The organism is Entomospira culicis (genome assembly GCF_028748145.1).
Classification (GTDB): domain Bacteria; phylum Spirochaetota; class Spirochaetia; order WRBN01; family WRBN01; genus Entomospira; species Entomospira culicis.
This window is the reverse complement of sequence record NZ_CP118181.1, coordinates 922,210-1,152,895: the sequence shown is the minus strand read 5'-3', so window position 1 is coordinate 1,152,895 and position 230,686 is coordinate 922,210. Positions and strand designations below refer to the sequence as shown.

Genomic DNA, 230,686 nt, shown 5'->3' with positions numbered 1-230,686 from the left:
GGGTGTGGAGATAATCGCCAAAATGCTCATCCCCAGCATCATTGCTAATTGGATCACCAGATAGCGCAAACTTATCCCGCCCATAAAGAGGATCAAAATGGCAATCCCAAAGAGAAAGACCGAGGTGGAGAGGTCGTTTTGAAAGAAGACGCTCAAGCCAAGCAAGGTTACCATCAACATTGGCCGTAACGCTCCGGCAAAGCTTGTGGCGAGGCGCTCGCGATGCCCATTAACGATGCGCGCCAAGTAGAGCACGAGGGCTAATTTGGCCAGCTCACTAGGTTGAAAGGAGAAGCCTCCGAGGAAAATCCAGCGTCTACCGCCTCGAATCTCTTGTCCCAAAATCCCAAAAACTGGCATCAAGTTGAGCAAAAGCACCAAAATAAAAAAGATAGGCGTGGCTTTGTGGATAGCACGAGGAGAGATCAAACTAAGAAAGATCATCGAGATAAAGCCAAGCATCAGCCATATCGCTTGCCGAGAGATAAAGTAGAGTAAGGGCGTGCCTTTTTGACTATACTGTTGCCATGAAAAGTAGAAGTAGCCCGAGAAGGTAATGACAAAACCAAAGAGAATCAGCGCGAGAATGACTAAAAGCAGTTCGAGATCGACTGCACCGCGTTGGAGATCGATCCAGCGATGCTCACTAAGCCAGCGAGGAAGCGTTCGCTTGGCTTTGATGCGAATTTGTATTTTACTTCTCTGCTTGTCAAAGAGCGCCGACATCGCCTACCTACTGCAACTTGAGTGTCGCCAAGGCAAATAGCGTAAAGAGAATCCCCAAAATCCAGAAGCGAATCACCACTTTGGTCTCGCTCCAAGGTTTGCTTTGATCACTACGCGCCTCTTTCCACGTAATTTCAAAGTGATGATGCAAGGGCGCCATACGTAAGATACGTCTGCCCGTACCATAACGTTTTTTGGTGTAGCGAAAGTAGCCAACTTGAATCATCACCGAGAGCGCTTCCATCACAAAGACCCCACCAATAATAATCAGTAAGATCTCTTTTTTAAGGATAATCGAGAAGATGCCCAAAGTTGCACCAAAGGCAAGTGATCCCACATCACCCATAAAGATCTCGGCAGGGTGTGAGTTGTACCATAAAAAGCCAATACACGCCCCGATAATCGCCATCGCAGGGATGACCAACTCACTGCTTCCTTGAATATGTGGGATGTTCAGATAGCTGGAGAAGTCGGCACGTCCAGAGATGTAGGCGATGACCATAAAGGCACCAAAGGCAAAGATCAAGAGACCAGTGAGGAGTCCGTCCAAGCCATCGGTAAGGTTGGTGGCATTGCTTGTGCCGATCAAGATGACCATCACGAAAGGAAAGTAGACCCAGCCTAAATCGATCACTGCCTCTTTGAAGAAGGGAAGATAGAGTAGCGAAAAATTCTCGCCCAAGCTAGGCACGTCGTCGTGCATGTGCGCCATCACGTGGGCTTTGATCAGTGCAACGATGAGTAATGAGAGGCCTACTTGCACAATGATCTTCATTTTTGCCGAGACACCGTCAGAATTTTTCAATTTGATCTTGAGGTAGTCATCGACAAACCCCAGCGCGCCAAATCCAAGAAGAGAAAGGAGAATAATCCACGTATAGAAACTATCGAAGCGTTGCCACAGGAGCGTCGCGATGAGGATGCTAACAATCATGATAACCCCACCCATCGTGGGCGTACCACTCTTAATGAGGTGATCTTGTGGACCATCGGTGCGTACGGATTGGCCTAATTTGAAGCGTTTTAGCGCGCGAATAATGCTGGGGCTAACAATAAAACTGATCAGTAGCGCGGTGATGGCGGCAAAAATCCCGCGAAACGAGATGTAACTAAGTACGCGTAAGGGGGGAAAATCTTGTAAAAATTGCTCTCCTAGCCAAAATAGCATAGTGATGAACTCCTTGGGTTTATTTTTTTTCGTGGATTGATGGCTCTTCTTTTGGTAAAAATTTTTCTTCTTCTAAAAAGGTAACGAGACGCTCTAATCGATGTGCCCGACTCCCCTTAATGAGCAGAAGATCACTAGCTTTAAGGTAGAGCTTGAGGTGCGCTTTGAGGGTATCAAAGTTGCTATCACAGAAGATCATTCCCGTAAAATTGCGTACTTTAAGCTCGCGTTCTAAAAAGAGCATCTCTTTACCTAAAAGAAAAATCGCCGTAACATCGGCATGCATAATGGGCTGGGCAAGCTCCTTATGCCCACTGGCACTCATGGCGCCAAGCTCTTTCATCTCGGCCAAAAAGAGCACCTTTCGGCTATACTTGAGCGCAGTAATCAGCTCGATGGCAGCCTTCATGCTTTCGGGATTGGCATTGTAGCAATCCTTCATTACGGTGATGGTGCCTTTTATGACCTCATTGCGATGTTCTCCTGCACGGATAGCCTGCAGACCCTGTTTGATTTGTGTGTGCTTGATGCCCATCTCTTTTGCCACGTAGATAGCAAGGGCGGCGTTTTCAAAGTTGTGGATACCCGGGAGGCGAAAGTGAATCTCTTCTGCGCCGAGGCTAAAGCGCCAACCATCCAGCCCAAGCGAGGTGATATTTTCTAAGCGTTTGATCGTGGCCGGATCGTAAAAAATCACATTGCCTTGGACATTTTGGGCAAGAAGTGAGGCATAGGCATCTTTTTGGGGGATAAAGGCCAGCTGATTGCCGTCAAAGCGACTAAAAATTGCCTTTTTTTCTAGCGCAATCGCTTCGACACTCTCCAAAAAGCCGATATGCGCTTTGCCAATATTGGTAATGATTGCGATATCGGGCTCGACAATTTGGGCTAAATCGGCAATCTCTCCGGCGTGGTTCATGCCCATCTCTAAAATGGTAACTTGATGACTGCCTTCAATATGAAAGATAGAGAGAGGTAGCCCCGTCTCGCTATTGAAATTTCCCGCCGTAGCATGCGTGTGGAAGGCTTGCGAGAAGATGCTATAGAGCAGATTTTTGACGGTGGTTTTACCCGAGCTCCCCGTGATAGCAATTTTTTTGAGGTTAGGGAATTTTTGTAAGTGCCACTTGGCAAGAATGTGAAGCGCTTTGAGCGGATCGTCGACGACAAAGAGCGCGCATCCATATTTAGTAGCATGCTCTTTTTGGGCTAAGAGTTCAAAGCCATCGTCGCTGCTACCAATGATGGCAGCCTTCGCGCCCTTCTTAAAGCTCTCCTCCACATAGATACGCCCATCTTGATGCGCACCCGACAATGCAATGAAGAGCGCCCCAGGTTCAATGCGACGGCTATCAATCTCTACGGAGGTAATGCTTGCCGTACCCGCAGCTGCCAAGTTGTTTACATGCAATAACTTGCTAATTTCTTGGATACTAAGAATCATCGCACTACTCCTTAATGTCAATAATCGTGATATCTTCGCCTGCAAGGCGACGCAGTTGCCATTGTGGATTTTGTTCAATTAAAATGAGTAAACGCTCGGGAGCAGAGAGCGCGGTAATGTTGGCTTGAAGGCGTCGATTTTGTTCAAGGGTAAGCTCTTGTCGGCGCTCAAGGGAGCGAAGCTGATAGGCATTGATTTGAAATTGCCACGCACTCCACACTTGCAAGAGCGCAACCGATGCGAGAAGGAGTAGGAGCAGGGAGTAGGTAAAGTGTTTCCATGTCATGGGTTTAGGCACTCCTTAGGATAGCGGGACATCTTCTGGATAATACAGAAGCCAGCGCGTGTGGAGATGCTGAATATGAGATTTGAGGAGTGTAAGTAAGGTGTTTGCAGAACATGGATTGGGTTACTCCTTAGGATAGCGGGGCATCTTCTGGATAATACAGAAGCCAACGCGAGTGGAGATGCTAAGTATGAGATTTGAGGAGTGTGGGTAAGGTGTTTGTAGAACATGGATTGGATTACTCCTTAGGGTAGGGGCGAATTTTTTGGATAACGCGCAGGCGAGCGCTTCGCGAGGCAGGATTTTCTGCTATCTCTTGAGGCGTGGCAGTGATGCCTTTAGGGCTTATCTGCTTGGCATAGGCGCCAAGGCAGGTGCATCTAAGTTGATTATCGGGACATTGGCATGATTTTGTGAGCTCTTTGAAGAAGTGTTTGACGATACGATCTTCGAGGCTGTGGAAGGTGATGATGCCTAATTTGCCATTGGTCTCTAGGCGAGAGAAGGCAAGGGGCAGCATGCGTTCGAGGCGAGAGAGCTCGTGATTGACCGCGATGCGCAACGCCTGAAAGACCTTGGCGGCGGGGTGAAGGTATTGCGTTGGTTTGGGTTTGATGACGGACTTGATGAGATTGCTTAGCTCTTTGGCGCTGGTGATGGGGGCGCTTTTGCGTTGGTGTACGATGGCTTTGGCGATGCGTCTGCTCTCTTTCTCTTCGCCGTAGCGCCAGAAGATAGAAGCAAGATCGCTTTCGCTTTTGGTGAGGAGGAGATCGTAGGCGCTCTCTCCACTGGGGTTTAGGCGCATGTCGAGGGAGGATTCGTCGTCGTAGGAGAAGCCACGCGCTGCGCCTTTGTAGTGGAACATACTAATACCTAGATCTAAAAGTATCGTGCTGGGGGGAGCTTGGTTGGGTGGATAGTGGGCGAAGTAGTCGTCAAAAAATTGATTGACCAATTGATAGCGCCCTGCATAAGGTATGAGGTTGGTATGGGCGCGTTGGAGCATCTGTGGGTCGGCATCTAGCCCAATCAGGCTGATGCTTGGATAGGAGCTTAGCGCATAGCTTGCGTGCCCTGCCTCGCCGAGGGTACCATCAATCCAGATACCTGAAGCCGAAGTAGGTTGTAGAGTAACAATCGACTCTTCTTTTAGTACCGAATAGTGTCCTTGATAGGAATTCTTGCTGATAGGGCGCTTCCTCTTTGTCCGCAATAGTATTGCTAGCATTCTAGCCAATTTATCATGAAAAATCAATCACTTTATCCCAAATGATTAGGGAAAAGATGGAATAATCGAGGAAATTTTGTCGGTTTGTACAGAAATTCGCGAAAAGATCGGGGAAAAGTAAGGCTAGAGGATTACGATATGCCGGCTATTTGCCGATAAGGGTAGTGATATTGAGCTGTGATTTTTCAATGTTATTTATTCTAAAGGCCAAACTGATAGAGGAATTTGCATGATTGCACTAAAAAAAGGTGTGCCACGTATCCATTACTACAACCAAGACTTTGTCGACTTATACGTGCGAAGTTGGAACTTGATCGATGCCCAATGGGCACGCGGCACCAAAGCGAGCGGGTTTGAGGGGTCGATGTTTCACCAGAAAGATAAAGTAGATATCTCGGTAACCGATGCCTGTTTCTCCTCTTTTTATCTGGTGTACTCTAACAAGGTTTACTCCGCGTTTGCCACCCTTGATGCTATTTACGCCAAACAGGAACTATCCGGAGCGATCCGTAGCCACTACAACTTTACCACTGGCGAAGCGATTCTTGCTGAGAATAATCCTTTAGGGTTAGCCCCGCCAATTTTTGCGTGGGTAGAGTTTGATATTTATCATAAAATTGGTATTAAAAAGCGGGTTAAAGATGTGCTACCGATCCTTGGCGATTACTTTAACTGGCTCGATCAAGTGGCCTTTGATGAGACGCTTGGTCTCTATCATGCGCCATTATCTGCCTCGATTATGGTGGATTGTAAACCGCGAAAAGATGCGCTCTATCTTATCGATTTTAATTGCCAACAGGCGCTTAATGCGCTCTATATGTCGTATCTTGCTGACATTATGAATGACAAGGAGCTCTCGTTTCGTTATAAAAAGCGCTACTTTATGCTCAAGACAAAAATCAATGCGCTGATGTGGTCAGAAGATGCTGGATTTTACTTTGATTTAGATGAGAGTGGCAATCAAATTAAGGCGCGTACGCTTGCCGCTTACTGGGCGCTTTTAGCCGAACTTCCCACCGAGGAGAATGCCGATCGCCTGATTGCTCATTTACACGATCCCGATGGTTTTGCTACGCCCAACCCTTTCCCTAGCATCGCGGTAAACGAGAGCGATTTCAATGCTAAGGGTGATGGCTTTAATGGCGGGGTCTATCCCGAACTTACTTATATCGTGATTAAGGGCTTGGAGAAGTTTAAAAAATTTGAATTTGCGCGCGAGGCTGCGGCCAAGCACATTTACTTTATCCTCGATCGGATGCATCCCGATGGCGATGGTGTGGGACATTTTTGGCAGAGCTATCAACCCCTTAGCGACGGCATTGCTTGGGTGGGGGATGGCAAGGAGAATGCCAACCAAAAAGATATCTTAACGATGGTTTGTCTTGCCACAATTACGCTCATGATTGAGAATATTGTGGGGCTGATTATTAGTCTGCCACGCAAAACGGTCGACTGGATTGTGCCGACACTGGAGCTTATGGGTATTGAAAATTTGAGTCTAAAACGTAATATTATTAGCATTTTATGTGTGAAAAATCATCGTCAAAGCTGGGAAATTCGCCTCAAGAGCGAGAAGCTTTACTACTTTACGGTCAATCTTGTCAACATAAAAAAGAAGACGCTTCCCATTCCTTCTGGGCAATGTTCAATGCTCATCGAGAAGCTTTAAGGGTGAGAAAAAAGGAGAAATAAGCATGGAGAATCAAGAGGCATTTACCGCAATTGCAACGTCGTTACGCTGTTTAAGCATGGATATGGTGCAGAGTGCCAACTCAGGACACCCTGGGTTGCCTATGGGCATGGCGGATGTGATGGCGGTGCTTTATGGTAAGTATCTTAAACATGATCCAAGCGATCCCAAATGGTGCGACCGCGATCGATTTGTGCTTTCGGCAGGACATGGATCGTCTTTGCTTTACGCCCTTTTACACCTCAGTGGTTACGATCTTCCCCTTAGTGAGTTGCGTCGCTTTCGCCAACTTCATTCGGCTACTGCGGGGCATCCTGAATACGGACATACGGTGGGGGTGGAGACGACGACTGGGCCTTTGGCTGCGGGTTTTGCTACGGCGGTGGGCATGGCGATTGCCGAAGCCAATCTTGCCAAGCGTTTTAATCAAGGCGAAGAGCGTATTGTCGACCATAAAACCTATGTGGTGATGGGTGACGGCTGTATGATGGAGGGGCTTAGTGGCGAAGCTGCATCGCTGGCAGGGCATCTCAAACTGGGGAAACTTATCGCTATTTATGATAGCAACCAAATCACCATCGAGGGCAAGACCGATTTAGCCTTTAGTGAAAATGTGGCTATGCGTTTTGCGAGTTATGGCTGGCAGGTTATCGAGATAGACGGGCATGATTATGACGCGATTGATGGTGCGTTTGCGCAGGCTAACACACAGCAAGATGGTGATAAGCCTTTGCTTATTATTGCTAAAACGATTATCGGCAAGGGTGCAGCCACGAAGGCAGGGTCGCATAAGATTCACGGGGCGCCGTTGGGGCAAGAGGAGATTATCGCCACGCGCAAGGCGTTAGGTGTGCCCGAAGGGGTCGATTTTTATGTCGATCCACGTGCGATTCAATGGATGCAAGCGCGTCGTAACGCGATCGATCATCTACGCGGTGCATATCAAAATCAGCTATTGCATTGGCAACGTCAACACCCAGATTTAAATAAAGCGTGGGAGGCGATTCACACCGAATCTTATAGTTATTTAGCATCAGAGCATTGGGAGCAACTCTTCAACGAGGGCGACAAGGTTGCTACGCGCGTGGCAAGTGGGCGCATTTTGCAAGAGGTGGCTAGGCGTGTGCCTGCGTTGATGGGCGGGAGTGCCGATTTAGCGCCATCGAACAATACGGCGATTGCTGATTGGCCGGTGGGATTTAGTGCCGACCATCGCGAGGCAAAGATGTTGCACTTTGGTGTTCGTGAGCATGCGATGGCGAGCATTACGAATGGGTTGGCGCTACATGGTGGATTTAAAGTTTTTTGCGCGACCTTTTTAGTCTTCTCTGACTACATGCGGGCGGCGATGCGCTTAGCGGCGTTGATGCATTTACCTGTGGTTTATGTCTTAACACATGATAGTATCTATGTGGGAGAAGATGGCCCAACCCATCAACCTATCGAGCAGATAGAGTCGTTACGCCTTATCCCGAACATGGAGGTGTTGCGTCCTGCCGATGCGCAAGAGAGTGCTTGGGCTTGGCAGTGGGCATTGACGCAAAAAGAGAGGCCTGTGGTCTTGGCGTTGAGCCGTCAAGATTTACCGGTGCTTCCTAAGCCTCATGGTTGGCAAGAGGGGATGGCTAAGGGTGGATATGTTGCTTTTGAGCCGAAGGTTCATCCCCAAGTGGTGGTGTTAGCGACGGGTTCGGAGGTGAGCTTGGCGGTTGCGGTGGCAGAAAAGATGTCGATTGGGGTGCGGGTTGTATCCGTATCTTCTCGTCGATTATTAGAGCAGAATGTTCCTCACTATCGGCACTTGGTGGGTGATGGGTTACCTGTAATCAGTGTGGAGGCGGGGGTACGTGGTGGCTGGGCGTCGCTAGCGCATGCGGGTGCTATCTCTATTGAACGTTTTGGCGCGAGTGGTAAGGCTGGAGAGGTGGCAGTAGATGTCGGATTAACCGCCGATGCACTGATGACGTTGATTCAAGAAGTTGCTAAATAATTAGGAGATATTGAATTAGATATGCGAAGAATTCTTATTATCGTATTAGGTGTACTTTCGTTTTTGGGGTGTCAAAAGAGAGAAGCAGAGGATCGTCGCTATACAATTTTAGTCGGATCGGAGATGGAGGGTATTCCTTTTTCGTTGCCTAAAGATAAGAGTCTTCAATATTATGATTGGCAGGTGGTGGTGGATGGGGAGGGTACGCTAGAAGAGCGTCTGGAGCGGCATGAGGTAGACTTTTACTTTGTCGACTTTTTTACATATTATAATATGTTTGAGGGGGAGAGTGAGTTTGCCAAGCATCAGGTGATTCTCTCCAGTGCCATTGACGCGGGGTTGGTCGTACGAAAATCTCTGGATGTTAATAGTATGGCTACTTGGCGCGTGGGGATGACAGTGGGCACGTTAAGCGATTACGCCCTCGATTACTGGTTAGAGAATGGTGGATTTTCGCGCATTCAGGTGCGTGACCAAGCGCAAGGAGCTAACTTGATGCAGAGTGGGGAGTTGGATGCGATGGTGCTTTCGTCTTATTATGCGCAACCTTTGCTTGCTAGTGGGGAGTTTATGTGGCTTTATCAGACGATTGAGGAGCCACTGCCCTTGAATATGCTCCTTAGTACTGATTCTCGCAGTCATACGGAGTTGACACATATCATTCACGACTATCGCGTATCGCTAAGTGCCTATCAACAAGAGCCTGCTTTACTAAATAAGTGGCAATTGAGCGATCGTGCACGGGAACAGATGCTTCATAATGATGAGATTACGCCCTTTTTATCGCCTGCACTCTTTGAATCTCTTCGTTATTGGCGGGTGGTCAATGTGCCCTTTAGCCCTAGCTGGCGCTACGATCTTCTGATGTGGCTTCCTAGAGAGGAGATGGAAGGGGTTTAGGCACATTTTATTATCCTATTATGGAAGATTCTAATAATATTTAACATTGAGCATAAAATAGACTTGTCTTTTTGCCTAAACCGTGTTATAATTTCAATCAGAGGGTGGTGAGTTACCACGTATTAACACGCCTAACAACAGTGTCATAGATACTCTTTCCATCCTCGCAGTCTGGCTATTTAGAGAGAAGATAAGGGGAGTTACCATGGAAAAGGGAGTATGGCTTAAGGTTCAACGCCAAGATGCACAGCAGAACATATCTGGAGAGCGTGCGTTTCATATTGCTAATGAGGTGCGCAGAAAGTATCAATTTGACGAGGCATTGTATGAGCTCTCTGGTAATGTCATTTTTGCTGATGTGCAGGCAGTGCGTAACTTTTGTATTAAGGTAAATCTGAGCAAGGAAAAATCGGAAGCTTGGCAGGCGCACGAGGTGAATGCCATGGCGCTTATTGATGAAATTAATCATTATCTGGTTAGGTTGTATCGAGAAAAACACGATGGAAAGATGTGGTCTAATTTCTTTTCTCAGATTGATTTGTCTTATGGGAAGAATAAGCGTAAAAAGATGATTGAACTCTTTGGAGCGCTCTTTTCTCCACGGGATGTTTATCAGGAAAAAGTAACCTTAGCGCACTACTTATCCGATCCTCAAGCCTCTGAAAATCGCTGGGAGGTGGAGATGGAGGAGAGTTGGATGCTCTTTTTAGCCAATAATAATCCTGCGTTTGCGCCTTATGGTGAGCTGTTTGTTGATGAGCCGTTGCGTAGTCAGAGCATTTATATCCCTGCGATTGCCACGTTGCGCCACTATCTACAGTCGGGCTTTGCCTTTGGCCCTGAAGGCGAGACACTTTTTGAGTTGTTGGAAAAACCAGCTAAGCTCTTTCCGCATAGCCTACAGCAACAGCTAGAGTATATGCAACGTTATTGGGCGAAGCATTTTCATTTGGAGGCGATTTTTGCGCATAAATTGGTTAAGAGTTTATTGTTGATTAAGGAGCAGGGTTTTGCACCCAAATATGCCTTTGGTGCGGATGGGCATGGCGATGGGCGTCGTGAGGTACATCTTCCGCGTTATCGTTTGAGTGCGCACGAACCTGAGGCCTTTACTGATGATCATGCGTGGATGCCCAATGTCGTCATGATTGCTAAGAATGCCTTGGTGTGGCTGGGTCAATTGAGCAAAAAATATGGCTATCCTATTGAGCATCTTAATGATATTCCCAATGAGGAGCTGATTCATCTGGCGCAGTCGGGCATTAATACGTTGTGGCTGATTGGCATTTGGCAACGTAGCTACGCGAGTAAGCGTATCAAGCAGATTATGGGTAATATCGAGGCGGCTGCCAGTGCTTATAGCTTGGAGGATAATGTGATTGCTCCTGAACTGGGTGGTTGGCAGGCATTGGTGGAGTTACGTGAGCGTGCGCATCAATTTGGTGTGCAACTGGCGAGCGACATGGTGCCTAACCATACAGGCATGGATAGTCGCTGGGTGGCTGAACATCCTGATTACTTTTTACAACGCCGTGATCTACCTTATGACTATCACTTTACGGGCGAGAATTTAACCCAACGCCATGGCATCGAGCTCTACTTGGAGGACGGCTATTATCGTAAGAGTGATGCTGCGGTGGTCTTTAAGCGTGTCGATTCGCATAGCGGGGAGGTGCGTTATATTTATCATGGCAACGACGGCACGATGATGCCTTGGAATGATACAGCGCAGATCGATTTTTTAAATCCGCAGGCAAGAGAGGCGGTGATTCAAGAGATTTTGAAGATGGCGCATAACTTTTCGGTGATTCGCTTAGACGCGGCGATGGTCTTGGTGAAGAAGCATATTCAGCGGTTGTGGTATCCATCCATTCATCATGGGGCGGGGGATTATATTGCCTCTCGTGGGGAGTACGCGATGAGTGATGAGGAATTTGAGCGCCTGATGCCGGTAGAATTTTGGCGCGAAGTGGTGGATCGGGTGGCAAAAGAGCGCCCGCAGACGCTCCTGATTGCCGAGGCATTTTGGATGCTGGAGGGCTACTTTGTGCGATCGCTGGGGATGCATCGTGTCTACAATAGCGCCTTTATGCACATGTTGATGCAGGAGGATAATGCGGAGTATCGTGCATTTATCAAGAAGACGATTACCTTTGATTTGGGTATCCTCAAGCGGTTTGTCAACTTTATGAGTAACCCGGATGAGAAGACGGCGGTGGAGCAATTTGGACGAGGCGATAAGTATATTGGGGTGGCTACGTTGATGTCGACGTTGCCGGGCTTACCGATGTTTGCGCATGGTCAGCTGGAGGGATTTAGCGAGAAGTATGGCATGGAGTATACGCGGGCGTATTATGACGAAGAGGTGGATGAGGGATTATTAGCGCGCCATCGTAGTGATATTTTTCCGCTGTTGCATCGTCGTGGGCTCTTTAGCCAGTCGCGCCACTTTCGTCTCTACGACTTTATGCATGAGGGAGCGGTAGAGGAGAGCGTCTTTGCCTACAGTAATGCGATGGGCGATGATGTTGGCTTGGTGGTATATAATAATCGTTTCCCCGCGGTGCAGGGGAATGTTCACTGGTCTTGTTCTTACAAAAATGAGCATAAGCAACTGGTGAGTCAGTCGATTGCCGACGCCTTACACCTGCATGATGCCGATGGCTATTATGTGATTTTTCAGGAGCAACGCAGTGGCTTGTGGTATATCCGATCGAGTGTATCGGTGCATCGCGAGGGCTTTCATATCTTGTTGAGGGGCTATGAGTCGCAGGTTTTTTGGAATATTCGTGAGGTTACCGATCCATACGGGCATTACTATCACTTGTGTCAGCGACTGCATGGGGCTGGATCACGTTATGACCTATTGAGCACGCATCCAACTTCGTTTGCCCTCGAGAGTGAGATCATCGGGTTGACCCATCAGCTTACCCCGATGATTGAGCAGAGTATGGTGGGATTTTATCCGCTTGGAGAAGATCAGGTTGTGAAGAGCGCCCCCCTCTCTGATAAGGAATTACAGGCGTTGGATCTTAAGCAGGAGCGTCTCTATTTAACGCGCATTGCGAAGATTGTGGAGAGTAATGGCGAGGATGCTTCGCTCGTGGGTGATGCATATTGGACTAAAGTACAACAGGAGTATCGCTATTTATTACAGATGGAGAAATTTATCACCAAAACCGCAAAAGATAGCTATCTCTTAGATGAGCGATACTTGCGCTTTGTACATTACTATTTCTGGCTCAAAACGCTCTATGACGTGGGTGTGTCAAGCGACATTTTGGAGAATGAGGTGGTACGCGAGAGTTTGCGAAGTTGGTGGCAGGAATCTTCATGGGAGAGCTTTAGCCAGATGCATCACTTGGCATTGGGCTTGGTGCAAAACCATCGGGCGATGATTCTTACGCGAGAGGAGCTGGACGATTGGTGGCAAGAGCTATGTAATAATCGCCACTTTATGCAGAGCGTGGGGGTGAATAGTTACGATGATGTGCTCTATTTTCACGATGAATCGTTGAATTTAGCGCTCCATTTGATCTGGTCGGTGCTCTATTTTGAGCAGAACATGACGGGCAAACTTTATGGCTATCGCTCTAAACTAAACCTCATTCAACAGGCAAAACGTTGGCAGAGTAAACGCGAGCAGAGTCATTATTTATACGTTGAATTTACGCAAGCAATCGGGCGTTAGTTGGCTTGACAGCGCTGGGTAAATATGCTACATTAAGAATGACGGAGGGCAGAATGCCTTGGAATAGTATGATTATTTGGATTGGGTTACTGGTCTTTTTTCTGATCATCGAGGTCGTAAGCTTTCAATTGATTGCGGTGTGGTTCGCTGCCGCAGCATTGACGACGTTCTTTCTCTCCTTTATGGTGGAGAGTTTGGCGATACAGAGCTTTATCTTTTTGATTTTATCGGGGGGATTTTTTGGACTCTTCTACCCGCTCTCGCGTCGCATCTATCGCCCCAAAGCCGACACCAATAGCGAACGCGTGATCGGGAAAGAGGCGGTAGTCATTGAAGAGATCGATCCTGCGATGGGCAAGGGTCAAGTAAAAGTAGATGGCAAGGAGTGGAGCGTAAAGAGCAAAAATCCGCATGCCTCTAACATAGCAGTAGGAACGGTGGTTAAGGTGCTCGCCATCGAAGGCGTGAAGCTGGTTATTGAGCATCAAGAGGAGGCGTAGGATGGAGATAGGTATCATAGCCCTATTGGTTGTATTGGGTATTATCGTGATGGTGATTGTTTCGAGCATTCGGATTGTACCACAGGCGCATGCGTTTGTCGTGGAGCGTTTGGGGGGATATTTGGCGACGTGGGGCGTAGGCATTCACTTTAAGATTCCTCTTATCGATAGTGTGGCGCGTGTGGTCTCGCTTAAAGAGCAACTGGTGGATTTCGATCCGCAGGCAGTTATTACGCGCGATAACGTTACGATTCAGGTGGATACGGTGGTCTTTTTTCAAATTACTGATCCCAAAGCATTTACCTACGGTGTACAGAACCCTTTGAGCGCCATCGAAAATTTAACCGCGACTACGTTGCGTAACGTGATTGGAGATCTTGAATTAGATGAGAGTTTGACCAGTCGAGATGTGATTAATACGCGCATCCGTGCGGTGCTTGATGAGGCAACTGATCCTTGGGGGATTAAAATTAATCGTGTTGAGCTAAAAGATATTAAGCCACCTAAGGGCATTCAAGATGCGATGGAGAAGCAGATGCGTGCCGAGCGTGAAAAGCGAGAAGCTATCTTACGTAGCGAAGGCGAAAAAGTGAGTGCGATTTTAACGGCGGAAGGGCAGAAGCAGAAGAAAATTCTCGAAGCAGAGGCGGATAAGGCTGCGGTGATTTTGGCTGCCGAAGCGCAACGTGAGGCGTCCATTCGAGAGGCGGAAGGCGAAGCTGAAGCAATTCTCAAAGTCAAGCAAGCAACGGCAGATGGTCTGCGCATGATCAATGAGTCTCATCCTACTGCCGAGGCGCTCAAATTGCGTGCGTTTGAAGCCCTTGAGAAGGTCGCAGATGGGCAGGCAACGAAGATCATCATTCCTTCAGAAATTCAAAATCTTGCTGGTCTCACCAGTGCTATCTCTGAGTTGGTAAAAAAGGATAATTAATGCATAATCATCAAGATCTCCTGAATATTGTAGCTTTTATTGAAAAGTATGACCGTTTTTTGGTATTAGGTCATGTGGCTCCGGATGGAGATTGTATTGGTTCTCAATTGGCATTAATGCTCTTTTTGCGCCGATTGGGTAAGCAGGCAGAGGTTGCCTCCGTGGGTCCCTTTAATAAGAATGAAGTGAAGGCGCACGAGGGGCTTTTTATGCGCGAGATTACCGAAGAGTGGGCGGATGCCGCCGTCTTTATTGTTGATTGTGCAACGTTTGAACGTACCGGGTTTGCGCCTTTTGGGGTGGAAGCAAGGAGCATCGATCACCATGCGAGCGTAGAGGCGGGCGCGGTATCGGGGCTTATCGATGCAACGAGTCCCTCGGCGACGCTCTTGGTGCAACGGGTGATCGAGGCTTTTACCTTGGGCATGAGTGAGGAAGAGGCACATTGGCTCTTCTTGGGCTTTACCACGGATACGGGATTTTTTCGCCACTTGCGCGCGTATAGTGGGGAGCATGTGCGTCAAGCCTCTAAGCTGATCGATCTTGGCGCTTCGCCTGCTGAGACCTTCGCGCTGTTGGAGGGTGGTTATTGTTTGCGCGATCGGCAATATTTGGGTCGGCTATTAGCCTCTAGTCAATCATTTTTTGATGATAAAGTGATTATTGTAGAAGATCATGTGCAAACGGTAAAGGAAGAGGGCGCACCGAGCCGTGATAGCGATACGCTCTATCGCCTCTTGCTCTCTGCCGAGGCAACGGAGGTGGTGATTGTCTTACGAATGGATGAGGAGCAGACGACGGTAGGTTTACGTAGTAAAGATTATGTGGATGTAGGTACTATTGCCCAGTCGTTGGGCGGAGGCGGACACGCGCGCGCCTCAGGCTGTACGGTGAAGAGCCAAGAGCATCCCCTAGCCGATCTTAAAGAGTACCTGCTTGAGCAAATTCAGCGACAGTTGTAACTATAGAATAAATTCTTGGCTTACTATTGATATTTTTTTGTACATATGGTAAACTTTAAGGAAATCATTATGTTTTAGTAATACAGCGCATGATGGTGGATACTGTTATAAGGAGTTTTACTCAATGCAAAAAAAAATTATCCTATTGATACTACTTTTGGGCGTAGGTTTACTCGCCTGTAAGCCCCACGAACCTGATTTGAATATAGACGATGATACGTCTGTAGATCCCTTCACCTATCTGACACTTGTGGAAACGATTGAGGTTATTCGAGATGACTACGCACCACTGCAGTGGTATTGGAAAGGGGAGCCGTTTGATAACGATAATATTCCCACCGATCCAGAATTTCGTAAAATTGCTGATATTGTCGCGATAGAAGGAGTTCCTGTACCTAATGACAATTCCTTCTATAGAATAGAAAAGAATGGTTGGTCATCGACGATAAAAGGACGAGAAGTGACAAGTACTTCTGGTTTTGAGAGTAATTTTAGCCTATATAATAGTCTTTATAGTGGTAAAGCTAATGAGTCATTATATTATAGATTTTCTATAAGGATTACCGTGCGTGATGGCGATAATTTAGTGGAAGAATTTAGACTAGATGAAGGTGTCACGGTTAATACACCTAACATAGACATGTCGCTTCATGGCTACCTTTCATTAAGTCATGAAGCCTGGCAAGAGAGTATCTTACCAGCAGGTACTTATACACGTACTGAATTTGATGCAAAACTAAAAGACTTTCCCCAATACCGGTTTTTATATATTCCAGCCCTCACATACGCCCCTAATACTCCGATGATTTACAATGCAAAAACGGATCTATTAACGATAGGATCATATGAGTGGAATCTTCGAAAAAAGAGTTATCCTAATCTTCTTTCTTTCCCTCGTGTATGGCTAAGCATTGTAGGGTTTGAACACTCTGGATTTGGAAGCTATGTGTTAGCTAATTATCCTAACAACATCACATATACTTATGTGCTTATGGCAGTCGTTAATGATAGAGATCCGCAGGGAAATTCACTTCGGCATGTTGTCTATCTTACTAGTGGTATTGATCGTAAATTTACAAGATTTAAATACTTGCGTTAGTTATTGCTTTTTTTGTAGAGCATGTTGGGGAGGCTTAGCCTCCCTTTTTTATGGAATATGTATCCATATGATATAGGCTATATAGAGAATCAAAAAGAGGCGAAAGTCAAGCATTTCGTATAGTGATAGTCGTATATTTTTTAGGGGATAAAAAACCCCTGATGATAAGCCACCCGCATCGCATCATTCACTATCTACCGTTGCTTTCTTCCGAACCTGGCGGGGTTTGATAATAAATAACCGCACGGAGCCTAGCACCAAGGGATTATTTTCTCTATCGGAGAGAGGGGGATTCGAACCCCCGGTACCTTTCGGTACACAACCTTTCCAAGGTTGCACCATCGACCACTCGGACATCTCTCCAAAATTGTAAGCAGAGTGGGTTTGATGGTATGTAAAATCGGAGAGAGAGGGATTCGAACCCTCGGAATCCTCACGAACTCAACAGATTTCGAGTCTGCCCGATTCAACCACTCTCGCATCTCTCCGAGAGTAACCCATGTATCAAGATACATAACTACTATCAGTTATGTATCATAGCAGAAAGCCAAAAAAAGATCAAGTGGGTAAAGAGATTTTATTTTTTGTAAAAACTGATTGCGAAAAAGTTCTAAATTTGCTAAAATTAGAAAGGGAGGGCGTATGGCTAGAGATCGTAGGGCAAGACGTTTTATGGATAATCGGGCTAAGCGCGGTGTACAGCGCAGACGTAGGTGGCTGGTAGGTGGGGGTGGTCTCATCCTGTTGCTGACGGCGCTGGTCTTGGGGTGGTTACCTCACGCGCTGGTGCGGTATGCGTATATGGAGAGCGATCCGATCCATCAGCCCTATCCCCAAATCTATGCCGTGGTTAGTGATGCTCCGCTGTGGCTCAATGACAAGAAGAAGAATGAAGAGCTGGCAACGCGGGTGGCTAAGCAATTGGGCTATCGTGATGTGATCTTGTTGGAGAGTCGAGAAGAGGTGGCTTTTAGCGAGGATTTTTTGGCTGGCTGGTCGATTGCAACCGAGGTGATTGCCCAAGACTTCGCGACGCGCCCATTGGAGGGGAGAGCGGAGCGTAAGGGATTTTGGGGCTTGTACTACTTCTTTAATGAGATGGATCTTGAGGTGTTGCACTATTTGGAGAGCGCCTATCCGCAGTGGGAGGTTGCCTCTTTGGAGATTAGGGCGGGGGAGAATGCCTCTTTACGTCGACGTTGGAGCAATCCCATCACCTTGGCAAGTCATCATGTAAATGACGGAATTTACAGCTTGGTCGTCTGGGATAGCGCACTTAATGACCAACAACGGCGCTCTCCTTACTCGGTTGCGCTGGAGGTTGCACAATCTTTTAGCCATGAGCAAGACTACGACGGCTTCATCCTCCTCAACTACCGCTACGTCCGCGAGTATCAGCTAGATTTCGACATCTTCCCCATCAAGCGCTCCCAAGTAGAAGAAAATTTACAAGCCCTCCACGCCCAAGGCTACGCGCATGCACACGCCGACATCCTCTACTTTCGCTAATTTTCTCTTTCCTTTATAATAAGTGAGAAGAAATTTACAAGAAGTATGGACAACAAGCTAAAAATTTGCTATGATTGAGGCGCAGGGTTATTGATCTTTTTTACATTTATGTTTATTATCGAACTAATTATCTCTTTAGGACTGGATGGGAATGGATTTTATCGAAACAGAACATCAGCAATTAGCGAGTCAAACAAAGGTCTACTTTACCCAAGAAGTTATCCAAGCTTTGGGTATTGAGGGTGACGTTATCCTGCGCTATCATGTCTATGACTTTCCTGTGCAACTTTATAGTATCCAGCACGACCAGATGCGCGTGATTATCGAGGCAGGAAATTTTTTCCAAAAAACGGTCTCTAGCACCAGCGAGCGTGAGGTTCGTCTGCATATCTACGCACACAATAAAGAGTTCGCCGCCGATCAAGAGAGTGTAACCATCGGTGGTATGCTAGTAAGCGTGGATGAACGTCATATCGAAAAAGATGGAGAGACTCACCTCCTTGTCGAGGTGCTTTTTACCCTCGATGATACATCGTTATCGCTCATCCAACGTGTGCTTACTCCTATTATTCGGGTGATGCATGAGCCCCAAGCGGATCAGGATCCAACGCTTGTCCTTAGGGATGCGCATTTACGTTCGGACCTTTTCAGCTTACCTCACTGCGCGCTCTATCTTAATCAAGATGATTTAGGGATGCGCTTTTTCCCTGTCAGTTTTCATAAGCAGGGATTAACCTTTTTGCTAAAAGAAGATAGCGTTAGCCGTGAGGCGACAGCTACCTTAGTGATGGTTATTTTAGAACATCATCTCTCCATTAGAGTGGCAGTAGAGATCCACGCGATAGAGGAGAAAGGCGACGGTTTGGTGGTCTGTTCGGCGCACTTCATCGATAAACCACCGATTGGATATTATTTGTTTTTAGATAAGTTACGGGACAGTGAAGATCGCGAATAGCATATAGGAATCGAGAATGGCTAGTAATATTGAAAGAATTAGAGAAGCAGTAGCACCAGATAAGCAGGAGTCTAGGGTTTATGATCCTATTATCTCCTTGGCAAGACAATATCATCCGGCCACGGGGGTATCGGTGCGGGTATTTGACAATGAGGTCCATGAAATTTATCGTGTTGATCACCCTTCGTGGGGATGTCAATTTTGTCAGCATATGCGCCTTGGGGTGCAGCAAAAGAGTAGTGCGGAGTATCAACCTAAGGAGCATTGTGCCACCACACATGTTTTTGGGGCGGTTCGTTCGCGTCAATTGAGTGGGCATTATGTCTACCAGTGCCGATCGGGCTTTACCTTTTGGTCGAGTCCTATCATCATTAACGGGCGATTTTTAGCCAGTGTAGTGGCTGGAAGCACGATGCTCATGAATCGTGAAGAGTTTATTAAACGCGCGCCTAAGTACCATCAAGGTCGGCTGGTTGACACGTTGGGGGTTCAACTACTAGAGCAGGTAGAGAGTACCTCCGAAACGCGGGTGGTGGCGCTTGCGGAGATTTTACACCTGAGCTGTAGTGCACTTTCGCAAAAGCACTCGCACATGATGTTTCGTGGGGCAGGGCGTACGCAGGATCGTGATTTGGTTTTTAATGCTGAATTTAAGATGTATGAAGAGTTGTTGGTTTTGGTAGAGAGTGGCAGTACGCATGAGGCAAAGGATCTTGCTGTTACCATTTTCCAAAAAATCGATGAGGCGATGGAGAGCGATTTCTTTCGCCTTAAAGAGCAAATTTTAGATCTTGCTATCTTTTTAACGAATGCTACCAACGTGCAAGGTAGTGGTGATTTTTCGCTTAACGTGCAATTTTTAAGAGATCTTCAAATGATTATGACAACAGAAGATCTTCGTGAATGGCTTCTTTCTGTGATTGAGATGGTGAGCTCGATTCCAACGCGCGTGAGTCAGCTTAAGTATGGCCATTTACTTGTACACGCGGTACGTTATATGCATCAAAATTTTTCCAAGAACATCACTTTAGAAGAGGTCTCTAAGATTGCAAAACTTAGCCCTTCATACTTCAGCCGTCTCTTTAAAACCGAGATGGGCTTAAGTTTTACCGAGTATCTCAATCGTATTCGTATTAACGAAAGCAAACGTAAGCTTAAATTTACTAACCTTACTCTCTTTGAAATTGCGAATATTTGTGGGTTTTCGGATCAAAGTTATTTTACTAAAATTTTCAAACGAGCTGAGGGTATTAGTCCAGGGCGCTACCGTCAGTCCCAAAAAAATGATGGATCAATATAATATGCGACACGAAGAGGAGAGCATCAATTAATGAATATTATGTTAATCACAAGTACTATCTTTCTGGTTTCTGGGGTTACCTTATTTACCGTGAGATTAGTCTTATTCTTTAAGGTAAAAGATTATACGGAGGAGATGGCGAATGAAGCTGCCGGATTGTTACGCTTAGGCATGGTAATGGTCGGATCATCTATTAGTGGCATGGTTGGCGATCGCATAGGGATGGATACCTTTCCTATTATCACCATGATGCTTGTAACGGGGTTGATTCTTTTTGTCTTGTTGCTTATTTTTACCGCACAGTTGAGTCGAATGCTCTCGGTTTGGGCGATTCGTAATGATCTACAAAAAATCCATGAGGAAGACGAGGCAACGAAGGTGATCATTGTGGATGATGCCAAAGATCCTAGGTAACCCTTTAAATCAACGATTGTACAGGAGAGCGCATGCATATTTATCGTTATGAAAATCCATCAGAGCTAGAGACGTTGCATCGTCCTTGTGTGGCGGTTGGTGATGATGAAGAGGTATCTTTGGATGCATTAAATGCAATGTTTGCCTTGATGCATCAGCATAATGGCATTGGTTTAGCTGCCCCGCAGGTGGGAATTTCACAGCGTTTTTTTATTATTGAGATCGACAAGGGTACGCCCTATGTCTTTATTAATCCAGAAATTGTAGAAACATCTCCCCAGATGGTAACTTCTGAGGAGGGTTGCTTGAGTTTGCCTGGTCTCTATGCTGAGGTGCCACGTTATCGAGAGATTACGGTGCAGGCGGAGGGCAGAGATCGCAAGCGTTTTCAGTTGAAAGCCACGGGCTTAATGGCGATGTGTATTCAGCATGAGTATGATCATCTTAATGGTGTGCTTCATGTGGATAAAGTTGCAGACTCTGTGTTGAAAAACCAACTGCTGGAGCGTTATCTTCGCAAGCAGAAGTCTGCTCATCGGCGAGGACGCTAATGCGTATCTTATTTGCTGGTACTCCAGAAATTGCCTTACCTACGCTGGAGCGTCTTCTTACACTGAAGGGAGCAGAGGTGGTTGGCGTCTTAACGAACCCCGATGCACCGGTTGGGCGTTCGAAAGAACCGCAACCTACCCCTATCAAGCGTTATGCCTTGCAGAAGAATATTCCTGTCTATACTCCCCAGCGTTTAGATGGTGCATTTGAGGAGCAGATCGAGGCGTTGCGGTGTGATTTGTTGGTCTGTTTTGCGTATGGGAAGATTTTTAAAGCGACCTTTTTGGCGCTCTTTGCGCAAGGTGGTATTAATATTCATCCAAGCCTTTTGCCCAAGTATCGAGGGCCTACGCCAATTCAGGCGGCGCTTTTGGCTGGTGATAGCGAGAGTGGTATTACGATTCAGCGTTTAGGATTGCGGATGGATGCGGGGGATATTCTTGGGGTAAAGCACGTTTCCTTGAGTGATTTTCCCCATGCCGATGCGGTGCAGGCGTACGTGGCTAGAGAGGCTGCGGAGCTTCTATCCGACATATTTCCTGCTCTCGTAGACGGGAGCATCAAGGCGCGTGTGCAAGAGGAGGCGCAAGCTACCTACTGTGCGATGTTACAGCCCAGTGTGGGTAAAATTGATTTTTCCTCTGAATCAGGATTGGCTATTGTGCATAAAATTCGTGCGTATACCTACTATCCTGGTGCGTTTTGTCTTTGGCAGGATAAGAAATTATTTCTTTATCAGGCAACATTTACGCAAGACATTTCACCTGGAACGGTAGGAGAGGTGGTTGCCTTTGAGAAGAATAAGGGATTAGGCATCGCTTTATCTGATGGCATGCTTTGGGTTACGCTTTTAAAGCTTCAGGGTAAGCGTGAGATGGATAGTGCTAGTTTTTTTCATGGTAATCGTGCTATAATAGGGCAGATTTTGCAGTAAAGTTTTACAAGATAAGTGAGGTGTAGCCGGTGGCAGAGCAGAGAGAAGAGATAAATAAGAGCGCGCGTTTGGTGGTGATGAGTGCATTGATTTCTGTGTTAGCGATGTTGGTTTTATCTGGAGTTACAATTTTATCTACCTCTAAACCTAAGGATGAGACGATTGTTCCACGGGTGGTGGGTATCTCCTTGAGCGAGGCGATGTTGCTTTTACAAAACAGCGATCTTAAAGCCAATATTACGACGCGCTTTGTAGAAGATGAACAATTTGCAGCCGGATTGGTTTTAGAGCAACGTCCTTTGGCGGGATCCTATCGTCGTGTGAATGGGGAGCCGGTAGAGTTGACGGTGAGTGCTGGTTTAGCGATTACCACTTTAGAAGATTTCATTGGCATGCGCATGGAGGATGTCCGTACGGCGATTGTCTCTCGTTACAATGGGTTAATTACGATTAAAGAACCGTTAATTTATTTGAGCAGTCAAGAGCCTTTGGGTACGATTATTGGGCAAGATCCCAAGGCTGGGGAACCATTGAGCGGGCCGGTGGCGGTATCCTTTTTGGTAAGCCGAGGGATGGTTGCAAACAACCCCATGCTTACTGCGTATGAGGGGCTGGCTGTAGAACGCGTCCTTATTCAAGCTGGACAGAACAATTTACCGTTTCATTTTATTATTGAAGGAGAACCAACGGATGGCCATCCTGTGATTGTCCGACAAGAACCTCCTGCTGGTAGTGAGCTTGAGAGCGGTGAGGTGGTGCGTTTCTATCTTCAGCCTAGCAGTAACCCTAATGGTATGATTTTGGGTACACGTGAAGTGATTGTGCCTGAACATGCTACTCCGATCAAATTGGAGATCGTCGCCTTACGTGAGGAGAAGGAAGAGCTCTTATTGACGACGTATCAGCAGGGAGTCTCCTTAATTTTTGCTTACTATCAACCAGCTGGCACGCAAATTATTGTTCGAGTTAATGGACAAGAGCAGGGGCGTATCGAGATCAATTAGAAAATTATTGTAAAAAAATATGATTAAGTACAAAAAAGTACTAGAATCATCCCCTCACTTATGTTAAAATAGCAGTTGTAATCAACATAGCAAGGGAAGAAAGTGAGGGTTGTATGAACAAGGAGTATCAGTACCGAGCCTTATTGGTGGGTAATCCTAATTGTGGGAAGAGTGCAATTTTTAATGCACTTACTGGTAGTCATCAGCGTCTGGGTAACTGGGCGGGGGTGACGGTGGAGATGAAGGAGGGGATTTTTACCTATGAGGGTAAGAGTTACCAAGTGGTGGATCTCCCCGGAATTTATAGCGTTAATGCCGAGAGTGAGGATGAGGAGGTTGCTTGCCAAGCGCTCTTCTCCTTAGACTACGATTTAATTATTAATGTGTTAGATGCAAGTAATCTTGAACGCAACTTGTATCTAACCACGCAGTTGATTGAGATGCGTAAGCCGATGATTTTTGTCTTGAATATGATAGACGTGGCGCAAGACTTAGGCATCTTTGTCGACGTGGATCTCTTAAGTGAACAACTGGCCTCCCATTTAGAGAGTCATATTAGTAAGGGGGAGATCTCTGTATCGCACCTTAAAGAGCACGATCTCGACCTAGAAGATTTGGTGAGTGGTCTTAAACAGTACCACATTGACGATGATTTAGTAGCCACTTATATTGATGGACACCTTGCGGATCATCCTTCTGGAAAAATTGACGGAAGATTGTTAGAACAGCACTTGGGAGCGCCTCTTTTAGCGATGAGTGCGGTGCAGAAGGGCAGTGGGGAGAAGCTTCGTGAAGTGATAGCTAACTCTTTAGAGAGTAGAAAGATATCGGCAATGACGATTCCTTATGCGCCTATCCTTGAGGAAGAGATTGCTCGGTTACAGGTAAACGTGGGTAAGACAGCGGAAGCCTTGCGCATTAGTCGTCGTTATGTGGCGATAAAATTACTTGAAGGTGATCATATTGTCTTGAAAGAGGCACTCAGCCAAGGCGAAGTTACGCGGGAAGTTTTAGAGCTTAAACGTAATGTGATTAAAGAAAATTTGCGAATGACGGCGCGTACGGCGATTATCGAGGGGCGTTATGGGGTGGTGCATGGCATCATTGAGCGCGTAACGCGACTACCTAATAAGGAAAAACGCACGCGTACGGATAAGATTGATGACGTGGTTTTACATCGATTTTTGGGTATTCCTATCTTTATGGCTATGATGTATCTGCTCTTTTGGTTCGTGATGAAGGTGGGAGCAGCCTTTCAAGATTTTTTTGATATCGCTTTTGGTACGATTTTTGTGGAGATTCCGGATCTTGTGATGAGTCGTCTTGGCGTGCCCGACTGGCTGATTGCATTGCTTGCGCACGGCGTGGGTGCAGGGTTGCAGGCGGTCTCTACCTTTGTGCCGATTGTCTTTGTGATGTTTTTAGGCATCTCTTTGTTGGAGGATTTGGGCTATATGGCGAGAGCCGCCTTTTTAATGGATAAGTCATTACGTAAAATAGGCTTACCGGGAAAAGCGTTTGTGCCCTTGATTGTCGGTTTTGGATGCACGGTTCCTGCGATGATGGCCACCCGTACGCTCTCCAGTAAGCGCGATCGAATGATTACCATGTTTATGGCACCGATGATGAGTTGTAGTGCACGTCTTCCGGTGTATGCCCTTTTTGGCGCAATCTTTTTTCCTGAGCAGTCGGCGCTGATGATCTTTTCGCTTTATATTATCGGTATTATTATTGCACTTTTGATTGGGTTAGTGCTCCATCGTTCCTTGCCGTTCAACAAACATGAGCAGTATTTTGTCATGGAACTTCCCCCTTATCACCGCCCACAAATACGTCTTTTGTTGAAGCACACGTGGATGCGCACCAAAGGATTTGTCTTTAAAGCCGGTAAATACTTGGTGATTGCGGTAACAATTATCGGGGTATTTAACACGATTAATTTGCGTGGAGAGATTGTGGAAGACCCTAATGACTCCATTACCGCCTTTTTAGGGAAAGCCGTTACACCAGTTTTTATGCCTTTTGGCGTGGAGCAGGAGAATTGGCCCGCATCGGTTGGCTTATTGACGGGGATTGTTGCTAAAGAGGCGGTGATTGGGACAATCTCTGCAATTTATAGCCATAACGAATTTCTCCAAAAGGACGAAGAGGGCGATGCGGAGGAAGATGCTTCGGTTTGGCAGACGCTGGTGGGTGGCTTGAGTGAAGCTGTGGTTACGACTTGGGAGAATATTTTGGGGATCTTTAGCTTAGAGTTACTATCAGCCGACTCTGGTGAAGATGAGGATTCTGAGGCTCGTTTAACACGTAATTTATTATCTGCATTCAACTTAGGTAAGTGGCAAGTGTATGCCTACCTGCTTTTTGTGTTGATTTATGTTCCCTGTGTTGCAGTAATCGCAACGGCTTATCGTGAACTGGGTTCATTACTTGGGATGATTATGATTACCTACTTAACGGTATTAGCTTGGGCGGTGGCAGTACTCTTTTATCAAGTGGTCATCGGGGGATCCATGTTATGGATGAGTGTCTCTTTGGTTATTTTAGCAGGTCTGGTAGCTTTCTTCTTTTTCCTAGGAAGTAAGTTATTGGAGAAATATATCGTTAAGTAAAAGCGAAAGAATATAGAAAATAAAAAGACAGGTTGAACCTGTCTTTTTTGTAATACAATATAAGCTTTTCTTAGCTAAAGAGTTTACCAAAGCCAAGAGAGAAGACCATGGCAAAGAGAGCAACGGTTTCAATAATACCCAGTACGATAACATAAGAACCAAAACCTTTACCTGTTTCACCTAAAGCATCACAAGCATAAGCTGCAACTTTTCCTTGCAAAATACCAGCAATGGCAATTGCTAAACCACCAAAAAGACCAATAGTTCCAGCCAACGCCGGCGCATGAGGGGCTACATTAGCACTAAGATCGTTCATGACAACCATACCATAGAAGGTCTGAGAGAGAGGAAAACTCACCAAAATCAACATGGCAGCGTTAGCGCGTTTGCCCGAGAGCAAAGCTTTCTTCCATGCACCAACAGCACCTTGTGCTGCAATACCGATACCAATACCACTACCAATAGAGGCGATAGCGAAGGCTAAATAGAAACCCGAAAAAAGTAAATCGTTCATTTGAAAACTCCTTAAAAATAATTTTTATTTTGTTGTTCTATCACTTTCCACAAAAGCATTTTTTGCCTTAAAAGGCTCGTAGGGCACACCAGACCATACTAAGCCGATGTGTCCACTAAATTCGAGACTGTTGAGACGCACAGCATGTACCAAGACGCCCAAGATACCCAAAACAAGGTTCAATGTGTGCGCAAAAATGAGAATAAGAGGCGTCATAAAGACCGGAGAGCTTAACGCTAGCTCATTAAAGCTGGAGGCAATGCTAAACCCTGCCAAGCCCACCGCATAAAGACGGATATAGCTTAGTGTATCGGAGAAATTACCCACCGCACCCAAGACATTGGCAAAAGCTCCCTTAAGACCATTGACAAAACCTGCGCCTAAGTTGACATTTGCTTGTTGCTCACCAAAGAGTAGTCGAAGAACTAATCCAATAATAATCATTTGCACATTCCAGCTAGGAACCGCGCCTACAAACGTATTTGGGCCAATCAACATATTGACAATAAGAATAAAGAAACCAAAGAGCATCATCAATTGCCCAATCTCCGACGGCACCGCTTTAATATTGCTCTTAAGTTTGATACCCAGAGCCCAAAGGTGTGCGATGGTTAAGTGGGTGATACCAATGGTAAATGAGAGGAGCTGAAGATTACTATCTTCTCCCAGCCAATCATTTTTTAGCGAGGCAAAGAGCGGGACATGTTGGGCAAGACTAAAGCCAAACCAACTGTCGGTAAGAATACCCCACATAACGGTAAGTGCAGACATAAACGCTACATAAGGGAGCAGTGGGGTTACGGGTTTGTTAGCCATTTTCAGCTTGGTGATGCCAAAGAGTGAGAGCAGGAGGAAGATAGAACCATAGGCAGCATCACCGACGATCATCGAGAAGAAGATGGCAAAGAAGAAGGTCATCACATTACTAATGTCGATCTCTTGATACCCTGGGGTAAATTCGAGCGCATCAAGGATAGGTTGGCTAAATTTGCCAAAGAATCCGGGTTTGATTTTGGTGGGAATTTCTGCATCCGCATCTTCATCGCCGGTAATCGCCTCTTGAATGTGCAACGCCCAGCCATGTTTTTTTGCGTAATCCTTAAGTACCAAGAGATCCTCAGTGGGAACAAAGCCATGTAAAACGGCAAGCTCTTCATAATCTTCCACGTTGGCGACGGTCTTCTCAAAGCGAATAGACTCCTCCAAACGGCTAATGTGTTGCTCTAAGTAAGTACGATCTTTGTTGAGGTTAATGAGATCATTATTGCGATCTTGGATACTCTTTGCAATATCATGCACCGCATTGCGCATCTTGCCCACACTCATTGGCGGTAGCTCTAAGGATTCCAGCGCGGGAAAATGCTCCTCGCTCTCACTATAGAGAGCGATATAGTGGATACCTTTAAGCACCTTACAGAGGAATAGATTAGTATTCTCTTGACTAGAAAGGCTTTGATAAGTACGCGCATCCACCTTGTAAAGGCGAATGAAATAGCCACGTGCTTGGAGATCGTGCAGATCTTCTACCGAGAAATCACCCCAAATGGCGTACTGCTCAATTTGTTGAAGATAATGCTTCTGCTGTTTGTCTAACTCTTCACGCTGTTGATACATACGCTCAATATCGTCTTGCAACTTGGTGATATCTACGGTGCGCGTGGTGATCGGTTCCCCAGGTAGATCAGGCAGATAGCGTAGCATTATTTCTGCACGCGATAGCTGATGGTGAAGCTTAGCGATGGAGTCGTTGTAGTTTTCCTGCGCGTTGACATGAAAGAGATTGGCAGTTGCTAGGGCATCCAATGCCTTTGCCTGCGCGCTCTTAGCCATAATCAAAGAGACTCGAGACATTTCTAAAATCATTCTACGCTCCCTCCTGGTGTTCGCTCAATTTCTTTTTGCTAATCTTTCCACGCACCACAGTTGCGGTCTGCTCATCACCCAAAAAGATGTTAATCTTCTTGATGTTCTGCTGTGTTTCGGGGATTTTGACCTTTTCAAAGAGATTAACCCGCTGGCTAGTGGTACGTAGCTCTTGTTCTAAGAGCTCGACCTTTTTGTCGTACACCTGTCTACGAATGTCCCACTCCATCGCCATCATCATCTGCTTGGCCGCCTTGTCTACCCACAGTGGGGTAGTAAAGAGGTTGTACGTAGATGGCTTGAAGCTGGCACTCTCAAAGATAGGAATGTCGACACCAGCGATGTTGCCACGTTTAATTTGCAAGCTCTCTAGGGTAAAGAAGCTCTCCACTTGAGGCACCTCCTCACTAAAGACCGCCACCCAACGCATAAATTCTTCGGTAATGCGGGCGTGTTGGTCTCTTGCGTTATCGCGCTCGGCCTGGGCAGAGCGGATTTCGGCTTGCAACTGCTGTTTCTTGAGCGTAAGCGTGGGTAGGTAGCGCTTAAACATTTTAAGCGCGTCCTTTTGCTTCTTAAGCTCATTTTTTGTCAGTTTAATTTTTGCCATGGTTACATACCCTTAGGCCAGAACTCGGCAATTAAATCGGTCTTGATACCCGTCTCTTCCTTGGCAAAACAGGTAGCCATAATCTCCCAACCTTTGTCTAATGCATTTTCTAAAGAGATGTTGATGTTCAAGTCCATCATCTCTTTTTCGAAGAGTGCGCCATATTTAAGAAGCTTCTCATCCCATGCGCTCATGTTGAAACCCATCGATTTTTTTTCGGAGGTATCTTTATAGGCTGCATAGAGTTTGATCATCGCGTCCATAATGGTTCGGTGATCCTTTCGGGTGCTTCCATTAACCTGTTGCTTTAGACGAGAGAGCGAACCAAATGGCTCGATACGTCCACCTTTAAGGTAGAACTGACCCTCGGTAATATAGCCGGTATTGTCAGGCACAGGGTGGGTAACGTCATCACCGGGCATGGTGGTAACGGCAAGAATCGTGATCGATCCGCCATTTTCGCCTTCAATATCAACCGCCTTTTCATAGCGCGCCGCCAACTGACTATAGAGATCGCCAGGATAACCGCGGTTTGAGGGAACTTGCTCTTGGGTGATGGCAAGCTCTTTCATCGCGTCGGCAAAGTTGGTCATATCGGTGAGCAGTACCAAGACATTTTTGCCCTTCATCGCGTACTCCTCGGCGACAGCCAAAGACATATCGGGCACCATCAAACACTCAACCGTTGGGTCAGATGCGGTGTGCACAAACATAACCGTACGCGTGAGCGCACCACCATTTTCTAGTGTCTCTTTAAAGTATAGATAGTCGTCGTATTTAAGACCCATTCCACCTAAAACAATGATATCAACTTCTGCTTGCATCGCAATACGCGCAAGAAGCTCATTGTAAGGCTCACCAGAGCTGGAGAAAATGGGGAGCTTTTGGCTCACCACGAGCGTGTTGAAGAGGTCAATCATTGGGATACCGGTGCGGATCATGTTTTTGGGAATGATACGCTTGGCAGGATTAAAGGAGGGTCCGCCGATGGGAACAAGATTCTCCTCGATGACAGGACCAGCATCACGTGGATCACCTGAACCGTTGAAGATACGGCCAAGCATGCTATCGCTAGCGGCAACGCGCATGGTACGACCCAAAAAGCGCACTTCATCGTCGGTGGCAACACCACGACCACCCGCAAAGACCTGTAAAGAGATGCGATCGCCATCGATACGGCTAACTTGCGCAAGCGACTTACCAAAGCGTGTGTTGACTACAGCAAGCTCTTCGTTTTTGACTCCCGTAGCACGCACTGTAATCACGCTACCAGAAATATTTTCAATACGATTGTAAACCTTTGTCATTAGTTACCTCTCTTTAAAAACTCAGATCCAGCAAGGTAGCTACCATCTGCCATCTCTTTAATCATTGTATCGACCTCTTTTTCCATTTTTTGGAACTCAGGGGTCTGCCACATCGTGCCGTTCCAGTCGAGGAACTTCATTCTTAATACGTTAAATTTATTGCGTGCCTCGGTCTTATCCGTGAACTTCATGCCACGCGCAAGAACATCCATCACGTAGGTAAAGACGTGGGCTTGGCGCTCAGGCGTAACGCTTGCATCGGCAGGGTCAAAGCCATTTTGTTGAAGATAAACCGCATCAAAGAATTCGCCTTTAAGGTAGAGAAGATAGTCATCCTCACTCGTCCCTTCTTCGCCAACAACCTTCATCATCTGCTCTACCTCGATACCACGAAAAAGCACCTTGCGGGCAAAGGCCACAGCTTTAGGGTCGATCACACCGATATATTTACTCCAAGAGTCTATCGGGTGAATGGCAGGATACTTACGTGCATCCGAACGCTCACGGGAGAGACCTAAGAAGTTACCCACAACTTTAAGTGTAGCTTGGGTAACAGGCTCTTCAAAGTTTCCACCCGCAGGAGAGACCGAACCACCAATGGTAACCGTACCCATCTTTCCATTCTTAAGACGAACGGCACCCGCGCGCTCATAGAAGCCGGCAATGGTGGACTCAAGGTAGGCTGGGAAGGCCTCTTCACCAGGAATCTCCTCCAAACGACCAGACATCTCACGCATCGCCTGCGCCCAACGGCTGGTAGAGTCGGCAAGCATGAGCACGTCTAAGCCCATCTGACGATAATACTCGGCCAAGGTAACGGCAGTATAAACCGATGCTTCACGCGAGGCAACGGGCATCGAGGAGGTGTTACAAATAATAATCGTACGCTCCATTAAGCTACGCCCTGTCTTGGGGTCGATAAGCTCAGGGAACTCTTTAAGCGTCTCTACAACCTCACCGGCGCGCTCGCCACAAGCCGCGATGATGACAACATCCACATCGGAGTTACGGCTCATCTGCTGTTGAAGAACGGTCTTACCCGCACCAAAAGGACCAGGAGTACAGAACGTTCCACCTTTAGAGACAGGAAGGAAGGTGTCGATAATACGAATCTTGGTGATCATCGGCTCGGTAGGTTTCATTTTTTCGCTGTAGCAGTCGATAGCGCGTTTAACCGGCCAGTAGAAGCTCAAGGTGAGGGGGTAGCTCTCGCCACGTTCGTCGGTAATCTCGGCGATGGTCTCACGGATGGTGAACGATCCATTCTCCTTAATACTTTTGACGGTGTAAGTTCCTGTCATGTTGAAGGGAATCATAATTTTGTGGTCGAAGGAATTTTCGGGTACGCTACCGATGTAGTCGCCACCGCTAACGGTATCGCCTGCTTTTACGCTGGCGGTAAAGTCCCACTTACGCGTGATGTCGAGGGGTTGTAGGTAGATACCACGTTGCAAAAAGTAGCCAGCCTCTTCGGCGAGTTGTGGGAGGGGGTTTTGTAGACCGTCATAGATCTGTCCAAGCAAACCAGGTCCTAGCTCGGCAACTAAGAGTTCGCCCGTAAATTCAACTTCATTTCCGTTGGCTACATCGCGGGTCGACTCAAAGACCTGCATCTGGCACTGATTACCACGGATACGAATAATCTCACTCTTCAAGCGAGTTTTACTCTCGGGTAGGACAATGTATCCCACCTCATTCATTGCCACAGCACCGTCAACTTCGATGGTGGCCATATTTCCATTTACGCCGATAACGACGCCTTTTGTCTTACTCATCTAATATTCTCCATCAATACAGTTTTTGCTTCGCCTAAAATCAGCTCGTACTCTTTTTGATAATTTGCCTCGCCAAGCTCTTTGGTAAAGAGACTGCGACGGGTAATTAATTGCAATTGCATGCTGTAAATGAGTAGAGACTCCATGCTAAAGTACTCAAGCGTGCGCTCCGATTCTAGGAGCGCCCAGCGTGCCTTATTTAGTTCGATCTCCACTTTCAAGGGGTCAGACTCCTCAAAGGCATTGAGTGCGGTCTGTCTAATATCCGCACTGTCGATATCCACGCCGGTGTGCAAGAATTCCTCCTCTTTCATGTTGAAGGCTTTGGCGCGCAACTTGACAAGCTCATTGCGTACGGCGATTTCCCAGTGCCAAAATTTCTTCTCCACATTGCCTAATCCCTTAAGATCTGTCGGGATATTTTGGAGATCGAACGAGAGTAAACGTCGATACTCTTGTTCGCCAAGACCGCCATGGGCTTGTTTGAGAAATTCAGGATAGGGCATACGTGGCGCATCGTCGTTCACCGAGAGGGTGGGCAGGCTCGCCATCAAAAAGTATAAATTTGCCATAAATTCGCTCCTTTATCGCTTATCCTAAGAGAGACCTACGGACTTTTTGATATCCTCTGCGAGTTTTGGGTTGACATAGGAGGCCAAATTTTCGGCGATGATCGTGTTGGTAAAGTCGTAAGAGATTGCATCCTCTACGCTGGTAATGCGAAAACCTGCATCCACATTTTTGGATGGCTTAATGGTGATGCCACCCTTAGCAAGCGTACTCAGTTCACTCTTGAGCGCCTCACCAAAGGCATCGACATCGGCAGGGCTTAGACTGATTTCGTACTTGCCATCTTTGCCTAAATTACTGATGGCCGTGCTTGCCAATTGACTAACCTTCTCCTTGGTGAGCGATGTTGCCACCTCTTTAACAAGGATGTGGTTGAAGAGATCGGTAATTTTGGTGGAGAGGTTGAGGAGTAAGTCGCGCGAAGCAAGTTGTAGCGCCTCACGATTACGCGCCTCACTTAGAGCGGCCTCTTTTTTGGCGCTCTCCTCTAGCTCTTTGGCGCGATGCTCGGCCGTTTTAATGATCTCCTCCGCCTTTTTTTGGGCATCGGCGATAATGCGACTCTTTTCACTTTCACCAGCTTTTACGCCGTCGGCTTTGATCTTATTGATCAGCTCTTGTAGTTGTACTTCCATCGTTATTAGCACTCCTTAAATATAAAATCCTATTATCATCATTCTTCAAAATCCAAGGATCGGAGATCGTGATAGGCGCTGATGCGCGTACCTTTTGATCTATTTACTCTTTGAATTGCAGAAATTTGCGTTTATTGGTAACGTTTGTAACGTGTTGTTTGTCTTGACAAAGTGGTGAAGAGAACTTAGTTACCCACTGTAAATATCTAGTAATATACATAATTTTCCAAAAAAAAGCAAGACCCAAAGCAAAAATATTGTGGTTAGGCTCTGGGTCTTGGCCTTTTGTTACCTATAATATGATACTATAGAGTAATGCTTTTTTTAACCCTACTTGATGTACTTGAACATCAGTTGACTAAAGCGCGCGGGCTCTTTGAGGGGCGCACCCTCGGCGAGATAGGCGCCGTCAAGCAGGAGAATGGCGTAGTCGGCGATGAGCTCTTTGTCCTCGCTCTTAGCCACACTCTGCACGAGCGCGTGTTTGGGGTTAATCTCTAAGATCGGTTGTACCTCGGGCGCCTCCTGCCCCATCATCTGGAACATGCGACTCATTTGTAAACTCATATCGTCATCGCTAGAGACCACGGCAGAGGGTGCATCATCAAGACGCGCGCTCAAACGCACCTCTTTTACACGGTCGCCCAACGCCTCTTTGAGCTTCTCGGCAACGCCTTCTACGGCTTGTATGGCCTCTTCGTCTTTGGCATCGTCAAAGATACCGTCGTCGGCATCGGCCTTATTAATCGCCTTGAGTGCGATGCCTTGATAATCTTGCACCATTGGCATCACCATTTGATCCATCTCATCGCTTAATAGCAACACTTCAAAGCCACGTTTCTTGTACGCCTGTACTAGTGGATTATGACGCACCGCTTCGGCATTATCACCACATAGATAGTAGATGCTCTTCTGCTCGCTATTCATGCGCTCTTTGTATTGGGCAAGACTTGTCCACGCGCTTTCGTCGTTGGTGCTCTTAAAGCGTACGATCTCGAGGAGGTCGGCTTTGTTGACAAAGTCGGAGTAGAGACCTTCCTTCATGGGGCGGTTGTAGTGCTCGACAAATTGCTCGAATTTGGTGGGGTTGTCGCTGGCAAGCTTTTTAATCTCGGTGAGGATCTTCTTGACGCTTGCGCCCTTGATGTTGGTGAGAATGCGATTCTGCTGGAGGATCTCACGGCTCACATTGAGCGGAAGATCTTCGCTATCGATTACACCACGAATAAAGCGTAAGTAGATAGGTAGTAACTCTTTGTCATCATCGGTGATGAAGACACGCTTGACATAAAGCTTCACCCCAGGGCGATAATCGGCGCGATAGAGATCGTACGGAGCTTTGGCAGGAATATAGAATAAGGTGGTGTACTCCAACGAGCCTTCAGCCTGTGTGTGCATATGGAAAAGAGGCTCTTCGCTCTCGCCACTAAGGGTCTGGTAGAAGTCGTTGTACTCCTCTTGGCTCAGCTCGCTCTTGCTACGTTTCCAGATGGCTTTTGCGCTATTAGCTTGTTTTTCTACCATGGTAGCAGGTTTGGGCTCTTCGCCTTCGGGCGTATACTCTTGCTCTTCGTAGTGGAGGAAGATGGGGAAGGCGATAAAGTTGGAGTATTTCTCGATAAGAGAGGTAACCCGATATTGCTGGGCATACTCGACATGTTCATCATTGAGATGACAAATGATTGTCGTTCCGTGTGCATCACGCTGGGCATCTTCTACGGTGTAGCCACTCTGACCATCGCTTGTCCATTTGAAGGCCTTGTCGCTTCCGGCTTTTCGGCTGATAACCTCTACGTTGTGTGCCACCATAAAGACGCTATAAAAGCCCACACCAAATTGACCAATCAGGTTGGAATCTTTCTGCGCATCACCGGTGAGCTTCTCGGCAAAGAGCTTGGTACCAGAGTGGGCGATCTTGCCTAAATTTTCATTGAGATCGTTCTCATCCATACCGATACCGTTGTCGCTGATGATGAGGCTCTTCTCTTTTTCGTTAAGATAGATGTCGATGCGTCCTTCAAATTGTTCATGTTTAAACGCTTCATCAGTAAGGTTGAGAAACTTCATCTTATCGAGGGCATCGCCTGCATTGGAGATGAGCTCTCGCAAAAAGATCTCGTTGTGTGAATAAAGGGAGTGAATGATTAGCTTTAATAGCTTATCAACTTCGGCTTTAAACTCTTTTTTTGCCATGTTGTATCCTTCTTTCTTCTTTGGAATGTAGATATGTTTTGATTTCCTTTATAATATCTCAAAAAAGATCGATTTCGTCAAGGTTTTTTGCCGAAAATCTAGACTCTTACTTTTTTTCGTAAAATCGGCTATACTTAGTGTGGCATCAGAGATTTGTTAAGGGAGAGTTTATGCATCAGGATTCGCCAAAACAAGCGCGCTTAGCTCACTTACGCTTTTTAGTGAGCTCCGCTCCTTTAGATCCGGGGGTCTATCTTTGGCGTGGCGCGCAACACGAAGTGCTCTACGTGGGCAAAGCCAAACACTTAAAGAATCGTCTTAAAAGTTATTTCAACGACAAATCGATGAAGACCCAACACCTGCTTTCTAAGGCGCATAACGTTGAATTCACGGTTGTCTCCACCGAGTACGAAGCGCTTGTCTTGGAGAACAACCTTATTAAGCGCTATCAACCGCCTTATAATATCGCCCTACGTGACCAAAAAACCTACCCGATGATCCGCATTACCAACGAACCTTTTCCGCGTGTGATGCGTACGCGCACCATTGTGAAGGATGGTAGTCGCTATTATGGCCCTTATCCGGGTATCCAAAAGCTTGATACTTACCTAGAGATCATCAACAAAACTTTTGCGCTTCGCCCCTGTAAGCCTGTCCCACTCAAGATGCGCAAAACCCCCTGCCTCTACTACCACATGAAGCAATGTCTTGGTCCTTGCGTCGAGGGCTTAACGACCGAATCAGCCTATCAAGAGCAGATCGCCCGTGTGGAAGAGCTTCTCTCGGGCAAGATCGTCCAATTCTCTAAGTACCTGATGCAACAGATGGCACAGGCCTCAAACGCCATGGAGTACGAGCGTGCCGCCACCTTACGTGATGCGCTCAAAGCTGTGCAAGCGATGAGCCAGCAACAAGGGGTAGAAGATCGTAACGATGTGCGCCGTGATTATGTGGGTATGGCTGGTAATGATGGTCTTTATCACTTTGTCGTGTTACGCATGCGTGAGGGAAAAATGCTCGACAAGGCGACCTTCCGCCTCGAGGAGATCGGAGAGGATCATGAAGTGCTCGAGCAATTTTTAATTCAATTTTATGAGAGTGAAGAGAATCGCGAAACAGACATTGTCTACTTGGACAGTCCGCCCAATGCCCTCGATTTGAGCCGTTACTTCCAAGAGGAGAGCGCCATACGCCTCAAGGTGAGCGCCCCTATCGAGGAGCAAGATCTTCGTCTTATCCGCATGGCCTACGACAACGCCATGTTAGATCTCACCCGCGAAACCTCGCAGGAGAGTGCCTTAATCGATCTCAAACATGCGCTGGGGATGGACAAACTCCCCCGCGCCATTGAGGGGTTCGACGTTGCTCAATTAAGCGGACACTTTACCGTGGCAAGCCTCATCACCTTTCGCAACGGACTCCCTTATCGTACGGGTTATCGACGCTTTCGTATGAAGAGCATCAAAGAGGGTGAAATTAACGACTTTAAGAGCCTCTCCGAAGCCGTCGCACGCCGTTTTACCCGCCTCATTAACGAGGATCTCCCCTTGCCCGATCTCTTATTGGTCGACGGGGGAAAGGGACAAGTCTCGGCGGTGTTTGGCGTTTTAGAGGCGTTAGGCCTAGAAGAGAGAGTCGCATTGGTGGGCATCGCCAAGCGCGAGGAAGAACTCTTCAAGCCCAATCAATCCGATCCCATCATACTAGAAAAAGGCTCCCCTGCCTTGCGGGTGCTTCAAGCCATTCGCGACGAGACCCACCGCGTCGCCACGAGTTACAACCAAAAATTACGCCATAAGAGCCTCCACTTAGAGCGCCTGCAATCTATCGATGGCATTGGCCCCAAACGGGCGCAAGCACTCTTGGTGCAGTACGGTAGCCTTAGTGCAATCAGTAGACAGAGCATCGCTAACGTTGCACGTGTTGCCAAAATAAACCACGAAAAAGCCCGTCTTTTGATAGACGAATTAAAACGCATCGTGCAAAATGAGGAGAATCATTTGTGATATTATATCTAAATAATTTATCTATTTGTATCTTTATTATCAAGAAAAGAATTTTTATCTTACATCAGAGAGAAGGAGCAATCAATGCAAGATGATAACACTATTTCCCAAGCCGAGGTCGCACAGTTTGCTAGACTCAATGCCATTTTACAAGAGTTACGATCCGAGCACGGCTGTCCGTGGGATAAAGAGCAAACCCCCGAGAGCCTCAAGAAGAATTTAATTGAAGAGGTCTATGAGTTGATTGATGCTATCGATCGTCAAGATGAGGTGGGCGTGATTGAAGAGACTGGCGATGTTTATTTAGTCATCACGATGATCGCTTCGATTCTGCGCGAGAAGCAGGAGCATTTCTTGGTCGACGCACTTACCCAACTCAACGAGAAGTTGATCCGTCGCCATCCGCACGTCTTTGGCGATCAGGAAGCTTCTACGGCTAGTGAGGGATTAGCGCACTGGAAGCAGATGAAAGAGCGTGAGATTGCCGGCGGTAAACGTGCCGAAGTAGGTGGGCTCTTCGCTCGGGTTGGACGGGGTGCGCCCCCGCTGGAGAAGGCCTTTCAATTGCAGAAGGCCTCAGCCAAAGTCGGTTTTCATTGGGACTCCCCACAAGAGGTTTTGCTCAAACTGAAAGAAGAGCTTGCCGAATTGGAAGAGGCGATTGAAGAGCACCACCCCCAAGAACATATCAAGGAGGAGCTTGGCGATCTGCTCTTTGTCGCGGCGATCCTAGCAGGATCGTTAAAGATCGATGTGAGTGAGGCGCTTCATGAGGCGAATAATAAATTTTTGCGTCGATTTGGCGTCGTGCAAGAGATCTTAGAAGCAAAAGGATTGAACCCTTGCGCCGATCTTCGTCCAGAGATGGAAGAAGCTTGGCAGGTTGCCAAACAACGAGAACGTCAAGAGAAAGAGCTTAATAATGGCACGGTATCATCGTCAACGTAAGGACTGGTCAGGGCTGTAGCATGAAGATAAAAAAGCAATAAAAGGAGCTTAATGATGGCACTATTTAAACGTAAAGATGAGCGCTGGATTAGTGAACAGATGCGGATCATTTATCAAGAGTATGAAGAGTTAAAAGCGATGCTTCCCAACGCCCAAGAGCTTAGCGATGGGTTTCATGATCGTTACAAACTTGCCGAACGCAAGGGGTTAGATATTCAAGTTTTTTTAACTAATGAGCTTGCGCATGTGCAAGATCTTCATAAGCATTATCAAAAACAACAAGAAGAGGCAAGAGAAGCGCTCGTGCGTAAAGAGCGCGCGCACGCGACCTTAAATCAGGAGATTGCGCGTATGGCGCTAGCCTATCAACATTATCCTAAATGTTCTTTTGTGCCGTACCAAGAATTTCCCGAGCTGTCGCATTTATATGGAGCAATCCAACAATTTGAGGCACAACATTGGCATAGCCTCTGCATGCAATTGCGTAAAGATCACGCGCTTACGGGAAATTCGGGGTTGACGCCGTTAGAGCAAGAGATGCGGATGTTAGTCTCTCAACGCGATCAAAGTGAACCCCATGCGCTCTTAGCCTTCACGCAGAGCTATCGTCATCAATTATCCGATATCGAGCGAGCGGTCTTGGAGGCAACCAAGGAGGTGGGCTTCTTTCTTAATGGTCTCAAGTCACTCCTCGATGCGCTTCATTACGACAAAGAACTGCCCGCTTATCAAGCAATTGATACGATGATCCGCGACTTTCGTTTGAGTAGCATTAAACGCCAAGTCATTTAGAAGGAGAATTGCTCGGGATCTAGATCCAGTTGTTGAAGGATGCGCCATTTGTGTTGCGTGAGATGCTCGCTGAAGTGTAGCTGAAATTTCTTCATCTCATCGGCATAAAGGGTCGCCACTTCGGGATCGCTTTGCAGAGTAAAGGCGCGTCGCTCGCCAGTGCGGGCGTAGTGGGCGCGCTCTTTTTGGTCGAGATGTTGTTGCAATTGCTGGCTAAGCTGTTGGCTAAATTCTTGGTATTGAGGCGTATAGCTGGTGAGTAATTGACTTAGCGCATGAAGTGTCGGCTCGAGGGTGGGGTCTACGGCTTGTAAGGCATCGAGCGTGAGCGTAATGCGTGATTGTTGTTCGGGACGTTGGGGTAAAACGATATTGCTCAAGAGACTTTTGAGCAATCCAGCGAGATAGGTAGCTCGATCCTGTTGATCAATTGTGTGCCACTGTTTCACAAAGTGAGCTAAGCCTTCTTTATAGAGCAAGCCTGCCAGCTCCTGCCCTGCTTTGAGGCTAGATAATTGTGGGTCGATAGCGATTTGATTGGCGCGCTCCATGGCGCGCTCATAAGCACTTTTTATCATGAGGTATTCCTTTTCAATGGATAATATTATCAAGATTGATGACTATTCTGCAAAGAGCGAGGCAAAAATATCTAAAGGAAAGGGCGCAGGCTTGCCATCGACAATGCACGCCACCGTGGTAAGCGCATGGGTGATGGCTTGCTGGGGTTCATCTTTTTTGTAGATGGTCTGCTCAAAAAGCACGCGTACGGGCGTATGCTCTTTGATGCGGGTGTGAATCTCAAAGTTGTCGTTGACCTTGAGGCTACGGATAAATTTAATCTCAATCTTTGCCACCACGCTAACGATACCTCGTTGGGCAAGCGCGACCGTATCGATATTGTCTTCTAAGCTAAAGAGATGGCGCGCCTGCTCAAAATATTTGAGGTAGTTGGCGTTATTCACCACTTGGGCATAGTCGCACTCATAGGTGCGTACCTGCATCGGGGTGATATGGATACGGGTTGTTGGGTTTGACATAAATTAGCTCCTTTTTTGTATGATTTTTTTAAAATATTGAAATCATGTTATCTTTTTTATAAAAATTGAGGATAATCGGTGCGCATGCGTTGCATAATGAGTTCCGCTTGAGGGGTAAGCTGGTGGGTGATGCAGAAATCATACGCCAGTTGCAGGGCATTGAATGCCTCTTGTGGCCAGGGCTTGAGGGTGTTGGCAAGGATGATAAGCTCTTGTACGGCAGGGGCGAGTTGCCCTTGAGATTCGTAAATACGCGAGCGAGCAACGCGTGCTTCTTGATGATCTTCTGGTTGTTTGGTCTGGTTGAGAAGCTCTTGCCAGTGGGTAAGGGCGCGAGGGAGATCGTTCTGACGTTGATAGAAGCGGGCTAAAAGGCGTAGGCGTTGGGTGCGCTCGAGGGGTGGGGCAAGATCAAAATAGGCATCAGCAAGCCATTGATAGTTTTTGGCTTGGACGTTGGTCGGACTCTTCTCTACCCACGCGATGACAAAGATTGGCGTAGTCGTCTCGGTGAGGGGCAGGGTTGGTTGGTTGTTAGTGGTGGGTGGGAAGAGCATGCGTTGAAGCTCTTGGTAGGTGGAGAGAGAGGCGAGGCGTCTAGCGATGGCTAGGGTACGTGGATCGTTGGGGTATAAGGATAAATGCTCGATGTAGAGAGCTTTTGCTTTAGCCATTTGCTGGGAGAGTTCGTAGGCAAGGGCATGTTGATAGAGGAGATCGGCTTGGCGCGAGGCTGGGGCAAGTGGTCGGGTGGCGTTAAGCAGGAGCGCGAACTCTCTATATTTACCTTGATTGAAGAGATCTTGTGCGTAATGGTCGCTGATCTCTTGGGCAATTTTGGGTGCTTTGGTGGTGATATCGGCAAAAAATTGACTAGCACGCTCTTCAGAGATGGCTTGGAGCGCAAAGTAATATTGGAGAAAGATCTCTTTTTGCGGGGGAATTTCCAAAAGAAAGGGAATCTGTCGGGTTGGTTTGAGGCTCAATTGATAACTCTCTTCAAAGAGATCGAGGGCTTTAATGGTTTGGTTTTGGCTAAGGAGCGTCTGGGCGAGGAGAAATTTAACGTCGATCGCCTCTAAATGTTTACTATCGAGTTTGAGGAGGGCGCTAAGTTGAAAGTTGGCTTCGAGCATTTTTTCTGCTTGGGCGTAGTTGGTGGCACTGTGCATGAGCGCTAGAGCTTGTTGGCTGGGGTGAGCATCGAGGGCTTTGCCGGCGAGATGGAAAAATTCGGCGGCTTCTTGGTAATGGTGAAGATACCGCTGGTGCGTGGCTTGTAAGAGGAGATAGAGCGGATCTTTTTTCCAAATAGTTTGAGTTTGTGCGAGTAGTAGCTCCATTTTGGGAATATCGCCTTGGAGATAGGCGTGGTAGATAAAGAGAAAGAGGATGCGCTTCTGTTCGTCGGCGCGGTAGGCGAGATCTTGCAGAAGATCAAGCTCGGCTGGGGCGATCATTTTAAGAGATGGTTGGAGGATGCGTTGGGCATATTGCCAGCGAAATCGTTGCGGAGATTGTTCGGTTAAGAGGGTGTAGTCGGTCAACGCTGCGCGCGTATCGGCTTGACGCGTACGACTGAATGCGCGGATCTCATAGGCATAGAGTTGTGCTGATTTGGGTAAATCAGCAAAGGCGCGGTGGTTGATGAGGCGATTTGCGTCGGAGATACTTTTGGGGTAATTTGCTTGCTGAAAGCTCTCTTGCAGTTGGATGAAAAGATGGTAGATGGTATTGTTCGGGAGGTCGTTAAGGAGCGCATCTCGATAACGTACTTGATTGGCGCTGTGGTTCTGCGCGAGAGCTTGGAGATAGAGGGAAAAGTTGGCACGAATGCGTAAAGCTTCGCTACGATCTTGGGCTATTTCTTGAAGCATAATGGTTTGTTGTTGAGCGTCGTCGGCATAGAGGCTAGCCAAATTATAGCGAAAGGTGAGGCGATCTTCCCTTAGCGAGGCACTCTGCCCAAGGTTAAAGAGGGCATTTTTGTTGCCTTGCTGGGTGTAGAGGCTGGCAAGTTGGCGTTCAATGGCGACACGATGGGGGTGGAATGCAGGGAATTGTTCTCGCGCTTGCTCCAGCGCCGAGGGATTACGTTTTATCTTATCAAATTCTTTGGTAAAATGTTGTTGATTGGGGGATTGTTGCGCCAGCCATGCTGGGAGCGTCTCGGTGGTGAGGGTAGCTGGTAGGAGATTGCCTCTTTGAGCGTTGGTAAGGAGGGAACGTAGATTGCGATCTTGCTCTTGGCTGGCGATGGTGAGTTGGAGCAGTTGCGCCTGATGCTTGATGGTGGCGTGGCGTAAGAGCGGAGGAAGTAGAGGTTTTACTTGCTCGAAATCGCCTAACAGGTAGAAGGCTTGGGCGAGAATCCACTGTTCATCGGGAGAAAAGGTGCGGGTGAGTGGCGTTTTTTGAGAGATTCTGGGCAAAAAGGTGTCATACTGCTTGAGGATCTCACTTGGGTTGCTCTGAGCGTAAAGAGAACCCGACCATAATAAGATGATAATAGCGATGCATAGCGTGTGTAATGTACGCATTAGGCCTTTTGGTATGAGATATCGGACTCCTTTTCTTGCCATGTGATGCTCTGCTCCTGTTGTTGATAGTGTACAATGATTAGCCGTTTTTGGCAAGTCTCATTAATCTGAACGAAGGCTTTAAGCAAGGGATTTTGGATTTTTTGCTCAAAAATGCGTAAGAGGTAGCTGGGCTGTCCCTCACAGAGGGCAATAATTTGGTTGGGAAGGGCTGGATCATACTCGAGTTGGACTTGGGCGTGTTTGAGGATAAGATGTTGGAGGTGTTGCCACTGAAGGTCAAAGAGCTTGGTAATATCATCATGCGTGAGGGCTTCAAAGTGGAAGCGCTGGTCGACGATTTGCGAGAGATTTGCGCCTAGTTGGTCGGATAAGCGGGTATCGATGGTGAAGAGGGAGCTGGACTCTTCTTGGTGAAGGTGGAAAGAGGTGTGTGATTTTTGGCAGGTGAGGGAGCTGGCTAAGACGATGACGGTATTGAAGAGGGCGTAACTCTTCCCGATGGAGCTGGTGATGCGCGCTTGGGTGAGCATACCCTTAAGATAGGGAAAGAATTCGGGGTGCGCTTGCTCTATATTGTCGAGGTAGAGGGTCAGCTGGGGTTGATCTTTAAGCGATTGAATAATATTGATGTGGTTAGAGAGGCGGTGAAAGGAGTCATTGTGTTCGTTAAAGAGCTCCTTCACGTTATGGGCGGTGGTGCAGAGCGCCATATCGATATAGAGGAAGGCTTGCGCGTCGGCGTGGGAGAGGGCGGTGATCTTTTGCATGATGCTGTGGCGACCAACGTCTTGCGGGCCTAAGAGCAGAAGAGAGAGTAGGGGTTTGTCTTGTTGATACTGTTTACGAAAGGCTTGCGTGTAGAGATCGACGAGTTTGGGGATGATGGTTTGATGCCCAACGATCTGCTGTTTGAGACGATAAAGGATGAAATCACTGAATAGATTTTTACTGGCGTGAAAAAAGTGGGGATGGATCTTAAGCTTATCACTTAGGGTGATAAAGAGATCATTAATGGTGATGGTCATGGCCTCAAATTCCGTACTTTGAGCTTGCCATTGAATATATAAATGTTCATACTCTTGACGTAGTTGGTTGTAGTGAAAGAGCAGATCATCATTCTCTTGCGAGGGCACAGGCGACTGTGGTTTGTTTTTTAGGCTATCATAAAGGGAGTGGAGATTGCGCTCGGTGCTCTGAAGTTGGGTCTTAATACGAAACTGGATGAGGCTCTTGGTAGCACCTACTTCGTCCATAAGATCGAGTGCTTTGTCGGGCATAAAGCGGTTGGGGAGGTGGATTTTACTCAAGTTGATGATGTGGGGAAGAATAGAAAAGGGGTAGGTAACCTGATGATTTTTTTCATAGGATTGCTTGACTTGTTGGAGGATATGGAGCATCTGTTCGTCACTAGGCTCGGTAACGTTGATGCGCTGGAAGCGACGTTCGAGGGCGGCATCGGCTTGGAGATATTGTTGATACTCGGTGTGAGTGGTGGCGCCAATGCAACGCAGGGTGCCTCTTGCTAGAGCAGGTTTGAGGATATTGGCGATGTCTAGGGCGCTCTCGGAAGAGGAGCCTGCACCGGCGATGAGGTGAATTTCGTCGATGAAGAGGAGGATATCGGGGTTAGCCTCGACGGTGGAGATGATATTGTTGATACGCTCTTCAAAGTCGCCCCGATAGCGCGTGCCTGCGAGCAGGGAGGGGACTTGGAGTTCAAAGATTTGGGTATTATGCAGGAAGTCGGGGGTCTCCTCTTGGTTGATTTGGTGGGCGAGAGCCTCCACAAGAGCGGTTTTTCCCACGCCAGCTGGGCCAATGAGCAACGGATTATTTTTCGTGGTGCGTTTGAGGATCTGAATCATTTGAAGAAGCTCTTGCTCGCGTTCGGCGATGGGGTGGAAATGCTTGGTTTTAATGCGATCGTTGAGGTTGATACAGACGGCAAAGAAGTCTGCATCGCTTTTGGGGAGCGTGGTGTTGGCAAAGATAGGCGCTTTTGGGCTTTTTTGCGGACTTAATTGGTGTAAAGCAATACGAAATTCATCGCAAGTGATCCCAAATTTGGAGACGCATTGGTGCAGGGAACTCTGCTTATCGGAGAGGATGGCAAGAAAGAGGTGCTCTTCGTTGATGGTGGGGCTCTGGAAATATTGCGCCTCGTTGGTAGCTTGTTGGATCATCTGGTGAACCTCTTTGGAGAAGGTGGGTTCTTGCACGATGGGAATATGCGAAAATATTGGAGAAGGACGATCGATGAGCTCTTCAAAGAGGGTGAGGATGGATGGCAATTTGATGCGGTGTTGCGCAAAAATTTTATGGATGATGGGAGGATTCTTTTTGAGGATAGCCAGAGCTAGATGCTCGGATTGAATTTCTTCGGCATGAAAGTGCTTGGCCTCTTGTTTGGCGAGGAATAACAGGGTCTCTTTGGCACTGGGGGTAAGCTTTTTTGGGGTCTGCATAGATATAGCCTATAAATCCTTTTTCGATAATACATAGAATATGATATGTATCATTGTAATCATTAAACGATATTTAGAATAGAGATATAGCTATTTTTTTTGAGATATTATCAAAATAGATGTTTCTTTGTGCGATTTGGATAATTTTCTAAGGGATCTTGTCAAAAGTTGCTTTTTCGCGTATAATCGGTAGGTATACGATAATTTCTATTTTTTTAAGGAGATTGGCTATGGATATCTGGAAACCAGAAGACGTAAGCAGGCTAAAAGCAAACGGCGCATTGATTATTGATGTGCGTGAACCAGAGGAGCGTATGGGTGGGCGCGCGATTGAAGATACGAAGAACATCCCATTGGGAGAACTGCCTTCTCGCATGGAGGAGTTACCTAAGGATCAGATGATTTATGTCTACTGCGAGAGTGGGATGCGTAGCCAGAACGCTTGTCTCTTTTTAGAGAGCAAGGGCTACAAGACGAGCAACTTAGCAGGTGGATATCGCGGATATCACGCGCACAAAGGCTAAGCGTTAGGCAGGAAGCACCTGCCTTAAGATAAGATTTCAGAGAAGTAGACTCTCCCATCGTGTAAGGCTTTGATGGTGAGGGTCTTATTTTTGAGAGTTGCGTAGGTGGGTGGTAATTGCGATCGCGGATAGCTAAGCGAGCCTGGGTTGAGATGAATTTCTTTGTTGTCGCGGTAGAGCCTTGCTACGTGGGTGTGTCCTTCTACAAAAATTTGCCAAAGATTACGACTTTTGGATTGGGGCGCAAAGCTTTGGGCGCTACCCCAATGCCCGTGGGTGAGGGTAATGCTATAGCTATCAATCACTTCCGTGATGCTCTTTTGTGCGGTGGGAAAGGTGAAGAGGTCGAGTTGCTTAAGGGTGTCGTTGTTGCCTCGCACGCTCAATTTTTGGGCGGGATGGTCGTTGAGGAGGTTGGCTAAATGCAGGGCCTCTTGAGGCGATAACGGATGATAGTCTTGAAAAAAATCACCACAATGAATGAGCCATTGGGCGTTTGCTACGTCGGGTTGTTGGAGAAAAAGTTCCAAATTTGCTACTTCTCCATGAAGATCGGAAAAAAATATGATGCTCATGCGCATACCCTCTCTTTACTTTATTGCTTTTTTCGATTATGATTGTAGTTGTAGTGCTTCTCTTGCCCCTAACATCGGAGGATTGAGCGATCTTCTTAATGTCAATATGATGGGTTAAGCGGAGGTTTTCTACGATAATTCATGAGAAAAGGGATGATGTTAATATGGGCAGTGATAACAATGAGCGTTTTGAAGGCATCGTACGTGATGTAACAGATGAAGATCGCCAAAAAATTATTTCTCGCGTGGAAGAGATGGACTTGCCTGATTTACGTGATAATGAATTGATTGACGATCTACCTTCTTCTCGCGATAAAGAGAGTGTAAGAATTGTTACCGATAATAGTGTGTTAGAGAGTCATGCATTTAAGGCATTGATGCGTAAGGGCATGGCTAACTTTACGTTCTTAGAAAAGATAGTCTTTCAGTTACAGATCATCTTTCTACGTAAAAATCAAGCGGAACTCTTTCGCACATATTACCTTAAGGAGCTTGAACAAGAGGTTTTAGCCTCAGGCAACTTCGCAAATTTTGAGACGAAAACCCTAACGGCGCGTTTTGCCAATGAGTTATTCGAGTTATATAAGGCTGTCTCCACCGTGAAAGCACCGTTGGATCTCTTATGGCAGAACAAAAAGTCTCTGCATACCGTCATTACCGATCTGCTTGCGCAGGGAAGTACAACGATCAAGCGTAATTTGGAGGATTTTGTTCCTGTTGATCAGCTTTTGGCAATCTTTATCGAGAACAATAATAGTGATGAGGCGGTACGTCGTCATATTCTCAAGAGCGTCAAGAGTTACACAGACTCGTTGTCTAATATCCGCATGAAAGAGATTCGTAGCGATCTTCTACCGCTCTTTTACCTACATAAGCTGGCGAGTTATCCGTTTTTAGAGGTCTTTAAGCTCTTTGGGGTTTCGCCTACGCAACTGTTAGATTCGGATCAAGGCACGCCCAATTTTAAGAATAATGTACCGATAAGCATTCTCTTGGATTACCTCATGAAGCTGGATGTTACTTTAACGTGGGCAGCGCATTTAACGGTTTCTGATGGGGTGATACGTTATTTTTATCGCGAATTTTATATACAAGAAGCGCAAAAAAGTATTGACAGCTCTCCTAGTTCTGATGATATTACTTTACAAGTCAATGAGGCTTCACGTGAATTTGAAGCTATTTTGGCGCGCATTAATCGTAGCCATTCTCGCTTACCTATTGCTAAGATGATCCAGATTTTCACCCAAAATCCGATCTACACGGTGGGTCAGCTCTCGCCTAAGCTTGATGTACGTCAATTTTATAGCGATACCTTTAAGAGCATTGCTATCAGTGAGTTGGATAAAGTTTTAGTGCAGATGCGCATTGCCTACTTTAAGCAGATGCTTACACACTTTTTTGCCAAAACTGGTTATCTTACCACGGAATTTTATATTAATAACTTTAATAATCAGTGGCAGGCGTTGGGGCTTCCAGAGTTTCGCCATACGCAAAGTTTTCAGGTGGTCTACAACTTCCTTCGTCAATGGATGCCTGCCAAAATGCACAATATCTTAGCCATCATGATTGCTAATATTTTGACGAAAACACCTAGCTTGCAACAACAGATGGAAGAGTTTAAGATCTCTTTAGATTTGGCGGAAGATAAGTTGAAGAAATTTGATAAGTCTTTAAGCTTTGAGCAAGAGGCTGGTAAGCTGTTGTTAGGATTTAAAGACTCGATGAATAGCAATAGCCTTAAGCGCGCCAAGGAGATAACCAACTTTATGGTTAATCAAGATGCTGAGGTGCTCTCCTTTATTGAAGGATCCTTGCATTTGTTGGAGAGTTTGGCGAACTTTCTCAAAAACAAAATTATCGACGGTCCTAGTGATTCGTTAAAACCAATTATTGCCAGTGTCTATGGTGGTATTAGTCGTAGTCAATCGTTACAAGAGGTGTTGCGCTCGCGTAGTGAGGATCTCTTCCTCTTTGTGAGTATTATCCGCGAGGTGATTCGTTATGAAAAAGATGGCATCTCGATTGATGGATTGGTCTCACGCACGGAGAGTGAAGGCAAATAAACTCCTAAGAGATAAAGTGAAAAGCCTAGAGAATGTTTCTAGGCTTTTTTAGGTTTTACCACGATTCATTAACGTTTTTCTTAATCTTATTCTTCGCTATCCGTTTGGCTTGCTTCAGAATTGGAGGCTAACCCTTGTTGTAAGAAGGGCATAACCAGCGGACTGTCGATAGGGTGATCGCGCTCAAGGGCGAGGTAGGCGATAAGAATGGGATAACGTGAGAGCAGTTCGCCCATGGCTTCTAGCTTCTCGAGTTCTAGTTTGAATTCGCCTAGAGAGCGCTCTTGTTCTAGGAGGAGCTGATGATGAAGGAGTTCGACTTCTGCTTGCTGTTGGCGACTCTCTTGGTTTTGTGAGCGTAGGGTGTCGGTGGCAAGTTGATAGATATCGAGGTTGGGCATTTGCAGTTTTTGAATGGAGATATGGCTAAATTCCAGATGAGGAAATTCCTCCCGTAGTAGCGTTAGGAGGCGATTTTGGCTACTGTATTGAAGTGTCTCTAGGGAGGCAGTGGCAAATTTTTCGGTAAAGAGCGATTGAATCTTTTGTAGTTCTTCTTGATAAAAGCTATTTAGATCGTTGCTGATAATCGCGCCACTTTGGAGTAAGGGAATAATATGCTCTGGCTTTACGCGCATCGAGAGTTCGCCTTTTAGGTGAAAAGCGAAAGGGTTGACTGTCTTGAGTGCGTCGATCTTGAGAATCTCGGCAAGGAGGGCAGACTGCGGAAGTTCGCTCTGGATCTCTATCGGGAAGGTTTGAAAGTGATGGGAGAAGGTAAGCACTTGGTAGTTGTGAGGCAATAACTTACGGGCATCCCAACGATGACGGTTCTCTTCACTGATGAGTTCGTAGCCGGAGGTTTTGGTGTGAATAACGCCGATTTGGTCAGCATTAACCGATAAATTAGGAATTCCTAGCCAGTAGAGCGTGCCTACGACCAGCAATAACACAAGAAATAGCGATAATACTTTCTTCATATATTGATGATATACCTTTTTCATGATATTATCAAGAGGAAAGTGGCAACAAGATAGGATGAATGCAAGGAGGCTTTATGCAGAGACGCTTTGAGGTGGTGGCAAATTATCAGCCAGCAGGCGATCAGCCACAGGCGATAGCTTCGGTGGTACAGGCGATAGAAGCAGGCGATCGCTATCATACGTTGCAGGGCGTTACGGGCTCAGGCAAGACGTATACCATGGCAAAGATTGTCGAGCAAGTACAGCGTCCTACCTTGGTGATTAGTCATAATAAGACGTTGGCTGCGCAGTTGTATCGCGAGTTTAAGGAATTTTTTCCGAACAATGCGGTAGAGTATTTTGTCAGTTACTATGATTACTATCAACCTGAAGCCTATGTGGTGGCGCGTGATCTCTATATTGAGAAGGACTCCTCGATTAATGATGAGATTGAGCGCATGCGCTTGAGCGCGGCAGCGAGTCTGCTGGAGCGCGAAGATGTGCTGGTGGTGGCGACGGTGAGCTGTATTTATGGTGCGGGTAATCCGGAGAACTTTAAGGCAATGCGTATCATTTTGGAAGTGGGGCAGACGTTGAGTGTGGAGTCGGTGATTAGGTCATTGATTCAGGCGCAGTATCAGCGTAATGATGATGCGCCTAAGGCGGGAGAATTTCGTCGACGTGGGGATGTCTTGGAGATCTTCTTGGCGTATGCCGAACCTACTCCGCGCTTTGATGAGGACGAGCGGGCGAATCGTGGTTGGGATAGCATGTTTCGCATTGAGTGGGAGTGGGATAAGATTGTGGCGATTTATAAGTGCCATACCATGACGGGTGCGGTGATCGAGTCGCGTAGTGAATGTGTGATTTATCCTGCGAAGAATTTCGTGGTAGAGCCTCCGCAAATGAGCGAGGCCATTGCCCGTATTGAGGCTGATTTAGCCAAGCAGATTGCGCATTTTGAGAGCCTTGGCAAGAGCGTGGAGGCGTTGCGTATTGGTCAGCGCACGCGTTATGATTTAGAGATGTTGCGCGAGATGGGAAGTTGTTCGGGTATCGAGAATTATAGTCGTTATATTGATGGCCGAGAGCCTGGCATGCGCCCTTCTACGCTGATTGATTACTTCCCTGAGAATTTTATCACCTTTATGGACGAGAGCCACGTTACGCGTTCGCAAGTAGGCGCGATGTACGAGGGCGATAAGAGTCGTAAGTTGAACTTGGTCAACTTCGGCTTTAGGCTCCCCGGTGCGATGGATAACCGTCCGCTCAAGATAGAGGAATTTGAGACCCTTATTCCGCAGATGGTCTATGTCTCGGCTACACCTGGGAGCATCGAGCTGGAGCGTTCGTCGAGTGTGTCGCGCTTGGTGATTCGTCCAACAGGCTTGCTCGATCCGATGGTCGAGGTGCGCCCTACGCATGGACAAATTGAAGATCTCTATGCTGAAATTCGCCGACGTATCGCGCAAGATGAACGTGCTATCGTCTTAACCCTCACCAAGAAGATGGCTGAAGATATGACGAGCTACTTTAGTGAGTTGGGTCTCAAGGTGAGCTACTTGCACAGCGAGATCGAGACGATCGAACGGGTGGAGATCTTACATAATTTACGCTTGGGTAAGATCGATGTGGTGATTGGCGTGAATCTCTTGCGTGAGGGGATTGACTTACCGGAGGTGAGCTTTATCGCCATTATGGACGCGGATAAGATTGGATTTTTGCGATCTGCGACCTCGCTTACGCAAATTATTGGGCGCGCGGCGCGTCATGAGAGTGGCATGGCGGTGATGTATGCCGATAAAATGAGTAGTGCAATGCAAGAAGCTATTGCCGAGAATCGTGCCCGTCGCGCGTTGCAGGAGGAGTATAACACCAAGCATGGCATTACTCCGCACTCGGTGAAGAAGTCTCTCACGGAGATTTTGTCTCGAGAACAGGAGCATTTAGCCTCGGCGGTAGAGATGGATCTCTCGGCAGTGCGCGCGCAGACCAATTTTTTAGAAGAGAAGTCGCGTAAAAAGTATCTTAAAGAGCTAGAAAAGCGGATGCTTGAGTATGCCAAAAATTGGGAGTACGAAGAAGCTGCACTGGTTCGCGATGAGATAGATCGGATTAAACGAGGGGAGTATGATGGATAAAAAGAGTCGATGGTTGTGGTTACTGTTTTTGGGTATGCTGATGAACGGGCTTGTCGCCCAAGAGTCGCTGAGTGAAGAGGAGAGTCTCCCTTTTGATGTTGAGGGGCAGGCAAGTGATACGCGAGAAGAGGACGGAGTCTCTTTTACAATGGAGAGCGAAGAGCCAAGTGATACAACCGAAAATCCCACCGCAAGAAGGCGCGAGCGGATGATTATTCCCAAGTTCAAACCAACCACGCAGGTGAATGTCGTAGGTGGAAATTTGCCAAAACTTCCTTTAAGTGCCGCGTACAAAGTGAGCTATGTAGGGCAGATTATCGATGCTGTGGGAGAAAAGCGAGCATTTACCCTCGAATTTCAGCAAGATCAAGAGGAATTTAACCGCTGGCTGGTAATGATTTCGATTGAAGGTGTCGATAAGAACAACGTGGACGTTGCCGTTCAATCACCAGAAATGCGCCAGATGGAGAGCGAGCATCATCAGCTTTGGCTAGATTTCAATAATGATGGCCAGCTAGCTCGGCTCATGGATATGTCTGGCATGGTGATAGACGAAGAGGATGCATTAGTATATGTGCGCTACACGATAGGGGAGGATGAAGCGCAATTCAATTTAAATTTTGGAAAATTTATAACAAGAGGCAATTTTATAACTCAGTTCAAGGGGCAGGCGTCGGTGATATTGGTTTCTGACGGCTACAGTGCCGTGAAGAGAGTTAGTTAATTATTTATAAATACTTTGGAGTAAAAAAATGAGGAATCATCAACTATGCTTAAGCAAGATATTGTTCTAGCTACGAATAATCGCCATAAACAGCGTGAGATTTCGCACTTTTTTTCTCAAAAAGTCTTGATTCCCGAAGATTTAGGTGTTACATTTGAAATAGAGGAGAGCGCAACAACCTTCGTTGGTAATGCCTTACTCAAAGCACAGGCGCTCTATCAATTAACCGGCAAAGCCACATTAGCTGACGATTCAGGCTTAGTCATCGAGGCTTTGCCCCATATATTGGGGGTACATAGCGCCCGTTTTGCACCGCAGATGTCTCAAGAGGAGAAGAATGAGCATGTTATCGATCTTATGCGAGGGGTGGTAAATCGCCAAGCTTATTTTGTCTGCGCGATGGTCTTGTATCATCAACAAGAGAGCTTTATAAGTGTTCAGTCAACGTGGATAGGTAGCATCGCGCATGAGGTAAAAGGAAACAATGGCTTTGGTTATGATGCAATTTTTAAGCTAGAAGATGGTCGGCATGTTGCGCAGTTGTCCGCAGAAGAGAAGGCGCAATGTTCCCATCGTGCGAAGGCTTTAAACAAACTTAATCACTGGTTTCATTCTAATGAAGATGGAGGATAATTTGAATTTATGGAAACAAGGAAAGTGATTGGAAACCCCAGAGCATCCACGCAGTTTCACCAGTTGTTGATTAAAAATCTCAAAACGTACCGAAAAAAGCGTGGTTACTCTCAAATGAAGCTTGCTCAACTCTGTTCGGTTTCGCCTAACTATATCGGTGAAATTGAGATGGGTCGTAAGTTCCCTTCGGCTGACACGATGGATAAGATCATTTTTGCGCTTAATCTTAAACCCTATCAGCTCTTCTTTAGCGAGGAGGATTTTTCGGGTTTAGATGAGATGCTTAAAGATCGTTATGATCGAGTAAAGAGTGATTTGGTCTCTTACGTGGAGGAAGCGTTGCGTTTTTATGAGAGCGAAGATACTCCCCTTGGGGAGGGTGCTGAGCGTCAAGAATTAACGCGTTCAATGCGTCTACGTGATACGCAGAATCCTCCAAAAAAATCGTAGTTTTTACTTTATGGGAGAATTTAATGAGACAAAGAAGTCTGTTCTTCTTTTTGTTGATTCCGCTTTTGGTTAACTGTACGGTGGGTTCGTCCTCAACTAAGGATCGCTTTAATGTGGTGGTGAGCGCCTATGCTGGTGAGGTTGTGGTGCATCGAGGAGAGGAGCGTTATCCTATTAAATTGTCGATGCACCTCGAACTCGGAGATATGATTGAGGTGCCTGAAGATGGATACGTGCAGCTACTTTTTCGTGATGGTGCGGTGGTGCGAGGCAGTGGTGGCTCTACGTTGGGAATTCCTGATGAGGGCATTGTTCGCTTAGTGCAAGGGGAGAGTTTTTATCATGTTGAACGTCAACAAGCGCGTAGCTTTGTTGTACAGACACATAATGCCAAAATCGAGGTGGTTGGCACACAATTTATGGTGCATGCCAAAGCCGATGAGACACAAGTCGCGCTTCTAAATGGGGAGATTATGCTGGATGTTGCAGACAAAAAGATAGCTCTACATGCAGGAGAGGAGCTGTTGATTACTCACGAAGATGGCGCAATCTCTGCGATTACTGCACTCTATCCCGAAACCGTGGAGCGTTTTGCTGAAATTTATGCGCTAAAACGTGTGCCTGCGAAGGTTACAGAAGAGGAAGAAGACGAAAGCGAATTATTGGATCTTCGCGCACGTATTGCCGTGCAGGGTATCGAATTGGAGTCATTGCGTGAGCAATTACTGCAGAAAAATCAGGAGATCGCCAAGTTGGTGCAAGAGATGCAAGTGCTTTCGCATCGCGCAGAACGTTTTGAAGATCTCTATAACACTGAGCGACGCTGGGTGGAGAAGTATAAAGAACTGCTTGAAGCACAAGAGATTAGTGTGGATTAGTGGAGGCGTGCTTTTGTAGAATCTTTTGGATGTTATCGCCAAGGGTAGTTTCTGGCATGGTGAGATTGTATTGAGCTAGATTCTCTATAAAGAGCGGCGGAGGTGGTGCGATAAGTGGACTTTTGACGCTCTTACTTGGATCATAAAAGAGGTAATGATGGAGGTTATAGCCACTCTTGCTGTGGGGATTATAGAGAGCATCGCCGCTAAGTGGATGGTGGTAATGGGCGCATACTGCACGAATTTGGTGGGTGCGCCCGGTCTCTATCACGCAGGCAATGAGGCTCTTTTTTGCGCGACTTTTTAGGGGATAGATGTGGGTGATGGCTAATTTTGCATCTGAACGTGGCGCGTCGAGACAAAAACTTTTATTCTCCTGTCGATAAAGATAAAGCTGACTGGTGATGGGTTCGCTTACCTTTCCATCTACGATAGCAAGATAGATTTTTATCAATCTCTTTTCTTCTTGTAGCTGAAAAAATTGTCGCGCACCATGGCTCGTTTTTGCTAAGATGATCACGCCAGTTGTTCCCACATCTAAACGATGAACGGGCGCTCGGTTAAAGCTAAGACTCTCTTCTACGCCATATTTCCAAATGAGCCAATCGGTTAAAGAGGGAAAATTCCCATGACTAATCCAACCCACAGGCTTGTTTATGGCGACAAAATCTTGCGACTCCCAAAGAATTTCTAACAACTGATAGCATGCAATTTCTTCTTGTGTAAAGACAGAACGGGCGGTCGTTGTGTGCATGGTTTGCGACTCTCCCATACGTTCTTGCATATTTTTTGCCACAAAAGTGAGGATATCTCCCTCTACAAGGCGATACTTTTGGCTTGACTTTTTGCCATTAACCTTGATAGTTCCTTTACGGATTGCTTGAAAAATTTCGGCTAAATGTAAAAAAGGAAATGCCCGTCTAGCCACTACATCTAAGCGTTTGCTTGCATCATTTTCTTTGATATAGTGGCTTATCTGCTCATGACTATCGGAGGATAGTTTCATGTCGATTTGGGCCTAACGAGATGGTTTTAATGGGAACACCTAAGAATTGCTCGATAAATTCAATGTAAGCGATAAGCTCTTTAGGAAGCTCCTCATATGTGCTGATTGATTGGGTTTCACACTTCCAGCCACGAAAGGATTGATAAATAGGTTTTAAGGGGAGTGCGCTATCGGCGGGAATACTTGTATAGTGTTGACCGTTGGCTTCATAGGCAGTGCAGAGGAGAATTTCGTCGAATTGATCGAGCACGTCGGCCTTCATGATAGCTAATTCGGTGAAGCCATTGATCTGCACAGCATAGCGCAAAACATTAAGATCAAGCCAACCGCATCGGCGAGGTCGCCCCGTCGTAGAGCCAAATTCATGTCCAATTTCGCGGATTTGCTCCCCGATGCTGTCATGAAGTTCCGTGGGAAAAGGCCCTGCTCCAACGCGCGTTGCATACGCTTTGAAGACACCAATGCGACGCGTCAACCAGTGTGGCCCCACGCCTGCGCCAACACTCGCCGATCCTGTGGTGGGGCTTGAGGAGGTTACAAAAGGATAATTCCCATGATCGATGTCAAGCATCATGGCTTGTGCTCCTTCAAAGAGAACGTTGGCTTCTTGCTGGAGTTTATTATGGAGAATCTCTGTAGTATCCACAATACGGTGAGCTAATTGCTTAGCATATAAGAGATAATCTTGGACAATCTTCTCAACATCGAGGGCTTGCCCATGGTAAATTTGCGTAATGATTTGATTTTTGTGGGCGGTGTTTTTGCGGATTTTCGCCTCAAGCTCTACTGGGTTGAGGAGATCGACGGCACGAATACCCGTACGTTCGAATTTATCCATATAGGCAGGGCCAATACCACGTTTCGTTGTGCCAATTTTATCGTTACCTAAGTTAGCTTCTTTTAATATGTCGATTTCAATGTGATAGGGAAGAATAATATGGCATCGTTGGCTAAGGAGAATGTGGGACGACGAGAGTCCTCGCTCTTCCAGCGCGGCGATCTCCTCCAATAAGACACGCGGATCGACAACGACACCAGGGGCTAAAATACAAATTGCCTTCTCATTGAGCACGCCACTGGGTAGTAGGTGCAAGACATACTTTTGCCCGTTTACCACAACGGTGTGCCCAGCATTATTGCCTCCCTGATAACGTACGACAACCTCGGCATTTGGCGCTAAGAAGTCGATAACTTTTCCTTTGCCTTCATCCCCCCACTGCATTCCACATACGACCGTTCCGCCCATATTCTCCTCCTTATGAGTAAGAGTGCTTATTTTTTATTAAAAATATGTAAAATATCACTATTTATACTAAGTGCTAATAATCCAAAGATAATGGTAAAGCCGATAATTTGATACGCCTTGAGTACGCCATTAGGTAGCGGTTTGTTCCCTAAGATCATTTCTAAAAGAAAGAGCACGATGAGTCCGCCATCCAGAAGGGGAATCGGGAGTAAATTCATAAAGCCAATAATAATAGAGAGGATGGCAAGGAGGTAAAAGATGCTTACCGAGCCCTCTTTTATGGAGGAGCGAGCAACTTCGCCAATAATTTCTGTGGTTTGAATGGGGCCAGAAAGCGAGCTTTTGAACTCTAATTGACCGGTAATGAGCCGGTGTAACCCACGAATATAGTCGCGAAGCGTGGTTACAAAGAGCTTTGCCCCACTACCTAAGGCGAGAAAGAGGGAATCTCCTGACACGGCGACTTCTTGTACCACCGAGATACCTAGCTTGCCATTAGATAGGGGAATGGATAGCGTGGTGGGTTCACTATGGTTTGCTTTAAGCACGGTTAATTCAATCACCTCGTCCGCTTGGTAGGGGCGCAAGATCCGTGAAATATCATGAAAATCATTGACGCGTTCGCCATTTATCGCCATAAGCGTATCTCCGGCGAGGAGACCGTGCTTTTCTGCAGGTGAGTCGGGATAAATATATTGAAGTGTATTACTTAGATAAGGAGTAAACGGCATGATACCTATCCCCGTTTTGCTGTCTAAGCGAATCTCTTTGGTGAGGGTGATGGCGGTTTCATCGCGCAGAATATCGAAACTAAGGGTATCGCCTCCGGAGACGATGATATGTTGTTCTATTTGATGAAAATAATCGATAGATTTTCCATTAATACGGATGATTTTATCTCCGCTTAAAAAGGGAAGAGCCGTCTCACTCTGTTCTTGAGGCACGAAAATTCTATTTTCCATGCGAATTTCATGTCGATCCATCATGCTCATGCCCACAAAGATCAGGTAGGTAAAGATAAAGTTAAATCCCGCCCCCGCCATTACGGTGAGGAGCCGTCGCCAAGGATGCCCGTAATAAAGATCGCCTTTTTTTGCCGGCTCGCTGTTTCTATTCTGCATGGTTTCGCCCTGCATTTTACAGTATCCACCCAATGGAAGCGCCGAGATAGCAAACTCAAAGGTTTTAAATTGCTTCTTCCAAAGCTTTGGCCCCATGCCAATCGAGAAGACTTCCACCGTGATGCCCGTTGCGCGCGCTACTAGAAAGTGTCCCAGCTCATGGATAAAGACAATGATATTAAGCCCTAAGAGACCTAAGATCCAAATAGAATAATTCCCTAACATGTATGGTTTTCCTTATAGTAATTGGATGAAAATTCACGACTCCACCTATCTGCTTGCCAAATATCTGCTAATATTAGCGGGTTAAAGGGATGCGGATATAATTGCGATAGGGCGCTCTCCACAATACGACTGATGGCTAAGAAGGGGATTTTTCCAGCCTGAAAGAGTGCCACTGCCTCCTCATTGCTAGCGTTGTAGATAATGGGATAGGGATCTCCTTGTCGACAGGCTTGGTAAGCGAGATTGACCATCGGAAACGTTTCGTGATCAATGGCGGTGAATGACAATGTTTTATCAACAAGATCAAGAAAAGAGCACGAGGCAAGGGCAAGCTCGGGGTCAAGGAGCGCATTTTGAATCGGAAGTTCCATGTATGTCTCACTGATATATGCATGAAGCGCGCCATCTTGCGTGCGAATAAGGGCATGCACCAAACTCTGGGGGTGTTGCAACACGTTGATCTTATCAATGGGAATGTCAAACAATTTCCAAGCCTCAATTACCTCAAGACCTTTATTAGCGAGCGTTGCCGAGTCGATAGAAATTTTTGCGCCCATTCGCCACGTAGGATGCTTCATTGCTTCTTGGGCAGTAACCTGATGCAAATCAGTCACTTTTTTTCCACGAAAAGCACCACCACTAGCGGTAATGATATACTCATCGACAGCAAGCGGACTCTTCATGAGGTAAAATAGCGCCGAGTGTTCTGAGTCCACAGGTAAAATTTTCGCACCATTTTTTTCTGCGATTTTTTTGAGATACTCCCCCGCCATCACGATGCTCTCCTTATTAGCAAGGGCTAAATCGATACCTTTTTCTAGGGTGTAGAGAGAGGCATGCAAGCCACTTGCCCCAGCAATCGCATTGAGCACCAGATCGGCATGGGTGTTTTGGATAAGACGGCATAAGGCATCTTGCCCTTGTAGTAGGTGTTGATTGGGGTGTGAAGCTCCCGTAAGCGCAAGCGTTGCATGAGGGAATTCTTTTTGTAGCGTTAGTAAGGTGTCGGCTTGGGTATGCGCTTGGAGCCCAATGACGTGTAATTTTTGGGGAAACTTTCTCGCGATATCGAGAGCAATCTTGCCAATGCTTCCGGTTGCACCGAGGATAATAATCTTTTTCATTAGGCAAAGTAGATAAAGAGATAGTAGATGGGTGCAACAAATGCCAATGAGTCGATGGTGTCGAGTACGCCACCTCGTCCAGGAATGATGTCGCCTGAATCTTTAACGTCAGAGCTTCGCTTAAGGGTCGACTCAAAAAGATCACCAATAATGGAGGCAATCCCGCAGGTGAGCCCCATGGCTAAGGCGTAGATGACTCCCCGTTCCCCAAACATTTGTGGCGCAAACTTAGGTGCTAGATAGAGATAAGCAATAAGGGCGACGAGCATCGATGCCGTTAGCCCGCCAATAAAGCCAACTAAAGATTTATTAGGACTCACCATAAAGATCCCTTGCGAGTGCGTCTTTTTACCAAAGGCGCGCCCTACATAATAAGCCATTCCGTCATTAAGCGTGATGAGTAGCAAGTAGACGGCAAGAATCGTGCTTGAGTGATGAAATGTATTGAGTTTAACGAAATAACCGACAAAGAACCCCGGGTAAAAGAGGGCGAAAACCATCGCGGTAATGCGTGTAATCGTGGAGTCCATTTTGTTTTTGTTGGCCACCAGCGTCTGCTTGGCAAAGATGAGGCTAAGGATAACGGCAAGCATGGGCATTTTGAGTGCTTCTAGCGAGGCGAAATAGCCCTCTAGGGTGCTCATTACCGGAAAGTAGGCACCAAGTAGGGGGTAGATGAGCGTATCAACATCATCGAATTTATGTTTAAAGATTTTGCCTAGCTCATAGGTGCCAATGGCACTTAGGGTGATCAGCGTGATGCTACCGACTAGATGGTTGTGTGATTTAAAGACAAAAACGATGAGCAAAAGAAATATCGTCCAGCCGACAGCGGCGATATTTCTGATGGCAAAATTAGATAAGGCTTTCACTACTCTCCTCCGAAGGTTCGATGACGATTTTGGTAAGATGTCATGGCGAGATCAAACTCTTTAGGAGTGAAATCAGGCCAAAGTGTTTTTATATAAATCATTTCTGCATAAGCAGATTGCCAAAGCATAAAGTTTGAGAGACGCTCCTCTCCTGCGGTGCGAATCACACAGTCAAGATCGGGTAAGGAGGGTTGATCGAGGTGTTGACGAAGGCTCTCTTGATTAAGCGCTAATTCTTGTGCAAGAACTCTTTGCGCGGCGCGAATAATTTCATCTCTTCCGCCGTAGTCGATAAGGAGGTTGAGGGTTAGTTGCGTATGATGTGCCGTTTTTGCCTCTACCTCGTCTAGGTCTTTGATGATTTGCTTGCTAAGGCGATGTTTATCGCCAGAGTGAAGGATGCGGATACCATATTCATGATAAAAAGGGAGCTGTGCTTTGAGATGCGTGGCGATAAGATTCATCAGAGCGCCGACTTCTTCTTGGGCACGCGTCCAGTTTTCGGTGGAGAAGGTATAGAGCGATAGATAGGGGATGGGGGATTTCGCGACATGGGCTACAATGTTTTTGGTAGCCTGTAGCCCTTGCACATGTCCTTTAGAGCGGGGAAGCGATTTTGCTTTTGCCCAGCGCCCATTGCCGTCCATAATAATACCCACATGATGGGGGAACTCTTTTACTGCCATCAACTCCCTCTTTTTCTAATGGATTGATATCCTTTTCTTCTCTTTTTTGTATCGATAGAGGTTGGAGGACTTGGATAGTGATGAGACTCTTTAGCCGACATTAGATCTCCATGATCTCTTTCTCTTTTTCTGCAAAGAGAGTGTCAACTTTTTTGATGGCATTGTCGGTAGCTTTTTGAATATTTTCTTTGTCTTTTTTTTCGTCGTCTTCGCTAAGACCGGCTTTTTTCAGCTGTTCTAGGGTATCACGGCGAGCGTTACGAATAGAGACACGGTGCTCTTCTGCCTCATTTTTTGCTTGCTTAACGAGGGCTTTTCGGCGCTCTTCGGTGAGGGGGGGAAGATTAATGCGAATAACTTTGCCGTCATTGTTGGGATTAAGGGAGAGGTCGGAGGCGAGAATGGCCTTTTCGATAGCGCTAAGTTGACCTTTGTCCCAAGGTTGGATGAGGATGAGGCGCACTTCTGGGGTGCTGATGGACGCAACTTGGTTGAGTGGTGTGGGGGTGCCGTAGGAGTCGACCATGACACGGTCGAAGATGGAGGCGGAGGCTTTGCCACTGCGGATGAGGCTGAAGGTGGAGATTAGATTGTCGATGGCCTTTTGGATTTTTTGTTCCATGTCATCTAGGATAGCATTGCTCATAAAAAAACTCCTCTTAAGGTGGGAAAGATCATAGAATGAAATTTTCAAAAAGATACTTAAAATCTACCCGATTTTTGAGAAAAAAGCAAGGGGTCGCTAGGTATTTTCGCTCAGAGGCGCATTTTTTCGATAATTGTTACAAAAAAGGAACAATTTTTATTTTGATAAACTTGAAAAAGATAGCGTTATTGGATATAATGGAGATATAGCCTTGGGCTATCAATCTATTTATGAGAGAAAACAATGGGAGAGATGGTATGAGTAAAGTTGTCTTGGTTGGCGCTAATCATGCGGGTACGGCGTGTGCGAACACCTTGTTGGATAATTATCCTGAACATGAGTTGGTAATTTTTGATCGCAACAATAATATTAGTTATTTGGGTTGTGGTACGGCGCTTTGGGTGGGTCGTCAGATTGAGAGTCCTGATGGATTGTTCTACTGCTCTAAGGATGTCTTTGAATCCAAGAATGCTACGGTCTACATCGAGACGGAAGTAACCCACATCGATTTTAAAGCCAAAAAAATCACCGCAAAAAATAAAGAGGGTAAAGAGATCGTTGAGAGCTACGACAAGCTCGTGCTTGCTACGGGATCGTTGCCTATCCAACCCAAGCTTCCGGGTATCAACCTAGAGGGCGTGCAATCGGTAAAGCTCTTTCAAGATGCTGTGGCTGCCGACAAGCGCATGTCTGACCCCAATATCAAGAGTGTGGCTGTGGTGGGCGCAGGGTATATCGGTGTGGAGATCGCCGAGGCGGTGCATCGTCGTGGCAAAAAAGCTTACCTTTTCGACGTGCGAGACACCTCGCTGTGTGGCTACTACGATGCCGAGCTGACGCACGATATGGATGCAGTCTTGCAAAAAAATGGTGTAAACCTTCATCTTAACGAGAGTGTTGTCTCTATCGATGGTGATACCAAAGTTACTGGCATTACAACCAATAAAGGCAACTATCAAGTTGACATGGTTGTGCTTGCCATTGGCTTTAACCCCAACACCGCTCTTGGTCGCGACCACCTCAAGATTTTTGGCAAGAATCAGGCCTATCTTGTCGATCTTCATCAGCAAACAAGCGATCCTGATGTCTTTGCGATCGGCGACTGCGCAACGGTCTTCTCCAACGCCTTACAAGACACCGCTTACATCGCGCTGGCTACCAATGCGGTGCGTAGTGGAATCGTTGCAGCCCATAACCTTGCAGGCACAAAAATTGCTTCCAACGGCGTGCAGGGTTCTAACGGTATTAGCATCTTTGGCTACAACATGGTCTCTACCGGTCTCACCCTTCGCGCCGCTAAAGAAGCTGGTTTCCAAGCGATGGTTACCGAGTTTGAAGATTTGCAACGCCCAGCCTTTATGAAAGAGAATCACCCTGTCAAGATTCGCATTGTCTACGATGGCGACACCCGCCGTATCTTGGGCGCACAGATGGCCTCGTACGAAGATATCTCGATGGGCATCCACATGTTCTCCCTCGCTATCGAACAGAAAATCACCATCGATCACCTAAAACTAGTCGACATCTTCTTCCTTCCGCACTTCAATCAGCCTTACAACTACATCACCATGGCCGCCATCACTGCCAAGTAAGATCCATTTTGTTTTTTGTATAAGAGGGGCGCTAAGCCTCTCTTTTTTATGCCCAACAGCCAATAGTAAAATGAAAAACTATAGTATAAGTAAACAGAAAGTGAAAAAAAGCGTAAATTACAATTTCTAAACGGATATCTCGTTTTGGTCGAATAAATTTGGGTAGTCCGACAATCCACAGCATGAGGAGAAAAAAGAGAATATCTAAGGCATAGAGCCAACTGATATCTCGACAATATGGAGCAAATAAAAGATAGAAAAAAGGTAAAAAAACCGCTCTAGGTAGGCTAACTAGCACTACCCACAGATGATTATGATTTAGTTGCCATTTTTTCATAAAAAACCTCCTATAACCCCCAAAGAGGAGTTATAGGATAAGTATCGGTTAATTACTTGGGTTGGTAAAGCATCGCGATAGATTTAGGCTCCACCGTAATGCTACCTCTAAAGGTGCTCTCGGTGAGATCGGGGGTTACCTGCCACGTGTCAGCAAAGAGACGCCACTCGCCACCACTTAGGTTGACGGTGTGGGTATTCTCGCCGGCGTTAAAAATCAGGTAGACACCTTGCCACGCGTCGCTATTGGTGTGGTCGATCACTCTAAAGGCCATAAAGAGCGGATCCTCTTGACTACCCTTTACAATCTCGAAGGCGTGGTTGCCGTTGGGGAGGAGACCCTGCTTGAAGAGCGGGTGGTTCTTACGGATTTGGATAAGATTTTTGTAGTAGTTGAAGAGTGGCTGGGTGCGGTTTTTGAGGTCATAATCCAATTGATTGGTACTATCGGGAGATTTGTAGCTGTTCTCGTCGCCATTTTTTGTACGCATCATCTCGACCCCTGCGTGCAAGAAGGGGATACCGGGAGAGGTAAGCACCATCGCATTGGCCATAATTTGCAGGCGCATGTACTCTTCAAAGCTCTCACCGGGTACGCTCTCGAGCCAGCGGTCGTAGAGAGTGTGATTGTCGTGCGCGCTTACGTAGGCAATGGTGTCGGTAGGGAGCTTGGCATAAGCGCCGTCGCCATGACCATCGATATTCTGGAGCGCACCGAGGTAGCCAAAGAGCGCGCGAGCATGCACTTCGGGGTTGCCGTTGACAAAGCCAGACTCTTTTGCATCAAAGACCCAGCCCTTCAGTCCATCACGAATATCGTCGTTAAAGACGGCAATATCGGGCATTTGATAGGTGTTGGTCTTTGTCGCAGAGAGGTGCGCCGGGAGCGGAGATCCACCGCCTGTCCAGCCCTCGCCGTAGAGCACGACGTAAGGATTGATCGCTTTAAGTTCTTGTGCGATGAGGTTCATGGTTTCGATATCGTGCACTGCCATGAGGTCGAAGCGGAAGCCGTCGATTTGGTAGGTCGTCGCCCAGTGCTTGAGGGAGTCAACCATGTAGCGTCGGAACATTTCGCGTTCAGATGCGGTCTCATTGCCAGTACCAGATCCGTTAGAGAAGTTGCCAAATTCATCCATTCTAAAGTAATAGTCGGGTACGAGGTGCTGAAAGTAGTGATCGGTTACAGGCCCGGTATGGTTATAGACCACATCCATCACTACACCGATACCATGCTCATGGAGGTTATCAACCATCGCTTTGAGTTCGCGCATGCGCACATAGCCATCGGCAGGATTACTACTATAAGATCCCTCGGGTACGCTATAATTGAGCGGATCGTATCCCCAGTTGAAGACGTTATCTTGGAGGTTGCCTTCATCCACAGAGTTATAGTCGTAGATGGGTAAAAAGTGAATATGGGTTACGCCGAGATCTTTGATGTGATCAAGACCGGTGCTCTGCCCGTATTGATTGGTTGTGCCTGTCTGCACCACGCCGAGGAATTTCCCGCGTAGATCCTCGCTATGGTTGGTGGTGGCAGACATAGAGAGATCGCGCACGTGTAATTCGTAGAGAATTGCATCTTTGGGGGCAACTTTGATAAATTCGTTGCTGTCAAAGCGTCTACCTCTAAAGGCAATTTCGGGCGTGGTAATGAGCGCTCGGCGTCCATTAGTACCGGTCGTAATGGCGTAAGGGTCGGTGAGGGTGTGCGTTTGTCCAGCATTGGTTACGCTATAGTTATAGTAGCGCCCAATTAAATTCTCTTGTAGCGTGAGTTGCCAATGTCCTCTCGCCCCTCGGGTAAGCGGATAGCTTTCATAGAGGGGAGAATTGACGCCATCTTCGTAGAGGTTGAGGGTGATATCGGAAGCGGTGGGGCTCCAGATGTTAAAGGTGGTGCTCTCGGTGGTAGGCATAACGCCCCATTGAATGGTATTTGGTGGGAGGTAGTGATTGGTAAAGTCGGGATGGTCGTAGAATTTAAAGAGGCGAAGGGGCATCTCGTGGGTGGTAGTGCCGTTGTTGATGGCTACCGTGAGGTGATGAGAGAGCTCGCTGATAGGTTGCTCTAGGGTGAAGTGATGCAGAAGTTTGGCTGGGTGCGCTTTATGGGTCAGTGTCGCGCGCTGATTGGTGGTGTGGTTGATAAGCTCCAGCGTGGGTGGCTTATCAAGGGCAACTTGGCTCTTAACTTCGATGGTCTGATTGTTGATTAAACTTGCATAATAGAATTGCATAGTATTCTCCCTCTGGGTACTCTGGGATGATGCTTGCCGACCACAACTTAGCAAACTCATCCAAGAGAAGAAGCCAACTAGCAACAGTGCAGTACGTGTCATAGCATTTCTCCTAAAAAAATAGATCTAACACTTTTAGTGTACCACGAGGTGAAGCCGTTGTCAAACTGAAAAATAAAAATATTATAATTAATGAATATATAATTTGGTGGATGATAAATAAAAAGTCCGCTACTAAATAGAGTAGAGCGGACAATGAGAGCGTCTGAGGGGAATCGAACCCCTCGCATCAGTTTGGAAGACTGAGGTATTACCACTATACGACAGACGCGTTTAATACTAACAACCACATCATAGCAAAAAAGAAAAAAAGTGTCAATAGTGAAAAAACTCTTTTTTTACCATTGACAAAAGTAATCAATACTGCTTATAGTTTAATAAGTCTTGATGTTCTGCCTTTTTGGGCGAGAGCTTGCTTGGTTTTGAGAAAAAAGATATTTTTATCTATTTTAGGTAATGCATCAGGGGCGATTTATCGATGATACTATTATTAAATGAAATCTTTGTGAAGAAGCGGGTAGAGGTAAGTGAGTAAGAGCGGGTCGAAAAAACTGATTATCGTGGAGAGTCCACATAAGGCAACGATTATCCAGAAATTTTTGGGTAAAGAATTTAAAGCAATGGCAAGTGTCGGGCATATCCGCGATCTGCCCAAGGGTGGACGGGGCAAGAAGGCCTTGGGCATCGATGTGGATAACCAGTTTGCCATGAAGTATGAGATCATCAAGGGTAAGGAAAAGCGCATTCAAGAGCTGAAAAATGCCGTTGCCAACGCCTCGGATATCTACTTAGCCCCCGACCCCGACCGCGAAGGGGAAGCCATCGCTTGGCACTTGAGTGAAGCTCTCGCCCTGCCCGCTGATCGGGTTAAACGTATCACTTATACCTCGGTAACCAAAAAGGCCGTTACCGAGGCTATCGAGCATGCGCGCGCCATTAATATGGATTTGGTGAATGCCCAACAGGCAAGGCGGGCGCTCGATCGTTTGGTAGGTTTCTCGCTCTCGCCTTTCTTGTGGCAAAAGGTGGCGCGCAACCTCTCGGCAGGACGGGTGCAATCGCCTGCGGTGCGTATTATTGTCGAGCGTGATAAAGAGATTGACGCGTTTGTCTCGCAGGAGTATTGGTCAATTAAGGCACACTTACTCACCCAAAAAGAGTCTAAGAGCATTCAGTCGGTACTCACTTATTTTGATAAAAAAAAGTTTGGCCTAGAGCATCCCCTAGCCACCAGTAAGGCTGGCGTAGATGAGGTACTTACTAGCTTTCAGGGGCAACAGCCCATTATCGAGAGCGTCGAGAAAAAGGAGAGCCAGAGCAAGCCCAATGCACCTTTCACCACCAGTACGCTCCAGCAATCGGCCAATATCTACTTGCGATATAGTGCCACACGTACCATGCGCATCGCACAAAAGCTCTATGAAGGGGTTGAGGTCGAGGGGACGCCAACGGGTCTTATCACCTACATGCGTACTGATTCGGTCAGTGTCGATCCGCAAGCGGTAACCGAGGCGCGCACCTATCTGCAGGAGCGTTTTGGGCAAGAGTATATCCCGACGCAAGCGCCTAAGTATAGCTCTAGCAACAAGAACGCCCAAGAGGCGCACGAGGCCATTCGCCCCACCGATATTAGCCTTACCCCTGAGCGAGTGAAACCTCACTTGAGTAATGATGAGTATCGCTTGTACGAGATGATTTGGCATCGCTTTGCCCAGAGTCAGATGTCGCCTGCGCGTTATGCCAATACCTCTTTAAAGATTCAATTAGGACGTGGTCTCTTTGAGGCGAAAGGGCGTCAGCTTTTGTTCGAAGGCTTTTTGGCTCTGGCGAAAGATAAGCGCTACGACGAAGATGCCGATGCCAATAGCAACGAAGAGAACGATCGTCTGCCTGCGGTAGAGGTTAAAGAGGTGCTCACCACGAAGGAACTCACTCCTAATCAACACTTTACGAAGCCCCCTGCACGCTTTAATGAGGCCAGTTTAGTTAAGTCGTTAGAGAAGGAGGGCATTGGCCGTCCTAGCACCTACGCGCCAATCATTCAGACCATTTTGGAGCGTGGCTATGTCATCCAAAAAGAGCGTTCCTTCTACGCTACCGAGCTAGGCATCGCGGTAAATCAACTCATCTCCTCGAGCTTTAGTAATATTGTCGACCTCCACTTTACCGCCAGCATGGAAGAGAAGCTTGACCTTGTAGAGCAGGGTAAAGAAGATTGGGTGGCACTGTTAAGTGAATTTTACTTTCCTTTCATTAAGCAGATCGAAGAGGCTAGTGCTAATGTTGCTCCGCTTAAAGGGCGTCCTTGGGAGGGGGAGGAGCGTTGTCCGCTCTGTGGTGAGGGCTTGGTGGTGCGCTACAGCAAGGCGGGTGCTTTTTTAGGGTGTAAGAATTATCCGGTCTGTAAAGGTGTGCTCACGATGCCAGGGCAACAGGGCGATGCGGTAGAAGATGCTAATGGGGTGAAGCAAGAGGAAGTTTTCTGTCCGATTTGTCAAAAGCAGATGGAGTTGAAAAAGAGTCGCTTTGGGCAGTACTTCTATGCCTGTAGCGATTATCCGATCTGTAAGGGCACGGTCTCGGTGGACAAGGAGGGCAAGCCCATTATTCTCCCTAAGGTAGACAAAACTTGCGATAAATGTGGTAAGCCGATGGTGGCAAAAATGAGTCGTCAAGGTATCTTTTTGGCCTGCTCTGGTTATCCTGATTGTCAAAATACGATGGCACTCAACAAAGATGGCACGATAGAGCTTGCTCCTGAACTCAAAGAGCCTGTCAACTGCGATAAGTGTAACGCACCGATGGTGGTAAAGCGTGGCCCGCGTGGCTGGTTTTTGGCCTGCTCTAAATACCCCAAGTGCCGTAGCACCAAGCCTATGCCTACCGAAGAGAGCTAAGATAATTTCTTTCTAGCCTTTATGTTATGGCGATAGATAGCCCCACCTTATGGGGTTATCTATTGGTTTATAGGGTAAAGATCCATTGGCGAATTAAGAAGGTTAGGAAGATGTAGGCAAAGAGTTCCACGAGGAGCAGGAGGAAGGTGGAGAAGAAAAACTTTTTAAAGGTGATGAGGCTCTCCTTGTAGAAATACTCAAAAATCTCCTCTTGCGAGTGGGTGAGTTGGAGCTTGGTTAAGCCACTGTGGAGCATGGCGATAGATTTATGGAGCCGACTCTCATACTCTAGGATAAAGAGATTGAGGAGCGTCTCTTTAAATGCTTTTTTATGATGAAAAATTCCCCCAAATTTGCGATACTGTTGCAGATGGTAAATCACACCGGTATGGCGCGTTTTATAGAGAAAAAGGGACATTTTTGTCATATTGATGATGAGCCGTAGGAGCAAGAGCGCATAAATGGTAAAGGCCAGTGACTTGCTTAATTTTGTATAATCATTAAAATAGATGGCAAAAGCCAATAAAATCGCATTCAATAGCATAATCAAGCGCGACTCACGTTGCATCGCATCCAGCACCAGCATGCTCTCCATGCGCCCGCGAAAGAGCATCTCCTTCACTGCTGTCTTGAGAATATTGTCCGAGTAATTACGCGATTTCGTGGTAATCTTCTCCCACGTCCGTTTTAGAATATTCATACCGTCTATTATAGTTTTTTTTTTGCAAATAGACAAGAGTTTGCCCTTTTCTTATTTGACTTTAATTTGCTTTTTGTGTATAATAGTTTTCAGTATGGAAGAGGAACAAGAGCAGATCGAGGCTAATTTAAGAGAATTTGTGGGTATTCTACAACAATTCCCACCGATGGAGATGTATTATTTAATCCGTCAAGTCATTACCGATAAGGAATTTGTCGATATATCCAAGCGTTGGGATATCGCCAAAATGCTGTACAAGGGCACGACCCAGAGGCAAATCGCTACCGATTTAGGGGTGAGTCTCTGTAAAATTACCCGCGTTAGCCGTGAGTTGAAGCGCCCACACAGCGCCATTCGTAATGCCGTAGAGATCCAAAGCACGATCTCTGCTACAAAAGAGTAGGATAGAAAGAGCGTGAAGCACCGCATATTGATCTTAGCGGCGATGGAGATAGAGCGTCGCCTCCTTTTGGAGAAGATGAGAAACCCCAGTACGCGCTTGGTTGCTCCTTGGCTTGAGGCGGTGGATGGTGAGCTTGATGGGGTCGCTATTACATTAGTGCAGATGGGCATTGGCAAGGTCAATGCCGGTGTCGCTACTGCGTTGCTATTGGTCTCCCAATCCTATGATCTTGTGGTGAACACGGGCGTGGCTGGTGGTCTAGTTGATGGCTTATCGGTAGGGGATGTCGTCATCAGTGATGAGTTGATCTACCATGATGTGGATGCACGTACCTTTGGGTATGCTCTGGGGCAAGTTCCGGGGATGTCGAGCTCTTTTGTCTCGAAGGATTCACGTCAACTTGAGGCCTTATTGAGCGAATCGGGAGTACGCGACTTCTCGCTACAGCGAGGTATTATCCTCTCTGGCGATCAATTTATCGCACAAGAGGCGGATGTGGTGAAGTTATTGCATCACTTTCCCGATGCGCTTGCCGTAGAGATGGAGGGGGCGGCGGTTGCTCATGTGGCGAGCCTTTGTTCAACTCCTTTTATTGTCATTCGTGCGCTAAGCGATAAGGCTAATGGTCAAGCACAGATGAGTTATGAAGAATTTCTTGAGTTAGCTTCGCGTCGTTCTGCTCAAATTGTGAGGGAGTTACTCAATGGTACAAAAGAGAAGAATCTCTAGGGTTGTTCAGATTGGAGATATTGCCATCGGCGGGAGCAATCCCGTGGCGATACAGACGATGTGGGATCGCCCTATTAATACAATAGATGATGCGTTGGTTACGCGCATTAATAACTTGAAAGAGTTGGGTTGCGATGCCATTCGTTTTGGCGCGCCTCGTTTAAGCGATGTGGAGCTGTTGGGAGCGTTGGCACCACAGCTCAAGATGCCACTGATTGTCGATATTCACTTTGACTATCGCATTGCATTGCGCGCGTTGGACTTTCCGATCGCGAAACTACGCATCAACCCGGGTAATATCGGCATGGAGCGCAAGGTCTTTGAGGTGGCCACTAAGGCTAAGGATAAGGGGGTGCCGATTCGTATCGGGGTAAATGGTGGCTCTCTATTGAGCTCACTGAAGGATGAGCCTAATCGCGCGAAGGCACTGGTACAGAGTGCGCTGGATGAGGTGGAAGTGCTTGAGCGTATCGGTTTTGAGAATATTGTGATCTCGGTGAAGGATAGCAACCCTGAGTATGTCGATGAGGCGGTGCGTCTCTTGGCTAAATCTTGCGACTACCCGATTCACTTGGGCATCACTGAGGCAGGAACGTTGATTCCTGCAATTACCCAGAGTGCCTTTTACTTGGGTGGTTTACTTAAAGATGGTATTGGCGATACGATCCGCATCAGTATTAGCGATCGCATTGAGTATGAAGTGATGGCCGCGCGGCAATTACTCTCTCTTTTAAAAATTGATGAGCGACGCATGCCTAAGTTGGTCTCTTGTCCGTTGTGTGCGCGTAATTCGTTTGATACCCACTACTTTGCCCAGAAGATTGAAGAGCGTCTTTATGGCATGCAGGGCGATTTTACCGTGGCAGTGATGGGCTGTGTGGTCAATGGACCAGGGGAGGCCGGACATGCTGATTTGGCAATTACGGGTGCGGGGAATAAGGTCTTTGTCTACCGCAAAGAGGAGCGTATCTTTAGTGGTGATGCCCAAGAGGCCGAGCGCTTTTTTCTGGAGCAATTGACCTTACTCGAAGAGGCGAGCATGCATGCTACACCTCGGGCATGATCTCTGTGCGATTAGTCGTTTTGAGCCTCTTCTGCAAAGAGAGGCTTTTTTACGACGTATCTTTGGTAAACATGAGTTGCTACAAGCCGAGGCGCGCGGAGTGCATGCCTCGCGGTATTTGGCGGGACGCTGGGCGGCTAAGGAGTCGTTGAGTAAGGCGCTAGGATTGGGGCTTTTTTCGTGGAATCTCTATGAAGCAGAGCTCCTATCCCCTTTAACCGCTAGGCAAAAAAAGCCAATCTGGCACTTTTCTGGAACGATGGGCGAGCAAGTGCGATTATATCAGGTGGAGAGCGCCTTGAGTTATGAAGGTGATTTAGCCAGCGCAGTAACCCTTGTCTATGTAAAGCAACAGATATGACGAATATTTTGAAAGAGGATGGATAGATGGATTACGACTATTATGTGCGATTTCAACGGGCGATAGCGCGCAGTTTACAGTGGGGGATTTTTGGCGGGGATAAGGTGCATCTCTATACTGATTTTTTGCAAAAGCAGGATAATGTCTTTTTGGCTCCGCTTACCGAATCGATTAATGTGCTGGAGCGACGCTTGATTGAATTTTTTTCCATTAATATGGTAGCCCAACAGCGTGGCAAGATCCTCGAGGCATGTGATTATGAAGAGTTGCGACAAGATGCTCGCGCCATTTCGCTTCCTGAGATTTTTCAAGCAATGCAAAACTATCCACTTACTGTCGCCATGATGCTCTACTATCTCTTTCAGGAGCAAGGAAAAGAGTCGCCGGTGCTTATTACCATTGGCAATGTGCTGCGCGAGAATGGGGAGCCTTATGCACCGGCTTGGAATAATTACTTATTACGTCAATTTGCCGACACCCCTGTAGAGGAGCGTGGGCAACGCCTCTCGGCTTGGCTGACCTTTCGGGATGGAACATTGCTCAATCCTACGCTCAAACTTACCAATAGCGATGCCAGCGAGTGTTCTTTGCTCTATCTAACTACGATGGAGAAGAAGGAACGCTTTCTTTTTGATCCGATTTTGGTGGGAGAAAATTTGTTGATGGAGAAATTTGGTCATTGTTAAGCCATGGCGGACTGCAAGAGCAAAGAGAGGTCGCGATTGACCTCTCTTCTTTTTAGGTTAAGGAATTAATTACTCTTGATTTGGGGAAGCTGGAAGGTGGTATTGTTGGTGGTGATGCGCTGTAGATGAATAAATGCTCCACGATGCTTACGATGAAGATCTTCTAACGTCATCTTTTGGTTATTGTAAAAGACGGTGGTTTCAAGGTTTCCCATCTCGTTAAAGAAGGGAATAATCACGATGCTAGCAAGGTGGGCACGGCGATTTTGGGTGGTAGCACTCACCTCATTGATGGAGCCTAGGTAGATAGCTTCGGGTCTACGGATGGCTTCGAGGTAGATAACCGCCGGCAAGGTAGAGAGCGGGTAGCCGATCTCTGGGGTGTAGGTGAGAAAGGGGGTATCGCGCACATCATCTTCACCAATATGAATGCGACGGCGAGAGAAGATCGATTTGTTTATGAAGTAGGAGAGGTTGCGATTCCATGTTAGGCTAGAGAGTTGTGGCTCATTGTCGTTCTGTAATAAAGAAATATCGCTAAGTTTACCTTGATTAAGCGGGGAATAAAAGCCATCCATAATCCATTTAACAAAGCCAAGATTACCCAACCCAGTTTGATTTTGTTGAGGCTCTCTGGTCTGTCCATGCACGAGGGTGCCGTTACTATTTTGCATGCCATCGGCAACATAAGAGAGTTCGGGTAGGCGAAGCTCTACTTGACGAATAACATTTTGGAGATAACTTCGGCGTGCGTTTTGATTAGCAAGGGGAAGAAAGAGGAGATTCCAGTCGATAACGTGGCTGGAGCTTGCCATGATGCGCGAGAAGGGTAAGGTGGTGGCTGAGTTCAAGTTGATAGGTAGACGTACATTACGATAAATAGGGGTCTCAAAAAGAAAGACATCGAGATTGATCTCACTGCTACCTTGGGGGGTAATGAGGATATAGCTCTCGGATTCGGATTGTAGATAGATCTTAATGTGTTCGATGGTGCCATCTTGCACACGCTTTTTGATAATATAAGTACCACGTCCGTCCATTTTAAAGCGATCAGAGAGGAGAAGATCGTAGCTCGTGTTCTCTTGGTTTGGGTTAAATTGGTTGGCTTGCCGTGGATTTTGCATGATCGGTAAGATCTCATTGGCAAAGATGACATAGAAGAAGTCGTCCATGCGGACAATGGAGACACGTACGCGATGGGTAGACGATTCTTGGGTGTAAATACGCGCACTAATATCGATGGTGTTAAATTGCGTGCTACTAATGATGTTACGCGAATTTTGGCGTATTTCATAGTTCTCGGCAAAATTAGACTGCTCTAGTAAGAGTCGTTCTTGGGTGAAATTCATATCGTTTTGCGCAAATGCAGTAGAAAGCAAGAGTAAGCTCGCGATTGCCAATGATACTAAACGTTTATACATGTTCAACCTCCACGGTAATAGGGACTAAATTAAATCTAAATTCTTTTTGAATACGGTTTGTGAGATAGCGTACATAATTTGGTTGCGCCTTGCCTTGCACGCGTACGACGAAGCGTGGCGGCTGCACGCCCACTTGACGGATGCTACGAATGTGGCTTTTGTGATAAGGTGAGCCGTGGAGTAGATCGCCACGCCACTGGAGTAAGGCACGCTGGAATTCGGTATCGTCAATTTTACGTAAACTCTGACGATGGACCGTATTGACCATCTTCATTAATTTATCTAAGCCAAGATTGTGCGAAGCCTCGATGGGAACTACCGCGAGATAGTTGAGGATGGGGAAGGCGTCTTTGAGATTTTGCACGGCAAGTTTGGTTCTATCACCACGATGGCGCTCATAGAGATGGTGCTCGGCAAGCAGATCGCACTTATTGAGGACAAAGAGAAAAGGCTTCTTCTCCAAAATAATTTTATCGGCAATTTTTTTGTCTTGATCGGTAAGCCCTTCCTGCGCATCGATAAGCAGGAGTACCACATCCGCTTCACGAATCGAGGCCTCGGCACGACGCGTAGAGTAGAATTCGATAGGATCGTTGACCTTGGCTTTTCGGCGTAGACCGGCGGTATCGATGATCTCAAAGGGTTGCCCATCAAAGAGAAAATGACTCTTGACACTGTCGCGCGTCGTGCCTGCCACCTCACTGACCAGCGATCGATCGCTTTGGCTCAATTGGTTGGCTAATGTGGATTTTCCAGCATTGGGTTTGCCTAAAATCGTAATACGAATGGGCGCAGTTTCGTCTGTTTGCTCTTCAGGAGCAGGCAGTGCTGGGGGCAGGTGTTGGTAGAGAGCTTCGCGTAAGAGATCGATGTTTCTACCATGTTCGGCGGAGATCATGATAAGCTCTTTAAAGCCATATTGATAGTAGTTGTTGGCGATAAAATCGCGCTCGTGGGAGTCGCACTTGTTGACGATGAGGATGACTTTGTCTTGGTAGCGACGCAGGTAGTCGATGAGTTGTTCATCTTCAGCCAAGAGCTCCATGGCCTCGACGACAAAGAGCAGGAGGTCTGCCTTTTGATCGATAGAGTAACTACGCTCGATTGCCAACGTCTCTAAATGACTGTCGGTGCGCTCACGCCTACCACCGGTATCGGCAAGAAGGATGGCGCGATCGCCTAGGAAGATCTCTTGCTCGACGATGTCGCGCGTAGAGCCAGGGATGGAGTCGGTGATGGCTAATTTCTTACCCACAAGGCGATTAAATAGTGTCGATTTTCCCACGTTAGGCCGACCAATAATGGCGACAAAGGGGATGGTGTTAATAACTTTTTCTTGCAAAAATTCTCTCCCTGTACTCTTTGAGTAGCTCCACGATTTCGGAAGTTTTGGTGGTGCTAAATACATTATCGGCCAAAACCTCCGCTTCTTTGATGGTTGTTAAGCGAATCACCTCTTTTATGTGGGTGAGCGATGCGGAACCGACGCTAAGTTCGCGAAGTCCCATGCCTAAAAGCAAGGGAACGGCCAAGAGATCGGTGGCCAGCTCGCCACAGAGGCTAAGATCGGTTTGGCTCTTTTGCGCCTCTTGGATGGTGATTCTGATGAGTTTAAGCACCGATTTGTGGATCGGTTTGTAGTATTTGGCAACCTTAGGATTATCGCGATCGACGGCTAAGGTGTATTGGGTTAAGTCGTTGGTACCAATGGAGAAGAAGTCGACAAATTGCGCCAACTGCTCGCTAATGAGGACAGCAGAAGGTGTCTCGATCATAATGCCAATTGGTACATTCGCCTTAAAAGCGATCTTTTTTTCGGATAGTTCGGTGCGCGTTTGAGCAAGAATCTCCAGAATTTCCCGCAATTCAGATTCGGTGGAGATGAAAGGAATCATGATGCGCAAATTGCCATGCACCGACGCACGATAGAGGGCGCGTAGCTGGCTCGTAAAGAGCTCTTTCTCCTCCAAACAGAGACGACTGGCGCGCCAACCAAGCAGAGGATTCGCTTCTTCGTAGTGGGCAAATTGAGGAATACTTTTATCTGCACCTAAATCTAGTGTGCGAATGGTTACCAAATCGTGGGGGAAAAGCTGTAGAAGTTTTTTATAGATGGCATATTGAGCCTCTTCGCTTAAGGGAGCTTTACGCTCTTGCGCGAGAAAGATAAATTCACTACGAAAGAGACCAATGCCCTTGGCGCCAAGATCGCGCGCGTTTTGGGCATCGCTCAAGGATTGGGCATTGGCGCGTAGGCGAATTTCGACACCATCTACCGTGATACTCGGTTGCGCAATGAGCGCACGATAGTAGGCGTGGTTGCCTGTCTCAAAATCGATAGCTTGTTGGTATGCACGCTGGGTGCCTTGGTTTGGGCGGATGACGACGATGCCTTCGTTGCCATCAACAATGAGGGGAGTTCCTTCGTCGATGAGTTGATGGATGCCTGTAACATTGAAGACCGCCGGAATGCCGAGTGCGCGAATGAGGATCGCGGTGTGGCTGGTACGTCCGCCATGCTCTAAAATGACACCCTTAACCAAGGATTTATCCAGATGCATTGCCAAGGAGGGCGACATATCATAGGCAACGAGAATGGCAGGCTCAATCAGATCGGCGAGGCGCTGTTGTCCACCTTTTACTTCAGAGAGCGTGCGCAAAAGGCGATGGCGTAGATCGTGGAGATCGACCACGCGCTCTTGCATGCGTGGATTATTTGTCGTGGTGAGCTTTTGGATGATCGATTGAAAGTAGTTGTCCAGAGCGCTCTCGACATTTTGGTGTTTCTCCTTCACCGATCGTTCGACAGCTTGGTGGAATTCTACATCTTGAAGCATCAAAATCTGTACATCGAGAATCGCACCAATTTGCCCATCGGTAGCCAAATCAGACTCCCTTTTAATTCTCTTAAGCTCTTTAATCGCTACTTCACACGCATGGACAAAGCGCGTAAGTTCATCGCTTAACTCCTCTTGTTGTAAGGTGTATGTCGGCACGAGCAACTCTTCTTCATTACAAAGAAAGACAAAACTGCTGGCAATACCTGTAGCGATAGCCGTTCCGGTTAGACGTTTCATGCGCGCTTGCTCCCCCTAAAATCCAAAGGGATGAGGTGCGTGGGCTTCCATATCGAAGGCCAAGAGATACCACTTACCGTCTGCCATTTTTTGAAAGAAGTAGTGATGCGTGTTATTCCAGAAGTTACTCCAGTATTGCCACTCGTTAAGCACTTCGGGCGGATAGGGTTGCGATTGGATACTAAGCATCGCTTTGGAGTTATCAAATTGGGTAATTTGCAAGCTCTCTAGCTGATAGATATCCTCAAGTACGAGCTGGCGAAATTGGGGATAGGTGGTGAAAAATTCCATAAAGAAGGCAACTTGTTCTTCTTTAATTAATCCGTCGCTGTAGAGGGGTAGCAGTAGGATAGGTGCGGTTAAGTTGATAATATCTTGGCTGTTACCACGAAACCAATGCGCCAGATACTCTTGAAAGTGCTGGGTAAGTAAGAGATCGACGGAAGGAAGAGTGGGCGGGGCTAATGGTAGCTTCTCCGATTCGTTTTCAGTATTCTCCTCTTTGGGTAGCGTTGTATCTTCTTGCTGTTGTTGGGAAGAGGCTACCTCCTCCTCTGGTGAGGTGCTCTCTTGGCTGGGGGCGGGGGCAAAGCGTTGGGCATTGTTGCGGGCGGTCTCTGCCATGGCGTGATCACCAAGTTCTTCGTAAATTTTCGCCAAAGCCATCCAATGCTCATAGAGTTGCGCGCGCTTCTCCTCCGAGAGCGTGGACATCGATGCAGAGCTCTTCTCTTGCGCCTCTAATGCGCGAGGGTGGATGAGTAGTGTTGTCAATAAAAATCCCCAAAAGAGCGAGGCTATAATATGTGATCTGGTGCGCGGTTGCATGGATGATATACTCCTACTCTTTAGTATCGGCGAATTTTTCGCGCTTATGAAGCGCTAAACAGCGATAAAAGCGATCTGGTACGGGTGCCATAAAGGTGCGAGGCGCATCCTCATGGGGTAGACGAATCTGCAGTTTCCAGGCGTGGAGCATTAAGGACGTTTCGCGTGGATCTTCTCGGTAGTAGATCGGGTCGCCAACAATGGGAAAGAGTTCGCTCTTTGCATGCACGCGCAGTTGATGGGTGCGTCCGGTATAGGGCTTAAAGAGCACCAGCGAGAGCGCGTTAAAATTGGCTAAGAGGCGATAGCCCGTAGCTGCAAAACGCCCACGTTCGGGGTTATCCCCACAGACAAAGTGCGTGCGCACCCGTCTGGAGCGATCGAGGTAGTTCTGAATAAGCCCACGCGCTGGGGTGAGATGGGGTGTGGCGAGGATCGCCATATAGCGCTTTTTCACCGTACGATCTTTGAATTGTTGGGCTAAAAAGGCGTGCGTCTTGGCATCCTTGGCGCAGATAATCACCCCCGATGTCTCCATATCTAACCGATGGACAATGCCGAGACGCTGTTCGTCATAGATCTCGCCTTGGCTCTGCTGTAGGCGATAAGCCAGCGCATTGGCGAGGGTGTCGCGCTTGCGCCCCGCCCCCGGATGCACCACCATCCCTTGCGCTTTGTTAATCACCCAGACGTGTTCATCTTCATATAATATATCTAGGGGGATATCTTGAGGTAAGAGCGAGAAGCTCTCGGGCGCTTGCCAGGTGAGCATCAAATGATCGCCCACGCGCACCTTTTGGCTCCACTTAGCTTTCTTGCCATTGACGGTGAGGGCATCGATGGTTACGCTCTTGATTTGGCTACGGCTAAGCAACTGTAGATGCTCGCTGATGTAACGATCGAGACGGGCATAGTCGCAGGCGATGTAGTCGTTATATTGCTGGATATTCATACTGCCCCTTTTTGCGAAAGCCAAGAAAGAGATCGATAAGCGAGACGGTAAAGCTCACTCCGCCGGCAATGGCAAGCGAGGTGGTGATCTGTTGGTTCATTGTCCAGGAATTCTGCGTGCTAAAGAGCACAATCGGGTAGCTAATCAGGTAGACCAAGGGGAATGTCCCAATACCTATAATAAAAAAGCGCACCAAGGGATGCACCCCCACTTGCGCTTGCTTGGCTTGATTGAGCGCACGCATTTCGGGGGTCATTGGATCGAAGTTTAAGGTAAGTGGGCGCGCAGAATCGTCAAGCGGTTGCGCCGAAACCTGCATCTCATTTGCTCCCATAAGAGCAAACCCCAGTAAAAGATAGCAAAGCATTTTCATACTATAAAGTGTACATGAAAGGCGCTAAGAGGTCAAGGGCTTGCCCTGCATTGAGGTGGGATAGTGAGAAAAAAAGAGTTCAGCAACTGGGCTAACTAAGTATAGACAACATGTCTATCTGCGTGATACAATGTATAAAGCAGTTGATTGTGTGGGAGGATTTATGGAATCGCAAGAGAAAAAAGGGGATGATGGTTATTGGTTAGGTATTGTTATAATTCTCGTTGCCATTATTATGGGGATCATTCCAGTATTTGCTAACTTTATGCCAAAGCCAGTTGATGTTACTAAGCTTACATTTGAGAAGCCGATAATGGTGCCTTACATGGTAGATGGCGTAGAGGTGGATAAGCAGGCGGAACTGAAGCTAAATGAGGATGCTCTTAGAGAGTTTATTGCCAGCGAGACGGATCGCCACAATCACTATTTAACGGTTGTCTCTATCATGATGGCGCTCTTTGGCATCTTTGGCTCGGTGGTTGCTATTGGTATGGGCATCAGCCTCTCGCTAAAAGAGCGAGGCATTGACCAGCAACTAAAAGAGTACAAAACTAAAATAGAGCAAGAGGCACAGATTCAAATAGATGATATTGTGGTATCAGCAAATAATCGCTTGAATGAGATTAACCAAGAAAAAGATACGATGTTCTATTATTATGTACTAGAAAACATGAAACCAGCCCTTGTGCGTGAGGGTTTTGTATCAGCATCTGATGATACTATACAAGAGGACTGGAGAGAAGCACGTATAGAGTTTGAAAAACTTTTTCGATACGGATATGGGGATGGTGATATAGTTGAAAGATTAACTAAACTGACAAACGATATAGAAAGTAAACTTATTTTAAATAGCCCGTCAGACGATAAATCAATCAATAGACATTTAATAGCTGATGTACTTGTCATGAGGATGTATATAGGCGATGATGATTTTACTTTATGTAATCTACTACTAGAGCGTATTATATTCATTATTGCTGACGAGCTTACTTTGACGATATTTTATCCACCCTTAATGAGCGTTATTGCGAAATATGTTTTAGGATATCAGGATATGTATAAAGTTGCTACAGAAAACAATGATATGAATAACTTCAAAAAATTAGATAAAACAGTTGCACTTGCATTAAATTGGCTGGAAGATAATAACTCCAAAGGGAGAAGCCAACAGGAGCTTTTGGCGGTAAATGCAATCTATAAAAAAGTTAAAGCAGAGGTAGTGGAGCGCGAGCCTAAGCGTTAAGGTAAATCATCTTTGGTGATAGTGGTTAACATTTTAGGAGTAGGGTGCACCACTTTGCATACTCTATGGGCATGGTTCATTACGACTGCATCATAGAGGTTACGGGCTAGCCTTGCATTAGCAAATTCTTCAGTTTTCTCCTCCACGGCTTGTATCAGTATTTGTTTGATAAGGGATAGAGCTTTCTTTTCTACGGAGTAGTGATGCTCTTGACACCGCATGATGAAAATTTTTTCTAGCTCATCGGCAGTATAATCCATAAATTCCACAAAGGTATTAAAACGAGATCGTAAGCCAGGATTAGATTGAAAAAATTTTTCCATAGGTTGCTTATATCCCGCTACGATAACCACTAAATCATCACGATAATCTTCTAGTGCCTTTGTCAGTTCTGTTAGACATTCTCGCCCGTAAGAATCACTATGATCATTCTCCGTAATGCTGTATGCTTCATCAATAAAAAGTACTCCTCCTAATGCTTGTTTAATGATTTTATTTACCTTTAGAGCAGTCTGTCCTTGATATCCTGCAATTAAGTCGGTTCTCGATACTTCTAAGAAGTGTCCTCTTGATAATAAACCAAGGTGCTTGTAGATATGACCCACAATCCGAGCGACGCTTGTTTTTCCAGTTCCAGAATTTCCTATAAATGCTAAATGAAGAGTTCCTTTTGATGCCGGTAAACCATGTTCTTGGCGTAATTGTTGTACTTTTTGATAAGATATAAGGTTGTGGATGACTCGCTTCACCTCATCTAGCCCAACGAGATTATCGAGTTTTTCCATAATCTCTTCGAATGAAGGGTGGGCTTCATTTTCCTGAATACTTAAGTATCGTAGGGTGATTTCGGTATAGCCATAGTAGGTAAATAAGCTTTCTTTGAGTGCTTGACAGAGAAGAAGGACTTCCTTTGGAGAAGTTTTATTAGTATTTACGATGACTTGGATCTGTTTAAGCAATAAATTAGTTGTATCATGATTAAGATTTTCCGTTATGTCAAGTGCCTTCTGCGTAACATTTCCATATCCACCTATTAAAGCATCTAACTTAGAAGCATAATCTAAAAGATCTTTTGTGTACTTACTCACCATTAAATAATGCCAAAAATTGAAAGTACAATAGATCCAGCCCCTAACAACCCAGCGCCTATCGCTACTTGATAAGCACGTGTTATAGATTGCGATAGTGTACTATTTTTTTGCGTGATCGTATCAATGTTCTGTTGCATGTTATCTAATATAAGTTTTGTATCTTTTTCTGAATTAACTTTATATTGATGCATCTCTTGGGTAAACTCTTGAGCTTTTTGTTCGATTAACTGAGCCACGGTACTCTCCTGCTGGGATAAGAGTCGCATAAAATCACAAAATTGTTCTTTGGTGAGCTCTTCTTGTTTGCTTAATTGTTCGCCTAAGCGCCCAATACGTAAAATCTCTTGTTCAAGACCATTTCTAAGAGATTTAACTCCATCGTGTAGAAAGTCAAGGCTTTGTTTTTGAAATGATGCTATATCACTTACTTGATTTTTGAGATCGCTCTTCTCTTTTGTAACCGCATCGATCACGGCTTGATGCTCAGCAATTATAGCGGTGGTAGAGTTCATAAATTGAGTAACATTCTCTTGTATTTGCGCCGACAATGCCTCTTGCTGGCTAATAGCTGAGGCAATATTACGTTGATATTCCTGAATGCCATCATGTAGTTGCCGAATTGTCGTTTCTTGCATAGTAATGGTGTTATCGATGCGATCTTCAAGTTTATCTAACCCAGAAATTAAAACCTCGATGGTTTGTTCTTGAACGGCCACCGTTTTTGCGATTTTTTGGCTATTTCCTTCAATTTTTTCACCATTTTCCTGAGCTCTTTTACTCGTTTCCAAGGCAATTTTTGCACTCTCTATAGCTTGATTACTTGCCTCTTCTGCAGCGTTAAGTGCTCCAACGATCCCAGTAATATATTCTTTGTCCAATGTATTTATGGTGTCATAAACAAGTTCCAAGTTTTTGACTGATTCAATTTGACGCTTATTAACCTCTATAAAAGCATCTTGAACATCTCGTGTAAGACTATTTAGTTCTTCTCCAGTAACTTTATGCTTAAACAAACCTAAAGGTCCAGCACTCGTATCAACTTTTCTAAAAGATATGTTTGATGGGACATTTTCAGCACATGCTTTGAGTTGCTGCATTTTATCATTAAAATCTTTGGGTTGAATTTCGAATTTATTCATTGCCTACCTTCTTTGGGAAAATTTATGGAGTTTATCTGATAATACATCCAGCGTCTCTTCCTCTGCGCTCTTGGTGGATGGTGACGTGATGGTGTGATACTCTGCCTCAATCTCCTCTTTTATGGATTGCATGCGATCTTTATTTGTAAAAAGAGTGTTTAATGATTCTTTCATTGCCTCAGAGGCTTCTTCATGCCGTGCTTGGATATCTTGCATGATGGTAGCTTTGCTTTGCTCGAGTTTTACCTCTTTAAGCATAAGCATGGTTTCTTGCCTATTTAATACCGTATTTCCTTGCTCAATGAGTTGAGAGGTCAATTCACGTTGTTGCCTCTTGGCTAGGAGGCTATCAATGAAGCTCATGGCAATAGCGCCGATGATTCCCGCAACGACTGCGCCTAAAAATATACCAATGATACTAGCGATACTCCCTAGTAGTGGGATTTCGATTGCAAAGAGTGGGAATGCCATCAAGCCCTTTTCAATCGTTTGCCCCAAACTGATGGCGCCAAATCCAGTTAGTCCTACCACGATGATTTTTCCTACATGGAGCATTCGCTCTGCAAAAGGTTTTCCCTTGTTCGCAGGATCTTTAAGCCAATTGATAGCCTCTTTTAAGGAGCGAAATCCTTGTTTGAGCATACTCCAGGCACTTTTGATTGCACGAATGATAGGTCCAAAAATTGCAGTTGCCACGGTGGTACCCGCTATATCAGCACTACTAGATAGGTGTTGCTTCCAGTCATGGAGAAAAGAACTAATCGCTTCTTTAATGGAGTTGATAAGGGTTTGAATAGTTTTTTGAGCTGTTTTTAGCCATACAACTAGTTTACCTACGATTTTCTTAAGAAGTTTGAGCAGGAGTTGCATCAAAACTGCTCTTGCCGTATTTTTTCCCATACGAAGAGCTTCTTCGCGTTGAGATTTTCTACCCTCTTTTTTAAAAGCATCTTTACCCTTTTTGTACCTTTTTTTTAAAGTTTTTTCTGCATGTTCATGATCCTTTAATGCCTGTTCTTCGTTAATCTTGCCACTTTCAATATAGGGATCGGCATCGCCACTAGCTATCCATTCAGGAGTAGTACTATCGCCTTTAGAGCGATTAGCTGAAGCATCCATAAGACGTAAATTATCTTTGCTGTTCACAAAGTCTTTTGATATAGCTTCCTTAGTTGTATTTTCTAGTTCAGCAGTTTTTGTCATATATAAATCAACATCAGCCCTACTCTGGTACTCTGCTATTGAAATCGTATGATCCATGTCCGTACCATCGGCTTTAGATCCTCTTGGTCTTGTGGGGTCGTCAATTCCACTACGATAACCTTCTTTTAACTTTCTTGTACCGTCTGCATTTAGTATGATATTACCTTTATTATCTTTTTGAAAAGTCTTATCCACCCATGTATCGTGTCGCTCTTTATAGTCGCTTGGATTATGGCTGGGAACTTCTCCTATGTTATGATTTTCTGCTGTTTGGATGTGGGCAGAGTTACGTAAATCAAGATTAAGACCACCGTTCTCTTTAATAAAATCCTCACCAGCAGTTACGGCAATCTGATTATTGATCTGTTCCAAGATAAGTTTTAAAATAGGATCACCCAAACTTGATGGGTCGCCAATCTTCTTTAAGTCCTCTTCTGGAGAGACCATCCCCGCGAGGTCTGCTTTTAGCTTATCTTCCAAATCTGCTTCAAATGTGTTGAGATCGAATTCAGCGTCTGATGACTCTTCAAAATTCATCTTCATTGGGAGTTTCTCGTTATCATTTGCCATTTTTAGTAACTTCCTTTTGATTATTTTATACTATTAATTAGCAATTTGTCAAGTCGCATCAAGTAAAAAATCTGCTCTGTGTCGGTGGGATATCTCCCCTCATTTTTTGTTGACGTGAATAAATTGTCGTGATAAAATAAGATAAGAATAAAAAGATAAAGAGGTAGAAAATGAACTATTGGTTGATGGCTCTGGGGCATGGTAGTGAGAAGCAAAAGCATGAGATGAGAGAGGATCATTTTAATCAAAACCTTATAGGTATTGGATGGAGTGAGGTTGGTGATTTAAGCAACGTGAAGAGTCGCGCAAGGGTAAATAGATTGGCAGAAAAAGAGGGTTCGGGTGGTGGCAATACTACTTTAGCCTTGTGGCAATTTAGCCATGAGATGGCGATTGGGGATATTGTTTATATTAAAGGAGGGAAAGGGGCAACGCGAACGGTTTTAGCTAGAGGCATTGTGGATTCTGATTATGTGTATGATCCCGAGCGTGATTATGCGCATACTCGTAGTGTACGTTGGACGCATCAAGAGGGGAAAACTTTAGGGTCTAATGCTAAAAATTTACCACAAAAAACGCTAACAAAATACGATGACCCTAAGCGTATTCGTGAGTTAGAGGCACTTTATGGGATAGAGGATACTTTACCTGAGGTGGATGAACTCTTGATGGATGAGCCAGAGGTGGCGGGGAGCTATACCAAAAAAGATTTTTTAAAGGAAGTTTTTATCAGTGAGCCAGAGTATAAAGAGCTAACGAGTCTTTTAGAGCGTAAAAAGAACGTGATTCTGCAAGGTGCTCCGGGAGTGGGCAAGACTTTTGCTGCCAAGCGCCTTGCTTATGCGATAATGGGGGAAAAGGCTGATGATCAAATCAAGATGGTTCAGTTTCATCAAAGCTATAGTTATGAAGATTTTGTGATGGGGTATCGTCCCGATGGTGATGGCTTTTCGCTTAAAGAAGGTCCTTTTTATCAATTTTGCCAAAAAGCGCGAGAAGATAAAGAGAGTGATTACTTTTTTATTATCGACGAAATTAATCGTGGTAACATGAGTAAAATCTTTGGCGAGCTGTTGATGCTAGTGGAAGATGATAAGCGTGGCAGGGAGTACGCGATGCCTTTGATGTACTCTAATAATGATGAGGAAGAAGATTTTTATATTCCAAAAAATCTTTATATTATCGGTATGATGAACACTGCCGATCGCAGTTTAGCGATGATCGATTATGCGTTACGTCGACGGTTTGCATTTTTTGATATGACGCCTGCCTTTGAGAAAGCTGGTTTTATTACATATCAGCAGGAGGTTGGCAATAGTAAATTTAACCAGTTGATAGCGGTGGTAAAAGCTCTTAACGAAGTAATTCGTGGTGATGACTCCTTGGGTTCTGGCTTTGAGATTGGACATAGTTATTTTTGTACATTACTAGATGAAGATGGAAAGCCTAAGTCTACTATTCATCCGGATATTAAAGGCATTGTTACGCATGAGTTGATTCCTTTATTAAAAGAGTACTGGTTTGACGATAGCACAAAGGTTGAAAAGTGGAGTCTCGAGTTGCAATCGGCGATAGGGTAGTTGCAATGGCTAGTCATCATCGTATAAAAAATATTTATTATATGCTTGCCTATGTCTATGATAAATTGCTGATAAAAGATCCTCAATGGTTAGCGAGCGAGAATTTTGAACACTTGGACGATCTTTTTGCTGTGGTTTTAGAAAAAATGGTAGGAAAGTTAGTAAAGCGTGGGCTACAACAGCATTACGTCACACAAGTTGAGCCTTTGGCTGGTTTACGTGGACAGATACGGGTGGAGCAGTCGATTAAACAACAAACCTTTATTATGGGTAGGTTGGTATGCGCTTACGACGAATTCACTGAAGATATCCCATTTAATCAAATTCTAAAATCAACGATGCTTCTTCTCTTACGTAGCGATGCTGATACGAAGTATAAGAAGAAGTTAAGAAAACTTCTCTTATACTTTAACCATATCAGTAATATTGAACCTAAGCAGATCCGCTGGGACGCATTGCATTATCACCGCAATAATAGTAGCTATCAGATGTTGATGGATTTTTGTCGTCTTATCATAGAGACTCAATTACTCGCTGAAGAGCGTGGTACACGTAAGATAAATGCTCCCATTTCAGAAGATAAGTTACACGCCATTTTTGAGAAATTTGTTCTAGCGTATTACCATGTGCATCATTCATGCTTGAACCCAAGAAGTGATATCATTAGGTGGTGTATAGAAGAAGGTGAACTGGGGCATCTTTTACCACAAATGAAAACCGATATAATGCTAAGCAATCAACATCATACACTTATTATTGATACTAAATTTTATCAAAAAAATATGAGTAAGTCTCCGCATGGCGAAAAATTTACCTATCTTTCATTTCATTTGTATCAAATTTATGCGTATGTCAAAAATTACTATAAAGTTACTGTGGACAATGTGAGTGGCGTATTATTATATGCGCATTTGTCGGATATGGAGACGCCAAGCCAGATGTACAACATGAATGGCAACATGATTGGGGTTAAAGTATTGAATTTAGATAAAGAATGGTCTGATATTGTAGTACAATTGGATAGTATTGCAAAAGAATTTTTTGGATAAACGATATGTTTTGATAATTTTTTTGGATAGATAAGTTGTTGTTTAGTATGGATATAGCTTGTGTTGTTGGGCAGGTTTACAACTTTTTTTGTAATTTGTGGGAAAAAGGTGTTGACAAAAGTTGGGCAATGAGTTATAGTATAGGAGGTTGAAGCGAAACGAGATTGATTGAGACGGTAAGTTGAAAGGAGATTGAGTTTTAAATCGGCTAATGGTTTTAAGTTACAGACGAGATTATTAAGTGGTGGCTAAGGCGTAGCGTAAGGCACTAGAAGAGGCTTGATAGTTTTATATAGAGCGAAGGGATAAAGATTAATATGGTCAAGTAAATAAGAGTCCATGGGGAATGCCTTGGAGCTATCCGGCGATGAAGGACGCGGTAAGCAGCGAAATGCGTAGGGGAGATGCAATCAATCTATGATCCTGCGATGTCCGAATGGGGTAACCCACTAAGGTGAAGCCTTAGTATCGCACCTTGAATAAAATAGGGGTGTAGAAGCCAGACGTAGGGAAGTGAATCATCTAAGTACCTACAGGAAAAGAAATCAAACGAGATTCCCTTAGTAGCGGCGAGCGAAAGGGGAGGAGTCTAAACCAGATAAGAGTGTAACTTTACGGTGTTTCTTATTTGGGGTTGCAAGAGTACATGCGAGAGGGCGTAAAACCTCTTGGGTGAGTAAGAAAACTTAGTTATAGCCGAACGGTTTGGGAAGGCCGGTCGAAGAGGGTGAAAGCCCCGTAGGCGAAATGATTAAGACTCACTGGTGTATTTCTTAAGTACGGCGAGACACGAGAAACCTTGTCGGAATCTGCGGGGACCACCCTGCAAGACTAAATACGAGATAGCTACCGATAGTGAACGAGTACTGTGAAGGAAGCGGTGAAAAGCACCCCGGGAGGGGAGTGAAAGAGAACCTGAAACCATGGACTTACAAGCGGTCAAAGCCTCTAAAGGGGGTGATGGCGTGCCTTTTGTAGAATGAGCCTGCGAGTTATCATATGAAGCGAGGTTAAGCAATAGAAGTTGCGGAGCCGGAGGGAAACCGAGTCTGAATAGGGCGTCTTGAGTTTCATGTGGTAGACCCGAATCCGAGTGATCTATTTATGGTCAGGCTGAAGCTTGGGTAAGACCAAGTGGAGGGCCGAACACTAGTCCGCTGAAAAGGGCAGTGATGAACTGTGAATAGGGGTGAAAGGCTAATCAAACTCGGAGATAGCTGGTTCTCCTCGAAATGTATTTAGGTACAGCCTCAATTGTTTAGTTAGCGGGGTAAAGCACTGATTAGGCTAGGGCCCGTCACTGGGTACCAAACTTAGTTAAACTAAGAATACGCTAACTCAAAAGATTGGGAGTGAGACTGCGGGCGATAAGGTTCGTGGTCGAAAGGGAAAAAGCCCAGACCGTCGATTAAGGTCCCAAAATTATGCTAAGTGGAGAAGGAAGTGCCACGGCAAAGACAGCTAGGAGGTTGGCTTAGAAGCAGCCATTCCTTAAAAGAGTGCGTAATAGCTCACTAGTCGAGTCGTGGTGCGCCCAAAATGTAACGGGGCTAAGCATAATACCGAAATCACGGATTGCACACATTAGTGTGTGATGGTAGAGGAGCATTCCCTAGGGCGATGAAGGTAACTTGAGAAGGTTGCTGGAGCCATGGGAAGAGAGAATGCAGGCATGAGTAACGAAAAGGAAGGTGAGAGTCCTTCCCGCCGAAAATGTAAGGTTTCCAGGGTAAAGGTTGTCTTCCCTGGGTGAGTCGACCCCTAAGGCGAGGCTGAAAAGCGTAGTCGATGGGAAGCAGGTTAATATTCCTGCACTTCTGATAGTTTCGAAGGAATGACGCAGAAAGAGAATATCCGCCACTTATTGGATTGTGGTCTAAGCATTAAGCTGATTGAAAGAGTACAGGTAAATCCGTACTTTTAGGTAAGATGTGAAGGAGAAGGCTGTAAGAAGCTGGGAGGGATAGGATTTATGCTGCCAAGAAATAATTTCTAAGGTTAGGCTATTGGGAATCGTACCGTAAACCGACACAGGTACATGAGAAGAGTATTCTAAGGCGTACGAGAGAACTAGAGTTAAGGAACTCGGCAAAATACATACGTAACTTCGGGATAAGTATGACCACTGAGAAGTGGTGGCACAAGAGAGGTTCGGGCGACTGTTTACCAAAAACACAGGTCTCTGCTAACTCGCAAGAGGAGGTATAGGGGCTGACGCCTGCCCGGTGCTGGAAGGTTAAGAGGATTGGTTAGCGGGTAACTGCGAAGCTGAGAATTGAAGCCCCAGTAAACGGCGGCCGTAACTATGACGGTCCTAAGGTAGCGAAATTCCTCGTCGGGTAATTTCCGACCCGCACGAATGGCGTAACGATCCGGACACTGTCTCAACTCTAGACTCGGTGAAATTGAAGTATCGGTGAAGATGCCGATTACCCACAGTTAGACGAAAAGACCCCGTGAACCTTTACTGTAACCTGATATTGAGATTTGGGCAATCATGCGTAGGATAGGTGGGAGACTATGAAGCTTGGGCTTTGGCTTGAGTGGAGTCGTTGGTGAAATACCACCCTTGATTGTTTAGATTTCTAACTGGTGCCATAGAACTGGTACTAGGACATTGTCAGGCGGGCAGTTTGGCTGGGGCGGTCGCCTCCTAAAGAGTAACGGAGGCGCGCGAAGGTTACCTTATCTTGGTTGGAAATCAAGAGGAAAGTGCAAAGGCAGAAGGTAGCTTGACTGCAAGACGCAACAGGTCGAGCAGGTACGAAAGTAGGTCTTAGTGATCCGGCGGTCGCGAGTGGAAGCGCCGTCGCTTAACGGATAAAAGGTACTCCGGGGATAACAGGCTGATTTCACCCAAGCGTCCATAGCGACGGTGAAGTTTGGCACCTCGATGTCGGCTCATCGCATCCTGGGGCTGTAGCAGGTCCCAAGGGTATGGCTGTTCGCCATTTAAAGCGGTACGTGAGCTGGGTTCAGAACGTCGCGAGACAGTTCGGTCTCTATCTGCTGTGGGCGTTGGAATTTTGAGGAGATCTGCATTTAGTACGAGAGGACCGATGTGGACTAACCTCTGGCGTACCAGTTGTTCCGCCAGGAGCAATCGCTGGGTAACTATGTTAGGAACGGATAACCGCTGAAAGCATCTAAGTGGGAAGCCGGCTTCAAGATGAGAATTCCCTGAGGTTTTATGCCTCCTAAAGAACCCGTAAAGAACATGCGGTTGATAGGTTGCAGACGTAAGCATAGCAATATGTTCAATCGAGCAATACTAATGAGTCGTGAGGCTTGACCATATTACTCTTTATCTCTTGGTGATAGGAGATAATTTAGAACTATATAAAGAATAGTAATAAATATCCTAGCGATGATGAAAAGAGGGGAAATACCCGTTCCCATCCCGAACACGGAAGTGAAGTCCTCTTTTGCCGATGGTACTGCAGTAATGTGGGAGAGTAGGTTATCGCTAGGTTTTTTTATTTCTCAAGGACAAATAAATCAAGACATACCACGAAGAATAGAAGCCATGAGCTTCTTTTTTTATGTATCTTATTTCTATTGTGCGCTATAAAATTAGACAGAAGATAAATTATGCATAACCTAAGACTAATTTTAATATACATATATAAAAGCATATTCTCTTGTTTATTTTGCTTTTTTACTATAATATAACGAGTAAAAGGTTATAAAGTGAGGAGCTTATTTTGATTGTAAATATTTGGGGCGTGTTGTTAGGCTTGGGGTTGATTGTTTGGCTTATTCTTAAAAAGATTCCGCCGGTGTATGCGATGATGTTTGGATCTTTTTTTGCTGGTGTGATTGGGTTGATGCCCTATGTAGGTCAGAGCAATCTTGATGGCGAGGCGATAACCTTTTTTGATCTGCTTAATGAGGTGGTCGGCTTGATGATCGATGGGGGAAAGTCGGTAACTTCGGTGATTTTACGCATTTTTGGCGCGGGCATCTTGGCTGGCATCTTGATTGGTACGCGTGCGACTGATGTGATTGCTAATAAAATTATTACTATTTTTGGTGAGAAAAAAGCCTTGTTGGCGATTGTTGTAACGACGGCATTATTGACGATGTCTGGCGTTTTTATCGGGGTGGCGATCGTAACACTTGCGCCCATCGCTTTAGCCGTGGCGGCGAGAACAAAACTCTCCCTGCTCTCGGTGAGCATGGCACTGGTTGGTGGCGGCAAGGCGGGTAACGTCATCTCGGTGAGCCCTAATTCCATTGCACTGATGGATCGATTCGGCGTTTCCCTCTCGCAGTTAATGATGGTAGGGCTAATTCCGGCACTATTGGGAATGGGGTTGACGCTCCTCTTCGCCCATCTGCTTAAAAAGCGAGGCAAGATGGTGATATTGGAAGAGAAGAGTGATAACGCAACGCATCATGGTGCGTACCCTTCATTTGGATCGGCAATTAGTGGCCCTATTACGGCGATTATCTTGTTGGTGTTGCGCCCGATTGTTGGTATCTCCATCGATCCGATGATTGCATTACCGATTGGTGGCTTGGTGGGGCTCTTCTTTATGAAAAAAATGGCTAATATTCAACAATATTTAGCCCTTGGCTTAGAGCGCATGAGTGGCATCGCACTATTGCTCTTGTCTACGGGGACATTAGCCGGAATTTTGGGCGCATCGGAGTTGAGTAGCCTGTTGAAAGATGGCTTATCGCATGCCGGACTTCCGCTCTTTCTCTTAGCCCCGATATCGGGAATTTTAATGGCGTTCGCTGCCTCTTCTACGGTGGTGGGCGTAACGCTTGCCGGCGATATCTTTGCGGAAATCTTGCTGGCTGGGGGGGTAGGCGCGCTCTCCAGCGTGGCGATGATCCACACGGGGGCGGTGGTGTTAGACAGCATGCCTCATGGAAGCTTTTTTTACATCACTGCCGATGCGACAAAGCTCACCTTTGCCGAGCGCCTTAAACTTGTGCCTTACGAATTTATGGTGGGGCTAAGCATGGTGATTGTTTCGACGATTCTGTTTGGTGTCATGATGAATATTTAGTATATTTATTACGGAAAGCTGTTGACATGATATATATTTATAGATATAATTTTAATCAGTATTAGGAGGATGGTGAATGGAGAGAAATGAGCGCTTTGAGGCGATGGTGAAGGAGTATGAGGCTGATTCGGTAAATTACAATGTCTTATTAAATTTGCTCTTTTTATTAATGAATGAAGGGAAGAAGGTGAGTTCGAATCCCACGGAATTTGATAAGCAGTATGAACAAAATCGAGAGGCGCTAGAGGCGTGTTATCAACAACATGAAGCAAAACTTAAAGGAACGTTTGCATCGCTAACGAAGTTTTTGGCGCAGTATAACTTGGATCGTTGGTTTTATTACATCAAGAAATACCCACTTTATTTTGTGGCTTATCACCTTTTTCATCAGGAGAATCAAGAAAGCGAAGAGAATTTTTCTGCTATGGCGCATTTTGTGCAACTGGCAGAATTCAACAGCCTCTTTAGTAAAAGAGCATCATGGAAGGCAACGGTTGCGGTGCAAAAATCTTTCGCAATCATGAAGGCGCATCAGGGTGAGGCTTTTCCCATTAATGCGTTATTGGCACTATACGAGCAACAGTTGCCTGAATTTCAAGCTAAGGTTACCGAAAAAAATATACTAAAGGTCTTTAATAAAACCACGCTTAATAAAAAATTTCTCCTCTATTTAATCTATGATGGTGAGTTGGGCTACAAAGGATATACCAAAACGATTCGCTATGAGGATGACCATATTCACTCTTGTGCTGCGTTGAAGAAGGCGGGATTTAAGCCTCACTACTTTGCTAATCGGCAGTTACTTTTGCGTAAAGAGAATCGATCGAAAGGTGGAAAGGCGTTCGGTAAGTGGGTGATGCAGGCGTATAAAACCGAAGCAGATCGAGATGCATACTTAAAGCGCCATCTCATTCCGTCGAACCCAGAGCTATGGAAGATGGAAAATTATCATGAATTTTTAGTGGCACGCAGTAAACTCATTTTAGATAAAATTAAGTTGGTGACTCCTGCTTTGGTAGATTCATAGATATCGGGGGTAGTGGGTAATGTATTAGCGCCGTTGATTACTCCCACCACCCCAAATCCACCGTCCGCCGGTGTGTGCCGTTCCGTCGTGGATGACTTTATCGACCAACTGCATCTTCCCGATGGGCGCATCGTGGTGCCAAACATAGCCGATGGGGATTTTATTATCACGGATCATCTGCTGTTGCTTGCGATTAAACTTGCGTCGCAACCGCGCATCTTTTTCTATCGCCTCTTTAAGTTGCCGATTGAGGTATCGTTTTTGTCTGGCATCGCTGGCAAGCAAGAGGTTGTCAGGAAGGAGATGCGCGAAGGGCGCATCAAACTGCGGAACAATCACCGCAACAGGATCGCCATCTGGCGTACGATGGGTAATGACGCGCCGATACCACACTTCAGTGATGGGGTGGCGTTGATCTAACATATGCCCATTGATCGAGGGCAAGAGCGGAATATCATCCTCTTGTGTGCTAGAGATAGCAGAGTTGCTACTCTGACACGCAATTGCGAAACCAAGGAGGAGTGTTATTAACAGAAAACGGTGCATCTTCATCATTTTATCATAGAGAAAAAAGGGGAAAAAGTCTAGGCTATATGCTCACGAATTCGATCATAAAGGTTGACAAAAAAATAAAAATGCGTTACAATTAATATGAATTTAGAATAAGAAGCCTAACGTCTCATGATTGTTATCTTTAATGCATAAGAGACCTTATCGGAGCGCAATGTTGCGTAGGTTATAAACACCATAGAATTGATTAAGTGTCTATAGAAAATTGTCGTTGCTCCGACTATATTTTATACACATTTAGGAAAATATTAAATTTGTGTGAGGCAAGGAGTGTGTAGGATGGATCTGTTGACTATTTTCAAGGCGGTGTTGTCGAATCAGGCGATATTGAGCGCGGTAACAAGTGCTCTCTTTATTATTTTGTTGGGATTTTTTCTCACCAAACGTGGCACATTTAAGGCGTCGTTGGGCAAAGATTTGAGCACGGTTGTCTTGACCGTGGGTCTACCGGCGTTGAGCTTTAATGCGTTTATGTCGGACATCAACCCCGAGACCTTACGCCAAGGGATGATGATTTTGATCTGGGGGTTTATTTTTCAAGGCGCGCTTATCTTTTTGATGAAATTTTACTACGTTCGCTACAATAAAGACCAACAGCAGGCGCTGACGGTGCTTACGGCGCTGGGCAGTACGACGTTTTTTGCGATTCCGATTATTGGCGCGATTTACGGCGCGCAGGGCGTGCTCTTTGCGTCGATTTTTAACATCTCTTACCGCATCTATCTCTATAGCTGGGGATACATTAGCTTTAGTGGGATGCGCATGAGCCGTGAGAATCTCAAGAATATGTTTATGAATCCAATTATTATTGCTACGCTTTTAGGATTATTTATTTGGATTTTTCAAGGATACTTACCACAAGTTACCCTCGCAGACGGATCACGCGTGGCCTTTGCCCGTATCGACAAGACGGCGGTTTGGCTCTTTAAGCCGATGGGCTTTTTAGCTGGGCTTTCCTCGCCCTTGGCATGGTTATCCATTGGTTGTACCTTGGCACAAATCAGCCTCGCCGAAGCCAGTCGCGACCGTACCTCTTGGGTCTATAGCATCACCAAGATTGTGCTTGTGCCATTGGCCGGCATCGTGGTACTGCTCCTTATCAATATCGCTATTCCAGTGAGCTTTACCACCGTGGCTGTCTCCACCTTGATGATGGCAACGCCTCCTGCAACCGTCGCTGTGGCCTATTCAATTAAGTTTGACCGTGAAGCCTTGCTCGCCTCCAACGCCAGCTTGATTGCCACGGTCTTTGCGGTGATTTGGGTGCCGTTCACCATCTTTCTCCTCGAGGTTATCAACCAGATGGGATTATTTCAGGCATAGTTTTACGAAACATTAGAGATGAGGAGCATAGATATGCAACATACAGAGATAAAAATGATTTGTTACGGGGCAAGAGAGAACGAACAGCCCTTCTTTCATCAACTTAACCGTTATGGATTTCAGCTTACCCTAGTAAAAGAGTTGCTCACTGCCGATAATGTTGAGCTGGTCGCAGGGCATCAGGCCGTCTTGTTGCGAGGCAATTGTCCTGCCAAGGGCGATAACCTCACAAAAATGCAAGCGCTAGGGGTAAAGTATCTGCTGACGCGTACGGTGGGCATCGACCACATCGATATTCCGGCGGCGAAGGCGCTGGGCTTTACCCTCGCGCGCGTACCGGGCTACTCCCCCAATGCCATTGCCGAGTTGGCCGTAACCCTCGCGATGATGCTGGTGCGTAATGTGGCAAGCACGGTATCGGCTACCAGTACGGGAGATTTTCGGGTAAACCCCAGCTACTTTAGCAAAGAGATTCGCCACATGCAGGTGGGCATCTTGGGGCTAGGCAAGATTGGTCTTACCACCGCCTCTATTTTGCGAGGCTTTGGCGTGAGTCAACTTTACGGATGGGATCCCTACCCCAGCGCGCAAGCCCAAAGCCGTGTCGAACTTTTGGCAAACAACGAGGCGGTGCTAGCAAAGGCCGAACTTCTCTTTTTGCACATGCCGTACATCAAAGAGCAGAACCACCATCTGGTGAATGCTGATTTTCTGGCTAAGCTACCCAAGGGCGCGCTCTTGGTGAACGCCGCGCGTGGGGAGATTGTCGACACGCAAGCGGTTGTAGACGCCTTGCAACGTGGGCATTTGTCAGGCTTTGCCACCGACGTGTTAGAAGATGAGGCGACGCTCTTTAATAAAGCATTTAGCCCCGATGCAATTAGCAACCCCGCCTTTCGGGCGCTGGTGGAGCTCTACCCGCGCGCACTGATTACGCCACACGTGGGCAGTAATACCGAGGAGGCTTGCCGTAATATGATAGAGCAGAGCTTTGAGAATTTGCACGAATTCTTAACTACGGGCGAGAGCAAAAATAGCCTCTAGCCCCTTTACACCGGCGATGAGAGCGAACCACTATGAGGGGAGATCCTTGGTTGTGGTTCGCTTTTTCGTGTGGTAAGTGCGCTTATGATGAACATGAGCGATACATGGATGTTACACGCGGTATGCAAGAATGTTACGAGCGCTAGACATGTTTGTAGCATCCCCTAGGCATGTTTTTTCACATTTACTTTTTCATTAAGAAATGGATAATATACTTATCGTACGAAATTTTCATTATAGTTGAGTCCTATATATAATGAAAAGATTGAGGAGCGACACTTTTTAATTTTCTGGGTTTAGTTAGGTGAAAAACTTTCTTTATTTTAAATGCATAGCCATGATTTCTATTTTTAAAATAGATATAAAAATCGTGTTGAGAGATACCGGCTGTAGCAGAAGTTTCTTGCCAGAGATCATCAACATGTTTATAGATAATTTCTTCTACAGTAAAGTATCCGACAATTTTTTTTATTGGTGATGTTACATAAATGTAGACTCGGGCGATTTTCTTTTTTGGAATACTCTTACGATATTCGTAACGTTTTTCTCCTGATAAAATTAAAGATGCATATTGTGGTTTTATCGATAAAACAATGTTAGCTGTTTCTTGACATTCTTTCAAATTACTTTCTCCATGTTTCATCAAGCTAATTTTGAATATAATGAGTCGTTGGAAGTTCGGCTTGCTCTAAAATCCACATTGCATGCTGTTTACTTATGGGATAACAACGAATTGGCTCTTTATTAATAATATTGTTTTCTAATAAATTTTGTCTGGTAGGTTTTTTAGGGAAATTGGTAATATAAAGGAGTTTGATGATTATTAGCGTATTTTTCTTCCAAAACCCATGAATATCACTATCTGAAAATACCGAGCGACCTTTACAGTATTCAAGTAACGCTTCTACATCCTTAAAATCATATTTATACTTAACCTCCTCCACGATGCATAAAGATGTTACGACAGAGCAATAGCGGGCAGACTTATTGTCTTCTGATGTACGATAAATGATTGCTGCATCACCTGTTTTTAACTCGTATGGATAAAACGCTATATAAATTTTAGTGATACTATTGCTGGAGGTTAAGTCTAGATGTTTATGATTTTTTTCTGTTTTTAACTTTGATTGAGGAAACAATGACGTATGCCATTGAGGATAAATTGCAAGTAAAAAGAATCGGTTTGCTTGGATAAGGGGATAATTGAAGTAATGAGACTGGCTATTATCGTACTGTAAATTTTTAATGAGTACGGTTTCCCCATTTTTTTCGCCGTAGGTTGTAAAGCCAAACAGCTGAAGACGCTTGGTTAAGCCTTCTTGTTTATTAGCATAGACAGTTACATATATCTTGTCATAATTGTTCTTTATTGCTTGAGAGAACATAATAAAAATAAATTGTTCGGCAAATTTTGTACCATGTCCATTGACTTTAAACGTGCCTATTTTTAAGAGTTTTCCTGAAAAGTTGATAGGTGGTTCAACATCACCAACAGGCATTTCTTCGCGCTTTAAATACATGAAGCCTTCAATTCTTTTTTCTTGATTATAGGTTACAAAAGCTTTTTCTTGAGGGGCTTTACTTTTCTTGGTAAACCATTGTTCAAAGTCTAGATAGTCTTTTCGTAAGGAGTCAAAAAAAGGATCATTTAAGTCAATTTCACTAAATGGTATGAAATATATTTTTGGTTCAATCATAGTTTTCTCCTGTTAATTAATGGGTTTTTCGTTATCATCTGCGGGGTGAAAGAGCGTATCGGTGTAGAGCTTGTATTGGCTCAAGAGGAATGTGATGCGATCCATGTTCGAGAGCGAGGCATCAAAAGGCTCTTTGCGATAACAACGCTCCACGGCCTTGTCTAGCTCTCTATGTACCTTTACTAAATCTTGATAAAGATAAAATTTACTCTTATCGTATAAATTAGCCAGCGTAGCTCCTTGGCTAAGATACTTGTTGCGCACCTCTAGCATCTGCTGGGCAAGACCTGCCACCTTAGCTTGCTGGGCAGGCGTGGGCTTGCTGGGAAAGGGAAACGTGTTGTATACCAATCCCACACTATAGCGGTAATCACTTTTCATACGTCCACCCACGCTAGCAAGCCACACTTGGTGCATACGAGAGGAGAGTACGCCAAAGAGGTAAGGTGTAACATTTTCTAAAGAGAATGCAGAGTTTGTCATGATAGTATTTTTATCCAGATAGCCCATAGGTGAGTATACACGATGTTCAGAGCTAACACTAGGAATAATAATATACTTTGCACTTGGTTGGCGTATTTCGCCAAAGAGGTGAGCGGTATCGGCTAATTTACGGGTTGCTTCTCTTTTACTGTTTAATCGATATTCTCGCACGGCGTTTACTCGCGCCATAACGTGGGGCATCTTGGCTAGCTCTAAAGGGTTGGCATCTAGTAGCCACAGGCAGTAGCGTTCTTTACTATTGAGGAATTCATCAGAACCCATCACTCTTCTAAAGAATGGTTCGGCTTTAGGCTCGAGTGTTAAAAATGCTTGCTTCTCTTCCGCGCTAAAGAGTAGATGTCCGCCATCGTTAGGCATGCTTCCAAAGGCCATTTTCGGCGATGTTGGGTCGAGCGGTGTTTTTAGCTCTTGCACTATAATCATTTCGTCATCAAAGACCAAATAGGGATTAATCGCTAACGCAGACTTCCGCTCGGAGACTTGTTCTACTCTTTCGCCTTCTTTATTCGTGATTATATCATAATCCCAAAGACGCTTTTTTTCTATCGGAAAACGTGCAAAGCCGATAACCACACAATGGATTTGTGCCTTATCTTTAGCCTCGTTAAACCATTTAAACGTGCGGTGTGCAAAGTGAATGTGTAGATTTTCCTCTCTCATCAATCGATGCCACAATGGAAAGACTTGCGCTCCTTGCGTAATGCTATTGGTGCTAACCAATGCACCTTTAATTTTGTCGTTCAATTGCATCATCTCTACACTTTTCTGATACCAGCAGGCGACATAATCTAATTGACTTGCGCCCTTAACCTCACGGAAGAGCCTCTTCATTTCTGTGCGCTGTTCTTTGGTCTGCTTGCGCGCTCCATAAAAAGGCGGATTACCCACAATATAGTTTAACTTTTTGGCATTAATAAGTTCATTCCAATCGCAGGTTAAGGCATTCTTATTCCAGATGGTGGCGCTTGCGGTAAGTGGTAGTCGGGTATAGTTAAAGCCAAAGGTTGATACCACTTGCATGTTCATTTGGTGGTCGGTTAGCCATAGCGCGAGTTGGGCTATCTTGCTAGGCAGTGCCTCAATCTCTATGCCATAAAATTGATGCACATTCACCTTAATTTGCGCGTGCATGGCTTCTTGTATCATGTGGCGTTCGCGTTTATCTTTATGCAAGTGCTTTAGTGCCTTCAGCTCTAGTTCCCGTAGCTCACGATAGGCCACTACTAAAAAGTTACCACTACCACAAGCGGGGTCTAGTACGGTTATGCTTGCTAGCTTCTCGATAAACTGGGTTAGGTCAGCTAGATTCTCCTTACAGAGCTCATACTCTTGTTCTAAATCATCTAAAAAGAGCGGATTAATTGCTTTTAAAATATTGGTCTCGCTGGTGTAGTGTTCGCCTCGTATTTGGCGGGTTTTGGGGTCGGTAATGGTTTGAAAGAGCGTGCCAAAGATAGCCGGACTAATATCTGCCCAGTTAAAATTAGCCACCTCTAGGAGACGTTCTCGGATCGTTGCATTGCTGTATAGGCGATAGCTAGTGTCAGCAAAAAGGTCGCCATTGACATAAGGAAAACTTTTTAAATCATCTGGTAAGCGGGCATCTCGCTCTTCCTTGGGCGTATTGAGAACCTCAAAGATCTCTCTAATATGATTATGTAAATCTCGCCCGTCTGGGTTACTATGTTTTTCTAGGTAATGTTGAAAAGGGCGTGCTGATTTACTATCCGTAAATAAAGAGGTATGGTCGGCAAAAAAGCAGTAGAGCAGTTGCACCATGAAAAAGTTAAGCTCTAGCGATGGCTGATTATCCCCATCCTCAATAGCCGTGTAGAGTTTCGCGAGTAATTCTGCCGCCTGTAGCGAGATTTCCTCCTCTTGATAGGTGATAAATTCGCTATAGCCGGCAATAAACATAAAGGCTTGATAATAATGCTTGGCAAAGTCAGCTAAGCTAAATTCTGTGATCTCTCCGCTGGCACGCTCTAGTAACTTAAATTGATGAAAATTGCACAATACTACAAACTTTGGCTTCTCCGCCTCAGGCAACACCTCCACATAGCCTACGGCCTGTTGCATTACCGTATCATCTAGGGTAACATGTGGCGCTTTTTGCTCCACTAATAACTGTCCTGGCCAAAAGACATCAATACGCCCACTGGATCCCGTCATTTTTTTGATGCTAGCCTCAAAGCTCGCCAATTTAAGCCGATGTCTGCCATACACCATAAAGAGATCATTCCAGAAGGTTTGCGCTTCGGCAATCTCTTTTCCTTCATAATCTTGCCAATCGTAGACAAAACTTCGCGCCCGATCGGCAATTTCATCAATAGATAGATACATGAATACCTCGTTTTTCTTTAGTGTCAACAGTATAGCACATATCGCGAGTAATCGCAATGTAATATCTAGTAAAAAGAGACATAGGTTACACTACGTTACTTTAAATTTGACACTTCTTTGTATAGCGTGACGAGCACATCAATGGGCGTATCAATGAGTGGTTCATACATAAAGGCATTAATATGAATAAATTCGGGCGTGATGATTAAAACTTTTTGCAGTGTTTGATGATCGGAGAATTCTTTGTGATACTTCTTAAAAAGCTCTCTGGTTTGATTTTCCTCAATGTCATCTGTAGAATCATCACCTAACTTGGATATCATAAATTCTTCTGCTTTTAGGCGAATAGCAATGGCAAGAACTAATTTGTCTATAATTTGTTCAAATGCCATTTCTTCTGTGGAAATTATACTATCAGCTACATGGTAGATTACATCTAAGGCTTTTTTATTTTCATTGTTTGCTGATAGATTATGGTCTGGTAATACTTGACTTATGAGCTTTGATAGGGTAATGTCTTTTGTCTCTTTTTTTATGTGCAGTAGTTTTGTGAAAAAGCTTACACTACATTCATCCCCTTGATATTCGGCTAAATTTCTAACAAAGGGAATGGCTGCAACAAGATGTTTATTGATCTCGTTTTCTTCCTTTGATTTTTTTAATTTTTTAAGAATCATACCATTGAAGAAATTTCTGAAATAGTTTGCTTTTGTGATTATAATTTCCGCATTATTATTCCTTGTGGCTCTGTAGCCTTTGCAGCGATCATCGCCTAGTCGGGAGTAGACCGAACGATAAAAATCGTAGTTATGGGTGAGGAGGATAAGATAGAAGAGTGGTTGGTTTGTATTCTCTCTCTTTTTTTCTGCTAGGTATATGAGGTATTCAATAACGGCGTGCTTGCTGCCATAATCAAAAGAGTCAACGATGTCATCAATAATTACATACGAAGGATGTACTGCTTCTGTGTATTTATTTAAGCGCATTAGTTCTTGCATTTTCAATATTGTAAATTCTCCTTCTGATAGTATTTCCGATGCTTCTTTAATAGAAATAGTAGAATTATTTTTTTGTATACTTTCTATCTTGAAGTCATATTTTAATATAGAACCAGAATTATAATCTAAGGATATTAGATTTGTGAAAAACTGCTGCATGTCATCATTTAATTGCATTATTAAACTGTTATCGTAGTCAAGTGTAATTTTTTCAACTTGATTATTAATATATTCTTTGTATGCGCTATCTGTAGTGTATTGATTTTTGTCTATATTCTTGCCTAAATAATGAAATATCATATTTTGAGTAAGATGCGTGGGTTTATTTTTTCCTTTTAAGTCTTCATCAGTATTAATGATAGATTGAGTTAAATCTTTTAAATTTTTTGCAGTAGGAGGTAAAACTGTTAACATAAATCGTTCAAATTTGCTACCACTTATGGTAACTGTTGAGTTTTCATTTGAATCTAAGCATGTGATATCCTTTTCTTTACCGTCTCTATATAGGTAAAGGGTTTTTGTAAAAGATGTCTTCATCACTCCATTAGATGCATAAATAAGTGATACATTGTGTGCATCATCAAACTGAAAGGTATGATTCAATGAGCCGATACCAAAGCAGTTCTTCATTTCAATTTTTAGATTAATTGGATTATTTTTTTTCTCATTTTCAGACATATAAAACCTCTTTTTAAGATTGATTAACTAAATTGTATCATGTTAATAACAGATTGTCAACAAAAAAAGAGGCACAATCGTGCCTCTTTGCTTACCCTGCTACTTTTTTGGCTGGGCGATAATTTTATCTAGTCCGGGGCGCTTGGTGAGGTCTTTGGGCAAGCCCGCCTCGCGCGCCTTGTTTACATAGCTGGCCTCTTCAAAAATGTAGCGATACTCGGTGTGCGGTTTGTACGTGCCGTTGCTAATGGCTACGGTGTCCTCGGTCATCACAATCTCTTCGTCGGTCGGAATCACAAAGACTTTCACCTTGCTGTCGTCGGCGCTAATGCACGTCTCGGCGTTGCGCGTCATGGCAAGTTTGTTCTTGGCGAGATCTACCTTGATGCCCAAGTGCTCCATCCCGATAAGCGCACCAGCGCGGATATCCGCCCCAAATTCGCCCACGCCCGCGGTAAAGACAATCGCATCTAGCTCTGGCCCCACCACCGCCGCGTATGCGCCAATGTACTTCTTAATGCGATAAATTTCCATGTTCTGCGCCAAGATACAATCGGCCTCGCCCTTGGCAACGCCATCTTCTACATCACGACGATCGGTAAAGCGCCCGGTAATGCCCAACAATCCGCTCTCTTTACTCAAGGCTGCGTCGAGTTGATCGATGCTCATGCCCGCCTCGCGCGCCATGTAGGGCATAATCGCGGGGTCAATATCGCCCGATCGCGATCCCATCACCAAGCCTTCTAGGGGCGTCATGCCCATGCTGGTGTCCACACTCACGCCGTTCTTTACCGCACACGCCGAAGCGCCGTTGCCAATATGACAGATAACAAGATTAGTTTGATTAGCAGGTTTCCCTAAGAGCAGTGCCGCACGTTTGGAGGTGTACAAAAAGCTCGATCCATGAAAACCATAGCGACGCACCTGATGCTTATCATACCACGCATGAGGCAAGGCATACATAAATGCCGTATCGGGCATGGTCTGATGCCACGCGGTATCCAAAATGGCACAGTGCGTAACCTTAGGCAAGAGCGCTCGCGCTGCCTCAACGCCCATGATGTTGGCAGGGTTGTGGAGGGGAGCAAGTGGCTCAACCTTTTTGAACTGGGCAAGCACCTCATCGGTAATCTCCACCGACTGCGTAAAGACCGAACCCCCATGCACAATGCGATGCCCCACCGCCGTTACTTGGTTAATATCGGTGATACAGCCGTAGGTTGGGTCGAGAATGCTCTCCATTACCCAAGCAATCGCCTCTTTGTGGGTAGGGCAGGGGCGCTTTGCCACAAGCTCGTCTTTGCCCTTGCTCTTGTACTCAAGGTCGCTCTGGCTCTGCCCCACGCGCTCTACCACGCCACTACCCAATACGTCTTTGTTCGCCCAGTCGTACACTTGGTACTTAACCGAGGAGCTACCACAGTTCAATGTTAAAATAATCATGCTATCATCCTTTGTTCATAAGATTCTATCCTTAGATGATAGCCGATAAAAGCGAAAAAATCAACTAAAAGCAGCTAGCTTTCTTGTCGATTCTATTTTTTGAAGTGTTCATAATCCTCATCGAGGGTTTTGATGGTATGGGTTTTTACACCGATATTGTACTTAATCAAAAGGCTAGCAAGACGATTTCCATCAATGAGTTCAATCTTATCTTCTTCGGCGACTTTAATAGCACCAGACTCAAAGCTACCAGAAGTAATGAAAATGCCTAGTCTTGCTTTATTTTTTGTAACGGTATGAGCGAATGCTCTCATAGCTTCAACGGAAATGTTATACTTGTAGCGTTTTACTTGGAAGCAAATATTTTCTGGTTTTAGTTCATCTCTTATGATGAATCCGTCGATACCGCCATCGCCAGATCCCTTCGTTACTTCTACCTCGTACCCCATGGCTTCAAATAAAGCTCCAACCAAGTGTTCAAAGGCATAGGGGTTCATTGTGCTGATTTTTTCCAGTAAACCCTTGTTAAGATCCTCGGTAAATTTGATATCAGCATCCACTAGTTCGTCTCCAAGCTTAGTTTCAGGCAATGCTTCCACCTCGGCTAATTGCTCGCTATCGCTACCTTCGTTGGTTAGCTCCCATACTCCCCATCTAGGGTTGTTCGTGAGATGGGATTTCTTTAACTGATCCATGATGCCTGTAAGAGGGTAGTAAATTTTACGGGTATCTTCTTCGTCTAACTGAAATTTGTTAGACATATGCTTGTGAATCTCTTTTAGGGGTTGCTCTCCGTTTTTAAGGAATTCTAAAACAGTTGCACGCATTTCGCTCGATGTTGGTCTTGGCATAATATGCCTCCTTCTAAAAAATTGATACTTTAATTTTACCACGGGTATATTTATCTTGTCAAGAAAAATTTTTATAAAATGATAAATTTTATCTAAAGCCCACCAAGAGGTTGCTCCCCAAGATGCGGATGCGTTGATGCTCTTTGACGATGATGGCGATACGGCTCTCGTGGGGGCTTAGGTAGCTGGCGATAAGCTCTGCGTTGTGGGCGAGGTTTTGTGCCACAATCTTCTGGCTCTTGCCTTGGCGCAGAATCAGTTGGTGCGCTTCGTGGGCAAGCGAGAAGCTCTTACCGGCGGCGCTAAAGGTGGCGCGTAGCGCATGGTTGCCGGCGGGGCGTATCTGGTGCTGGGTCATCTGGATTTGAAAGGGTGCTTGCCACTGGCGCGTAAGGAGATTTTTGGCATGTTCGGCGCTGTTATCTTTATTCATCACATCAAATTGGACAATCACTTCATCGTCTAGTAGGTTGACAAGCAGATAGCTTGCGTCGTAGCCGTTAAAGGGATTTTCATGGACAATCTGCAGGGCAAGTTTCCCCGAGGTTGACCAGCCGAGGATCTCGATGCTTGCCTCTGCCCATAGCGACAGGGGCGTGCAAAGCACTAGGAGGATGGCGAGGTATTTAGTCATAGCGGCTAAGGCTTGCGAGGCTTTTTGGCGCACGGGGGAGCATGGCGAGAAAGGCCTGCCGAATGGCATCGCGTTTGGGGCGATTCTCTGCCCATGCGTGGAGGATGGCTCGGCGCGTTTGGCTATCGTAGTCGACCAATTGCGCAAAGCTTGGTGCCTCGGCAAGGTGGCTAGGTAGCACCCCGTGAATCACCAGCGAGTAGTAAAAGAAGGGCGTATCTAACAGTTCAGGCGCGAGGGTGGGATCGTTAAGCCACTGAAGCAGGTGGTAGTAAAAGAGAAAGAATTGGCTCTCTTCTGCCCCGCGATAGGTGAGAAGCAGAGCTTCTGTCCACAACGAGATACGGGCGAGGCGGGCGAGATCGTGATGAATCAGGCTAAAAGGATAGTGTTGCGCCACGGCGTGCAACTGGGCATATCCCTTGGCATTGTATGAGATTAGCACTTGCGCCATGCTTACGTCGTGGCTGTAGGCGCGCAAACTCTGGTCGCTAATGCTAAGCATCTGCAACCCGCGCTCCTTGGTGAGCAGGTTAAAGCGTAGCGTCGCTTGACGCACACTAGGCAAAAAAATTGCCCAGTCATAAACTTTTAGCAAGGCAAATCGCGAACTCTTCACTCTCTCCCTTATCGATCGAAATAGGAATTTAATTGAGTAAAAAGTGATAAATCCCCTTGATTTTTAGGGATTGCATGCGATATAATAATAGTGGATGGAAAAATAGGGGAAGCAAGCGTGCATCAAGGAGAGCCTAGTACTTTTTGGCAAGTAGCAAAACAGGAATTTTTACGAAAATTCATTCACATGGCCAGTGTTTTATCTATTTTTGTGGCGCGTTATAGCGAACCGCTCTTGATTTGGGGCTTAGCCATCATCACTATTATCTTTATCGTGGGGGAGAGCATTCGCTTGATTTTAGGGGGAACATCATTGATCACGCAGTTGGTTGCCTTGGTTAAGCGTGGCAGTGAGGATGAGCGTCCTGCCTTGGGGCCCATTACGCTCTCGTTGGGCATTATGAGCGCCTTTCTCCTTTTTCCTACGGTGGCCGCCCGATTGGCCGTGGCAGCGCTTGCCTTTGGCGATGGTATTGCGAGTTTGGTGGGGCGTCTCTTTGGGAGACATCGTCCTAAATTGTTGCGAGGTAAGAGCATCGAAGGATCGCTTAGCTGTTTTCTTGTCGTCTTGGCAGCCAGCTACGTCTTAACCAAGGGCGATCTTACCACCAGCTTTTGGGTCGCGCTCTTAACCACCTTTATCGAGGCCTTACCCCTAAAGAGTTTTGACAATCTGGTGATTCCCTTGTGCGTTGGCTTTCTTAGCTTTCGGCTGGGATACTAAAGCGAGCGTACACAGTGAAGATAACCCTAACGTCTATGAAACATATCAATAAAATTCTCCTTTTGGTTGCCGGCTTAACGCTATTGCTGTTGGGATTACTAATTTTTAGTCCTAAGCAAGTGGAGAGTGGCTACTATGATTTTGAAGAGCTCTCGCCGGTGGTTAGTCGCTACCCTAATTTTTATGCGCTAATGGTTGAGGTCAACGATTTTAAGCTTGATTTGGAGAGCGCCTCGCTAAGCGCAACTGCTGATCTTGCCGATAAGCTCGGATTTTCGCACTTTATTCTCTTGCACCGTGAGGCGATTACGTTTAACCCCGCGGCCTTTGCGTTGTGGGCGACGGTCTTTAATTTACGCGGGCAAGATGTGCAGATCGCCAGCGCCCCTGATCGTAGTGGCGCTCGCAGCGGCTACTTTGTGATGGCCTTCTTTTATAATGAAGAGAGTGAGGCCAGTGGCTATGCGCTTCTCAACTCACAATTAGATAGCGATGTGAAGTATTTTGAGGTAGCTACGCTGAAAAAAAAGTATCGACAAGCATGGCTCTCGCCCTCTACGGCGGTAGATTTACAAGCCGAAGCGCGGTTACGGTTGGTGCATAACGAGGCACTTAACGAGAGCATCAATATGGTTATTTTCCATAACGATGACTCTAGGCGTTGGCCCTTTCTCTTAGCAATTGATACATCACGTCAAGAGGCGATTGCCAACGGTTACCCGTATTTTATCGTGTTAGAGGCAAACATTAGTGGCGCGCAAGAAGTGGTTGCTATGCAGGTGCGCACGCGCTATCTCTCTAGCGCCGATTTGCCAGAGGATCTTTATAAAAAGGGCTATCGCTCCTTTATGATTTGGTCTTCTGGCGAATCGGTGTTACCTTAGAGTTATAAAGAACATAGAAATGGATGAGGCAGAGCAATGAGAATAAAGATTGATGTAGCAATTATTGGAGCAGGTCCTGCGGGATTAAGCGCAGGTCAGTATGGAGCGCGTGCAGGGCTCTCGTGTGTGGTTTTTGACGGGGCAATGAGCGGAGGGCAGACCCTCCTTATTGATATGCTAGATAATTATCCGGGCATCTTAGCGATTGACGGCTTTGGTTTTGCTGGTGCGATGGAACAGCAGGCAAAGAATTTTGGGGTGCAGTTTGTCTTGAGCATGGTGCATCGGGTCTATCAGGAATCACATAAGCATGTTATCGAGCTAGCCAATGGCGATATTTATGAGGCTTATGCGGTAATTGTGGCTACGGGGGCGAAGTATGCTAAGTTGGGCGTTCCGGGGGAGGAGGCATTTTTGGGCAAGGGGGTAAGCTATTGTGCGACGTGCGATGGTCCCTTCTTTAAGAATCAGCCGATTTTGGTGGTGGGTGGTGGCGATACGGCCTTTTCTGATGCGCTCTTTTTAAGTGGCTTGAGCGATCGAATTGTTTTGATTCATCGTCGTGATAAATTCCGCGCGCAACATTACCTGGTGGAGCAGGTTAAAGCCAATCCGCGGATCGAGATTCGCACCTTTACCGAGCTCAAGGAGATTCAGGGGGAACAAAAGGTCTCGCGCGTGGTTCTTCTTGAGAATCAGAGCGGGCGCACCTATGAGGAAGAATTTGGTGCGGTCTTTATCTTTGTTGGCACCTATCCGCAAACCGAACTCTTCCCTTATTTGGATAAAGATGAGAGCGGATACATTATCACCAATTCTAAGTTAGAGAGCTCGGTTAAGGGCATCTATGTGGCAGGCGATGTGCGTAATACGCACTTTCGTCAGGTGGTTACTGCCTGTGCCGATGGCGCGTTGACAGCGCATATGGCCGGCGCGTATATCGACACCCAGCGCACCTTAACCTTATAGGATCTCTTCTGGTGATACGTTGGTCTTACTGGCAAAGCGATGCCGATGAGTGCGCTCTTTTGGCTTATTTTGAGAAGCGCGAGTGGGCGCATCTCTACCTTGCCCATTGGGTTTATCGCGCGTGTCAGGAGGTGGCGCTACGCAAATATATCCTCTTGGCGTATCACCATTCGGGAGAGTTGCTCGGGGTTATCGCACTAGACAAAGATGCGCGTTTACTGGTAGATGCCACCACCACGCTCTCCTTGGGTGCCGATGGCGCGTGGTTGATTTTGGCGCAGTGGCCTAAGCCCTATTGCCTGATCGGTACGCCTACGGAGCTCTTTTGGTTGGAGCAACGCTATGAACGTAGTATGCATTTTATCGGGGTTAATTACTTCTCGATGACGATAAATCCTCAGGCGATGCGAAATTTTTCATTGGTAACCCCTGATGCGATTGATTTTGTACCTAGTACATTGGCTGATTTTTCGACATTATTAACCTTAGAGATTGGCTATCAACAAGAGGAGGTGATGGTTGCTAAGCACCACCTCTTGAGCGAGAATGCCATCGCAACGCATTTTCGTCGGCGTTTAACGCAAGAAGAGGGCTATCACTTGCAGTACAAAGAGCATATTTTGAGCAAGGCTTCTATCAATGTGGCAGGTCGCGCGTATGATCAGGTAGCAGGGGTCTATACCACCCCCAGATTGCGAGGCAAGGGCTTAGCCAAGATTTTATTTTATCATCTTTTTCAGTTATATATTGTTCGCAATAAAGCACTTGTGCTCTTTGTGAAGCAGGAGAATCGATCGGCATTACGACTGTATCAGTCGGTGGGTTTTCGCGAAAAACAGACATATCGCATTAGTTACTTATGAAATAAACCGTGATGATGGAAGGAATGATGAACAATAATGAAATTCTTGAGGGTAAATTTCCTCTTGCTTATATAAAAAGTCTCCCTGCCCAGCAACTTGCCGATGTTGCTCAGCGGATGAGGAGTGCGATGGTAGAGTCGCTTTTGGAGAGTGGCGGGCATTTTAGTAGCAACTTAGGCACGATTGAGTTGACACTGGCGCTCCATTATGTCTTTAACTCACCAAGAGATAAATTTCTCTTTGACGTGGGGCATCAATGTTATGCGCACAAGATTATCACCGGACGGGGCGAAGCGTTTGCAAGCATACGTCAATTTGGGGGATTATCGGGCTTTACGCGTCCGCAAGAGAGCGAGCATGATATTCTCTCGAGTGGGCATGCTTCGGTGAGCTTGAGTGTGGCTGCCGGAATGGTGGCTGGGCAAGCGTTAGAGATGCGTAAACAGGAACGGGTGCTTGCCATCATTGGCGATGCGGGTTTGAGCGGTGGTATCGCCTTTGAGGCGCTTAATCATATTGGGGCGATGGGCTTACCGGTTATTGTTATCCTTAATGACAATCAGATGTCGATTGCCCCCGGCTGTGGTGCGTTGCATGAGCATTTGGCGATCTTGGAGGATAGAAATTTTTTCACCACCCTTGGCTTTGAGTATTGGGGCGACTACGATGGGCATGATTGCGCATTGATGGTCGATCTCTTTACGAAAGCAAAAGCGGTGCAACGTCCTCTACTTATCCACCTAAAGACGCAAAAGGGCAAAGGCTATCCGGCAGCCGAGATCGATCCGATTGCCTATCATGGGATTACTGGTAAGGGGCAGGCTAAGGCGAGTGCGCCTTCTTATACGCAGATTTTTAGCGAGGCGTTGGTTGGGCTTGCCCAAAAGCATGAGGATGTCGTAGCAATTACCGCGGCGATGCCTAGTGGTACGGGGGTGGATAAGTTAGAGAAGCTGATGCCCCAGCGTTGCTATGATGTGGGGATTGCCGAACAGCATGCGGTGGCTTTTGCTAGTGGCTTGGCGTTGGCAGGTAAGCGCGTGGTGGTGGCACTATACGCAACATTTTTACAGCGGGCGGTGGATCAGGTGATTCATGATGTGGTGATGCAACGTCTACCGATGATTATCACCCTAGATCGGGCGGGGGTGGTGGCGGGTGATGGCGAGAGTCATCAAGGGGTTTACGACATTGCGTTGCTCCAGAGCTTGCCGAATCTTATCTTTTTGGCACCAGCATCAGGAGAAGAGCTCAAGCTGATGCTTAGCTGGGCAAGCGAGCAGTCAACATTGGTGGTGATTCGCTACGCCAAGGCAGAGATTCCTGATGCGCAGTTGAAGATTCCGCTTGAGCCTTTGGTCTTGGGCGTGGGAGTCTTCTGGCATCGGGTTGAGGATGCCGCGATTTTACTGGTAAGCTTGGGCTCTTTGGCAATCGAGGTGGAGCGAGCGATTGAATATTTGGGTGAGCGTAATATTGCTGTGGATCATTGTCATGCGCGCTTTATTAAGCCACTCAATGTGGAGTATTGGCAGTCGTTATTGGCGAAGTATTCATTGGTGGTTACGCTGGAAGAGGCGGTGGTGGATGGTGGCTGGGGCGTGCAGTTGGCTAGTTTGATGAGCATGGCGCAGGAGCGTCCGCGCTTTTTGCACCTAGGTGTGGAGAGCTCGCTCTTGCCACATGGGAGTCGAGACGACTTATTACGCTTTTGTCAGTTAGATGGTACCTCGATAGCCCAACGCGTGGCGAGTTACTATCAATATTTAGATGATAAGAGTAGCGCCGATGTGGTGTAATATGGGAGCATCTTTTGGGTGACGATGGGAGAGAGATGATGGCATTTGATGTAGAGGCGTATCGAGCGCAAGCGTATCAAGGCAAGCGCGTGGTGGTGATGGGCTATGGGCTTTATGCGCATGGCTCGGGCATCGCTGCGACGCGATATCTAGCTGAGGCGGGGGCAGAGATTATTGTTAGCGATCTGCGTAGTCAGGAGGTTCTCCAAGAGAATGTGGCGCGTCTGGCGCATTATCCTAACATCATTTGGAAGTTGGGGATGCCTCATGCAATGCAGGATTTTATCGATGCGGATATCGTGATTAAGAATCCGGGAGTACATAAGAGTTCGCCCTTTTTGGCGCAGGCAAAGCGCATCGAGAGCGATATTTCGCTCTTTTTATACGAATATCAAGCGATGCAGGCAACGCACCAGCATCAGATGATCGCAGTAACGGGCAGTAAGGGGAAATCCTCCACGGTAAGTTTACTTTATCATCTTTTATCCGAGGAGCCTCACGCCTGCTTTTTGGCAGGAAATATTACCGTCTCGCCGTTGTTTCACCTTCAAGCGCTTTGGGATAAGCCTCATTCTCGGATCATTTTGGAGCTCTCTAGCTGGCAACTGGGCGATCTTGCGGGCAAGGATTTGCTCAAGCCGACGATCGCTCTGCTGACAAATCTTATGGCTGATCATCTGAATTACTATCAATGGGATATGCGCGCCTATGCCGAGGATAAGGCGGAGATTTTTGCGCACCAAGGGCAAGATGCCTTGGCGATTCTTCCCTTAAACGATCTACACATGCCCTACTTTTTGCTCAAGATTAAGGCGCGGGTTGCCTTCTTTAGCGAGAACGCATTACCTTCGATTTATGCTGATGGCATTTATTGGCGTGATGAGCGGACGTTAGTGATACGCGAACATTTTGAGGAGCGGGTCTTTCCGCTTACGGTATCGAGTGTGGCGATGGTACGGGTGAATCTGGCAAATGCGATCTGGATTGCGCATCTGATGGGGGTGGCTTTTCACGATATACAAGCACGATTGGCAAGCTATACTGGGTTGATCTATCGCTATCAAGTGATCGCAGAGGATAGAGATCACTGTTACATCAACGACAGCGCTGCCACCATCCCCGAGGCGACGATCGAGGCGATTAAATTCCATCGCACGACGAGCAAACAACTCGCGCTCATTCTAGGTGGGGCAGACAAAGGCAGTAATGTCGTAATTCTCTTGCCTTGGTTAAAAGAGGTTGCTTATGTCTATCTTTTGCAGGGTACGGCGAGTGCCTCATTAGAGGCGATCTTGCATACTTCAGGGGTGGCATTTTCGCATAACTGGAGCGATTTGTCGGCGATTGTGCATGATTTTCGCACGCGCTTTGCCGATCAATCTGTCGATCTTTTGTTAAGCCCTGCGGTGGCCAGCTTTGGACTTTTCAGCAATGAATTTGAGCGTGGACGTGCCTTTGATGAAGCCATCAAGGGCTTGCGATAAAAGAGGAGAGCGCGTATGAATATGGACGAAAAAGAGCTGTTACAGCACTACGAAGAGGAGATCAAGGAGTATCAAGCCGACCAAAAGAACATGAAGAAGATGCTTGGTGCGATTGGTGGCTCTAGCCATGCGCGCAAGGAGAAGTGGATCTCTATTTTTTTTATTATTGCTATGGTTGGCACCTTTGGTATGGGCTATCTCGTGCCGGGGTTTTCTAAATACTTATCTATCGAGATTGGGGTGTTGTTGGTTTCGGTTAAGGTGCTCATGTTGATGCACCAACAGCAGAAGATGCAACATTTTCAATTCTGGATTCTCAATAGCATCGAGTGGAAAATCACCAGTTTGGAGAAGAAGCAGGCCAAGCTACAACAGGCACTAAAAGAGGTGGAAGGTAAAGAAGCGAAGATTTTAGATATCTTGGAGCGCGAGCCTTGATGCTTACTTTATATAAGGTATAGCGTGGTTGAGTAAAAGAGGGGAAAGGTAAAGAAGCAAGAGTCTTAGACATTTTAGCGCATAAGCTCTAATTTGTTTAGGGTAGAACATTTTTGAAGGAAGGAATAGTGTGCAAAAAAATATAAAAAAACCCGAGCTATTGGCTCCGGCGGGAGATTTTGCTAAGCTTAAGGTGGCGTTGCTTTATGGAGCAGATGCGGTGTATGTGGGTGCGCCTGCGTTGGGATTGCGTGCGAAGTCGGGCTTTAGCGCCGAGGAGTTGGCAGAGGCGGTGGCGTATGTGCATGAGCGTGGCAAGAAGATCTATCTTACGCTCAATCTCTTTGCCAAGGATAGCGATGAGAAGCGTCTGGCTTATTTTGTTGAGGTTGCCCAGACGGTAAAGGCTGATGGCTTAATTATTGCCGATCCTGGGGTCTTCAACTATATGAAGGAGGCGAATTTGGGCATTTCACTACACATTTCGACACAGGCTAATGTCAGTTCGTCGCACACAGCGAAATTTTGGCAGGCACAAGGTGCAGATCTCTGTGTGTTGGCGCGCGAGTTGACCCTTGCCGAGGCGAAAAAGCTTAAAGAAGAGGTGGGCGACTTTGGCGTGGAGATCTTCATTCATGGGGCGATGTGTATGGCGATGTCCGGACGTTGCCTTATCTCTGCCTACACCGATTCGCGTAGTGGCAATCGTGGGGCGTGTAATCATGCGTGTCGAAAGAATTACAGCACCAAGTTGGTGGTTACCGAGCAAGAGGGGCGCGAGGTAGAACCCTTTGAGCTCTTTGAGGATGAGGATGGATCGTACCTCTTTAACTCGAAGGATCTCTGCTTGATGCCGGTGTTGGATGAGGTTTTATCGGCAGGGTTTGATAGCCTAAAGATTGAGGGGCGTAATAAGAGTTTGTATTATGCAGGTGCCGTTACGCGCGTCTATCGTCATGCGATTGATGCGTGGTTTGCTGACCCCGAACATTGGGATGCGAAGCTCTTTATTGATGAGGTTAATACCTTGCAAAATCGCGGATATACCTTAGGATTCGCTCATGGGTTTGCCGGTAAAGATGCCCAAGCATATCATACCACGGTGAGCACTAGTAGCTATCGTACGGCGGGATTTATTCGAGAATTACGTCCAGAAGAATTTGTCTTAGAGATTAAACATAAGCTTAAGATCGGCGATACGATCGAAATTTTAAGTCCATATCAATTTAAACCGCTTGCCTATACCATAAAAAGTATGTATGATGAAGAGAGTGGTGAGCCACTTGAGGAGAAAAATCCCGGTCAGGCAGGCTGGGCGGTGCGTCTTCCTCTCCCCGATGGCGTGGATGTGCATTTGTTACCGGTCTATACCCTCACGCGCATACAGGTGGCAGATGGATCAGGAGCAACCTAAATAAAGAAGGATAGCATATGAAAGAAAGAGAGGTAAGTACAGGATCGCCCTTAATATTGGGGGCGACTGTGCATAAAGATGGCGTTAATTTTGCCATTTACAGTCATCATGCAGAGGCAGTGGCGTTGGCGATTTTCGCGAAAGCCCAAGATTACGAACCTAGAGAGCGATATCAATTAGATCCAACGCTTAATCGTACAGGAGATGTCTGGCATATTTTTGTGCACGATCTGCCTTTGGGTGCATTTTATGGGTATTATATCGATGGGATTCATCAACCACAGCTGGGGCATCGCTTCGATTCTTCTCTCTTGTTGCTTGATCCTTATGCGCGGGCGGTTACGGGAAGTTTTGAGTGGGATTTTTTCACCAAAGAGAAGCGCCCTAAGTCGATTGTCTATGAAGACACATTCGATTGGCAGGGTGATCGCCCGATTCATTATCCACTTCAAGATTCTGTCATTTATGAGGTGCATCTTAAAGGACTCTCCCATACCGCTGGGAAGTCTTACGCGGGCACTTACCTAGGGGTCATCGAGATGATTCCGTACTTTAAGGAGCTGGGGATTACTTCGGTTGAATTTTTACCTTTGATGGAATTTGACGATATGGAGTATGCGCAAAATGGTAGTGAGGAGCATCCTTTACGCAACTACTGGGGTTACTCTACCATGTCATTTTTTGCACCCAAGGCGCGCTATGCGGTGGGCTCGCGTGATGGCGATCAGGTGATAGAATTCAAAACTATGGTGCGCGAGCTTCATAAAGCAGGCATCGAGGTGATTATGGATGTGGTCTACAACCACACGCATGAGGGGAATGAGCACGGGCCTGTGGTTAGCTTTAAGGGTATCGACAATAGTGTATACTATATGCTATATGAAGATAAACGCTATTATTGGAATTATGCGGGCACGGGCAATACGACACACTGCTATGCTCAGGTGATGACCAATCTTATTATTGATTCGTTGCGCTATTGGGTGGTGGAGATGCATGTGGATGGCTTTCGTTTTGATTTAGCCACAATCTTATCGCGTGATAGTCGTGGGTATATTTTGGATAATCCGCCCCTGTTGCGGTCGATTATGGAAGATCCAGTGTTGCAGAAAGTCAAGATGATTGCCGAACCTTGGGATGCTGGTGGTGGCTATCAAGTGGGGCACTTTCCTGGAAAGAATTTTGCCGAGTGGAACGATCGCTATCGTGATGATGTGCGTCGATATTGGCGCAACGATTACGACATGGCAGCGGCCTTTGCCACGCGTGTGGCGGGGAGTCATGATCTCTACGGCGCAAGTGGCAAGCGTCCTTATCTAAGCATCAATTACGTAACGGCGCACGACGGCTTTACTCTGCATGATTTGGTGAGCTATTCGCATAAGTACAATTACGCTAATGGACAGAATAATACCGATGGTACCGATAATAATTTGAGCTGGAATTCGGGTGTGGAGGGAGAGAGTAGCGATCCGAATATTCTTAAATTTCGTAAACAGCGCATGAAAAATTTCTTGGCTACGCTCTTTTTATCGCAAGGCACGCCGATGATGTTGGGGGGTGATGAATTTGGGCGCACGCAGTATGGCAACAATAATACTTATTGTCAGGACAACGAGCTAAGTTGGTTTGATTGGCAACTGGCGAAGAGCGAAGAGAGCGATTTGATGCGATTTACCAAGGAGTTGATCCACTTTCGTCGTCGTCATAATGTCTTTGGTCGTAAGGAATTCTTTAAGGGCTATGTGCCTGCAGGCGGTACAAAGCCTGATATCATCTGGTTTGGGTGCGACGGGCATCAATATAAGTGGCATAAGCAAGATAACGCGTTGGGCGTGCGCTACTCTGGCGAGCGCGAGGCGACGGGGTTGTCTAGTGAGTCTGAAGATGTGATGATCTTGTTCAATCCTACGCATGAGTCTAAGACCTTTTACTTTCCGCTCACTAGCGATAAGATGCGCTGGAAGCTCAAAATCGATACCGGCTTGCCTAGTCCACGCGATATCTTACCCGAAGGTGTCTATGAGGAGCTGGTTGATCCTTACTCGTACACCTTAATGCCACACTCCTTAGCCGTGCTTATCTGTTTTCCTCAATAAATACAGTAAAGAAGAAGAGTCTCAAACGAGACTCTTCTTCTTACTATCAATAAGAGAGGCTTGCTCTACTTAGCGCTAACTATTATGGGATAAAACGTTACCCCGACGATAATGAGGATGGTGAGGGGAATGAGGATTCGCACAATCCATAAGAGCACGGTTGGATAGGGCAACTTCAAGCTATGTTGGTTACTCAACTCGGTGAGGAAGCCACGCTTTTTCCAGAACCAGCCGGCAAGAATCACGACAATAAGCGTATTGAGTGGCAATAAAATAGAGTCGGTGAGAAAGTCTAGGGTGTTAAAAAGATTCTTTCCGTTAATCGTCCAGCCACTAAAGCGTCCATGTGCTAGTGCAATAGGTGTGTTTAGCACTAAGGTGATGAGGGTAAGGGAGATGGTTGCCTTTTTTCGCGATAGGTTGAATTTGTGCATCAGGTAAGAGACAATTGGCTCGATGATGGAGACGGCACTGGTGATGGCAGCAAAGAAGGTTGCGACAAAGAAGGCCACGGCAAAAATGGTACCCCCGCTCATTTTGGCAAAGACCTCGGGCAAGACGATAAAGAGGAGACCTGCGCCTCCTTCGGGGCTAAAGCCCATGGCAAAGAGCGCGGGAAAGATAGCAAAGCCCATCAAGATTGCCATAATCAAGGTGGAAAAGCTGACGATTAAACTAGACTTTAGGATCTTCGATTGCTTGGGTACGTAGCTACCATAAGTTACCATGATGCCCATGCCTAAAGAGAGGCTAAAGAGCGCTTGACCGGTAGCGGTGAGCCAGATTTTAGGGTTGCTGAAGGCGCTTGGATCGGGCTTGAGGAGAAAGTCGATACCGGCTTTGGCGTTGGGCAGAGAGAGACCTCTTATCGCCACCAAGATAATGAGGGCAAAGAGCAAGATATTCATCACCGTGCTATACTTTTCGATACCTTTGGCTACCCCTTGCCCCACAATCCACATGGTGGCTAGGGTGAATAAAATCTGCCAGATCAACGCCTCATCGCTTTGCATGAAGCTAGAAAAGTAGGTGCTGGTTGCCACATTTTGTAGCTGAAAGGTGCCAAGCTTAAAGAGATAATGCAAGACCCACCCACCTAAGACACTGTAAATAAGAAAGACAAGAAAGGCCCCAAGGAGGGCGATGGTTCCTAGCCACTTGGCTTTGGGGTGAATTTTTGCATAACTATCCACCACGTTGGTGCCACCAAAGCGACCCACACTATTTTCTACGCTTAGTCCCAGAATACCAATCAGAATAATCAATATTGTATATATAATAATAAAGGCGCTACCGCCATTGCTCCCCACCAAATAGGGGAATTTCCAGATACTACCCAAGCCTACCGCACTCGCGATGGTTGCCATTAAGAAGCCAAAATTGGAACTCCATTGTTCTTTTTGCGAAGACATATATAACTCCTTGTTGATATAGAGCTCTATGTTATCATATATTCATAAGAATATCAACACTTTTGGTATAAATATTTAATGATTGTGGCGTAATCATGCAGGGAGAAGGTATGATTGAGATAAAAATAAAGAAAGTGTTCGTGATGCTGGGGAAGATAAAGGTCTTGACAGTGGATGAAAGAGTGCATTATAATGAGTTACATTGTTAATGAGAAAAAAGGATAGAGGATGAGTAATCAACTGTTTAGTGTGGAGTCGTTGAGAGATTTTTTAGGGCAAACTTGGTTGGATAGCGCGATTGAGTCGGTAGATAGAGATGCTTTCTTAAAGCGATTTAAGGCCTATCATCGAGAGATTGTGAGAATCAAAGCAGAGAAGCTATCGGAAAGTTCGGTGGAGCATGCCATACAAGAGTTAATGGCGCAACCTATCAAAGAGCTTGGCGGTAAGTTAGACCTTAATAAAGGCGATAATTATGACCTCATCGTTAAGAATAGTAGTGATGCGCTGGTTACGTTGCTTGAGTGTAAGAAAGTCAAGACATCGGAGATGGTCTCTTTAGCAGATCTCAATAAGAAGGCGTTGCAACAACTTATCTATTATTACTTAAATGAAATCATTAAGGATAAGAAGACCACCCCCACGTTTCAGCGAAGTATGTCCATTAAACAGGTGATGATTAGTAATGGCTTTACGTGGCTGGTGTGGAAAGAAGAACATTTTTACGCGTTAGTTACGCAATCCTTTACGTATAATGGTGTTAAGACAAATTTGGCGAAGGTTCAGAGCGACATTAAGAGCAGCCAAGAGAATTATCCTATTATCGAGGATTACATTACGGAAGTTGGTGTAGAGCACTTTAAAGAGAAGTGCTACCTGCTGGATTTGAACCCCATCGACGATATCGAGGCGCTTGAAGATGAGAAGTGGAATGTGCTCTATCACTTTTTTTCTGCACCTGTTTGGCTGGGGCATAGCGCGTATTTGGATGCTAATAGCCTCAATGCAAAATTTTATCATGAGCTGCTGCATGTTATGGGGCTAAAAGAGGTCGAGATGCAGGTGGATGAGAAGGCAAAGAAGGAGAGCGATGGCGCGAAGATGAAGATTATCGTGCCAAACCCTGATGCGGTGAACTCGATATATTACAATATCTTGAGGAAGAAATTTAGAGTCAAGCCAACCGAAGAGATCCATGAGCTGGCCTTTCAAGTTTTAATCGTCTGGATTAACCGCATTCTCTTTTTGAAGCTCTTTGAGGCGCACTTGGTCAATGTGCGATCGAATCCTAGTGGGAGCAATCGGGTGAACTACGCCTTTATGGCGTATCATCCGGAGACGATTGGTAGTTGGAGCGATTTGGATTATCTCTTTTTTCAGGTGTTGGCGCAAGAACCAGAGCATCGCGAAGAGCGGATCAAGAGTGCGTTTACGCATATCCCGTATCTCAATAGCTCGCTCTTTATGAAACGGGTGGATCTGATTTATCGAGAGGACGAAGAGGATGCTTATGGCATTATTTTGGACGAGATCTCCACGCTAGACAATGAACCTTTAGCGTTGTATAAAGGGGATCATGGATCGGTGTTGGCGTACGAGGGCGTTAAGGAGATGCCGTTGCTGGAGTACCTCTTAAAGTTCTTGAGCGCCTACAGCTTTACGACCGATGGCAAAAGTAAGGTGCAAGGTATCGAGAGTAGGCTGATTAATGCCAGCGTGTTAGGCAATGTCTTTGAGAAGCTTAACGGGTATAAGGACGGATCGTTTTATACGCCAAGCTTTATCACCACGTATATTTGTAAAGAGAGCATGCAAGAAGCCTTGGTGGGTCGGGTGAATGCCGAAATGCAAGAGAACTTTGCGGATTATAGCGCGTTAAAAAAAGCCTTTAAGAAGATGGATGAGGAGGAGGAGAAGCAACTCCACGGCATTATTCGTAGCTTGACGGTGCTAGATCCTGCGGTGGGATCGGGACACTTTTTGGTCTCGGCGCTGAATGAGCTGATTAGTATCCGCTATGACTTTATGATGTTTGATCATATCCACCCCAAAGATGGCTTAACGCTATCGGTGCTTAACGACGAAATTATGATCCTCAATAGCGCAACGAAAAAACCCCTGCACTATACGGTGTACGATAGCCATACACAAAGCTTTCAAGAAGAGCTCTTCCATGCCAAAGTAGAGATCATTGAGCATAACCTCTTTGGGGTGGACATTAACCCCAATAGTGTGGAGATATGTCGGCTGCGGTTGTGGATTGAGCTGTTGAAGAATAGCTATTATATCATGGATGCAACGAAGGAGTTGGCGAGCCTGGATAGGCTGAAAAGCACGCGGGAGTACGTGCCGATGGCGACGCTACCTAATATCGACATTAATATTAAAACGGGCAATAGCTTGTTATATCATATTAGTTTAGAGGATAAGCAAGATGATAATGACTTACTAACAAGCAACTTACCCGAGGTGATTAAGCGTTATACCCAACTGCATCATGACTATATCAAAACCCGTAGTGCGAAAGACCGTAAAGCGCTAGATAAGGCGATTGCCAAGATGAAAAAGGAAGAATTTCCTATCCTCTTTGGCATGACCAGTGAGCAAAAACCCGCCGATATTGAGTGGCGCTACCTCTTTCCGGAGAGCTTGGACAAGAAGAGCGGAGCGTTTGTTGGGTTTGATGTGGTGGTAGGCAACCCACCGTATGGAGTGAGTTTAACGCCAACGGAGAGAAAATTTTTTGGTCGGTTTTATGGTATCAATAATACTGATACTGCGGTACTCTTTATGCTCTTAATGAAGAGATTAATCAAGGATAATGGCAAAGGGGGATTTATTGTTCCTAAGGCGTTAACTTATGCTTCGAATTGGGCGAGAATACGAGAAATTATCCTACCCAATTTAACAAAACTATATGATTGTGGCAAGGTATGGAAGGTGGTGAAGCTAGAAATGGTTGTCTATCTATATGATAACAAAAATACACCAACTTCTTATCATACAGGCTCTTTATCAGAAGAGGAAACGGTCTTTTTACCCACTCCTATAGATAAAAAAAATGTTGAGTCCTTTGGCTTTTTCTTAAATAATATCGAGGCAAATACAATAGAGTTGGGTACTAAGATAAAATCTAGTCATAAAGTGCTGAATGACTTTGTGACTAACAAGAGGGGTGCGCCGTTACAAAAGCATACAACGCAACACGAAGATAGATTTAAGGTATTAGGCGGTAAAGAGCTAGAGCGTTATGGCATTAAAGATCGTATTAAGGGGTACATGAGTCAAGAAATTGTTGCTCAAAATGAGTCATTTATCTTGCACCCAAATGCAATCCTCGTGCAACGCATTGTTGCTCACATCACCAAGCCATACCCACAGTTAAAAATTATGGCAACAAGTGTAGATATTTTGCCTAATCTCGAAGATTACGTAATCGTAGATACGATAAATCAATTGAAAAACATAAGTTATTTAAATTCTAAATATCTAGTAGGATTACTCAACTCAACTCTTATTAATTGGTATGTTTATAATTTTATTGTAGGTAAAGCGATTCGTACCATTCAGTTTGATAATCCACTAACATCACGCATCCCCATCATCGAGCCCACGCCAGCACAAGAGGCGCACGTGGTTGCTCTGGTCGATCAGATTATCGCCGCCAAGCAGGCCCTCACCTCATCACGCGCCTTAGAGCAAGAGCTGGATGCCTACATCTTTGCCCTCTATGGCTTAACCGATGATCAGATCGCCCTTGTGCGCGCCACGCCCAAACCCACCAAGGAGTAACCCCATGCCAGAGACCGTTGATTTTTTATTGTGAGTTGTGGTATGCTGTGGTTTAGAAAAGTGTATTTGGTTTTTACTCCAAAATGTGCACTGGAACGTAAATGAATACAATTGTTGCCCTCCGCGCGAGGGCATGAATTGAAACATGTATTGGAGTATAAACAACATCTTTTTTACGAGGCAATCATTTTGATTGCCTTTTTTATTGTTATCGCTTGACAAATAGCGTTTAAATAGAGTATAATTAGGGTATTCTCCTGTTTATGTATTGGAGAATAAAACAAATTATGGAGGTAGTGTCATGGGTACTACAAATCGGGATCAAGAGATCATTCGTTTCACGTTAAAGGGAGTTGAGGTAGATAGGCAGAATATTAGCCTCAATTTTTATCGTCAACAATTAGTACATTTTAATAATTTTCTTTCTAATGGATTAAGTTGTTTGTCTTTAGAGAGAGTTGATCTTAGTGTTAAGCCATTTGGGCGAGGATCTTTTATTCAAGATATTTTGATTGCTGCATCGGGAGATATGCTAAACGATGTCTTAAAAGAAGCTCTAAGAGTTCTTTTTAAAGTAATTAAAGGGAAATTAACCACTTCAGAAGAACCAGATTTTATGCTTGGCGACAATCTTTTACCTGAAGATACAAAGGCTAAGAACCTTTATATAGACCCCAAATTCAATATTTACTTTAACGGAATGCTTGAGGGTGCTTTTCGGTTTGGGGTTGATATCATGGAATTAAGAGTGTCAGAAGATCCCGATCTTGTGTATGTAATTACAAGAGATAAAGTGGGGGATTATTTTGTAGATGCTAAAAGTCAAGCATATTTACCTCAGAAGAATAAGGGGCAGATTTTAAAAATAAATGTAAAAACGATGTTGACTTTTCATGCTTTTAAGGGAGAAAAAGTAAGTAGTCATTTGATGTGGGATTATGTTGATGAGACGGGAAAGAGTCATCCATTAACATTACATCCATCTATTGTTGATAATGTATTTGCGGAGCAATACACGAATGGACTTCCTGATGGAACTATGATTGAAGCAGATTTGTATGTTGTATTAAAACATGTTAAAAAATATCGTGTACAAATCGCTCGTATTGATAATGTTCGACTAGTGTAGTTTTTTAGGGGGCAGTGTCCCCCTTTGACACTTCGCGCGCCCTGTGCTATACTAAGAGTATGTACGCGATTACTTTTGATTTAAAAATTAGCGACTTAGAGCGCCTCTATCCCGGCAATACCTATCATAACGCCTATGCCGAGATAAAAAATTTCCTCGCCACCCACGGCTTCACTCGCCAGCAAGGCAGTGTCTACTTCGGCGACGAGGGCATCGACGCGGTAAAAACCGTTATGGCGGTAAACAAAATGAGCGCCCAATTCCCTTGGCTTAAAGGCTCGGTTACCGACATCCGCATGCTACGCATCGAAGAAAACAACGATCTCGCTCCCGCCCTTTGACACTTCGCGCGCCCTGTGCTATACTAAGAGTATAAAAAACCCACTCGCTTACTGGAGTGGTCGTTAATGTTTATGTTATTGCGATTGTTGCGCCATCTTCCGTTCGATATTCTCGCTTATCTTCATAAACGGCAGGTACATCATCACATTGATGGCAATTAGCACCGCCTGCACTGCACCGCCAATCCAAGATTGCGTGGCGATAACACCACTAAAGATCGGTGGGGTTGTCCAAGGCACAGCCACTACCGTTAGTGGTACAATGCCGATTCTCATTAAGATATAGCCCACTCCCATGTTAAAAAGCGGGATCAGCACAAAGGGAATCATTAAGGGAAGGTTGTAGACGATGGGGTAGCCAAAGATGATTGGCTCGTTGATGTTGAAGAGCGCGGGCGCGAGCGAGAGTTTTCCTAGTTGGTTGGAATTTTTATGTTTGGTAAAGAGGATCATCGCAATAACCAGCGAGATGGTTGCACCCGCACCACCCATTTGGGCAAAAATGTCGATAAAGCCACCGGTGAGGATATGCTCGGGGGCTTGTCCGTTGGCAAAGGCGAGGGTATTTTCGTTCATGTTGGCGGTCATAATGGGGTCGACAAACGGCGCGCGAATAACCGTATGGTGAATACCCAAACTAAAGAGGAAGATGCCCATACCAAAGAGTAACATCAATCCTAATATAGAGTTATTAACCTTCGAGAGCGGTGTTTGGATAAGGAAGACGATCATCTGCATGAGATCTTTTCCCGTAAGCAACTGTAGGAGCAGAGAGCCCAAAGAGAGTAAGCTCAAGGTGATGAGGATGGGTAGGAGTACCTCAAAGGAGCGGGCAACACCAGAGGGAACGTCTGGCCCTAGTTTAATTTTGAGGTTCATCTTGGCAAAGAACATTAAGACTTCGCTAGCGATTAAGCCGACCACGATACCACCAATTAAGCCATTAGAGCCGATATCGCCAAAGTTTAACACTCCACCGATGGTTTGCTCTATGCCGTTGGCATCGACGTAGCTGACGCTACTGGGCGAGAGCATCACAAAAGATGCCAGCGAGACGATTCCCGCAACTAAGGGCCCTTCAAACTTAGCATTTTTCGCCAGAATATAGCCAATGCTCGGGGCGATAAGCAGGGCGCTAATCTGCAGTGTACCGTTGTTGATGGCGGCACCCCATCCTTGTAGTTTGGTCAGGAGTTCGACATTCTCCTTAATGATCATCGGTAGTAGGGCAAAGCTCACCATAACCGCCAAACCAGCCATTAAAAAGAGGGGCATCACCAAGATGAAACTCTCCTTAATTGCCGAAAGATGGCGCTGTTGTCCCACTTTCATCGAAATTTTTGTAATGACTTGAATAAACTTATTCTCCATTAATGCATCACTCATCTATTTTCTCCTTAGAAATATGTTCTTATCTACCTATCATTATAAAGGGCAAAAGAGCGATTTGTCAAATGTTATTTAGATAAAAGCGTATATAGAAAAAGAGACCCAGAGGTCTCTTTAATAAAAAAGTGTATAAATATTGATATTTAATGAAGTTTTGTGATAATATAATCATATAGTGGCTTAAGTACCGCGATAGCTACTAAGGTGGGAGCAATCAAGCGTACGAGCCATAATAAGAACGTGCCGAATGCAGAGTTGCTCTTCTCTTCGCCTAAGAGCTCGGTAACGATGCCACGTTTTTTCCAGAGCCAGCCTGCTAAGATAAAGGTAACAATTCCATTGAAGGGCATCATGATTTTGTCGATTAAGAAATTCATTGTGTCGAAAAGATTTAGTCCAAGAATCTTAACCGAAGATAGCAGTCCAGGGGCAAGTGCCATTGGTGCACCTAGCACGACCAATATGGCAAAGAGCGACCATGTCGTTTTTGTTCGGCTGATATTCATTTGGTTGGAAATACGGCGCAATGCAGGTTCAATCATCGATACCGAGCTGGTGAGGGCGGCGAAGACGGTTGCAGCAAAGAAGAGGATCGCGAAGATCGCTCCGCCGGGCATCTTGTTAAAGACTAAAGGCAGTGTAACAAAGAGGAGTCCAGGACCTGCGTTTGGCTCTTGTCCCATGGCAAAGACGGCAGGAAAGATCGCTAAGCCCATCAACAACGCCATAACAATGGAGGCGATGGCGGTAATGGCGCTGGATCGTAGAATGGGACTCTTTTTGTCGACATAAACTCCGTAGGTGAGAATCGCCCCAGATCCTAGCGAAAGACTAAAAAAGGCTTGCCCCGTTGCCATCAACCAAATTGTTGGATCTTTGAATGCTTCAAATTTAGGCGTAAAGAGATAGTATACGCCCGCCATTGCGCCTTCTAGCTGTAAGGAGAAGAATACTATGATTAAGATCATCCCTAAAAGCAGAAAATTCATCAACGTGCTGTACTTTTCGATACCTTTAGAGACCCCTAAACTCAAAATTAACATTGTTAAAAAGAGGAAGAGAATCTGCCAGAAAAGAGGCTCTTGACTGACGCGAAATGCTTCAAAATCGTTATTTCCTAGCTGAAAAAAGAGCGATTGTGCAAAGTAAGAGAGCGCCCAACCACCCAACACCGTGTAGATGGTGGCTAATAAAAATCCCGTTAATACGGGTATATAACCCAAAATCTTGCTTTTCGGGGCTATTTTGGCATAGCTATCCACGGCATCTACACCACTGTTGCGCCCTAAGGCCGTCTCTACCGCCATGCCAATAATGCCCACGACCAACATCATTGTTACATAGATAAAGATAAAGGCACTGCCACCACTTTGCGCTACCATGTAGGGAAAGCGCCAGATGCTTCCCAAGCCCACCGCACTACCGATCATCGCCATCATAAAGCCAAAATTCGAGCTCCAGCTCTCTTCTTTTGCAGACATATTCACTCCTTGTCTTCTCTAGTGTTTATAAAAAAAGAAGGATACCTTTTGAGTATCCTTCTGCTTTATCTTTTATGATGATAAAATCCGTCTACTCAAGCGCGCGCTGCCTTCTTGCAAAGTAAAAATGACCATGGCTACGAGTAGCATTAAACGCACGCGCATAAACGGTGAGTACAGTGTAAATCGTGATAAGTACAGAATGATTGATGTGTCGCATAAAAATACACTGCCTCCATTAAATTAAGAAAAATATACCATAATCTACACAAAAATGCAAGCTCTTTTACGCTTCTATGGATAAAAAGTGAAAATATAATCTATTTTTTTATTAGATAATCGATAAAGGGTTTTAAGACAATCCACGAAATGAGTATGGGTAAGATATAGCGAATGCCCCACCATAGAAGTTTGGGAAAGGGGAGCTTGAGGCTACCTTGGTTGGAGAGTTCGTGGATAATGCCTCGTTTTTTCCAGAACCAGCCGGCAAGAATGAGGGCGACGAGCGCATTGAAGGGGAAGAAGAGTTTGTCGATGATGAAGTTTAGCGCGTCAAAGAGGGTGATATCGTTAATGAGGAGTTTTGAGTTGGCGTGTTGGGAGAGGGCGAGGATAAGACTGATGACAAAGGTGCTGAGCGCGATGAGCCAGACGCCCGTAGATCGTTTGATCTTTTGGGTTTGGATAAAGCTTGCGTTGAGCGGTTCAATCAGACTAGCTCCGCTGGTGAGGGCGGCAAAGAAGGTTGCTAAGAAGAAGAGTGTAGCAAAGAGTCCGCCGGCAGGCATTTGGGCAAAGACGCGGGGTAAAAGATTAAAGAGGAGTCCTGGCCCTTCGGTGGGGCTCTCGCCCATGGCAAAGAGCGCAGGGAAGATCGCCAAGCCCATCAAGAGCGCCATCACGATAGTGGTTAATCCGGCAATGCTTGAGGAGCGCAAAATGTTGCTCTTTTTATCCAAATAGCCACCGTAAGTGATCATCACTCCCCCACCTAGGGACATGCTGAAGAAGGCTTGTCCAGTCGCGCTCAACCAGACGTTTGCGTCGGTAAGTTTATGGAAGTCGGGGTAGAAGAGAAAGCGCACCCCTTCCATTGCCCCAGGGAGGGTAAGGGAGCGTCCGATAATGATAAAGAGAATCAAAATAAGGAGAATATTGAGCCAAATGCTATAGCGCTCGATGCCTTTATTAACCCCACCAATCAAGATGCTTGCGCTGGCAACAATGAAGATGAATTGCCAAAAGATGGGCTGATAACTCTGGGTAAAGTGCCGAAAGTGGTGCGCATCAAGCTGGGTAATCTCTCCGCTAATCGAGAGATAGAGATAGTGTAGCACCCAACCGCCTAGCACGCTATACATCGTCATGAGGAGAAAACTCGTGCCGATAGCGATATAGGCGAGGGGCTTGCTTTTGGGCGCTAGCCGAACGTAACTAGTAATCGTATCGCTTTGACTATGACGCCCAATGGCGATCTCTACCGATACACCGATGATGCCAACAAAGAGCATAATCAGCGTGTAGACTAAAATAAAAGCTCCGCCACCGTTGCTACCCACCAAGTAGGGGAAACGCCAAATGCTTCCCAAGCCCACCGCGCTGGCAATGATTGCCATGAGGAATCCAAAATGAGAGCTCCATTGGGCTCGTTGTTCTGCCATATCAATCTCCTCCTTGAGACGTGATTATAAAATAAAAGAGGGACCTTCATGATCCCTCTTTCCTATCAACTATTTGCCTATGTTTAAGTAAGGATCAATGTTTATAATAGTGCACAGATCCCCACCAACCAGTAGAGGTGTGGAGAAAAGGCGCGTTCTGTGGATTGATCCAACCTAAAATTTGTGTAGGAAGAGATGTCGCTAAGAGACGTTTAGACGCTACATGGGTAGATACAACAGAAAACATCTCATCATCCTCCTTTAACCTAGTGTTATGATACATCAATACAAAAAAAAAGTCAAGAGAAGCATTCACGATTGTTAGCGAGTGATTTGTAGGAGGCGATCGCGGATAAATTCGGACTTGGCTTGAAGATCGATTTTACCGGTTTCAAGGAGAACGGCGGCGGGATTGGTGGGGCTGGGCTTGAGCTTGCCGTGGCTCTCTTGAATGACACGCATGAGGGTGTTGATGTTAATGGCTTGAAATTTGGCGAATTCAACCTCTGCCCAGCCGTTACGTTCACGGATGCTACGGATCTTGAGCTGACGCGCAATAATGCGGATCTCAGCGAGGGAGAGCAGACTATAGACCTCATCGGGGATCTTACCAAAGCGATCAAGAAGCTCGGCATGCAGACTCTCGCTCTCTTCTTGCGTGGTGATGAGGGCGATCTTTTTGTAGACTTCCATCTTCTCCATGGTATTGCTGATATAGCTTTCGGGGATAAATCCGGTGTATTCTAGCTCAAGGTAGCTCTCGATCTCTTCTTCTTGGGTGTTGTCCATGCGTGTACGTATCGCTTCGTCGAGGAGGCGTAAGTAGAGATCAAAGCCGACGGCTTGAATTTCTCCGGACTGCTCAGGCCCTAAGAGATTGCCTGCACCACGTACTTCCATATCTTTCATCGCGATTTTAAAGCCCGATCCCAGTTCGGTAAAGTCGTTGATGATCTGTAGGCGTTTCATGGCAAGCTCGCTCAACGCCGATCGTTCGGGGTAGAGGAGATACGCGTAGGCAATGCGATCGCTACGCCCCACGCGCCCACGTAATTGGTAGAGTTGGCTCACTCCATACATATCGGCACGGTCGATGATGATGGTATTAACATTGGGGATGTCGATACCGCTTTCGATGATGGTGGTGCTTAGCAAAACTTGAAATCCACCTTGAATAAAGCGATGCATGACCTCGTCCATCTCTTCGCCGGTCATCTTGCCGTGGGCAAATTCGACACTGGCCTCGGGCACAAGCTCGCGGATAAATTGACGGATACTCTCCAAGCTCTCCACACGGTTGTGTAGATAAAAGATTTGTCCTTGTCGCTCAAGCTCTTTGCGGATGGCTTTGGCAATGAGATCGGGTTCAAACTCGTGCACAAAGGTCTCTACGGGTTTGCGGTTGGCTGGTGGTGTCTTGAGCATCGAGAGGTCGCGAATCTTTACCAAACTCATATGCAGCGTGCGCGGAATGGGCGTGGCGCTCAAGGTGAGGCAGTCGACCTCCGTTTTGAGATTTTTGATCTTCTCTTTGTCCTTTACACCAAAGCGTTGCTCTTCATCGACGATCAGCAGCCCTAAATTTTTGTAGATAATATCTTTGCTTAAAATACGATGTGTGCCGATGATGATATCAATTTTCCCTTCGGCTAAATCGGCAAGAATGGCGCGTTGCTCTTTGCGATCGACGGTACGACTCAATAATTTAATGGTGATAAAATCAAATTGTTCGAAACGCTTACAAAAATTTTCATAATGTTGCTCGGCGAGGATGGTGGTGGGACACAAGACCGCACACTGCTTGCCACAGAGCACCGATCGCATAGCAGAACGCATGGCAAGCTCGGTCTTACCAAAGCCAACATCGCCACAAACCAGACGATCCATCGGTTTTTGTAGCTCCATGTCGTGATGGATCTCTTCCATAACGGTGAGCTGATCGACCGTCTCTTGGTAGGGGAAATGCGCTTCAAATTCGCGCTCCATTTGGGTGAGCATCGGATCGTTGATGGCAAACGAGAAGCCACGGGATGCCTCGCGTTTGGCGTAGAGATCGACTAAAAATCCCGAGAGCTCTTCGGCACTCTTTTGCGCGCGACTCTTCTTCACGCTCCATGATCGTCCCCCAATCTTATCGAGGCGAGGCATATCTCCCGACGAACCAATGTATCGTTGAATAAGATTAACTTGTTCGATAGGGACAAAGATCTTATCGCCATCTTGGTACTCAAGGGTGATGTAGTCGCGCTCGCTACCAGCAGCCTTCATACGTTCGATGCCTTGGTAGAGACCAATTCCGTAGTTGACATGGACAATTGGATCGCCGACATTAAGCTCGACAAAGCTATCGATGACACTGCTCTCCACGCGCTTACGCGCAACTTTATGTTCGCGTCGCTTGCGCCCAAAGATCTCATGCTCGCAAATGATCATCACCTTGGCCTGCACGAGAGTAAAGCCACTGCTTAGCTCAAAAGGGATGATGGTAACGAGGTCGATGATATCGCTAAGCAAAGTAGTAATACGTAGGGCTTGTTCGGGATTTTCGCTAAAGATGGCAATTTTATAGCCCGATTTGCTGAGCTGTTGGATCTCTTCTTTGAGGAAGTTGACATTGCCAAAGTAACTACGCGACTCTTCATATTGAATGGAATGGGCGGGGGTTTTTGCGTCGGAGAAGTTTTTTAGTTGAATCGTGCGCGAGGCGTAGGGTTGGAGCAGATCGCCTAAAGTAAAGAGCAGATATTGGGGCGCAGGCACGGTGTGTCCGGCACGAATCGCCTCTTTATAGAGCGCTTCCACCTCTTTGGCGAAGGTCTCGGCGACGGTGGTAAGGGCATCAAAGTCGTGCAGAAGAATGGGGCGTTTGGGGTCGATGTAACTGATTATACTGGCGGGATTTTCCTCTAGCATCAGGCTAAAGAGCGCCTTTCTTAGTTGAAATTCCTCGTAAGAGAGCTCGCTATTACCGGTATGGTTGGCTTGCCAGATCGCCTTGCTCTTAAGGAAAAGCTCCTCCTCGTCGAGGGGAAGAATGGGCGTGGTGGGGTAGATATGGAGCTCGTCGATAGCCATAAGACTGCGCTGATCGTCGGGATCGAAGGTTTTAATCGTCTCGATGATGTCAAAGTCGCACTGAATCCGCATCGGGTACTCTTGGGCGTAGGGGAAAATATCGATAAGATCGCCACGCTGGGCAAATTCACCATGCACCAAGACGCGATTGGTTCGGCTATAGCCCATCTGGGTGAGTTGTTGCGCGAGCTTGGGTGGATCAACTGGCGACCTTTTCTTTAGGGTGATGGTACTTGCCAAGAGATCTTCTGGTTGATTAATCTTAAGCAAGAGCGTGCGCAACGGAATAATGATGGTCTCTTGTGCCAGAGGTAGCTGGGCAAGCATGGCGGTTCGCTCGCCAAAACTGTGCGAGGCATCATATAGACGTTGCTGGATTGAGGCAAAGGTAATGCTTTTTTGTCCTAAAAGCTCGAGATCTTCGCTCAAGGTCTGGGCGCTCTGGTGGCTCGATGTGATGATGACAGGCGCGTGGGTAAAGGGTTCTAGCGATAGAAAGAGCGCCAGCCAAGACTTTTTGAGACCCGTAATGGCATGTATTGTCGCATAATCATGCTTGATCTTATCAAGCAACGTGGCGACATCGGGGCTCTTTTTCATTGTCGTTAAGAAAGAAGAAAATTCTACTGGCATCACAATGCCATCAGTATAGCATAAAGACCGCACTCATGCAAAGGGGTGCTATTTGACTTTTTATTTTTTAATGCATATAATAGAGAGGCACGAGGGCAACAGCGTTCTCGGGCGATGGGGTATCGACAAGATAACAGGAGAGAAGAAAATATGCATAAGCTTTATGGACTATTTTTATGTTTACTCACCATGAGTTTGCATGCGCAAGTGCCCAGCTTACGGGCGGTGGTGGGCGAGAGTTCGGCGCAAACCTTAATGACCAATGGCATACTATACAATGAAGATATGGCACCACAAGTGAAATTTGTGCAAAGTGGCGTGCTTCGCGAGCAGATGACCACGTATATTAATGAGGTGGGCGCGAACTTGAGTTTGGAATTTCTCTATTTTGTGCCAGCTAGCCAGCATGCCAAACGCAGTAATAAGGATGTAGTCGAGGCGCTCTTGCATATCCGCACCTTAGGCACTGCCTACATGATCCGTAATGATAAGGAGCAAGCGCTCTTTAGTAATGTGGAGGTGTTAGATAATTTTCAAAACCGAAAGAAGATAAACTCCCCTGTGAGTGTTACTATCCCTTTCTCCTACCAACGCTATATTTCATTGAAAGATGCGCGCTTTGGTAAGATCGATTATCGGGTAGATTACCTTGCCGACAATCAGAACGTGGTGGTAAGTATGCTCAACTTCTCCACCCTTAGCTACATGATGCGTAAAATTGCCGATAGCCAAAAGATGCGTCTCTCCTTTATGCAACAAGAGGTCAGTGAAGGCATGCTCTACGTCGGGCATATTACGGCGCAAATCCACAATTTAGATAAAGCCAAAGAGAGCATCCATCTGCCTTCTTTCTTTTCCCGACGCGTAGAGGGCATGAAGGGTTGGTATTTTCAGCAGGTGCATGGCATCAAGGTGAATCAGGGCGTATATCCGGTAAAGATTGCGCCCTAGTTGATGAGGATAAATGGAGCAGTATCACCTATTAATTGTTGATGATGAGAAGAATATTCGCGAGGGGTTGGCACAGTTCTTTCGTATGGAGGGCTATGCCGTAACCCTTGCCGAAGATGGTGCGCAGGCACTAACTCTTTTGAATAAAGAGAGATATTCGTTGGTTATTTGCGACTTACGCATGCCAAAAATCTCAGGCGACGAGCTTTTGCTTACTACCAAAAAGAGCCAACCCTTTCTTCCCTTTATTATGTTGACAGGTCATGGCACCGTAGAAAATGCCGTCGCGGCCATGCGATCAGGGGCGTACAACTTCTTAACCAAGCCGGTCAATTTAGAGTATTTACTCCTCCTCGTACAGCAAGCCATTACCACGCAAAAACTCCAATCCGATCAAGAGGAGGTGCAACTCTTTTTGGCAAAGGAGAAGCTCAATATTCGCCAACACTTTGTCAGTGGGTCGCCTGCCATGCAACGTGTCTATCAACTTATCGAGCAGGTTGCGCCCTCCAAGGCTAATGTTTTAATTACCGGCGAGAGTGGCGTGGGTAAAGAGATGGTTGCCAACGCCATTCATGCGCTTTCCCCGCGATATAACCAACCATTGATTAAGGTGCACTGTGCGGCCTTGAGCGAGAATCTCTTAGAGAGTGAGCTCTTTGGACATGAAAAAGGTGCGTTTACCGGCGCGCATGCGATGCGTAAGGGGCGCTTTGAGCTGGCTGACAATGGTGATCTATTTCTCGATGAAATTGGCGAGATTTCGCCTACGGTGCAAGTTAAGTTGTTGCGTGTCTTACAAGAGCGACGCTTTGAGCGTGTGGGGGGTGAGGTCAGTGTGGAGGTGGATGTTCGCTTGATTACCGCAACCAATCGTGATCTTTTGCAAGAAGTCAAGGAAGAGCGTTTTCGCGAAGATCTCTACTATCGCTTAAATGTTATCAATATTCATATTCCGCCTTTGCGGGAGCGTCGAGAGGATATTATGCCGTTGGCTGGGCAATTTTTGCGCGAATTTAGCCTTGAGAATCAGAAGCGGATTCAGGGCTTTTCCCCACAGGCTGCGAGCTTACTTCAAGAGTTCGATTGGCCGGGTAATGTGCGTCAATTACGCAACTGTATTGAGAGCGCGGTGGTGCTTAGCGATGGGGAGACAATCGACAAAGAGCATTTGCCGATTTATGTGGAATCTTCCTTAAATGAAGTAAATTTTTGCATTAACGAGGAGCTATTACTTGAAGATTTAGAGCGTAATTATATGGAATTTATGCTTTTACGCCATCAAGGTAATAAGAGTAAGGTGGCAAAAAAATTGGGTATTAGCCGAAAAACGTTGTTACGTAAAATGCAGCTAGAGGAGTAAGCAATGACAGGAGAGATAGATAATTTAACGATTCCCTCAGGGGCGTTGGCTTTGGTGGCGATGTCTGGTGGGGTCGATTCGTCGGTGGTGGCAGCCATGCTTTTGGAGCAACATATCGCGTGTATCGGGGTAACCATGCAACATAAGCCACAGGGACAAGAGCAGGATATCGCCGATGCCAAGACCATTTGCGCGCACTTGGGTATCGACCATTACGTGATTAATATCGTCTCTGAATATGAACAATTTTTAGAAGAGGAAATTCGCGCTGTCTACGCGCAAGGCCGCACGCCAAATCCGTGTGTGCTGTGCAATGAGCGGATGAAATTTGGTCTCTTTTTTGATAAATTTCTTTATCTAATGGAGAATAATCAAATTCCCCTTGCTCAAGGGCGCGAGATCTATTACGCCAGTGGTCATTATGCGCAGGTGGTGCAGTTGCCTAGTGGTGCGTACGCTGTGGCGCGTGCTCCTTATGCGCAGAAAGATCAGAGTTATTTCTTGTATCGTTTACAGCAGTCGCAATTGAGATATTTACGCTTTCCCTTAGGCAAAATGGAGAAGCCTGCAGTGCGTCTCTTGGCAGAAAAGTATGGGCTAGCCGTAAAACAGAAGCCCGATAGTCAGGATTTTTGCATGCATCCATCGGTGCTACGTCCTAAAAAAGAGTTACCTACACTCTTGGTTGACAAAGCTGGCAAGGCCTTGGGTGCGGGAGTTGGGTTGTCGCATTACACCATCGGCATGCGTCGAGGCTTGGGCGTAACGAGCCAGAAGCCCCTCTATGTGGTTGAAATTCGTGGCGATAAGCACGAGGTCGTGTTGGGTGATGAGGCGGATCTCTATCATCATCATTTTAAGGTGAAAGATTTGGTCTATACGCCTGAGTTACGCGCATCGAGCAAGGCTTTTGTAAAAATTCGTTCAACCTCGCCTCCACAAGAAGCACAAATTCGCTGGCAGGGGGATGAGACTATTGTGGTTGAGGTGGTTGAGCCGTTACGGGCGATTACGGTGGGGCAATCAGCCGTATTCTACTCCGCAGACGGGGTGGTGCTGGGCGGAGGGTTTATTAACGCCGAATCAACCTAGGGTGGTAACGATTTGGCTAAAGAAGCCTTTATCTTGATACTCTTGTTGTAGTTGTCGGGCACGCTGGCTATCCTTTATGCGCGCAAATAGCGTGGTACCAGAGCCTGACATCGATGCCCATTGCACATCCGTGTGGGTGCGTAATGCGTGTAAGATGCTACGCGTTTGCGGAAAATCATCGGTGAGCGCCTCGATAAAGTGATTGAAAAAGTGTGGATGCGTCTCGTTGATCGGGTGATCTTCCCACAAATCTCTTAGCTGTTCTGCGGATAGGGTAGCTCTTTTTGTCGATATCTCCTTGGAGAGTGTGCGAAAAGCTTGCGCGGTGGGCATGGCTTCGTTGGGTTTAATAAGGAGAAAGACCAGCGGCGTGGATGGTGATGTGAGCGGAGTGATTCGCTCGCCAATGCCCTCCACTAAAGCAACCGAGGCGCTCTGCACAAAAAAGGGAATATCGGCTCCGATGCTAGCACTGGCGCGGATTAATGTCTCTAGTGGAAGGGGATAGTTAAAATATTTTTGCAAAAATTGCAAGAGCGCGCCAGCATCTGCCGAGCCACCGCCTAGACCCGCTTGCTGTGGGATTTTTTTGGTGAGCTGAAGATCTAATCCAAAGTTAATTCCTGAGAGCTCGCGAAAGAGTTGATAACTTTTGTACAGGATATCTTGCTCTGGGGCGATGGCAAAGCCCTGTAATTGGTAGTTATTATTGTGCAGATCGATTGTAAGATCCAAGCGATCGTAGAGATCGATCTTCACCATCAACGAGCGGAGCTGATGGTAGCCTGTTCGTTCTGGATCTTTGCCCAAAACCTCAAGATGCAGATTAAGCTTAGCCGGCGCAACGATGGAATACAGTGATTATCTCCAGAGTTTCTCAAGTGTATGAGCAACTATCGGTAAAAAGTGATAATTTTTTTAGACTTGCTTGACAAATAAATGATATTAAGGTAATATTTAGTATTATCTGATAAGAAGATAGGAGAAATACTTGATGAAAAAAATGCGTGTATTAGCCTTTGGCTTAATCGCTTCGCTCTTGTTTGTAAGCAATAGTTGGGCAAATTCTGTTCAATTCGAATTGGTTTCTAGCGTGGGAAATGCCTTTAAACGCGAGCAAAAGGCAAAAGTTCCTTCGTTGGCGTTTGAACAATTAATGGAGATCTATGCAAAGATGGGTCAACCTAGCGATTTTGATGATTATGTTGCCCCAGTGATTACCAAAAATCAGGACGCTTTACTCGCGGCATATGAAACGGTTTTCGCGAAATCCGAACTCAATAAAATCAAGAAATTGAATATGTTTAAAGAGAATACGATGCAACGTGATTGGATGATTGCGATGTCTACATCAGGCTTACCCCTAATTAAGAAGATGATGGATAATGCTATGTATGAAGAAACATATCGTTATATGGCATCGATTTGGGGTTCAGAGCAATTCATGAAGCAACGCAATAATGAGATTATCGACTTTTATATTCAAGGCGTCGCCTTTGGTGCTGGCGTTACCGATGAGGCTGAACTGCAAATCCTCCGCGATACTATGCGAACAGCGCTTAATGGATAATCTATTATTTATTGCGTGTCATAAAAGAGAGGCCATCAAGGCTTCTTTTTTATTCCTGTAGAAAGAGGTTCGCCGCTTCTAATAATTTGATAGGATCTTCATGAAAGATGTTGTACATAAACGGATCTTGTTGATCGATAAAGCTGGAATGATGCTCATGTTTATCTACATAAAGGAGATAATGTTGTGCAGTTAAGAGGGGCAAAATCAGTTGGCTTAAAGAGCCATCGCCCAGCAGTAAGACGACTTTTGTCTGGGCAAGCATCTGTGTTAATTGATTACGCAGGAGAATCACATCTTGAATGCTCTCTGGCAGTGGCATGGCGACAGAGGTACTCGGAGCGATGATGAGGGAGCTCTCTTGTTGTAAAAGTTGGTGTATCCACCCACCATTCAGCGCCCCCAGATCGAATGCATTACGAATTGATCCATAGCCGTGAATTTTATTGAGTGTTTTCATGAGATATAACTCTTGTGCATCAGAGATATGCTTTGGGTTAAAAAAAGCAGACATGAGGTCTAATAAGATGCTATTTTGATCGGTGAGTACGTGATGAATTTTGGTACGTTGAGAAAATGTTTCTAGTACAGGCAAGCTCTTTTGAGACAATGAATTGTGTCCAATAATGACGCTTATGTTTTCTTGATTAAGTTGAGATTTCTGAAGAATTTGGCTTAAAAAATAGGCTTGAGATTCTAGCAAACTAAACGTACGTAGCGAGGCCGAACTAAAGAGCGTGAGGTAGGGATTAGATGGATAATTTTTTGGTTGTTGCATGTTCCAAGCGCGTATGCCTTGATACCCACAGAGAATGTAGTCGCCTGCGCGCACTTGATCTAAAAAGATTGTAGATAAGGACTCTTCTCGCCAAGTGATAAGAGTCAATCGTGTGGGATGCAAGAGCCTATGCCATTGATTATTGTAAAGAATTTCAATTGGATTTCCTTGGCATAAATAAAAATCATCAGGAGCAAAGGCATCTTTTTGTGCTATCTTAAAGAGAGCTTCACTCTCTTCTTCTTGGTCCATTCCCAGTGAGTATAAAGATTGGATACAGGATTTTAACTTATGATCTTCATTGGCTTTAAGGGCAATTTTAAAGATACCAATACGTGATTCTGCCTGTAAGTCTAAGTTAATCACGTCAAATTCACATTGAAATTGACGCGTATACGTAATCACTTGATGGAGAATTCCTTTATCGATTGCTTGTCCACGATAAGATAAGATCGCCTGCATGACAGTTTAATAGCTTCTAAATTGCTGGGAGAAACGTAAATCAGCGCTCTGCAGATGGCGAATATCTTCAATACCATAGCGAATCATGGCAAACCGATCCCACCCAAGTCCAAAGGCAAAGCCACTCCACTCGTTGGGGTCAAGCCCCCCGGCAATAAGAACGTTCGGGTGGGTCAGCCCACAGCCACAAAATTCGATCCAGCCACTTCCTTTACAGAAGGAACAGCCTGCTCCTTCGCACAAATGGCAAGTGACATCGAGCTCAAAGCCGGGTTCTACAAAGGGGAAAAAGCCACTGCGCAGGCGCGTTTTCGTGTGATGCCCGAGGATCTCTTGCACGAGTTTTTCGAGGAAGTAGACCATGTGTTGCACGCCGATATTTTTGTCGATGACCATGCCCTCGATTTGATGGAAGGCAGCCTCATGACTGGCATCGATCTCTTCATTACGGAAGACTTTAGCTGGTGCAATAAATTTAAACGGTGGGGTGAGTTCTTGCATGGCTCGGATCTCAATCGGCGAGGCGTGGGTGCGTAGACAATGGACTTTATCGGCAAACCAAAAGGTATCTTGCATATCGCGGGCTGGGTGCGCTTGTGGAATGTTTAGGGCGGTGAAGTTGTGGAATTCATCTTCAATAAAGGGACCATCGAGAATAGCAAAGCCCATGGAGTGGAAGAGATCTTCCATTTCGCGCTTAATGAGCGTGAGTGGGTGATAGCCTCCCTGTAGACGAGAGCGCTTATTCCACTCGGCACGTAGCGAGGTGTCGTACTGGGTTTGGGCGATTTGGGCATTGGCTTGTTCGATAGTGATGGCTTGTAGTTTGTCGTTAAAGAGCTTGGTTACGATCTCTTTAAGGGCGTTAAGCTCTTGCCCGATGCGTTTCTTCTCTTCCACCGATGCGCTTTTGAGTTGCGCACTCAACGCCGTTACCTTGCCCTGTTTACCTAGATATTCGGCTTTGAGTTGAAAAAGCCCCGCTTCGGAGTTGATATGTTGCACGTTTGCGGTGATTTCTTCAATAAGCTGATTGTATGAATCCATGGTTTCCTCACTCTCTTCGAATTTTAGCGATTTTTGGCACTTTTGTAAAGGACTTTTGCAGAAAAAAAGCAATTTTTATTTTCAAAAGATAATTTTTTTGCTAATATGGAGAGTATGAACGGGAAAAATGGTTGGGTTATTGGGTTGGTGATGGTGCTTGCGCCATGGATATATGGACAGAGTTCGCTTGTGTTAGATCTGAATGGTCTTAGCGAGTTGCAGAAGGTAGAGGCCTATGTGGGGCAGGCGGATCGTTTGGATGCGCAGAGTGAGATTCTCTTTTTGGTTTATGCGACCCAGCGAGCAAGTGAAATTTTTGCGCTGTTGGCAGAGAGTGATTTTGTCAATATTGACAAGCGTACGCTAGAGGGGCGTTTGGCGTATCATTGGGGGCGTATTTATCACTTTATGGGCGATGAGACCTTAGCGATGGAGTACTTACAGCGTAGTATTGGGCTTTTGAGTGAGGATTTTTTACGTAGACGATCACAGCTTTTGTTGTTGAATATTCAGATGGAATTTGCGCGTTGGAGCGAGGCATTGGTGAGTAGTGAGCGTATTTTGAGTCAGGATATACGCCCTTTACAGCGATATAATGTTTTTGTGCAACAGGCGCAAATTTATCGAGAACTAGAGCGTTATCCCTCCGCGATAGAGAGCGCACAACGGGCGCTTAGCTTGGCGCAGGGCGATCTTTCGGGAGAGGGCTTTAACGCGCTCCTTGAGTTAGGTTTTATCGCGAAGGCGCAGGGAAATATAGATCAAGCGAGGGATTATTGGCAAAGAAGCTATGACATTGCTAGTCGTCAGGCGAATCATCGCACCATGGCGCAAGCGTTCTATTTTATCGCCCAGCTTAGCATGGAGCTTGAACGCTGGGATGATGCACACTATTTTGCGCAACGTGCATTGCTCCATTTGGCGGGTGAGGATCGGATAGCGCTTTTTGCTGATATTCATTATCTTTTGGCGCAGTATTACTTAGCGATGGAAGCATTTGACTTAGCCTTTACTTCGCTTAGCTTGATGCAACAAGCGCAATTAAGAGCCGAGCAACAAGAGAGCATCTCCAACCGTTTAGCGCTCAATCTCTCGCTGATGCGGGATAATAATGAGTACGCAGTAAGTCAGATAAATCGAAAATTTGTTACGCAACAACGCCTCAATTATGTGCAATTGATCGTGATTGTTGCTTTGATTGTGGCGATTTTCGTCTTGTTGCGTCGCGTTTATGACGCCCAATCGCAACAACGCATTGCCGACTTGGCTTATCGGGCGATTAATAAGCGAATTCGTCGCACCGAGGGCACGTTGAAGGTGCAAATCGCCAATATGTTAAGCCAAGATTACTCGTTTGGTGTGGTGGTGGTGCATGTGATGAATGCAAAAAAAATTCTCGCATTGCCGGAGGGCAGTTTGATTTTAGAGGTGGCTCTGGATAACTTACGCGAACATCTTTTAACATTAAAGATGCCGTTAGAGTCAGCGCCTGCCATACAGATTCATACGTTGGATCATCTAACTTTTTTCTATTTTGAGGATCAAGATGGTGTCAACTTTGTGCAAGACATTGCTACGCTACCAAAGAATCATCAAATTCTGTGGCGTAAGAAGAATTTTACCCTTGAGTTACGCTACGAAAAGCACTTTCATCACCATGGACAAGCAGTGAAGTCGGAAGAGATTTTTGCTTGGCTTAATCGCTTGCATAATGAATAAGCGACATGTCTAAAGAGTGATTTGGCTAATGGCTAAGATAGCTTAGCTCCGTGGGAAGCATGATGTTATTGCCAAAGCGATCTTCACCATAGCCGTTGTAGGCAAGGATTTTGATGTCGCTAAGCACGCGGGTGTCGCCTTCAAAGACGACCATAGTGTCGATAGAGCAATCCATCTTACCAAGTGCCATGTAGCGCGTAAGTGCGCGACGCATAAATTCAAGGAGGGTCTCGCCTGCCTCATCGCGGGTACCGTCGAAATTAAAGAAGGGGTCGTAAGCGACGATTTTTTTCTTTTCTAAGAGCTCAAAGAGGATATCTTTGCCCACGCTACGTAAAAGTTTAAAGTAGAGGGGTTGCGCGTCATTGAGCGTGGAGGGCATCTCACGCATCTCGGCGGCAACGTCGGCAGCAATCTCTTGCACTTTGTCGCGGAGGGTAAAAAATTGGCTCTCCCTCTCACTTTGGAGGTCTGAGCCTAAATAGCGAAAAAAGAAGTCGCAGGAACTACCAAAGCGCTCTATATAGCGGTTATATGCCTCACTAGACTCTAAAATTTCAAAAATTGAGGTGCGTTTTAGCGCATTGATTGTTTCATTTGCACGAAAAAGTTCTAGCGGAAGAGCTGCGTTGTAGAGTTGATCGTAGAGCTTCATACTCACCTCGCTTCCATAATGTAAGACGATTTTGGAAATGAGCGTAGAAGGGCGTACGTGAAATCCACGATAGCTAGGCACGGGGACCTCGATAGTGCCATGCTCGGCATATTGACGGAGCATCTGGTGGGAGAGGTGGCGACCAGCCTTACGGTAACGATCGGCATAGATGAGACTAAATTTGATAATCTCTGGTAGGTGGCGATAACTGTGGTTTTTACTGCGGAAAAAACGTAATTTTCGCTCTTGGGTCACGGTCGTATAGTGGCGTTGGTAGTAGTGAATGCATTGGGTGAGGGTGATGAGTAGGTGAAAAATGAGGGAGATAAGACCGCGGAGTGCTGGGATATTTTTATCTTGTTGGGTAAGGTCAGAGCCAAGCACATAGGTGTCATAAAAGCTTTGAAGGTTGTGGAAGCGAGTTTCAAGCCAGCGAAGGTCTTCGGCGTTTAGGGGGTGGGGGATAAATTTTTCGAGGGGCTCATCTTGGGCAAGATCGCTTGCAGTTTCAAAGATGCGGTTGCCTCCCGATAGCGTGAGGAACTCGGTGGCGAGCTTGACGACGGTGATACCCGGTTGCGTGTCGTGGCGAGTGATACGCGTAGCGGGTAAGAGGTGTTGATAGGGGATATCGGTTTCGAAGCTATCGATGACGGCCTCGCTTTCTAGGTGAATATCGGCGCGTTTTGCCTCTAAAAGGGAGAATTGCACACTCTCTTGGAGAGTGGCTAGGGTAAGGGTGAGGATTCTCTTGATGTCTGTGGGAAAATCGCCGTCGACTTGGGGTAGTTTATAGCGCTCTAGGCTATCAGCAATATGGATGAATTTGTAATGCACCATACTGAAAATTTTTACCATGGCGACAGATTTTCTAAAAGGATACCAATATTTATTGGAAAGAGCACCGGCAACGTCAAGGAATTCCTCAAGTTCACTGCTCTTAATTTGGAGTTGGTTGAGGAGGGAACGACTAAATAGTTCTGGCTCTAGGATATGTTCATTGCAGAAATGCAGTAAGGCTAAAAATGCCTGTGCTTTGCGTTCAAGATTTTTGGCAAAGCTCTTTTCTTTGGCATTAGACTTATCACTTAGAAAGCTAATAATGTTCATAAATTCATACTACACCTTACATAGTTTCGATAGACTGCCCAAAAGAGAACTATTTTTTGTTGGATACAAAAGCAACATGAGGAGAACGCAAGCACAGTCAAAAGATGCATCTCTATGCCATACCCTTGATCCATTATCGTCTAAAGAGCGTGATATTGTCAAGTCAATTAGCAGTTAAAGTAAAAAAAGATGCAATTCTCTTGTATTAGAGTTTAGTTTGTGCTAAGATAGAGAGGAGAGTCCTGTTGGCTGGTGTAGCACAGGCAGGCAGTGAGGAAGGTTGTGCAGTGAAGGATCGATTACTAGAGGATTTTTTTAAGGAAAATGGTCATGAACTCTCTGGCTTACAGCTAGAAAAAATGGCAACTTTTTTGCACAATATTGAGATCTTTGGTACCTCCCTTGGCTTGATTGAGGCGCGTGGTCAGCAATTGATTGTCGATCATCTGTTAGACAGCATGGCTCCGGTAAGGATTTTAGAAGAAATCTCTTTGGCTTCGTTGTGCGATGTGGGCAGTGGCGCGGGTTTTCCCGGCATTGTTTTAGCCATTGCGCTACCAAACTTACCGATCGTTTTAGCCGAGCGTATGCAGAAGCGATCGCGTTTTTTAGCCATGATGCAACAGAAGTTACAGCTCGATAATGTCGAGGTGTATCACGGCGACATTAAACATATCGATCGCCACTTTGATGGGATGACCTTTCGCGCCTTAGAGCAGATGACTTGCGACTTGGCAAAGCTTCTTTTAAGTAAGAGCGATCGTCTCTTTGCCTATAAGGGGCGTGCGGTGAGCGTGCAAGCCGAAGTGGCGCAGTTGGCGCGCTGTGGTTATCGTTGTGAGGTTGAACCCTTGGCGATTGTTGGTCAAGAAAAAGAGCGCCACTTATTGATGATTAGGAAGACGTAGACATATATTAGGAGTAGAGGAAGCATAGCGTGCAAGCGATTGAATTTATCACAAAAAACATTTTGGCGTTGATGCCACTTTTTGCCTTGAGCATCGTAGCGGTAACCATTATTGTGGAGCGATTGCTCTATTTTGCTTCGATTAAAGAAGATAGCGCATTAACGCGTCGCGTGGGAGCTCTCTATACGGCGGGCAAGTACGATGCGACCTTGGAGGCACTGGGAGAGAGTCGATCGCCTGAGAGTGTTTTGTTACGGTATGCAGCATCGAATCGTTTCGCCCTTGAGGATCAGTTGCGTACGCGTTTAGAGATTATCGCACGCAACCGCTTAGCCCTCATGGAGCGCCGTATTACTTATCTATCGACCATCGCTAACGTGGCAACCTTAACCGGACTTTTGGGTACGGTGTTGGGCATGATTCGTGCTTTTGGACAGATGAACCTCATGCAGTCGAGCAACCCGTATGTCTTGGCAGGCGGTATCTCCTCGGCGTTGGTAACGACAGCTGGTGGATTGATCGTGGCGATTCCCTCGCTTATTTTTTACAACTACTTTATCGAGGTGGTAACGCGTCGTGCCGAACACTTTGAGCGCCTCATTTCAGAGATCCTCTCGAACAAAGGGGTGCGATTGTAGCTATGTTGCGACGGACGGGTACACGCCTTAGGGTGGAGAATACATTGATGATTGCTCCGCTGTTGGATATTATGTTTTTGGTCTTGCTCTTCTTTATTCTCAATACCAGTAGTGGGAGTGTGGAGAGTTTTGATGTCGACATTCCGCAAGCTAGTCAGGGGGAGAATCGCCAACCACCTAATCATATTGTGGTGCTTATCCGCGCCAACGATGAGGGATTTGTCCTGAACGAGGTGGAGGTAAATGAGGCGGAATTTCCTGCACGGCTTCAAGCGTTGATGCGCGAACTTGGTACCTCGCAAATTTTATTGCTAGCTTCGCAAGAGGCTGATTATGGTCGTGTTATGCGCAGTATGGATATGATGAAGCGCGCCGGCGCGAGTAGTGTGAGTCTTGGTGTGGAGCGGTTGGAGGAGGCTGATGGTCAACTATAAACGCAAGGATTGGCTCAAAGAAGCCTTACTCATCTCTTTTGTCGCGCACTTGCTTGGGTTTATTCTCTTCTCTTTTGTGAAAATTCCCGCACCAGAGCAGATATTTTATGTAACTATGCAACCAAGTGAGGCATCAGAGCCTTTGGTGGAGAAGCAACCGATCCCCACACGACCTGTCGTGCCTGTTGTCGAGGAGGAAGAGATCGAATTGGATCGTCTGGAAAATACGCTTGAGGCAGAACCCGTTGAGCCAGCAATAGAAAGTGTAGAAAATCCTTCTCGCCCCGCCTCGCCTCGCCCCGTGATTCCGCCACGCCCAACCCCTCCTGCTACGCAAAATCCCCCAAGCACACCTCCCAGTCGACCCAATCCGCCCACAACCAATCCCCCTGCTACGCCCCCTACCAGACCAACCCCTCCGGTTACACCACCGGTGCAAAATCCACCTAGACCCACTGCCCCTGTACAAAACCCACCGATCCCTACGCCCCCACCTGTAACGCAAGATCCGTCTGCGCCTACCATTCCGATTACGCCACCTACCCCGACTAATCCGCCAGTTACTGAAAATCCCCCAGCCCAAGAGCCAGAGAGCACCTCACCTCCTGCTACCGAGGAGCCAAGCCCACCAGCGAATTCCTCGGAAGAGGGAAGCTCCTCCAGTTTGGGCGAGGAGTGGCGATTTCTTGAGCAAGGCAGCGCCTCCGAAGGGCAGAGCGGTGAGGCCGTGGGGCGTGCGCTTTACACCTTACAGAGCGCGAGTCGCACCGTGGTTAAAGAGCCTGACTTTTCTTTTCTCAAGCAATCCACCTTCTACACTAAAAGTGCTTTTATCCGTGTTCGCCTCTCTATCCTTGCCGACGGCTCGGTGTTACAGGCGACGCTTTTAGATAGCGGTAGTGGCGACAAAGAGCTTGATCGCTTGATCTTAGCCAGCCTACTAGATATGATGTTTAACGACATCTCCGCCCAGCGAAACACCACCCAAATCGGCACATTAACGATCCGCTTTGCATAAATCGAGAAAAAAGTGTATAATTAAAGTTACTAAGAGGGAGTTTAACCATTATGGCACAGATACAACATCCAGTTCCTGTTACTACCCAGCGTCGTTACGAATGGCTTCGCTATGTCATTCTATCTTTATTGTTGGTGAGCATTTTCTTTCTGGCAAACACGACACGTCAATATATTCAAGATAAAAGCCGACAGTTTCAAGCAGAGGTTATCGATCAAATCGAGGATGCCTTCGATGTACGTATTCAATACGCCTCGATTTCGCCCACCTTTTGGGGCTGGTTTCATATCAATAATGTTGAGGTCTTTGGCAAGGGAATGCACGTCTCTGCCCAACGCCTTACCGTTCACTTCGATGCTTGGCGTATGCTCTTGGGTAGTAGGGATATTACACTGATCACAAAGATCGATCTTAATCGTGTCTCTGCGGATATTGAGCAGTTGGAGAGTCTTGAGCGTGAACGCCCCGAGGCTAGCGAGACGCCAGCACTGACGCTAGAGGAGAGTTTTACGCTCTTGAGTAACTCGGTGTTTGGCTTCTTGCGTGAGGGCATGAATATGCCTGAGCTTAATTTAGAGCTCTCTTTACGTAATGTGAGTGTCAGTTATCGTGCTGACTGGGGGCTTTTTCAGATGAGCAACTTGCTCTTCACTATCGAGCCTACGGAAGATCTCTATCAAATTGAACTGATTGCCACCCCTGAACTGACTCTTGCTAATGAGCTTTATGTTGCACTGCCTTTACGCATTTCTGGTCGTGTAAATCGCGATCTTTTATCTGGAGATCTTCGCTTTGATGTAACTAATCCCTATCGACATATCATTAATGTGGAACAGCAAGGCATGCGCGTGCAGTGGCGCGACGGCGTGCTTGAGGTGCGTAAGAGTATCGATGTGCTTCCGTTAGATTATGGGATGCGTATCGATGCCATTGAACGTAGTATTCAGCTAGGATTTAGTGCCTATCAATTTACACCAAGCCAATTTATTTCGGGGCTCTCTACCGAGGCTGCCTCGCTGGTAAGCTACGTGGATGGATCGGGATCGTTGCTCTACTACCCTGATATTGGTCTGCTCTATTATGGCTTGAGTACGCAGACACAAATGCAGATGGGGGAGCATCATATCCGTCTCTCTGCCGATGCTACGGGGAATCGTAATGGGGTTAATATTCGTCGCTTGCATGCGCTCTATCAAGAGCAATCTTATCTGGAATTTGCCGGAACCATCGATTGGACTACTGGTTTTCCCGATGGTAGCTTGGAGATCTTTTGGCAAGGGGCAAAAGATCAGTGGGGTGCACAGCTAGAGTTTATCGATCGTCAAAATTTGATGCAGGTAAGCAGTAAGTCCTTACGTTACAATGGAAAATCCCTTGGTGTGATAGACAGTGTCATTTATCCGATCTCGGAAAATTTTAAAACTTTCTTGCGCTTTAATCCAAATCAGGCGTATGGCGATTTTGCGCCCTTACTAATGAGCGGATTTTTCAACGTGGAGAAGAAAGAGGCTGAAGCAACGCTTGATCTCCACGATTTCTCCTTAAATGGGTTAATCGATGCAGGGTTAGTCCCTGAATTTCTACGCGAATGGCAAGTCAACTCACAGATCTATTTTGACTGGAAGTCTGGTGATTTTATGGCCTCGGTGCGAGATTTAGAGATGAAAAAAGATGAACAACGTCGGATTAACTTCTCTGTTACTGCTAATAAAGAACGCGTTGAAATCCAAAATTTGAGTCTCTTTTGGGATAACTACTTTGCTAAATTACGCCTCACTAGCGAATTCTCCACGACTCCGCAATTTTTTGGGGAGGTAACCTCCTCTTTAACGGATTACGCCTTTACTGGTGATTGGAATGGGGAGCGCATTCTAATTGCGAATGATTACGGGCAAGTGCAATTTGACACAACGGTAGGCAAGGCTTTGATGTTGATTGAGGATATGCCGTTGCGTGATTCGTTGGGGGCACCACGCTTAAATGTGCATGTAGAGGCTGATCTTACCGATGGCTGGCGAGTGATGATTCCGTTGATTAAGGTGGAGGGGGAGGATCTCTTTTTTCAAGTGACTAATGGGGAAATTGGTGCCAATGGGGGATCCTTGGGTCGGATGCGTTATCGTGATGAATTTGCCGAGCTTTATGGATCGTTGCGCTACAATCATCAAAATGGCGTGCACGACTTGCGCTTTAGTATGGCAAGTGATGATTTACCGGTAAATCGTGAGGTGCATCTGGTGGAGTTACGCTATGATGGCGATCTGCATGGAAAAGTGAGTTTAACCCGCTTCCCCTTACCTCGACTACACGTTCCGGGATTAGAGGGGGTTCTTCATGCCCAAATTGATATTAACGAAGTGATTAAGGGACAAGATGTTACCTTTGATATCCAAATTCCACGTGGTTTTTACCAAGATAATGTGATTCGTGGTGGCGTGGTGGGGCGTTATACACCAGTGGGGTTGAGCTTCTCTCAACTTTCGGTGCAGTACGGGGAAAACCTCTTGAGTGGTGGTACGATTTTAGCCAATTTTAATGATTGGCGCTTTGTGGTGGCTGGTCAATATAGTCAGGTGAATCGCAATTTAAAGGCGGGTTTTGCCTTCGATTTTGCTCCAGAGGGAAGTGGCGATGGTCTCTCATTTGGCGAGGTGTTGCAGGCTCCTTGGTTGATGAAGATTAGTTTTGATCCACTCTATCTTAATGACCGTGTGATGCTGGCAGGTTCTCGGGCACATCTCACGCACCGCGAGGGGGTGTATCGCCTAGATGGGCTTAATCGTCTTGATTTACGCGCAGAGGTGGATACCAATACGCAGTTAGGGTATCTCTTTTGGCGTGGGACAGGTGGTCTGGTGGTGGATACGGTCTTTAATTTGGATGAAGATAATTTTTTAATTGACGTACAAGAATTAGCCATTCCACTAGGACTCTTTAATCCTTACTTTACCAAAAGTGAGGGTGCGCGAGTGGTTGGTTTTGATTCTGGGCGTATTTATGGAAATCTTCAGGTAACCAAAGGTGGGGTGTTAAGTTCCGGAGAGCTGATCTTTAGTCCTGAGACAGAGATCTCTTTGCTCAATTTACCCAAAGATAAGCTACGTCTGGGAGGGGCGATGATTACTATCAATGATAACCAGTTGATGCTCTCTAGCCGTATTGATGGGCGTGTGGAGCCTCGCATGGAGATAGAGGCTGGCAGTGGGCTTAATCGGGTAATTTTGGAGCTTCAGGCGAAAGCATCGCTAGGTGAGCCATCATTTAGTTATGAGGCGGAGCTATTGATTCGATCGAAGAATAAGAATCGTGCGGATAAGAATGGGTTAGTGTATGAGATTAGTGTGGGGAGTTTGATTAACTTGCAGGGGCGAGTGAGTGGTAATATTCATTTTGACGGGGATACGACAGGCGCTAGGTTATCAGGCGATCTCTATTTGGTGAGTTTGGATGGTAATTTTGGTGCGCTGAGCCTCTTTATGAACGATGAGAGCATTAAGCGCAGACGTGTGCCTACGGCGAAGAACCCGAAACCGGGCTTTTTAGTTCAAGCATCTTCTCGCGAGGATGAACGTTTTACACCATTAAAGATTCGTACGGGTAATAGTGTCAATTTTTATGTGCCACCGGCAATTGAGTTGTTGATGGCTAATGAGCAAGAGTTGGTGTTGGTATTGGATGTGCAACGTGGTGCGCCTGTGGGACAGAATCAGATTTATCTTGAGGGTGATTTGGGAATTCGTCGTGGGGAAGTGCGTGCTTTTAATAATACTTTTAGGATTCGCGATGGGGGAATGGTGAGTTTTAGCGAGGAGTATGGCTTTAATCCCATGCTTAAGTTTGCTGCCGATTTCAAAACTGACGATGGGCATATTATTACGGTGGAGTATGAGGATCAGCCTATTGGTAGCTCCTTAGACTTTGACCTAACCTCCCCTACGCTTGAACAAGCCGAAATTATGCAGTACTTGGGCATGAAATTTATGCCGAGCATCGTCATGAGTGATGATGGTTTGATGAGTTCAGGCATGGGCGACGAGGGTGAAGAGGTGGGAGCAAACACCGAAGACGCAAGTAAAGATACGCTCAAGACGGTATTGGAGCCAATTGGTAATATCGCCGAACAGTATTTAGCCCGACAGTTAGAGCGCGCGTTTAAATTTATTCCTTTTGTTGACACGGTAACGATACGTACGAATATGATTAGCAATTTGGCTTTAAGTCAGTTTGGTGCCGATGGCAATACCGAGACGAGCTCGTGGTTGGTGGGGAATAATGCGCCTAATGCGCAGTTTTGGGATATTTTTGATCAAACATCGATTTCCGCTGGTTTTCGGGTAACCTCTTTCTTTACCATTGAGGGTACTTTTGGTATGGCACGTATGCCTAATCAGCAAGCATTTTTTGGTGAGGCGGAGCAATTATTGCCTAATTTGGGGGTTAATCTCAATTTTGATACACCCTTCTTTTTGATTAATTGGTCATTTACGCCAACCTTGGCGCGTCAGTCTATTGACCAACTTTTTGTGGCGAATGTCTCTATTGGTATCAATAAAGTCTTTCGTTTTAGAGATTGGGAAGATTTTCTTGAACAATGGCGACGTGGTGCTGGTGCATAAAGGATAAAAATTTTAGAGAAAATAGGAGAAGATAGAGATGTTAGCAACCGAGATTATCGCAAAAAAACGCGACAAACAGGCATTGAGCTACGAGGAAATCAAATGGTTTATTGACGGATATGTGAAGGGTGAGGTCGCCGATTATCAGGTTTCGGCATGGTTGATGGCGGTGGTGCTTAATGGCATGAGCTTTGAAGAGACCGCCAATCTTACCAAGGTGATGATCGAGAGTGGCAAAGTGCACGATCTAAGCGACTTTACTGATCGCCCGTTAGTGGATAAGCACTCGACTGGTGGCGTGGGCGATAAAATTAGTCTACCTTTAGCCCCGATTGCTGCAGCCATGGGGCTTTATGTGCCGATGATGAGCGGGCGCGCCTTGGGTATTACGGGTGGTACGTTGGATAAATTGGAGTCGATTCCTGGGTATCGCACGCAATTAAGTGATACTGAATTTAAGGAGTATATCCGGCAAAATGGCTATGCGATGACTGGGCAAACCAAAGAGATTGTCCCTGCGGATCGTCTGCTGTATGCTTTGCGTGATGTAACGGCGTCGGTGGAGAGTGTGCCTTTGATTACCGCGAGTATTTTGAGTAAGAAATTTGCCGAAGGTGCGCAGTCGTTTGTCTTTGACGTAAAGTGGGGCTTGGGTGCCTTCATGAAGAGTCAGGAGCAGGCCCAGGTGCTTGCCAACAGCCTTACTAAGACGATGCAAGCATTGGGTCGACCATCGGTGGCGCTTATCACTAACATGAATGAGCCGTTGGGTAAGATGATGGGTAATTTCTTGGAGGTGGAGGAGAGTTATCTTGCGCTGGATGGGCAAGGGCCTAGCGATATCATGACGCTAGTAGAACGACAAGCATGTTACATGGCATTGGCTGGTGGCGTGGTACACTCGATGGATGAGGCGCAGACGCTCTATTACGCGACGCTCAAGAGTGGGCGACCTAAGGAGATATTCCTCAAAAATATCGCACTTCAGGGTGGGGATATTGCGCAATTTCAGTCGATGATTGGTACGCATCGTAGTGCTGAATTTATCGATATTAAGGCAAAAGAGTCGGGGTATATCACCCAGATTGATGCTGGAGCGATTGGTCGATCGGGTTTGATTTTGGGCGTGGGTCGTGCCAAGACTGGCGATGCGGTCTCGGATGTGGCGGGTATCGAATTTAAGAAGAAGAGCGGAGAGTCGGTGGTAGCGGGTGAGGTGATTGCGCGGGTTTATGCGCCAACATCGGCACAATTATCCCAAGCTCAAGCGACGATTGAGGGTGCGTTTAGTTATGGAAAAACGCCTCCAACGGCGCAAGTGATGATACAGAAGGAAATAATAGCGTTGTGAGTTGGCAAACCAAAGAACTAGACAAAGAGCGGGTGCGTGCGGTAAGCCAGCGTTTTGATATCGATAAATTGACCGCAACCATTTTGGTTCGGCGAGGGCTTGATGCGCCTCAGGATGCGCTTTATATTTTGGAGGATAAGAAGGTCTTTTTGCACAATCCCTTTTTGCTTCCGGATATGGGTTTGGCGGTGGAGCGCATTGTCCAAGCGATGGGTGATTTGGAAGAGCGTGCGGGGCGTGTTTATGCGGTGAATCCCGAGAAGATTATGATTGTCGGCGATCGTGATGCTGATGGCATTACCAGTACCGCGCTCGTGGCTGATTATCTGTTAGATTATGGAGTTGCGCCTGTTCTACGTCTGCCTCAGGGGGATGAGCCCTATGGGTTGACCACTGCTTTGGTGCTAGAGGCGCAGGCATTGGGTGTTTCGCTAATTATCTGTGTGGATAATGGATCGAGCGCATATGAGGCGGCTAATCTTGCTAAAAGCAAGCAGATTGATTTAATCATTTTCGATCACCATGATATCGGGAGTGATCCGTTACCTGCGGTGGCTTTTGTCAACCCTAAGCGTAATGAGCAGTATCCTAATCGTCAATTGTCGGCGAGTGTGGTGGTGTTAAAGGCGCTCTTTGCGTTGGATTTTTACATGAAGGGTTATTTTGAGCGTAGTGAAATTTTATTGTACGGGGCGCAGATTGATGCGCAATCTGCACAAATCATTGCGTTGCAAGTGGTAAACATGGAGATTAAGAGTGTTTTACAGGTAACTTTCCCTTATGATAATCCGCAGAAGATGGCGCAGAGTCGTCAACAGATGGAGCATTTTTTGCAGGGACAGGCACTCTTTGTCTTTGGGGCACAGGAGCAAATTGGCTTCTTGAGCGGGCTCTTGGGGGCAGATGTGGTTGCGCGCGATCTTACCGGTGAATTGGAGCACTTTTATGCTGGGATTAGTCAATATCGCTTAGGGGATTTGCTGAAACGCTCAAGGTTTTTCTGCTATCAAGATCAACCTCAATTACGCGATGGCATGCTCTTGCTTTATCGCCTGTTGCTTTTGGCAGAGCCGAATAATTTTCCTCATTACGAACGCAACTTTGGGCTTGCGACGATTGGCTTGCTCGCTGATTTGGCGCCGTTATTGGGGGAGAATCGTATTATTGTGCAACATGGTTTACGCGCGATGAATAGTGGCGAGAATACTAAGCTGAATCAGTTATTGTCTCATTTGCATTTGCTCAATAATACGATTACTATCAATGATTTAAATTGGAAATTTATTCCGTTGATTAATGCTTCTGGGCGAATGGGTAGCCCCGATGTGGCGCTAGATGCCTTGCTTTCTGACGAGAGTAAAGATATGCAGGAGTTGAGCTTGGCGTTGGTTAAGCTTAATGAACAGCGTCGTGATTTAACCACGCAGTGGTGGGAGGAGTTACAGCAACCAATTCGCGACTCTTTGGAGAGATATGAAGGGAAGATTATTTTTATCTATCAAAAGGATTTACCACGAGGACTAACGGGGCTTTTGGCAGGACGTATGGCGCGGGTGTATGACACCTTCTCTTTAGTGATTGCGATCAAAGAGGATGGTACGGCGAGTGCGAGCATGCGTAGTCCGTTTGATTATCATGTAGCACCGTTTATTGAACATTGTAAAGATCTCTTTATTGATGCCGGTGGGCATACGCAGGCGGGTGGGTTTACCATTAAAATTGAGCTTATCGATGAGTTAAAGCGCCGTTTGACTACGTTTTTAGCGGGAATTGAGACAAAACCTGCTGTGGACGATGCTGAAGTGATCCGAGCGTATGATGCGAAAATTCCTAGTGCATATTTTCAGCAAGAGGTGATTCGCTTGGTGGAGCGTTTAGCTCCTTATGGGGCAAAATTTGAACCATTGGTCTTTTATATTTCTGGCGTTAAGTTGGAGAGTGCGACGCTTATTGGTAGGCGAGAGGAGCATCTTAAGTTAGGCATCACGATTGGGGCGGAGCACTGGCAGGCGCTCTTTTGGGAAGAGGCAAATCGCTTTGGCGAGCTTCGCGCTGGTATGCAGTTGGATGTGCTTTGTAAGCTACGTAAGGAGAGTGGGCGGTTTCATGGGTATCAGTTGGAGCTTATCGATTTTAAAGAGTCTTAGTGAGTAGGGATTATATTATAATGAAAGGTAGTATCGTATTTATGCTTCTTTTGACATGGTTGAGTGGTGTGCAATTGCATGCTAAGAGTGATTATCGGCTCTATTATACGCCCAGTTGGCGGCAGGGCGGTATGATTAACGCCTTTGTGTATCCTACTGACGGGATAGAAAAGGCGAGTTTTGCATTTCTCCAGCTTAACGAAAAACGAACAGCACGGGCGCGTGGGCAAGGGTTTCCTTATGTGGTGAAGAAGGCGAAGAAGCGCGAAATTTATCTCTTTTTGGTGGGAATCTCGGCGTTAGCGCCTGCAGATAGATATCAATTGGAAGTCTCTCTTACGCTTAAAGATGGTCGAGAAGTGGTGCTGAGAAGCGACGAGCTAGAGGTGGAGAGCGGAAATTATCGCCATCAGACGATCCAGATGGGTAAGCAGGGACAGAGTGCGATAAGTAATCAGAGTGCCGAGCGACAGGCACAGGCGAAACGATTTTATGCGGCGTTGGGGCGATTTGAGCCTCAAGCGTTGTATGATGTGGGGCGCTGGGATTTACCGGTAACGGGCAAGAGTTGGTATTATACCTCTCGCTATGGGGCGCAACGTGAGTTTGTCTATCCGGATGGGAGCCGTAGTCGAGATTTTCATAATGGCGAAGATTTTGGTGGACTTGCCGTGGGTAGCGATGTTTTAGCAGTGGCGGATGGATTGGTGGTTTTGGCAGAAAATCGCGTGGTTACTGGCTATACGGTTATCGTGATGCATGCACCGGGGTTTTTTAGCCTCTATTATCATATGAACGGGATCGATGTGGTGGATGGTACGATGGTTAGACGAGGTCAACGTGTCGGTGGCATTGGCGCAACGGGTTTTGCCACAGGACCACACTTGCACCTAACGGCATATAATCAGGGGCAAGAGGTAGACCCACAATGGCTTTTCCAACACCCTCTCATCAACGAGCCATGGCTAACAACTCTTTTACAATCGCTAAAAATTTCTAAACGGGGTTCTTGACTAATCGCGCGATTTCGAGTACCCTAAGAGTTAAGATTTATTTGGAATGAAATAAGTGGCGGATTACCAGTGAAAAAAGTTCTTTTTTATATACTCTTTCTTTTTACCATACAACAGGTTCTCTTTGCACAGGATGCAAGTGAGGCTGTGGGGAAAACGATATCAGATATTCGGATGAATGGCTTAGTAAACTATAAAGCAACCGAATTTAAAGGCATTTTTTCCAGCTATATTGGTAGAGCCTTTGATTTTGATCTACTCACACGGATCGAGACAGATCTCTTTGCCACTGGGTACTTTTCGTCGGTAGAAGCGTTTGCTGATCAAGTCTCGGATCCTGGTAATCTTATTTTGGTCTTTAACGTGGTGGAAATTCCCTTAATTCAAGAGATCCGCTTTCGTGGTGGTGCTCGCTTTAAAGGGAAATTTACTGATCACATCGATATTAAAGCCAAGGAACCCTTCTCTCGTGCAAGAATTTTTAGTAGTGAGCGTAGATTGCGACAAGCACTGATTGATGCGGGATTCGTTGATGCCACGGTGAGTGTTGAGGATAGTCAGCTAAGCAATGGCAACTATATTATCACCTTTGTTATCACTGAGGGAATCATTCAGATTGTTGAAGAGATTCGTTTTCAAGGGTTGGATGAATTTTTTCAAGCCGATCGGGGACGAGAACGACGCTTGCGTAATGCCCTTAGCCAACAGCCTAAGAAGATTTTGAAAAAAGGGATCTATCAAGCTACCTTGGTGGAGAATGATCGGCAAATTATCCTTAGCTATCTGCAAATGAATGGCTACTTAGATGCGATAGTTAGTCCTAATACAATTATTGACCATCGATTAGATGAGGATAAGGGCACTGATTATTTAACCATCACGTACGTCGTTGAACCCGGAGACATTTGGCTTTTTGGTGGGGTTACGATTACCGGTAATACGCTTTATACTACAGAGGAGTTGTTGAAGGTTTTCGAACTTTTCCCCATTGGCGAAGTTCTCGATTACAACTCCTTTATACAGACCTTTGAGTATGTGTTTAAGGGTATATATAACCGAGATGGCTACGCTTATAATCAATATCAAATTGTACAAGATAGAAATCAAGAGACAAAGGAAATTATCTTTACAATATATATACAAGAGATGGATCGCGCCCATATTGAGAGTATCACTTTTACTGGTAATACAAAGACGCGTGATAATGTGATTCAACGTGAGCTAGAATTTAATGTGGGGGATATTTACTCGAGTGCGAAATTGGAGCGATCGTTCCGGAATTTGATGCAAACGGGTTATTTTGAGGGAATTATTCCCTCGGTTAATAATGGTAGCGATGCGGGGTTGGTGCATGTAGGATTTGATGTGCAGGAGGGGCGCACTACCGAGTTGATGTTTGGTCTTAATATTGGTGGCAACGTTGGCGATTTTCCTATCTCGGGAATGTTGGGCTATGGGGATAACAACCTCTTTGGGCGTGGCTATGTGGGTAAGATTGATCTTCAAGCTAACGCTAATCAAATCTCTGCTACGGCACGCTTCTTTAATCCTCGCTTTTTAGATACTCGCTGGGGACTTGGTGGAAATGCTGGTTACGTATGGAATAAGGGGATTACCCGCCAAGGTTGGGATGATATTCCGCACAACCAATCGGGTGGGTATGTTTTTCGTGCAACTACGGAATACGAAGGGGTTAGTTATCCTGCTGGATCGTACTTTCCTGTGAATCGCCCGCCTACGTTTGAAGAGATTTCTACTTATGGGCTTATTCCTGATTATCAATTTTTCCCTAGTAACATTGCGCCGATGGTCTTTCAGCAACATGAGATGCGTTTTGGTGTCTCTACAGGATACATTCAGCCTTTACCTGTTGGCGCATTACGTTTTACCACGGGCTTTGACTTTTGGTGGACATATACGACATACGATGAGCATGTGCGTCCGGCGCTTAATGAGATTTCCGATGGGTATCGTCGATGGGTCTTTGGCGACGCTTTGTGGGCGAATGTGGCGTGGGAAAATCGCAATAATATTCAGACCCCGACGGATGGTTTTGTGCTTTCGCAGAGTATGATGGTCTCTGGTGGTGTATTGGGTGGTCAGCGGACGTTCTTGAAAAGTCAGACGCGCTTTGACTATTATCTGCCATTACCAGAGGTAAAATTCTCTAAAAAAGAGAATGCGTGGTCGATGCGCTGGAACATTAAATTTCGTACGGCATTCTCTTGGTTGGGAGCGCAGGGTCGCTTTGGCTTGGTGGGTGCTGCGGATCAGTGGTTTCGACTAGATGGTATGTTCTTTGGGCGTGGTTGGGGCGATTTGAGTCCTGCTGGTCGCCTCTTGTGGGATAATTCTGTCGAATTTAGATTGCCATTGTTAGGAAATCTTTTGTGGTGGGATACCTTTATTGATATGATTTGGCTTTGGGAGGATGAGCGCTTTCTTATTCAAGACAATGCGATGCGTCGAGGATTTTATGGTGCCATTGGTACTGGGTTTAGAGTAGCTATTCCTAGTTTTCCCATCGCTATTTACTTAATTAAGCGCTTCCGTGTTAACGATGCGGGATCGCCTGAAGGCTTCTTTAATTGGAACCCAGGACTTGCTCCGACTTGGCGAGGTCCCGGATTAGATTTGGCAATCGTCTTTTCTATTGATATGTACTAAAAATGACTCTAGGAGGAGAAAGATTATGAAGAAGATGATTTTATCTATTACGTTGATGTTATTAGTCAGTTTGAATGGTTTTTCACAGACAGACATGATTCCTAAGGTGGCTGTGGTTGATATTAATGCGGTTTATCAGGCGGCAAATGCCAATAGCGATGCGGTGAAAAAGATTATTCAGCTTCAAGAGAAGCATCGCAATGAGATCAAAAAACAACAAGAAGTGATCGACGAGATGAAAGAGCGTCTTGCTGAAGCCGAGGAGAGTGGGGATCGTTCTAAAATTCGTGATTTGACGCGTAGAATTTCGGTAAGAGAAAACGATTTAAAGAATTACACGCAGCGAGCTAACAACGAGATTAAAGAAGCAAACGAGCAGATGAAATCTGATCCTGCATTACTCAATCTCATCCGACGCGCGATTCAGATTGTTGCCGATCGTCGTGGGTATAGCTTGGTTTTGTCTAGCTCTGCTTCGGGATTGGTGCACTGGTCTCCACGCATTGATATTACGAAAGAGGTGATAGATACGGTTGCCACTCTCCAAAAGTAGCGATGGCGGGCGCATTATTAGATCAATACTTTACGCTTAAGGCAAAGAGTGGGGATGCTCTGCTTTTCTTTCGATTGGGAGACTTCTACGAGCTCTTTGCCGATGATGCGCTTTTAGTAAGTAATTTGCTTGGTATAACATTAACCCAGCGTAGTAATACTCCCATGTGTGGGGTTCCTCATCATGCTAGCGAGAGTTATATTGCTAAGCTGGTGCAGCTGGGGTATAAGGTTGCGGTGGCTGAGCAAGTGCATAAACCAGAAAAAGGTATTGCTGAGCGCGCTATTGTTGAGGTAATTAGTCCAGCTACTGCGGTTGCTCGTGGGGCATCTTTATTGAGCAATCAGGCAAACTATATGATCTCTTTTTATCAATATAAAGAGCACTTGGCAGTGGCACTTTTGGATGTGGCTCGGGGAGATTTTCTCTTTGCCCACGCGCTTGTGGATACTCTTAGCGAGCAGGTTATTGCGTATCTCTATCGCTATGGTATTGTCGAGATGGCAGTGGAAAAGAAACTCTGGAGTTCGCTTCCTGAGCTTCAGCGTTATTGTAAAGAGCAAGGGATTATTGTGAATCTCTTGGATGAGTGGCACTTTGTTAATCCCAATGCGGTGAAATTGCTACAGAAGCACTTTCATGTCAACGATTTATCTGGATTTGGTCTGAATCCATATGAGCGCTATCTGGGGGTTGCCACAGCACTTTTGGTCTATCTGCAGGGGCAACTGAATGATACGTTAGTGCATATCTCTTCATTGCGTTTGGTTTTACAAGAAGAGCAACTATGGATGGATCACTCCTCTTTTCGTAACTTAGAAATCACCCATAACCAGCAAGATGGTGGTGATGCGTACACATTATTAAAGGTGTTGAATCAAACCTGTACGGTCTTGGGGGCGCGTAAGTTACGAGAGGTGGTGGTTACTCCGTTACAGAATTTATCGATTTTGCAGGCGAGGCAGGCGCGGATTGAGCAGTTTTATCAAAGTTCAGATTTGTTAAAACCTTTGCGAGAAGAGCTTAAAGGGATTTACGATTTAGAGCGATTGAATACTAAGATCATGTTGAGTAAGGCACACGCCAAGGACTTTATTGCGCTGGCGAAGAGTCTGCAACGGGTGGCTAACATGCGTGGGTTACGTAGCGATTTTACGTTGATGGAGGCAGAGCTTGCTACCATTGCGCAAATGTTAGCGATCAAGATTTTTTCTACACTGATGGATGAGCCATCGACGGAAATTCAGTCGGGCGGGGTGATTCGTGCTGGATTTGATGATAAGCTAGATAGCTTGCGAGATTTGGCAGAGCATTCGCGGGAGCGCTTAGAAGCCTATGCGCAACAGGAGCGCGAAGCCTGTGGTGTTCCTTTGCGCTTGAAGGAGAATCGTCAACTGGGCTGGTTTTTTGAGGTGAATAAGGCGCATATCGCTAAGCTAGATACGCGCTTTGTTCGTCGTCAGTCGGTGGTGGGTGGTGAGCGTTATATCACGATGGAGCTTAAAGAGTTAGAGGAACGCATTGCTAGCGCCCATGAGGAGGCGGTGGAGTTGGAGCGAGCCTTATTTGCGCAACTACGTGAAGATCTTTTGGAGTATTTTTCTGCATTGCAAGAAATTGCACAAGAGATTGCTGATATTGATCTCTTTTCGAGTTTAGCAAATGTCGCGATAGAACGACAATATGTGCGCCCGCAATTGAAGGCGTCTGGATTGTTACGTATTGATGGTGGGCGTCATCCGATTGTGGAGCATTATAGCGAGCGCCCTTTTGTTGCTAATGATGTGCACTTTGCCGATGAGCATCGATTGCTGTTAATTACGGGGCCGAATATGGCGGGAAAATCGACCTATCTACGAATGAGTGCGTTGATTGTTTATATGGCGCACTTGGGGATGTTTGTTCCGGCAAGATCTGCAGAAATTCCGATTTGTGATCGGATTTTTTGTCGGGTGGGTGCTTCGGACAATCTCTCTCGAGGACAGTCGACCTTTTTGGTGGAGATGAGTGAGACGGCGCGCATTTTACATTATGCAAGTTCTCGGAGTTTGGTGATTGTGGATGAGGTGGGGCGCGGTACCGGTAGCGATGACGGTCTAGCGATTGCCCGTGCGATTTTGGAGCACTTGGCGCTAAAGACGCGAAGTTTTACGCTCTTTGCCACGCATTATCATGAATTGACGGCATTGCGTATCGCTGGATATAAAAATATTTCGTTGCGGGTGATAGAAAATGGCGAAGAGATTTTTTTCACTAATGAAATTATGGATGGTGCTGCTTCAGGAAGCTATGGTCTACATGTGGCACGCATGGCGGGGATTCCGCCTATCGTACTTGCGCGTGCAAAAACTTATCTTATTCAGCTAGATGGGTTGAAGGGTTCTGATGTGGATTTTGTTGTAGATTCTGTTGATGTCTCACCTAAAGAAGAAGAGTTATTTTCTAAGGAAGAGATCTTATCAAGTCAAATTCTCAACTTTAACCTTGAGCAACAGACGCCCTTGGAGGCGATGCAGTTTCTTGCGAAGTTGCAAAAGGAGGCGCGTCGTGAGTAGCCAGCGCGTTGATGCCTATTTGTCTGGTCATGGATTATGCGCGCGTCGAAAAGTGCAACAATTTCTGGATGAACACGAGGTTTTTGTGGATGGCAAACGGATTCTGTTGTCGGGTGAGCGTATCGATACAGAGGCGAAGGTCTTGGTGGATGGGCGTTTGTTGCAGGCAATTAGATATCATTATATTGCCTTGAATAAGCCGATTCGGTATCTCTGTAGCAATGTTGATAGTGAGGGTAGGGCGCTAGCGATTGATCTTATAGATGGTGATATGAGGCGTGGGTTACATCATGTGGGTCGGTTGGATTACTTTTCGGAGGGACTTCTTCTCTTTACCAACGATGGCGACTTTACCAAAAAGTTGACGCATCCCTCGCATGAGGTGGAGAAGGAGTATCGCATTACGTTGGAGCGTTCTCTTTCTGGTGCAGAGGAGGCTAAGTTACGGCGTCCCTTACGGATAGATGGAGTGGAGTATCGATTTTCTGGGGTAGCGTATGAGGGGAAACATCGCTATCGTATTATCTTAAAAGAAGGGAAAAATCGTGAAATTCGACGCGTCTTCGCATTTTTTTCTGTCAAAATTCTCAAACTCCAACGCATTCGTATTGGTTCTATTTCTCTTGATAGCCTCGCTTTAGGGCAGTGGAGATACTTAAATTCCTTTGAAATTGAAGGCTTTAAGGATTGACACAAAATCTATTATTCGATAGAATATCGATATAAGATTATCGCTTGTAAGGATGTGCCCATGCACCGAGAACGATTGCACGCACTAACAGATGAAGAGTTGCTTCGCATTGCCACGGAGCAAAAGATTGCCGAAGGTGAGCCGTTTGATCGGGCATTACTTATTGAGGAGATCTACGCCTACTTAACAGACTCTTTCTATGATCAAAACATTAGTGTGCAGCTTTTAGCTAAACGTTACGAATTTGTTGATCAATTTTTGGATAGCAATCTTGAGGGGCGAGAGGCTTTCTTTCAAAGTCAGAGTCCGCACGCTAATCATCTCTATATTGCGGTGCATAGCCCGCGCTGGCTTTTTGTCGATTGGCAGGTGAGTCAACAATTAGAAGAGGAGATACGTAGTCATGCGCAATTTGTCGGGCTTTACCTGCGTTTATACGTTCTCTCTAAAGCAAAGATGGGGTATGAGCTTGTAGAATCGATGGACGTGGAGATTAATCGTTTTGATGGGCGACAATACCTTACTCTGCCGATGGGAGTGGCGCATTATCGTGTGCTACTGGTGGCTGATTTACGCGATCGGGAACGAGTGTTAGGCGAGAGTGTTGTGAGTTTTTTGGTTGGAATGAAATAAATCATGAGAACAAGAGATTAAATCTATGAAAAGAGAAAAAAAGGGATCGATGATATTTTGTTTCAATGCGCACTTACCTTTTGCCAAATTTAGCAAATCTGGCGAGGTCTTTCAAGAGCGCTGGTTCTTTGAGGCGATGTTTGAGTCTTACTTACCAATGTACGAAGCCTTTGCCACGTTGGCAAGAGAAGAGAGACCCTTTTTTGTACTAATTAGTATCTCTCCAACGCTAATGGCGTTATTACAAGATGAAGATTTACAGACAAAATTTATCTTTTATATGCATCAAAAGCTTAATAGCGCAACGAGTCTCCTTGAGAGTTCGGATAAGCGGATTGAAGATAATTTAGCGCGCTATTATGTGGAGAACACCAAGCGCATGATTGCTTTGTATCGTAATCTTAATGGCGATCTTTTGCAGGCATTGAAGATTGCACAAGAGGCTGGCTATTGCGAGGTGATCACCAGTGTGGGAACATCCGCCTTTTTGCCCCTTTATGCTAGCTATCCTAAGGCGGTAGAGGCACAAATTAAAGTCGCACTTAAGAGCTATCGCGCGGTTTTCGGGCGTGCCTCTTTGGGAATATTTCTTCCTTATGGTGGCTATTATCCGGGGCTTGATACGATTTTGGCAGAAAATGGGGTGCGTTATTTTGTTACTGCAGGGCAATCATTAATGCAAGGTGATCCGATGCCTAGTTTTGGGGTTTTCTCTCCGGTGCGATCGAGTGCTGGTTTGGTGGCATTTCCGCGATATAGTATGGTAGAGGCGGAGCTTTGGGGTGAGGATGGCTATGCGCGTCGTGGGTGTTATCGCAATTTTTATCATGAGGATGCCTTAACCGAAGTGGTGATTAAGGTGAATCCTACACAGTATAGTGCTTCGTCGCTACTTAATGAGGATGTTGTTCACCTAGAAGGATTTAAGTACAGCAATAATGAGGGAAATAGTGAGAGTTGTTATCACTTAGAAGAGGCATTGGCACAGGCAACGTGTGATGCGCAATCCTTTTTAGCATCACGGGTCGAGGAGTTGTCGACTTTTCAGCAGAAGCGTGGGCAAACAGGCGTGATATTGATGGTCGCTGATTTGGAGCTTTTGGGGCATCATTGGTTTGAGGGCACGCACTTTGTTCGCGAATTTTTTGCACGCACGGCTAAGACGCCAGAGATTGAATTCACACTGCCAAGTCATTGTTTGCAACGAACCGCTCACTTTGAGGAGGTTTCACTTAATTTTGCTAGCTGGGGAAGTGATGGGTATGCGCAAGTCTGGCTAGATCAACAGAATGATTGGCTGATTCGTCATCTCTTTAAAACCGTTGAACAGATGATGGATCTCGCGTATCGTTTCCCCAATGAGAGCGGAATTAAGCGCCGTGTGTTGGATCAGGCTGCGCGGGAGGTGTTACTTTTAATGGCTGGTGATTGGCCGCTGTTGTTGGCCCAGCATGTGAACGAGGGGATTGCCTTGGGGCAAATGAAGAAGCATTTGATGAATTTTCAGGCTATCTATGAGGCAATGAGTTGCAATACCGTACGTGCGATGTGGTTGATGGAGATGGAGATGGGTTGTGATATCTTTAAGTATAAGAGTTTTTCTTATGAGATTTTCAGACCTAAACAGGTGTAAAATTAGGGGATATTTTTGCTTAAGAGGGTTGGATTGTTCGACTCTTTGAAGCCGAAATTGAGGAGATATTGATAAATTGGGATATTATTGATAGTAACTTGGGTGAGTTTACTCTCGGTGGCTTTCTCTTGGATACGCCGAAGCAGGGCGTGGATAATGTCTTCTTGTTCTGGCATGTTGGCTTGAGTGCGTAGGGAGAAGATGTGTCCTTGATCGACAAAGAAGAGCGCGTAACCGACGATTTTGCCTAGTACCTCGCAGACGATGGTGTAGTTGTTGATAAGTAGGGGTTGTAAGCGTGCAATTTCGTCCTCATCTAGGGTTTTATCTAGGGAGAGCAGAAGTTGCATAATGGCAGAATAATCATCGTGATGGTAGGTGCGTAGTAGTAACATTACTTTCATTATAGCATAGATTGATGCAAATAGCAAGGTAAAGTGGCGATAAAAAATGGTTAACGTCTACATATTTTATCTTTTGCGGGAAGATGAGGGAGGTTTGTGATGCAACCGGTGGTAAAGTGGGCGGGTGGTAAGCGACAGTTGTTGCGTGTGTTGGAGTTATTTTTGCCTAAAGAGTATAGTCGATATGTGGAGCCCTTTGCCGGCGGGGCGGCCATGTTTTTTTATCTGGAGCCAAAGCAGGCGTTGATTAATGATTTGAATGATGAGTTGATGAATGTGTATCAGGTTATTCGCGACGAGGTGGATGCGTTGGTGGTGGATTTGGCGAGGCATCAAAACAGCAAGGAGTATTTTTATTCCTTACGATCGGTGGATCGAGCTGGAGTGTTTGCTGAACTTTCTGATGTGGAGAGAGCCTCGCGTTTTTTGTACCTTAACCGCACCTGTTACAACGGACTCTATCGGGTCAATAAAAAAGGACAATTCAATACACCTTATGGATATTACAAGAATCCCTCGATTCTCAATGAGGGCTTATTACGTGGGGTGCATCGTTATTTTAAGGAGAATGACATTCAATTTTTTACGCTCAATTTTGCGCAATTTTTTGCACAAGCTACGTTGCGTCAAGGAGATTTTGTCTACCTCGACCCCCCGTATGATCCCTTTGAGAGCGAGAGCAACTTTGTGCAATATCAGGCGAGTGGATTTGGTCGGGAAGAGCAGTTGCAGTTAAAGCAAATTTGTGATACATTAACAGAGAAGGGAGTAAAATTTTTGCTCTCCAACAGTGCAACGCCCTATATTTTAGATTTATATAAAGATTATCATCTTGAGGTGATTAAGGCGCGTCGTATCATCGCCTGCCAGACGAATCGTCGTGGCGCGATTGATGAGGTGGTGGTTCGTAATTATCTTGAGTAGTCTAGGGTTTTGTTGCGCTATCATTTAATAAGAAGAGGGAAGAGGATTTAATGGCAGAGAAAATTACGCCAAGAGCAGAAGATTATTCGCAGTGGTATATTGATTTAGTAACACAAGCTGAGCTCGCCGATTATGCACCGGTTAAGGGCTGTATGATCATCCGTCCGCGTGGTTATGCCATTTGGGAGGTGATGCAACGCACCCTAGACGACATGTTTAAAGCCGAGGGCGTGCAAAATTGTTACTTTCCTACGCTCATTCCGTATAGCTTTTTACAGAAAGAGGCTGAGCATGTCGAGGGCTTTAGCCCTGAGGTGCTTACTGTAACGCATAGTGGCGAGAAAAAACTCGAGGAGCCTCTGGCACTACGCCCGACCAGCGAGACGATTATCTGGCATACGTTTAAAAAGTGGGTACAGAGCCATCGCGATTTACCGTTGTTGATTAATCAATGGGCGAATGTCTTTCGTGCCGAGATGCGTCCGCGTCTCTTTTTACGCACGGTTGAATTTCTCTGGCAAGAGGGGCATACCGCGCACGCCACCGCCGAAGAGGCTAATGAGTTTGCCAAGCGCATGATCCACGTCTATCAACGTTTTGTTGAGGATACCTTGGCGATTCCGGTGATGGTGGGCGTTAAGAGCGATAGCGAGAAATTTCCGGGGGCGGTGTATACCTATAGTATCGAGGCGATGATGCAAGATGGCAAGGCGTTGCAAGCGGGTACGAGCCATGATTTGGGCGACAACTTTGGTAAAGCCTTTGAGGTACAATTTCAGAATAAAGAGGGTAAACTTGCGCCGGTGTATGCCAGTAGCTGGGGCGTCTCGACGCGCTTGATGGGCGCATTGATTATGACGCATTCTGATGATAAGGGATTGGTGCTTCCGCCTAAGCTAGCTCCTACGCAAGTGGTTATTGTGCCGATCTTTAAGGCGAGCAATAAGGATGTCGTACTGGCGCATGCGCAGTCGATTTATACAGAGATTAAACGCGCAGGGCATCGGGTGATTTTGGATGATAAAGACGGCTACTCACCGGGGTGGAAATTTGCCCAGTGGGAGCTGGCTGGGGTACCTTTACGTATCGAATTTGGTGAGCGCGATATGCAGAGTCAATCGTTGGTGGTGAGTCGTCGTGATCGCGCGGAAAAGGAGTCGATTGAGGCATCGCAGTTGCTCTCTTACGTCGAACAAACCCTCGCGACAATGCAGAATGACCTCTTTTTATCTGCCAAAGAGCGCATGCAAACGCGCACCAAAGAGCTGGTTGACTATCCTGCTTTTACGCGTTATTTTGAAGAGGAAGGTGGCTTTGCACTGGCGTGCTGGTGTGGCGATGCCTCGTGTGAGACCAAAGTTAAGACGCAGCTACAGGTTACCATCCGCAACCTGCCTTTTATCCAGAATGAAGAGGCGATAACGGGGCGTTGTGTGGTTTGTGGGGAGCAGGCAAAGCATCAGGCAATTTGGTCGAAGAGCTACTAATCTAAGGAGTTTTTTTATGTCGTTAGATACATTTATTGTGCACGATGCGCAGGGGCAAGCGGTTGCCCTTGCCGACCTATCGGGAAAGACATTGCTGATTGTCAATACGGCGAGCAAGTGTGGATTTACCAAACAGTTTGCTGGGCTTCAGGCGCTTCATGATAAGTATAAGGATGCTGGCTTGGTGATTATGGGCTTTCCTTGCAATCAATTTTTGGCGCAAGAGCCGGGGGATGCCCAAGAGGCGATGGCATTTTGTCAGTTGCGTTACGATGTCGATTTTATGATGATGGAGAAGGTCAAGGTGAATGGCAAGGAGGCGCATCCGCTCTTTCTCTACTTGCGAGGCGCTGCCGATGCTAATGGTAAAACCCCTGCAATTAAGTGGAATTTTACCAAATTTTTGGTGGATAAGCAAGGCTCTGTCCAACGTTTTGAGCCTAAGGTTACGCCAGAAATGATGGAAGATTCGATCAAGCAATTGCTTGATCTTGTCGAAAAATAATAAATAAAAGCGCACAGAAGTGGGAGGCGTGTATCGATGAAGAAAATTTTTATGATGGTTCTCTTGTTGTGGACAGCCACCACGGCTGGGTCGCAAGAGGTGTTAGAGACGGAGCATTTGGAGCATTATGGGCGACGCTTTCGCCAAGCGCTCTATCAAGGGCGTGTACCTAAGGTTAATGGTGGGATGATCGATTTTTATCAGTTGGAAGGGTACTTTCGCAAGATGAAGCCCAAAGATGCGCAAAAGATCGCCACACGGCATAAAAAGTCGCGCAAAGGGCAGTACGGTGAATTAGCGATGCTCCTCTATCGCCCGATTAGTCGGGTTTTTGGCATTAGCTATGATCCTGAAAAAGTTTCAGAACCTAATCAATTCTTTACTTCCTCGGTGGGGCTTGAGCTGATTATGCAGGTGATGAGTCGTTATATTACCGACGAGGGTAAGCTTGACGGCAAGCTTCTTCACTCTATCCTCGATCTTTTTGATGATGAGCTATTGCTTGATGTCAATCATTACTTGCGCCCTGTGATGATGGAGTATATCGCTGCCGATTTGGTGGGCTATCCTTTTAAAAAAGAGGATCACCGGCAACAAATTCTCGACCGCGCGATGGGTATTCTCCTCTTTGCCTACTACCCCTATCAATTAACTTGGCAAGAAAGCGCCCTAATGTGGGAGGAGGTGCAGGCTAATCCTAAAAATTTAATCCATAAATTCGGCAATATCGACTATCCTATGTACCATCAAGTGATGGATCGGGGAGCAAAAACTCTTGCCAAAATCACCAATGTAGGCACTACGCAAGCCGATCGCGATGCCTTTAACGCCTATCTTTTACGCGAAATTTTTAATAATGACATCGATCAATTTAATCAAACGCTCAACGCCTCGCGCGCTTTTTTACGTAGCGACGAACTAGAGAAGAAGATCTTTTTACCTTATTAAAGAAAAAAGATTGATAGATTTTCCTAACCATGATATAATGAAGGCGTAAGAGATCTTTTTAGGCGAAGGAGAGGAGAGTGATGAAACGTTGGATAGTGATCTTAGCGCTTTTTGGACTGATGATGAGTTGTAGTAAGGAGAGCTCGCAAAGCAAGAGTCATCGCGTGGTGGTACAGGTGTTACAAACTAGCGACGTGCATGGTAAATTTATTAACCATGAATACGCCATCGACGAAGCAACAACGACAGGTAGCTTAGCTGCGGTAGCAACCAAAGTTGCCGAGCTTCGTAAAGAGTATCCGCACACCATTCTTATTGACACGGGTGATACCTTTCAGGATAACTCCAACGAACTCTTTATCCCTGATGCAGTGAATAATCCCATGCTTCTTGCCATGAACATGATGGATTATGACAGCATGACGGTGGGTAATCATGAATTTAACTTTGGTATCCCCTACCTGCTTGAGCTACGCGATAATCTTAATTTCGATGTTTTGGGTGCAAATGTCTACGATGCCCAAGGAGAGCGTCTCTTTAAGCCATATAAAATTATCGAGAAAAACGGTGTACGTGTCGCCATTGTCGGCATGGTTACGCCTAATATTACGCGCTGGGATGCGGATAATCTGCGTGGCTATCAGGTAACGACACCTCTGGAGGAGATGAATTTCATTTGGAATGAAATTGCTGATGAGGCGGATCTGCTCATTTTCGCTAATCATATGTCTTGGGCAGATGAGTACCAGTATGGTGATGGATATGCTACGTTGTTGGAGTTTTATCCCCAGTTCCACCTTGCTTTGGTTGCGCATGAACATAGCCGTATCGAGCGTGAAGAGCCCAATGGCACGATTGTGTTAGAGCCATCTTCTCGTGGTGCGTATGTTTCACAGGCGCTTTTTACCTTTGAGAAGGATGCCGAAGGCAAGTATCAGTTGGTGGACAAGAGCTTTCAGCTTCACTCTACAAAAGACATTCCTGACGATCCAAAGATTGTTAGCAAGACTAAGGCTGGACATGAGTTTGCGCTAGCCGATGCGCGTCGGGTTATCGGTCGCTTGGAGGGTGGATCGTTAGTCCCCGAACCAACCATTAAGGGCGTTAGTCAAGCACAACTAGAGCCTACCGCAATGATTGCCTTAATCAATGACGTGCAACGTTTCTACACCGATGCCGATGTCTCTAGTGTTGCGCTTTTTATCCCAAACTCTAATATGCATGTAGGCGATATCAGCAAGGCAAATGTCTCCAATATCTACAAGTACGATAACATGTTGCGCAGTTATCGCATGAGTGGTGCCCAACTCAAGGAGTATATGGAGTGGAGCGCTACTTATTTTAATCAATTTGAAGAGGGTGATCTGACGATATCTTATAATCCATCAATTCGTATGTATAATTATGATATGTTCGGTGGGGTTCAGTATGATATTGATATTAGCCAGCCTGTGGGCAATCGCATTAAGAATTTGCGTTGGCCCGATGGTCGCGCGGTAAGCCCTAGCGAGATGCTAACCATTGCGGTGAACGATTATCGCGCGCAAACCACCCTGCTTAGCGATCTCTTTCCTGATGATACGATCACTCAAGTGCGCGATCTGTACGATGAGCTTGGCGATGGTAGTCGAGTACGCGATCTTATCATTAGATATATCCAAGAGGAGAAGGGTGGTATAATCGACAACTCCTTTGACCGCACGCAACACAACTTCCGTATTATCGGGTATAATTGGGATGAGGCGCTACGTAAATTGGTCATCGAAAAGGTAAACAACGGCACTATCAATCTACCCACCAGCACCGATGGACGCACGCCAAATGTGCGATCGTTGCGTGCAGAAGATTTAAATTAATTTTTTCGACAGAGGGGAGATTTGATCCTCTCTTGTCTCTTTTTCTAAAATACAAAAAAATATATAATAAGAAGGTTGAGTATGAGAATTGTGATTGGTGGACAGATTGAGCGCACGGCGATTGCGGATTTGGTTAAGCCCTTATTAGGTGGCAAGGATACGCTACAGGTGATGAGTGATTTGGAAGCGAGTATGGCGATGCAGAGTGGGCAGGCGGATTATTATTTGGGCGCGTGTAATACTGGTGGCGGCGGGGCTTTGGCGATGGCGATTGCGCTGTTGGGTATGGATAAGTGCGCGACGTTGGGCATGCCGGGTAAGAGCGCGACTAAGGAGGAGATTGAGGCGAGCGTGCAGGCGGGTAAAGTGGCCTTTGGCTTTACCTCGGAGGAGATGCCTTTTATTGTGGAGACGTTGATAAACGCCTTGAAAGAGCGGGGTTAAGCGTGATGGCTTGGACTCTTTTACCGTTATTGGGGATGCTTGCTACGTGGATGGCGAATCAAAATATTGCGGTGTTTAACGATGCATTACGTCCGATTGCGCTGGAGCATAAGGAGGGGCGTACCAGCAAGAGTTCCTTGGCGCTGACCTCTTTTGCCTTTAGCATCGGCTACGTGATTGGCTTTATTCCCCCTTCGTTAGCCACGGGGGTGATTATTGTACACGTGTTGCTCTTGGGCACCGACATGTTGGGTACCTATCTCCCCAATAAGGGTGGGTGGACGCACGCCGTGGTCTTGTTGGCTGGTGGTTTTTATGGGTTGCTGGTAGCGACGGGATTGGAGCATTTAGAGACACTTTTCGCGATGTTACCCTATAATTTTTTAGGGGAGCTGGCGTTGGTTTCGTCGGTGGTGCTGGTGGCTTTTGCGCTCTTTCCGGCGTTGGTGGTGGCATTACAGTATGGCTGGAAGCGAGGCTTATTCACGACAATTTTTGTCCTGTTGACACAAATTTTGGTGGGGAAATTTGGCGCAATCACCTGGCAAGATCGGGTGGTTCTCCTCAATGCTAATGCGATGTCGCTCTTGGTGGGCATGATTTTTATGTTGGGTTTCGCTATGACCGATCGCAGAGCCAAGAGCACCATGCAGGCACAGATGCTGAATTTGTTTAGTCAACGCGTGCAAATTATCCGTAAGCGCTGGTATCTCTTTGCCTTATCGGGTGGGCTTATCGCGATGAGCGCCTCTTTAGGCATGGTGGCCGAGAGCGCATTGTCGGCACCGTTATATCAAGAAGGGAACTTTGGGTCGGCATGGATGACCGAGTTGGCACGGGTGCTGGGCTTTATCCCCTTGGTGATTACGACGGGAATTGCCACGGGAATTTATTCGCCATCGGGCATTAAGATGGTCTTTGTGATTGGATCGCTGATGGCGATGCGTGGAAATCCATGGTTGGCGCTGGGTTTGGGTGCGCTATGGATGAGCTTAGAGGTGCTTCTTTTGACGCAATTTGCGCTCTTTTTGGATAAATTCCCAGCGCTACGCGAGACAGGCGATCATGTGCGCACCGCAGTAACTAAGGTGTTGGAGTTTGCGTTGTTGATTGGTGGTATGATGGCGGCGATGGCCATTGCGCCGGCGTGGGGAGCGATGTTGGTGGCGGGATTGTATCTATTAAATGGTACGTTTAAGAAGCGATTTATCCCGATGGCGATTGGCCCGATGGGTGCGTTATTGGTAGGAATCGTTGCGAATATTTTAGTGGTTTTTGGTTTGGCATAGGAGCGCATAATGTTAGTAGATGGTATAACTTATATCCACGAACATACAACGATTGATCTCTCTTATGTAAAGGGTAATAGCGACACACTCCTGCGTCATTTTGAGGCGACGGTGGCGGAGTATCGCGCGTTGTATACGAAAGGCGTGCGTAATATTGTCGATGTAACTACGCTGGGTATGCACCGTGATGCGCAATATGTCGCCGAGGTGGCAAGGGCTAGTGGCATGAATATTCTTCAAGCGACGGGATTTTATACCCAGAAATTTTATGCGCCGTTTGAGCCATGGTTTAGTCAATGTGAGGCTAAAGAGATCGCCGAGGTGATGCATAAAGAGATTGCCGAAGGGTTGGATGGCACGACGATTAAGCCACAGATTATTGGGGAGATTGGTACGAGTAAAGATGGTTGGACACCTTTGGAGCAGAAGCTCTTTGAGGCGGCGGTGATGGTGCATCGCGAGAGTTGTTTACCTATCGCCACGCACTGCACGTTGGGTACGTTTGCGCAGGAGCAGATGGCATTTTTTCAAGAGAGAGGTGTCGAGCTTACACGGGTGATGCTCGGGCATATCGACCTAAAGGGCGACCTTGATTATACCTTGCGCCTGTTGGAACAAGGGGTCTATATTGGGTTTGACACCATCGGCAAGGAGAACTATCTCCCCGATAGCCAACGTATCGCGATGCTCAAGGCGATAGAGGCACGTGGATATATTGGGCAGGTCATGCTCTCGATGGACATTACGCGTCAGTCGCACCTTAAGGTATTTGGCGGTATTGGCTATAGCTATTTACTGGATACATTCGTGCCTAAGGCGTTGGAAGCCGGACTCAGTCAGCGCGCCATTACCCAAATGTTAAGGGATAATCCGCAACAATTTTTCGGTAAAGGATAGAGTAAAAGATGGAAGTGTTTCCTTTAGAGAGTTTGACCGTAGCACAGGCGATGGCATTGCAGTTTCGTTTGGTAGACGTGATGAGCCAACACTTTACGGGGCTTGAGAGCCTCTCCTTGGGCGACTTAGGGGTGGTGTCGGGGTACAATCAACCTACCACCACGCGAAAGGTCGAGCAAGTGCTAGCAGATTTTTTTGGTGCCGAAGAGGCGATCTTGGTGCGAGGCTCTGGTACAATGGCATTACGCCTTGCGCTTCACGCCATGATGAGATCCGGGGGGAAGATTTTGGTGCATGAGGCTCCCATCTATCCCACTACCGAGAGTTCGTTTGGCATGCTAAAGTTAGAGCTCTTTCTGGTTGATTTCAATAATTTAGAGGCGATTAAAGGTGCGGTGAAGAAGCATGATTTTGCAGGAGCATTGATTCAAGTTACCCGACAACAACCCACCGATCGCTATGATTTGGCAGAAGTGATTGCGACGATACGTCGCGCTAAGGCGGATCTCCCGATCCTCACCGACGATAATTACGCCGTGATGAAGACACGTGCGATTGGCACGCAATGCGGAGCGAATCTTTCTACTTTCTCGACTTTTAAACTGCTTGGTCCTGCGGGCGTGGGTTGTGTGGTGGGCGAGGCGCAATTTATCCAGAGAATTCGTCAAGAGAATTACTCGGGTGGTTTGCAAGTGCAGGGCTTTGAGGCGATGGAGGTATTGCGAGGCATGGTCTATGCACCGGTTGCCTTGGCGATTTCGGCGCAAGTGGTGGTCGAGGTGCGCGATCGTCTCTTAGCGGGCGAGGTGGCAGGGATAAAAGATGCCTTTGTGATCAATGCGCAGTCGAAGGTTTTGATGGTTGAACTAGCGCAACCCATCGCCCCTGCGGTTATCGATCAGGCGATGCTTCTGGGCGCTGCCCCGCATCCAGTGGGGGCGGAGTCGCGCTATGAGATCGTCCCGATGTTCTATCGCCCCTCGAGCACGTTCCGTAGCTATCACCCAGAAGCCCTCTCCACGATGATCCGCATCAACCCTATGCGTAGCGGCGCGGATACCATCTTGCGTATCCTTTCGCAAGCCATATTAAATGTAAGAGGAGGAGCCTAAATGCGCTCTATTTTATCGATTTTTACCATATATTTTATTAAATATTAGGAGTGGGTATGCTACAGCAGAAGTTATCGATTTTGCTACAACACGCCGTGATTGATCAGGTTATCTATGATGGTTTACAGAGAATTGTACACGATTTACTGGCTAATCAGATTGTTACTAATGAAGATGCTAGCGAGACTTTTTTGATTCATCTAGCCATGGCTGCCTCCCGACAAGGTAAAAGTGAGGTGCCTGTGGCTAAGATGGATGCGACGTTAAGCATCGAGATTACCGAAGATCCCCATTATGATGAGGTGGTGCAGGTGTGGGAACGTTTAGCATTACTGATACCTATCTCTTTTCATCAAAATGAGTTAGATTATCTATATTTACATTTATTGGCGATTTTATCGGCAAACAACGAGACGTAAAAAGGACGGTTTATGTTTTTAGAGAGATTAATGGTGGATAACCCTAGGCTACTGGAAGCTGCGATGCAATTACACCGTGAAGGGCGCATTTTGCCAGATACGTATCTGCTTGATTTGGATCAGATAGAAGAGAATGCACGTGCGATGGTCGCAACAGCCAAAGAGCGTGATGTTACATTATTCTTTATGACTAAACAGATTGGCCGTAATCCATTGGTGGCTAAACGCTTGCTTGATGTTGGATTTTCTTCGGCGGTGGTGGTAGATTATCGGGATGCGTTAATCATGATGGAGCACGATATTCCATTGGGAAATGTGGGTCATTTGGTGCAAGTGCCCGAGGCGCTATTGCTTCGCATTATGCAATACGGCGCGCGTTATATGACTATCTATAGCATGGATAAATTTATTAAAATTAATGCTATCGCAGAAAAATTAGGTATTGTTCAATCGATACTGTTGCGCATCACCGATAAACATGATGTGATCTACCCAGGGCAAGAGGCGGGTATTACATTGGAGGAGCTTCCTGCCTTTATTCGGCAAGTCAAAGCGTTGAAGCATATCAATATCGCTGGTTTAACCTCTTTCCCTATCTTCTTATATCACGAGGCGGAGAAAGAGATTAAACCAACCCCAAATCTCGATACGCTTTACCGTGCGCAAGAGATGTTGCGCGAGGAGTATCCGCATTTGATTTTGAATTTACCCTCGGGTAGCGCCACGGGAACGATTCCCTTAGTGAAAGCCAAGGGTGGCGCGCAGGCAGAACCGGGGCATGCGCTTACGGGGACGACTCCATTACATCAATATCCAGGATTAGTCGAGAAGATCGCAATGGTCTATGTCAGTGAAATTTCCCATCATTTTGACGGGCGTAGTTACTGCTATGGTGGTGGCTACTATCGACGTGGACACCTCAAAGAAGCATTGGTGAGCAAGGTGGATGGCGGGTATCAACGGGTAGAAGTGCCTGCACAAATGATTTCGGCAGACAATATCGATTATCACCTACCGCTAACGGGATTATATCCGGTGGGCGCTTCGGTAGTGATGGCCTTTCGCACGCAAATTTTCGTTACGCGCAGTGAGGTGGCGGTGGTGAGCGGGATTCATACGGGAAATATCAAGCTTGAGGGCATTTACGACAGCCAAGGACGCTATCTACGTGGCGAATAAATCGCGAATAGATCTTTTTGGGGAGTAGAGCATGGGTAGATTTATTGTGGTGGTGTTGGACAGTTTTGGCGTGGGTGCGATGGCAGATGTAGCGCAGGTACGTCCACAAGATACGGGGGCGAATACGGCACTGCATATTTTAGCTAGGGAGCGTAGTTTGAAGATTCCACATTTGCTTCAGCTAGGTTTGATGAACGCTATTGGGCATGAGCTGGGCGATTATCATTTTTCCCGCACGGCATGCTATGGGCGAAGCGCGCTAAGCCATGAGGGCGCGGACTCTTTTTTGGGGCATCAGGAGATTATGGGGACAACGCCCAAACCGCCCTTAATTATGCCTTTTGCCGATGTCTTACCTCAGGTTGAGCAAGCGTTGCTCTGGGCGGGATATCGGGTACGACGCTATGGCGAACCGTCGATTTTATTGGTCAATGAGGTCGCGAGTGTTGGCGATAATTTAGAGACGGACTTAGGCATGGTTTATAATGTTACGGGAATTTTAGATGCAATCTCTTTTGAGGAGCTTCTAAAGATTGGCATGATTGTCCGTAGCGTGGCGATGGTGGGTCGGGTGATTACCTTTGGCGGGCAAGGTGTTACACTCAACGATCTGCTTCATGCCTATCGACATAAAGAAAATTATGCTGGGGTGGATGCACCGATGAGTGGGGTTTATCGAAGGGGCTATCGGGTGTTACACTTGGGTTATGGCATCGATCCACGCGTGCAGATTGTGCATATCCTTGAAGAGGCTGGCATCGAGGTGGCGCTGTTAGGTAAAGTGGCCGATTTGATCTACTCGAAAAGCCAGCATAATCAGACGGGGGTGGCGACAGAGATGTTGTTTAGGTGGACGTTGGAGAAGATTGCCGAGATTAGCCACGGCTTTATTTGCTTGAATATCCAAGAGACTGACCTTGCTGGGCATGCGCAAGATGTTCAACGCTATGCGCACTTGCTGGAGTTATCAGATGCTTATATCGGTAAGATTATCGAAGCAATGACCGTAGGCGATCGCCTCATTGTCATGGCCGATCACGGTAACGATCCAACCATCGGGCATAGCAACCACACCCGCGAATGCGTTCCGCTTTTGGTGTACGGCAAGGAGTTGTCCAACGCTTTTCTTGGCGAAAGAGAGACCATGGCTGATGTGGCTAGCACCGTTGCCGACTATTTTGGCGTAACCCAACCTGAACACGGTCAATCTTTTTTTACGTTGCTTTAAGAAGATTAAGGCTTATAGCGTTGGATCTTCCCATTGGGGTAGTAGTGATGGAGGATCTCTTGCCAAGTGTAGCCATCGGCAGCCATCCCCGCGGAACCCGATTGATCGAGCCCCACCCCGTGTCCCCAGCCCGCCGTTGTAAAGATAAAGTACTCGGGGTAGTCGTTATCGGTGTAGATGCTCTCGAGGGTGAAGAGGTTACTACGTAAGCCACCAAAGCGCGAGCGAATAATATCGCCACGAATTTCGACGCTTGCGTTGCTTCCTGTGGCTTCGATGAGCGAGGCGCGCCCACCGATTCCACGGAGGCGCGTGGTGAGGCGATGAACTGTGCCAATCTCTTGGGTGCGGGCGATGCGGGCTTGGAGGTCGTCATTGTCGATCCAAACGGCGCTTCTAAAAGCAAAACTTGAGTGCATTCTCGGCCAGTTGCTATGCGTTTGTGGGCGCGAGTGTAACCACTGGTTGAGCTGAAAGAGTGGCAGTGGTTCTTTACGTTTGTTGTCTTCTTTGCGATCAGCTACGGCTAGATGTTCATTTTTTACCGCGTGCGTCCAGACCAAGTGTCCATCCTCGGAGTAGCCTCCATGATTAGCGCTATAGTAGGTAACGAGGAGTTTTTTGGTAATTTTTGAGTAGAGCACCATGCCAGCCGTCGCATTTACCGCATGGGTAGAGCGCACATGCTCGCCTGCCATCCCGGTGTAGGCTTGGCTTGCCACACTACTCAAGAGGTCGAAGCCCCGATCTTTAAAGCCTCCCATGGTAGCTAGGGCGTAGGTACGGGCGGCAACGGCTTGCGCTTTGAGCGCCTCTTCTGGCCAGGAGGCTGGCATCTCGGAGGGGACGACGCTGTAGAGATAATCCTCTAAGTTGAGCTCATTAACGAGGGTAAGACGCTGATTTGGGCGAGGCATAAATTCGAGATCGCCACGATAATAGCGCGTAACCACCGAGGAGAAGTAATATCCCGCCCCGTTGATGATATCAAAAACGGCAGTGGCTAACTGTTCATCGGGATAAGAGAGGTGAATGGGGTTTGACGACTGGGCGATAAGCGTTTGTTGTCGATCGTAAATCGCGACACCTTGTACGGTGGCTTTAATCGATAAGACCTCACTTTCGGCGCTAGTGTGGAGCAGTTGTTGCTTGCTGTGAAGCTGATATGCACCACCGGTCTTGATCTGTAATTCGCGGATATCCTCGACCAACCCAATACGGATAGGAATCGGGTTATCGACGATGGGTGAGAAGGTCTTAATGGCTGGAACTTGTACATTTTTTTGACGATTATCCTTGATGGCAGTGGTGTTATCGACGGGTTTGGCAGGAGGTAGTATCGCTTCGATCTCGGCGATTTTGTTGTTAAGACGCTGGGAGCGAGGCATAAGATTGCGCGCACGTCTAAGGCTGGTGAGTGCCGATTGCGTTTGTTCCAATGCTAGTTGGGAGAGTGCCATGGGGTAGTAGGCAGAGGTAAAATTGGGCTCAATACGTAGGGTGCGCTGAAAGGTCTCAATCGCTTTGGCATGGTCTCCTTTCTCCTGATGCATTTTTGCCAAAAAGAAGGCCGCTCCAGCAAAGAAGCCATTTATATTGAGCGTCTCTTCAAAGTGCTGGATGGCAAGATCAAAATTCTTCTGACGATAGGCCAAAAAGCCTTGATAAAAGCGCGTGCGATCGGTTTTTACTGGCTGGATAAGCTGTTGCTCTATCTCCTTGGCTTGCTCGATTTTGCCTGCTTGTACCAGTGTAATAAAATAGAGGTCGACGATCTCTTGCGGTTTAGGGTGATAGGCGTAAAGTTGGGCGACAACCTCTACCGCCTCTTGGTTGCGCGACTGCTCTTTGAGTAGCGCCGTTAGCTCAAAGTAGGAGTCGAAGAAGAGCGGATCTTTTTGGATATTCTTCTTGTGAATATCGATAGCACTCTCCATTCCGCCAAGATAGAAGGCTTGCACCGCCTTTTTAAATTCCCGCTCCGAGACGCTACGTTTCTGGCTGGCTTTGGGCGGTTTTTGTTGTTGCGCAGATAGGGTGAACCCAAAGAAGGTAATTAATATGAGGAGCAAGCGATGTCTAAGCATATAGTCTCTAATATCCTTATAGAAATAGTGATGAGGAGAAAAATTGTATCAACTTTTTAGTTTGTCGGCAAGTGATAGCTAAATTATGAGTCTTGTGGCCCCTTACTCTTTAAAACTGCAAGGAAAGCGCTTTGGGGAAGCTCGACATTGCCCACCATTTTGAGGCGCTTTTTACCCTCTTTTTGTCGCTCCAATAGCTTTTTCTTACGGGTGATATCACCACCATAACACTTGGCAGTAACATCTTTACGCAAGGCACTAACGGTTTCCCGTGCAACCACCGTGCCACCAATGGCCGCCTGAATAGCGATCTTAAATTGATGCTTGGGGATCTCTTCCTTGAGTCGCTCGCAGATTTGCAAACCACGTTCGCGGGCATTGCCTCTAAAGACAAGCTGGCTTAAGGCATCGACCACCTCACCATTGAGCAGAATATCCATCTTAACGACATCGGTAGGAGCAAAGCCCGACTCTTGGTAATCGAAGCTAGCATACCCACGCGAGAGGCTCTTGAGGCTATCATAGAAGTCGAAGAGCACCTCAGCGAGGGGCATCTGGAAGATAAGTTCCACGCGCTTGGTGTCGAGATAGATCATCTGTTCTTGAATTCCACGCTTCTTCATACAGAGCGCCATCAACGATCCCACATACTCGGTGGGGGTGATGATGGTTGCCTTGATCATCGGCTCTTCGCAGAGTTCGAGTTGGGAGGGCTCGGGGTATTTTGCCGGGTTGTCAAGCATCCAAGTATGCCCCTTTTTATCGGTTAAGCGATAACGCACCGATGGGCTGGTGAGGAGAATGCCAAGATTAAATTCACGTTCGATACGCTCTTGGGTTACCTCGAGGTGGAGAAGACCCAAAAATCCACAGCGAAAACCTACGCCCAAGGCGGCTGCGGAATCTTTTTCATAGACAAGGGCAGCGTCATTGAGACGGAGTTTTTCCATCGCTTCGGTGAGTTCGTCGTATTGGTCGCTGGAGAGGGGGTAGATGGAGGAGAAGACGACAGGTTTGACCTCTTTAAAGCCCGGAAGGGGCGCATCGCAAGGATTATCAAGGTCGGTGATGGTATCGCCAACGCGTAAATCGCCAATGCTCTTAACTCCGGCGAGAATGTAGCCAACTTCGCCGGCCTCTAAGGCTTCGTTCTCCTCGAGTTTGATGCGAAAAATGCCCGTTGTCTCTACCTTATACTGGGCTTGGGTGTTCATCAAGAGGATATTTTGCCCCTTGGTTAAACGCCCCTCAAAGACGCGCACGTGGATGATAACACCTCGATAGGGATCGTAGTGGCTATCAAAAATATTGGCTTTGAGCGGTTTTTCGCTTAGAGCTTTTGGCGCAGGAATTTGTTCGATGAGCGCTTCTAAAAGATCTTCAATGCCGATGCCGTTTTTTGCCGAAATGGCTACGGCAAGATCGCTGTCGAGCCCCAAGTCATCCTCAATCTCTTGCTTGATGCGATCAATATCGGCAGAGGGCAGGTCTATCTTATTAATAACGGGAATGATATGTAAATCGTGCTCCATGGCAAGATAGAGGTTGCTCAAGGTCTGCGCCTCCACGCCTTGGCTGGCATCAACAAGGAGAAGCGCGCCTTCACAACTCTGGATGGCACGCGAGACCTCATAGGTAAAGTCGACATGACCGGGGGTGTCGACAAGGTTGAGGGTGTAGGTGTTGCCATCTTTGGCGGTGTACTGCATGGCGACGGCTTGGCTCTTAATGGTAATACCCCGCTCACGCTCGATGTCCATGCTATCGAGGATCTGCTTGCCACCGGCGGCGTTAAAGTCGCGATCACTAACGACCCCTGTCTTCTGGATAAAACGATCGGCAAGGGTGCTCTTGCCATGGTCGATATGGGCGATAATACAAAAGTTGCGAATGAAATCTTGTTTACTTTTCATGATTACCTCTGATTATATCCGATTTAAGGGAAAAAGAAAAGTCCTTATACAAAAAAGATCATATAGTAAGTAATTTTATAAATAAATTGTATTTTTTTATAAAAATAATATTGAATAAAATTATGTTTTTATGGTATAATGCCAAAAAAGGAGAAACTAAATGAAAAAAGTTTTTGGCGTTCTTTTGTTCTTTTCTGTATTTGCAACGCAGGTCATGGCTAATGATGATCCTTATGCCATAGCGGTAGGAAGTATTGAGGTTAATACGATTAATGTTTTAAGTAGGTTTGAAAAATCTACGCTGGCTGTCATGACTATCGTTAAAGAGAAAGATGAGCATAAAGGCGCAATTATGCTTGTAACGACTGATAGTATCGGTAGTATTTATCGTCTTACTTTAGTTGACGCTAAAGATAAGAGGACGGACGAAACTTTTAGAAATGCTTTAACAAAGTATTTGGAGTGGGAGGCAATCGCCAGACGCGAAGCAGTGGAGGTCGAGAGAGAGATTACATCCCTCGTTGCTTTACCTGAGTGGAAAAGTGTTGGTACTTGGTATACTGGCGTGCGTCGTAGTACGATAAAACTACTTATCTTTTCTCAAAATGTAACGAGACATCAGTTAGTTTTATCTGCATCTAAGGTAGCTTCTAAAGCTAATCAGTATATCGACTTTGATATGGATAAACTTTATATCGACAAAGATCAAGTAGAGGCACTTCTTAAATTGTTAGAGCCAGAGCATATCGCGCAAAAAGTGCGAGAGGCTAAGGCAGAACAGGCACGTAAAGACGATCTTTTTAAATAATTTTTAAAGCTTATATCATTTTGATAAAAAATCCACAGAAACGAAAAGAGGTCTCTGTGGATTTTTATATACGATAGTAGTTTTAGCGATTGTGCTAAAGCGATAGAGCTAATTATTTTTATCAATAAAAAGTTGTTGACTGATAACATACGATCGTGCTATAATAAAATATGTTACTTTTTATCGCTATCTTTAAGGAGATAATATGTCCAAGCTAGAGCATCTCATACACACACTACGCCAAATAGAGCCTCTTGATTGGGAGGCGATGCTTCGTAAACGCTATCCATCCTTGCACCATGCCGAGGTGTTGGCGGTTTGGCTTTGGGAGATTTTTGCGATATCTTATAGTAAATCAGAGCTAAAAGCCAAGGATTATTTAGATTTTTTAGCGATCGCCACCGAGCTTTTTCGGAAGGTGATCGATGAATCACGCTCTTTTAGTGATGTGGTAACCGCATGGCAACCCGAGAATAAGGCAGAGGAATATATTAAAAGTCTTCTTCAAGAGGCGATTAAGAAGCGAGGCGAAGATTTTATTATGGCACGTGTGGAGCGTTGGCAGAGTGTCGAGATCTTTGCTTGGCGAAAGTGGTATTTAATGAATACCTTTGTCAGAAATTATCTTAGCCAAGAGCCACACTTTCCTAAGGATTTATTAAGAGATATCAACTGGACAAGTAATGATCTTGCTACTTATCTTATAAATGATAAACATACTGATCCGATTAAAAAGCTTAAAAAAGGGGAGATAGCACTGTTTGAGGATTTTTTAGTAACCACCTTCGCCCCCGAGTACGAAGTGCCTCTAAATGCACAAGATAACGCTTCTACGATTCATCGCGATGCACGGTTTAAAGCACGTATCCTTGCTACGCAAAAACTTCTTCACTATCATCATCAGTTGCGTAATGTAGAGTGGCTTGCTTACGGTTGGCAGGCAGTCGAAATTAATAAATTTAAGTACAAGTGGAAAGAGGAAGAGTCTGCATTACAGAAGTGTAACGAAATTGCCCAAGCTTATCAGCTAAAAGCAAATCCGCAGGTTTATGCCACTTATCTCATTGAATCGAGCTATCATCGCTATCTTCAAGGAGGGGTTTATGTTTAATATTGATAATATTCGAGAAAAGTTACTCCTAGTAGAGCCGTTACCATTGGAAGAGATCTTGGGGGAGAATCATCTTAATTTTATTAGCAAGGAAAGTCTCCTTAATGATTTAGCCAAACAATTTGCCGATAAATATGAACTACCATTTTCTGTAACCGATCTCGCTTATCTTGATAAGCGTGAGGTGCGATTTAAAGCACGTATTCTTGCTACGCAAAAGATGAACACCTATCAGCAAGAGTTGCAATCTAGTGCATTTTTTAAAGATGAGGATAGCCAAACCTTGGAAATGGTTAGCCGTGAAGCTTATGTTACCTATCTCATTGAGGTTGGTTATCAGGAGCATTTTTAAGATTTACCTCTCCAACCAAGAGGATAGATACCCAGTAGGAGGGGTAGCATGAAGATTATACGACAAAGACTCACCAAATTAGCTAATATTTTTGATAGTAAAACTATCTTTCGTATTCCCAGTTATCAGCGAGGCTATGCTTGGACAGAAGAGCAGTGGCAAGATTTATGGGATGATCTCTGCTTTACTCCCTCTGATAAAACGCATTATACCGGATTACTCACGCTCACCCAAGAATCGAGTGATACCCTTACTCATCATGAGCAAGCTTGGTTAGCCAAGGATCCCGAGTATACATGTTATTATGTGGTAGATGGCCAGCAACGCTTAACGACCATATTATTGTTAGTGAGTCTCTTGGTTAAAGATGACAGCGCATTAAGGCGACGCTACCTAGAAGTAGAGGCTGGATTAGCTGTTTTTGATTACGCACTTCATACTACCACGCAAGCGTTACATGAAGTGTGGCATCATACAATTTTGGGGAATCAAGTAATTAGTGTAACCGAGTCTAATCTGTATACTCGTAACATCGAGGATGCCAAGACATTTTTTATACAGAAAATAGCAGATATGGAGATTTCTGAAGCAATGTTACTCGATAAACTTCTTCATAGCTTAACCTTTAATCTCTTTTTGGTAGATAAAAGTCAAGATGTACACACCCTCTTTGAATCGATCAATAATCGAGGTAAACCACTTAGTCATCTAGAGTTATTAAAAAGTCGTTTAATCTACCTCTCTACCAAAATGGCTGAAACTAACGAGAATCTTGAAGAGCAGATCCATGTTGCATGGCAACAGATTTATTTTTATTTAGATCAGTTAGATAGATGTAAGGATGACTATGATGAGGCGTATCTGAAGGATCACTTTCACGTTTATTTTGGTAATCAGCAAGATCATCGGGAAAATTTTGTTGTAAAATTCTTAAAGAAGTATACAGATAAAAACGGGAATGCAAAAGAACCTGATTGGCATGAAATCTTATTAAAGGATATTTTTCCCCTCAATCTCCTACATCACGATCATGTGAATGCACCATTTATTGCCCAATATTGTCAAAGTTTATCTGGCTGGATAAGCTACTGGGTCTTATTAAAGAAGCCTGTATTGATCAAAAATAACCACTTTAAGCATATTCAATTAGAGGAACGATCATGGCGTTATATAGAAGCATTAACGCGTTTAACTCGTGATGCCGATTTATTAGCACTGCTGGCGGTCTCTATTGAGGAAATGGCAACAGAAGGAAATGCACCCAGTACAAAGCAGGAGCTTTATGCTTTTTTAGTGCAACTAGAGCGCTGGATCTTTGTCCAAAAAAGCTTTGATTCTAAAAAAATCACATATGATTGGGCGATGCGTTATGCTTATCGTCTACATCGATATAGCCAGTATCCATCATCTTATCGTGAGGGATGGAAAGAGTGTGCCTTTATCGCTATGGCAGAACGAAAGCAAGCAGAGACTGAACAATATTTACATCAAAATCCAGAAATGTTCAAAAATACCATCGATGGGTTATTTAAGAATAAGCGAGGTTTTTATGGATGGCGAATGATTCGCTACTTTTTATATGAATATGAGTGTCATTTAGCGCAAAAAAGTGGTAAGGTTAGCCCCTTACTATGGCAAGAGGTGGAGGAGGCATCTTCAGATACCGAAGAGGAAAAGGTAAACAACGACTCTAAGAAAAAGAGTATTGAGCATATTTTACCCCAAACTATCGAGAAGACCGATTGGGAGATTCAGCTAGCAATCTATTCGGGAGAGCAGATTCAGAATATTACCCACTCGCTTGGTAATTTGGCACTCATTCAAGATAATAGTAAGGCGAGTAATAAATCTTATAGCGGAAAAGTAAAGATTTATCAAGACGATACCCTAAGTGTCCAAGAGGTGGCAAGACTCTACCCCGATGATTGGTCGCTAGAGACCATTAAAGCGCGCGGTGAATCGTTATTAGCTTTTATGGAAGAGCGCTGGAAAATCATGGGGCTGGCTGAGCAAGCAGATAATCTTCTACATCTGCCAAAAAGTAAATAACCCCTTAAGGTTTAGAATAATGGCTTGATATTTTATTAATTATTATTTATTTTGAATACAAGGAGTGATAGTATGTCTGAAAAATATGAAATAACTATCAATAATTTTCCCCCATTTGAGCTGGAGAATTGTCATGGGATAGTTAGTAATCAATTAACTGGTTACATAGATTTATCAAAAATTTTTCAAGCTACAGTAGGATCTTTATCTAGCTATAAAGCAAGTGGAAAAAGCTTTAATTTGATCTTAACTATATTTGATTCTACTGGGCTAAAGACTTCAGAGCAAACCTTTAGAAATGCGATGATTTCCAAAGTAGAAGCAATAAACACAAATTCGGTAGAAATTACTTTTAATGTTTGACTCTACTCCCTCCTTGTCGGTGAGTAATGTTAGCATGTTGAGTGTTTTGTCGATAATGACTTTATGATAGTTATTCGAGATCGCGTGTTGCTCCTTGCCTTGCTTCTTCAGCTTGGGCATGTTGGTTACTGGACAAAGCTTTTAGCTCCTTGGTTTGGGGAGTGGCTTGAGCATCTTAATCGCGCGCCTGTTCTAGCTGATGACGTACCAGAGCTTGATTACGGCACACCCATGGCAGGCTTCATTCTTTTGTTTATCCCGCTATGGATTCTGCTCCTATCGACCGTGCTGACTACTGTTGTAAGCTATCTATTTAAGCCTAAAGTATTTCCCTTTGGTACGTTGGTAATATACGCGCTTATTTTATACGCCTCGCTATTTCTTGTGCCATCCAGAGTAGATAGCATATTTTCGTTATTGATTCTCCTCTCGCTATTACTTAGCCTGAAGAGAGTACGTAAGTTAACCATAGAAAAATAGGAGATGCCATGCGCCCCAAACACCTAGATGCCAAACAACAGAGTGATTTTAAACAGGTTTTGATTCCGCTCTTTTTGATCGCCCCGTTAGCGATATTGGTTCCGAGCATTACCTTCGCTTGGATTGGATTTAGCGATGCATCAGCCTCGCGGTTCTTTATCTATATGAGTATTTTTTTCTTTCTCTTTATGACGATTCTTATGTTACGCCTTAGCATTCCGCGCTACCGTAGTATTATGAGTCTGCACCGCAAGGCACGCATCAAGATAGAAGGGGAAAAACGCAAGGTAACGCTTACGCGGTTGGCGAGCGATCTCTACTTGGTGCGCGAGGAGCTAGGGGGTAGGTATTGGTTGCAGTATAGCCACGATCTTTTTGATGCTAAGGAATTTGCCTTACACGATATCCAGCTTAAATTGGCTGGGCAGTGGCAGACATTTCTTTTTGATAGGAGCCTTCAGATCCGCCCACGACATAAGGGAATGGGGATAAGTCAACTTACGGCATTCGCACCTATTAGCCTCGAGCAGGTGCAAGCCCTAGCTAAAGAGAAGCACTTAGCGGTTGCCCATCCTACACTTACCCCCGCATCGATGCAATTTTATGCAAAAAAAGATCCGTTTTTGTTACCTCGCACGCGCTATTTTAAGACAAAAATGTATGCGAATGTGGCACTTGTCGTTGCGATTTTCCTCTTTATTTTGATGAAATTTTCTTATATTGCCAACTCAAAGTTGCTCTTTTTACCGGGACTCTCTTTACTGATTGCTTGGGGTAGAAAAGCCGATAAGCGCAAGAAGATTATGGCGAAAATCACCGATCATCGTGAGCTGGGGGCGGACGCTAAGCGCATGCGTCTTACTATACTTACCGATGATATTACGTTACTGCAGAGCAAGTCGCGTGCGTGGCTACTCTTTAGTTTACCGGTGTTGGCGCGTGGAGAGATGCTCTCTTCGCCCTTGTTGATCGGGGTGGATGGCGTGCAAATGCATCTTATCGCTAAGCAACAAGGCTTTCATCCGCAAGAAAAAGATCAGAGGCAAGAAGTCCACTTAGATCTGCTTTATGCCCTGAACAACGAGCAAGCCCACGCCTTACAACGCGCCAAAACCATCACGATAACTTATCCCGAAGCCTACTGGCCCTACGCGGTAGAGAGACTAGCGGAGGAGACCTGGCAAAAACGTAGAGCCTATCTTGCTTGATGCTTCATATCTTTAAGGATAATTATACCTCATTATAGATTGTGTAAGTTCGTCTGCACGATTGATTGTGGTTGCATTGTTAACATATAATTATCAAAATCGACGGTAAATATTTCTCCCTGCCACTCTTTGCTTTCTTTCAGTTTGGTGACTTGCTCGCTCGTAAGCATAATGCGGATCGTAGTGGTTACACTATTTTTTTTCACCTTAGAGTTGATAATCGGAGTATGATCTTTTAGTTGAATGAGAAGAGATCCTAATGCAATATGTTTAAGTTGAGGCGTAGCCTTATGTTGTTCGTCTGGGGTTAGCTTTTTACGATCCTTATAGGTTACCTCATGGAGAATCTCCAGCCAATAAATAGCAGATTCTGCTTCATTTTTTGCGATGAAAAGTGTAAAATTCTGTGATTTCTTTGCTCCGTTATGGCTAAAGTGCGCAATTTCCAGATAACGTTCCGCTGTTTTATCAACCTTACGTTCTTTAATCTGACTAGCAGATGCGGTAAAAAAAGCTAAGAAAGAGAGAGTGACAATAAATAATGTTTTCATTCTAAGCATGATATGCTCCTTATTTATGAATATAAAAATGATTAAAATCAAAAACCGTTGTTTTGCCAAGTAACGCCAAGGGTAATGCCTACCCGGTGCATGGTGGTAGCTCCGGTGCCATGTTTGGTGAGGGGCATGAGGTGAAATGCTCCTTGCAAGGCAAATTCAAAATAGAAGTATTTGGTCTGTTCATTATCCCAATAAAAGAGTTCAAAAGGGAGGGTTACGCCTGCCTGCCAGCTGGCTACGAGGTGGCCACGCGTGGTGTTGACTTGCCCTAACGCCTCTTTTTGATGATAGAGCGTTTGCGGGGTATCTAGCCGAATGCCGATACCCGCCCCTATAAAGAAGATGTCTTTATAAGCAAAGATTTTTGAGACTAAATCGACGCCAAACTCTTGCCATCGCAGTTGATACACTTGATAGTTAGCGCGAGCGAGGGTACTCATGTTGGTGTTAATGCCGATCGATATGCCAGTGAATCCTGCTCCTACGCTATCGGGAAAGAGGGGAAATTTAAGATCGTAAAAGAGATTGCCACCAAAACGCGGTGGAATACCGTGGTTATAAATATCGCTAGCGTGCTGATTATGTTCTACTGTGCCATGACTAAAGCCAAAATCTACCCCCAAGTTGAGCCCCACACGGTGGGTTATCTCTACGGCATGTCCAAGGTTTGGCAACCAAAGCCATATCAATAAGCTAATGATGCGATGAATATTCTTCATATGAGAGACTCCTTAGGCACCAAATATGGGATTAATACTATTAAGACCGATTAAAAAGCTAATCTGGAATTTAGATGCCATTTGATCGCGAGGGAGATGCCACGCCATCGGGTTGATGTAGCCACGAATAATCAGGTTGATGATCGGTAGAACGGTAACCTCCCACGTAATAATGGGCTGAATTGAACCTTTCCCACGATAGCTAGTGAGTACGCCTTGCTGGTAGTGTTGCATTTGGGGAGCGGTATTGAAGAGCGCGCCGACACCAATACCTAGTGAGCCGAGAGTAAAGTCGATATGTGCCATTAGGTCGAGGGTATACTCTTGCCAGCGCACCTCAAGCGACTCTCCGTTATCTATCTCGTTTTTTATCTTGTTAAAAAGCGAAAAGTGTCCATTTAGCCTCACGCCAATACTGATTGGTTCAAACATGTTATCAGAGATAAAGAATTGAAAGCCAAAGGTAAAGCCTCCGCTAAAGGTGGGTATGGCATTTTTCTTTACTGTTACTTGCTCTTGGTCAAATTGGAGATCTTGCTGGGCAAAGCCAATGCCTATCCCCAATCTAACCCCTGCGTAAACGTATCCGTTGTCATTAAAAGCATGGATTTGTGTTGCGCCTATTAAGAGCATAGCCAACATCATGAGCAACTCTCTTATCTTCATCATAAATAGTATTATAGCATAATCAAGCAAATAGCACAACGGGTAGTTTTTGTGAGATCAAGATAAGCTAAACATTTTGCTACAAAGGGCGGATGCGTATTGTTTAATCTATCTTATATCTAAATATTGACAAAATTGAATCATTTGTGGTATCATGCAAGATATAATATATAAGGAGTCTATCATGATCTATTTTATACTTGCCATTCTTTTATTGGCAGTGGGGTATCCTCTGCTTAGCCGAATTGCTGCGCGCACGTTTGGTGAGGACGACAGCATTGTTACGCCCTCGATTCGCCTTAAAGATGGCGTGGACTTTGTGGAGTTACCCAAGTGGCGTATCTTTTTGATTCAATTTATCAACATCGCCGGACTAGGGCCTATTTACGGGGCGATTTCAGGCGCACTCTTTGGCCCGGTGGCGTTTCTCTGGATTGTTTTGGGTGGATTGCTCGTTGGTGGTGCGCACGACTACTTCTCGGCAATGATCTCCTTGCGTCATAATGGCAGTAGTTTTACCGAAATTGCGGGGCGCTATTTGGGTAAGTCGAGTTTATGGCTGATTCGCTTTTTTACTATCATGTTGTTGATTTTTTTAACAACCGTCTTTGTCAAAGGGCCCTCTACTATTCTCTCAACGCGATTTAGCGAAGTACCGATTCTCTCACAATCAGCATTTTGGTTGATGATCATCTTTGGTTATGTGCTGGCTGCAGCGATATTTCCAATCCATAAAGTGATGGGGCGCGTTACGCCTATCTTTGGAGTGGCTTTTATTCTTATGCCTGTGGCTTTGCTCTTTATCCTTCTTTTTAAGGGAGAGGCGCAGAATCTTCCGCCGTTTTCGCTACAAAATTTTCACTATAATCCCAAAACAACCATCTGGCCTATGCTCTTTGTAACCATCGCTTGTGGAGCAGTTTCGGGGTTTCACGCTACGCAATCGCCGTTAATGGCGCGTTGTATTAATAAGGAACGGGATGGGCGCACGATTTTTTACGGTGCAATGATTGCTGAATCGCTAGTTGCGTTGATCTGGGCAGCCGCTGCCATGACGTTTATGGGGAGCATCGAGGGGTTGCGCGATATCATGCAAGCAAACCAAGGGGATCCCGCGGTGATTGTCTTATTGATTGGGGAGAATTGGCTGGGGAGCATGGGTGTACTCTTGGCGATTATCAGCGTTGTGGTGGCGCCCATCACCTCTGCCGACTCGGCCTTAAGAGCTACGCGTCTCTCCGTAGCCGATAGCTTGACCTTCTCGCAAACGAGTGTGCGTAATCGCCTCATCTTAACGATTCCCCTCTCGGCGATTGTTATTATCCTCACTAATGTTGACTTTGCGATCATTTGGCGCTACTTCGCCTTCTCCAACCAACTGCTTGCCACGCTCACGCTCTGGACGATTACTGCCTACTTTAAGCAGGTCAAAGGCAAAATTCTCTGGTGGACACTCCTTGGTGCTTTGTTCATGACCAATGTCGTTATCAGTTACATTCTCTACGCCCCCGAAGGCTTCAGACTTCCTTGGAACATTTCGGTAAGCGCAGGCATTATTGGCTCTTTCGTGGTGCTCATTCTCTTTCTTCGCAAAAAGAGTTCGGCCACTGCCTAGTTCGTCTTCTAATATCTAAGACGAAAAGATGAATTTTTGCCGAAAGAGTCTTGCCATAAGTGGCTTTTTCGGCTAGAATAGATCACAGTAAGCGCGAAATTTATGCGAAAATTTTGCATATTTATGCGATAAAATGGTAAATTATTCAGAGTGAGAGGATACATCTATGTATAAGCCGGTAGACCCCAAGACCAATTTTCCCAAGCTGGAAGAGAGCATTTTAGCGTTTTGGCAAGCAGAGCAGATCTTTGCTCGTTCGCTGGAGCAGACCAAGACCGGTAAGCCTTTCATTCAATACGACGGGCCGCCTTTTGCCACGGGATTACCCCATTATGGACACTTGATTCAGAGCGCTCTTAAGGATACCTTTCCGCGCTATAAAACGATGCAGGGTTTTCATGTGGAGCGTCGCTTTGGTTGGGATTGCCACGGTCTGCCCATCGAGTACGAGATGGAGAAGGAGCTAGGTGTCTCGGGTAAGAGCCAGATCGAAGCTTATGGTGTGCCCCAGTTTAATCAGGCGTGTTCCTCCATCGTAATGCGCTATTCCAGCCAGTGGCAAGAGTATATTAATCGTCTGGGGCGCTGGGTAGACTTTGAAAATGACTACAAAACCATGAGTCCACAATTTATGGAGAGCGTCTGGTGGGTCTTTAAAGAGCTCTATCATAAAGATTTGGTTAAAGAGGGATCGTATATCTTGCCATACTGCCCACGCTGTAGCACCCCGTTGAGTAATCATGAGCTCAACTTGGGTGGCTACAAAGAGGTTAGCGATATGACTGGTACGGTGCGCTTTGCCCTTGTCGATGAAGAGCAGACCTTTTTCTATGCCTGGACGACCACACCTTGGACGCTACCTAGTAACCTTGCACTTGCCGTGGGGCCTGAGTTAACCTATGTAAAAATTCGTATTCTCGCGAGCGGAGAGCAGGTTTATCTGGCGCAAGCGCGTTTGGAGAGCTATTTCAAAGAGCCTCAAGCATATCAAATTCTTGGTACCTACCAAGGAAAAGAGCTGATGGGCAAGCGCTATCAACCGCTCTTTCCCTACTTTGCCGACTTAGCTACACGTGGTGCGTTTCAGGTCTATCCCGCCGATTACGTGGGTGAAGGCGACGGCACGGGAATCGTGCACACTGCCAACGGGTTTGGTGAGGATGACTATCTCACGTTGAAGCACACGGGCTTACCGACCATCTGTCCGGTAGATGATGAGGGCAGATATACCGCCGAAATCGCTGATTATGTGGGTCGTTATGTAAAGGATTGCGATAAAGATATTTTGCGTCAACTCAAGGGCGAGGGGAAGTTAGTGAAGCAAGAGCCTTATCTGCACAACTATCCGCACTGTTGGCGATGTGAATCGCCGTTGATTTACCGCGCGATTGGCAGTTGGTTTATCGACGTGCCGAAGATTATCCCCCGTATGTTGGCTGCTAACGAGCAGATTACGTGGATTCCGGGGCATATTAAGGCAGGGCGCTTTGGTCGCTGGCTGGAGAATGCGCGCGACTGGGCGATTAGCCGTAATCGCTATTGGGGCAATCCCATTCCTGTCTGGCGATGCGATAGCTGTAAGGCGATCGAGGTGATTGGCTCTCGCGATGAACTGGAGCAAAAGAGTGGTGCGCGCCCTGACGATCTCCATAAGCATATTATCGACGAAGTAACGTGGAGTTGTGGCTGTGGTGGCATCATGCACCGTATCCCCGAAGTTTTCGATTGCTGGTTTGAGTCTGGCGCGATGCCTTTGGCGCAACATCACTATCCTTTTGGCGAGAAGCAAGAGCTCGATGCATTGATGCCCGCCGATTTTATTGTGGAGGGTATCGATCAGACGCGCGGTTGGTTCTACACACTCACCGTCTTGGCGGTGGCACTTTTTGACCGCCCTGCCTTTAAGATGTGCCTCACAACTGGCTTGGTCTTGGCGAGCGACGGGCAAAAAATGAGTAAGAGCAAGAAGAACTACACTGATCCGCTGGAGATTATCAATACCTATGGTGCGGATGCAACGCGTATCTATCTGCAGTCGAGTCCGCTCTCGCAGGGGGCTGACTTACGCTTTGTCGACGATGGTGTGCGTGATGTGCTCAAAGGGCTGATGCTTCCTATCTGGAATGCATACTCCTTCTTTGTAACCTATGCGAATATCGATAAGATGGAGGTGGGCGACCTCCCCAAGACGCTTCATCATGAGCTGGATCGTTGGATCGTTAGCCGTACGCATCGCCTCATTGGGGCGGTGGAGAGCGCCATGGATGTCGGTGATATTCACCAAGCAATCAAAGAGCTGGAACATTATGTCGACGTACTGAATAATTGGTATATTCGCCGTAGTCGTCGTCGTTTTTGGAAGAGCGATAGCGACCTTGACAAAGAGCAAGCCTACGCCAGCCTCTACCACGCGCTGTACCACCTCTCCTTGGTGATGGCACCGCTGATACCTTTTATGAGCGAAGCAATCTACCAAAATCTCAAGCGCCCGAATGACCCAATGAGCGTACACCTTGCAACATGGCCCAAGGTGATCAATTCTTATCTAAATAAAGAGTTAGAAGACCAGATGGCACTAATCTTGCAGAGTGTACGCCTAGCGCATGCGTTGCGATCGAGCGCCAATATTAAGAATCGTATTCCGTTGGCGAAACTTTATGTCGTCTCGCGTAATGCCGATGAACGCGCCACTTTCATCAAGATGAGCGAGGTGTTACAAGAAGAAGTCAATGTGAAGAGCGTGGTGGTGGAGTCTGCCGAAGAGCGCTTGGTAGATTACACCATGAAGGCGAACTTTAAGATTCTTGGCAAGGTGCTGGGCAAGGATATGAAAGTGGGTGCTAGTGCCATTGAGGCGTTACCCACCCGTGCGATTCTTAGCTTGCTTGCCGGCGAGCGCCTAACCATTGAATTCTCGGGCGTGCAGATGAATCATCTCGAAATTGGGCTAGAGGATGTCTTGATTACGCGCCATGCGAAGGCCGACGTGCAGACGATTAGCGAGGGGCATCTTACGGTTGCGCTGGATACCACGCTCACCCCTGAGCTCTTACGCGAGGGCATGATGCGCGATCTTATTCGCGCTATCCAAAATTTACGCAAAGAGTCCGATTTTGCCGTCAGCGATCGTATCACCTTTACACTAGTTGTCGAAAATGCAGAAATTGAAGCGGAATTTGCCTTGATTTTATCCGAATTTGGTGCGTTTATTAAGAGAGAGGTGCTCGCAACGAATCACTCTTTATCGGTGGGGGTATCGGATTCGGCTAGTGATATTGTCGTTGGTACGTTTTCGGCAAAGCTAGTGGTGAAGCGCGTATAAATGGCGAAAAAGAGAGGAGAGCCTATGTTTTGGCAGAAGAAGAGCATCGTCGCGAAAGGCATTGAGATAGAAGATAAGTATAAGCAGCATCATGTGTTACCCAAACTTGAAGATGCTTCGGCACAGCGTCGCTTAAACTATATGGTGGCAGGGATTTTTGCCATAACATTTGGGGTGATTAGCTGGTTGTTTTTGTATCATGTGGCGGATATTTTTCATCAAGGCTTTCTCCTTTTTCTGGTTGGCTTGACGCTTTTTTTAGGCATTACGGGGCTATCGGCGTGGTTTGGGCATTGGGTGGCGATGCGCGCCGGCAAGATGCGGGTAGAGCAATATTATCAACTCTACGCCCATTATGAGGGTGATCTTCAGGAGGTAAAAGTGGCTCGAGAAGCACTCATGCGTGCCGAAGAGCGCTTGGCAAGTACCGAAGATCAGTTGGATCGCTTGATTGGTTCGACTTATAATCGTCCATTATTGGTTGCCTCCTTTGCCGCGATTTCGGCAGTATTCTTGCACAAGTGGCAAAAATCAACTAAACATTTAGCGCGAAATCCAGAAAAAACCACCTTGCAAGCACAAGATCTTACCGATCAGATGGTCTATCAGCACGATATCGAGAGCGATAAAGGAGAGCCAACCTAGTGCGTATTACTGGTGGTAGCTATCGATCGCGGGTGGTTAAAGTTCCCCCTGGGGAAATTCGTCCTGCGATGGATCGTATGCGCGAGTCGATGTTTGCAATTCATACCAGTTACTATGGCAGTTTGACAAATTTTTCCTTTTTGGATCTCTTCTCTGGGAGTGGTATCGTTGCCTTAGAGGCCGCCAGTCGAGGGTGTAGTGAGATTACGCTGGTAGAGAAAGATCGAAAAAAACGCTCTGTTATGATGGAGAATTTAGCGATTGTTGATAGCATAGAAAGTAAACTCTACTTGATGGGCGTAGAGCAATTTTTAGCACAAATTGCTAAGCCTAATTCTTTTGATTTAATCCACTTAGATCCGCCTTTTCCTATGAAAAACAAGCATCTCTATATCCAAAAAATTGCCGATTTAAATCTTTTAAGAGAGGGCGGAACGCTCACCTTGCATTACCCCAAAGAAGATGATTTAGTGGAGCAACTTGGCGATTTATTCTGTGTAGATAATCGATCGTATGGACAGTCGCAATTAGCGTTTTATCGACGCACAACTTCTCCTGCATAAAGGGGAGTAATCGTGCCTTCTAATGTTTTGACAAGAAGTGCGCCATCTTTATTAACCGATAAAATCTTTCCCTCTATGTATTTATCTCCAACTTGATAGGTGATGGGATGGTTTGGTTTATAGAGCAATTTATTGAAAGCATCTTGCCATTGAATGATTGTCAACGTTTGATGTAGTTCTTGTAAGAGGTTATCGATGATCTCTGTTTTTGTGTGTGTGAGGTTCGGGAAAATTTCTTCTAGTCCGACCGCTGGGAAGATCTGTTTTTTGAATAAAATATTGATATGATCTTTTTTTTCAATATTTATACCAATACCAACCAGATAAAATCCTTCATATTCTTGCGTTAAGATCCCAGAAATTTTTTTTTCTTGAATCAGAATATCATTGGGCCACTTAATGGTTACTGGGCTCAGGGGGAGCTGTTGAAAAAATCGGGCAATGGCTAATCCAATAAGTAGCGAAAGTGGCGCATGCATAGGCGTTTTACTTTTATGGAGAGATAACGTAAAGGTGATATCTTTGTTTGTACTTTGCCATGTTTCTTGAGGATTACGACATTTCCCTTCTGTTTGCTTGTCCGTAAGAAAGATAGCCCCATGTGATAAATGGAGCTTGGCATCCTCCATGGTAGAGGCTGTCTCTGGTTTAAAGAAAATTTTACCGCCAAAGGGATTAACAATATTCATCTTTTTTAATAAATTCTTCAAAGAATTGCATAAATGCGATTTTCGTAGAGATGTCATCAAGGATTTCTTGGTTAGTCATAGAATAGAAGATCCATTTTGGTGAGTGTAATTGTAAGTTTGAATTTATGCTACTCTCTTTTTTTGCGGTAATTTCTGTGATAAAGAAATTGTGATGAGTAATGTGTCGCGCAATATGATCGACTATTTTTTGATAAACCCCATCGTTTTTTCCACGTCTTTCTGATCGATATACAAGAAAAATATAGGCGTACTTATCTAAATTGTCTGGAAGAGTGGGAAGCGGTGAGTCTAATTTTTTTTTGAATAATCGCGGTTTAAGGACATCAAAAGGATGAAGATCCGCATAACTATCGAACCAAGAGCTAAAGGTTTCCGTCTCTGGAAAAGAGTGCGGATATAGCAATAAAATATTATTCGACATAAACCCCTCCAATGATTATCCCTAATGAGAGAAAAAGATGTATTCTTCCTCGAGGATGACCCCCTCAAGGTGAGTGATGTCTAACCCTAAATCTTCTAAATTTTTTCTCGTGATACCTACATGAAGTGTGTTAGCATCAATTTTTAATAGAAGAATCCCATCGCTAAGGCGTATCTCTTGGTTTGTATCATCGGTGTTTAGCTGAAGATGATTGAATTCATCATGGGAAGCAGTGTAGAGATTATTTAATATTTCTTTGGCCGTTAAGTACTGCATGTCTCTGGTTTGCGCGTGCGACTGTGCGATGATGAGAGCGTTGGTTTTTTCATTAAAAAGAACATATCTATTGAGTTGAATTTTATTTTGAGTTAAAAGACCCGCTTGGATAAATGGTTCTGCTGGGACTTGTAAGGTTAGCTGGGAGTTACGGATGTAGAGGATAAAACCATTGTCTAAAGTGAATTGGAGGGTGCCATTATAGACTTCTTGGGGAGGCTCTTGTTGTGCAAAGAGATGAAGCATTCTCTTTGTGAAGTGTTCTTGGGTGAGCGCTTGAGAGGAGAGAGAGCATGTCGTTACACTGAGGAGAAATAAGCTACTAAAGAGGAGTTTAACTCGCATAAATAGACCTTCTTAAGAAAAGCAATGATAACGACAGTATAGCATATTCTACAGAAAATAGCAACTTTTCTGGATATGTTTAGGTATCCAGAAAAGTCTAGATTTTTTATTTCTTAAAGATGAAGCACTCGCCGTCGACAGCACCTTTAATTTTCTTGAGGTTGCTGATGCCTGCGTTGTGAAGAACTTCAAGACGTACGCCGATAACAAAACCCTTTTCATGGAAGCCAAGGCGGAGAACGCCATCGGTTACGATGATCATGTTGTTAGCGTGCATTACGGTGTAGATGGAATCCTTTTCTTGAGTAGCATCAAAGAGACGTTTAGCAATCTCGTCAGCTTCAATCATTTGCATATCCATGGTTTGTGCCATGCTGTGCGCGATCATGAGGGTGTTAGCCTCTTGATTTACGTGAACGAATTCACCGTAAGAACCCTCTTCATCAGCTTTCATACCGGCTGCGATGAAGGACTTCGTTGGTGCATGAAGCACAAGGCGACCGCTACGAAGGGTTAAGCTGATGCCATTGCTAGCATTGAAGGTGAGCGTACCATTTTCGACAGCTGGAGTCTTCTTTTTTTGCGAGTGAAACGCTTTTACCAGCGTATCTACGAAGACTTCTTCGGTTACGGCTTCGTGCTCTTGCTCTTGTGCGGTTGCAGAGAAGGCAAGAAGTGCGAGGCTAAAAAAGAAAAAAAGCATTTTTTTCATAATTGACCATCCTTATTCTAAAGATTTTAAAGATACCTTGATTTTATCAAAATAAAAAAATAATGTCAATGCTAAATGACAAAAGGAATGATGCTTAGGAGGATTCCGTCAGCTATTTCTATTTTTATTATAGATTTATTTGTTGTGTTACTTAGGCTCATTTTGCTAAAGAGGGTATCAAAATTGCTAAAGGGCCAGGTTAGACCTTCGGTTTTGATGGGGTGTTGGGGCATGAGGAGGGGATAGAAGGAGATGGTTGTATCGATATCAAGCGTGAGTTTTAACGGTTTTTGGGGATGGATTGGGATGATTTGTTCGCAAGCGGTGAGCCAGAGGTGGAGGTTAGGGAATTGAGAAAAGAGCGCGGTGATGGCAAAGAGGTGATCGATGCGTCCCTCCCCTGCGCCGATGAGAGCGATGGACTTTGCGCCTAGTGATTGGGCTAGGAGAACGGCGAGTTCGGTGTCGGTTTCGTCTTTGGCTTTGGGGTGGCGGTGGATGGTTGCTTGTGGATAACGCTTGAGCAGGGATTCATCGTAGAGGGAGTCAAAATCTCCTATAATATGATGGGGGTGGTGTAACGTATCCACCAATTGATGCAAGCCAGAGTCGGCTGCGATGATGGTGCTATGCGGGCTAACGAGATGTTGCCACTTATCTGCGGGGGGGGCGTTGCCACCCGTAAAAATGAGCGTATCTGCATTTATAGATATCATGCCCTTTATCTTAACACCTTTAGGTATACGTGTCAAGTAAAAATTGCTTGTTCTTGCATAAGTATGATAATTTGAGTATACTGAAAGGAGGCATATGAGAGACGCAATTTCTATACAAATTAGCAATTTATATCACAGTCATTTAAGGCAAGAGCTGATCGAATCTCTTCAGCAGGTGCAGGGCATTATTCGCGTTGATATTAAGCAAGAGGGCAATCATTCGCTCTTAATTACCTTTGACGCATCGCTTGTAACTGAGTCTGAGATTCTCTTGAGATTGAAAGAGCAAGGTGCGCACGTGGTTGGATCGCGCTTAGAGGGCGGGGAACGACGACAGTATGCTCTCTTTTTTGCTGGCTTCTTTGGGGTGAGTTCACTTCTTCTTTGGCTGTTGGGTGCGATGCTACATCGATTTTTTCATATCACCTCTGCGTGGGTGGTATTGCTTTTCGTCTTAGGGTGGATACTCTTTGGGAGCATTCACAGGCATCTTAGTCGTCAGTTTGCGCGCTTTTCTGTGCCAATGGCAGATAGGCAGACGGTTAGTTTTGGGTATTATTTGTGGGTCAATGGGGGTCTCTTTTTTACGCTTCTTTACCTGCAGCCGCAACTCTTCTCTTTCGCCATGCTTACTAGCTATATGGGCTTAATTTTTTGGGCTTATGCAATTACTTTGGGCACGCTACACTATCGAATGTTGCTGCCATACTTTTTTGCGGATAAATCACATAACGCATTTGCCCAGTGGCGCGATAGCTTTGTCTTTGCGGACACAGAAAAAAAGTCTACCATGCTCTTACAGGCAGGCGATCGCTTCTCTCTTAAACGGGGGATGCTCTTGCCTGTTAAGGCGCGTCTCTTATCTGAAGAGGCAGAGCTGGAGCATCTTTATGGTAGAGAGCACGTAACGCATCACTATCGGTGTGGGGAGGGGCTTTGCGCCGGAGGGATTTCGAAGAGTGATTTGGTCTACTTTGAGGCCCTTTCCGGTTTGAATGAACCCTCTTTTCATGGGGAAATTACGCCCATTGTGCCTTGGCGTAGTGGGATTTCTTGGCTTAGTGTCATGTTTGCGTATCTTGGTCAGAGTTTTCTCTTTTTCCTTTTAGCGATGCTGGTTGTCGGGTTCTCTTATGCATCGATTGTTCCTTGGTATTGGTCGCTATCGATGTGGTTTCGCACGGGGGTGTTGGCGCTCTTTTGGGGTACGCTGACTCATCAATCGTGGGAGAATTTTACTCGAACACGTTTGCGTCGGCTCTTTGATCGCTGGTCGTGGGGTGGCGGAGCACTTTGGGTGCGACATCGGCGACTCACTGGGATTGCGCAGATCAAGACCTTAGTGATCCATCAGGGGCGCTTTGGTTTAGACTTAGCCATGGCACAGGCCAGTATTACCGTAACGAATTCCACGATGGCATCAACCTTTTCATCGCTAGCGGAGGACTTTCTATTACAACATCACACGAAATCGCCCTTGCCTTATCAAGAAGGACGCTGGGGCGCCTTATCTTATCGCGTAGAGGCGCAGAGTACCATCACGCAAAGCGCTGGTGGCTGTTACTACCGCTTTTCCTCTGATAATGCTGATTTGGGTTATATCTATATACCTTATATGCTTAATACAGAGTTACGATCCTTGATTACATTAGCAAAACAAGAGAAATTCGAAGTGGTTCTGATTAGCGCGCTAGCCCAAGGCTACCTTAACGATCTCTGTCGGGACGTGGGGGTGTTACATGCCTATGGTGGGTGTGATATCAGCCAAATTGACCAATTGCTGGCAACTTTTCAACGCAAAGCCGAACGGGTTATTTACCTTAGTGATGGCAGAAGTCTCGCGCATGAGGATAATATCAAGGATGCGCCCATTTGGTTAGCCGACGAACGTGCAGACATGCCTACGCTCAAGCGATCTGAAGTTATTTTTGGCGCAATCGAGACCAAATCGATCATGCGCTGGATAGCTCTCGCGCAACTCTTCGATCGCCTTACGCGTACACGTGCCAAAAGCTACCACCTCTTTTTTATCTTGCTACCCGTCCTTACCAGCCTTGTCTTTATCCACTGGTTAGACCTCTCTGCTTGGACAATTTTAGGCGTGAGTACGCTTAATTATCTGGTATTTTGGGCTTTTATGGCTATGAACAATTTAAAATTTATGATAAAATATGCAAAGACTACAGACGAATGAGTAGGGAGAACGAAATTAGAATCATGAGGATTTCTGGGGTCAAGGCGCCTAATAAGCCATCAAACCAAGCCGACGATACATTTCACTTTGCGGCAATTCCCATTATTGCCAGCTATCCGGTGCTTCAACATGCCGGGAAGGAGGCTCTACCCGTTGTCCACGTGGGTGATCGCGTAGAGGAGGGGATGCTTATCGCCAAGGCAACGACGATGCACTCGGCAAATATTCATAGCGCCATTCCTGGTGAAGTCAAGGCGATTACTTCACGCGTGCATGTCAATGGTAAGAAGATGCTCTTTATCGACGTGGCTACGGGTGGGCGTTTCCGTGTGCAAGCCAAAGATGCGGTTCGCGATTACAGCAACTGGAATAAACAGCAAATCCTTAGCGAACTCTCCAGTAAAGGCGTGGTCGAGTTAGATGGATCGGCAGTGCCTATTCATATTAAGTGGACTACAAAAGAGAAGTCTTGTTCCATATTGGTCGTCGATGCCAGTGAGGTCGATGCCTATCTTAGCCTTGCGCAACAGCTCCTTAAAGAGCAACTTACGGCAATTACCAGTGGTATTGCCATCGCCGCGAGACTTTTAGAGCCTAAAACCATCGTCTTGGTAAGCAATCGTACCTTCTCTGCAGAACTTCAGACCCTCTCCCAATCACTGAAAGAGATTACCAAATTGGAGGTTCGAGAGCTCCTGCTAGATGCTAAATATCCCTATCGTCATGAACGTCTGATGGTTTATAGCCTCACCCAAGAGCGTCTGCTACCAAGCGTTAGCGCAGAAGATAAAGGCATGGTGATTAGTAATATTGCTACATTTATCGCCAGTTATGAGGCGCTAGCCTTTGCTAAGCCACTTATTGATCGCGCCATTAGTGTGGCTGGGGCGGGCGTAAAACATTCGCGTTCGCTGATTGCCAAATTAGGAACGCCAATTGGCTTTTTATTAGAAGAGTGTGGCGGGCTTACGGCAAAAAATGCAACTATTGTCGCCCACACCGCGATGCTTGGTAAGATGGTGATCGATCTTGATACTCCACTCACCAAAGAGATGGTCGCCATTATGGCGTTGTTGCCAAAAGAGACAAAATCGGCAAGACCCACCGCATGCAGTGGCTGTAGTGCCTGTTTTCGTGGTTGTCCCTTGTCTCTTGCCCCACGAGAGATGTACCAGAGCATTAAGGCAAATCGTCTCGACATTGCGCATGCCTATGGACTATCGGAGTGTATCACTTGTGGGCTCTGTTCGTATCACTGCCCTGCAAGATTGGAGCTAAGTCAGACATTTGTGCAAGCACAAGATAAACCTACGCTAACGGGGAGGCAATAGCATCATGGAGATACTCTTTTCTGGGGTCAAGTCGGCACCGTTTATCCGTAGCTGGCAACGCACCTCTTTGCAGATGGGCTTGATGACACTAGCGTTGGGTTTGCAATTGATCCTTGCATGGTTATTGGAAGGGCAGGGGGAGATTCTTCTACGTTGGGGTATTTTATTAGCGATGAGCACGGGTCTGGAGCTTTTGATGAATCTTTTGTATCGAAAATTTATGCTCTTAGACGGTACGGCTTGGGTGAGTGCGACGATTTTAGCATTACTTCTGCCTATACAGCTCTTCGATCCATGGACGCTCTTTAGCATTGCTTTTTTCACCATTATTATAGGTAAGTGGGCGATTGGTGGCATGGGGGCGAACTACCTCAATCCTGCGATGGTGGGCTTACTCTATTATTTGTTGAGTACTCCCTATGCCGGCTTGGCGACGCTGTGGTCTAACCCGATATTAGCTGGAGTGTTGGTCGCTAGTTGGCTTATCTTAACCTTGTTGGGCATTATCAATGGCTCGGTCAGTCTCAGCGCTATTCTATCGTACCTAAGTCTGGCTTACCTCTTATCGATGATGGCTGGAGAATCATTTACGCCTCTTGCTAGTGGTGGGAGTTGGCTTTTCCTTGCGCTATTTGTTGCACCTAATCCCTCTTCTATACCCATGCGCCTTATCGGGAAGATTTTTTATGGATTGTTGATTGGTTTTTTGAGCGCGCTCTTTTTTTGGGGATATCAACTAGGGGATCTTAGCTTTGTCGTGGCGATTTTGATTGCAAATATGGTTAGTCCCGTCATTCATCGTCATACGTTGGGGCGTACATTTTCTAAACAAAAGCTAGGGAGGCATCGCACATGAGAATGGAGCGCAGTGCAAAAATTTATGGCATCACTTTTGGGGTAATCGCGTTTATTTTATTGATATTAACCATTGTCTCTTCTTTTATGTACAAAAAAAAGAGTCTGAATTACAATTATGAGATGTTAAATAAAGTCGGTATTTCACAAGATTATGTCGTTGCCTATACCGTTCAAGATGCTACGATTCGTCGCGTTATTCGTGGATCCTATGGAGCGCTTCAGTTGGACGAGGAGCTGCCTAGTAGTGAGGAGCTCTTTTGGGTGCTCAACTTGTGGGTGGAGAATTATGGTCTGCCTTTGGAGTTGATCGCGCATTATGGGAATAGTGGCGATCTAAAAGCAGTTGTTTATGCCAAAGAGTATCTTTATGTTCCCTTGCCTAGTGATCAACTGCTGGAGGGGTATCATCGTTATATAACAGAGCAGAGTAGGCCAACTCGTGAGGGCATCTATATATATGAGTTACTCAAGCATGGGCAGGCGTATGTGCAGGCAGAAGGATCGAGGGTATAAATGAAAGAGCGTATGATCTATAGCAACACACTTTTGTTGGTGTTATTTTTGCATGCAATGCTGATTCCCAGTGATATTGGTGTGATTGGCTGGGTATTGAGTCTTGGTTGGTCGTTATTGGTGTTACTGGCGGTGCCACGCTTATTTTATCAAATTGATAGATTACGAATTCAGCGTGAAGTGAGCGCAGCGATGGTTTTACTCTTTGGTATCTTTGTTTCGCTAACTTTTGCGCTTATTGAGCGATCTTTTTTCTATCTTTTTGATACGAAACATTTAGAACGTATGATCTTATTTGTCTTATTGAGCGTTTTAATTAGTCGTATAGAGAATGTCTATGAGGCACAGCATCTCTCGCAAAATCCCAAGCAAATCATTTTAACGATAAGCGTTGTTTTGGTTACGCTTTTGGGTAGCTATGCAATTATCCATAAGTTGATGCCTCTAGGGGTAGAGCGAAAGTTGATTACGGTAGGGGTTTGGTCATTTTGGCAGAGTTCGATGGGACGCACATTGATGATTATTTTCTTTTTTCTTAGTTACAGTACGCTGGATGATCTTGCTACGAAGATGCGAAGGAGGTTGGCATGAATTTGACGCAAAATTTTGTTTATAATCTTATAATAAACTATTTATTATTCTCTCTTTACGGGCACGCCTTTTTACTAAAAGCAATTCATCATAAGGGGATCCTATTCATAAAGAGTATCCTCTTTGTGATAATCTCCACGCTGACGTTACTTCTTCTGGTTTTATTGAGTAGTCAATTGCATTACAGCTGGCGCGTGATGCTCTTTTTTCTTCAATTCTCGTTTTCTATGCTTACTTTTTTTATTTTATTTCATAGCTTTTTGCCACTCAAACGTTATGACATGCCTGAAGATTTTTTGGTCTATCCCTTTGCCGTCGTACTGATGAGTAGTACGCTCTTTTTATTAGACGCTGAACGCACGATTGCTTGGCATGAAGGATTGGGACACTACGGGATGGGCATGTTGGCAGTTTGGTTAGCGGCCTTTATGGCTGTGGTCTATGAGGAGCGCTTTATTTTACACGCCCAAGCACGTTTTGGTGGCAGAATTCATCTTTTTTTGAGTGCGGCGCTTTTTTATATGATATTATATCCATTAATGAATTAGTTTGAGAGAAAGGGGCGCTAAGGAATGATCATTTTTTCGATAATATTAATCATACTGCTTTTAGCATTAGTGAGTGTAGGCTCGGTACTCTTTTTCTCGAATCTCACTAGCGAGGGGGTCTCGAAGGTTAAGGTGGTAGAAGATGCGCTACCGGGGGATGACTGCGGTAAGTGTGGATATCAGAGTTGTCATGACTTTGCGATGGCTTTGAGTATGCAACAAGAGATGCACGTGGAGCGTTGTTTTTTGATGAATGATGCTGAGCATCAACATGTGCGCAACCTCTTGGGCTACTATGCGAGCCGACAAATTATCTCTAGCAGTACGCCTAAGGTGGCATTTTTGGCTTGTCAGGAGAGTAATCCGCATACCAATCAATCTTTTTTGCGGGTAGATGTCCAGAACAAAAGTGCTTCTTGTCATGACATTGTAGGTTTAGTGGGTAATGAATTTAGCTGTTTTGAGCGCTGTATTGGGCGTGGCGACTGTATTCCTAGTTGTCCCGTTGAGGCCATTACACGCGATAAAGCGGGAAAGATTTACATCGATGGGGAGCGCTGTATTGGCTGTGGGTTATGTGTCTCGAGTTGTCCTAAGGATTTAATTAAAATTTTGGATCGCGATAGGTTAGCCTCGGTAGCTTGTAGCTCTTCTGTTTCGGAGCAGGAGAAGGAGAGAATCTGTCCTAGTGGCGGATGTACGGGTTGCGCGAGTTGTCAAAAACAGAGCAGTGCCGATACCTTTTTTGTGGAGAATTTTCTTGCTCAACGCGGAAAGGAAGTGATATCAAAAGAGCATATGCGACGTATTATTTATGGTTGCCCGACACAGGTGATTCATGCCTTTGAGCGGACGAATATGACCTCTAAGGTAGAGGAATAGGGCGGGCATTTTGTCGATTAAGCAGATTATTTTAACTATCCACCATGAGCTACCTTTGGGGGTGGATGAAGAGACGTTATCGCACTTTTATGAACGGGAAATTCGTCCATTTATTCGCCTTTTTTATGCAAGGCAGGAGTGGTCGTTTACGCATTACCTGTGTGGCGAGACGTTGCAATGGCTCAAAGCTTATCATAATGAGGCGATCTCCGCGATGAATGAACTGGTCTCGCGTAAGCAGATGGAAATCTTGGGGGGAGCTTATTATGCTTCGTTTATTCCCTTACTTTCGCCACAAGATCGCACTGCACAGATGGTAGAGATGGCGCTGGCCTTACGTGAGTATTTTGGTAAAAAACCGCATGGTGCCTATCTCAACGGTGATGTATGGGAGCCATCTTTGGTTCATAGTTTAAAGACCGGCGATCTTCATTATACGTTTGTCGATCGTTGCCGTTTTAACGCCAGTGGGATTCTTTCCCCTGGGGAGCTCTTTTTGACGGAAGAGATGGGTAAGACGCTTTGGGTTTTTCCTTTTGAACGATTAAATCTTGATGCTGAAGTAGACGCAGAAGTGCAACGTATCTTAGATTTACCTTGCGATGGCGACGGCTTGCTCTCTTTAGTTAGTGATGGCAGAGACGTGGTAGCACTAGAGCGTATTCTTAATGCGCTACAGGCAAAGGGCGTTCAATTTACGTTACCATCAAAGATTTTAACTCGTTATAAAACACTTTCTAAGCCGATTAAACGGGTTTATTTACCGGCTTCCACGGGCGTGGTTTTTGATACAAAGTCTGATTTTTATCGAAATGAGTTATTTAATCAATTTTCTATACGCTTATTTCACGCTAAAAGCATTCATACGGCATTGAGTGTACGGCAAATTAAGCGGGATAAAAGCCGTAAACACATTGCGATTCAGAGTGTATTACGCGCACAAAACCATCAATTTTACTGGCATCGGCGTTATGGTGGATTTCTCAATGCACAGGCACGCGAGAAGGCAATGCACCACCTTTTACAGGCTGATCAGATTGTCCGTGAAGCCGAGGCGATCAATTACGGGTTAGTTCGAGCTGATTTTGATATGGATGGCTTGGATGAGGTGCTTTATCAGAGCGCATTGAGTAATGCATTTGTCCATGCGCGTGGAGCTGTGCTCTTTGCTTGGGATTTTTTCCCTTCAGGGATTTCCTTACTTAATGTCTTTGCTAAGGATCATCTTGCTGGTTACTCGCGGGCATTTCACGACTTTTTTTATCCACAAGTATTTAGCTATCGTGATTGGAATGAGCCGATAGCAGAGCCGTTTCATGCAGAATTTGCCCAGAGTGTATACGAGTTGGTAGAGCTTAAGATGGGGGGTAATCAGGCTAAATACGCTTTGGAAAAGAATATTGATGAGACCTTGCTTTTATTAGAAAAAGAATTTCGTTTTCATGCCTCTTATTTAGAGGTGCGCTACGTCTTGAGTAATCATGCGTTAGGTCATGTGAGTCGAAAATTTGGCGTTGAACTTAACTTCTCTTTAGATGCGTCGATGAAATGTTTTAGTAAACACGGCGAGTTAGCACCTGACTCTTATGAGGAGATCTCTTATATTGATATGATTTCAGAAGAGAAGCGGATAAAGATTTCCATCTCTTTTTCGCATCCTATAACTCTCTGGAGAAAAACCCTTACAACAGCGTTTTCTGGACGAGAGGAGCATCAAGGAGTGGCGATTCTCATCTTATTACCTGTTGAGCTTCCCCCTGCGAGCGAGCAACGGTTGGATATTGTGATGCGTTTAGAGTTGTTTGAAAAAGATTCTAACTTATTATCTGCTAAGGAGATAAATTAATAGACGGTGTAATTGATGGTAAATGCCCAGCGATTATAACTTAGTACTTGATTGGCACGGATGAGTCGATGGTATCGGAAGTGGTAGAGTGGGCCAAAAGAGATGTTGCCTAGGCTGTAGAAGAGACCTAAGGAGAATTCCAGTGCAATACTCTCCTTGGTACGATGAAATGGCAGATATTCTAAACCAAAGTTAGCGTTAAGATATAGGTTTTTAGTGAAATTATTAGGAATGAAGCGACCAATGATGGCATCTTGAAAGGTAAGAGCGAATTTCGGCAGAATAAAAGGTTCGGGTAGCTCACCTATATCAGGATCGATGTGATTGAGGGGAATGATGTATTGCCCTGATACACCAAATTTGAGAGCAATGGTACTTTGAATCTCCACGGCAGGAATACGCCACGTGGTGCGCCAAACAAAAAAGGCATCATAGCGCATGTTGATGAAATCTTTGGCTATTTTAGGGAAACTAAAATCAATAAATTGCGAGGAGTAGGCAAGGGCAAAGCCAAATTGTTTATCCATGAAGGGTAAGTAGCCCTCTAGGTTGATGCCTAGCCCAGCACGTGCATAAGTGGGATTTCGCTCCCAGCGAAAGGTGTAGTTGTCGAGCTGTAGGGACGCAAGAAAGAGATAGCGATTTCTGTCGATGATATTATCATCGGTAGACCAGTTGACCTTCTCTTCTTGTTGATTTTTTTGTGCCTCTTCTTGGGCGATTTGGGCGTTAGCAATACGAATAATAGAGTCCGCATTCGCCACAACTTTAGGATTTGTTGGCGCCAGCGCACGCGCGCGTTCGGCATAAGCGATGGCTAACGTATATTTTTTTTGCAGTAAAGCATCGTTTGCTTGTAAAAAGAGTGCGTCGATCTGTTCTTCTCTGGATAAGTCACGGATCTCCTCCATAAATTGGTTGACATGCTCCTCATCTTCAGGAGTTGCCCATAAAGTAAGTGGGAAAAGCGTCAAAAGGAGAAAGAGAATAGTTTTCATTAAATTCACTTGAATAATGTTCTCCTTAGTATAGTGCTGGAGAGCGTATGGAAAAAGAGGATGCAGCAATCAAGTCTATTCATTGCGATATTTATCCCAGTGCGCTTGCGCGTGTTTGCGAGTCGCATGCTCTTTAAGGTGAGAGATAAATTGCTCCTGAGGAAGGAGCGTTGCCCCCCAACTTAGGAGGTGAGGTGAAGCTTGTTGTGCATCGAGGAGGGAGAGTTGATATTCTGTTTGGAGAAAAGTGATTAAGGTAAAGAGAGCGATTTTACTCACATTAGGGGCAAGTGAGACCATCGATTCACCGAAAAAAACAGATCCCAAAAAGAGACCGTAGAGCCCGCCAACCAAGGTTTCGTCGAGATAAAGTGTAACACAGTGAGCATATCCAAGGTGGTGAAGTTGACGATAAGCGTGAAGAAAGGAGTCATCAATCCAAGAGCCTGCTTCGGATGCATCGCCTCTGGGGGTATCGCGACAGAGCTTCATGAGAGCAGAAAAATCACGATCAAAGGCGATGGTATAGGGATGATTTTTGAGCACCCGTTGATTTGATTTACTAATGTATAAAGAGTCGGGGTAGAGCACACAACGCGGATCAGGCGAGCACCACAAGAGATCCCCTGCCTCGTCTCTGCCCCAAGGAAAGATGCCTTGCTCATATGCGGAGAGTAGGATGCCTGCCGAAAATCCTCCACCCTTGGCGACAACCAAAGGATGGAGTTGGGGAGGAAATTGATAGTGCTTGTCGAGGTCGGCAGAGAATGCCTCTGCGAAATGTTGCCAAGTCATTTATGCTGGGGTATTCACTTTGAGGATAATTTTCCCTTTTTTCACGCTTAACTCTATCTCTTTTCCGATTAAATTCCCCGATAAAATGCCATCGCTAAGAAGCTCTTTCACCTCTTCTTCAATCTTTCTGGCGATAGGTCTTGCACCGAATTCTTTATGATAGCTCTGTTTGATGAGATGATTGATAAGCGATGGCGCATAGGTGAGGGTGATCTCTTGTTTAGCAAGCAGGGCGACAACTTCATTCATCTCTTTAATCACGATACGTTCGACCATTTTTGTCTCTAAGAAGTTGAAGGCGATGACACCATCTAATCGGTTTCTAAATTCGGGAGAGAATGTCTGCTCGACCGCCTTAAAGAGGGCGGATTGATCGATATGTTTATCATCAAAGCCGATATTGGCCTTGCCAATTTGTTGGGCACCAATATTACCCGTCATGATGATGATAACATTGCGTAGGTCAGCTTTTCGCCCTTGCGTATCGGTGATAGTTGCATAGTCCATCGCCGAGAGAAGGATATTATAAATGTCGCGGTGAGCTTTTTCGATCTCATCAAGCAAGAGAACGGCATGGGGATGTTTACGTACTGCTTCGGTGAGTAATCCCCCCTCATCATAGCCAACGTATCCTGGAGGCGAGCCGATGAGTCTGGCAGCGGTATGTTGCTCTTGGTACTCACTCATATCGAAACGTAAGAATTTAGCCCCTAAGAACTTAGCAAGATTTTTAGCAAGTTCGGTTTTACCCACACCGGTAGGGCCAACAAAGAGAAAGGAGCCCATCGGTTTATCCTCTTTACGTAAACCAGCACGCGCTCGTTTGACTGTTTGCGCCACTTGTGCGATGGCTTTGTCCTGCCCGAAGATAACTTCTTTAAGACGTTCTTCCAAGGAGAGAATACGGTGTGCATCACTCTCGGTCATGGTCTGGATGGGCAGATGTGTCCATTTAGCGACGATTTGGCTGACCAGATTGGCTTGAACCTCTAGGGCTTCCTCACTAGATGCTTCTAGTGGGGGATTGAGCTTGAGATAGGCCCCCGATTCATCCATGGCATCGATAGCTTTGTCCGGAAGATGTCGCTCGGGAAGATAGCGGGCAGTAAGATCGACACAGGCTTTAATGGCATCAGGGTGATAGCGCACTTGATGAAATTCTTCAAAGCGTGCTTGCACACCTGCTAAAATGGCGTAACTCTCTTCGATGCTGGGTTCGGTAATCTCGATTTTTTGAAATCTACGGGCAAGCGCCCGATCTTTTTCGATAAATTTTTTGTACTCCTCATGTGTGGTCGAGCCAATCAGGCGCAATTGACCTGAGGCGAGTGCTGGCTTAAGGAGGTTAGAGGCATCCATGGCACTACCGGTTGTTGAGCCTGCCCCAACTAGCGTATGAATTTCATCGATAAAGAGGATAGTTTTACCCCCTTTAGATGCTTCTTTAATGACAAATTTCATGCGCTCCTCAAAATCACCACGATAGCGCGTACCAGCAACCAGTGAGCCTAAGTCGAGGGAGAGTAGACGGCAATCGGCAAAGGATTTGGGGGCTTTACCAGATATAATATATTGAGCAAGTCCGTGACTCATGGCGGTTTTACCCACGCCTGAATCGCCGATATGCAGGGGATTATTCTTGACACGGCGTGAGAGCGTCGTGATGGTTTGGGCAAGCTCCACTTGTCTGCCTACCAGCGGTTCAAGCTTACCATCGCGCGCCTCCTGAGTGAGGTCGGTGGTATAGCTCTTGAGCTGTGGCCGACTCTCTTCTGGACTGCGTGCATTGGGACTCTCCTCATCCTTGATATTGTTATGGGTCTGTTGGATAGCCTCAAAGAGACGCTCATGGTTGACACCATGTTTATGGAGAGAGTGCGCCACATAACTTTTGTCGAGGTTGACCATGGCAAGGAGGATATCGTTAATGACGACATTTTTTTTGCCACTACTAGAGGCGTGTAAAGAGACATTTTGTAGGAGGAGTTCGAGTTGGGGGGAGTTTGGGGGTTCGTTGTAGAGGTGGGTGCTTTTCGGAATTTCACTCTCTAGGTAGTCGATGAGATCGCGTTTGATGCTGATGATATCGATGCCAAGGGAGCTGAAGATAGCGCGCGGAGAGTTGGCGTCTAGGGCAACAAGGAGGAGATGCTCTGGGGTAAAAATTTCGTGGGTTTTTTCCTTAGCAAGGGCATAGGCGCGGTTGATAATGGCTTGTAATTCATTACTCATACTCATCATAATTATTCTACCTTCTCACATTCAATTTTTAAGGGATATTGCGCATCTCTGGCCATTTTGATTGCTTGTTGACGTTTAAAGAGAGCAACATCGTGGGTATAAATGCCGGCAACACCAGCACCTGATAGGTGGACTTCGAGCATTAATGCAATGGCCTTTTCGACAGTGTATTGAAAGAGATGCACCAGAAGAAGGACGACAAATTCTTGCGTAGTAACTTCGTCGTTATAGATGATGACACGCATACGTTGAGGTTCGTCGAATTGATCTTCTGACTGGGAGACTGATGTGGGCTGGGCATCTTTTACAATCATTGCGGTTAATCCTTTGTGGGTTCTTTTCTCCACTCAAAGATATGTTGTTGTAGGGCTGCGATGCTTGCTTCCATGTCAAGGTCGCCTACGCGTCCACGCCCCAGCCAATCATGGCCATCTAAGAGGTACATATCCTCTAGCTGTTGCTCTAAATCTTTGAGGCAAAAGAGGGGATCGTGATCACGTCGTTTTTTAATGGTGGCATAGGTGGCATCAAAAATATCTTCAAAGCACTGGATCTCCCAGTCGCTACTGCTGTCAATTAACATAGGTTACTCCTATTGGGTATATATTTAAGGCATCTTGTGCCGACTTTGATTATAGTATAGCGAAAAAAGTAATTTTTTGAAAGGGCTTAGAGAGATATTTGTGCGATATTTTGCATAGAAAAAGCCTCAATAAGGAGGCTTTATGATGTGGGCGGGAAAAAGCTAGTGAATGAGCAGGAGCTCTTGGAGCTTGAGCTGAATTTTGGAGAGAGATTTTCCCTCTACCGATAACGTGATGGGTGGGGTGTGAAAGGTTGAGGTAAAGAGATCGAGGTTGATGCTTTGGGGGATGAGCATTTGCTCGATGACTTGGGGTTTTAGGTCGACGCGCAAATATTCCCGTTGCTGATGGAGAGATTGGTTGCTCTTATTTTTGGTGGTGTAGCGGTAGATTTTTGCTGAACTACTCAAGAGGGTTTGGGGTTGTTTTAATTTGAGCAGAACTTTTTGAAAACTGTGCTGATTTTGCGCTGGTAAAAGTTGCGCTTCGGTGGTTGCTAGCGCATAACTTAATTCTAGCCAGAATTGTGTTGATTTATCTTTGTAGATGGTCTTTCCAATGTTTAATTGGATTTCTAGGTCGATAGCATTTTTGTTAAGGGGCTTGCTCTCTTTCCACGCGACTAACCGCACTCGATACTCAACAGCGTGGGGATCGTCTGGATGCGTATGCGGTTGCAGATCTTCAAACCAGCCAATTTCACCTGTTACCTTATTGATGGTGAGCGCAGATGCGTCTTTTAGACTTTTTGCAGGAAGCCCCAAAAGCAGGAAGCTCCAAGCGGTGAGTATCATGATGCTCTTTTTCCTCATAAATTGACCCTCCTAAGGTTTGTGTGGTTTTTTTATCCTTAAACAGGATATCCTAGAGGAAGTATAGGAGGAAAGAGCTAAAATAGACAAGGATATAAGAAGGTATTCATTAATATTTATGATGAAAGAGCCTAAAAAAGGCTCTTTCATGAAAGATTTATAGAAATTTAGGATAAGAACGTTTTTGTTCGCTTTGCTACCAGCTAGCGGCGCCATCTGTAGAAAATTTATAGCTGTAGCCAATCATTAATCCAGCGGAAAAGGTTGAGTACATGCTACCTTCTGTTAAGGCGAAGAATTTATTGACGATGGAGAGAAGATCGTAGTCTAGTCGTAGACCAAAATGTAAGAAATGATTGTCCATGTAACCTAGGGGTAAGAGCCAACCAATATCTAAGATGAGGTTAAGACCATATCCTAGTTTTCCCTTGAAGATTTCATCTACTATTTCTCCATCTCTCTCGCCGGTAACTCTTTGTTTCGTTGGAGTATAAAGAGTGGGACCAAAGCCTACTCCATAGTAAATACCACCTTCGGGGAAGATGTAGGTCTTCCAAAGCAGTTCTAGGGTGATGGCATGAAAACTGCGTTTATCTTTTACCTGTCCAACGTTTGATCCTTCTCTGTATAGCGCATACTCGGCTGTATGGTGACGAAAAAGTCCCGCATGTACGCCCAAGGCAAAGGATTTCTTTTCATTGCGAAAGAAGTCTACAAAAAAGGCGCTATTAAAGCCCCAAGAGCCACGTCCTGCAGCGCCAGTGCCAATCATGAGTGTTTCGCCGAAATTGCTACGGTTGTAGGCGAACTCTCCGCCGGCTTTTATGCCAATGCCAATGTTCTCCAAGGCAAAACTATTTGGTAAAAAAATGGTTACTAAAAAAGCAAGGGAAAGAGTGATTGTTTTCCACATAATAATGTTTGCTCCTAATTATTGTTGATAAAATATGGTAAAGAGGGTGTTACCAATTACCTTCCTCGGTAAAACGATAGAGATAAGCAACGCTAAATCCCATCGAAACTGGTGTCATAAGTGCATAGACTTCTGAATGGCAATTTTTGGGTGGCTTCTTTTGGGTTAGACCTATAATGTCGAAGGCACCTCTAAATCCAAGTTGTATAAATTGATTATCTTGTTCTGAAATGCTCATACTCCAGCCCATGTCGAGGAGGATGTTGAGTCCAAGATGTATTTTCCCTCGTTTTAGTGGGGCATTAAGGTGGAGACTTGGGATACTTCCTCTTGGTTTTGTGGCAAGGGTTGGTCCTAAGCCTAACCCTAAATAGAGACCTTGAATGCTATTTGATTGGAGGCGTGCGATTAAGTCTAGGTCGAAACTATGACTAAAAATTCTTCGTTTGATTGGGAGCTCTTCTCCATCAAGCGCAATGTCATCATGATATTGGCGAAAGAGGAGGGCATTGAGACCAATATGTAATGTAAAATTTTCATTAAATTCGAGATTGCTAAAAACGCCAAGGAGCATCCCAACAGAGAAAGGATTTACTCCTTCTTGATTAAAGGCATCCGAAATAGTTAGCTTACGGTAAGTTGTTCCATTACCATGGATTTTTACTGCACTAAAACTAGCATCAGCTCCAACGCGAAGCCCCACTGAAACGCCATCAAGGGCGTTGATAGTATTTAATGTGGCTATCAGGAAAAGAAGTGGCATTACTTTTTTTAACACTAGCTCACCTCCTTTGCTACGCTAGAGATAGTCACTACTATACTAAAAAAATCTTATTATGTCAAGCATATCATGTATAAAAAAAATTCTTTTTTCGCCTTTATCTCCCACCAAACCCCCTTGTGATTTTTTACCGAAAAGGCTATAATGTAATTATTTAGGCAAAAGGTTGGAGAGACCTTCTCTCCCCTTTATCGAGAATAAGGATGGTTGATAAAGCATGAGTGTACGTGTTCGTTATGCGCCTTCGCCCACGGGCTACCAACATATTGGTGGGGCTAGAACTGCATTATTTAATTACTTTTTTGCGCGCTCTCAAGGAGGAAAATTCCTTTTACGTGTCGAAGATACCGATCAAGAACGTACCTTCGATCTCGCCATGCAAGATCTCTATGATACCATGCAGTGGCTGGGCATCGCTTGGGATGAAGGTCCTGTCGTTGGTGGCGATAAAGGTCCTTATATCCAGAGTGAACGTAAAGAATTATACCAATCTTATGCGAAAAAACTTATCGACGAAGGCAAAGCTTACTACTGCTACTGCACCAGCGGACGCCTTGATCGCATCCGTAAAATTCAAGAGCAAAATTCCCTGCCTCCAGGTTATGATCGTCATTGCCGTAATTTAAGCGAGGAGGAGCTTGCCGAGGCAAAAGCCACAGGCGTTGCTCCGGTTGTCCGACTTAAAACGCCTTTGACTGGCAGTGTCATGGTGCACGATACCATCTTAGGGGATATTAGTCGCGATGCTAAAGATATCAACCCCGATGTCATCCTCCTTAAGAGCGATGGCATGCCTACCTACCATCTTGCTAATGTCATCGATGATCATTTAATGGAGATTACCCATGTCCTTCGCGCTCAAGAGTGGGTGCCTAGCGCGCCTGTTCACAAGCTGATTTACGAGGCTTTCGGTTGGCAGATGCCACAACTTTGCCACCTTCCCATGGTGATGGGGAGCGATGGGCAGAAGCTAAGTAAGCGCCACGGAGCGACGAGCGTAAAAGATTTCATTGCAAAAGGTTATCTGCCAGAAGCGCTCACCAATTATATCTCTCTTCTAGGGTGGTCTTACGACGATAGCCGTGAGTTTTTCACCAAGGAGGAGCTAGAGCAACTCTTCAAACTTGAACGTATTAATAAAGCGCCTGCCGTCTTCGATTACAAAAAACTCGATTGGTTTAATGGGCAGTATATTCGTAAATTATCGCCGGAGGAATTTTTTGCCCGCGTAGAACCTTTCCTCTCCCGACCCATCAAGGGACAAAATGATGCAGGAGAAGAGATTATTCTTGAAGAGGCACTCTTCTCTTCTCAGCCCGATACCGAGCAACTAAATTTGATTAAACGTGCCCTACCGATGGTGCAAGAGCGCATCACATTCCTCAATGAGGTGGGTGGCATGCTTCGTTTTCTTTTGGTTCGACCCGAAATTTATCCCGTAGCCGATGCGCTACCTAAGGGACTAACGCGTGAGCAATTGCTCGATATTTTGGCGAAGGTAAAGCCGATGATTGCTGACTTTATGGCACATGAGGATGAGATCAACGAGCAAAAAATGCGTGATTTCGCTACGACTGAAGGTATTAAGATTGGTGCGCTTCTGCAACCCTTGCGTGTTGCCGTTACTGGCTCTAAGGTATCGCCCCCGCTCTTTGGGAGCATCCGTCTGCTTGGTTCGGAAGAGACTCTTCTTCGTTTAGACAACTTAATCGCGCAACTGTAAAGGAGAATTTATGCATAAAATCTACCTAATATTATTAACGCTATTTTTGGCTGGTTCTCTTGGGGCGCAGGAGAGTGCTGATGCCTTTTTCCAACGGGTCTCCGATCGCTATGCCAAGATTGAGGATTATGATGCTGCGGTACGTATCCAACGTGGGGAACGCATAGAGTTTGGTCGCTTGCGCTACAAATCGCCCAATCTCTTACGCCTTGATTATACGGCCCCTTCGGGACAAATCTTAGTGGTATCAGAAAATAAGGTGGAACTCTACCTCCCTCGATCTGGTGTGGTAATGGAGCAGGTTCTTCCTGCCCAAAGTGATGCCGAAGTGATGGGGCTTTCGGGTAATGGATTACGCCTTTTGCGTGAAAATTACTTTATCAGTTTTAGTAATAATGGTCAACCTGAGCCTCTGGAGAGTGGTTCTGCCGAGCGGGTGGTTAAGTTGTCTCTTAAGTGGCGTGTAAACGCCGAGGGCTTTCGTTCTTTAGAAATTTCCGTAAACCCAGAGACACTTCTCATTCGTCGTATTACAGGGATTACTAGCCTCTTTGAGAATATCCGCTATGATTTTACCAATATTACAATTAATCGAGGCATGAATAGTAGCATTTTTGTCTTCACTCCAGAGGAAGGACAATCCGTGGTACGCTACCCTAATTTTCTGAATCTACAGGACAACTAAGCATCATGAAGAGTATTGGTGAGATTTTGACAGAAGCGCGTCAGACCAAAAAGTTGACCATCGAACAGGTGGTCAATGAGACGCATATCCCCAAACAGTATATTCTCTCGCTAGAAGCCGATCAGTTTGAGAATATCTCCGTAGGAGAGAGCAATTTATTGGGATTCTTGCGTATGTATGCGCTCTTTCTTGGGTTAGATGTGGATAAAATTTTATCAATGTATAAAAATTATAAGCTAATAGAAGAACAGGCGCCCTATGAAGAACTTCTCAAAAAAGAGATAAACATGAAGAAAATTCTCTTACGCGTTGGTGGTGGAATTCTTCTTCTCTTTGGCTTATTTTTCCTGCTTAATCAGTTTTTTGAGATAAATCTTTTTACTGTTAATCAAACGGTTAAACTTCGCAGTAATAAAATGAAGAAGACGCGTAAAGATATTCTCTTTAATCAAGAGTTGGTGTTATCGGTGGATGGATATCTTTATTATCTAAAATTTTCTCTAAGTGAAACTCAGGATATCGAGGGCGTTATTCGAGGTGAAGATGCTTATCGTGACTTCCTACTCTCTTCCGAGGAGCCCTTTAGTGTCGTTTTAAATACATTAAGTTTTAATGTAGAGGTGCCTGCAACCTTACGTATTTCTTACGATAAAGTCTACTCTGATAAACGTTTATCGATCTATCTGGAGGCAGAAAATTATGTCTCGTTGCAAGATGGCGATTCGATAGCAAATTCCTCTACGGATAGGGCGGATAATAGCATCGATTTAGATGTCTCTATTCGTCAAGAGCGTGAAGTCTTGATGAGCGTGCGATCAAGTATTCCGGTCAATCCTATCATTATGTTTAAGGGATATGTTAATTATCGTCATCGGTTGGATAACAGTGAGGTGATCGATCGTTATTATCAGGCTGGGGAACAAATTCAACGCACTATGCATAATAACATGAAGATTTGGACATCGAATGCTGGGCGCACTACCTTAAAAATTGGTCTAAATGAGATTGCTTTGGGGCGTGATGGAGAGGTTGCTGTAAAAATTCTCTATTGGCAACGCAATTCTACAACCGGAATGTTAGATCTTATCATTGAGGATGTTTAGATTTTTATTCAAATGGATTAATGTAAGTATTGAATTGTTCTTTCCCCCACGATGCGCCCGTTGTGCTTCGCTAATCATTCATCGTGATTCTTTATGTTTTAGCTGCTTCCATCTATTAGAAGAAAATGATTTAGCTTTAGTGGTTTTGCAAAAAAGATGCGATTGTTGTTCGCAAGTACTTACAAATATGACTTCTTCTTTACGCTGTTATCGATGCTCCCAGCGAGATTTTTTCTGGAAACATTATGCTATCATGAATTTTTCTGAAATTATCAAAGCGAGTATTTATGATCTTAAATTCCGCCATCGTTATGATTATAAATTTTATTGGGCGCAGAAGATAGCCACGTATCTATCTCGTTACGATAAAGAGGATTATCGCTTTGTTCTTGCTCCTTCTCACTCTGCGGAGCATTTGATGTTAGCAATTGCAAAGCAGCTAATGTATGCGTATCAATATAAAGTAGAGTTCATTCTCTATAAAAAGAGAAATATTCAGCAAAAAAATCTTGATAAAGCACAAAGAATGATTGCGCAAAAAGATAATATTTATCTTAAAGAACGAGATAAAGGGAGAGTGATTGGAAGGAAGTGGGTGGTGCTGGACGATATTTATACGACAGGAAGCACTCTTTACTATTGTACGAAAGTACTTATGGATGCGGGTGCGTTAGAGGTAGAGAGCGTTAGCTTGGCATTGGTATCGGATAAAATTTAGGGGAAGTTGCATATTAGCTAAGAAGAAGTTTTTATCAAGGGGTTTTCAATTCCGAGCTCTTTTAGACGTTTTACCATGGTTAGCGCCTGTTCTTGAGGGACGTTTTTAATTTCTATGCGTACTAATCCAGATGTCGTCATGATGGCATAGGGAGAAAATCCCGCTTCAATAAGCATATCTTTCATTTTCTTTGCGTAGGCGATATTTTTAAATGCGCCTACTTGGATGGTTGCGAGTTTTACTTCTGTTACCGAGTCTTTCACGGAGATACGGACTTTCGCAAGCCCTTGATTGAGCATACCGATCTCTTTGGCTGCAGCGTAGGAGAGATCGATAATACGACCGGCGATAAAAGGCCCTCGATCATTGATCCGCACATCGATAGATTTACCATTTTCCAGATTTAAGACCGTAACGATTGTGCCAAATGGAAGCGTTTTATGCGCTGCCGAGATCTTGTGCGTATCAAAAATTTCGCCATTAGCGGTAAGTCGTCCTTGGTACTTTCCTCCGTACCAACTGGCTAAGCCTTCCTCTTGAAAGGCCAAGAGTGTGCTGGGCAGAAGAGCGACCATGATAAGAACTAGGTATTTCATATACATAATCCATCGGAATTTTTGTGTATAAGATTTAGTGGAATTCACGATGAATTTCTCTTTCTCTGGCGATGGTTGAGCGCATGCCGTGTCCGGGATAAAGCGTGGTTTCTGATGGGAAGAGCGAGAAGATACGCTGGAGGGATGCTTCCATCTGTTGCGGGGAGCTGTCGGGGAAGTCGGTGCGTCCGATAGAGCCATTGGCGAAGATGGTGTCTCCAGAGAAGAGGGTATTAAGTGATTTACTATAGAACACCCCACTACCCATGGAATGTCCGGGGGTGTGGTAGAAGATGAAGTCGAGAAAATCGATGGGCTGTGCATCTTCGAGAAAGCGTTGGATGGTTGGAATATTTTTGCAGTGATAAAAATCTTCTAATCCATACATTTTAATGACATCTTGAATGTGAGCTAAGGCCTTTTCCCCAAAGTAGAATGATTCAGCACTGGGAGCATAACTCTCATAGGGAATTTTTTGTAGTGAAAGAAATTGTTCGAGATCATAGCCAAAGACAATATGATCAAAATGCCCGTGGGTGTAGATAATCTTTGCTTCTGTAATTTCACTGGCAAGAATAGTCGGTGCGAGCTCTTCTACCTTGACACCAGGGTCGACAATGAGCATGGTTTGTTCATGGATAAGCAGGTAGGTATTCTCTTTAAAAGGGTTTTGGTGAAATGATTTTATCGTTTTTTGCATGAGGTCTCTTCCTTCTTTATACGCATCTAGGGTGAGATGCGATAGGGATTGATTTATTTGGTGAAAAAATTTAATCTGCTCTTTAATTATAAAGTAATAAATATCATCAAGTGAGCCATGTGCTAGCATCAAGTGATGGGTGGGGGTAAGATGATCGCGTGCGGGCTCGCACTCATCAGCAATGAATAAAAGTTTTCCTAGTAAGGAGTTGTTTTTAACGGCTGTGCTGTGATGAATGACGGCTTGATCGACCTCTGGATGGTAAAATCCACATTGTTCTTGAATGTAGGGCATAGCAACAATCGCATGCCAGAGGGCTGGATGGGCATGCGACGATAGATAATCGGTGCGATGATACTTCTGAATGGCGGAGGCTAAGACCTCTTCTGGCCACTCTCGGGCGATATCATGCGCCCACCCTGCTAGTTCAATAAGGTCGATTTCGATGGGTAAGTGGAGACGCTTGTGTATCTGTTTCATTACGTAGACGACCCGTGCGCTGTGTTGATAGCGCGCTGGGGAGAGCTCGGCCTTGGCGAGTGCCTGTATCACACTACTGATAGAGCTTTGCATAATTTATGTACTCCCAAACGTCAGGATGGAGATCTTCTTTGGAGAGAGTTTCTCGAATAGATGTACTAGATATATCAATATGTGGAATGGAGATAAGCTGATAGGGGTAGGGGCTACTGGGCGAGACCTCTTGACGCGTGATAACAGCTAAGGTTACTTGTGAAAGTAGGTCATCGATGCGATGCCAGTGGGGCAGTTGCGGAAGAATATCACTGCCGATGAGGAGGTAGGGCTTGGGGCGGATGATCTCTTTTTGGAGCAGTTCTTCTAGTGTGTCGATAGTGTAGCTGGGTTTTTGGTCGGTACGTTCTATTTCGTCGGGGAGGACGGTCGCCCAAGGTAGATGGCGCGTGGCGAGATGAAGCATGATGAGGCGATCTTTTGGGCTGGCAATAAGCGGTGGTTTGAGCGGATTCTCTTTGGTGGGAAGAAAGAAAAAGCGGTCGGCTCCCAATTGGGAGCGCGCCTTGGTTGCAATGGCGATATGTGCGCGGTGAATGGGGTCAAAAGAGCCACCAAAGAGAATATCGTGGGGCGGCATTTACACTCCGTAGATGAGCTCTTGAACGGCGCTTTCTACGTCGAGTTCTTTATTGAGAACGCGGTAAATTGCGGTGAACATCGGGGTACGTAGGTTGTACTTTTGCGCAGTAAGATAGGCGGTGCGTGCAGCGAATACACCTTCGGGGAGGTAGCCCACTTTCGTGGTAACATTTGCCATGAGATCGTCAAGATCGGCGAAGTCGTTGAGGAGGTTTTGCTCGTAGATAGAGCGCCCAAAGCGACGGTTGCGGCCATACTTACTGCGACAGGTTACATCGAGATCGCCAATGCCGGCAGGCCCGGTGATGGTTTCAAAGTGAGTCGATCCCATGGCACGGGCAAGAATCATCATTTCATTGAGACCGGCAGAGAGAAGGAAGCTTTCGGTGTTATCGCCGATATTGTTGCTCTTTTCGGCATAGGCTTCGATAGCGCCAAAGGCGAGGGCGACAACATTTTTGAGGGCGGCAACCACTTGTACACCACTAACATCAATGGAAGAGAAGACGCGTAAGGTGGGTGCGGTAAAGAGCTCACGCACAATGATGGCATTCATGGGATTTTGCGAGGCGGCGACAAGGGCGGTAACTTTACCTTGGGCGATCTCTTCGGCATGGCTAGGCCCCGAAATATAGACCATGTTGCCTTTGTAAAAACCGGGAAGATAATTTTCAAGACCATCAAGCAGGAGTTGCCCGTCGCCCGAGGGTAGACGAATAAGACCCTTGGTGGCGCAAGCGATGATCGCTTTGCCTTCTGCAATGCAGGGAATGCTGAGGAGTTGGCGTGCGGTTTGAATGAGGACGTTTGAGGGGGTAACTAAGAGAACAACATCACGATCTTGGACGACTTCAGTGAGGTCGCTACTAGCGGTGAGACTGGTAGGTAGGATGGCATCGGGGAGGAACTCTTGGTTACGGTGGTGGGTGTTGATATCTTCGGCGGTTTCGGGTTTGAACGCCCAGATCTTCACGTCTACGCCTTTTTCCGCTAAGACTTTGGCTAGTGCGGTGCCAAAGGCGCCTGCGCCTACGACCGCGATAGAACGCATATTTTTATTGGTTGTGTTGCTCATAATGACGCACCTCTTTTGCAAGCTTTTATAATGAGTATAGCATAAATGCGATAAAAAGAAAAGCGATTTGTCATGGAAAGTGATTTTTGGGAATTTTACGCGAGAAAGAGGCAGATTGATGGGATCTCGCTGGCTCTTTTTATGTAGGAGAAAGAAGCAGATCGAGGTGATCTGCTTCTTATCTTAATATAGGGGCTAGATGCTAGGTTATTGAAGAATGAAGGGGAAGCGTTGCACTTCGATGATGTGATCGAGGGTTACACTTTGCAAGGCTTTGGGGATACCTTTTTCAGGATCATTACCGACCGTATCGGTGTACCATTTGTAGCTCTGCTGGGTGGTGTACATATAAACTACGAGGTCAACATCATCACCGGCTTTAAAGCCAATATTACTCCATGCCGCTGCTTTTAGCAGAGAGCCTGCACCATTTTTGTTGGCAGTGTTTTGGAGCATGTGCCCGTAGACGAGGGTTACATAAGAGCTAGATTTGCCATCATTGTAGACAACTGCGGGGTCGTTAGGAAAAAGATCCGGATCGAGCTTTTCGCCTTTAGCCACCCCAACTGGAGCAATAAGGGGTAAGGGCTGGTCGATGGTAAAAAGTACCATAACTTTCCCCTTAAACCAGTTAAAGCCGATAGTGGAGGTGCCTTTGCCGTATACCTTGGGGTTAATCACCACGGGCTCACCGGGGCGAACAGCTTGTACGCCTACCATCCAGATACGACCATCTTTTTTGTCCTTACTCATCTCATTAATACCCAAATCAATAACGGCTCCGTTCATATCATCCCAGCGGTTGATAAAGCGTTCGTAGTAGCTGCTCCCCGGTTGCGTGAGCTTTAGCTTTCGGCTATCGTCCTCGATGGGGTCGGTGTTTCCGCCGCCGTTATCATTACCGCCGCCGTTATCATTACCGCCGCCGTTATCATTACCGCCGCCGTTATCATTACCACCGCCGTTGTCATTACCGCCGCCGTTGTCATTACCGCCGTTATCATTACCACCGTTATCATTACCACCGTTATCATTACCACCGCCGTTGTCATTACCGCCGTTATTGTTACCACTGCCCCCACCAATAATATCTGCAATATCGGGGATATCTACCTCATTACTTGCGTTAATACGCGGTTTACAACTCATCGCACTGGCGATAAAGAGAGAGATGGTTAGAAAGCTAAGCATTCGTTTCATAAAATTTCTCCTTATATTTGTTTCTATTCATAGAAACATTGCGAAAACAATTCCCTTTGTATGGAAGAGAAATGATTAGGGTCTGTTACTATCAATAGAAATATAATTCTATCTAAAGAATCGCATAATTTTTGATTTTTGTCAAGAGTGTATCTATCAATAAGAACAAATTTTTCAAAAACTCTCTAAAAACAAATCATTATGTATCGCTAAGATGTTGTTTTATCTTAATGATACACAATGATTTATCGTTATAGGGCTAGAGGTTACTCTAGGGTAACAGGAATCCGCTCAAGCTCGATCACCTCATCGAGATGGACGCGTTTTAAGGTCTTGGGAATGCCTGTTGTTGGGGAGAGTCCCACGGAGTCGCGATACCATTGGTAGCTCTCTTGCGTGGAATAGATATAGATAACAATCTCTACTTCATCCCCCGCATGAAAGCCTAAATGTTGCCAAGCGCTGGCGCGGTTAAGGGCACCTGCACCGTTGCGATTGGTAGGATTTGCCAGCATATAGTCGTAATAAAGATTGATGTTTCTACTTCTACGCTCGTTGTCGTAAACCACGGCAGGATCGTTAGGAAAGAGATTAATAAGACTCTCTTTCATCGGGGCGATGAGGGGCATGGGTTGATTGATATCAAAGTAGATCGGCCAAAAGCCCACGGTGTCATTGAGCCAGTTAAAGGGAATATTGGCACTCTTTTTCCCATATAGTTGTGGGTTTATGGCGATAGATGCACGCGGTCTTACGGCTTGCGCGCCCACTAACCAAATTTTTCCCGCCCCTTGCATGTCATTGATCTCAACCTTGAGGGTAGCGCCGGCATGATTAGCCCATCGGGTAATATAGCGCTCATTGGGGCTGTTACTTTTGGTGTGATAGCGTTGGCGAAGAACGTGGGGCTGATGACTTTCGGCTCTCTCAATGAGATTATCCTCTGGATGCACCCGTGGCCTATTCGTTTGGGTAGNTGNGTCGGTGGTAGATTGGGTAGNTGNGTCGGTGGTNGATTGGGTAGATGCGTCGGTGGTAGATTGGGTAGCTGTGTCGGTGGTNGATTGGGTAGCTGTGTCGGTGGTAGATTGGGTAGNTGNGTCGGTGGTNGATTGGGTAGNTGNGTCGGTGGTAGATTGGGTAGATGCGTCGGTGGTGGATTGGGTAGATGCGTCGGTGGTAGATTGGGTAGCTGTGTCGGTGGTNGATTGGGTAGNTGNGTCGGTGGTGGATTGGGTAGCTGCGTCGGTACTCGTTTCCTCACTCTCCTCAGGATTCGTTGGCGTAAGGCTCTCTGGTGGAGTGGATCGCGTCGGCGGGGTTTCTTCTGGCTGAGTCTGTGCCGGTGGCAGTTCTGGCGGGATGGGGTTCTTCGTGTGAGGTTTGCATCCATTCATCATAACGGCGCATAGGCAACTCACCATCAAAAAAAGGTTTAATTTAGACATAAATATACTCCTTTCTAAAAAAATGTGATTGAGTAGATTAATGTTTAATGATTTTATGTTGTTACAAAAATGCTCTTCCCCAAGGGTGAATGGAGACGATTACGGAACGAGAACTAGGTTTTTAGGCGAACACAGATGCCGATAACGGCTTGATTTTTGCTCTCTTATGTGATGGAACAGACAACTATGTTATCGTTGATATTTCTATCTATAGAATCACACAGAAATCATAAAATGTCAAGGCTTATCATGCAAAAAAGATAATTTTCATGATATAAGAATTTTCGCTTGCCTTTTATCATAGCTCATTGTATTATGATAGTGTAAGCAATAAAAATCTCAGGAGGATATTTCATGTCAACCATCGATCTACTCAATCAACAAGTAGCCAATCTTAATTTATTTTATACTAAACTTCACCATTATCATTGGTACGTAAAAGGCGCAACTTTTTTTGAGCTTCATGCTAAATTTGAGGAGCTCTACACCGCGATAACCGCTTATTATGACGAGATCGCAGAACGCATCTTAATGCGAGGTGGCTCGCCTATCTCTACTCTAAAAGAGAGTTTGGCAAAGAGCTCGCTAAAAGAGGCAACTGGGGGCGAGGATGCAACTACGATGGTGCGCCAAGTGATTGCCGATCTTCAGCAGATGGTGGATGAGTATAAAGTAATTCTTGAACACGCGCAGCAAGAGGCAGATGAGGTTACCGCCGATCTTATTCTTGGTATCTCTAAGGATTTGCAAAAAGAGATTTGGATGCTCACCACATTGTTAAAATAGTGGGTTGAGGAGTGGAGGTTCATGATGATAGAACGGACAGAAATTGGCGATGCTATCACCTACGTAAGTGATAGTATCGTGCCTATCTCTAGCATGACTATATTAATGGATCTCTATAATGGGGCGGCAATTAAGTGTGCAATTCGTGGCTGTCAGCGTAGAGCCTCTGGCGTGGTGCAGGCAAAAATGCTCCATAGAGGGGAGAATCTTTGCGCTGGATCATCCTTTCTGATGCCATTGTGTCGCACTTGCCATTCTTTGAAGAATTACCACTGTTATCAACATGCTTGGGAGATTAAAGAGGGCTACCCGTTGCTCTCTTTATCGAAATTTAGAGAGTAATTTATCTATTTAAAGATAATATTTTTCATACGTTGAAGCATAATTTGCATGGCCTGTTGATCGGCTTGTGTCTTTTCTAGTGTAAGCTGTAGGGAGAGTAGCTCGCGTCGGATCTGTTGAACGTCTTGCAATGGTGTGTGTGCTGGCGGTGGGAGTAACATCTCGCCTTCTCCGGTGAGAAGCCAAGTAAGATTGATGCCTAGTGCGTGTAATTTCACCTTGATAGGGTCGGGAATATGATGCTCTTCACGCTCGTAACGAGAGAGCATATTTTGCTTTACCCCAAGATGCTCGGCAGCTTGGTGTTGTGTCCAGCCAAAGTGTTTTCGCGCAAGGCGTACGCGTTGCCCAATGGTTTGCACGACCAGACCACTTAACTAGTAATGGTTATTGACGATATAGTTAAAGCCAACAAAGAGACCTGTACTAATCATTGTGGATGCGCGGTTAGAAAGCCTATCCATATAGTGCATTTCGATTTCGTTACTTTTGGCTGTAGACATGAAGTAGAGTTTTTCAAAGACCATAGGTGCAATGACCGTACGCCAACTAATGGTAATGTATCCGATGGTATCTTTATTGGGCGTTACTGGGATATATGCGCCTGTATCTAGGGTTACGGTGAAGCGAGTGGTCATTTTTGGCTTGAGTCCTAGGAGCTTGAGATTATCGCCTAACTCCCCGACGTTGGAGTTGAGATAATTCTTTTTGGTGTGATAAGCTGGAGGCGTAATAATCGAGAAGCCAGGGCCTGCAGCAAAGTACCAATAGCTTACGAAGAATTTGGCGAGAATATCAAAGTTAATGTCGTGCCAGTTGGCTTGAATACCCACATCTTTATCAACGAGACTACGCGCTACACCCATAGTGATTTCTGGAGTAAAGGCGAACCATTCACGAGTTTTAATGTCGGTTAATACGGATAAGGCAAAGTTACCGCTAACGCCAAAGGGATAGATTGCATTACTAATGCTCACTGCGGTGTCAAAATCAAAGAGGGGTGCCATACTAAAGTGCGCATCTCCCCCAAGGCGAAGCCCCACACTAACTTCTGGAATATCGTAGGCACGAGCAGGCAGAATAAAGAGTAAACTCAAGAGAAAGCTCAAAATAGAACGGTTTTTCATATGCTGGACAAACTCCTATACATTACTAACAATGGATACTATTCCATACCTATCGACTATCTATTTTAGAATATCAATAGTTCTATTAATAATTTTTTGATAATTAATCTAGGTGTCGCTTGTCAATATGGTGGGATTTGTGTATAATATAAAGAGAGTTATAAATGATTATCAAATAAAGGAGTAGTCATATAATGAAAAAGCAACTATTGTTTGTCATGTTTATGGTGATGGGACTCTTTGCTTCTGCGCAAAACAGCGATCGGGAGGAGGCTTATCGCGATGGGTATCGCGATGGGCAAGAAGATGCCGAACGTAGTGGGCAACAATCACAGCAGGAGCGAGAAGAAGAGGCGTACCGTCGGGGATACCGCGATGGGCAACGTGATGCCAGAGATAGAGATGGGGGATCTTCTTCCCAGTCTGACCGTCAGCAAGAGCGTACCAATGAACGAGATCGTGAAGAACGTAGCACAGACCGAGAGCGCAATGAATCTCGAGATGAATCCTCTAGTAATCGCCCACAAAGTCGCGCTGAGAGTCGCGGTGAGACAAAGAAGAGTAATCCTGCCATTTCGGGTCCTACTGTCCAGATCAGCACCAATTATGTAGGTCTTTATCCTCTTAATGGATTTAAGACGATGGCGATGCATGATACGCGTATCCATAATGGCAATTTTGGTGTAGCCATTTTGGGTAGACATCTTGGTATATTATTTGAGTCTGGGGTGAGTGTGAGTAAGAAAAATCTCTCCCTCACGTTCTATGATACTAATGGCTTGTTTGGCAGCTATACACGTGAGGCTCAAGTACAAGATTACATTCTTGAGTACTCCATGTATCTACGTCTACGCAAAGCCATGAGCGACTCTTGGGCAATTACTACCGACTTTGGTTGGTACTACGGGTACAACCTCATGAGCAACGTGCAGGGCTTAGCCACCGACGAGGAGAGAGCTTTTTTTGAGAGTGATTTTTATCGAAACTATGTGCATAATCATGGACCTGTCATACGCTTTGGCTTAGAGTTTGGTAATGCCCGCTCTTCTGGACTTTACATTCCTGCTGGCTACATTGTGCGCTACAATGCCCTTAGACGCGAGCTCATGCATGGATTCTATGTAGGATTGGGTATTAATATCTAGGTTTTTGGCATATTTTGGGAGGGTGCATGCGTAGGCGATTTCTTTTATCTTTTGTATTTATTATTCTCGCATGTCGATTGTATGCCCATGGAGGAGAGTCTAAGGAGGTTGTTGAGCCAGTTCAAGTGCAATCTCCGATTTTGCTCTCCGCTCAGGATGTTCATTATCAGGTGAGCCTCAATTTTTCGGGGCTCTATCCCTTTAACGGCTTTTTTGGCGTGGGTAGTGGATTTTTTCGCGTTTGGATGCGCCCACAACCGTATCGGCAAGAGAGCTATCGTGTGGGGTTGTCCTCCACCTACTTTCTTAGCAGAGTGATGGGCTTGAGCGTTGATATGGGCATGGGCTGGGCTAAGCATCATGTGCAATTATCTTTTTTTGACGAGGACGAGAATTTTCTCTCCGATAAATGGGTTAAGATGACTCGCTACTCTTTAGATATGGCGCTATTGATGCGCTATCAAAGTACTGTGAACGAATATTTTGGTATAACGCTTGACATTGGCTGGTTTTACGCCTATGGTCTTCCCGCTAATATGGATGGGGTTAATCGTGAAGAAGAGCTTGCTGTACGCAAGGAGATCGCTTTTTTTGGCGTACAACATAATCACGGGCCAGTCTTTAAGTTGGGACTTGAGACAGGCATGATGTCAGGGGGAATCTTTTTGCCCATTGGTTATCAGCTTCGTTACAATTTTGGGCTTGGCTGGCAACATGGATTTTATGTTGGCTTAGGTTGGAAAGGATAATTTTTTACGATATCTAAAGAATAGGGAGAAAAAGTAGGCGAGGAGTGTCGAAAATAAAGACAGATGTTCGTCTTTACGAGCATCCATAGGAGAGTAAAAATGAAAAAAATCTATTTTTTGGCTTCTGTTGCTCTATTGCTTTTGCTTGGCTGTAAAAAACCTGCAGACGTAGATGACACTCCCAACACCGAGATTACCATGGATGGTGACGTGATTACCGTTGCCTCATCTCCTATCTCTAACCCACATAAGATGGAGATTTATGGTTTTGCTGTGAATAGAAAGGATTTGGCAACCTTTAATAAACAATTAAACAGCAATCAGTATGGTTTTAAGGTGGCAAAGGGCGAGGAGATGGTAGATTATGATGCAATGTGGGAGAAATTTTACGCGCGTTATGCCGAAGTGATGCGTACTCATGCTGATTATACCGGTGGTGTGATTACCCTAGATGTAACGACGGGTAAAGTTACGGTGGCAGGGCAGAGTATTCGTGTGCGCGAGCTGGGCTATATCTTTACCCCAACCAAAGAAATTCCTATTGGCAGTGGGGTGGCTACGTTACTCAACGCCAAGGTTGATGAGGAGTATTATGTGGTTTGGCTATTGGTAACGCATGGGACTACCGACGAGCATGATCTCGTTACTATTACGCATTTGAATAAAGAACCTGCAATGCAAGAGCGCAGTGTCTACCGTATTGTTCCCAGAAAGTAATCAATCGATAGGGTGGGTCATCCTTGCGATGACCCAATTCTTATTGACATTTTTATACAATATTGATATATTGATGATAGATGAATAAGGAGTACGTTGCATGAGAAAATTGATTATGCTTATTTTGTTAGTGAGCATTGGGATGAATCTTTACGCTCGATCGCCACGTAACACGATGGAGTACCTCTACTTTAATGATATCAAGAAATTTGAAAAGCGCGCTGCTAAAGAGAAAATTTTAGATACACTCGATTATCAAGAAGTTTTAGTTGATTACTTGCGCTACGACCCTTTTGGCGATCTTTCTTCGGCTAAGCGAAAAAAGGCTGCTAATGTCATCTTTAAATCCCTCAAAACCGTCCATTATCTTGAGGATCGTGGAGCGGACATTAAGGCGATCTCCCGTAGTGATATGCTTGCCATCTCCCAAGATCTTATGACCGATGCGCTCTTTGAGTATATTTTGCAAGAAACCTCTTTTTTAGAAGATAATAATCTCTGGGTTGAATGGTTTTCTCGCGCCAATCGTATCACGCCAGAACTTCAACATTCACTGGATCTCTTGATAAAAGAAGGTTTTAACCGCAGAAATCTCCTAACCACTGCACAAAAAGGCAGTAAAACCTACCGCTTAATGGAGGCGTTGATTGACGATCCCGAACTATTGGAATTTAATAAGTTTCTTGAACAATCCATTGATATGCAGCGCGCCGATTTGATGCTTTATGCACAGAATGCGGGCTATAATGTCTTAGCGTATTCTCTTACAATGTACCCAGCCATCCTCAAGACGGTAACCCATACTAGTACCTACACGACCGGCGGTCATTGGATAGCTACGGGACCTAACGGGCAGGGACGCTATGCGCCGGTACAACATCATACGCGCTATCATACCTTTGACGAAATGCTCTACGCCTTGCGCGATAAATACGTAGACAACGCCGTACGTAGTGCACTTAATGCGAGCAAGAAGAAAAAATAAGTCCGTATTTCGTTTTTCATCGTTCTCATAAGCATCCCATCTTTTATAGATGGGATTATTTTCGGTGTGATTGTCGTTCAACATATTGACAAATATCGATACATAGGGTATGATAGATTGATAAATATCGATATGAGGAGAATGAAATGCATGATGATTATCCAGAGCAAGCATTGCTGATGAAGGCTTTTTGTGATGAGAGTCGCCTTGCGATTCTCTCTAAACTAAAAGTTGGCGAGCGATGTGGTTGTGCGTTATTAGAGGAATTGGTTATTTCTCAATCTACGCTCTCACATCACATGAAGATTCTTTTAGCTAGTGGTGTGGTGCAGGCGCGTAAAGCTGGTAAGTGGGTCTATTACTCTTTAGATCATACTGGATTGATGCGTGCCAAGCAGTATCTTAATGCGTATACGATGGCCGCAGAACAGATTACTCTGATTGAGTGTTAATAAGTTTAGGAGGAATGAATAATGCAAGCAAAAGAGTCATTACGTATGGCATTTTTTGAGAAGTATTTGAGTGTGTGGGTTCTATTATGTATGGTTTTAGGGGTGATGATAAGTCGTTATCTACCAGAAATTCCGCAGTGGTTGACGCAGTTTGAGTATGCACAGGTTTCGATTCCGATTACGATCTTAATCTGGATGATGATTTATCCGATGATGATGAAGGTGGATTTTACTAGCATAAAAAATGTTAGCAAAAATCCTAAAGGATTGTATGTTACGTGGGTGGTTAATTGGTTGATTAAGCCCTTTACGATGTTTGGTATTGCATGGTTCTTCTTTTTTGTTCTATTTCGTAACTTGATGAGTGAGGAGTTGGCACGTGATTACCTCGCAGGTGCGGTGTTGCTGGGAGCAGCCCCTTGTACGGCGATGGTTTTTGTCTGGTCGCACTTAACAAGAGGGAATCCTGCCTATACCGTAGTGCAGGTGGCAACGAATGATTTGATTATTTTGATTGCATTTTCTCCGATTGTCGCGTTATTATTGGGGGTGAGTGGCATTACGATTCCCTGGTCTACGCTCATTGTATCGGTGGTGTTATTTGTGGTAACGCCGTTAGCCGCGGGAATTATTACACGTAATTTAGTGATTAAGTACAAAGGAGTAGGCTATTTTGAGGAGAAATTTATTACTAAATTTAATCACACCACGATCATCGGGCTGTTGTTGACACTAGTGATGATCTTCTCCTTTCAAGGCAGCGTGATTCTCTCCAATCCATTGCATATCGTTTTGATCGCTATCCCACTGATTATCCAGACATTTTTGATCTTCTTTTTGGCATATTTGACGAGTAAAAAGTTGAAACTTCCTCACGATATCGCCGCACCTGCAGGAATGATTGGCGCTTCTAACTTCTTTGAGTTATCGGTTGCCGTGGCGATCGCTCTCTTTGGTGCAACGTCTCCGGTGGCTCTGGCAACGATTGTTGGTGTCTTGGTGGAGGTTCCGGTGATGCTTATTCTTGTAAAGATAGCAAATAACACGAAAGGATGGTTTGTATATGAAAAATAAGCCTAAAGTGGCTTTCATCTGCGTGCATAACTCGTGCCGTAGCCAGATGGCAGAGGCGCTAGGCAAGCACTTTGCATCTGATGTTTTTGAGAGTTATTCAGCAGGGACAGAAGTAAAGCCTGCCATCAACGCCGATGCAGTACGCCTTATGC

At 45.7% G+C, this 230,686-nt stretch carries 198 protein-coding genes, 3 tRNA genes, 2 rRNA genes and 1 other RNA gene (2 of these 204 running past the window's edge); 117 read left to right on the top strand and 87 right to left on the bottom strand.

Features of this window, described 5'->3' with window-relative positions:
- The 5 genes from PVA46_RS05405 to rsmH form a co-directional block, all read right to left on the bottom strand.
- Positions 1 to 726, bottom strand: the 5' portion of a protein-coding gene (locus tag PVA46_RS05405; RefSeq protein ID WP_167695735.1) for an FtsW/RodA/SpoVE family cell cycle protein. Its footprint begins 483 nt before the window's first position; the window shows 726 of its 1,209 coding nt (coding positions 1–726); its start codon is at positions 724 to 726; its stop codon lies beyond the left edge, outside the window.
- A gap of 7 nt (positions 727 to 733) precedes the next feature.
- On the bottom strand, positions 734 to 1,894 hold the full coding sequence (gene mraY, locus PVA46_RS05400) for a phospho-N-acetylmuramoyl-pentapeptide-transferase (RefSeq protein WP_167695734.1): 1,161 nt from the start codon (positions 1,892 to 1,894) through the stop codon (positions 734 to 736).
- A 19-nt stretch (positions 1,895 to 1,913) separates the two neighbouring features.
- Complete coding sequence (locus PVA46_RS05395; protein WP_167695733.1) at positions 1,914 to 3,338, bottom strand: UDP-N-acetylmuramoyl-tripeptide--D-alanyl-D-alanine ligase; 1,425 nt, start codon at positions 3,336 to 3,338, stop codon at positions 1,914 to 1,916.
- Between the two features lie 4 nt (positions 3,339 to 3,342).
- A complete protein-coding gene (locus PVA46_RS05390; RefSeq protein ID WP_167695732.1) occupies positions 3,343 to 3,624 on the bottom strand; it encodes a hypothetical protein in 282 nt (93 codons plus the stop codon).
- A gap of 238 nt (positions 3,625 to 3,862) precedes the next feature.
- The gene (gene rsmH, locus PVA46_RS05385) at positions 3,863 to 4,855 is read right to left on the bottom strand and encodes a 16S rRNA (cytosine(1402)-N(4))-methyltransferase RsmH (protein ID WP_167695731.1); all 993 of its coding nucleotides are present in this window, start codon (positions 4,853 to 4,855) and stop codon (positions 3,863 to 3,865) included.
- Positions 4,856 to 5,084: 229 nt separating this feature from the next.
- On the opposite strand from rsmH, the gene PVA46_RS05380 reads away from it, so the two are divergent.
- The 8 genes from PVA46_RS05380 to PVA46_RS05345 all read left to right on the top strand — a co-directional run bounded on the left by PVA46_RS05380 (position 5,085) and on the right by PVA46_RS05345 (position 16,621).
- Entirely contained in the window at positions 5,085 to 6,524 is a 1,440-nt protein-coding gene (locus PVA46_RS05380) for an MGH1-like glycoside hydrolase domain-containing protein (protein WP_167695730.1), read from the top strand.
- A 25-nt stretch (positions 6,525 to 6,549) separates the two neighbouring features.
- On the top strand, positions 6,550 to 8,535 hold the full coding sequence (gene tkt / locus PVA46_RS05375; protein WP_167695729.1) for a transketolase: 1,986 nt from the start codon (positions 6,550 to 6,552) through the stop codon (positions 8,533 to 8,535).
- Between the two features lie 21 nt (positions 8,536 to 8,556).
- Positions 8,557 to 9,435 (top strand): substrate-binding domain-containing protein, encoded by an 879-nt coding sequence (locus PVA46_RS05370; RefSeq protein WP_167695728.1) that lies wholly within the window; start codon positions 8,557 to 8,559, stop codon positions 9,433 to 9,435.
- A gap of 205 nt (positions 9,436 to 9,640) precedes the next feature.
- Positions 9,641 to 13,126 carry an alpha-amylase family protein gene (locus PVA46_RS05365; protein WP_167695727.1) on the top strand — a complete coding sequence of 1,162 codons (3,486 nt, stop codon included), beginning with the start codon at positions 9,641 to 9,643 and terminating at the stop codon, positions 13,124 to 13,126.
- A gap of 53 nt (positions 13,127 to 13,179) precedes the next feature.
- Positions 13,180 to 13,626 carry an NfeD family protein gene (locus PVA46_RS05360; RefSeq protein WP_167695726.1) on the top strand — a complete coding sequence of 149 codons (447 nt, stop codon included), beginning with the start codon at positions 13,180 to 13,182 and terminating at the stop codon, positions 13,624 to 13,626.
- A 1-nt stretch (position 13,627) separates the two neighbouring features.
- A complete protein-coding gene (locus PVA46_RS05355) occupies positions 13,628 to 14,560 on the top strand; it encodes an SPFH domain-containing protein (RefSeq protein WP_167695725.1) in 933 nt (310 codons plus the stop codon).
- Positions 14,560 to 15,522, top strand: coding sequence for a DHH family phosphoesterase (locus PVA46_RS05350; RefSeq protein ID WP_167695724.1), 963 nt, complete (start codon positions 14,560 to 14,562; stop codon positions 15,520 to 15,522). The genes PVA46_RS05355 and PVA46_RS05350 overlap by 1 nt, the downstream gene beginning before the upstream one ends.
- 124 nt (positions 15,523 to 15,646) lie before the next feature.
- The gene (locus PVA46_RS05345) at positions 15,647 to 16,621 is read left to right on the top strand and encodes a hypothetical protein (RefSeq protein WP_167695723.1); all 975 of its coding nucleotides are present in this window, start codon (positions 15,647 to 15,649) and stop codon (positions 16,619 to 16,621) included.
- Positions 16,622 to 16,780: 159 nt separating this feature from the next.
- Here PVA46_RS05345 and ffs read toward each other — a convergent pair.
- The 3 genes from ffs to PVA46_RS05330 form a co-directional block, all read right to left on the bottom strand.
- Positions 16,781 to 16,878, bottom strand: an RNA gene (gene ffs, locus PVA46_RS05340) — signal recognition particle sRNA small type.
- 21 nt (positions 16,879 to 16,899) lie between these two features.
- Positions 16,900 to 16,984, bottom strand: a tRNA-Ser gene (locus PVA46_RS05335).
- A 38-nt stretch (positions 16,985 to 17,022) separates the two neighbouring features.
- Positions 17,023 to 17,109, bottom strand: a tRNA-Ser gene (locus PVA46_RS05330).
- 154 nt (positions 17,110 to 17,263) lie between these two features.
- Between PVA46_RS05330 and PVA46_RS05325 the strand changes: the two genes are divergently transcribed.
- From PVA46_RS05325 to feoB, 8 genes are all read left to right on the top strand, one after another.
- The gene (locus tag PVA46_RS05325) at positions 17,264 to 18,130 is read left to right on the top strand and encodes a hypothetical protein (RefSeq protein WP_167695722.1); all 867 of its coding nucleotides are present in this window, start codon (positions 17,264 to 17,266) and stop codon (positions 18,128 to 18,130) included.
- A gap of 151 nt (positions 18,131 to 18,281) precedes the next feature.
- Positions 18,282 to 19,085 (top strand): PilZN3 domain-containing protein, encoded by an 804-nt coding sequence (locus PVA46_RS05320; protein ID WP_167695721.1) that lies wholly within the window; start codon positions 18,282 to 18,284, stop codon positions 19,083 to 19,085.
- 16 nt (positions 19,086 to 19,101) lie between these two features.
- The gene (locus PVA46_RS05315; protein WP_167695720.1) at positions 19,102 to 20,385 is read left to right on the top strand and encodes an AraC family transcriptional regulator; all 1,284 of its coding nucleotides are present in this window, start codon (positions 19,102 to 19,104) and stop codon (positions 20,383 to 20,385) included.
- A gap of 30 nt (positions 20,386 to 20,415) precedes the next feature.
- Positions 20,416 to 20,799 carry a hypothetical protein gene (locus tag PVA46_RS05310; RefSeq protein WP_167695719.1) on the top strand — a complete coding sequence of 128 codons (384 nt, stop codon included), beginning with the start codon at positions 20,416 to 20,418 and terminating at the stop codon, positions 20,797 to 20,799.
- A gap of 32 nt (positions 20,800 to 20,831) precedes the next feature.
- A complete protein-coding gene (gene def / locus PVA46_RS05305; RefSeq protein WP_167695718.1) occupies positions 20,832 to 21,350 on the top strand; it encodes a peptide deformylase in 519 nt (172 codons plus the stop codon).
- Positions 21,350 to 22,285: a methionyl-tRNA formyltransferase gene (gene fmt, locus PVA46_RS05300; protein ID WP_167695717.1), complete on the top strand. Its 936-nt coding sequence runs from the start codon at positions 21,350 to 21,352 to the stop codon at positions 22,283 to 22,285. The genes def and fmt overlap by 1 nt, the downstream gene beginning before the upstream one ends.
- A 29-nt stretch (positions 22,286 to 22,314) precedes the next feature.
- A complete protein-coding gene (locus tag PVA46_RS05295) occupies positions 22,315 to 23,289 on the top strand; it encodes a PASTA domain-containing protein (protein ID WP_167695716.1) in 975 nt (324 codons plus the stop codon).
- A gap of 113 nt (positions 23,290 to 23,402) precedes the next feature.
- Positions 23,403 to 25,901, top strand: coding sequence for a ferrous iron transport protein B (feoB, locus tag PVA46_RS05290; RefSeq protein ID WP_167695715.1), 2,499 nt, complete (start codon positions 23,403 to 23,405; stop codon positions 25,899 to 25,901).
- 70 nt (positions 25,902 to 25,971) lie between these two features.
- Here feoB and PVA46_RS05285 read toward each other — a convergent pair whose 3' ends face one another.
- The 8 genes from PVA46_RS05285 to htpG all read right to left on the bottom strand — a co-directional run bounded on the left by PVA46_RS05285 (position 25,972) and on the right by htpG (position 35,368).
- Positions 25,972 to 26,415 (bottom strand): V-type ATP synthase subunit K, encoded by a 444-nt coding sequence (locus PVA46_RS05285; protein WP_167695714.1) that lies wholly within the window; start codon positions 26,413 to 26,415, stop codon positions 25,972 to 25,974.
- Positions 26,416 to 26,439: 24 nt separating this feature from the next.
- Positions 26,440 to 28,278, bottom strand: a complete 1,839-nt coding sequence (locus tag PVA46_RS05280; protein ID WP_167695713.1) for a V-type ATP synthase subunit I — start codon at positions 28,276 to 28,278, stop codon at positions 26,440 to 26,442.
- A gap of 1 nt (position 28,279) precedes the next feature.
- Entirely contained in the window at positions 28,280 to 28,888 is a 609-nt protein-coding gene (locus PVA46_RS05275) for a V-type ATP synthase subunit D (protein WP_167695712.1), read from the bottom strand.
- Positions 28,889 to 28,890: 2 nt separating this feature from the next.
- Positions 28,891 to 30,195 (bottom strand): V-type ATP synthase subunit B, encoded by a 1,305-nt coding sequence (locus PVA46_RS05270; protein ID WP_167695711.1) that lies wholly within the window; start codon positions 30,193 to 30,195, stop codon positions 28,891 to 28,893.
- Positions 30,195 to 31,970 carry a V-type ATP synthase subunit A gene (locus PVA46_RS05265; protein WP_167695710.1) on the bottom strand — a complete coding sequence of 592 codons (1,776 nt, stop codon included), beginning with the start codon at positions 31,968 to 31,970 and terminating at the stop codon, positions 30,195 to 30,197. Before PVA46_RS05265 ends, PVA46_RS05270 begins: the two co-directional genes overlap by 1 nt.
- Entirely contained in the window at positions 31,967 to 32,542 is a 576-nt protein-coding gene (locus PVA46_RS05260; protein WP_167695709.1) for a DUF2764 family protein, read from the bottom strand. The genes PVA46_RS05265 and PVA46_RS05260 overlap by 4 nt, the downstream gene beginning before the upstream one ends.
- Positions 32,543 to 32,566: 24 nt before the next feature.
- Positions 32,567 to 33,175, bottom strand: a complete 609-nt coding sequence (locus PVA46_RS05255; RefSeq protein WP_167695708.1) for a hypothetical protein — start codon at positions 33,173 to 33,175, stop codon at positions 32,567 to 32,569.
- Positions 33,176 to 33,505: 330 nt separating this feature from the next.
- A complete protein-coding gene (gene htpG / locus PVA46_RS05250) occupies positions 33,506 to 35,368 on the bottom strand; it encodes a molecular chaperone HtpG (RefSeq protein WP_167695707.1) in 1,863 nt (620 codons plus the stop codon).
- Between the two features lie 170 nt (positions 35,369 to 35,538).
- Here htpG and uvrC point away from each other — a divergent pair, with 170 nt between their 5' ends.
- From uvrC to PVA46_RS05235, 3 genes are all read left to right on the top strand, one after another.
- Positions 35,539 to 37,374 (top strand): excinuclease ABC subunit UvrC, encoded by a 1,836-nt coding sequence (gene uvrC, locus PVA46_RS05245; protein ID WP_167695706.1) that lies wholly within the window; start codon positions 35,539 to 35,541, stop codon positions 37,372 to 37,374.
- An 84-nt stretch (positions 37,375 to 37,458) separates the two neighbouring features.
- Positions 37,459 to 38,322, top strand: coding sequence for a nucleoside triphosphate pyrophosphohydrolase (gene mazG, locus PVA46_RS05240; protein ID WP_167695705.1), 864 nt, complete (start codon positions 37,459 to 37,461; stop codon positions 38,320 to 38,322).
- Between the two features lie 54 nt (positions 38,323 to 38,376).
- Complete coding sequence (locus tag PVA46_RS05235; protein ID WP_274360272.1) at positions 38,377 to 39,114, top strand: hypothetical protein; 738 nt, start codon at positions 38,377 to 38,379, stop codon at positions 39,112 to 39,114.
- Here the strand turns inward: PVA46_RS05235 and PVA46_RS05230 are convergent.
- From PVA46_RS05230 to PVA46_RS05215, 4 genes are read right to left on the bottom strand one after another with little or no spacing between them, the layout of a single operon-like run.
- Positions 39,111 to 39,692, bottom strand: a complete 582-nt coding sequence (locus PVA46_RS05230) for a DUF6657 family protein (protein ID WP_167695703.1) — start codon at positions 39,690 to 39,692, stop codon at positions 39,111 to 39,113. The two genes, PVA46_RS05235 and PVA46_RS05230, sit on opposite strands and share 4 nt — an antisense overlap.
- Positions 39,693 to 39,734: 42 nt before the next feature.
- On the bottom strand, positions 39,735 to 40,151 hold the full coding sequence (locus PVA46_RS05225) for an acyl-CoA thioesterase (RefSeq protein ID WP_167695702.1): 417 nt from the start codon (positions 40,149 to 40,151) through the stop codon (positions 39,735 to 39,737).
- Between the two features lie 56 nt (positions 40,152 to 40,207).
- A complete protein-coding gene (locus PVA46_RS05220) occupies positions 40,208 to 42,691 on the bottom strand; it encodes a hypothetical protein (RefSeq protein ID WP_167695701.1) in 2,484 nt (827 codons plus the stop codon).
- Complete coding sequence (locus PVA46_RS05215; protein WP_167695700.1) at positions 42,691 to 45,159, bottom strand: AAA family ATPase; 2,469 nt, start codon at positions 45,157 to 45,159, stop codon at positions 42,691 to 42,693. The genes PVA46_RS05220 and PVA46_RS05215 overlap by 1 nt, the downstream gene beginning before the upstream one ends.
- 230 nt (positions 45,160 to 45,389) lie before the next feature.
- Here PVA46_RS05215 and PVA46_RS05210 point away from each other — a divergent pair, with 230 nt between their 5' ends.
- The gene (locus PVA46_RS05210) at positions 45,390 to 45,683 is read left to right on the top strand and encodes a rhodanese-like domain-containing protein (RefSeq protein ID WP_167695699.1); all 294 of its coding nucleotides are present in this window, start codon (positions 45,390 to 45,392) and stop codon (positions 45,681 to 45,683) included.
- A 23-nt stretch (positions 45,684 to 45,706) separates the two neighbouring features.
- Here the strand turns inward: PVA46_RS05210 and PVA46_RS05205 are convergent, their stop codons facing one another.
- Positions 45,707 to 46,258: a YfcE family phosphodiesterase gene (locus PVA46_RS05205; protein WP_167695698.1), complete on the bottom strand. Its 552-nt coding sequence runs from the start codon at positions 46,256 to 46,258 to the stop codon at positions 45,707 to 45,709.
- 164 nt (positions 46,259 to 46,422) lie between these two features.
- Here PVA46_RS05205 and PVA46_RS05200 point away from each other — a divergent pair, with 164 nt between their 5' ends.
- Positions 46,423 to 48,321: a hypothetical protein gene (locus PVA46_RS05200; protein ID WP_167695697.1), complete on the top strand. Its 1,899-nt coding sequence runs from the start codon at positions 46,423 to 46,425 to the stop codon at positions 48,319 to 48,321.
- An 86-nt stretch (positions 48,322 to 48,407) separates the two neighbouring features.
- On the opposite strand, the gene PVA46_RS05195 is transcribed toward PVA46_RS05200, so the two are convergent.
- On the bottom strand, positions 48,408 to 49,301 hold the full coding sequence (locus PVA46_RS05195; RefSeq protein ID WP_167695696.1) for a hypothetical protein: 894 nt from the start codon (positions 49,299 to 49,301) through the stop codon (positions 48,408 to 48,410).
- Positions 49,302 to 49,378: 77 nt separating this feature from the next.
- Between PVA46_RS05195 and uvrB the strand changes: the two genes are divergently transcribed.
- Genes uvrB through PVA46_RS05170 form a run of 5 tightly spaced genes read left to right on the top strand, consistent with a single transcriptional unit; the run spans position 49,379 to position 54,109 of the window.
- The gene (gene uvrB / locus PVA46_RS05190) at positions 49,379 to 51,424 is read left to right on the top strand and encodes an excinuclease ABC subunit UvrB (RefSeq protein WP_167695695.1); all 2,046 of its coding nucleotides are present in this window, start codon (positions 49,379 to 49,381) and stop codon (positions 51,422 to 51,424) included.
- Positions 51,417 to 52,148 (top strand): flagellar basal body FlgE domain-containing protein, encoded by a 732-nt coding sequence (locus PVA46_RS05185; RefSeq protein WP_274360271.1) that lies wholly within the window; start codon positions 51,417 to 51,419, stop codon positions 52,146 to 52,148. The genes uvrB and PVA46_RS05185 overlap by 8 nt, the downstream gene beginning before the upstream one ends.
- A 45-nt stretch (positions 52,149 to 52,193) precedes the next feature.
- Positions 52,194 to 52,781, top strand: coding sequence for an RdgB/HAM1 family non-canonical purine NTP pyrophosphatase (gene rdgB / locus PVA46_RS05180; RefSeq protein ID WP_167695693.1), 588 nt, complete (start codon positions 52,194 to 52,196; stop codon positions 52,779 to 52,781).
- A 9-nt stretch (positions 52,782 to 52,790) separates the two neighbouring features.
- Positions 52,791 to 53,231 (top strand): helix-turn-helix transcriptional regulator, encoded by a 441-nt coding sequence (locus tag PVA46_RS05175; protein ID WP_167695692.1) that lies wholly within the window; start codon positions 52,791 to 52,793, stop codon positions 53,229 to 53,231.
- A 23-nt stretch (positions 53,232 to 53,254) separates the two neighbouring features.
- Positions 53,255 to 54,109 (top strand): FecR family protein, encoded by an 855-nt coding sequence (locus PVA46_RS05170; protein WP_167695691.1) that lies wholly within the window; start codon positions 53,255 to 53,257, stop codon positions 54,107 to 54,109.
- On the opposite strand, the gene PVA46_RS05165 is transcribed toward PVA46_RS05170, so the two are convergent.
- The 7 genes from PVA46_RS05165 to frr form a co-directional block, all read right to left on the bottom strand.
- On the bottom strand, positions 54,096 to 55,115 hold the full coding sequence (locus PVA46_RS05165; protein ID WP_167695690.1) for an RluA family pseudouridine synthase: 1,020 nt from the start codon (positions 55,113 to 55,115) through the stop codon (positions 54,096 to 54,098). The genes PVA46_RS05170 and PVA46_RS05165 overlap by 14 nt on opposite strands.
- Positions 55,096 to 56,361 (bottom strand): adenylosuccinate synthase, encoded by a 1,266-nt coding sequence (locus PVA46_RS05160; protein WP_167695689.1) that lies wholly within the window; start codon positions 56,359 to 56,361, stop codon positions 55,096 to 55,098. The genes PVA46_RS05165 and PVA46_RS05160 overlap by 20 nt, the downstream gene beginning before the upstream one ends.
- A gap of 26 nt (positions 56,362 to 56,387) precedes the next feature.
- Positions 56,388 to 57,707, bottom strand: a complete 1,320-nt coding sequence (rseP, locus tag PVA46_RS05155; RefSeq protein WP_167695688.1) for an RIP metalloprotease RseP — start codon at positions 57,705 to 57,707, stop codon at positions 56,388 to 56,390.
- On the bottom strand, positions 57,701 to 58,831 hold the full coding sequence (gene dxr / locus PVA46_RS05150) for a 1-deoxy-D-xylulose-5-phosphate reductoisomerase (RefSeq protein ID WP_167695687.1): 1,131 nt from the start codon (positions 58,829 to 58,831) through the stop codon (positions 57,701 to 57,703). The genes rseP and dxr overlap by 7 nt, the downstream gene beginning before the upstream one ends.
- Complete coding sequence (locus tag PVA46_RS05145; protein WP_167695686.1) at positions 58,831 to 59,703, bottom strand: phosphatidate cytidylyltransferase; 873 nt, start codon at positions 59,701 to 59,703, stop codon at positions 58,831 to 58,833. The genes dxr and PVA46_RS05145 overlap by 1 nt, the downstream gene beginning before the upstream one ends.
- Entirely contained in the window at positions 59,703 to 60,389 is a 687-nt protein-coding gene (uppS, locus tag PVA46_RS05140; protein WP_167695685.1) for a polyprenyl diphosphate synthase, read from the bottom strand. The genes PVA46_RS05145 and uppS overlap by 1 nt, the downstream gene beginning before the upstream one ends.
- A gap of 100 nt (positions 60,390 to 60,489) precedes the next feature.
- Positions 60,490 to 61,035 carry a ribosome recycling factor gene (gene frr / locus PVA46_RS05135; protein WP_167695684.1) on the bottom strand — a complete coding sequence of 182 codons (546 nt, stop codon included), beginning with the start codon at positions 61,033 to 61,035 and terminating at the stop codon, positions 60,490 to 60,492.
- Positions 61,036 to 61,292: 257 nt separating this feature from the next.
- Between frr and nox the strand changes: the two genes are divergently transcribed.
- Positions 61,293 to 62,627: a H2O-forming NADH oxidase gene (gene nox / locus PVA46_RS05130; RefSeq protein WP_167695683.1), complete on the top strand. Its 1,335-nt coding sequence runs from the start codon at positions 61,293 to 61,295 to the stop codon at positions 62,625 to 62,627.
- A gap of 46 nt (positions 62,628 to 62,673) precedes the next feature.
- On the opposite strand, the gene PVA46_RS05125 is transcribed toward nox, so the two are convergent.
- The 3 genes from PVA46_RS05125 to PVA46_RS05115 form a co-directional block, all read right to left on the bottom strand.
- Entirely contained in the window at positions 62,674 to 62,964 is a 291-nt protein-coding gene (locus tag PVA46_RS05125; RefSeq protein ID WP_167695682.1) for a hypothetical protein, read from the bottom strand.
- A gap of 52 nt (positions 62,965 to 63,016) precedes the next feature.
- Positions 63,017 to 65,308, bottom strand: a complete 2,292-nt coding sequence (gene pulA / locus PVA46_RS05120; RefSeq protein WP_167695681.1) for a type I pullulanase — start codon at positions 65,306 to 65,308, stop codon at positions 63,017 to 63,019.
- A gap of 158 nt (positions 65,309 to 65,466) precedes the next feature.
- Positions 65,467 to 65,537, bottom strand: a tRNA-Gly gene (locus PVA46_RS05115).
- 256 nt (positions 65,538 to 65,793) lie between these two features.
- Here PVA46_RS05115 and topA point away from each other — a divergent pair.
- On the top strand, positions 65,794 to 68,163 hold the full coding sequence (gene topA, locus PVA46_RS05110; RefSeq protein ID WP_167695680.1) for a type I DNA topoisomerase: 2,370 nt from the start codon (positions 65,794 to 65,796) through the stop codon (positions 68,161 to 68,163).
- A gap of 67 nt (positions 68,164 to 68,230) precedes the next feature.
- On the opposite strand, the gene PVA46_RS05105 is transcribed toward topA, so the two are convergent.
- Entirely contained in the window at positions 68,231 to 68,863 is a 633-nt protein-coding gene (locus tag PVA46_RS05105) for a hypothetical protein (RefSeq protein WP_167695679.1), read from the bottom strand.
- Positions 68,864 to 68,957: 94 nt separating this feature from the next.
- Between PVA46_RS05105 and PVA46_RS05100 the strand changes: the two genes are divergently transcribed.
- The 5 genes from PVA46_RS05100 to PVA46_RS05080 are packed head-to-tail and all read left to right on the top strand — an operon-like array spanning position 68,958 to position 72,105.
- Positions 68,958 to 69,266, top strand: a complete 309-nt coding sequence (locus tag PVA46_RS05100; protein ID WP_167695678.1) for a Trp family transcriptional regulator — start codon at positions 68,958 to 68,960, stop codon at positions 69,264 to 69,266.
- 12 nt (positions 69,267 to 69,278) lie between these two features.
- On the top strand, positions 69,279 to 69,995 hold the full coding sequence (locus PVA46_RS05095) for a 5'-methylthioadenosine/adenosylhomocysteine nucleosidase (protein WP_167695677.1): 717 nt from the start codon (positions 69,279 to 69,281) through the stop codon (positions 69,993 to 69,995).
- A complete protein-coding gene (gene ispG / locus PVA46_RS05090) occupies positions 69,970 to 71,058 on the top strand; it encodes a flavodoxin-dependent (E)-4-hydroxy-3-methylbut-2-enyl-diphosphate synthase (RefSeq protein WP_167695676.1) in 1,089 nt (362 codons plus the stop codon). Before PVA46_RS05095 ends, ispG begins: the two co-directional genes overlap by 26 nt.
- Positions 71,039 to 71,419 carry a holo-ACP synthase gene (locus tag PVA46_RS05085; RefSeq protein ID WP_167695675.1) on the top strand — a complete coding sequence of 127 codons (381 nt, stop codon included), beginning with the start codon at positions 71,039 to 71,041 and terminating at the stop codon, positions 71,417 to 71,419. The genes ispG and PVA46_RS05085 overlap by 20 nt, the downstream gene beginning before the upstream one ends.
- Before the next feature lie 26 nt (positions 71,420 to 71,445).
- Positions 71,446 to 72,105 carry a hypothetical protein gene (locus PVA46_RS05080; protein ID WP_167695674.1) on the top strand — a complete coding sequence of 220 codons (660 nt, stop codon included), beginning with the start codon at positions 71,446 to 71,448 and terminating at the stop codon, positions 72,103 to 72,105.
- A gap of 65 nt (positions 72,106 to 72,170) precedes the next feature.
- Here PVA46_RS05080 and PVA46_RS05075 read toward each other — a convergent pair whose 3' ends face one another.
- The 6 genes from PVA46_RS05075 to PVA46_RS05050 are packed head-to-tail and all read right to left on the bottom strand — an operon-like array spanning position 72,171 to position 78,756.
- The gene (locus PVA46_RS05075) at positions 72,171 to 73,526 is read right to left on the bottom strand and encodes a hypothetical protein (protein ID WP_167695673.1); all 1,356 of its coding nucleotides are present in this window, start codon (positions 73,524 to 73,526) and stop codon (positions 72,171 to 72,173) included.
- Positions 73,519 to 74,868, bottom strand: coding sequence for a ribosome biogenesis GTPase Der (gene der / locus PVA46_RS05070; protein WP_167695672.1), 1,350 nt, complete (start codon positions 74,866 to 74,868; stop codon positions 73,519 to 73,521). Before der ends, PVA46_RS05075 begins: the two co-directional genes overlap by 8 nt.
- Positions 74,849 to 76,603: a phosphoenolpyruvate--protein phosphotransferase gene (gene ptsP / locus PVA46_RS05065; RefSeq protein WP_167695671.1), complete on the bottom strand. Its 1,755-nt coding sequence runs from the start codon at positions 76,601 to 76,603 to the stop codon at positions 74,849 to 74,851. Before ptsP ends, der begins: the two co-directional genes overlap by 20 nt.
- A gap of 15 nt (positions 76,604 to 76,618) precedes the next feature.
- A complete protein-coding gene (locus tag PVA46_RS05060) occupies positions 76,619 to 77,431 on the bottom strand; it encodes a hypothetical protein (protein ID WP_167695670.1) in 813 nt (270 codons plus the stop codon).
- Positions 77,432 to 77,444: 13 nt separating this feature from the next.
- Positions 77,445 to 78,383 (bottom strand): RluA family pseudouridine synthase, encoded by a 939-nt coding sequence (locus PVA46_RS05055; protein ID WP_167695669.1) that lies wholly within the window; start codon positions 78,381 to 78,383, stop codon positions 77,445 to 77,447.
- Positions 78,364 to 78,756, bottom strand: coding sequence for a hypothetical protein (locus PVA46_RS05050; RefSeq protein ID WP_274360270.1), 393 nt, complete (start codon positions 78,754 to 78,756; stop codon positions 78,364 to 78,366). Before PVA46_RS05050 ends, PVA46_RS05055 begins: the two co-directional genes overlap by 20 nt.
- 163 nt (positions 78,757 to 78,919) lie before the next feature.
- Here PVA46_RS05050 and PVA46_RS05045 point away from each other — a divergent pair, with 163 nt between their 5' ends.
- On the top strand, positions 78,920 to 79,999 hold the full coding sequence (locus tag PVA46_RS05045) for a hypothetical protein (protein WP_167695667.1): 1,080 nt from the start codon (positions 78,920 to 78,922) through the stop codon (positions 79,997 to 79,999).
- On the opposite strand, the gene PVA46_RS05040 is transcribed toward PVA46_RS05045, so the two are convergent.
- From PVA46_RS05040 to PVA46_RS05030, 3 genes are read right to left on the bottom strand one after another with little or no spacing between them, the layout of a single operon-like run.
- Positions 79,996 to 81,090, bottom strand: a complete 1,095-nt coding sequence (locus PVA46_RS05040; RefSeq protein WP_212603853.1) for an AAA family ATPase — start codon at positions 81,088 to 81,090, stop codon at positions 79,996 to 79,998. The genes PVA46_RS05045 and PVA46_RS05040 overlap by 4 nt on opposite strands.
- A complete protein-coding gene (locus tag PVA46_RS05035) occupies positions 81,090 to 82,229 on the bottom strand; it encodes a coiled-coil domain-containing protein (protein ID WP_167695666.1) in 1,140 nt (379 codons plus the stop codon). Before PVA46_RS05035 ends, PVA46_RS05040 begins: the two co-directional genes overlap by 1 nt.
- A gap of 3 nt (positions 82,230 to 82,232) precedes the next feature.
- Positions 82,233 to 84,002 carry an AI-2E family transporter gene (locus PVA46_RS05030; RefSeq protein WP_167695665.1) on the bottom strand — a complete coding sequence of 590 codons (1,770 nt, stop codon included), beginning with the start codon at positions 84,000 to 84,002 and terminating at the stop codon, positions 82,233 to 82,235.
- 170 nt (positions 84,003 to 84,172) lie between these two features.
- On the opposite strand from PVA46_RS05030, the gene PVA46_RS05025 reads away from it, so the two are divergent.
- From PVA46_RS05025 to PVA46_RS05000, 6 genes are all read left to right on the top strand, one after another.
- The gene (locus PVA46_RS05025) at positions 84,173 to 85,582 is read left to right on the top strand and encodes an AAA family ATPase (RefSeq protein WP_167695664.1); all 1,410 of its coding nucleotides are present in this window, start codon (positions 84,173 to 84,175) and stop codon (positions 85,580 to 85,582) included.
- A 5-nt stretch (positions 85,583 to 85,587) separates the two neighbouring features.
- The gene (locus PVA46_RS05020) at positions 85,588 to 86,631 is read left to right on the top strand and encodes a 5-methylcytosine restriction system specificity protein McrC (RefSeq protein WP_167695663.1); all 1,044 of its coding nucleotides are present in this window, start codon (positions 85,588 to 85,590) and stop codon (positions 86,629 to 86,631) included.
- A gap of 319 nt (positions 86,632 to 86,950) precedes the next feature.
- Positions 86,951 to 89,927 (top strand): 23S ribosomal RNA (locus tag PVA46_RS05015).
- Between the two features lie 64 nt (positions 89,928 to 89,991).
- Positions 89,992 to 90,103 (top strand): 5S ribosomal RNA (gene rrf / locus PVA46_RS05010).
- Between the two features lie 232 nt (positions 90,104 to 90,335).
- Positions 90,336 to 91,652, top strand: coding sequence for a GntP family permease (locus PVA46_RS05005; RefSeq protein WP_212603852.1), 1,317 nt, complete (start codon positions 90,336 to 90,338; stop codon positions 91,650 to 91,652).
- 76 nt (positions 91,653 to 91,728) lie between these two features.
- A complete protein-coding gene (locus PVA46_RS05000) occupies positions 91,729 to 92,679 on the top strand; it encodes a hypothetical protein (protein WP_167695662.1) in 951 nt (316 codons plus the stop codon).
- 24 nt (positions 92,680 to 92,703) lie between these two features.
- Here PVA46_RS05000 and PVA46_RS04995 read toward each other — a convergent pair whose 3' ends face one another.
- Positions 92,704 to 93,231 carry an HNH endonuclease gene (locus PVA46_RS04995; RefSeq protein ID WP_274360269.1) on the bottom strand — a complete coding sequence of 176 codons (528 nt, stop codon included), beginning with the start codon at positions 93,229 to 93,231 and terminating at the stop codon, positions 92,704 to 92,706.
- 297 nt (positions 93,232 to 93,528) lie between these two features.
- On the opposite strand from PVA46_RS04995, the gene PVA46_RS04990 reads away from it, so the two are divergent.
- Together PVA46_RS04990 and PVA46_RS04985 are read left to right on the top strand one after the other, a co-directional pair.
- On the top strand, positions 93,529 to 94,572 hold the full coding sequence (locus PVA46_RS04990; RefSeq protein WP_167695660.1) for an AEC family transporter: 1,044 nt from the start codon (positions 93,529 to 93,531) through the stop codon (positions 94,570 to 94,572).
- A 33-nt stretch (positions 94,573 to 94,605) separates the two neighbouring features.
- Positions 94,606 to 95,616, top strand: coding sequence for an NAD(P)-dependent oxidoreductase (locus tag PVA46_RS04985; RefSeq protein ID WP_167695659.1), 1,011 nt, complete (start codon positions 94,606 to 94,608; stop codon positions 95,614 to 95,616).
- Between the two features lie 247 nt (positions 95,617 to 95,863).
- Here PVA46_RS04985 and PVA46_RS04980 read toward each other — a convergent pair whose 3' ends face one another.
- The 8 genes from PVA46_RS04980 to PVA46_RS04945 form a co-directional block, all read right to left on the bottom strand.
- A complete protein-coding gene (locus PVA46_RS04980) occupies positions 95,864 to 96,259 on the bottom strand; it encodes an ASCH domain-containing protein (protein ID WP_274360268.1) in 396 nt (131 codons plus the stop codon).
- Between the two features lie 4 nt (positions 96,260 to 96,263).
- Positions 96,264 to 97,313, bottom strand: a complete 1,050-nt coding sequence (locus tag PVA46_RS04975; RefSeq protein ID WP_167695657.1) for a hypothetical protein — start codon at positions 97,311 to 97,313, stop codon at positions 96,264 to 96,266.
- 12 nt (positions 97,314 to 97,325) lie between these two features.
- Positions 97,326 to 100,160 (bottom strand): class I SAM-dependent DNA methyltransferase, encoded by a 2,835-nt coding sequence (locus PVA46_RS04970; protein WP_167695656.1) that lies wholly within the window; start codon positions 100,158 to 100,160, stop codon positions 97,326 to 97,328.
- Between the two features lie 95 nt (positions 100,161 to 100,255).
- Positions 100,256 to 101,836, bottom strand: a complete 1,581-nt coding sequence (locus PVA46_RS04965) for a hypothetical protein (RefSeq protein WP_167695655.1) — start codon at positions 101,834 to 101,836, stop codon at positions 100,256 to 100,258.
- Positions 101,837 to 101,935: 99 nt separating this feature from the next.
- On the bottom strand, positions 101,936 to 103,279 hold the full coding sequence (locus PVA46_RS04960; protein WP_167695654.1) for an acetate kinase: 1,344 nt from the start codon (positions 103,277 to 103,279) through the stop codon (positions 101,936 to 101,938).
- A gap of 92 nt (positions 103,280 to 103,371) precedes the next feature.
- On the bottom strand, positions 103,372 to 104,130 hold the full coding sequence (locus PVA46_RS04955; protein WP_167695653.1) for a restriction endonuclease: 759 nt from the start codon (positions 104,128 to 104,130) through the stop codon (positions 103,372 to 103,374).
- A gap of 88 nt (positions 104,131 to 104,218) precedes the next feature.
- A complete protein-coding gene (locus tag PVA46_RS04950; protein ID WP_274360267.1) occupies positions 104,219 to 104,797 on the bottom strand; it encodes a hypothetical protein in 579 nt (192 codons plus the stop codon).
- Positions 104,757 to 105,383: a hypothetical protein gene (locus tag PVA46_RS04945; protein ID WP_167695651.1), complete on the bottom strand. Its 627-nt coding sequence runs from the start codon at positions 105,381 to 105,383 to the stop codon at positions 104,757 to 104,759. The genes PVA46_RS04950 and PVA46_RS04945 overlap by 41 nt, the downstream gene beginning before the upstream one ends.
- 90 nt (positions 105,384 to 105,473) lie before the next feature.
- Here PVA46_RS04945 and PVA46_RS04940 point away from each other — a divergent pair, with 90 nt between their 5' ends.
- The 9 genes from PVA46_RS04940 to glgX all read left to right on the top strand — a co-directional run bounded on the left by PVA46_RS04940 (position 105,474) and on the right by glgX (position 116,056).
- Positions 105,474 to 106,106, top strand: coding sequence for a diacylglycerol/polyprenol kinase family protein (locus PVA46_RS04940; RefSeq protein ID WP_274360266.1), 633 nt, complete (start codon positions 105,474 to 105,476; stop codon positions 106,104 to 106,106).
- 35 nt (positions 106,107 to 106,141) lie between these two features.
- Entirely contained in the window at positions 106,142 to 106,990 is an 849-nt protein-coding gene (locus PVA46_RS04935; protein WP_167695649.1) for a hypothetical protein, read from the top strand.
- 36 nt (positions 106,991 to 107,026) lie between these two features.
- Complete coding sequence (locus tag PVA46_RS04930) at positions 107,027 to 107,959, top strand: NAD(P)/FAD-dependent oxidoreductase (RefSeq protein WP_167695648.1); 933 nt, start codon at positions 107,027 to 107,029, stop codon at positions 107,957 to 107,959.
- A gap of 11 nt (positions 107,960 to 107,970) precedes the next feature.
- A complete protein-coding gene (locus PVA46_RS04925; RefSeq protein WP_167695647.1) occupies positions 107,971 to 108,822 on the top strand; it encodes a GNAT family N-acetyltransferase in 852 nt (283 codons plus the stop codon).
- 11 nt (positions 108,823 to 108,833) lie between these two features.
- A complete protein-coding gene (locus PVA46_RS04920; protein ID WP_274360337.1) occupies positions 108,834 to 110,621 on the top strand; it encodes a 1-deoxy-D-xylulose-5-phosphate synthase in 1,788 nt (595 codons plus the stop codon).
- A gap of 35 nt (positions 110,622 to 110,656) precedes the next feature.
- On the top strand, positions 110,657 to 112,105 hold the full coding sequence (gene murD / locus PVA46_RS04915; protein ID WP_167695645.1) for a UDP-N-acetylmuramoyl-L-alanine--D-glutamate ligase: 1,449 nt from the start codon (positions 110,657 to 110,659) through the stop codon (positions 112,103 to 112,105).
- A gap of 15 nt (positions 112,106 to 112,120) precedes the next feature.
- Positions 112,121 to 112,543, top strand: coding sequence for a hypothetical protein (locus tag PVA46_RS04910; RefSeq protein ID WP_167695644.1), 423 nt, complete (start codon positions 112,121 to 112,123; stop codon positions 112,541 to 112,543).
- A gap of 130 nt (positions 112,544 to 112,673) precedes the next feature.
- Positions 112,674 to 113,957 (top strand): peptidase U32 family protein, encoded by a 1,284-nt coding sequence (locus PVA46_RS04905; protein ID WP_167695643.1) that lies wholly within the window; start codon positions 112,674 to 112,676, stop codon positions 113,955 to 113,957.
- 17 nt (positions 113,958 to 113,974) lie between these two features.
- Entirely contained in the window at positions 113,975 to 116,056 is a 2,082-nt protein-coding gene (gene glgX / locus PVA46_RS04900) for a glycogen debranching protein GlgX (RefSeq protein WP_167695642.1), read from the top strand.
- 65 nt (positions 116,057 to 116,121) lie between these two features.
- Here glgX and PVA46_RS04895 read toward each other — a convergent pair whose 3' ends face one another.
- On the bottom strand, positions 116,122 to 117,468 hold the full coding sequence (locus tag PVA46_RS04895) for a sodium-dependent transporter (RefSeq protein WP_167695641.1): 1,347 nt from the start codon (positions 117,466 to 117,468) through the stop codon (positions 116,122 to 116,124).
- A 228-nt stretch (positions 117,469 to 117,696) separates the two neighbouring features.
- On the opposite strand from PVA46_RS04895, the gene PVA46_RS04890 reads away from it, so the two are divergent.
- From PVA46_RS04890 to PVA46_RS04880, 3 genes are all read left to right on the top strand, one after another.
- Positions 117,697 to 121,260 carry a type IIG restriction enzyme/methyltransferase gene (locus PVA46_RS04890; RefSeq protein WP_167695640.1) on the top strand — a complete coding sequence of 1,188 codons (3,564 nt, stop codon included), beginning with the start codon at positions 117,697 to 117,699 and terminating at the stop codon, positions 121,258 to 121,260.
- Between the two features lie 301 nt (positions 121,261 to 121,561).
- Positions 121,562 to 122,389 (top strand): hypothetical protein, encoded by an 828-nt coding sequence (locus PVA46_RS04885; protein WP_167695639.1) that lies wholly within the window; start codon positions 121,562 to 121,564, stop codon positions 122,387 to 122,389.
- Positions 122,390 to 122,448: 59 nt separating this feature from the next.
- The gene (locus PVA46_RS04880; RefSeq protein ID WP_167695638.1) at positions 122,449 to 122,730 is read left to right on the top strand and encodes a virulence factor; all 282 of its coding nucleotides are present in this window, start codon (positions 122,449 to 122,451) and stop codon (positions 122,728 to 122,730) included.
- A gap of 75 nt (positions 122,731 to 122,805) precedes the next feature.
- Here the strand turns inward: PVA46_RS04880 and PVA46_RS04875 are convergent, their stop codons facing one another.
- The 5 genes from PVA46_RS04875 to mfd form a co-directional block, all read right to left on the bottom strand.
- Entirely contained in the window at positions 122,806 to 124,116 is a 1,311-nt protein-coding gene (locus tag PVA46_RS04875) for a PTS sugar transporter subunit IIC (protein ID WP_167695637.1), read from the bottom strand.
- Positions 124,117 to 124,262: 146 nt separating this feature from the next.
- Positions 124,263 to 125,600 carry a sodium-dependent transporter gene (locus PVA46_RS04870; protein ID WP_167695636.1) on the bottom strand — a complete coding sequence of 446 codons (1,338 nt, stop codon included), beginning with the start codon at positions 125,598 to 125,600 and terminating at the stop codon, positions 124,263 to 124,265.
- Positions 125,601 to 125,920: 320 nt separating this feature from the next.
- Positions 125,921 to 127,261, bottom strand: coding sequence for a sodium-dependent transporter (locus PVA46_RS04865; RefSeq protein ID WP_167695635.1), 1,341 nt, complete (start codon positions 127,259 to 127,261; stop codon positions 125,921 to 125,923).
- A gap of 94 nt (positions 127,262 to 127,355) precedes the next feature.
- Complete coding sequence (locus PVA46_RS04860) at positions 127,356 to 127,508, bottom strand: hypothetical protein (RefSeq protein ID WP_167695634.1); 153 nt, start codon at positions 127,506 to 127,508, stop codon at positions 127,356 to 127,358.
- Between the two features lie 74 nt (positions 127,509 to 127,582).
- Entirely contained in the window at positions 127,583 to 130,969 is a 3,387-nt protein-coding gene (gene mfd / locus PVA46_RS04855; protein ID WP_212603851.1) for a transcription-repair coupling factor, read from the bottom strand.
- Between the two features lie 150 nt (positions 130,970 to 131,119).
- Between mfd and PVA46_RS04850 the strand changes: the two genes are divergently transcribed.
- The 3 genes from PVA46_RS04850 to mnmA are packed head-to-tail and all read left to right on the top strand — an operon-like array spanning position 131,120 to position 134,375.
- The gene (locus PVA46_RS04850; RefSeq protein WP_167695632.1) at positions 131,120 to 131,920 is read left to right on the top strand and encodes a DUF6675 family protein; all 801 of its coding nucleotides are present in this window, start codon (positions 131,120 to 131,122) and stop codon (positions 131,918 to 131,920) included.
- A 13-nt stretch (positions 131,921 to 131,933) separates the two neighbouring features.
- The gene (locus PVA46_RS04845) at positions 131,934 to 133,283 is read left to right on the top strand and encodes a sigma-54-dependent transcriptional regulator (protein ID WP_167695631.1); all 1,350 of its coding nucleotides are present in this window, start codon (positions 131,934 to 131,936) and stop codon (positions 133,281 to 133,283) included.
- Positions 133,284 to 133,286: 3 nt separating this feature from the next.
- Positions 133,287 to 134,375, top strand: coding sequence for a tRNA 2-thiouridine(34) synthase MnmA (gene mnmA, locus PVA46_RS04840; RefSeq protein WP_167695630.1), 1,089 nt, complete (start codon positions 133,287 to 133,289; stop codon positions 134,373 to 134,375).
- Here the strand turns inward: mnmA and ispE are convergent.
- On the bottom strand, positions 134,367 to 135,224 hold the full coding sequence (gene ispE / locus PVA46_RS04835; protein ID WP_274360336.1) for a 4-(cytidine 5'-diphospho)-2-C-methyl-D-erythritol kinase: 858 nt from the start codon (positions 135,222 to 135,224) through the stop codon (positions 134,367 to 134,369). The two genes, mnmA and ispE, sit on opposite strands and share 9 nt — an antisense overlap.
- A 145-nt stretch (positions 135,225 to 135,369) precedes the next feature.
- On the opposite strand from ispE, the gene PVA46_RS04830 reads away from it, so the two are divergent.
- Positions 135,370 to 135,945, top strand: a complete 576-nt coding sequence (locus PVA46_RS04830) for a hypothetical protein (protein WP_167695628.1) — start codon at positions 135,370 to 135,372, stop codon at positions 135,943 to 135,945.
- A 49-nt stretch (positions 135,946 to 135,994) separates the two neighbouring features.
- On the opposite strand, the gene PVA46_RS04825 is transcribed toward PVA46_RS04830, so the two are convergent.
- Together PVA46_RS04825 and pheS are read right to left on the bottom strand one after the other, a co-directional pair.
- Complete coding sequence (locus tag PVA46_RS04825; RefSeq protein ID WP_167695627.1) at positions 135,995 to 137,185, bottom strand: ornithine cyclodeaminase family domain; 1,191 nt, start codon at positions 137,183 to 137,185, stop codon at positions 135,995 to 135,997.
- A 6-nt stretch (positions 137,186 to 137,191) separates the two neighbouring features.
- On the bottom strand, positions 137,192 to 138,232 hold the full coding sequence (gene pheS, locus PVA46_RS04820; protein ID WP_167695626.1) for a phenylalanine--tRNA ligase subunit alpha: 1,041 nt from the start codon (positions 138,230 to 138,232) through the stop codon (positions 137,192 to 137,194).
- A 105-nt stretch (positions 138,233 to 138,337) separates the two neighbouring features.
- Between pheS and PVA46_RS04815 the strand changes: the two genes are divergently transcribed.
- Positions 138,338 to 139,951, top strand: a complete 1,614-nt coding sequence (locus tag PVA46_RS04815) for a tetratricopeptide repeat protein (RefSeq protein WP_274360265.1) — start codon at positions 138,338 to 138,340, stop codon at positions 139,949 to 139,951.
- Positions 139,952 to 139,976: 25 nt separating this feature from the next.
- On the opposite strand, the gene PVA46_RS04810 is transcribed toward PVA46_RS04815, so the two are convergent.
- The gene (locus PVA46_RS04810) at positions 139,977 to 141,716 is read right to left on the bottom strand and encodes a hypothetical protein (RefSeq protein WP_167695624.1); all 1,740 of its coding nucleotides are present in this window, start codon (positions 141,714 to 141,716) and stop codon (positions 139,977 to 139,979) included.
- A 245-nt stretch (positions 141,717 to 141,961) separates the two neighbouring features.
- Between PVA46_RS04810 and rsmG the strand changes: the two genes are divergently transcribed.
- The 14 genes from rsmG (at position 141,962) to PVA46_RS04740 (ending at position 162,573) form a co-directional block, all read left to right on the top strand.
- Positions 141,962 to 142,624 (top strand): 16S rRNA (guanine(527)-N(7))-methyltransferase RsmG, encoded by a 663-nt coding sequence (gene rsmG, locus PVA46_RS04805; RefSeq protein WP_167695622.1) that lies wholly within the window; start codon positions 141,962 to 141,964, stop codon positions 142,622 to 142,624.
- A 29-nt stretch (positions 142,625 to 142,653) separates the two neighbouring features.
- Positions 142,654 to 143,262: a MotA/TolQ/ExbB proton channel family protein gene (locus PVA46_RS04800; protein WP_167695621.1), complete on the top strand. Its 609-nt coding sequence runs from the start codon at positions 142,654 to 142,656 to the stop codon at positions 143,260 to 143,262.
- Between the two features lie 2 nt (positions 143,263 to 143,264).
- Entirely contained in the window at positions 143,265 to 143,696 is a 432-nt protein-coding gene (locus PVA46_RS04795; RefSeq protein ID WP_167695620.1) for an ExbD/TolR family protein, read from the top strand.
- Positions 143,683 to 144,714 carry a hypothetical protein gene (locus tag PVA46_RS04790; protein ID WP_167695619.1) on the top strand — a complete coding sequence of 344 codons (1,032 nt, stop codon included), beginning with the start codon at positions 143,683 to 143,685 and terminating at the stop codon, positions 144,712 to 144,714. Before PVA46_RS04795 ends, PVA46_RS04790 begins: the two co-directional genes overlap by 14 nt.
- 50 nt (positions 144,715 to 144,764) lie before the next feature.
- Positions 144,765 to 149,330, top strand: a complete 4,566-nt coding sequence (locus PVA46_RS04785; protein ID WP_167695618.1) for a translocation/assembly module TamB domain-containing protein — start codon at positions 144,765 to 144,767, stop codon at positions 149,328 to 149,330.
- A gap of 37 nt (positions 149,331 to 149,367) precedes the next feature.
- Complete coding sequence (locus tag PVA46_RS04780; protein ID WP_167695617.1) at positions 149,368 to 150,681, top strand: thymidine phosphorylase; 1,314 nt, start codon at positions 149,368 to 149,370, stop codon at positions 150,679 to 150,681.
- Positions 150,678 to 152,828 carry a single-stranded-DNA-specific exonuclease RecJ gene (locus PVA46_RS04775; RefSeq protein WP_167695616.1) on the top strand — a complete coding sequence of 717 codons (2,151 nt, stop codon included), beginning with the start codon at positions 150,678 to 150,680 and terminating at the stop codon, positions 152,826 to 152,828. The genes PVA46_RS04780 and PVA46_RS04775 overlap by 4 nt, the downstream gene beginning before the upstream one ends.
- 20 nt (positions 152,829 to 152,848) lie before the next feature.
- Positions 152,849 to 153,841: a M23 family metallopeptidase gene (locus tag PVA46_RS04770; RefSeq protein WP_167695615.1), complete on the top strand. Its 993-nt coding sequence runs from the start codon at positions 152,849 to 152,851 to the stop codon at positions 153,839 to 153,841.
- A gap of 69 nt (positions 153,842 to 153,910) precedes the next feature.
- Positions 153,911 to 156,508, top strand: a complete 2,598-nt coding sequence (bamA, locus tag PVA46_RS04765) for an outer membrane protein assembly factor BamA (protein WP_167695614.1) — start codon at positions 153,911 to 153,913, stop codon at positions 156,506 to 156,508.
- Between the two features lie 25 nt (positions 156,509 to 156,533).
- The gene (locus PVA46_RS04760; RefSeq protein WP_167695613.1) at positions 156,534 to 157,061 is read left to right on the top strand and encodes an OmpH/Skp family outer membrane protein; all 528 of its coding nucleotides are present in this window, start codon (positions 156,534 to 156,536) and stop codon (positions 157,059 to 157,061) included.
- A 2-nt stretch (positions 157,062 to 157,063) separates the two neighbouring features.
- The gene (gene mutS, locus PVA46_RS04755; protein WP_167695612.1) at positions 157,064 to 159,616 is read left to right on the top strand and encodes a DNA mismatch repair protein MutS; all 2,553 of its coding nucleotides are present in this window, start codon (positions 157,064 to 157,066) and stop codon (positions 159,614 to 159,616) included.
- Positions 159,609 to 160,307 carry a pseudouridine synthase gene (locus tag PVA46_RS04750; protein WP_167695611.1) on the top strand — a complete coding sequence of 233 codons (699 nt, stop codon included), beginning with the start codon at positions 159,609 to 159,611 and terminating at the stop codon, positions 160,305 to 160,307. Before mutS ends, PVA46_RS04750 begins: the two co-directional genes overlap by 8 nt.
- Before the next feature lie 60 nt (positions 160,308 to 160,367).
- Complete coding sequence (locus PVA46_RS04745; protein WP_167695610.1) at positions 160,368 to 160,940, top strand: DUF4912 domain-containing protein; 573 nt, start codon at positions 160,368 to 160,370, stop codon at positions 160,938 to 160,940.
- Positions 160,941 to 160,965: 25 nt separating this feature from the next.
- Positions 160,966 to 162,573 carry a 1,4-alpha-glucan branching protein domain-containing protein gene (locus PVA46_RS04740; RefSeq protein ID WP_167695609.1) on the top strand — a complete coding sequence of 536 codons (1,608 nt, stop codon included), beginning with the start codon at positions 160,966 to 160,968 and terminating at the stop codon, positions 162,571 to 162,573.
- 2 nt (positions 162,574 to 162,575) lie between these two features.
- Here PVA46_RS04740 and PVA46_RS04735 read toward each other — a convergent pair whose 3' ends face one another.
- On the bottom strand, positions 162,576 to 162,968 hold the full coding sequence (locus PVA46_RS04735; protein ID WP_274360264.1) for a hypothetical protein: 393 nt from the start codon (positions 162,966 to 162,968) through the stop codon (positions 162,576 to 162,578).
- A gap of 108 nt (positions 162,969 to 163,076) precedes the next feature.
- On the opposite strand from PVA46_RS04735, the gene PVA46_RS04730 reads away from it, so the two are divergent.
- From PVA46_RS04730 to PVA46_RS04675, 12 genes are all read left to right on the top strand, one after another.
- Positions 163,077 to 163,901 (top strand): DNA adenine methylase, encoded by an 825-nt coding sequence (locus PVA46_RS04730; protein WP_167695607.1) that lies wholly within the window; start codon positions 163,077 to 163,079, stop codon positions 163,899 to 163,901.
- Between the two features lie 50 nt (positions 163,902 to 163,951).
- Positions 163,952 to 165,388, top strand: coding sequence for a proline--tRNA ligase (proS, locus tag PVA46_RS04725; protein WP_167695606.1), 1,437 nt, complete (start codon positions 163,952 to 163,954; stop codon positions 165,386 to 165,388).
- 16 nt (positions 165,389 to 165,404) lie between these two features.
- Positions 165,405 to 165,893: a glutathione peroxidase gene (locus PVA46_RS04720; protein ID WP_167695605.1), complete on the top strand. Its 489-nt coding sequence runs from the start codon at positions 165,405 to 165,407 to the stop codon at positions 165,891 to 165,893.
- Positions 165,894 to 165,929: 36 nt separating this feature from the next.
- A complete protein-coding gene (locus tag PVA46_RS04715; protein WP_167695604.1) occupies positions 165,930 to 166,841 on the top strand; it encodes a hypothetical protein in 912 nt (303 codons plus the stop codon).
- Positions 166,842 to 166,921: 80 nt separating this feature from the next.
- Positions 166,922 to 168,697: a 5'-nucleotidase C-terminal domain-containing protein gene (locus tag PVA46_RS04710; RefSeq protein ID WP_167695603.1), complete on the top strand. Its 1,776-nt coding sequence runs from the start codon at positions 166,922 to 166,924 to the stop codon at positions 168,695 to 168,697.
- An 81-nt stretch (positions 168,698 to 168,778) separates the two neighbouring features.
- On the top strand, positions 168,779 to 169,141 hold the full coding sequence (locus tag PVA46_RS04705) for a DUF2620 domain-containing protein (RefSeq protein ID WP_167695602.1): 363 nt from the start codon (positions 168,779 to 168,781) through the stop codon (positions 169,139 to 169,141).
- Positions 169,142 to 169,146: 5 nt separating this feature from the next.
- On the top strand, positions 169,147 to 170,430 hold the full coding sequence (locus tag PVA46_RS04700) for a YhfT family protein (RefSeq protein ID WP_167696292.1): 1,284 nt from the start codon (positions 169,147 to 169,149) through the stop codon (positions 170,428 to 170,430).
- Between the two features lie 9 nt (positions 170,431 to 170,439).
- Positions 170,440 to 171,327, top strand: a complete 888-nt coding sequence (locus tag PVA46_RS04695) for a phosphotriesterase family protein (protein WP_212603849.1) — start codon at positions 170,440 to 170,442, stop codon at positions 171,325 to 171,327.
- 8 nt (positions 171,328 to 171,335) lie between these two features.
- On the top strand, positions 171,336 to 172,439 hold the full coding sequence (locus PVA46_RS04690) for an aminotransferase class V-fold PLP-dependent enzyme (RefSeq protein ID WP_167695601.1): 1,104 nt from the start codon (positions 171,336 to 171,338) through the stop codon (positions 172,437 to 172,439).
- Positions 172,440 to 172,495: 56 nt separating this feature from the next.
- Positions 172,496 to 172,858: a PRD domain-containing protein gene (locus PVA46_RS04685; RefSeq protein ID WP_167695600.1), complete on the top strand. Its 363-nt coding sequence runs from the start codon at positions 172,496 to 172,498 to the stop codon at positions 172,856 to 172,858.
- 12 nt (positions 172,859 to 172,870) lie between these two features.
- Positions 172,871 to 174,037: an alanine racemase gene (locus PVA46_RS04680; RefSeq protein WP_167695599.1), complete on the top strand. Its 1,167-nt coding sequence runs from the start codon at positions 172,871 to 172,873 to the stop codon at positions 174,035 to 174,037.
- A 31-nt stretch (positions 174,038 to 174,068) separates the two neighbouring features.
- Positions 174,069 to 175,265, top strand: coding sequence for a phosphopentomutase (locus PVA46_RS04675; protein ID WP_167695598.1), 1,197 nt, complete (start codon positions 174,069 to 174,071; stop codon positions 175,263 to 175,265).
- Positions 175,266 to 175,270: 5 nt separating this feature from the next.
- On the opposite strand, the gene PVA46_RS04670 is transcribed toward PVA46_RS04675, so the two are convergent.
- Positions 175,271 to 177,352 (bottom strand): SpoIID/LytB domain-containing protein, encoded by a 2,082-nt coding sequence (locus PVA46_RS04670; protein WP_167695597.1) that lies wholly within the window; start codon positions 177,350 to 177,352, stop codon positions 175,271 to 175,273.
- An 83-nt stretch (positions 177,353 to 177,435) separates the two neighbouring features.
- On the bottom strand, positions 177,436 to 179,265 hold the full coding sequence (lepA, locus tag PVA46_RS04665; RefSeq protein ID WP_167695596.1) for a translation elongation factor 4: 1,830 nt from the start codon (positions 179,263 to 179,265) through the stop codon (positions 177,436 to 177,438).
- 160 nt (positions 179,266 to 179,425) lie between these two features.
- On the opposite strand from lepA, the gene PVA46_RS04660 reads away from it, so the two are divergent.
- The 7 genes from PVA46_RS04660 to PVA46_RS04630 all read left to right on the top strand — a co-directional run bounded on the left by PVA46_RS04660 (position 179,426) and on the right by PVA46_RS04630 (position 185,636).
- A complete protein-coding gene (locus PVA46_RS04660; protein WP_167695595.1) occupies positions 179,426 to 180,073 on the top strand; it encodes a hypothetical protein in 648 nt (215 codons plus the stop codon).
- Positions 180,074 to 180,278: 205 nt separating this feature from the next.
- Positions 180,279 to 181,184 carry a hypothetical protein gene (locus PVA46_RS04655; protein WP_167695594.1) on the top strand — a complete coding sequence of 302 codons (906 nt, stop codon included), beginning with the start codon at positions 180,279 to 180,281 and terminating at the stop codon, positions 181,182 to 181,184.
- Positions 181,177 to 181,536 carry a hypothetical protein gene (locus tag PVA46_RS04650; protein WP_167695593.1) on the top strand — a complete coding sequence of 120 codons (360 nt, stop codon included), beginning with the start codon at positions 181,177 to 181,179 and terminating at the stop codon, positions 181,534 to 181,536. The genes PVA46_RS04655 and PVA46_RS04650 overlap by 8 nt, the downstream gene beginning before the upstream one ends.
- Before the next feature lie 48 nt (positions 181,537 to 181,584).
- Positions 181,585 to 183,585, top strand: a complete 2,001-nt coding sequence (locus PVA46_RS04645) for a DUF262 domain-containing protein (RefSeq protein ID WP_167695592.1) — start codon at positions 181,585 to 181,587, stop codon at positions 183,583 to 183,585.
- 72 nt (positions 183,586 to 183,657) lie between these two features.
- The gene (locus PVA46_RS04640) at positions 183,658 to 183,948 is read left to right on the top strand and encodes a hypothetical protein (protein WP_167695591.1); all 291 of its coding nucleotides are present in this window, start codon (positions 183,658 to 183,660) and stop codon (positions 183,946 to 183,948) included.
- Positions 183,949 to 184,011: 63 nt separating this feature from the next.
- Entirely contained in the window at positions 184,012 to 184,428 is a 417-nt protein-coding gene (locus tag PVA46_RS04635; RefSeq protein WP_167695590.1) for a hypothetical protein, read from the top strand.
- Between the two features lie 8 nt (positions 184,429 to 184,436).
- Positions 184,437 to 185,636 (top strand): hypothetical protein, encoded by a 1,200-nt coding sequence (locus tag PVA46_RS04630; protein WP_167695589.1) that lies wholly within the window; start codon positions 184,437 to 184,439, stop codon positions 185,634 to 185,636.
- A 32-nt stretch (positions 185,637 to 185,668) separates the two neighbouring features.
- Here PVA46_RS04630 and PVA46_RS04625 read toward each other — a convergent pair whose 3' ends face one another.
- From PVA46_RS04625 to PVA46_RS04615, 3 genes are read right to left on the bottom strand one after another with little or no spacing between them, the layout of a single operon-like run.
- Positions 185,669 to 186,196 (bottom strand): hypothetical protein, encoded by a 528-nt coding sequence (locus PVA46_RS04625; protein WP_167695588.1) that lies wholly within the window; start codon positions 186,194 to 186,196, stop codon positions 185,669 to 185,671.
- Positions 186,197 to 186,234: 38 nt separating this feature from the next.
- A complete protein-coding gene (locus PVA46_RS04620; RefSeq protein ID WP_167695587.1) occupies positions 186,235 to 186,915 on the bottom strand; it encodes a hypothetical protein in 681 nt (226 codons plus the stop codon).
- A 12-nt stretch (positions 186,916 to 186,927) separates the two neighbouring features.
- The gene (locus tag PVA46_RS04615; protein WP_167695586.1) at positions 186,928 to 187,584 is read right to left on the bottom strand and encodes a hypothetical protein; all 657 of its coding nucleotides are present in this window, start codon (positions 187,582 to 187,584) and stop codon (positions 186,928 to 186,930) included.
- Between the two features lie 181 nt (positions 187,585 to 187,765).
- Here PVA46_RS04615 and PVA46_RS04610 point away from each other — a divergent pair, with 181 nt between their 5' ends.
- The 4 genes from PVA46_RS04610 (at position 187,766) to rsmD (ending at position 193,726) form a co-directional block, all read left to right on the top strand.
- Positions 187,766 to 189,196, top strand: coding sequence for a carbon starvation CstA family protein (locus tag PVA46_RS04610; RefSeq protein ID WP_167695585.1), 1,431 nt, complete (start codon positions 187,766 to 187,768; stop codon positions 189,194 to 189,196).
- A gap of 166 nt (positions 189,197 to 189,362) precedes the next feature.
- A complete protein-coding gene (ileS, locus tag PVA46_RS04605) occupies positions 189,363 to 192,518 on the top strand; it encodes an isoleucine--tRNA ligase (RefSeq protein ID WP_167695584.1) in 3,156 nt (1,051 codons plus the stop codon).
- A 24-nt stretch (positions 192,519 to 192,542) separates the two neighbouring features.
- Positions 192,543 to 193,163, top strand: a complete 621-nt coding sequence (locus PVA46_RS04600; protein ID WP_167695583.1) for a hypothetical protein — start codon at positions 192,543 to 192,545, stop codon at positions 193,161 to 193,163.
- Positions 193,163 to 193,726, top strand: coding sequence for a 16S rRNA (guanine(966)-N(2))-methyltransferase RsmD (gene rsmD / locus PVA46_RS04595; protein ID WP_167695582.1), 564 nt, complete (start codon positions 193,163 to 193,165; stop codon positions 193,724 to 193,726). The genes PVA46_RS04600 and rsmD overlap by 1 nt, the downstream gene beginning before the upstream one ends.
- Here rsmD and PVA46_RS04590 read toward each other — a convergent pair.
- The 5 genes from PVA46_RS04590 to PVA46_RS04570 all read right to left on the bottom strand — a co-directional run bounded on the left by PVA46_RS04590 (position 193,699) and on the right by PVA46_RS04570 (position 196,906).
- Positions 193,699 to 194,415 (bottom strand): biotin--[acetyl-CoA-carboxylase] ligase, encoded by a 717-nt coding sequence (locus PVA46_RS04590; RefSeq protein WP_167695581.1) that lies wholly within the window; start codon positions 194,413 to 194,415, stop codon positions 193,699 to 193,701. The two genes, rsmD and PVA46_RS04590, sit on opposite strands and share 28 nt — an antisense overlap.
- Positions 194,402 to 194,857, bottom strand: coding sequence for a hypothetical protein (locus tag PVA46_RS04585; protein ID WP_167695580.1), 456 nt, complete (start codon positions 194,855 to 194,857; stop codon positions 194,402 to 194,404). The genes PVA46_RS04590 and PVA46_RS04585 overlap by 14 nt, the downstream gene beginning before the upstream one ends.
- A gap of 21 nt (positions 194,858 to 194,878) precedes the next feature.
- Positions 194,879 to 195,478 (bottom strand): hypothetical protein, encoded by a 600-nt coding sequence (locus tag PVA46_RS04580; RefSeq protein ID WP_167695579.1) that lies wholly within the window; start codon positions 195,476 to 195,478, stop codon positions 194,879 to 194,881.
- A 106-nt stretch (positions 195,479 to 195,584) separates the two neighbouring features.
- On the bottom strand, positions 195,585 to 196,190 hold the full coding sequence (locus PVA46_RS04575; protein WP_167695578.1) for a hypothetical protein: 606 nt from the start codon (positions 196,188 to 196,190) through the stop codon (positions 195,585 to 195,587).
- Positions 196,191 to 196,261: 71 nt separating this feature from the next.
- On the bottom strand, positions 196,262 to 196,906 hold the full coding sequence (locus PVA46_RS04570; RefSeq protein ID WP_167695577.1) for a thiamine diphosphokinase: 645 nt from the start codon (positions 196,904 to 196,906) through the stop codon (positions 196,262 to 196,264).
- Positions 196,907 to 197,000: 94 nt separating this feature from the next.
- Here PVA46_RS04570 and PVA46_RS04565 point away from each other — a divergent pair, with 94 nt between their 5' ends.
- From PVA46_RS04565 to PVA46_RS04530, 8 genes are all read left to right on the top strand, one after another.
- On the top strand, positions 197,001 to 199,100 hold the full coding sequence (locus tag PVA46_RS04565; protein ID WP_167695576.1) for a hypothetical protein: 2,100 nt from the start codon (positions 197,001 to 197,003) through the stop codon (positions 199,098 to 199,100).
- A gap of 23 nt (positions 199,101 to 199,123) precedes the next feature.
- On the top strand, positions 199,124 to 200,431 hold the full coding sequence (locus PVA46_RS04560) for an RnfABCDGE type electron transport complex subunit C (RefSeq protein WP_167695575.1): 1,308 nt from the start codon (positions 199,124 to 199,126) through the stop codon (positions 200,429 to 200,431).
- Positions 200,432 to 200,435: 4 nt separating this feature from the next.
- A complete protein-coding gene (locus PVA46_RS04555) occupies positions 200,436 to 201,287 on the top strand; it encodes an RnfABCDGE type electron transport complex subunit D (protein WP_167695574.1) in 852 nt (283 codons plus the stop codon).
- 122 nt (positions 201,288 to 201,409) lie between these two features.
- The gene (locus PVA46_RS04550) at positions 201,410 to 201,802 is read left to right on the top strand and encodes a hypothetical protein (RefSeq protein WP_274360263.1); all 393 of its coding nucleotides are present in this window, start codon (positions 201,410 to 201,412) and stop codon (positions 201,800 to 201,802) included.
- Positions 201,803 to 202,393, top strand: a complete 591-nt coding sequence (locus PVA46_RS04545; protein WP_167695572.1) for a hypothetical protein — start codon at positions 201,803 to 201,805, stop codon at positions 202,391 to 202,393.
- Positions 202,394 to 202,518: 125 nt separating this feature from the next.
- On the top strand, positions 202,519 to 202,941 hold the full coding sequence (locus PVA46_RS04540; protein WP_167695571.1) for a hypothetical protein: 423 nt from the start codon (positions 202,519 to 202,521) through the stop codon (positions 202,939 to 202,941).
- 24 nt (positions 202,942 to 202,965) lie between these two features.
- Positions 202,966 to 203,823: a 4Fe-4S dicluster domain-containing protein gene (locus tag PVA46_RS04535; protein WP_167695570.1), complete on the top strand. Its 858-nt coding sequence runs from the start codon at positions 202,966 to 202,968 to the stop codon at positions 203,821 to 203,823.
- 10 nt (positions 203,824 to 203,833) lie between these two features.
- Positions 203,834 to 205,669 carry an alpha-amylase/4-alpha-glucanotransferase domain-containing protein gene (locus tag PVA46_RS04530; protein ID WP_167695569.1) on the top strand — a complete coding sequence of 612 codons (1,836 nt, stop codon included), beginning with the start codon at positions 203,834 to 203,836 and terminating at the stop codon, positions 205,667 to 205,669.
- Here PVA46_RS04530 and PVA46_RS04525 read toward each other — a convergent pair.
- The 8 genes from PVA46_RS04525 to PVA46_RS04490 form a co-directional block, all read right to left on the bottom strand.
- Positions 205,666 to 206,676 (bottom strand): hypothetical protein, encoded by a 1,011-nt coding sequence (locus tag PVA46_RS04525; protein ID WP_167695568.1) that lies wholly within the window; start codon positions 206,674 to 206,676, stop codon positions 205,666 to 205,668. The two genes, PVA46_RS04530 and PVA46_RS04525, sit on opposite strands and share 4 nt — an antisense overlap.
- A 66-nt stretch (positions 206,677 to 206,742) precedes the next feature.
- Positions 206,743 to 207,462: a leucyl/phenylalanyl-tRNA--protein transferase gene (locus PVA46_RS04520; RefSeq protein ID WP_167695567.1), complete on the bottom strand. Its 720-nt coding sequence runs from the start codon at positions 207,460 to 207,462 to the stop codon at positions 206,743 to 206,745.
- Positions 207,463 to 209,703, bottom strand: coding sequence for an AAA family ATPase (locus PVA46_RS04515; RefSeq protein ID WP_167695566.1), 2,241 nt, complete (start codon positions 209,701 to 209,703; stop codon positions 207,463 to 207,465).
- Between the two features lie 2 nt (positions 209,704 to 209,705).
- Positions 209,706 to 210,017 carry an ATP-dependent Clp protease adaptor ClpS gene (locus PVA46_RS04510; protein ID WP_167695565.1) on the bottom strand — a complete coding sequence of 104 codons (312 nt, stop codon included), beginning with the start codon at positions 210,015 to 210,017 and terminating at the stop codon, positions 209,706 to 209,708.
- A 5-nt stretch (positions 210,018 to 210,022) separates the two neighbouring features.
- A complete protein-coding gene (locus tag PVA46_RS04505) occupies positions 210,023 to 210,286 on the bottom strand; it encodes a hypothetical protein (protein WP_167695564.1) in 264 nt (87 codons plus the stop codon).
- Positions 210,287 to 210,448: 162 nt separating this feature from the next.
- Positions 210,449 to 211,099, bottom strand: coding sequence for a hypothetical protein (locus tag PVA46_RS04500; RefSeq protein ID WP_167695563.1), 651 nt, complete (start codon positions 211,097 to 211,099; stop codon positions 210,449 to 210,451).
- 196 nt (positions 211,100 to 211,295) lie between these two features.
- Entirely contained in the window at positions 211,296 to 212,012 is a 717-nt protein-coding gene (locus PVA46_RS04495) for a hypothetical protein (RefSeq protein WP_167695562.1), read from the bottom strand.
- 49 nt (positions 212,013 to 212,061) lie between these two features.
- Complete coding sequence (locus PVA46_RS04490; protein ID WP_167695561.1) at positions 212,062 to 212,790, bottom strand: hypothetical protein; 729 nt, start codon at positions 212,788 to 212,790, stop codon at positions 212,062 to 212,064.
- A 220-nt stretch (positions 212,791 to 213,010) separates the two neighbouring features.
- Here PVA46_RS04490 and gltX point away from each other — a divergent pair, with 220 nt between their 5' ends.
- The 4 genes from gltX (at position 213,011) to PVA46_RS04470 (ending at position 217,022) form a co-directional block, all read left to right on the top strand.
- Positions 213,011 to 214,516 (top strand): glutamate--tRNA ligase, encoded by a 1,506-nt coding sequence (gltX, locus tag PVA46_RS04485; protein WP_167695560.1) that lies wholly within the window; start codon positions 213,011 to 213,013, stop codon positions 214,514 to 214,516.
- Between the two features lie 10 nt (positions 214,517 to 214,526).
- On the top strand, positions 214,527 to 215,201 hold the full coding sequence (locus PVA46_RS04480; protein ID WP_167695559.1) for a LolA family protein: 675 nt from the start codon (positions 214,527 to 214,529) through the stop codon (positions 215,199 to 215,201).
- Between the two features lie 5 nt (positions 215,202 to 215,206).
- Entirely contained in the window at positions 215,207 to 216,304 is a 1,098-nt protein-coding gene (locus tag PVA46_RS04475) for a helix-turn-helix domain-containing protein (RefSeq protein ID WP_167695558.1), read from the top strand.
- A gap of 253 nt (positions 216,305 to 216,557) precedes the next feature.
- Complete coding sequence (locus PVA46_RS04470) at positions 216,558 to 217,022, top strand: ComF family protein (RefSeq protein ID WP_167695557.1); 465 nt, start codon at positions 216,558 to 216,560, stop codon at positions 217,020 to 217,022.
- A gap of 17 nt (positions 217,023 to 217,039) precedes the next feature.
- Here the strand turns inward: PVA46_RS04470 and PVA46_RS04465 are convergent, their stop codons facing one another.
- The 5 genes from PVA46_RS04465 to PVA46_RS04445 form a co-directional block, all read right to left on the bottom strand.
- Positions 217,040 to 217,618, bottom strand: coding sequence for a septal ring lytic transglycosylase RlpA family protein (locus PVA46_RS04465; RefSeq protein ID WP_167695556.1), 579 nt, complete (start codon positions 217,616 to 217,618; stop codon positions 217,040 to 217,042).
- A 34-nt stretch (positions 217,619 to 217,652) separates the two neighbouring features.
- Entirely contained in the window at positions 217,653 to 218,891 is a 1,239-nt protein-coding gene (locus tag PVA46_RS04460) for an MBL fold metallo-hydrolase (RefSeq protein ID WP_167695555.1), read from the bottom strand.
- Positions 218,872 to 219,432 carry a nicotinate (nicotinamide) nucleotide adenylyltransferase gene (gene nadD / locus PVA46_RS04455; RefSeq protein ID WP_167695554.1) on the bottom strand — a complete coding sequence of 187 codons (561 nt, stop codon included), beginning with the start codon at positions 219,430 to 219,432 and terminating at the stop codon, positions 218,872 to 218,874. The genes PVA46_RS04460 and nadD overlap by 20 nt, the downstream gene beginning before the upstream one ends.
- Positions 219,433 to 220,509: an NAD(P)H-dependent glycerol-3-phosphate dehydrogenase gene (locus PVA46_RS04450; protein WP_246226759.1), complete on the bottom strand. Its 1,077-nt coding sequence runs from the start codon at positions 220,507 to 220,509 to the stop codon at positions 219,433 to 219,435.
- A gap of 207 nt (positions 220,510 to 220,716) precedes the next feature.
- Entirely contained in the window at positions 220,717 to 221,709 is a 993-nt protein-coding gene (locus tag PVA46_RS04445; protein ID WP_212603848.1) for a hypothetical protein, read from the bottom strand.
- A 1,802-nt stretch (positions 221,710 to 223,511) separates the two neighbouring features.
- On the opposite strand from PVA46_RS04445, the gene PVA46_RS04440 reads away from it, so the two are divergent.
- Together PVA46_RS04440 and PVA46_RS04435 are read left to right on the top strand one after the other, a co-directional pair.
- The gene (locus PVA46_RS04440) at positions 223,512 to 223,943 is read left to right on the top strand and encodes a Dps family protein (protein ID WP_167695551.1); all 432 of its coding nucleotides are present in this window, start codon (positions 223,512 to 223,514) and stop codon (positions 223,941 to 223,943) included.
- A 21-nt stretch (positions 223,944 to 223,964) separates the two neighbouring features.
- Positions 223,965 to 224,285: a hypothetical protein gene (locus PVA46_RS04435; RefSeq protein ID WP_167695550.1), complete on the top strand. Its 321-nt coding sequence runs from the start codon at positions 223,965 to 223,967 to the stop codon at positions 224,283 to 224,285.
- A gap of 5 nt (positions 224,286 to 224,290) precedes the next feature.
- Here PVA46_RS04435 and PVA46_RS04430 read toward each other — a convergent pair whose 3' ends face one another.
- Positions 224,291 to 224,647 (bottom strand): helix-turn-helix domain-containing protein, encoded by a 357-nt coding sequence (locus tag PVA46_RS04430; RefSeq protein ID WP_167695549.1) that lies wholly within the window; start codon positions 224,645 to 224,647, stop codon positions 224,291 to 224,293.
- A 15-nt stretch (positions 224,648 to 224,662) separates the two neighbouring features.
- Positions 224,663 to 225,412 (bottom strand): hypothetical protein, encoded by a 750-nt coding sequence (locus PVA46_RS04425; protein ID WP_167695548.1) that lies wholly within the window; start codon positions 225,410 to 225,412, stop codon positions 224,663 to 224,665.
- A gap of 194 nt (positions 225,413 to 225,606) precedes the next feature.
- On the opposite strand from PVA46_RS04425, the gene PVA46_RS04420 reads away from it, so the two are divergent.
- The 7 genes from PVA46_RS04420 to PVA46_RS04390 form a co-directional block, all read left to right on the top strand.
- Positions 225,607 to 226,557 carry a hypothetical protein gene (locus PVA46_RS04420; protein ID WP_167695547.1) on the top strand — a complete coding sequence of 317 codons (951 nt, stop codon included), beginning with the start codon at positions 225,607 to 225,609 and terminating at the stop codon, positions 226,555 to 226,557.
- Positions 226,558 to 226,583: 26 nt separating this feature from the next.
- On the top strand, positions 226,584 to 227,306 hold the full coding sequence (locus tag PVA46_RS04415) for a hypothetical protein (RefSeq protein WP_167695546.1): 723 nt from the start codon (positions 226,584 to 226,586) through the stop codon (positions 227,304 to 227,306).
- 99 nt (positions 227,307 to 227,405) lie between these two features.
- Positions 227,406 to 228,023: a hypothetical protein gene (locus PVA46_RS04410; protein WP_167695545.1), complete on the top strand. Its 618-nt coding sequence runs from the start codon at positions 227,406 to 227,408 to the stop codon at positions 228,021 to 228,023.
- Between the two features lie 100 nt (positions 228,024 to 228,123).
- On the top strand, positions 228,124 to 229,008 hold the full coding sequence (locus PVA46_RS04405) for a hypothetical protein (protein WP_167695544.1): 885 nt from the start codon (positions 228,124 to 228,126) through the stop codon (positions 229,006 to 229,008).
- A gap of 146 nt (positions 229,009 to 229,154) precedes the next feature.
- On the top strand, positions 229,155 to 229,460 hold the full coding sequence (locus tag PVA46_RS04400) for an ArsR/SmtB family transcription factor (RefSeq protein ID WP_167695543.1): 306 nt from the start codon (positions 229,155 to 229,157) through the stop codon (positions 229,458 to 229,460).
- A gap of 21 nt (positions 229,461 to 229,481) precedes the next feature.
- Positions 229,482 to 230,534 carry an ACR3 family arsenite efflux transporter gene (gene arsB / locus PVA46_RS04395; RefSeq protein ID WP_167695542.1) on the top strand — a complete coding sequence of 351 codons (1,053 nt, stop codon included), beginning with the start codon at positions 229,482 to 229,484 and terminating at the stop codon, positions 230,532 to 230,534.
- Positions 230,524 to 230,686 carry the 5' end (the start) of an arsenate reductase ArsC gene (locus PVA46_RS04390; RefSeq protein ID WP_167695541.1) on the top strand. 254 nt of this gene lie beyond the right edge of the window, so the window shows 163 of its 417 coding nt (coding positions 1–163); it begins with the start codon at positions 230,524 to 230,526; the stop codon falls past the right edge of the window. The genes arsB and PVA46_RS04390 overlap by 11 nt, the downstream gene beginning before the upstream one ends.

What these genes read in the sequence shown, in the direction of transcription:
- PVA46_RS04790 (WP_167695619.1), top strand. Translation starts at nt 143,683, where the DNA reads ATGGTCAACTATAAACGCAAGGATTGGCTCAAAGAAGCCTTACTCATC.
- PVA46_RS05165 (WP_167695690.1), bottom strand. Translation starts at nt 55,115, where the DNA reads ATGAAACTATCCTCCGATAGTCATGAGCAGATAAGCCACTATATCAAA.
- dxr (WP_167695687.1), bottom strand. Translation starts at nt 58,831, where the DNA reads ATGAAAAAGATTATTATCCTCGGTGCAACCGGAAGCATTGGCAAGATT.
- PVA46_RS05395 (WP_167695733.1), bottom strand. Translation starts at nt 3,338, where the DNA reads ATGATTCTTAGTATCCAAGAAATTAGCAAGTTATTGCATGTAAACAAC.
- uppS (WP_167695685.1), bottom strand. Translation starts at nt 60,389, where the DNA reads ATGGCAGTAAAAGAGTTCCCCCATCATGTGGGTATTATTATGGACGGC.
- PVA46_RS04865 (WP_167695635.1), bottom strand. Translation starts at nt 127,261, where the DNA reads ATGGCAGAACAACGAGCCCAATGGAGCTCTCATTTTGGATTCCTCATG.
- PVA46_RS04445 (WP_212603848.1), bottom strand. Translation starts at nt 221,709, where the DNA reads ATGAAACGAATGCTTAGCTTTCTAACCATCTCTCTCTTTATCGCCAGT.
- PVA46_RS05030 (WP_167695665.1), bottom strand. Translation starts at nt 84,002, where the DNA reads ATGGCAAATGATAACGAGAAACTCCCAATGAAGATGAATTTTGAAGAG.
- PVA46_RS05025 (WP_167695664.1), top strand. Translation starts at nt 84,173, where the DNA reads ATGAACTATTGGTTGATGGCTCTGGGGCATGGTAGTGAGAAGCAAAAG.
- PVA46_RS04620 (WP_167695587.1), bottom strand. Translation starts at nt 186,915, where the DNA reads ATGAAGAATATTCATCGCATCATTAGCTTATTGATATGGCTTTGGTTG.
- PVA46_RS04650 (WP_167695593.1), top strand. Translation starts at nt 181,177, where the DNA reads ATGTTTAATATTGATAATATTCGAGAAAAGTTACTCCTAGTAGAGCCG.
- PVA46_RS05200 (WP_167695697.1), top strand. Translation starts at nt 46,423, where the DNA reads ATGGGCAGTGATAACAATGAGCGTTTTGAAGGCATCGTACGTGATGTA.
- PVA46_RS04615 (WP_167695586.1), bottom strand. Translation starts at nt 187,584, where the DNA reads ATGATGAAGATAAGAGAGTTGCTCATGATGTTGGCTATGCTCTTAATA.
- PVA46_RS05035 (WP_167695666.1), bottom strand. Translation starts at nt 82,229, where the DNA reads ATGAATAAATTCGAAATTCAACCCAAAGATTTTAATGATAAAATGCAG.
- PVA46_RS05345 (WP_167695723.1), top strand. Translation starts at nt 15,647, where the DNA reads ATGCAAAAAAAAATTATCCTATTGATACTACTTTTGGGCGTAGGTTTA.
- PVA46_RS05260 (WP_167695709.1), bottom strand. Translation starts at nt 32,542, where the DNA reads ATGGCAAATTTATACTTTTTGATGGCGAGCCTGCCCACCCTCTCGGTG.
- arsB (WP_167695542.1), top strand. Translation starts at nt 229,482, where the DNA reads ATGCAAGCAAAAGAGTCATTACGTATGGCATTTTTTGAGAAGTATTTG.
- PVA46_RS05000 (WP_167695662.1), top strand. Translation starts at nt 91,729, where the DNA reads ATGGAGAGAAATGAGCGCTTTGAGGCGATGGTGAAGGAGTATGAGGCT.
- PVA46_RS04885 (WP_167695639.1), top strand. Translation starts at nt 121,562, where the DNA reads ATGGGTACTACAAATCGGGATCAAGAGATCATTCGTTTCACGTTAAAG.
- PVA46_RS04420 (WP_167695547.1), top strand. Translation starts at nt 225,607, where the DNA reads ATGAAAAAGCAACTATTGTTTGTCATGTTTATGGTGATGGGACTCTTT.
- PVA46_RS04580 (WP_167695579.1), bottom strand. Translation starts at nt 195,478, where the DNA reads ATGCGAGTTAAACTCCTCTTTAGTAGCTTATTTCTCCTCAGTGTAACG.
- feoB (WP_167695715.1), top strand. Translation starts at nt 23,403, where the DNA reads ATGAACAAGGAGTATCAGTACCGAGCCTTATTGGTGGGTAATCCTAAT.
- nadD (WP_167695554.1), bottom strand. Translation starts at nt 219,432, where the DNA reads ATGCCGCCCCACGATATTCTCTTTGGTGGCTCTTTTGACCCCATTCAC.
- PVA46_RS05315 (WP_167695720.1), top strand. Translation starts at nt 19,102, where the DNA reads ATGGCTAGTAATATTGAAAGAATTAGAGAAGCAGTAGCACCAGATAAG.
- rseP (WP_167695688.1), bottom strand. Translation starts at nt 57,707, where the DNA reads ATGTTAGGGAATTATTCTATTTGGATCTTAGGTCTCTTAGGGCTTAAT.
- PVA46_RS05230 (WP_167695703.1), bottom strand. Translation starts at nt 39,692, where the DNA reads ATGATAAAAAGTGCTTATGAGCGCGCCATGGAGCGCGCCAATCAAATC.
- PVA46_RS04995 (WP_274360269.1), bottom strand. Translation starts at nt 93,231, where the DNA reads ATGAAGATGCACCGTTTTCTGTTAATAACACTCCTCCTTGGTTTCGCA.
- PVA46_RS04695 (WP_212603849.1), top strand. Translation starts at nt 170,440, where the DNA reads ATGTTAGTAGATGGTATAACTTATATCCACGAACATACAACGATTGAT.
- frr (WP_167695684.1), bottom strand. Translation starts at nt 61,035, where the DNA reads ATGAGCAATGCTATCCTAGATGACATGGAACAAAAAATCCAAAAGGCC.
- PVA46_RS04590 (WP_167695581.1), bottom strand. Translation starts at nt 194,415, where the DNA reads ATGAATATTGTTAATCCCTTTGGCGGTAAAATTTTCTTTAAACCAGAG.
- PVA46_RS04935 (WP_167695649.1), top strand. Translation starts at nt 106,142, where the DNA reads ATGAAACATATCAATAAAATTCTCCTTTTGGTTGCCGGCTTAACGCTA.
- PVA46_RS05050 (WP_274360270.1), bottom strand. Translation starts at nt 78,756, where the DNA reads ATGAAAATGCTTTGCTATCTTTTACTGGGGTTTGCTCTTATGGGAGCA.
- PVA46_RS04600 (WP_167695583.1), top strand. Translation starts at nt 192,543, where the DNA reads ATGTTTTGGCAGAAGAAGAGCATCGTCGCGAAAGGCATTGAGATAGAA.
- PVA46_RS04520 (WP_167695567.1), bottom strand. Translation starts at nt 207,462, where the DNA reads ATGACTTGGCAACATTTCGCAGAGGCATTCTCTGCCGACCTCGACAAG.
- PVA46_RS04435 (WP_167695550.1), top strand. Translation starts at nt 223,965, where the DNA reads ATGATGATAGAACGGACAGAAATTGGCGATGCTATCACCTACGTAAGT.
- PVA46_RS04685 (WP_167695600.1), top strand. Translation starts at nt 172,496, where the DNA reads ATGCTACAGCAGAAGTTATCGATTTTGCTACAACACGCCGTGATTGAT.
- PVA46_RS05105 (WP_167695679.1), bottom strand. Translation starts at nt 68,863, where the DNA reads ATGAATATTCTAAAACGGACGTGGGAGAAGATTACCACGAAATCGCGT.
- PVA46_RS04710 (WP_167695603.1), top strand. Translation starts at nt 166,922, where the DNA reads ATGAAACGTTGGATAGTGATCTTAGCGCTTTTTGGACTGATGATGAGT.
- rsmH (WP_167695731.1), bottom strand. Translation starts at nt 4,855, where the DNA reads ATGCTAGCAATACTATTGCGGACAAAGAGGAAGCGCCCTATCAGCAAG.
- PVA46_RS04720 (WP_167695605.1), top strand. Translation starts at nt 165,405, where the DNA reads ATGTCGTTAGATACATTTATTGTGCACGATGCGCAGGGGCAAGCGGTT.
- PVA46_RS04970 (WP_167695656.1), bottom strand. Translation starts at nt 100,160, where the DNA reads ATGTATCTATCTATTGATGAAATTGCCGATCGGGCGCGAAGTTTTGTC.
- PVA46_RS04460 (WP_167695555.1), bottom strand. Translation starts at nt 218,891, where the DNA reads ATGCAAAGCTCTATCAGTAGTGTGATACAGGCACTCGCCAAGGCCGAG.
- PVA46_RS04475 (WP_167695558.1), top strand. Translation starts at nt 215,207, where the DNA reads ATGAAGAGTATTGGTGAGATTTTGACAGAAGCGCGTCAGACCAAAAAG.
- mnmA (WP_167695630.1), top strand. Translation starts at nt 133,287, where the DNA reads ATGACAGGAGAGATAGATAATTTAACGATTCCCTCAGGGGCGTTGGCT.
- PVA46_RS04860 (WP_167695634.1), bottom strand. Translation starts at nt 127,508, where the DNA reads ATGTTTTCTGTTGTATCTACCCATGTAGCGTCTAAACGTCTCTTAGCG.
- PVA46_RS05370 (WP_167695728.1), top strand. Translation starts at nt 8,557, where the DNA reads ATGCGAAGAATTCTTATTATCGTATTAGGTGTACTTTCGTTTTTGGGG.
- PVA46_RS04560 (WP_167695575.1), top strand. Translation starts at nt 199,124, where the DNA reads ATGAGGATTTCTGGGGTCAAGGCGCCTAATAAGCCATCAAACCAAGCC.
- PVA46_RS04895 (WP_167695641.1), bottom strand. Translation starts at nt 117,468, where the DNA reads ATGTCTTCGCAAAAAGAACAATGGAGTTCCAATTTTGGCTTCTTAATG.
- gltX (WP_167695560.1), top strand. Translation starts at nt 213,011, where the DNA reads ATGAGTGTACGTGTTCGTTATGCGCCTTCGCCCACGGGCTACCAACAT.
- PVA46_RS04930 (WP_167695648.1), top strand. Translation starts at nt 107,027, where the DNA reads ATGAGAATAAAGATTGATGTAGCAATTATTGGAGCAGGTCCTGCGGGA.
- PVA46_RS04450 (WP_246226759.1), bottom strand. Translation starts at nt 220,509, where the DNA reads ATGAGCAACACAACCAATAAAAATATGCGTTCTATCGCGGTCGTAGGC.
- PVA46_RS04715 (WP_167695604.1), top strand. Translation starts at nt 165,930, where the DNA reads ATGAAGAAAATTTTTATGATGGTTCTCTTGTTGTGGACAGCCACCACG.
- PVA46_RS04910 (WP_167695644.1), top strand. Translation starts at nt 112,121, where the DNA reads ATGAATATGGACGAAAAAGAGCTGTTACAGCACTACGAAGAGGAGATC.
- tkt (WP_167695729.1), top strand. Translation starts at nt 6,550, where the DNA reads ATGGAGAATCAAGAGGCATTTACCGCAATTGCAACGTCGTTACGCTGT.
- PVA46_RS04740 (WP_167695609.1), top strand. Translation starts at nt 160,966, where the DNA reads ATGAAAAGAGAAAAAAAGGGATCGATGATATTTTGTTTCAATGCGCAC.
- PVA46_RS04955 (WP_167695653.1), bottom strand. Translation starts at nt 104,130, where the DNA reads ATGCCAAGACCAACATCGAGCGAAATGCGTGCAACTGTTTTAGAATTC.
- PVA46_RS05060 (WP_167695670.1), bottom strand. Translation starts at nt 77,431, where the DNA reads ATGCAACCGCGCACCAGATCACATATTATAGCCTCGCTCTTTTGGGGA.
- PVA46_RS05215 (WP_167695700.1), bottom strand. Translation starts at nt 45,159, where the DNA reads ATGCAGACCCCAAAAAAGCTTACCCCCAGTGCCAAAGAGACCCTGTTA.
- murD (WP_167695645.1), top strand. Translation starts at nt 110,657, where the DNA reads ATGATGGCATTTGATGTAGAGGCGTATCGAGCGCAAGCGTATCAAGGC.
- PVA46_RS05160 (WP_167695689.1), bottom strand. Translation starts at nt 56,361, where the DNA reads ATGGGCGGAACGGTCGTATGTGGAATGCAGTGGGGGGATGAAGGCAAA.
- nox (WP_167695683.1), top strand. Translation starts at nt 61,293, where the DNA reads ATGAGTAAAGTTGTCTTGGTTGGCGCTAATCATGCGGGTACGGCGTGT.
- PVA46_RS04770 (WP_167695615.1), top strand. Translation starts at nt 152,849, where the DNA reads ATGAAAGGTAGTATCGTATTTATGCTTCTTTTGACATGGTTGAGTGGT.
- mutS (WP_167695612.1), top strand. Translation starts at nt 157,064, where the DNA reads ATGGCGGGCGCATTATTAGATCAATACTTTACGCTTAAGGCAAAGAGT.
- PVA46_RS05355 (WP_167695725.1), top strand. Translation starts at nt 13,628, where the DNA reads ATGGAGATAGGTATCATAGCCCTATTGGTTGTATTGGGTATTATCGTG.
- PVA46_RS05310 (WP_167695719.1), top strand. Translation starts at nt 20,416, where the DNA reads ATGAATATTATGTTAATCACAAGTACTATCTTTCTGGTTTCTGGGGTT.
- PVA46_RS04575 (WP_167695578.1), bottom strand. Translation starts at nt 196,190, where the DNA reads ATGAAAAAAATGCTTTTTTTCTTTTTTAGCCTCGCACTTCTTGCCTTC.
- PVA46_RS04565 (WP_167695576.1), top strand. Translation starts at nt 197,001, where the DNA reads ATGAGAGACGCAATTTCTATACAAATTAGCAATTTATATCACAGTCAT.
- PVA46_RS04815 (WP_274360265.1), top strand. Translation starts at nt 138,338, where the DNA reads ATGGAGAGTATGAACGGGAAAAATGGTTGGGTTATTGGGTTGGTGATG.
- PVA46_RS04870 (WP_167695636.1), bottom strand. Translation starts at nt 125,600, where the DNA reads ATGTCTGCAAAAGAAGAGAGCTGGAGCTCGAATTTTGGCTTTATGATG.
- pulA (WP_167695681.1), bottom strand. Translation starts at nt 65,308, where the DNA reads ATGACACGTACTGCACTGTTGCTAGTTGGCTTCTTCTCTTGGATGAGT.
- PVA46_RS04515 (WP_167695566.1), bottom strand. Translation starts at nt 209,703, where the DNA reads ATGATGAGTATGAGTAATGAATTACAAGCCATTATCAACCGCGCCTAT.
- glgX (WP_167695642.1), top strand. Translation starts at nt 113,975, where the DNA reads ATGAAAGAAAGAGAGGTAAGTACAGGATCGCCCTTAATATTGGGGGCG.
- mazG (WP_167695705.1), top strand. Translation starts at nt 37,459, where the DNA reads ATGCAAGATGATAACACTATTTCCCAAGCCGAGGTCGCACAGTTTGCT.
- PVA46_RS05210 (WP_167695699.1), top strand. Translation starts at nt 45,390, where the DNA reads ATGGATATCTGGAAACCAGAAGACGTAAGCAGGCTAAAAGCAAACGGC.
- PVA46_RS05055 (WP_167695669.1), bottom strand. Translation starts at nt 78,383, where the DNA reads ATGAATATCCAGCAATATAACGACTACATCGCCTGCGACTATGCCCGT.
- PVA46_RS04465 (WP_167695556.1), bottom strand. Translation starts at nt 217,618, where the DNA reads ATGAAATACCTAGTTCTTATCATGGTCGCTCTTCTGCCCAGCACACTC.
- PVA46_RS04635 (WP_167695590.1), top strand. Translation starts at nt 184,012, where the DNA reads ATGATAGTTATTCGAGATCGCGTGTTGCTCCTTGCCTTGCTTCTTCAG.
- PVA46_RS05360 (WP_167695726.1), top strand. Translation starts at nt 13,180, where the DNA reads ATGCCTTGGAATAGTATGATTATTTGGATTGGGTTACTGGTCTTTTTT.
- PVA46_RS05080 (WP_167695674.1), top strand. Translation starts at nt 71,446, where the DNA reads ATGGATTACGACTATTATGTGCGATTTCAACGGGCGATAGCGCGCAGT.
- PVA46_RS04630 (WP_167695589.1), top strand. Translation starts at nt 184,437, where the DNA reads ATGCGCCCCAAACACCTAGATGCCAAACAACAGAGTGATTTTAAACAG.
- PVA46_RS04495 (WP_167695562.1), bottom strand. Translation starts at nt 212,012, where the DNA reads ATGTGGAAAACAATCACTCTTTCCCTTGCTTTTTTAGTAACCATTTTT.
- PVA46_RS04845 (WP_167695631.1), top strand. Translation starts at nt 131,934, where the DNA reads ATGGAGCAGTATCACCTATTAATTGTTGATGATGAGAAGAATATTCGC.
- PVA46_RS05390 (WP_167695732.1), bottom strand. Translation starts at nt 3,624, where the DNA reads ATGACATGGAAACACTTTACCTACTCCCTGCTCCTACTCCTTCTCGCA.
- PVA46_RS05270 (WP_167695711.1), bottom strand. Translation starts at nt 30,195, where the DNA reads ATGACAAAGGTTTACAATCGTATTGAAAATATTTCTGGTAGCGTGATT.
- def (WP_167695718.1), top strand. Translation starts at nt 20,832, where the DNA reads ATGCATATTTATCGTTATGAAAATCCATCAGAGCTAGAGACGTTGCAT.
- PVA46_RS04610 (WP_167695585.1), top strand. Translation starts at nt 187,766, where the DNA reads ATGATCTATTTTATACTTGCCATTCTTTTATTGGCAGTGGGGTATCCT.
- PVA46_RS04875 (WP_167695637.1), bottom strand. Translation starts at nt 124,116, where the DNA reads ATGAGTGATGCATTAATGGAGAATAAGTTTATTCAAGTCATTACAAAA.
- PVA46_RS04655 (WP_167695594.1), top strand. Translation starts at nt 180,279, where the DNA reads ATGTCCAAGCTAGAGCATCTCATACACACACTACGCCAAATAGAGCCT.
- ptsP (WP_167695671.1), bottom strand. Translation starts at nt 76,603, where the DNA reads ATGAAACGTCTAACCGGAACGGCTATCGCTACAGGTATTGCCAGCAGT.
- PVA46_RS04795 (WP_167695620.1), top strand. Translation starts at nt 143,265, where the DNA reads ATGTTGCGACGGACGGGTACACGCCTTAGGGTGGAGAATACATTGATG.
- PVA46_RS04890 (WP_167695640.1), top strand. Translation starts at nt 117,697, where the DNA reads ATGAGTAATCAACTGTTTAGTGTGGAGTCGTTGAGAGATTTTTTAGGG.
- proS (WP_167695606.1), top strand. Translation starts at nt 163,952, where the DNA reads ATGGCAGAGAAAATTACGCCAAGAGCAGAAGATTATTCGCAGTGGTAT.
- fmt (WP_167695717.1), top strand. Translation starts at nt 21,350, where the DNA reads ATGCGTATCTTATTTGCTGGTACTCCAGAAATTGCCTTACCTACGCTG.
- PVA46_RS04440 (WP_167695551.1), top strand. Translation starts at nt 223,512, where the DNA reads ATGTCAACCATCGATCTACTCAATCAACAAGTAGCCAATCTTAATTTA.
- PVA46_RS05170 (WP_167695691.1), top strand. Translation starts at nt 53,255, where the DNA reads ATGAGACAAAGAAGTCTGTTCTTCTTTTTGTTGATTCCGCTTTTGGTT.
- ileS (WP_167695584.1), top strand. Translation starts at nt 189,363, where the DNA reads ATGTATAAGCCGGTAGACCCCAAGACCAATTTTCCCAAGCTGGAAGAG.
- PVA46_RS05075 (WP_167695673.1), bottom strand. Translation starts at nt 73,526, where the DNA reads ATGTATAAACGTTTAGTATCATTGGCAATCGCGAGCTTACTCTTGCTT.
- rdgB (WP_167695693.1), top strand. Translation starts at nt 52,194, where the DNA reads ATGCTTAAGCAAGATATTGTTCTAGCTACGAATAATCGCCATAAACAG.
- PVA46_RS05350 (WP_167695724.1), top strand. Translation starts at nt 14,560, where the DNA reads ATGCATAATCATCAAGATCTCCTGAATATTGTAGCTTTTATTGAAAAG.
- PVA46_RS04675 (WP_167695598.1), top strand. Translation starts at nt 174,069, where the DNA reads ATGGGTAGATTTATTGTGGTGGTGTTGGACAGTTTTGGCGTGGGTGCG.
- PVA46_RS04920 (WP_274360337.1), top strand. Translation starts at nt 108,834, where the DNA reads ATGATGGAAGGAATGATGAACAATAATGAAATTCTTGAGGGTAAATTT.
- PVA46_RS04810 (WP_167695624.1), bottom strand. Translation starts at nt 141,716, where the DNA reads ATGAACATTATTAGCTTTCTAAGTGATAAGTCTAATGCCAAAGAAAAG.
- PVA46_RS04990 (WP_167695660.1), top strand. Translation starts at nt 93,529, where the DNA reads ATGGATCTGTTGACTATTTTCAAGGCGGTGTTGTCGAATCAGGCGATA.
- mraY (WP_167695734.1), bottom strand. Translation starts at nt 1,894, where the DNA reads ATGCTATTTTGGCTAGGAGAGCAATTTTTACAAGATTTTCCCCCCTTA.
- PVA46_RS04680 (WP_167695599.1), top strand. Translation starts at nt 172,871, where the DNA reads ATGTTTTTAGAGAGATTAATGGTGGATAACCCTAGGCTACTGGAAGCT.
- PVA46_RS04505 (WP_167695564.1), bottom strand. Translation starts at nt 210,286, where the DNA reads ATGTTAATTGACAGCAGTAGCGACTGGGAGATCCAGTGCTTTGAAGAT.
- PVA46_RS05100 (WP_167695678.1), top strand. Translation starts at nt 68,958, where the DNA reads ATGGAAGAGGAACAAGAGCAGATCGAGGCTAATTTAAGAGAATTTGTG.
- PVA46_RS04975 (WP_167695657.1), bottom strand. Translation starts at nt 97,313, where the DNA reads ATGATTGAACCAAAAATATATTTCATACCATTTAGTGAAATTGACTTA.
- PVA46_RS05280 (WP_167695713.1), bottom strand. Translation starts at nt 28,278, where the DNA reads ATGATTTTAGAAATGTCTCGAGTCTCTTTGATTATGGCTAAGAGCGCG.
- uvrC (WP_167695706.1), top strand. Translation starts at nt 35,539, where the DNA reads ATGCATCAGGATTCGCCAAAACAAGCGCGCTTAGCTCACTTACGCTTT.
- mfd (WP_212603851.1), bottom strand. Translation starts at nt 130,969, where the DNA reads ATGCCAGTAGAATTTTCTTCTTTCTTAACGACAATGAAAAAGAGCCCC.
- PVA46_RS04410 (WP_167695545.1), top strand. Translation starts at nt 227,406, where the DNA reads ATGAAAAAAATCTATTTTTTGGCTTCTGTTGCTCTATTGCTTTTGCTT.
- PVA46_RS05085 (WP_167695675.1), top strand. Translation starts at nt 71,039, where the DNA reads ATGCTACACCTCGGGCATGATCTCTGTGCGATTAGTCGTTTTGAGCCT.
- PVA46_RS05325 (WP_167695722.1), top strand. Translation starts at nt 17,264, where the DNA reads ATGGCTAGAGATCGTAGGGCAAGACGTTTTATGGATAATCGGGCTAAG.
- PVA46_RS04470 (WP_167695557.1), top strand. Translation starts at nt 216,558, where the DNA reads ATGAATTTTTCTGAAATTATCAAAGCGAGTATTTATGATCTTAAATTC.
- PVA46_RS04700 (WP_167696292.1), top strand. Translation starts at nt 169,147, where the DNA reads ATGGCTTGGACTCTTTTACCGTTATTGGGGATGCTTGCTACGTGGATG.
- PVA46_RS04550 (WP_274360263.1), top strand. Translation starts at nt 201,410, where the DNA reads ATGTTAAATAAAGTCGGTATTTCACAAGATTATGTCGTTGCCTATACC.
- PVA46_RS04670 (WP_167695597.1), bottom strand. Translation starts at nt 177,352, where the DNA reads ATGCTTAGACATCGCTTGCTCCTCATATTAATTACCTTCTTTGGGTTC.
- PVA46_RS05235 (WP_274360272.1), top strand. Translation starts at nt 38,377, where the DNA reads ATGGCACTATTTAAACGTAAAGATGAGCGCTGGATTAGTGAACAGATG.
- PVA46_RS05365 (WP_167695727.1), top strand. Translation starts at nt 9,641, where the DNA reads ATGGAAAAGGGAGTATGGCTTAAGGTTCAACGCCAAGATGCACAGCAG.
- PVA46_RS05045 (WP_167695667.1), top strand. Translation starts at nt 78,920, where the DNA reads ATGGAATCGCAAGAGAAAAAAGGGGATGATGGTTATTGGTTAGGTATT.
- PVA46_RS04730 (WP_167695607.1), top strand. Translation starts at nt 163,077, where the DNA reads ATGCAACCGGTGGTAAAGTGGGCGGGTGGTAAGCGACAGTTGTTGCGT.
- PVA46_RS04400 (WP_167695543.1), top strand. Translation starts at nt 229,155, where the DNA reads ATGCATGATGATTATCCAGAGCAAGCATTGCTGATGAAGGCTTTTTGT.
- PVA46_RS04640 (WP_167695591.1), top strand. Translation starts at nt 183,658, where the DNA reads ATGTCTGAAAAATATGAAATAACTATCAATAATTTTCCCCCATTTGAG.
- PVA46_RS05020 (WP_167695663.1), top strand. Translation starts at nt 85,588, where the DNA reads ATGGCTAGTCATCATCGTATAAAAAATATTTATTATATGCTTGCCTAT.
- PVA46_RS05255 (WP_167695708.1), bottom strand. Translation starts at nt 33,175, where the DNA reads ATGGAAGTACAACTACAAGAGCTGATCAATAAGATCAAAGCCGACGGC.
- PVA46_RS05265 (WP_167695710.1), bottom strand. Translation starts at nt 31,970, where the DNA reads ATGAGTAAGACAAAAGGCGTCGTTATCGGCGTAAATGGAAATATGGCC.
- PVA46_RS04880 (WP_167695638.1), top strand. Translation starts at nt 122,449, where the DNA reads ATGTACGCGATTACTTTTGATTTAAAAATTAGCGACTTAGAGCGCCTC.
- PVA46_RS04510 (WP_167695565.1), bottom strand. Translation starts at nt 210,017, where the DNA reads ATGATTGTAAAAGATGCCCAGCCCACATCAGTCTCCCAGTCAGAAGAT.
- ispG (WP_167695676.1), top strand. Translation starts at nt 69,970, where the DNA reads ATGGTACAAAAGAGAAGAATCTCTAGGGTTGTTCAGATTGGAGATATT.
- PVA46_RS05220 (WP_167695701.1), bottom strand. Translation starts at nt 42,691, where the DNA reads ATGCGTACATTACACACGCTATGCATCGCTATTATCATCTTATTATGG.
- PVA46_RS04985 (WP_167695659.1), top strand. Translation starts at nt 94,606, where the DNA reads ATGCAACATACAGAGATAAAAATGATTTGTTACGGGGCAAGAGAGAAC.
- PVA46_RS04830 (WP_167695628.1), top strand. Translation starts at nt 135,370, where the DNA reads ATGAAAAAAATGCGTGTATTAGCCTTTGGCTTAATCGCTTCGCTCTTG.
- PVA46_RS05205 (WP_167695698.1), bottom strand. Translation starts at nt 46,258, where the DNA reads ATGAGCATCATATTTTTTTCCGATCTTCATGGAGAAGTAGCAAATTTG.
- PVA46_RS04545 (WP_167695572.1), top strand. Translation starts at nt 201,803, where the DNA reads ATGAAAGAGCGTATGATCTATAGCAACACACTTTTGTTGGTGTTATTT.
- PVA46_RS04625 (WP_167695588.1), bottom strand. Translation starts at nt 186,196, where the DNA reads ATGCTTAGAATGAAAACATTATTTATTGTCACTCTCTCTTTCTTAGCT.
- PVA46_RS04690 (WP_167695601.1), top strand. Translation starts at nt 171,336, where the DNA reads ATGGAAGTGTTTCCTTTAGAGAGTTTGACCGTAGCACAGGCGATGGCA.
- PVA46_RS04760 (WP_167695613.1), top strand. Translation starts at nt 156,534, where the DNA reads ATGAAGAAGATGATTTTATCTATTACGTTGATGTTATTAGTCAGTTTG.
- PVA46_RS05320 (WP_167695721.1), top strand. Translation starts at nt 18,282, where the DNA reads ATGGATTTTATCGAAACAGAACATCAGCAATTAGCGAGTCAAACAAAG.
- pheS (WP_167695626.1), bottom strand. Translation starts at nt 138,232, where the DNA reads ATGGATTCATACAATCAGCTTATTGAAGAAATCACCGCAAACGTGCAA.
- PVA46_RS04780 (WP_167695617.1), top strand. Translation starts at nt 149,368, where the DNA reads ATGTTAGCAACCGAGATTATCGCAAAAAAACGCGACAAACAGGCATTG.
- PVA46_RS04585 (WP_167695580.1), bottom strand. Translation starts at nt 194,857, where the DNA reads ATGTCGAATAATATTTTATTGCTATATCCGCACTCTTTTCCAGAGACG.
- PVA46_RS04850 (WP_167695632.1), top strand. Translation starts at nt 131,120, where the DNA reads ATGCATAAGCTTTATGGACTATTTTTATGTTTACTCACCATGAGTTTG.
- PVA46_RS04415 (WP_167695546.1), top strand. Translation starts at nt 226,584, where the DNA reads ATGCGTAGGCGATTTCTTTTATCTTTTGTATTTATTATTCTCGCATGT.
- lepA (WP_167695596.1), bottom strand. Translation starts at nt 179,265, where the DNA reads ATGAAAAGTAAACAAGATTTCATTCGCAACTTTTGTATTATCGCCCAT.
- PVA46_RS04405 (WP_167695544.1), top strand. Translation starts at nt 228,124, where the DNA reads ATGAGAAAATTGATTATGCTTATTTTGTTAGTGAGCATTGGGATGAAT.
- PVA46_RS04555 (WP_167695574.1), top strand. Translation starts at nt 200,436, where the DNA reads ATGGAGATACTCTTTTCTGGGGTCAAGTCGGCACCGTTTATCCGTAGC.
- PVA46_RS05185 (WP_274360271.1), top strand. Translation starts at nt 51,417, where the DNA reads ATGGATAAAAAGAGTCGATGGTTGTGGTTACTGTTTTTGGGTATGCTG.
- uvrB (WP_167695695.1), top strand. Translation starts at nt 49,379, where the DNA reads ATGCAGAGACGCTTTGAGGTGGTGGCAAATTATCAGCCAGCAGGCGAT.
- PVA46_RS05175 (WP_167695692.1), top strand. Translation starts at nt 52,791, where the DNA reads ATGGAAACAAGGAAAGTGATTGGAAACCCCAGAGCATCCACGCAGTTT.
- PVA46_RS05225 (WP_167695702.1), bottom strand. Translation starts at nt 40,151, where the DNA reads ATGTCAAACCCAACAACCCGTATCCATATCACCCCGATGCAGGTACGC.
- PVA46_RS04735 (WP_274360264.1), bottom strand. Translation starts at nt 162,968, where the DNA reads ATGTTACTACTACGCACCTACCATCACGATGATTATTCTGCCATTATG.
- PVA46_RS04645 (WP_167695592.1), top strand. Translation starts at nt 181,585, where the DNA reads ATGAAGATTATACGACAAAGACTCACCAAATTAGCTAATATTTTTGAT.
- PVA46_RS05040 (WP_212603853.1), bottom strand. Translation starts at nt 81,090, where the DNA reads ATGGTGAGTAAGTACACAAAAGATCTTTTAGATTATGCTTCTAAGTTA.
- PVA46_RS04570 (WP_167695577.1), bottom strand. Translation starts at nt 196,906, where the DNA reads ATGATATCTATAAATGCAGATACGCTCATTTTTACGGGTGGCAACGCC.
- PVA46_RS05285 (WP_167695714.1), bottom strand. Translation starts at nt 26,415, where the DNA reads ATGAACGATTTACTTTTTTCGGGTTTCTATTTAGCCTTCGCTATCGCC.
- PVA46_RS04500 (WP_167695563.1), bottom strand. Translation starts at nt 211,099, where the DNA reads ATGAGGAAAAAGAGCATCATGATACTCACCGCTTGGAGCTTCCTGCTT.
- PVA46_RS04980 (WP_274360268.1), bottom strand. Translation starts at nt 96,259, where the DNA reads ATGAAACATGGAGAAAGTAATTTGAAAGAATGTCAAGAAACAGCTAAC.
- PVA46_RS04660 (WP_167695595.1), top strand. Translation starts at nt 179,426, where the DNA reads ATGAAAAAAGTTTTTGGCGTTCTTTTGTTCTTTTCTGTATTTGCAACG.
- PVA46_RS04705 (WP_167695602.1), top strand. Translation starts at nt 168,779, where the DNA reads ATGAGAATTGTGATTGGTGGACAGATTGAGCGCACGGCGATTGCGGAT.
- PVA46_RS04480 (WP_167695559.1), top strand. Translation starts at nt 214,527, where the DNA reads ATGCATAAAATCTACCTAATATTATTAACGCTATTTTTGGCTGGTTCT.
- PVA46_RS05275 (WP_167695712.1), bottom strand. Translation starts at nt 28,888, where the DNA reads ATGGCAAAAATTAAACTGACAAAAAATGAGCTTAAGAAGCAAAAGGAC.
- PVA46_RS04745 (WP_167695610.1), top strand. Translation starts at nt 160,368, where the DNA reads ATGCACCGAGAACGATTGCACGCACTAACAGATGAAGAGTTGCTTCGC.
- PVA46_RS04960 (WP_167695654.1), bottom strand. Translation starts at nt 103,279, where the DNA reads ATGATTATTTTAACATTGAACTGTGGTAGCTCCTCGGTTAAGTACCAA.
- PVA46_RS05195 (WP_167695696.1), bottom strand. Translation starts at nt 49,301, where the DNA reads ATGAAGAAAGTATTATCGCTATTTCTTGTGTTATTGCTGGTCGTAGGC.
- PVA46_RS04825 (WP_167695627.1), bottom strand. Translation starts at nt 137,185, where the DNA reads ATGCAGGCGATCTTATCTTATCGTGGACAAGCAATCGATAAAGGAATT.
- PVA46_RS04785 (WP_167695618.1), top strand. Translation starts at nt 144,765, where the DNA reads ATGGCACAGATACAACATCCAGTTCCTGTTACTACCCAGCGTCGTTAC.
- PVA46_RS04425 (WP_167695548.1), bottom strand. Translation starts at nt 225,412, where the DNA reads ATGAAAAACCGTTCTATTTTGAGCTTTCTCTTGAGTTTACTCTTTATT.
- PVA46_RS04965 (WP_167695655.1), bottom strand. Translation starts at nt 101,836, where the DNA reads ATGTCTGAAAATGAGAAAAAAAATAATCCAATTAATCTAAAAATTGAA.
- htpG (WP_167695707.1), bottom strand. Translation starts at nt 35,368, where the DNA reads ATGGCAAAAAAAGAGTTTAAAGCCGAAGTTGATAAGCTATTAAAGCTA.
- PVA46_RS04535 (WP_167695570.1), top strand. Translation starts at nt 202,966, where the DNA reads ATGATCATTTTTTCGATAATATTAATCATACTGCTTTTAGCATTAGTG.
- PVA46_RS05380 (WP_167695730.1), top strand. Translation starts at nt 5,085, where the DNA reads ATGATTGCACTAAAAAAAGGTGTGCCACGTATCCATTACTACAACCAA.
- PVA46_RS05125 (WP_167695682.1), bottom strand. Translation starts at nt 62,964, where the DNA reads ATGAAAAAATGGCAACTAAATCATAATCATCTGTGGGTAGTGCTAGTT.